Consider the following 230,686-nt stretch of genomic DNA (forward strand, 5'->3'; position numbering starts at 1 on the left):
AATTTGATAACTGGATCGGGGAGCGCTTGCAGCAGTGGAACACAAGAGAACTGTTTCAATATGAGAAAAAAGCCCCTCATGCACGTACGGCGGTTCCGTCGTATGGTACAGAACACATTGCACCTTTGTTCTACGCCATGGGTACAGCGGATATGTCCCGATCAGCGAAGCGTTTATTCCAGTCTTACCCTTACGGAACGCTCAGTTTGAACTGCTGGCAGTTTGGAGACGGCGTGTAACTTGGAACAGACAACAGCCTGATTATGGTGCTTGAAGCCAGTTTCGTACGGATAACATAACGTGTATTAATGCATACAATTACAATATATAAACAAAAGAAGGTTACTGTACACCCTTGAAGGGCTACAGTAACCTTTTTTCAATATGAGGACTTATTCATGCAATAGATCTTTATTTGCGGATTTCGAACAATTCACAGTCTGTACGCGAATGATAAGCGAGCTCACTGACACTGGATTGTACTACTACGGTGTTGCTGTCAAAACGGATAATGATGCCACCGGAGTCAATCTGGTGATTATCTTTAAAAACTCGAACCTTATACTTCATATTCATGGCTTCCTGGAAGTCCGCATCGGTCTCGAGACGTCGCTGGGTCGGCATATCGTGTACTCCTTTGAAGTTCAACTTTATTTCATCATAATACGATTTTCTGTGGATGGGCAAGTCAGTCAGGCATTCAGGCTGATTTTGAAAAGTAAAAAGCCCTGCTCTCCAGGGGGATTGGGAGCAGGGCCGAGAATTCTATGAATGATTGCTTAAGCTGTTTTTTGAGTAGGGCTAATCGTTGGTGTGTCTTTAGGAAGATTTCCTTTGTTGTTACGAGTGAACAATCCGCGAAGGTAAGGCAGTACCCAGTGATCCAGACCGATTTTACCTGCATTTGCACCAGCAACGACAAGGAAGATTTCCATTACAACCAGTTGAGCATTCGTGCTTACTGTTCCCGAGAAGAGGAACGCGAAGTTCATGACCATAGCCATCAGTGCTGCTAGTGTAGTGAAGCAACCGAGGATGAGACCCAAACCTACAAGGAATTCACCCAATGGGATAACGAAGTCGAACAGTCCTGCGTTTGGTACTGCGAATTTCTCAAGGAACGTTGCCCACCATGCTTGAACTGCTGGATGATCACCTGTTGCTTTTTCTACCGCACCGGCCAAGAACCCGCCAGCTTGGAATCCGCCAGTCAATTTGCTCCATCCGTGAGTCATCCAATCATAACCGATATACACCCGAAGTACTGTCAAAATCCACATTGCTACTTTGTTTTCTCTAAGCCATTGGTTTGTGCTGAACATATGAACCACTCCTTCATGGAATCTAGTGTGTGTTGTTTTTGTTTTTCTAAGTGATCACCTTTGATGTCTTTATTGTATAGTTCAAAAGTTGTTTTGTTTGTGATTAAAATCACAATCTAGTTCAAATTTTAAGTAAGGTTTGAGAAGTTCACATTTAGGACATATTTTTCTCGCAAATCGCTGTTTCAAATGTGAATTTCAAGCTGTATCAAGGCCTTCTAGGCGCAGACAAATCGGATGGGGTGTGATTAAATGGAAAGAAATACGTGAAATGGTTGCCCACATGAGACATATATCACAACTTAGAACCAGGCCATATCGTTCAGGAGGTCCTATATTGAAGCTTTTTAAATGGAACAAAGCAGCATCGGTTGCATCTCTGTTTATTCTCTCATTAAGTCTTGTTGCCTGCCAAAACCAGGAGGTGGCGCAGATGCCAGTTCAGCCAGAACCGACACCTGCACCTGTACAAGAAGAACACGTGGAGGAAACCAACACGTCTCTCTATACAGCACCTCTGACGGGTCTGCCTGTAGATGAAGCGATTACGCGTCGACCACTCGCCGTAATGATTAATAATGCACCCGCAGCTCGGCCCCAATCGGGTCTAAGTTCAGCCGATATCATTCTTGAAGTTCTCGCTGAGGGAGGCATTACCCGTTTCATAGCCATCTTCCAGAGTGGAGGCGGTGCGGAGACGGTTGGACCCGTTCGCAGTATACGTCCATATCTAATTGAGCTCGGCGAGAGTTATGATGGGGTACTTGTTCACGCCGGAGGCAGTCCGGAGGCGTATTCCATTTTGCAAAGGCAGCAGAAACAGCATATGGATGAAATCTCGAATGGTGGACCTTACTTCTGGCGTTCCTCGGATCGTAAAGCCCCACATAATCTGTATACTTCAGCGGACAAGCTGAGAGAAGGGTCAGACATCAAGGGTTACAGCCATGATTTCAAGTCGCCGGTATACAATTATAACGAAGAAGGCGCGACATCCGCAGGAGAGGCAGTGAAGCAATTTGATATCCATTATTTATTGGATAGTTACCGGGTGACGTATGATTATGATGAAGTTAGCGGACGATATATGAGAATGGTGAATGGCAAGGCAGATCAGGATCTGGATAATGGGACTCAACTTGGTGCAGCGAACATCATTGTGGCAGGTGCAGATCACAAGGTGCTCGATAGTGTAGGTCGGTTGTCCGTTAATTTGGAACAGGGCGGGGAAGCCATGCTTTTTCAGAAGGGCAAGATGATTCGTGGGCAGTGGGTGAAGAAGCAGGGGGATATTATACGGTTTGTTCAAGGTGGCAGTGAAGTTGCTCTTGTACCGGGTAAAACCTTTATCAGCATTGTTCCCAATCAACCGGAATTTTCCAGTCATGTGAAGCTGGCTGCGCAGCAATAAAAGGATGTAATGAAAGAAAACAATGAAACATGTATTCATTTTGTTGTCGAAAAGGCATTATATTTGTCCTTAGCGTGAAAAGTAGAATCGTGTCGATTTTGAATTTTGATGTCGAATTGTAAACGCAGTGTAAAATCTTGACTTGAATTTACCATTATTCCAAATAATTAAGATTCATTTCAGATTAATGTGATAAGAATATAAAAAAGGATCACACCTTTTGTACAAACCATGAAACAAATATGATAAGATATCAAAGGTTGTCATTTCATGTTTCATCGGTTGTCGGCAATTTTTCTCGTAAAGGGGATAGAGCTATGAAGCTTAAGAAGAAGAAGGATATATTTTTTGAGACACTGGAGAATATGGCAGATACGGTTGTTCAAGCGGCAGATTATTTCTCCCAGCATGTTTCCAACCTTCAGGATGTGACTCTTTTTGCTAATGAAATGAAGAAGTACGAGTCGAAATGTGATGATTACGTGCATACGATCATTACAGAACTCAACAAAACATTTATCACGCCGATTGAACGCGATGATATTATGGAGCTGACAACAACACTTGATGACGTATTGGACGGACTCGAAGCAACGGCTTCCCGTTTCTATATGTACCAACTGACAGATCCAGATGATGAGTTCGTCATACAGTTTGCTGAAATTTTGCGCCAATCGGCTTACGAAATTCAGAAGGCGATCCATCTGCTGTCCCAGAAAAAATTGCTCGCGATCCGTGAGTATACCATTCGTTTGAATGATCTGGAAAACCAAGGCGATGAAGTGCTGCGCATGTGTATCAAACATCTCTTCGCTACCGTGTCTGATCCGATTGAACTGATCAAGCGTAAGGAAATTTACGAACGTCTTGAGACAACAACGGATGCTTGTGAAGACGTAGCGAACGTGCTTGAATCCATCATTATGCGTAATTCTTAAGGAGCCAGAGAATAATGGAAACAACGATTTGGGTATTGGGTATAGTCGTCTTCCTTGCACTGGCGTTTGACTTCATCAACGGTTTTCATGACACGGCCAATGCCATTGCGACTTCGGTCTCAACCCGAGCACTGACGCCGCGTCGAGCTATTCTTATGGCAGCGGTGATGAACTTTGTCGGTGCGATGATGTTCACAGGTGTTGCGAAGACGATTGGGGGGAGTGTGACCGACCCCACCACGCTGGATAACGGAATAGAGGTCGTCATAGTCACCTTGATATCAGCGATTATCTGGAACCTGGTTACATGGTGGTTTGGTATTCCGTCTTCCTCATCACATGCACTTATTGGAGCCCTTGCAGGTGCCGTACTCGTTGGCGCAGGATCTGATAAAGTGAAATGGAGCGGATTCATTGATATCGTTGGAGGTTTGTTATTATCACCTCTGATCGCATTTGCCATCGGTTATGTGGTCATGACGATTCTCAAATATATTTTCGCCAAACGCAGTCCGCATAACGTGAACAAAGGTTTCCGTACGGTACAGATTTTCACGGCAGCACTGCAAGCATTCACGCATGGTACGAATGATGCACAGAAAGCAATGGGGATTATTACCTTTGCTCTGGTTGCGGCAGGTGTACAGGATAATCTGGATGTTCCGCTGTGGGTTAAAATTTCAGCGGCAACAGCGATGGCTCTGGGTACGTCCATCGGTGGTTGGAAAATCATCAAAACGATGGGTACCAAAATCTTTAAAATTGAACCGATTAATGGTTTTGCCGCGGATATTTCAGCTGCTTCCGTTATTTTCACAGCAACGTTGCTTCACCTTCCAGTTAGTACAACGCACGCGATCACCTCAGCTATTCTGGGTGTGGGTTCCGCGAAACGTTTCTCTGCTGTGAAATGGGGACTTGCTGGACGTATCATTATTACGTGGTTCATTACGATTCCGATTACCGCGGGACTGGCAGGATTGCTCTACTGGATTATTTTCTAAAAAGAGAAGTTATCCCGAACGAATTCGGGGTTACCAGACCATCTGTTCATAACTGTGTGAATATCGGGATATGTGGACAATTATACAACCAAAATCAAGAGACGCCTGTGCATGAACGTGTGGACAGGCTGGATATGTGGATAGCCATCCGTGGAATGATAAACCAAAAGAAGATATTCCTGTGGATACAGGGAACTGTGGATAGGGAAATGAGAGAAGCCAACAGGGTTGGCTTTTTTTGTTGTCGAGTTTGAATGTGTCTGTGGATATTTTGGACACGTGGGAGACGTACCTATGGTTAAAGTTGTACAATGACGTAAAGATACAGGACAAGGACGTGGTCTAATTTATGATTCGTACACTCGCCATTACACGAGAACATCAAGTCTCCGTTAACGTACCACTTACACAGCTGGATCTGAACGATTATGCCTGGGTATGGGCCGATTTTAACCAGCCGACGGAAGAGGAAAGCCGTTTGCTGGATACATATTTTCATTTTCACCCTTTAGCTATTGAGGACTGTCTGCATGTGTTGCAGCGGCCCAAGCTCGATTATTACGATAATCTGCAGTTTCTTGTGCTGCATGCACTGAACCCGTCCACACTGGAAGCCGAGGAGGTTGACTTGTTTCTCGGATCAAACTTCCTGGTGTCTTTTCATCATGGCGTATTGGAGGAAGTGGATGAAGCGTGGGAACGCTTGTTGCACCATGCACATGAACGAACCATCTGGGCGCGAGGTCCGGTGGCAGCAGCCTATACGGTGATGGACAAGCTGGTCGATCATTATTTTCCGTCTCTATTTGCCATTGAGGATGAACTGGCTGAACTGGAGAACCGGGGTGGACAGGAGTCAGTTGAAGACTTGATGAACCAGGTGTTTGATCTGCGGACTCGATTGCTGAAGCTCAGACGAACGGTAGTACCGATGCGGGATCTGCTCTATCGGGTGGTCAATTCCCAGCATGTACAGCGAACAGGCGAACATACGGCTTATTTTACCGATATCTATGACCATTTATTGAAGCTGACGGATATGATTGAAGCCGATCGGGAGATGACTGCTGACCTGCGCGATAGTTATATTTCCCTGAACTCCAACCGGATGAATCAGATCATGAAGACACTCACGGTGATTACGACTGTATTTATGCCGCTCACACTGATCGCGGGTATTTATGGCATGAACTTTGCCTATATGCCTGAGCTTCAATGGAAGTTTGGGTATGGGGCTGTGTTGCTGTTGATGTTTGTGCTTGGTGGAAGCATGGTGGCCTGGTTTGTAAAACGGGGCTGGTTTAAGTGAGAACGAGTGTAATCAGATGTTAGTAACATAAACTTGTAATAACGTGTATCCACAGGTAAAATATAACGATATGTGAATAGATTCTGGATGAATTATCCATACATATCATTGTGGAAGGATGGGATACGATGAGATTGGCAGAGGCTCTTGTACTGCGTGCAGATGAGCAGAAGAAGATAGCTCAGCTCAAGCAACGTCTGGAACGCGTAGTTAAAGTTCAGGAAGGTGAACAGCCAGCAGAGGACCCACAGTTGCTTATGATTGACCTGGAGAATACGATCCGGAGCCTGACGGTATTGGTTAAGAAAATTAATAAGACCAATGCACAGACTGACTTCACAGCTGGAGTTACGCTTGCAGATGCCCTTGCAGAGCGGGATGGAATCATGCAAGAAAGAGCATCGTTTAACGAGGTTTTGCAGAATGCGTCCATTCGCCAGGATCGGTACAGTCGTTCTGAAGTGAAGTATGAGCGAACCGTGAACATAGCAGATATTCAACAAAAAGTGGATAGCCTTTCGAAATCCTACCGGGAACTGGATTTTAAAATTCAGGAGAAGAACTGGACCATAGACTTAATCGAGGAATAAAACTGCGTCGGTAACCCTATCCAAATGAAGCGAGCATAACCCACCAACGGGAAGTTGGAAACCTGGTAGACGCTGGGCCATGTCTAACCCATATCATCATTTAGCCCAATATTGTTACAAGAATGCGCAGCATGGATGTATCGTGTATCTTTCTAATTGTTACGACCATATGCAGGTCTTTGGATAGCGGTGAGGGTGGGTAAGGGGAATTGCAGTTTGAACTACATATGAAGAAGGCCACTGGGCCATGATCTCGGGCAGTAATAAATGTCGGGAGATGATGTTTGCCAGGTGGCCTTTCTGATTCTTCTATTAGAAGTTTTGAAAAAAATGTATCCACATGTGAATAACTATTCCGCTTCAACAAGCTGTGTATAACTTATGATGACTTCCTTTTACTCCATTTCAAGAACAAAAGAAGTTGTAGCTGCTTCTTTGCCATTCACAAGAATGGTAAGCGTATGCAGACCGGCATAATATTTTCTCGTTGTGATGACTTTGAACGATTGTTTAGTGGCTACCTTGGTTCTGCCTGTCGGGTACATTTTATCGGAGCATTTGAACCGTTTGGGGGCCTGCTTGCCATTTGCCTTCATATAACCCATCTCATATTCAATTCGCAGCATCTGGGACTCGCCGCTCTCGTTAACGACATCAAACGAAAAATGAAGATCCTCGCCAATGCTAATCGTATCTTGGACAAGCTGAAGCTGCTCAATGTGAATCGAATCCTGCTCGTTATAACCAAAAAGACTCAGTGCTTTGCGATGTCCTTTCTTCAGTAATGACCTGCTGGCATGCCGGACAATCCAGTCTGTGTGTGCATGTTGTCCGTACCAGGTCGTGGCCAGATCCATAACCAGTTCAGGGTGGTCCTTGGAGATGTCATTCAGATGATTGGCGACACTTTTGCGAACATAGAGGGACTCGTCCTGTTTCAATGCATGCAGAATCGGAAGTACAGGTGTTGGATCAGTGATAAAGTTCTGGAGTTTCGCACCCCATGGCAAACGTGGCCGGCTGCCCTCACTGGCAAGTCTGCGGATATGCTCGTTGTTGCTCTCTGCCCACGCCATCATATGTTTCATCGTTTGGATTGGATAATGTTCAATAAACGGGCGTACCGCGAACTCCGAGCTGGAATAAGGTGTGAAGAGGGTCAGATACTTCATGGATAACTCGTAATCCTCTGGGTCAAGTCCGTTCACTTCGATAAAATCCGGTACAAACAGATATTCAACGCCTCTCATCGTCGGGGCGGCTTGTTCGATAATATGTAATGCTTCCTCATAATTGTCCGGCAGTACCTGGGTCAAAGCCAGTGTGATTCTGCGAATGCGCGCTTTGAATTCCAACTGTTCCCAGCCTTCGGCGAAAACCAATTCATGAAATTGCTGTGTATCCAGCTTCGGGTAGAATTGACGCATCTGTTCGCCGGTCCGATCGATTAATGCGGGAGTGTATTTGTCTTTGATAAGTTCCATGGTCCGCCTCCTTTAGTTACTATCCAGTATACCTCAAATTACAGAAATAAGAACGTAAGTTCCTGAAATTTATTTCTATACGGATGAACGGTGTTAAGGCACCCACCTTCTGTATGGGGGTGCCTGAATTTTCTTAACCTTTGCGACTTTTGGGACGGCGCTTTGTGGAATTGGATTTGCGACGGGTTGGAGTCGTATTACGGCGACGTGGAACATTCGTTGCTTTGTTCCGACGTTTGTTTTTGCGTTTGCGGGACGGCTTATATTCTTCATAGTCTGCATCGGCCGCGCTGCTATCCGTTTTTCCTTTTCCAAAAGGCAGAATGCCCATAACGAGTTTCATCATCGGAGCCATCTGCTGGATACCACCAACGACCTTCTGCATTTTGCCAATTCCACTCATGATTCCATCAATTCCGCCAAAGCGGTCGATCATTCCTTTTAACTCACCGATGTTGGCTAATGAAAAGCCGGAACTGCCAGTAGCAGGCGCCGTTACCGGAGGTGGGGGAACAACCTGAGCTGCACCTCCATAAAAGTTCCCGCCAGCCACACCCTGCCCATAGGGTACGACTGCAGATGCTTCGACTTCACCGAAGCTCGGGTAATGGGGCTCTACGCCAGGATACATCGGTTGGATCTGGGTTTCATTCAAAGACCGCGGAACCACACCGGGCGGCATATAGGCAGAAGTATGTGCCTGCCGATGAGCATGAGAAGACGGACGCTGCCCTGGTGCTGGCTGGCGGTGATAATAATGCTGTGGCATGAAAGATCACGTTCCTTCTATGTTGGATTTCGGAATTGCGTTCCATGAGTTGCATGACAGATGTACATCATAGACCCTTGTGGAACTCCCTTTTGTTATACTGTATGTCATTCGCGGAGAGACGGCGTAGGCGGGTATCCCGGAAAACGGGATATTTGCGGATTTGGGCGCATGTAAGATGGCAGGTTCACGAAGAGTAAAATGCAGTTTAGACACAAAATTGTCACATTTAGAAGGATTGAAATCCTACATAAGTAATCGGATATATACAGGTGAAAACTGGGAAAAAGCGCGGAAATTTCGCCCGATGTACGCGAGGGGAGGACAATAGTACCTTTTGTAAGCGGTAACATGTATTTTTATTCTGTAGTGCGTGAAATCGGTAACGCTTGAAATACCAACTCAGGGTGAGTACAATGTAGGTACACAGTAACCGCTAGGGGATGATGATGAAATGCAGCTGAAAAAGCTAAATGATAAAAGCATTGAACAACTATTCGAGGCTATTTTGACGCTAAAAGATATTGAAGAGTGTTATGTTTTCTTTGATGACCTCTGCACAGTTAACGAGATCCAATCCATGTCCCAGCGGCTGGAAGTGGCTCGTATGTTGGGTAAAGGCAATACGTATAACCAGATTGAAGCAGAGACAGGTGCGAGTACAGCTACAATTTCACGTGTGAAACGCTGCCTGAATTACGGTAATGATGGTTATAAAATGACGCTGGAACGCCTGGGACGCTAACATGAAGAAGCCGGGTGTACTCATCATCAGTCACGGTTCACAGGAGCAGACCTGGGTGGAATCCGTCGATGACGCGATCTCCCGGTTGAATCTGCCTGTTCCATTACCGGTTGAAGCCGGTTTTCTTGAACTTGTGGAAGGACGCCTGATCCAGGACGGTATCGACCGACTGGAAGCACAAGGCGTAACCGATATTCTGGTTGTACCTCTATTTGTTTCGTCCGGGAGTACACATGTGGATGAAATTGAATATGCCATTGGTGCAAAGGAAACACCTGATCGCGAAACGGATCTGGAACCGTTCGATGTGAAGGCTCGGGTTCACTTCGGTTATCCGGTGGATAACGATCCGGATATTGCCGTGATGGTGTGGGACAAAGTCCGATTACTGTCGCAGCAACCGGAGGAAGAAACGATTCTGCTGGTAGGCCATGGGAGTATTCATGATGGTTTTCGCGAGCGTTGGGAAGCTGGAATTTCTTCCCTTGCAGAGCGTGTGCAGGAAGTTAGTGGTGTAGCCCATACGGATTATGCATTGCTGAATCCGGAGAGTGTGTACGACAAAGTGAAGTACTGGAGCGAAGAGCGGGGGAACCGAGTCATTGTGGCGCCGCTGTTTTTGAGTGCCGGTTATTTCACGAGGAACGTTATCCCAGGTCGGCTGCAAGAACTGAACTATGTGTACAGCGGTGAGACACTGTTGCCACATCCATTGCTTGGGCAGTGGCTGGAGCGCCAGATCCAGATTTTGCTGGAGAGATGTAATGAAGTTAAAGCTTCTTCTTGAAGTGATCGCTTTGGCATAGGTGTGTGATCGCATCGCTCGTAGTAATGCAGTATCAATTGATTTGAACTCCATAGCTTCATAAACAATCAAACCACGTCGAAGGACGTGGTTTTTGTTTATTGTAGATCACTTGAGCGAGGATTAGTTTATCCATTAATGGGTGCGTGTAAATTCAGATGTAGCTCCAGTAAATTTATTAATTGGTCAACGATCTCCTCGGCCGGATAAGGCATGGAATTCATAATCCACCACTCCAGGAGGCCCACAGCAGCGGAAGCAAGAAACTGTATGGTGATCTCTTTTTTCATACCTTCCTGGATGCCACAGGCATCCATCTGTTCCTCCACTCCCTGGACCAACAATGTCATCAACTTACTACGGAACGCTGGAATACCTTTTTTAGTTAGAAGTGTGGTATAGGTAGAGGCATGCTGTTCCAGATAACTGAAGGTTCGGAGCAGCGCATCCTTGGCCGTAACGGGTTTTGTAGTAGGGCTTTCGATCATACAGGCATCCAACAACCGCTGCAAATAGGTCTCAATGCATTGATCCAACAGGTCGAACTTGTCAGCGTAATGCAAATAGATGGTTCCTCGGTTTACATTAGCCCGATCAGCAATATCGTTTATCGTAATTTGCTCAAAATCCTGTTCCTCCAGTAACCCCACAAAAGCTTCAATTATTGCCTTTCGTGTCTTGAGTACTCGTCTGTCCATGGCCCCTCCTATGATGGTTTTCAACAATAAGGAATCATTCGTTGATTATTCAACAAAAACGGATATTTTAACGATTGAAGCACAGTAGGTGCTTTGTTACTCTTATTTTATCAACAAATGTTGATAAAACAACGATTATTTATAAACTATGAAATTGAGGGATAACCAATGAAGATATTAGTGTATGGTGCGGGGGTTTTGGGCAGTCAACTGGCGCATGTTCTGGTGCGCGGCGGCAATGAAGTCACCATTCTGGCCAGAGGGAAGCGGGCAGAGGAGCTGGAGAAGGATGGACTCGTCATCCGGCATTTTTTTCAATTCAAAACGACAGTTGATCAGGTTCGGGTAGCCAGAACGTTGGAAGTGGATGACCAATATGATCTGATTTTTGTTGTCATGAAGTATAACGATTTTCCTTCAGTGTTACCTATTCTGGCAGACAATCAGAGCAGCAATATTGTGATTGTGGGAAACAACGCAGATGCACGAAGCATGCAAAACTTTTTGGAGGAAAACAGCAGGGTAGCAAAACAGGTCGCGTTTGGATTTCATGTGAGTGCAGGGAAGCGGGAAAAGGACCGCATGTTATCGGTCGGTGGAGGCAGCGGACAAATGGTAATCGGCAGTCTGGACGGAGAGATAGGCTTTAAACCTTTGCTGGACCAAGCTTTCCAACATGTGAAATACAAGTTAAATGTTCTGAGCGATATTGATGCCTGGCTGAAAAGCCATATCATCCCCATTCTGATGCTTAATGCGGTGAGTTTTAATGAGGAGCGTGAGTTGATCAAGTTGGACGGGAATAGAAAGCAAATCCAACATATGATTGGGGCGATGGATGAAGGCTTTAGCGTACTTGAGGCTATGGGCATAACGATTATACCGGAGATTCAGGCTAAAATGATCCGCAAGCATCAACGGATGTTGTACCTTCTGTTGAAGATCTATAGCATGCTTCCGGTTCATAAGCTGGTCGCGGGTTCGTTTGGAGAGATTGAGGCGTTAAATAATGCATTTACCGATTGGAAAAAGACAACAGGCACCCCGACTCCCCATTGGGATGTGCTGAAAAGAGATTTTACTCCCCTTAAATGAAGTGTTGCTCATTAACCCAATACCGACTACAATAAAACCAACTAATAAAATGGGGATAAGGAGATATACAGATGCGGGAAGTACCTATGCGCTATGTGAAAGCAAATCAGGTTGGTATTGTATTGTTTGTTTTGCTCTCGTTTGTGTTCAATCCAATTGTAGTTCTGGGCTTGCTGTGGATCATTCAGGTGGTGGGGCTGGCTTCCGGTGGCAAATTTAATCTGTTCGTACAGATTGGCAAAGTCGTGCTGACTGGTAAAGGTACAGAGGCGCAGGCGGTGGAGCTACAGCGATTCAACAATATTCTGGCCGTGCTCTTCCTGTCTTTGGCACTCATCTCGTTCTCGCTTGGCTGGGTAGCTGCAGGTTATGCATTCTCCGTCATGCTTCTCGCAGCTGCAAGCGCGGCTCTGCTGGGTTATTGTGTAGGCTGCACCGTCTATTTCTGGTACAAACAGCTGCGTGCAGGCAGAAAAATCGGATTTTGAGGTTGGCTGAAGAAGTGATACAGGTATCCGGGATACTACAATAACTTCATAACGAAATCCCCCTCAAGTGAGCTGCCACTTGAAGGGGATTTTTCTTATCTGAACCAGGCCTTATTTAAATTGTTGGTAAAATTGTTATCGTTGAAAGGCACGTTGGCGCTACCGAAGTTTGTCGTGTTGAGTGCATTTCGTGCCGCAGAAGTCAGATCGTCCCATCCGATTAAAGGCTGAGTTCCGCCAACAGCGTTGGTGACCCCGAGCTCATGGTTCAGCGGCCAAGTACTATTATAGGAAATCAACGGATGGTTACCTTGTGTATTGTTATTGTTCGGTGTAACTTTGGTAAACTGGCCGTGACCGGAATATGCGATAGAGAGGATTTTGGAGTTGGCAGCTGCCGGATTATCGACCCACACGACGATTCCTTCCCAATCATGACGATGGCCGAGTCCAGAGGAAGGGGAGTCTTTGGGGAAATACCACGAATACATGATAGCCCACACCCCATTGTGCCATGCGGAGCGGGAGTAGATCTGCCCTGTATTTGAGCTACAGTTCCCATTCGATGACCCGGACGTATTCAAGCCAGCGCTGGTATTACCCTGTTGATCCACTGCGGGAAAAGGCACACAACCATGATAGACTTTTAGAAACGGCTGAAAACGCTTGGCTGCTTGTTGCATTACGGTGACTGGTGAGACTTCCTGAAATCCGACAACCTGATCATGATTAATTTCTGCTGCTTCAACAACGGTGACCCAAGGAATACATGCCATAAGAAAGACCATAAGCATTAACACAATTTTTTTCATTTACACTTCTCCTTCAAGGGGATGATGTGGTGTTAAGTTGAGGGTTCACTAAAACTATATTGGAAAAAGGTTTATGTTAATTATCTTTTCATCTTAAGATTTGTAAATTTGTAGCATATCTATGTCATAATCATATGAAGATCATCGAAATCGAAGACTAATTCCTGTCCAAGCGGGCAGAATGGTTGATTAATGAGACTATTTTACATAAAAGGTAGTGGGGAAGATTCAGGATCGGTGCGTGAGGTTTATTGGGTAATAGGCAGATTAGTGGGTACGGATATGTTAAAATATACTTATGGATTACAGACTAGGACATCTTTACATTTGATGATATGATAGGAGTTAAAGGCTTTGGAATGAGACGGAATTCCTGATGCATAGATATAGGTAAGACGAAAGATTAGAGCAACATTAACGGAAGTTCATTATTGTGTAAAAAATATGCCCTTTTGTGGACTGATGCAACGTAAGAATATGAGGTCGTTTAGACTCATGGATAATGTGGAATAGGTGGCGTATGAGATGAAAAAAGCTCGCTTAATATATAATCCGACCTCAGGCCGGGAAGAAATGAAGAAACGTCTGGCTGATATTTTGCAGCGTTTGGATCAAGGTGGTATTGAAGCTTCATGTCACGCAACAACGGGTGAAGGTGACGCAACCCGGGAAGCTGAACTGGCAATTGAACGCGGATATGACATGATTATTGCTGCTGGTGGCGATGGCACGTTGTATGAAGTGATTAACGGTATGGCTGAGCGGGAGAACCGTCCTCCGCTGGGTGTGTTTCCTTTGGGAACAACGAATGATTTTGCACGTGCACTCGGCATTCCGAGACAGTGGGAAGATTACGTGGATCTGGTCATTAACCAGCAACTTCGTCCGCTCGATCTGGGCAAAGCGAATGATAAATATTTTATCAACATCGCCGGTGGCGGATCACTGACTGAACTGACCTATGAAGTACCGAGTCGTCTGAAAACGATGATTGGGCAACTGGCCTATTACATGAAGGGTATTGAGAAAATGGCGAGCCTGTCTCCTCAGGAGCTGATTATTCGCGCCGACGGTCAGGAAGAGATCCATGATGAATTCATGTTATTCCTCATCGCCAATACCAATTCGGTCGGGGGATTTGAGAAGTTGGCTCCAGGTGCAACCATCGATGATGGTCTGTTCGATGTGATCGGTGTCCGCAAATGTAATCTGGCCGATATGATTCGCCTCGTAACGCTCGCGCTGCGTGGGGAGCATCTGAACGACAAGAAAGTGGTTCATTTCCAGACGAGTCATATGGAAGTTACGTCCCCGGGATATGTACAATTGAACCTCGATGGAGAGTTGGGCGGTACATTGCCAGCTACCTTTACGAATTTGCGTCATCATCTGATGTTGTATCGTTAAACTTGGCACTTGGCGGAGAATGTGGTCGCTTGCGGAAAGCGTTAATGCCGCAGTGGTTGTTGTATAGCATCGCACAAGTGGTGAGGAGAGTTGGATTCAGCTCTGCCGTAAGGCGAGATGGAAGTGTATTTTCCAGTTGCTGTGTACGGTGGGATCGCGTATAATCTCATGTGGTCACCATACGTTGAGCGGATACAGGGCACATTGTGGTGATTGAGTGAACATGAACAGTGAAAGTTAAGAGTGCTGGTCTAGTTCGACGTACTGCAATGTGATACACCGTGCTGAATGTAGCGTTTGGTTGATTGCCCGGGTGGCGGCTAACGAACTCAGAAAGCCTTAATGTGGCGAAATCGCCGGATCTGCGAATTTAACGAATCTCAGCGTCGTTATTTTGGAGAAAATGACCGAAAAAGGTCGGGAAACAACATCCGAACTTGATATAACGTTTCTGAAGTTCATTAGAAATTCGGAACGTTATTTTTTGATGTGATACCATATAAGAAGAAAGAAGTGAATGTACGTTGTCTAATACGAACCGCAGCGGTCGTGGAAAAAACCGCCGGAATTCGGCTGCCTCTCAGGGGCAAGGGAACGCTTCAGCGTCCCGTCAGCCAAGTCAATCATCTCGTCCATCTACACGTCAGCAGGGAAAAGAGGTGCGGCCACAAGGCGCATCTCTTTCTGCCGTTCGTCCAAAGGGGAGAGCGCGTGAATCTGCACCAATCGAAGGACTGCCCGTTAGCAAAAATGAAGAGACCGTCATCGACATCATTGGTATGAACCATGACGGTGAGGGTGTAGGTCGTGCGAATGGATACACGCTCTTTGTGCAAGGTGCGCTTCCAGGTGAAACCGTCCGTGTGCGCGTAATGAAAACCAAGAAGCAGTACGGCTACGCCAAACTGCTGGAAATCGTGAAAGCAAGCCCGGATCGTGTGTCCGCGCCTTGCCCGATCTACGATCAGTGCGGCGGATGCCAGATCCAGCATATGAGCTATGCCGGACAGCTTGAGTGGAAGCGCCAGTTGGTCGTAGATAATTTGCAACGGATTGGCAAATTGAACGTGATGGTGGAGGATGCGGAGACGTTGGCATCCAACGCGCAAGATGACGCCTCAGTTGATGAGGCGAAGTTGGCGGAACGGTTGGAACATGATGCGAATCAGACAACTGAACCTGGACAAGCATCTTCTGAAGCACAGATGATTGGAAGTAATCGTATTCGTTTTCGTCTCGAAGGTGTCATGAACGAAGAAGATACGGAGCAGGGCATTCGTGTACTGCCTACTATGGGTATGGACGAGCCGTGGCGATATCGGAACAAGGCACAGGTGCCAATTGGAGCTGCCGAGGGTGGTCTGGTAGGTGGTTTTTACGCTAAAGGAAGTCACCGGATCATCGATATGGAGAGCTGCCTCATTCAGCATGAACACAATGACGAAGTGGTCGCGAAGGTGAAGGAGATTGGCAGTCATTTTGGAATTAGCGCCTATAACGAAGAGACAGGTCGCGGATTGCTGCGTCACGTGGTCGTCAAGAAAGCGTTCCGTACTGGCGAGATGATGCTCGTACTGGTCACGAATGGTCGAGACATTCCGTACAAAGACGAATGGATTGGCAGTATCCGTGAAGCGATTCCGCATGTGGCGAGCATCTGCCAGAACGTGAACAAGAAACAGACCAACGTCATCTTTGGCGATGAGACCCGCGTCCTGTGGGGCCGTGATGTAATCTATGATTACATCGGTGATGTTCAGTTTGCGATCTCTGCGCGTTCGTTCTATCAGGTGAATCCAGTGCAGACGGAAGTACTGTATGGGAAAACGGTAGAGTACGCAGGACTGAGTGGCAAAGAGACGGTAATTGATGCCTATTGCGGCATCGGAACGATTTCTCTTTTCCTCGCGCAACATGCGGATCAGGTGTACGGGGTAGAGATCGTGCCTGAAGCGATCGAGGATGCACGTAGCAATGCTCTATTGAACGAGATGCGCAACGTCAAGTTCGAAGTTGGTGCCTCTGAGGACGTCATCCCGCGCTGGAAAGAACAAGGCATCGAAGCTGACGTCATCGTTGTCGACCCACCACGAAAAGGCTGCGACCCGCGTTTGCTCGATACCATCCTGGAGATGAAGCCGGAACGCGTGGTTTACGTGAGTTGTAATCCGAGTACGCTGGCACGTGATCTTCGTGTGTTGGAAGATGGCGGCTATCGCACCGTGGAGGTAACGCCGGTGGATATGTTCCCGCATACGGTGCATGTGGAATCGGTGGCGATGTTAAAATGGAAGGGGCAGGATTAATTCCTACGCCTCTCGTTGTTCCAACTTCCTTATGGATTGAGGACGGGAAATATATAATGTATGGCTTTGATTGAACCGTCTTTAATAACTTCAATTTTTTGAATAAGTCTTTGAAGTGCCTGCTTAAAGACTTGTTGACCTTCAATTTGAAGTTCGGTGAAGCGGGATAATTGCTTTATATAGGCACGGAGTTGTTCTTCCGTGTCTTTTTTTGTACCTATAATACAGATAGAGGTGAAATTTCTTGAACTATAGGGGCATAGATCTCATCAAGTAGAAGCTTCTTATCATCACGCTTGTAGCCAAATGTGGGTAGAGAAGCCTTGTAGGGCGGTTCGTGAAAATATCATCTTCATGTGGCTCGCCGCTGGCCAACAGCCAGACTTTCGTACCAGTAACCTCTTTCTTTCCGAACGGATGAAAGAGGTTACTGGAAACCGTGTTTACCCATGTGCTAGAGTTATAACTGATTTCGATTGGACTTCAAAGCGAGGCAAACTTCATTAACTCAGCTTTGGACGCTGATACACGTGGTTCTGTATCGTGTTCATGAGCGATTCCAGTTTGAAGTCGGGCCGTTCTCCTTAAATAATTGACGTTCGTTCTTGACAGCCCCACAGCATGCGTTGAACATCTCCTTGGCATCAACGGGCTTTTTCAAAACTGTTGACAATTGGTATATTTGTAATTATATTAAATATATCGGGCGATTAGTGCTGTAAATCTACCAGTGTAAACGCTACCAAGAAGAACTTTACGCAGTATAGTTCGATCCCGTCGAGGAAGAAAATGGAGAGTTGATTGGGGACTTACTCCCAGTTGTATATACACTCTGTCCATTTACGAGTGACATTCATCGTAGTTTTGTAGAGCATTTTCAGCAACGCTTCATTGCTTGGGAAAATGCTTTTTTCTTTGGCTTTGCGATGTTGACGATGGTAACCCTCAATTATTTCCGTCGTTGTACTCTTCGCGTCAAGCTTTTTATGTCCTGCATCGTGTCATACTCCGCCTCCAGCATGAATTGCAGAATCTCTGCATACAACTATGCAAACAACTCTTTCAGTGCAAATTCACCTTGTACATCGTTATGAACTTTTTTTTCTTCACAATACTCTCACTTGCTTATCACGTATACTATCCTCTTTAATCAGCCTTTCTAAAGATTATCTAACGGGGGAATATGATGTCTAAATCAATAGAATATATCTTGAGAGATGAAATTTTTGCTGAGCTGGACATCGAGTATCCGGAAGGCCACGATACCCGTTTGTTGGACCAAGGGATCGATTCAGTAGGCTTCATCAAGCTTATTGTTTTAATGGAATCGAAGTTTAACATCTCGATCCCTGATGAAGATCTGTTATTTGAGAAGTTCTCCACGGCTGGATTAATCCTTAATTATTTGACTGTGAAAACGCTATGATGACTATCATTCAGCGTCTATTTCTGGAGGCCTCTGATCGCCAAGATCATATTATCCTTGAAGATCTAAAGCAGCAATGGACTTACGCAGAGGTGATGACAGAAGCTTACTTGATTGCTCTATATATCCACAAGAATTTTGAGCTTGAGTCCGGAAGCCATCTTGCATTATACACAAATAATGAGCCCTTGTTCATTTTTGCGGCGCTGGGCATTCAATTCTGCGGTTATGTGTTAGTACCGGTTCCTTATTCGGCGTCCAATACTGAAATTGAAAATATTTTAAATGCCAGTGACGCCAAATTGGTTATCAGCAAATCTGCACAGCCAGCGCATTTAAATTCCGACATTCCTTGGGTTACCGCTCAGGATTTATCGCAAGAACCAATGCCTTCGTTCGAATCGATCTCGTTAACCAATCAGTCCGATCCCAATCAATGTGCGATTCTCCTTCCTACATCGGGCACAACCGGAAAATCTAAAATCGTTATGTTATCCCATTGGAATGTATTAACGAATGCGTTGGCACATGGCGGAAAGGTGGGGTATACAGAACAAGATTCGTTTCTTGTAACGATGCCCGTTCATTTCAGTTCTACGATTGTCACGCAATTAATTTCTTGCATGTTATATGGAACCCGAATTAAACTTATCAGCTTGCCCTTGCTGCCGCGCACAGCGTTTAAACTGTTTCAGAATAAGGCGGTCACGGGATTCTCAGCGGTGCCTACGCAATTGATGCACTTTGTTTCCGATTTCCATCAGACAAAGAACTGGAGTGCCTTTGATTCCATTGAATTTATTGTAATTAGCGGTGCGGCGACTCCTGCGAAATTAGTAGACCATCTTCAGACTGTATTTCCTCATGCGGACATTATTCAAACCTATGGATTGACCGAAGCTTCTCCGCGGGTAAGCATGATGGAACGGGGAGAGCGCTACTTATCCTGTGGATCACCCATAAATGACGTTTCTATTCGTCTTCTTGACGAAGAAGAGAATGAGGTAGAAGGAGCTGCTATCGGAGAAATTTGGGTCAAGGGCCCGAATGTGATGCTCGGTTATTACAAAAACCCGGAGTTAACGAACGCTACCATTGTTGAGGGTTGGTTAAAGACAGGAGATTTGGGATATTGGAATGAATCAGGGTGTCTTATACTCACAGGCCGAAAGAAGAATATCATTATATCCGGCGGTATCAATATCTATCCGGAAGAAATCGAGGAATTTTTGTACGGCTTGAAAGAAGTGGAGGAGGTCATGGTTGTTGGTGTACACGATGATCTGTTAGGCGAAGTGCCTATCGCATTTCTGAAAGTTTTTAATGAATGCCTGGTTGATATAGATGCACTGACACGACATTGCAACTTGCATTTGTCATCGTATAAAGTGCCTAGACAATGGAGGGTTATAGATAATATTCCAAAAACAAAAACAGGAAAACTGGACAGGGCAAGTACAAAGCGCTTATTGCTAAATGAGATATACTGATTCGGCATCCTTAAGCCATTTAACCAAATAACGAGGGGGGAACGAAAGGTTGAAGAATTCAACTCAAAAATTTGGAAGAGAAATATTGCCGGTCAGTTATCCGATGATTACAACCTATACGCAACATGCTCATCTCTTGTCCATACTTACCCATTACGAGTGCGCACATCCATGGATATTTAGCAATTATATTCAATTATTTATTAACAAAGATTATAAACACCATTGGGGAGATTTTTATTTTCCTGTGACTTATGAGCTGCGGCCTTCGGATGCGTGCAAATGGATTACTACTCAAAAGATACATAGAGATACTGTAACAACTAAATGGGACTCTGTTATTCATTTTATTGTAGAAAATATTAATGCTAATAACTATGTCCACACCATGATCAATTATTTCTACGTGCCCCTAAGCGATCGCTACAATAAACTTCAATTGCATCATGACATATTTGTTTACGGCTATGATTTGGATAGAGAGATGTTGTATGTTTCCGATTTTTTTAAGAACGGGGTGTATAGTCAGGCTGAGATATCATTTAATGATTTCAATCTTGCGTTCAACACAAATCATCTAACAACCAATCATGATTACCTTAGAGAAATGGTTTATCTGTATACATTCAATGATCAATATCAGGATAAATTCAGTACAGATACCCTAGTGAATTCGATAAGAAATTATTTCACTAACAAAACGCCGGAGTATTGGGAGATGTTTAACTACGGGGGCGACAGGGATAATCTTGACTTCGGCATGCAAATATACACAACTCTATATAATTATGTGAAAGAGACATCGGAACATAAGGCTATGCTTGATATAAGACCCTTTCATTTAATTTATGATCATAAGAAGATAATGACGCTAAGATTCAAGTACTTGTACGATAATCAGCATTTAATTGAATTAAATCAAGAGCATATAGATGAATTCACAGCTATTGAACTTAAAGCAAAAATCCTTGTGAATCTAGCGATTAAATATAATTTGACAAAGGATACGAGTATTTCCGAAAGTTTACAAACGCTGATTACGAATATAGAAAATGAAGAATCCATATTCCTTGAACGATGGCTGAAGAAGATAGTTATTCAGTAATGTTGAGGGAGCAGATGATGTCAGTTGTGGATATCTCTTCTTGCACCCGAATAGAAGCTTTAGCGCGAAGCCCGTGGTGATCCGGGCATATTTATGGAAGGAGTGATGCTGGGATTATAATCGTTGGGAGACAGCGTGTTGAGTAAGCCAAACCGTTGCTCTTGTATTAAAGATTCCGTTTGCTGACAGCCTATTGCCTTCTTGTCTTTCAACGATCCGCATTGCTTCAAGCGCTTTTTTCCGGCACAACCACAGCGAATCCACTCACCTCAAGAATCTCTCCTGGTATTTGACCCAACATCTTGTGATTCATGCATAGAACCATATCTGTTCGATTGAATTAATAGTGGTTTCACAAACCTTAAGCAAGGGGGGGGATCATAATATTCATTGTATTAACAGGAGTCGCAGGCTTCATCGGTTCCAACCTTGCCGAGAGGCTGCTGCGGGAAGGCCATACCGTTATCGGCGTCGATAATTTTCTGACCGGGTCTACTGTCAACATAGACAATCTCTTACGGTCGCCCAATTTCAAGTTTATCGAGCATGACGTCATTTATCCGCTCGCAATTGAAGGCCCTGTCGATTGGGTGATGCATTTTGCCAGTCCTGCCAGTCCGCCCAAATATTTGTCCTATCCGATCGAAACGATGAGGGTCAACAGCGAAGGGACGATGCATCTGCTGTATCTGGCCAAAGAAAAGCAGGCTGCTTTCTTCTTGGCTTCAACAAGCGAGATCTACGGTAACCCAACTGTTCACCCTCAGCCGGAAAGCTACTATGGCAACGTGAATTCGGTTGGAGCAAGAAGCTGCTACAACGAAGCGAAGCGGTATGCAGAGGCGATCACCTACTGGATGAACAGGAAATACGGTATACCGGTAAGGGTCATTCGGATCTTCAATACATTCGGCCCGAAGATGGATTTAAATGACGGACGCGTCATTACCAATTTCATTAATGAAATCATGTCCAAGCAAAACCTTACGATTTATGGCGACGGCAGACAGACGAGAAGCTTTCAGTATATCGACGATTTGCTGGAAGGGATTGTGAGACTGCTGAGCACCACGTATGAACAGCCAGTCAATTTGGGGAATCCGGAGGAAGTTACCATACTTGAAGTCGCCCAAATATTGAAGGAGCTAATGAAGTCCAACGCGCAGTTAGAGTTTCTCCCGCTGCCGGAAGACGATCCAAGGAGAAGGAAGCCGGACATTACCATTTCAAGGACGATTATGGACTGGGAACCGGCGATCAGTTTGCATGATGCACTCGCTAGAACGATCCATTATTACCAGGGTCAATATATCCATTAAACGGGAGGTACCTATGCAAGAACAGATCATAGCGATGATATGCGAAATCAAGGAAGACGCCCAACTGGCAAACAGTTTGAACGAGCATTCGAACATCATGGAAGACGGGGGATTGGACTCTTTACAGCTAATTACTTTTGTACTACAGGTGGAAGAGCGTTTCGGTATTGAAATCGATTTTGAACAATTCGACTTCAATCTTATGGAGTCGGTAACGACCTTCTGCAATTATATCTCGGAGCTGCAGAAAACAGCGCCTGTATGAACGATAGACGCAAGTTCGAGCTCATTATCGGGACATTTGACGCGGAACGCTTCTGGCGCGACCCTAATCTAGCCAAACTGCCGTCGTTTCACGATCCTGAAATGGAGAATATCGTGATGGCCATGGATGAGCTGCTCTTCCCATTTTGCGAGGCGCAGGATAAGCTCATTACTCGCTATCGAATGAACGTTTGCCATAAAGAGTATTTGCATGAGATCGGATTTAAATTTCTTTCCAATTCAACCGATCTCGAGAGTCCTGATGTAGGAAGCGTAGGCAGAACCGCCAATATATTCGACCTGCTCACATCAGCCGATCGAATGGGTGACATGGATCTCTACTTGCTGGACGGCGCCCGGTTGTCGCCCTTTGCCGTCATTCCGGGGGTAGATCGTACTGCAGCGCGTTACGGGCTGGAACAGGATTTTCCAGCTATCGAAACGGTTCAGACTGTCAATTCGAAGCTGTATTCAACCGAATTGAACCGTCGCCTTGATCTTCGGTGTGACAGCCAGACGGTCTATTCTCCCGAAGAGCTGCTGGCAAGCGGCTTGACTTTGCTGAATCAAGGACCCTTCCTGATCAAAGATGAGTTTGGGGTATCCGGGAAAGGGAATTTGCTGATCGAGTCGGAAGCGATTTTGCAGCGAGTCACATCCTATGTCGCCGATCAGTGCAGCAAGGGAAAAACGGTTCGGTTTATTATTGAGCCGTTCCTCCGCAAGGAATTGGATTTTTCTTGCCAATTCCACATCGATTCAGACGGTACTTACCGACATATCTCAGTGCAGCAGTTGGTTAATCGCAATTTCGCTTACCAAGGCTCCTATACAGCAGACGATAGGTTGCTTCATATGCTGCAGGAAGCGAAGTATTTTGATGTAATGAAACGGGCGGCTCGCGAGCTTTATCGGTCGGGTTATCACGGCGACGTATGCGTCGATTCTATGCTGTTGACAGACGGCCGCATCGTTCCGATTGTTGAGGTGAATGCAAGAAGATCGATGAGTCTGATCAAGCATTACGTTGACCGCTACCTGAAGAAGCACGACACGGCCGGGAGCATGACGCATGCGACTTTACAGTTTGCATGCGATGTATCATTCGATCAATTGCTTGAATCGCTGGACCGCGAGGGTGTTCTATATAAGCCTGATCGAGGATTCGGTATTTTACCGTTAAGCGCGAATACGCTCCTTATTAACAAAGTCGTCAGCGAGTGCAAGGGGATCCGGAATAAGCAGGTGAAAGGCAGATTATATTATTCGTTGATCCAGGGGGAATGGGATAACGAACGATTGACCGCTAAGGTTAAGGAGGTGCTGTCGTCGTTATCCTTCAAGATCGCCCGCTGATGCAGTCCGAAGCGCTTAAAGCCATGAATGGAGGAAGAAATTTTATGGGTAAGCGGAAAGTGACGATTCTATGCTCGGGTTTCGGTCTGGGTTTCTATATTCCCGGTCTGTTAGCTGCAAGTGATTTCGAGAGAAGGGATATCGCGACGGAAGTGCTCGTGTTCGAAAGCTATTTGGAGCAAGACAAGATGGATCATATTGTAGACAGCAGAAAGGCTTATCACAATAATTTCGCACTTGCCAATTTATCGGCCCGAATGCCGATGGATATCCGGGGCAGCATTGATTATGCCCAGGTCGAGCTATTGCTGGAGGCGTGGAAAGCGGAAGACCGGTACGAATTCATATCGTTATCCGGACACTGGATCTATATTCTGGATTTGTATAGGGAGAAGATGCTGCCGAATCAAATTCATGTAGACCTGCTCTACGTCGATTCAGATCTGGCCCCGTCTTGGAAGAGCTTGAAGAAGTTTCATTCTCGCTATGACGAGTATTATTACAATGCTTGTCTCTATGACACTGACAAGATGGAGATTCGATGCGAAATCCCAGTTCTTCATCGTACGGCACTGCCCTTCGACTCAAGGAAGCGGCGGCTTGTTGTTCATGGTGGCGGCTGGGGGATGGGCACTTATCAAAGTACAATTCCAGAGCTTGCCGGCCATAACTATGGGCTTGATATCGTAGCTTACGATTGGAAGGAAGCGAAGCCCGATCCCGATCACCGATATTGGATGAATGATCCGGAATGGTGTGCATGGGTGAAGAGTGCGAACGGCCTGCACGAGTTTCCGCCATACATCGAAATAACGGGAGAAGACACGAAGTCATACGCCGCTGAGGTTGATCATCATTGGTTATTCGATATCGCTTCGGAGGCGATGGCTATCGTGGCCAAGCCGGGAGCGGGCACATTAATCGACTCGCTTGCATCCGAAACCCCTCTTATTCTGCTGGAGCCGTTCGGAAGTCACGAGCTTAGCAATTTGGAATTGTGGGAATCACTGGGGTTCGGAATACGCTACGAGAAGTGGCGGGAGATGGATTTTTCCGTAGAGGTCCTTAGGGAGATGCATCAAGCGATCATGAACAGACCCGGAGAACGGACGAATTATGTGGATCATTATTGTGCGAGAGTCGCGTTAACGAAGGGGTAAGATTTCAATGGCAGAAGGGGTTATGCGATGAGCGTAAACAAATTGAGTGTCGCCCAAGATAAGACAAAGACAAGCTATCCGAGATGGATCGTCATGCAGCTGTTGGAGGAGTGTAATTTACGATGCAAGATGTGCTATGAGTGGGGACTCGAAGGGCCCTACAAAAGCAAAAAAACGTTAGCGCATCTGGATCCGGATCTCATTAAAAAGATCATCGTCGAGTGCAGCCCGGGCAAGCCGTATTACGATTTCTTCGGCGGCGAGCCGCTGATGTACCCTTGGCTGAGCGACATTCTCGCCATGATCAATCACTATGGAAGTAAAGCGGACTTCCCCACGAACGGCACATTGCTTGAGCAGCATGCCGAGATGCTTGTCGAGACTGCTCCAAATAAGATCTGGATGTCGCTCGACGGCCCTGAGGAAATCAACGATAAGCAGAGAGGCAAAGGCGTATTCAAGAAAGTAATCAAGGGGATCGAGAAGCTTTATGAGCTTCGGGAAAGCAAGGGCAAGCAATTTCCGAAAATGGGTGTATCCTTTATCATTACGCCCTTGAACTATATGTACGTTGAGGAATTTTTCTTTAAGCATATCGACTTGTCAATGTTGGACCATATCAGCATGGAAGTGCAACTCTATGCAACGGAAGAGCAGTATGCCCAATATGTGGAGGTTCTTAGTGACAAATTCGACGTTCATGAAGCTCCTTATGCCAAGGGGATGGTGTGGCGTGACACCAGTTCGTTCAGCCAGATCGATATTCCGGAATTGACGAGACAGCTCAATAATGTTAAAGCGTATTGCTTGAAAAACAGCATCCATGTGATCACCTATCCGAAGACGATAGATGAACAAAATTTGAGCAACTATTTCTCGGGGCAATTCCATCAGATGGCTGATAAACGGAATCGGTGCTCCCTTCCATGGGTTTATGCGGAGATTACGGCAAGGGGCGACGTTTCTCCCTGCCATGCCTTCTATGATCTGACCTTTGGCAACGTGAACGAAGAGAGTTTGCTGGATATCTGGAGTAGTGACAAGTACAAAGATTATCGCGCGTATATGAAAAAAAATATGCTTCCGATTTGTACGGCTTGTTCAAGGTATTATATCTATTGATTCATGTGAATGACCTAATAAGTTTAAGAAGGGTGTGTTGATATGAATCCAAAATCAGAGATTAAACATTCCCCAAAGGATTTGCAAATATTGAAACGTACTATCAAGAATACGGTGGAAACAAAGCGGAACATGGAGAAAATAGCGGGTTACGCGACACCGTTGCCAGAGTCGGTCGGGATTAAACTGACGAACCAATGCAACTTGCGCTGCAAGCACTGCTATCAATGGAACGACACCGGCTACCATCACTTTATGACACCGGAGCAACAGCGGGAACAGCTCGACTACGGGCTGCTGGAGAAGCTGATCCTTGAGACGGAACCAGCCAAGTCGAGACTCTATATCTGGGGCGGCGAGCCGCTCGTATACAGCCATTTCGACCGTTTGGCCGATTTGCTTGAAGCCCATCCTCGCGAGACGACGATCTGCACGAACGCGATGCTGATCGAGCGAAAGCTGGACGCCTTGCTGAGAATCTCCGACAATCTGGAGCTACTCATTGCACTTGATGGATTCGAAGAAGAGAATGATGCGCTTCGCGGCAAAGGGGTATTCAACAAGGCGATTGATGCTATTCGGATGCTAGTCGAGCTGCGCAAGGAAAACCGATTCAGGGGCAAAATTACGATCCATACCGTCGTTAACGATGCTATGACCGACAAGCTTTACGATCTGCTGGACTTTCTGGAGGACGTCGGTGTAGATATGGTCATGGTCTGCTTCCCGTGGTACATCTCGGACGAATGCACGCAGGGAATGGACGATTACTTTGACCAGAAGTTCGACTTCCTTCCGGCGAGCGAGCACAAGGGCGAACGAAGCTGGCACGCCTTTAACTACAAGCTCGATCCGGAGCGTATCCCTGCTTTGATGAGCGAGTTGGACCGGGTGAATAATCGGGTCTGGAAAATGCGTTTACGCTACCAGCCGAATCTGGATTATGACCAGATCGAAGATTTCGTGCTCGGCAAAGAGGTGAGGAGTAAAGGCACGATGAACAAGAAGTGCCTGGCTCTCTCGAACCGGATGGATATTACGCCCGATGGAACGATTGTTGCATGCAAATTTTTCAAGGAGTTCGAGATTGGCAAATTAAATGAAGCGTCCGTACAAGAATTATGGCACGGCATGACCTACAGAAGGATAAGGGAAATGATGGATGAACGACTGACACCGGCATGTTCCAAGTGCAGTGTCTTGCATTTGCACGGTGTTTAACTATTCTACATGAGCATAAATGAGGTGAACCAGTGAGCATTATCCAAGTGGAACGCTTATCCAAAAGCTTCAATTACTACGAAAAAGAATTGGGGTTCAAAAAATCGCTAAAAAATTTAGTGAAGCGGAAATCACTGATCAAAGAAGCGGTTAGCGAGATATCACTTGTAATCGAGCAAGGCGAGATGGTCGGGTTCTTAGGCCCGAACGGTTCCGGCAAAACAACTACGCTTAAGATGCTGTCCGGCATCTTGTATCCGACAAGCGGGCAAGCGACGGTATTAGGCTATGTCCCTTGGGAGCGAAAAAAAGAATTCAAGATGCAGTTCTCGATCGTGATGGGGCAGAAATCGCAGTTGTGGTGGGATTTACCGGCGAACGAATCGTTGTACCTGAACAAATGCATTTATGAGGTCGAGGATAAGCCCTACAACCTTGTCCTGGATGAGCTTACGGAGATGCTTGATGTTAAAGATCTGCTCAATATTCAGGTACGTAGGCTTTCGCTGGGGGAACGGATGAAGATGGAGTTAATTGCGTCGCTCATCCACCGGCCTAAGGTGATTTTTCTGGATGAGCCTACAATCGGACTCGATCTGATTTCGCAGAAGCGCATTCGGGAGTTCCTGAAGTATTATAACCAGCAGACGAAAGCAACGGTCATTCTGACAAGTCACTATATGGCGGATATTGAGGATTTATGCAAACGAACAATCATCATCAATCAAGGGAAGATCGTATACGACGGCGATCTTCGGCGTGTGAACGAGCTGTTTCATGCAAAAAAGATCATCAAGCTGCAATTTACGGACGAAGTGCCAAGGCAAGCGCTAAGCGACTATGGCGCTATCATGCAACATGACGGCATTCATGCCGTCATGGAGATCGATAAGCATGACCTTCAGCGGCTTTCCAAGATGATGCTGGACCGGTTCCCGATCCTCGATTTCACAGTTGAAGATATACCTGTCGAGCGAGGCATCGAAAGCTTGTATCAGAAAGATGGGGTCAGACATGAAAGCCTTACAGAAGTATAAAAGGACGTACATCCTTGCGCTTCAGAATGCGATGGAGTATCGGACCGATTTCTTTATGAGTATCATCAGCGGCGGCTTCATCATTCTCGTCCAATGCTTCCTCTGGACGGCCGTGTTTCGCAGTTCGCCGCAAGAGATTATTAATGGCTATACTTATTCACAGATCATCATTTATTCCGTGTTGTCCGGCGTCGTCTCCAAGCTGGTTTCTGCCGGCTTCGAAGGGGAAATCGCGAATGATATCAAGACGGGTGGACTGAGCAAATTTATCGCTCAGCCCATTCATTATTTCAGCTATCGGATATGCAATTTTTTCGGTGGGAAAACGGTTCAGATCGGGGTCGTCCTTGTCTTATTCGTCATACTGATGTTCGTTTTTACTCAGATTTGGGGGTTTCAGCTTAGAGGGGTGCAGATCGTTATGTTCCTGGTCAGCATTCTATTCGGACTGCTCATCAACTTCCTGCTTTTTTATTCGATTAGTGCTCTCGCGTTCATCATTACCGAGGTTTGGGGCGTTTATATCGCGTTCAATCAAGGCGTCTATCTGCTAAGTGGTGCCATCTTTCCGCTTAATATTTTCGGAGATACGTTTGCCAGAATCTCCAGCTATTTACCGTTTCAATATGTCGTATTCTTCCCGGTTAACATCATCAATGGGAGCATGGCGATTCATGAAATAGTGCGCGGACTCCTCTTACAAGCGGTCTGGGTAATTGTGCTTATGATGATTTCGAAGTTGTCGTGGGATTCCGGGATGAGGAAATATGTAGCCGTTGGAGGTTAGATCTGTGAGTATCAGCTTGACGGAGTTTCGGAAGCATGTACGTATGTTCTTTATTTTCGCTAAGAACAGCTTGGTCGGTTACATGGAATACAAAGCGAATTTCTACTCCGGTTTGATCATGGAGACCGTATTTCTGTTTTCCAAGCTGATCTATATCTTGTTCGTTTTCCAGCTCGGGATCGAAATCAATGGCATTTCTCCTGACCAGATGTTGATCTTCACGGGGACCTATACGATTATGATCGCAATCTATACAGGACTGTTTATGGATAACTTTTATAGATTCGCCGGCCATATCCGCAACGGGACGCTGGACTTGTATATGACGAAGCCGCTTTCGCTGCAGTTCATGATTTCATTCCGGCACGTTAACTTCGCGTTTCCGATCCCGAACCTGATCGCCGGGATCACGATGATCGTACTGGCTTGGCGGCGTCTTGACATCGAGCCAAGCTTGATCCACGTGGCCGGATATATCGGCGTGATCTTGAGTAGCACGATCGTGACCTATTCGGTGCTTCTACTTCCGCAAATCCTTGCCTTCTGGACGGTGAAGTCCGGTTCGATCTTCGAAATACTCGACAAATGTTGGGATTTGAACAATATGCCGATGTACATATACCCCAAATGGCTGCGGAGAATTGGGCTGTATGTCGTGCCGATCTTGTTCATCACCAACATGCCGTCGGTTTATTTGATTGATCGATTGGACTTGTTCCTTGGGATATGGATTTTTGTAGCTCCCGTTATATCGCTTCTAGTGGTCAGGCTGTTCTGGAAGCTGGCCGTCAAACGCTATGAAAGCGCCAGCAGTTAGAGAAATGCCCTACAAACAAATTGTTGAGAAGGTGAATTGAATGAGCAAGACGGAGCATGAGCGTCATCCATTGCAGACAGAGGCCATTACAAAGAAACGGCTGCACAACGGGATTGAAATCTATCAAAACAACGAAGGAGAGACCGAGTTTCTCTACAATGAGATTTTCCACAAGGAGATGTATTTCAAGCACGGTATTACGCTTCCGGATCATGGCACGGTCCTGGACGTCGGGGCTAATATCGGCATGTTCAGCCTATATGTCAGCAGCAAAAGTGACTGCAGAGTATATGCCTTTGAGCCACTGCCTCCGACGTTTAAACTCTTGAAGATGAATACGAGCTCGCTTCCTCGCGTAACGACGGTTAACGTCGGGCTTTCCAATGAGATCAAGGAAGCGGAGTTTGCCTATTTTCCTACGATGTCCACGGACTCTGTCCAGATCAAATACAGGGAGAACCACGATCAAGATCTCCGATACGGGTTAATCAACCATTACGAAGATAATTTCGCTGACCCGCGAATGCTAAACCGCTTTGTCGATCATCTTATGTCGCCGAAGCTTCTGAATGAACAAGTCTATCGTTGCAAGCTAACTACGATCTCCGATATGATCCGTTTTTATGATCTGAACCAAATTGATCTGCTCAAAATCGACGTGGAAAAAAGTGAGTTCGAGGTGCTGGAAGGAATCGAACCGGAAGATTGGGGCAAAATCAGGCAAATTGTAATGGAGGTACACGGACTGGACGGAGAGCAGATCAGCAGGCTCGAGAACATCTTCCAAACCAACGGCTTCTATGCCGTGATCGATTACTACGCAGATTTGAATATACCAAATTACTATAATGTGTACGCGTTGAATCAAATGCATACGTCGGCTGGGTGATAGTCATGCTACAACATCTACATGCAAGGTTGGTATGCTCCAGCTGCAAGGGCGTGCTGGTCCAGTCGGAGGCATTGCTGCAATGCTGCAGCTGCGATGCGGTATATACGAACGATGACCGTTATGTATCGATGCTCGACCGGCGTGAGCAGTTTGTCCACCCTTCCGAATGGAACCGGAAAGAGGCTGAAATTCGGGATTATAGCGAGATTTCGCACTCTCTTGCGTTGTCCGGTATAGGCCGATTCGCAACCTTCTTAAATTATGGTTACGTCCCGCACGGGAATGAGCAACATGCGGTGATCGAGCCCGACGATGCATGGAATAGAAACTCGGTCAAGCTGCTGCTTGAGACAGTGGGCAGGACGGCGATTCGGGAGCGGCAGGTGATCGACATCGGATGCGGCAGGGGAGGGAACATAGCAGCTCTGTCTAAATATTTCAAGCCGCTGTCTATTGTCGGTCTCGACATCTGCCCGGCGAATATTGCCTATTGCAATGCCAAATCCCGAGGGGGTGAATCTTTTTATCTCGTCGGCGATGCGGAGAATATACCGTTTGCAGACGAGAGCTTCGATGTGGTGTTAAATATAGAATCCGCACATGCCTATCCGAACCGATCACGATTCTATGAAGAGGTGTACCGGATAATGAGAGTTGGCGGCGTATTTCTGTATACGGAGCTGATGCTGGGAGATCAGGTAGCGCAGAACATCAGGCTGTTAGATGAAGCAGGCCTGTCTGTAATCCGCAATCAGGATGTGACTTCGAATGTTCTTCTATCATGTGATGAGAGTGCGAAGCAGCGTACTGGCACACAAGGGATTGCGAGCAACGCCAAAGCGAGCACGAATATTGGAGATATCAATGAATTCATCGCATTGCCCGGCTCGAAGAAATATGAAGAGATGAAGGCTGGAACGCGGCAATACCGTATGATGAACCTTGTTAAGAGGTAATATAGCCGTAATATCAACAATAATTTTAGGGCGTGTCTGAAAACGCTGAAGGCGGCAGATTTTGCTGGATTTTCGTTCCAAGCAAGGAAGTTTTCCGCAGGTGTGCCGGGGCACGTCAAGGGAAAGTGACGTAGCAGGGGGCGAAAAGGCGGTAAAAGATGCACTTCAGAGGTTTCAAGACACGTCCTAGTATAGGAGAAATATTTTATGGAAGAAATTATTTCCCTGGACACCTTTCAGCCCTTCGACGGCATGACTAAAATGTATCCTCATCATAATTTTCCTTATTTTAATTGCGGCTACAATTTGTTGTTAACGCTTGCCAGATATTTTAAAAAAGATGAGTTGCCGATTTTGAATAATGTTATTAGCATTTATAGATTTGATAAACAAAAAATACAAACAAGAGGATATTTCAAGTTAGAGGTGTTGGATCTTGAGGAGGGAGATCAGATCCTTGAGGAAATGGGGATCTCTATTCGTAAAAAATCCCCTGAACTAGATACGTTACAAGATGAGATCATAAACTCTATTTCAAGTGGTCATCCGATTTCCATATTTATTGATTTATTTTATCAACGCGGGAGAGACTTTTACTATAACAAAAAACATGGACTGCACCCTGTTTTTGTCTATGGCTTCAATCTTACGAACGAGGAAATATATACGGTTGATGATATTACAGAATATAGACAATATTCTCTGCCATTTTCAGAATTTAAATGGTCATGTATGACTTCGGAACACGTAAAGATGCCAGACTACTTTTGGGAATATGCGCTAGTGCCCCCCGGTAATCATGAGATCTTGAACAATAAGAATTTAGCACACACAACCATCAATACATTCGTAGAAAATATGTGCAGGTATCAAAATGAAATAACGGAAAGTTTGAATAATATACTGTTGTTGGCAGAAAATTACGAGCTCATTATAAAAAATGAAACGATTATAGAAACACTGAGCAGTACTATTTATAGAAAATGTTCTGAGAAATACAGGTTAAATACTCTCTATAAGTACAACATTGATCATATCAATGTAAAACATACGCTTGACCCGTTATTGGACCAAATTATTCATGACTGGAAGACAGTAAGGATCTATTCGAATAAAGCCATCATGTCCCAAAAGTTCACTGGGGAAATCATAGACAAGTGCATTGGTTTATTTACAAAAATATATACGAATGAAGTACATTTTAATAATCAATTATTTTTAATGTTAAAGGCTTTCAGGTAAAATCACATCTAATATTGCTAGAAATGAGCCATCAACAGGCATACTGTGCATGTGTCTTTTCATCGTATGAAAAAAGCCGCTGTCTGCATCAACACTTTAAACACAAACGGCAGAGATGCCGTTTTTTTTGATTTTGTTACAGCACACTAGTCATGTGGAGTGTTACTCACTGTTGGTCAGGAAAGACTAATAGTTGAGATGTATTGGCGGAAATAGCAAAGAGGGGCAATTAACCCCTCTTTTTCTTTTTCCCTCTGAACTACCGTGTCCCGTTAGTTCAACGAGGCCGTCTTATCTTTCATTTATGACAGGTGATGATCTTGTAAAGATCTATGATTAATTCGGACAGAGGCTTTTTGAGCAAAATGTAAGGACTTTTCTTCAAATAATCCATATCATAAAGAAATGAAAAGCAATTCACAGCGTGTGTGGGCTCCAAATATAGGAGGGTCACAACGCAGAACACATTGGTTTTATGAAAGAGTAAGTGGAGAATATCTCATCGAACAGGCGTATCTGACAAAAACAGAAAAACTAAATTTCAGCTCGAAAATCCGAAAACTCAACTCATTGAAAAAACCTCTCTATCTAAGAGTGAAAATTCTTGGCTTAAAAAGCCAGATGTTGTATCCAAGGTGGCGCAGTATAGCTTTGCTTCTTTCGCAGATTACATCACAGAGTGGAACGATCTCTCTTTTCCTGGCGCAACATGCGGATCAGGTATACGGGGTGGAGATCGTGCCCGAAGCGATTGAAGATGCTCGCAGCAATGCGTTCTTGAACGAGATGCGTAACGTGAAGTTCGAAGTTGGCGCATCCGAGGACGGTATTCCATGCTAGAAAGAACAAGGTATTGAAGCTACATTTACCTGTTTTAATAAATTACTTTGCCCGAAGCTTCTAAAGCTCGGGCTATAGTTGTTATAACCATTAGTAGAGTTGATGTTGGTCTGAACAATATCAAGTTTTCCAGTTTATCCTTTTTCAATAGCATTGTGTTGTTGCTCAGTGTTTGCAAATGCCGCAGTAAGACGTGGTGAAGGTATACCTAACTTTTTTGCTTCTCTCACAACTTCAAGTACTGCAAAACCGGCTTTACTATTGTTGTATTCAATGAAAAGTCGCGGTAAGTTGCCCTTTGCAAAAATAACCTTGTTAAACAGCGTGCCGAGAAGTGCTGATGGAATTTTGGTCAACATTAGAGTAATCGCGTCCATCTTTGCGCCTCTTGCTTTAAGTACAGGTGCCATTTCCCGCATATTCTTACCAACATTTGCGAATGAGTCACGATGATTCATAAGTGCTGGAAAACTTCCCCGTTTTAACACCTCGGTCTCCATCGCCGCATTCACGGCAAAGTGATTCCATAGCCAGCTTTGCATATCCTTTATCCAATTGATTTTAAAATGGGCGCTTTCAAATAGTTCTTTGACCTTGTTGTTTATCTGTTCCGTGCCTACACGTGGTTTTTCCAGAAATATCGTTTTTAAGAAGCCGCCCCTAAGCTTATTGTCCTCAATGCCGCCTCCTGCTCCTGGGAAACCAAAGACAACATTGTTCATAGACAAGGGCAAGATCGATGATTTTAAATCCTGCCAAATATTATTGAAAATAAGGATCGGGGTGTTACCCGCGGTAGTCGATAGTAATTGTGCTGCTTCGGGAAGTTGTTTCGTGTTGACACTCGCAATAATAAGATCGTAATTTGGGCTTATCTCCTCATGCAGCTTGACTTTCCAGTTTTCCTTGATTAACCGTTTCGCTCTTCGTGCGTCCCACATTTCAAGCGCTATATGACTTCCGAAGGTTTCTTTTCTCCCTTTTCTAACGTAAAACTCAACGGTGTGGCCTGCCTTTTCGAAAGCCCACGCGTATTGGGTCGATATTACACCTCTACCGAAAAATAAAATTCTCATCTTAGCCTCCTAATAATCAATATTCATCCTTGTTGATGATCCAACAACGTGTTGTATAATATTATTGTATTGATTCACTATACGGTCATCAACCATCAGATTTTTAATATCTGTCGGATAATTGATCGAACAGCAAACGGAGGAAAATAATGAAAAAGCAACCTGAAATTACGGACAAAACAAGGCAGACATTCATAAATGTATTCTGCGATTTATATAGCCAAAAACCCATCGAAAAAATATCTATTCAAGAGATTGCTAACCAATCAGGATATAATCGGAGTACATTTTATCAATACTTTACAGATATCTATGAGTTGTTGGACTGCGTTGAGGAGCGTATTTTGAAATCCATTAAGGAGGAAATGGCAGGCAGAGAGTTTTCTACACATACTATTCAAGATGCACTTCAATGCTTAGAAAATGCAGAGGAGATTTCAGTTCTTAAAGCTATATTGGGCGACTATGGTTCTGTTCATTTTGTGGAACGCTTGAAAAGAGAAATTCCCTTTGAGCGATTGATTGTGGATTTTCCAACAGATGATGTCTTGGCACCATATATCATTGAGTTTTACATTTCAACATTAATATCTATGTTTCGTCTTTGGATACGCAACGACAAAGATCTATCGTCGGAGGAATTGATCAAACTGATCGATAGTCTATTTTCAAAGGGGATAACACCGTATCATATCTTTGGCACGGTCAATCCGCAGCGTTCTGGAGTGTAGCGATGTTGGTTAGAAGCTAAACATAAACAGAAGGGGTTCGAGAATTTATACATAATTCTCGAACCCCTTCTTGTCTAATACACATGCACACTCGCGCCAACCACAGATTTGTTTTGTACGGAATTACCGGATAGATATACCTTTTGCAGATTAGGCAGCTGGCTTAGGGTCTCGATATTGGAAATGGCATTGTTCTCGAGATGAAGTTCCTCTATGGCCTGCCAGTTACTCATGAATTCTAAAGAATCCAAATTGCTATCCTGCATGGTGAAGGAACGTAGAGCGGACATGTTGGCAAAGTAAGGCATCATTTGATCAATTTCAGTAACAGAGGTATTGTTCATGCTAAAATATGACTGGTTTAAGGTCAAATGTTCAAGTACGCTGTTCTTCGCGGCCGCCTTTTGTTCAAAGTTCAGCCTACACTCGTAGCACACCAGAGATTTCACCTGCTTCAAACGAAATAAGGCATCGCTTTCCTTGAACAGTGACGAGTCGTAAATGTTTAAGGTCTCTAGGCGGGACAAGCCGTCCAGGGCGGCAAGACGGGTTATTTCATCGATCTCCCAGAGCGAGAGTTGCTCCAGTTTCGGGAATTTCCCCAGCGCAGCCAAGTTCAATTCCCCACTTCCGCCACGGAGCGTCAGACTGGTTGTAACCGGGGCCTTTAGCCCGGGGAGAAAGGAGCTTGGAATTTCCACTCGCTCTACTTTAGGCAGTGTCAGCGCTTCTGCATTCTCGTAGTAGCCGGACAACGTTAATTCCCGCAAAGAGGGCAGACTGTTTATGGCCTTTACCGAGCCAAGCTCACTTAGAGAAGCCAGGCGTAGTGTGGTAATAGAGTTTTTGCCGGTCAAGCGCTCCAGACTGGAGAAGTTTACATTTTCAATATCTAACGTTTGTAGAGCAGGCATATTTTGCACAAAGTCGATGGACTTTACATTCGTTAAATAGGACAACTGAAGCTCCTGAAGCTGGGTCAAGGCATACAGCGGCTGCAGGTCTGTGGTTTCACTGTACTGTATAGACAAGGATGATAACCCGGTCATGGACGACAACCATCCGAGTTCATCGACAAAGGTGAGCGATAGGGACTTGATTGGCAATTGGTTTAACAAGTGAAAATCTGTTACGGACTCATCCACATAGGTAATGGATAAAGAGTTCAGATTGGGGAATTCCAGCAGCATGGCCAACTCCTGATTGCTGCGAAGCTGAGTGGTAAGCTCCGTAATTTTAGACTTGTCGCCAAAGTAGCCCGAAAATGTACTAAAGGATTCGTTAAAAGCGCCAGCATAACTTTTTAATCCGGGCATATGGGCCAGAGTGGTTTGGTCCGTCTGGGATATTTCATAGGTATTCGTCAGGTCCAATGCCGTCAGTCCCTTAAAAGCTTCAAAATCTCGCTGATCAATCCGCTGGCTATTCAGTTTCTTGTCCTGAGTAATATAAGTGATCTTCTCGGCTTTTTCATCGCTGAAGGGATCGGAGAGGCTATATGTAAACTTCCACTGATCATTCTCCGAATGCTCTACGGTTAAATAGCGAATACGAGCCAATTCCTCCTCTGTCGGCAAGGCAGACCCTTTATCGAAGATATCTCGCAAAAGTGAGAGCAGAACCTCGCTTTCAGGCATCTTTCGTACAGGCAGATTGGCTTCTGTTTTTGGATAGGTGGAGCTGTTGCTATAATAAAAATATGTACCGATCGCGCCAGTTAGGACTAACATCAGTATCAGCATTACCTTTACGGAGGCAGTCTGCTTCGGTGGTACTTTAGGGGGCGTTCCATGGTAATGATTAATAGTCTGGTCTACGTAATAGACATGATTTTGCTTCAATAAAAGTTCTGTTTCACAATAGGGACACTTTAAAACCTCATCCTTCTTGTATTCAATTCTTCCGTTGCAATTGGGGCAGTTTAGCGGGATAAACGCCACGAATGTCCCCTCCTTCATTATGATGGTCATAAGATCATGCTGAACGGTCATCTGATTTCATTATACTTTGTGAATTTACGTTTGATGAGAGAAAGAAGTTTCACATAACGAAGGAGCAGGGAATCCTGCTCCTTTTTGATCTTTTTTAAGTATGGTCTGGTGGTAGGTCTTATTAAATAAATCATCAAGCAATAGATGTAATCGGATGTTTAACGTGCACAGGGTAGAGATGTTCACCATGAGTTCTTACAAATAAACCTTCATTGGTGATCGAACTTTTTAGAACGATATCATCTGTTGCATCTGCAATCTTATCCAAGATATCTTTCATATTCATTTCGTTTAAGCTAACAACGTCGAAGAGCTCAATATGATTGTCTTCTTTCTGATAAATAACAATGATGTTCTCGTTTTCCAAGTAATAAATATCATCACTAAAAACATTCAGGCAATAAAACATGAGTATCCCTTGAGCATGCTGGGTTGCGAAATGGCGAGAAACAGGCAATCTTTCCGATGCCAATTTTTGAATAAGACGTAAATCATCCGCGTTAGTAACATTTAGTTTTCGGATGTTCGCAGGCTCAGGTGATTTTTTTGCCGTATAATTTATTGAAAAAAGATGTTCTTCCACAGGCGTAAACCCAAACTTGGGGTAAAAATCAAGCACCGATTCATTGGCAAAAAGGTACATGTAATCGTACTTGTTCTCGTATTCCTCTAAAACTTTGTTCATTAAACGTGTAGAGAGTCCTTTCCCCCGATAATCAGGATGTGTCATCACCGTGCCGATTTGAATCGCTTTTTTCTTCTCACCGTGAATGATGAGCTCAAGGATGTTAACAGAAACGTTGGCAATAACCTGGTCTCCATCGACATATGAATAAGGGATGTAACGCTCGCCCCAGTATCCTTGTTGATACCAATCTTCAAAATTGATCTCAAACGTGTTGACAGCAAGCTCGAAAAAACTCTTGCGCAGCACTTCATTGTTTTTATAATTCTTCATAAATATTAATTCTTGCATGGTATTACCCCCTTAATCCTCAAAAATGACTGTTTGTAAAGTGGTACGATCCCGTATTTAACTATGTAAAGTATGATTACAGGTAAAATTCTGCTTATAAGTTGTTGTTGGTTAAGCAGGAGTTGTAACAAGAGAAAGTGGAGTTTGATATGGAAAGAGACGCGAGCGAATTCGCGTCTTCTTTTTTGCATGCTTTATAGGATATGCTTAAATGCAATTGCGTCAGTGAACTGTTTTTCACTATTGAAAATCTTGGTCCATTAATTTACGGCAAAATGCACGATTGCACTATATAACATCTTGTTGCGAAAAGGGTCAAACGTTACTTGATGTTGAACTTGCTTCACGCGCAGCATTAATGCTTTGTTCATTCCGATTCGTTCTTCGATCGCTCGTTCCAGTTCACGGAAGTCATAAGCCTGTAAGCATTCGACTTTGTCTTTGATCATATCCAGTGAAATTTCCATGTTTGTTTCAGGCCTCCCCCTGTCATGATTTGCAGGTACAAAAGCCTGCCGAACTTTTATTGTAGAGGAGTTAGTACCGTTGGGCAAGAGCGAACAAAGCGAATAATTAGAACCATGGATGTGGCTTGATATCTATTATTGGGAAGCAAACTAGAAAGGTAGAGTTATGCTTCAAATAATCACTAATAAACTCGTGCTGAAAATGGAAAGATGACTGTTTTGTAGCGTATTCTTTTATATGTAACCAACGGTGGAATGCAATTCTGAGCTGTTTTTCTACAAGGGTTTATTCATACTGAACAGAGGATTAAGTGCAAGATGTATAAGACGATTTTAAGAAATGATTCTTTAAGTTAAAAAAAATGGAGTAATAAACTATGGAAAATGATGTATTGTTGATGTTGAATTTTTGATGTGAGAAAGGAAACTATTGGAATTTGTCGAATCTAATCAAAAAGGCATAGATAGAGGTGGTATTATTGAAAAATTTTCAGGATAAAACAAATGCAGAAGATAAATCAATAGGTTTTGATTATCAATATTATTATTTTCTTTATCTATTACTAGATCTGGAAGAAGGCCAGAAAATAGGTATTGAAGTTAAAGACGATGTACATATCGATTTGAATGATGGTTCGCAAGTCTTACTGCAATTGAAACATTCAATACAAACTAATGCTTCAGGAAAAGCTATTAATCTAACTGAACGGGACAGTGACTTGTGGAAAACACTTTTTAACTGGGTCAGTATAATAAATGATCCGCTAGATGGGAGGTCAAAAAGTGATGAGCAACTTGCTTTTATAGAGCAAACTTCATTCATACTCGTTTCAAACAAGGCTAGTAATGAGAGTAACAAATTCCTACAAAAAATTAAATGCTTTAAACAGAAGTCAATTAATATCTTGGAAGTAAAGGGATACTTAGAGGAATTACAATCAACCACCTCTGATGAGGATATTAGGAAGTATGTTGAATCGCTTAAAAAACAAACACAAAAGTGGCTTACTAAGTTTCTTACTAAACTTGAATTTGAACTAGATCAAGACGATTTGATTTTAAAAATAAAAAGCAGAATCAAAGGGAAGCAGGTAAAAGAATCAAAAATTGAGGATGTATTTAATGCTGTGGACAGTAATTTAAGACAACGTAACTACATCAATACTAAATCGAAAGTTAAAAATGTAATTAGCTTTGAAGAGTTTTACCATGATTTTCATTTATACTTTGATAAAGGTAGAAATGACAAGTTACCCATAAATAAAAACCCCATTCACTTTGATAAGCCGATAGAAGAACAAGTATTTATTAAACAACTTATTGACATTTTAGCATTAGATAAGACTGCAACTTCGGAAATGCTTAGACTTGCAAGTTCTATGTTACAGATCAATAACCATTTGAAGGATTGGCTTAATAGAGGACTTATAGTGCAGGAACAAATCGATGAATTCAACAATGACTGTATTGCAAGGTGGAGAAATTGTCATGACGAAGTCCATCGAGAAATTAATTTGGATTTAAAAATGTTTGGAACAGCGCCCTCAGAAAAGGATATCGTATTGGCTGCTCTGAAGTGCTTAGACGCTGTTAGAAAAAATGAACTTGTCTTTGATGAGACAGCGCTTGATACTGAATTGAGTAATGGTCAATTTTATTTGTTGTCCAATGAGCCCTTAATTGGGTGGCGAATTGACTGGGAGGAAAAGTATGAGCATGATACCCCCAAAGAATCTATATAATAATGAAATGATTGGTGCAATAGCTATTTATTCAGTGCTTTTTCATTTACAAACCATAAGCGTCGCTAAATCAATGCTTATATTCCCTTTTATTTCGCATCAAGGCACACTCGATTTCTTGAAAAATAACAACACTACCTTGCGTAGTCTTGAGGAATTTATAATAAAAAAGCCCGATTTCTTTTCAAATTATAACGACCGTTACTATTCACTTCTGACTTTGTCAGTGAATTCAATCATATTACTTAAAGAGATGGAACTTATAAGAATAAAGAATTCTGAAATTTCTATTAACCCAGAAAAAAAACTTGCTATAAACAAAGAGGCGTATGGACTAAGAGCGTTCCATATATCAATAGCTGGGAAAAAATTATCTGAAATTCTTAATGACAATGACAAGAACCTATACCTACAATTGAAGGTGAAATTATGAGATTCGTAATTAATGAAATGAATTTGTGGCTCAAAAATAAAAAGATACGTTCAATCCCCTTTTTTGAGAACAAAATAAATGTAATTACAGGTGAAAGTGGTACAGGCAAGTCCGTAATTATTGATATTGTAGATTATTGTTTCTTTGCCAGTAAAACAAAAATACCTGATGAAAAAATTAATGAAAATATCAATTGGTACGGACTTAAATTTGAGATAAACGATAAGCAATATGTAATTGCTAGAGGGGCGTTAAGTGAAAATCGAAAAGTAAGTTCATCATACTATTTCTCCCCAATCGGTGAGGTTCCAAATGAGCCTACTCCAAACATTACCGAAGATGAATTAAAAGCTGTAATCGAAAAGGAGTTTTCGATTGATAGCAATGTAACTATCCCATACAGTGGGAAAAAATTAAAGGCTGGAAGTAAAATATCGCTACGATATTTCTTTTTATTTAATACACAATCTGGAGATACTATTGACCATAGTGAAGTTTTCTTCGATAAACAAAATGATGAAAAATACAAAGAAGCCCTTCATAGAATATTTGACCTAGCTATTGGAATTGATACCGTTAATAACATAATAATTAAGGACAAGATTAATACATTAGAAAAAGACATATTGAAATTGGAGCGACGAAAAAATGCTATCTTAAAAGAAAATAGTGTATTTGATAGTGAGCTAAGATCTATAGTTAAACAGGCAAAAGAATACGATTTAATTTCACTTGAAACAAATAGCTTAAATGAGGATATAGGTAACTTACAGCATGTAGTTGAAAATGTTCAATTTTTAAATACTTCCGAAAATATGAAGGAGCTTGAAAAATTACAAAAAAAGAAGAATGAAATCAAGCATAAAATTAGAAGTTATAATAAATTTAAAAATGAGTATAGTGGATTCAAAAAACTTCAGTCGGAGACATTTGAAAGTCTCAAGCCAGTAGATCATCTAAGAGAAAATTACGGACATCTTATACAACATCCTATTCTTATTGAATTGCTTGACTTTCTTGAAACTGAAATGAATAAGATTAAGAAGGATATAAGTAACAAAAGGCCATTTGACATAAATTTAGATGATGATCTTAAAAAATTAACAAAGCAACTTGATGAAATTCAAAAAGATATAGATAAAGTTCCGCAAAACAAAAAATCTTTTAACACAGAAATTGAAAAATTCGTATTCATCGGGGAAATAAAATCTAAATTAAGGTTATTTAAACATGGAGATCAAGAGATATTCAATGAAGAGGATCTAGATAAAAAGAAAGATGAACTTGAACAACTTAAATCAAAACTTGAGACAGAAATTATTGATAGAAGTTTAGTTATCAGGTTGCTAGAAGAACTGGTTCAAAGATATCTAGACAAATCTTCTAATGCACTTGGAATCTACAAGGATTATCAATCTGTATTTGATTATAAAACCAAGGTTTTACAGTTGAAAAAACCTACTGCACTTGTCCCTTCTGTTGTAGGAAGTAGTTCAAATCATATGTTCATGCATCTTTGTTTCATGCTTGGAATACATGAGTTGATTATAAAACAAGGTGCTCCTTATGTTCCAAGTCTGTTAATCTTTGATCAGCCTAGTAGGCCATATTACGGTGAGGAAGGAAACAAGAAAAACACAAAAAAATGGTCACAGATACCACAAGATGATAGAACCAAAATAACGATTGCTTTTACCGTACTTAACGACTTTATAACTCATATGAATGAATTATATGGCCAATCGTTTCAGATGATAGTATTTGAACACATTCCAGAGTCAATATGGAAGTCAGCCAATTTAAATAATGTTATCTTAGTCGATCAAGAATTTAGGGATGGTAATGCTCTTATTCCGGAAGATCTTTTGTAATGTTTTTATTATGATTTTTAATTATGCCAAGTAGTCTAAAAAGATTTTCTGATAACCATGGTGGCGGTAATTTGACAACATCGCCACCACGCCAAAATGACAAGTATATTCAACGTGTAAAACTCAACACGGGTCTGGAATATATAACGGTGTAATTACCGGGGAATGGCGATGGATAATAGAAGTGACTACATATACCCTCAAGGTGTGTTCAGTTAGAGAACTATTTAAGTCCAAATAATAACATTTTATTTTTAAGACACTGATAATAGAACTTTATTTCTAGGATTTTCTTCTTACATCGAAGAAGAGTGAATTTTCTTTTTTGAGTTTGAAAAGCGTTTAAAGAGATCAAGAACGTTATGTTTAAAGTTTAAAGAGGGAATGCTTTAGTAGTTGTAGTTGGACGAGTTTTCTAATTAATTGTGTTATTTTACTATTCTAATAAAGGGCAGTGAAGAGAGAATGCGAATACTTGTGTGTGAAGAGCTAATTAATGACCTTAAAGTAAATATTAAAAAGATTAATGATATGTCTTTACAATTGGACGATAATAACTACGAGGCGTTTTTTGTTTATTCATTCGCTTTATTTGAAAGTGGCATTTGTGAAGTTTTACGCCGTATATTGGCAGCTTTTCCCGAAAAACTATCAGATGAAAAGCAGCCTAAACTTAAACATTCGGATATTTTCGATAATATTTATTCACCAAATTTCATAATCGATACTATTATTAATGCGGAAATAAAATCTATTTCGAAAGGTAATGCGTTAGCCTTATTAAATAAAGCCCAGAGTCTCATTGCAATTGAATTACCTTTTGATAGAGCTGTAATGGAAGAGGTTTCAGTGTATAGGAATAGACTCGCACATGATAATACTATGTCAAACAGAGAATATCTCCTAGGAGTAAGAACTTTAAATAATAATATCTTTTCTCTTGATAAAGCTAAGTTTTTTATAGATATTTTAACCAAAGTTCTATCAGAATTTGAGTTATGTCTAAAAACAAAGTATCAGAAGTATACAAAATTTAAACTTATAAAAGAACTATGGGGAGAAATCTTTACTACTCCTTTACTAAGATTTGAAGATTGTATATTGATTAGGCAAAGCACATTTGATAAGGGTGCAAACGTAGTTGGTATAAATTTTGATCATTTAGACAAGGTAGTGAAATCAACCTCTTCAAGTGAAAAATTCTTTTTATCCTTTTTATTGCAGCAATATTCAGGTAGCATAAATGATCGATATTTTAAGTTTAATGATATCCCCGGTTTAGTATCGATAACTTCTAATACTAATATAAGTAAAATTTTATACGTATTTAATATTTACCCTAACCTATTCAATGGGATAAGTATCGATGGTGCCTCTTAACGTGGGTCAGTCATTTAAGTCATACCAATTTACCGCAATCATAAATAATTGAATTCCATTGATGCTTGAGCTACTATGCATTTGTTGGAAATTACTAAACTATACTCTGAACAATTTACTGGTTGACTATAATCTTGTCCCAGTATGGTTTAACCAAGAAAAGAAGGTCCAATAAATGATAAAAGTAATAAATGATTCAAAGGTAATGCCAAATCAATATTTACCCAATATGGAATGTCGGAGAAGAAAAATTACAATTAGAAATACAGTTTAAATTTTGGGTATTGATATTGAACAGTACAGGCAAAGTGACAAACTTTTTAATTTCATCTTCCTAGTTTAGGAGAGCAGTCTGGATATAGACTGTACTTCCTACCCATTTGTAGGGATGGTTTAGAGTTCATAATTGATGCTGAGATTTGTATATATTTAATGTAACTATTCCCCATAGTTAAGTTCGTTCGAAGAGTTAGTGAATAATAAATACGAATAATAAAGGAGAGAGGAAATGTTTTTAAAGCAAATTGAGGTTGATAAATTTAAGAAGTTAGAAAATTTTAAATTAATATTTCCTGAATCTAATATATTGGATTTGGAGAATGACAAGAAAATGAAGCTTTCTGTAATAGTTGGGGAGAATGGAACTGCTAAAACTACTATTTTTCAATTAATAATCAATAGCTTTGCTAAAACTTTAGATAAAGACTTTGATGCAACAAATTATAAAGTGGAATACTTATTGGATAATAATGAATATATAAAAACAAAAGACTATAAAGAATCTATAGAACTTCCATCGAGTATAGTAGTTTCCTCATATACTCCAATTGATAAACTAGACATTGAGAGTAATCATCATAGTTATAGTAATATATCTATAATAAAAGCAAATATAAATGTAAAAAGTGTTAAAGTCATAGCAACACGTATATTGAAAAAGTTTGCTTCAAATGAATTTGAAGAAGTTTACTCAATTTTGAAATATATAGGTTACGAAAAAAGAGAAATATATTTTGAATTATCAGATTATCAAATAAAAAGTAATTATGCTTTAAATAAGGTAATAAAAAAGTTGAATGTCATGAAAGATGAAGAATATAACTTTAATCTCGTGAACTTGGACGTAAAACTAGAAGATCGAGTATATGAATATAATGAAATACTAGAGGAATTTTCAAGATGTTTAGGCATTCGTTATAGGAGTATGTTTCCGAAAAAAGTTGAAAGGTACCTCTCTTCTCCTCACAGACCCTTGAGGGGGATGGAAAATATAAGTTTCAAAGACGAATTTTACATTGCGGAAGCAATATTTATTTTGGAAAAGTTTTCAATACTCTTAAAAGCTTCAAAAAATATTGAATCATACAAAAAGGAAAAGGAAATCAAATTAATATCAATAGTAGATGTTAATTATTATCCTGGTGGAAAAGAAAAATTACTAATAGATATTGAGTTTATGGAGTCATTTTCTATAGATTTATTATCTGATATATGGTTTCAGACTGATTTTGATAAGGATACCATTCCACTTTCAATGTTAAGTTCTGGAGAACTTAGTATGTTTATGAGATTTTTTGATTTACATGAATATGTGAACCATAATTCAATTGTTTTAATTGACGAACCTGAAACCCATTTACATCCGAAATGGATAAGAGGTTACATAAAGACATTAATAGATTTATTAGGAAATAGAAAATGTCATGTGATCATTGCAACACATTCACCTTTAATAGTTTCTGATGTAACAAAGAACTGTATTATTGGATTGAAAAAAAATAAATATGACATCAAACAATTCAAAATTGATGATAAAACATTAGGTTTAAATTATGAAGAAGTGCTTTCTGAAATATTCGATCTTGAAGATTTTAAAGGTGAGATGATTAATGAATATATAGACGTGATAGATAGGTTACTAGAACTCGGGAATTTCGATAAAGCTTTAAAAATATATGCACAAATTGGAGATAGCGAGATAAAGTACCAGTTATTTTTAAAACTAAAAGCATTCAAAGAATTAAAAGGTGATAGACATGTATAAAGTAGAGTGGTCAGAAGAAATGGAAATTTTAATTGGTCCTTACCATGACTTCATCTGTGAGGTACTGAAATTTGTAAATGAGGAACCTAAATTCATAGTAAAACAAGATTCTGATACAAGCGTTTTGAAGAAAAAGATGCAGACCATGGTAAAAGATGAGAGTAATATATATAGTTTTTTTGAAGTAGCAATTAGAACAAATTTAAAAGAATACATTTGTGAATTGAAATATGAAGGCATAAATTTATTAGATCAGTATAATGAATTTGTTGATAATTATGAGAATTTTCTTTCTTTAGAGTGGAATGCTAACATCACATATTCTAAACAAGTAACAGAAGCATTCGAGTATTTTTATACAGATTTAATTCACGGGAAAATTTTTAATGATTTAATTGGTGAATCTAATGCAATAAAAGAATTTAGGGAAAGAATAACTCTTGAAAGTACCTGTCCATATTGCGATATTCATGATATGGAATTTGATATAGCTTCCATAGATCACTTTATTCCTAAAGCGCGTTATCCATTATTGGCAATTTATCCAAAGAACTTAGTGGTAGCATGTTCAGCTTGTAATGATAGAATAAAAAAAGAAAAATTATATTTACCAATAATCCATCCATATTTTAATAACTTAGACGATTATTTTTGTTTCACTTATAAGAATAATGTTATTGAGTTCGAATTTTTAGATCATATATCAGTTGGAGATAGAGAGAAAGTTGAGAATTTCTTCAAACTTTTTAATATAGAAAAAAGGTACAATAGATATTGCCAAAAAAAATTAAAAAGGTTAAAAGAAGAAATCCAACGTAATGTAATTAAACTGATTAAAAGCTCCAAAGATATAACCATCGGTGAAATAGAATCAAATATTAGAGAAGAAATATGTGAACAATATAATTATATTTTAAAGGAAAAAAAGATAGACCCTTTAACGAAGCTAAGATTAGATTACCTTAAACAAATGAGTAAAGAAGATTTATCAGATCTTAGTCTGTATATAGCTAATGAAAATAGTTACAAACCAATCGCTTTTGGTATGAACTGATATACAAACCTTAATGAGTTAGATGTATAGTGCGAAAGGAAAAGTATAATGGAGGCAGCATCCCTTTATTTATGCCAGTCCATAGAAAAGCATTACTCCTGTTCAGGTTGTAATGTATTCATTTTGATGTGCCATTAACATATAATGCTGTTTGAACTACGTTTCGGTCACATGGTATAAATGAAGATGGTGTAAGTGAAGAAGTAGCAATAAACATGTATTTCGAATGATACACAAGCAAATGAATAAATTATTCTACTATTTTCGGGATAGAGAAATGTCCTGGTTTATATAGAGGAGCTTTTGAGATGACAAAGGAAAACTTTTGGCGTGAATTGCCACGACCATTTTTTATACTGGCACCCATGGAAGATGTGACGGATGTGGTGTTTCGGCATGTCGTAGGTGAAGCGGGAAGACCAGATGTGTTTTTTACGGAGTTTGCGAACACAGAGAGTTATTGTCACCCGGAGGGGCACCATAGTGTGCGCGGGCGTCTGACTTTTACAGCGGACGAACAGCCGATTGTGGCTCATATCTGGGGAGATAAACCGGAATTCTTTCGTGAGATGAGTATCGGTATGGCGAAAGAAGGATTTAAAGGCATCGATATCAATATGGGTTGTCCGGTAGCGAATGTAGCCGAGAATGGAAAAGGAAGCGGCTTGATCTGCCGACCAGCCCTTGCGGCGGAGATTATTCAGGCGGCGAAAGCCGGGGGGCTGCCGGTCAGTGTAAAAACGCGTCTTGGATTTACTGAGGTAGACGAATGGCGTGACTGGTTAACCCATATCTTGCAACAGGACATTGTGAATCTGTCCATTCACCTGCGGACGAGAGAAGAAATGAGTAAAGTAGACGCTCACTGGGAGCTCATTCCGGAGATCAAGAAACTTCGTGATGAGATAGCGCCCAATACACTGCTGACGATTAACGGGGATATTCCTGACCGTGAGACAGGCCTGAGACTCGTGGAGCAATATGGCGTGGATGGTATTATGATTGGACGCGGTATTTTCCAGAATCCGTTTGCTTTTGAGAAGGAGCCAAAGGAACACAGCAGCACGGAATTGCTTGATTTGCTACGGCTGCATTTGGATCTCCATGATCAATATTCCGAGCTTGAACCACGTTCGTTCAGCCCGCTGGCCCGTTTTTTCAAAATCTATGTTCGTGGCTTCCGCGGTGCTAGTGAGCTGAGAAACAGCTTGATGAACGCCAAGACCACTTCTAAAGTACGCGAATTGCTCAATGAGTTTGAAAGTAATGAACAGGCGGAGTAGAGTAAGACGTAATCATGGATACGGAGTATAATTTAGATAGATTTAATAGAAAAAAGAAGCGGTAACTTTTCCGCTTCTTTTTTTGTTTTGCTGTTTAACGCGTATACGCAGGCTTCTCCATAGCGACCGGTTGAGGATTGGCAAGCACCCATAATACCGCCAACTCGGATAATCTGGCAGGTGCATCAAAATCGTATCCATTGTGAAGTCTGCTGACCAAGTCTGCTGCCTCTTGGAGAAGTGCGGGGGCGAGTGGCGCACCAGAGCCCAGGTGACGAATCAGTGCATCCAGCATCTTGCGATACTCCGCATCCCAGTTTCCACCGCCATTATCCAATACTTCATGGGATACACGTCCTGTTATGCGGATGACCTCTCCCTGCACCGTTTGAGCGTGGCCTTGGGCTGGAATGAGATATTCCCACAGCTCTTGGTGCTGTTTGGTCCAGGTGGTTGCCTTTACCTGAATGGGAGTAGTCCCATCGTGCATGATCCGATTCGCTACCGGCTCGACTTCAAATAACTGGTACAGTTTGATCAGCGCATCTGAAACTTCATCGACCTTGTCCTTATTGAACTTCTCACGGACGAATTCAAAATCCTTACCGATCCGCTTCACCGATTCTTTCATATCGGGGGTGACCGATGCTCCGGCATTCAGCAGAATTGCGGCAATCTCTGCCAGACTGACTATATCGCTATTCCTGCAATTGGCTAACCCCTTAGCTAATGGCGTATTTCCCTGTTTATTTTCTACGTTAATCGTAGCGCCCTGGGTTACCAACTCTTGAACCACTTTGGTTCGATACCCATTGACCGCTGCATGTAACGGTGTTTCATTTTGGTAATCCACAGCGTCCAGATCCGCACCTAATTCAAGGAACAGGGGTACATTTCCTGACCAGTGTGAGGCATGGGCATGTAAAGGCGTGCGTTGATATTTGTCACGTGCATTAATGTCTGCTCCTTGCGCTACCAGCCAGCGGACCAATTCATCCGAAATATGCCGAAAGCTGAGGGCCGTACCTTTGCTATAACCCCCACGTGCATCCCATTCGCATTGCTCGAAAACCTCTTTTACGGTAGCGATATCATTATCTTTAACGAGTTTTTCCATATGAGCAGGTAAGGTTGCTTTCTTCGTAGCCATTACACTCTTCCTCTCCTTTGTGAATAACAACGTATGTTCCAATGGTAGGCTATGACGATTTAATAGTAAGTAGATAATTTTCTGCAATTTTATCACATAGGGGATTTTAAAACCAATAACTGGGTTTCTTCCATCATCAATTTGGTTTGCTATGTTATAATTTAGATGAATGTTGATACTGGAGACGGATTGAAAAATATTTGAAATGATCGCCGCAATTCATGCGGTAGGCTTTTGATAATAGGAGGATCTATGTCCTGGAGTAAATTGAAGCAACAACTGGAGAGTTTTCTTAGTCCTGCGTTAGTTGGAAGGGTGGAGTACCGTGCCACCAGCTATAGCTATTCACCTGATAAATCAGGCAATTGTTATATTACTGTAGATAAAAAGAATGTACTCAACATGAGTGATACTACAACCCCAATTCGATGGTATCAGTCAGAGCAGGAGATCAAGAGCGACCCCGAAATCATGATTCCTGTGAGCGATGAAGAGATTGAAGCTATCAGAAAAGATTCCAAAGGACCCATTCCCGAGGATCGTCTTCAAGTCATGGCAAGAAGTAGAAAAATCTCCGTACTTGCCAAAGAGCTTTTGTTGGCTCAGACCGCACTTAGTAAATCGAATTTTACCGTTGCAGCTACGACGTATTTATCCACTTCTATAGAGGATAATCTGGAGAGCAAGGATATCTTGTTTAATATTCTGGCTTTAATGGACAGACGAGTTGGCAAAAAGAGAATTCTAAATATGTCGGAGCAGGTCAAATTAAAGCATCCAGCCGTTCAGTATTTTTATGAACTGCGTCGTCGTACGGTGTGAAATTGAATAACTTTCGATATAGCTTTTAACTATAACCAGTTATGGTTTTTTAGTATCCCTTCTAACTGCTCTCAGCGTGATATGATCATTGTATACAACGAGGGGGTTTTTTACATGACTGATAAGTTCCAGATCGTAGGAAGTTTATTGCGGCCGGATGAGCTGCTGAAATATAAAACGCAAATTGAACATAATGATGATATCCAATATCCGTTCTATGAAAACTACGAAGGATATGAGAAGTGTGAGACAGAGGCAATCAAACAAGTTGTCGCAAAGGAAATCGAACATAACTTGTCCGTGGTTACCGATGGCGAATTCTCCAAATCGATGTGGCATCTGGACTTTGTATGGGGATTTGGCGGAGTGAAGCGTTACATCGCGGATCACGGCTATTTTTTCAGAGATGTGGACGGAACTTCGAAATATGAAACACGCAAAGATATTGGACTGCGCATCACTGATAAATTGAGTGGAAAGAACCATCATTTCATTCAACTGTTCCAACAACTGCAAGACACGGCTGGCGAGCAACAAACGAAACTTTGCGTACCGTCTCCTTCCCATATTTTCGGTGAGCTTTCCTGGTCAGATAACATTGGTGGCACGGATGCTGTATATCAAAACATACAGGAGCTCAAAGAGGGTCTTGTGATCGCGTATAAGGAATTCGTGGAGGAATTCGCTGCAGTGGGCGGTAAAATTCTGCAATTCGATGATTGCTTGTGGGAACTGTTTGCAGACGACAACCCGAACTCTCCTTTTACAGGGGAAAATATTAATCAAGATGAAGTAAAGGGACTTGCTACCGAATTCATTGATATTAATAATACCGTGATTGACTTTGGTCATAGCCTTGGCTTGAAAATGTGGACACATAACTGCCGCGGCAATTATGATTCCCGCAACATGGGTGGTGGATCGTATGCCAAAATTGCGAATCTGTTCCTGAAGCAATTGAAGTATGACCGTTTCTTCCTGGAGTGGGATGATGATCGTGCGGGTTCAATTGAAGCTCTGGAAGTGTTCAAGGACAGACCTGAAACGGAAATTGTACTGGGTCTGTTGTCATCCAAAACGAGTACACTCGATGATGAAGCACGTGTTGTCCGTTTGCTGGACGAAGCTTCCAAAATCATCGATAAGGATCGGCTGCTGTTGTCTCACCAATGCGGCTTTGCATCTTGTGATGGAGGTAACGAATTAAGCGAGGCTCAGCAATGGGCGAAGATTGATCAAGGGCAGAAGATTGCAAAGCAATATTGGGGCAGCACGGTCTAGGATTTAAGCTGAATGTATTGTGACCTTATAAATACATTGCTCGATCAATAGTGTTATGCACGATAATGAAACGGCGACTTTTCCTCTGGAATCTATCCAGGGAGAAGCCGCCGTATTTGTTGTGGAACGTACGTATGGGTACGTTCTCATTTCTATAACTTTTTTAAACTAATGATGGGGCTTGTCATTCTTTATTTCTGAGATTCATGCTGTGCCAGCCATTCCTTTTTCAACAAAGCATATTGATACGTATTCTCGTATTTCGGTGTGCCGTCCTCATTTTTGACAAATGAAATGAACTCCAAAAAAAGACCCTCCCGGCGCATGCCCAGCTTCTCACACAGTTTCTGAGAACGGAAGTTATCATCCTCGACATAAGCGTACAATCTTCTTATTCCCTGTTCCATAAAGAGATGCTCGATGAAAGCATTGGCGCTCTCACTGGCGTACCCTTTTCCTTCATATCTGCCATTAAAATTCCAACCAATACTATACGTATCTGAATTCGAATCCTTATCCGTATCGGAATCCCGATCTTCCCTCATACCAAACAGCTCACCGATCAACTCGTTACTGTCCTTCAGGCAAACCGCGATGTGGGAGTCGTCACTGCTTCTTTTTGCGACCTCTGCCGCTGCATCTTCCAATGTTGAAATTTGTTGATCCATAAAACAATTCACTCTGGGATTTGCTGTGTATTCCAACAGTCCGGCTGCGTCCGTTACGGTGAAATTTCTCAGGATTAATCGATTGGTTTTAAGTATTTGCATAAGATGATATACCTCCGGTTTTCATATCAATAGATTGGCTTTGTTCATGTTGTATCTCTTTTTATTTTACGAGACGCCCTATTCGTACTATAACTGGGCATAGCCTTGGGTTTGGCTTTGGTACTGTCTGACCGGGAGAACAATCCCACCAATTTCTCCCTATAGATATAACCGAGTACAAACCCGATTACAGCGATAACAGAAATAATAATGGCGATTGTGTATTGTTGCATATGAATTGTGGACCCTACAACGGTAGATGCGATGATCCACGGCAGACGACCGACGATAAGGATCGTGAAGAATCTAAACGAACTAATCGATGTAAGTGCGGCGACAAATACAAGCATGTCTTTGGGCAAGCCGGGAATTACGAAAAAGATGAATAAAAAAGCGGAGAACTTCTTCTCATCATGAATTAACGACATCCACTTATTATTTTTCTTTTGCATTAGCCGTGAAATATAAGCGCGACCGATAAAACGAGTGAAATAAAAAGCAATCGCTGAGCCTATAATCAAACCTATTGTAGTATACAAGGACCCAAGTGTAACCCCATAGATATAACCGCCTGCAATCTGTACCACTTCTCCTGGAATGGGTGCAACCACGATCTGAAGAATCTGGAATAAAATAAACATGACCGGACCCCAATGGCCTGTTGAATGAATATACGCTCTGAAGTTGTCCATGGAAGACATGATTTTAATAAGGGCAGGAGAATAATACACCAGTAGACCAATGGACAACATGATGAACAGACCCAACAATATGTTAATCATTACTTTTTTCGAAGTTTGTGGCATTCCTGACGACCCCTTTGTGTAATAACTTCTACATATTTACAGTATAAGACGAAATTATTAAGAGATACCTACATAACTTCTGAAGAATTCTTAAGTCGATTGTATTTGCTGGTAGTCGCTAATAGCGCATATTATACTGAAATTAGACGGAGGGATCAGATGAGCAAGAAAATTCTAATTGCTGATGATAACAGTGAAATTCGTGAAATTGTAAGGATTTTGTTAGAGAGTGAGAATTATGAAGTGATTGAAGCGATAGATGGTCAAGATGCGATTGATAAAGTGAACGAAGAGACGGATCTCATTATTTTGGATATGATGATGCCCAATAAATCGGGGCTGAAGGCTTGTCTGGAGATTCGTGAAAAAACAAGTGCACCGATCCTGTTTCTCACGGCGAAAACGCAGGATTCTGACAAACAATTGGCATTTTCCTCAGGCAGTGATGACTTTTTGTCCAAACCCTTTTCCTATACAGAACTTGTTTCGAGGGTGAAGGCTCTACTGCGGAGGTATTATGTATATCGGGGCAAGGAGAAGACCGAAGAACAGGACCAAATTATCGTTAAGGATCTTACCGTCCATCAGGATTCAAAAACCGTGTTTGTTGGAGAGAAGGAGATTGCTCTAACTGAAATTGAATACCAGATTTTGCTGCTGTTGGCTAAGAAGCGACGAAAGGTATTCTCGGCAGAAAATATATATGAGAGTGTTTGGGGGCAACCCTACTTTTATACGTGTAATAACACAGTGATGGTTCATATTCGTAACTTGAGAGGCAAACTGGAGGATGACCCGCAGAACCCTAAATATGTGAAGACCGTTTGGGGGAAGGGGTACAAAATTGAATAGATTATTAATCGGAAAAAAGCTGAAGATTAAACTGGTTATGGCGGTTGTCATTTCTTTGGTCATTTCCATAAGTGCACTCGTTATTTTACAAGTTGTTGGCGAGACTGTATTGGATAGTTATTTAAGCAAATCCACTTTTGTAGAGAACAGGCAGCAAGATGCGCTTGATCGATTCGAAGCATTTGTGGATAACCAGAACGTGTCAACCCGTGATCATGAGCAATTGTCTGCTTGGATAAGACATGAGCGCTACTTAAATCTATATATTTTTGCAAAAGACAAATTGATATTTTCCTCCAACACGGAGATTGATCCTGCCATTAATGAAGAACTGTTAACTCAATTCGTGCCATCAAAAATACCCATCACCACTATCCATTTTGCGGATCAGGATGCCCAGATATACTTGGTTAGCTTTTATGAGTATCAATACTACAACCTCATTCTGATTATTGGTGTTTTCATAGCGGCCATTGTGTTTATTGTTTCCTTTCTACTGATGATTAATAAGAAAACATCTTATATTGGCGTGCTTGAACAAGAGATCAAAATACTCGAAGGTGGAAATTTGGATTATTCGATTACGATATCGGGAAAGGATGAACTGTCATCTCTGGCCCAGAGTATTGATGAGATGAGGAAATCATTTGTGGAGCGGCTGGGCAGCGAGGAGAGGGTCAGGATGGCCAACCGTGAATTGATCACGGCGATTTCCCATGATTTGCGAACGCCACTCACGATTCTATTAGGATATATGGATATCATAGAGCTCAACAAATACAAGACACATGAGGATCTGTTGCAGTATATTCATAATAGCCGGGAGAAGGCCTATCAGATCAAAGTGCTGTCGGACAAACTATTCGAATATTTTACGGTATCCTCTGCCGCTGAAGAAGAGGAAGTAGAATTTGAAGTGTATGAGGGCAGAGCACTCATCGATCAACTCATAGATGAGCAATTAGTGGTTTTGGATGATATAGATGTGCAGGTTCAGACAGATGCACATCATGAGGAGTTTTTGCTGGAAATTAATCTGGTCGCCATGCGTCGCGTAATGGATAATATATTTTCAAATATTCGAAAATACGCCGATCCAGGGCATCCCGTTCATATCCAGATTTCTTTGAGGCAACAATGGGTTATTCTTGAGGTGGAGAATAAGATTAAACGTGTTGGCAAAAAGAAAGATAGCAACGAAATTGGGCTCGTTAGTTGTCAGAAAATGATCCAGCAGAACAACGGGACGTTGACAGTATCGGAGGAAGAAGATACCTTTTCACTACAGATTACGCTACCTGTCATCATCAACAAACCAACACAGACTCATATATAACGGATCTCTTGAAATGATGCTGAGTGTTCGTGGAATCCATCTTGCTGTCTAATTTTGTTACCTTAGGGTGCTGTAGTGGAGGAGCTTGCTAAATAGGCGTAGGAGAAAGAACATCGCTCTACCATTCACACTATACAAAAAGAGCCATGCGACAGCATGGCTCTTACATATATCGTGAGAGGGCAAACCTCATGTTTTAAACAACAGGTGCATTCTGTTTCTTGAAATATTGTTCAATTAAAAACGCGAGCATCGGTCCGGGCTCAGCCTTCTGTAATTGAGCCTGATCGCCAAATTCTATTAGATACGGCTGTTCCGTAGTACAAGGAGTCCAATGAGGCATCAGCTTTCCGGTGGAGTCCGAACCGTTTGGGTCACCTGTAGCAATAAAGTTGGATAAATAATTACACATCTGGCGAGCCAGATCATAATGCTTGCCTGTGAAAGGCCGCCAGCATTTGGCAAGTGTTTCGAAGAAAAACCACAGATCGACGGAGTGAAAAGTGCCTGGCTGATCCCAGCCCGGAATCTCGGCGTCGAAGTTATAATAGTAGAGAGGCGTGTCAGACGGATGACCGCTGTTCGCGCGGATGGCGAGCAGAATGGCATGTTGGATCATGCGGACCGATGCTTGTTGCAGAGCATGTTCGATTTGGCCGGAATCAGCCTCACATAGTTGCAAAAAGGCAGGAGCATCCTCGCCAAACAGCTCCACAGCCATCTGCTTCAGTTCTTCCAGATTGGTTGCGGCGGGACGGGTCCAAAATTCGGAAGACGTATGCCCCAGCATTACGGGTATCGCCTCGCATTCCTGCTGAACAAAACGAGTAAACGGATCGCCTGCGCAGAATTGTTCGTCGATGACGGTTCCCCAGAAGCTTTTGTATTCGAGTGCTTTGTCACGGAGATGTTCAGCATCCAGTTGTCTCGCCTCAGCCAGGGAAGATACGCCCAGGAAGTCGAAAAATTCAACCCCTGCTTGCTCTGCATCCCTTAGTGTGGAGCGGACAGAAGGCACGCGGACCTTCGGGTACAACTCGGTAGCTATACCGCTCATGATGACGGCTCGCTGGAACAAACCTTTATTTTGCGGAGAGGTCATCTGGCTGAGTACACTTCCTCCGCCTGCCGACTGTCCGCCGATGGTGATCTGGTCTGGATCACCGCCAAAGGCGGCAATGTTGCGTTTGACCCACTGGGTACCAGCTTGCTGATCAAGATGCCCGAAGTTGGCGGGTGCATGGGGGGATTCGGCACTAATCTCAGGATGACACAGGAAGCCAAAGGCATTCAGCCGATAATTAATCGTTACAACGACAATACCTCTGCGAGCGATTCGCTCGCCATCAAATTCCATTTCGGCCGTATGGCCGACTTGCAGGCCCCCGCCAAAATACCAGACAAAGACAGGCAACTTCTCGTCCGTACGCTTGGCGGGTGTCCAGACATTCAGATACAGACAATCCTCGTCCATGGGCAGGTCGGGATCAACGGCCCATTCGCGGGTATAGATATTGTTATCATCGATGACTGTTGGGGCTTGCATGGAGATGGGGGCAAAATCAAAAGCTTGCAGTACACCTTCCCAGTTCGACTGCGGTTGCGGAGCGCGCCAGCGGTTCTCACCTACAGGAGGTGCGGCAAAAGGAATTCCCTTGAAGCTGGTAATCCGCGGGTCCGCCGCGGGCAGTCCTTGCACTTGTCCATGTTCTACCGTAACCATTCTAAGCATACAACATTCTCCTCTCTGGATTTAGCGTGTAAGCGTTACCGAACATCTGATCAACGATATATAAGATAAACCTAACGCCAGAACAGGGCGTCTTAGAAAGGGGGAATCGTGGTTGAATCCGATTTGGCATGAGAGCAGTAGAGCCAGTAATTTGTATTTTATCAGCGGTGGTCACAAGCCAGCTAACCCTCACCAATGGGGGCCAGGCGTGCGTGACGTTTATGCGCTGCACTATATTATCCGCGGCCAAGGGACGCTGGAGACGGGCGGCCGCGTTTTTCGGCTCGTTACGGGGGAAAGCTTTATCATATTTCCGCAAAAGGAGATTTACTATTATCCAGACCCGCAAGATCCATGGGAGTACGTCTGGGTGGAGTTTAGCGGTGAGGATGCCGGGCGGTTGCTGGGGCTGACACAGCTCTCAGAGGTACAACCCGTGGTGACGGTCTCGCCGGAGACATTGCAGCCTTTTTTCCACCTTGCCTGGAACGCGGGTGCATCATCTTATGAATTACTGCGGGCGGATGCACGTTTGCGTCTGCTGCTCTCTTACTATATGGAGCATTATCCGAAAGAGCCGCAGGTGGACACCAAGGATTATGTCTGGCTGGCGAGAAAGTACATCGAGCAGAACTACTGGAAGCCAACATTGACCGTCACCGAGATCGTAAAGGCAGTTAATCTGGAGCGCAGTTATTTGTTTCGTCTGTTTAAGGCAGCAACCGGCAAGTCTGTTTTGGAGTATATTACACACTGTCGAATCGAGCGCGCCTGTGAACTGCTGAAGACGTCGGGCCTGCCAATTCAATCGGTAGCTTATTCTGTTGGTTACAATGATCCGTTATATTTTTCCAAAGTATTCAAGAAATCAACTTCACACACGCCAACAGAGTACATGACGCTGCACCGGACGAAGGTATAAAGTTAACGGAACAGGGCGCAGTTCCCTGACTCTCGGAAATAACGGATCAGCTTCTCAATAGGCTCGCGTCCACAGTTCAGCTTCACTCCTATACAATCGATGCACAGAAATTGCTGGGCAGAGCGCGAGATCAATTTGAGGTAGATGCCCACATCGTCTGAAGAGAGCGGGACCTGACAGGAGGTGCACAGGCGATGTTGAGCCATCTATTTCACCAGTTTGGCACGCACAACTAAACAATCATGTGCTGCAACAACGGGAGCGAAGCGTTCACGGAATACGCCAAGCTCTTGATGTTCCCAGCAGTCATACAGGGACAGGGCATAACCGGCAGCGTAAGGCAGACCCATATCCCAAAATTGCAAAGACAATTCCCGCTGGCTGTCGCTCAGGTTGAAGAAACCAATAGCTAGATCTCCATCTGTGAGTACCTTCACCAGCATAAATACATCGTCCGTGTGAAACCATTGCGGTTCTGGTTTAATGCGGTAAGCTCCGCGCGCTTCTACATCCTGATTGATAGCGATCAGGTCAGGATTCAGGAGAATATCCTTTGTAATCTGGTTAGCCTTGCGCACGTCACATCCGATCATTAATGGGGAACCCATCATGGACCAGAGAGAGAAGTGGGTTTTATATTCGATGTCGTTGCATCCGCCAATGCTGCCAATATAATCATTGTTGCTTCCACCGTACATACCTACAATCAGCATATCCATGTCGTTATGGCAGAAGGAGCCGGTGTAGCTTTGTTTGCCCAATTGAGACAGGGCAAGTTCCTTCACCGAATCCCAATTGTCACGGATATCGCCGGTAGAACGGTACATATGAGCGCCCGATTCCCGAATCCAATCGTATACGTCGTCGGCTCCCCAGTTGCAGGCGGAGAACAGGATATCGCGTCCGCAGTTTTTGAGCGCAAGGCTCATCCGTTTGTACAGCAGCTCTCCTGAGATATGGCGCGGCTTGAAGCAGTAATCATACTTCAAATAATCAACGCCCCATTCGGCAAAAAGGGCAGCATCCTGGAATTCATGCTCAAAGCTGCCTGGATACCCGGCACATGTATGTGTACCCACGCATGAATACATGCCGAACTTCAGTCCTTTGCTATGGATATAATCAGAAAGCGCTCTCATTCCACTCGGGAATTTCTCCGGGTCAGCCACCAGATTGCCACTCGCATCCCGTTCCTTCAGGCTCCAGCAATCATCAATGACAATATACTCGTAACCAGCGGCCAGATAACCTTCCGATACAAACACATCAGCGACATCCCGAATTAATTGTTCGTTAATATCCCACGTAAAGGTGTTCCACGAATTCCAGCCCAGGGCAGGGGCAAAGCCTAACACTTGATTGTTGCTCATGCTCTCGCATCCTTCCTCATCTCGGTTTTGTTAACAACACTAAACTGAACATAAACGATGAGTGACGTATCCTGCCATAGCTTAACGTTGCTTGGACATGGACATATGTTGCTCTGCTTGTGCTGGGGGAATCAGCTCTTTCCAATCAGGCCCTCGGCAGGTATTCAGAAGTTGCCAGTAGAAGCATAAGAAAGGAAAAATGTCTGTCTGCGAAGAAGTTATATCTATCTTTTCAGGGATCTGTGCGAAACAATGGTATGGATGTTATGATCGGTGATAATGCTCGAACAGGTTGTCAGAGCAACAGGGAAATTTGAATAGTATTCAGTTTTTTTAGGAAAAATACTCCAGTGGGGAATCCCTCATACGTAAGGTAGTAATTCCGCCGTAACGATTATGCATATGCCAGAAGGGTTCCAATTGGATAATGTACGATTTCTCATCGGTTTTTTGTTAAACATAAGTGTCTGTTTGATTTGATCAGATATATAATTTATAGGATTGGGAGTGTCGCGAAATGAATCTAGATGAAGTGATGCAAGAGCTAGAAGCGCTGGGTAAAGAACGAACGAAAAAAATCTATATCTCTAACGGTGCGCATGAACCGCTATTTGGCGTGGCAACCGGGGCGATGAAACCAATGGCGAAGCGGATCAAAAAGGATCAACCTTTGGCAGAGCAACTATATGCAACGGGGAATTATGATGCGATGTACTTTGCTGGCGTGATTGCCGATCCTCAAGCAATGACGGAAGCTGATTTTGACCGTTGGATTGACGCTGCTTATTTTTACATGATCTCTGACTTCATCGTTGCCGTCACGTTGGCAGAGACGGATATTACTCAAGAAGTTTCGGATAAGTGGATCGCCAGCGGAGATGAGCTAAAAATGTCAGCAGGATGGAGCTGTTACTGTTGGTTGCTCGGCAGTCGAAAGGATGCTGAGTTTTCGGAGAATAAACTGATGGAGATGCTGGAACAGGTGAAAAAGACGATTCACGAATCTCCGGAACGAACAAAATATTCGATGAACAACTTCCTGTATACCGTTGCAACATCCTATCAACCGTTGCACAATCAGGCGGTGGAGACAGCTCAGGTCGTTGGCCCCGTTGAAGTGAACAAGGACATGCCCAAGAGCAAGTTGCTGAATGCCTCTGAGAATATCCAAAAGGCAGTGGAAAAAGGGCGGACGGGCTTCAAGCGTAAATATGTAAGATGCTGAAATTTTCGCCGTATCGTCAGTTTTAACATACGGAACATATGGTTATCGTGGGATTGAAATCCACAATCTCCATGTTAAAATGAGGACAGAAACAGCTTATAATGCAAAGAGAGCCGTGCGCTAACACGACTCTCTGATGCAATAGCCGCTTTTAAGGGCGGTGGGCTTAACAAGAGGATACACAATTAAGTAGACCGCAACCTTTGCAAGGGTGGGCGGTCTATTTGTGTTTCAACTCGATATAGCAGCATCAAATCTACGTATAATATAAAAAACCGAAACCTCTACATATCTTTCCTTTTAACCATTTCTTTGGCTTGCTGTCTGCCCGCCGAGAGAAAGCTGTCGCTAAGCTCAGGATCAGTAACAGAGCGTGCAAGCACAAGCGAACCAACCATTGTACTGAACAGTGCACGACCGCTGGACATATCGATCTCAGCCAGATTGGAGATAAAAGTGATCATCCGCTCCAATTCATGGGTGAACACCTGCCGAACTTCTTCGGACGAACGGGATATTTCGCTGGAAAGGGCGGGGAAAATACAGCTCATTTCTGTTTGGTCGCGGTGATACGGACTCAAATAATAATCGATTACTTTATTAATTTTGGAATTCTGCTCTTCCTGAGCCACGTTCTTTAGAAGTGTAATGGTATCACTAATGGCATATTCACAGGCTTCGGCAACCAATTGTTCCTTGTTGTCAAAGTGTGAATAGAACCCTCCGTGAGTTAATCCAGCTCCCTTCATAATAAACGGGACACTCACCTCCTGGATACCATTGGTGCGAAAAGCTCGAGCCGCACTTTCAACAATCTTACCTCGTACTTTTATCTTATGTCCTTTGGGATAGGGCATGATCATTCACTCCATAGTTTCATCATTATGCTTTTAAAATATTATAGTCATCATAATAAAGCCTGTCAATTTGGCGACTGAATATCAGTTGATTTAGAAAAGGGCCAAATACGGTTGTTGACGGTCTTAAAATATGATGGTTATAATATATTATGGTCATCATATTTTATGACTTCAAATCGGGAGGTATCAGAATATGAGCAAGCTTGAATCTGTGGATACGTTAGTTATTGGATCAGGTCCAGGGGGATATGTGGCGGCGCTTCGTTCTTCGCAGTTGGGGATGAAAACGGCGATTGTCGAACGTAAACAGCTCGGCGGGGTCTGTACACATGTGGGTTGCATACCATCCAAAGCTTTAATTGCGGAATCGCATCGCTATGATTGGTTCAGACAGTTCAATCAAGCTGACGCGGCAGCGACATTTAAGACTGCTCAGGATTTTAAACAGGGGGTTGTGAATAAACAGGCAGGTGGCGTCCACTATTTGTTAAAGACTGCGGGTGTGAACATTCTGGAAGGAGAGGCCAGTCTGGTGGATGAGCACACAGCCAGGATCCAGCAAGCTGGGCAGGAGCAAAGCATTTCTTTTAAAAATCTCATACTGGCAACGGGGTCTCGTCCAATTGAATTGCCAGCATTTCCAGTTGGAGGTCGCATCTTATCTTCCACTGAAGCATTATCTCTACAGGAGGTTCCGAGTAGTCTGATTGTGATCGGCGGAGGTTATATTGGGGTGGAGCTTGGACAGATGTATGCCAAATTCGGAACCAAGGTAACAATTCTGGAGGGAGGCGCACAAGTATTGCCTGGATTCGAGGGGGAACTTGCAGCCCCTGTAGTCAAACAATTGAAGGCGGACGGCATCCAGATCGTAAACGGAGCGATTGCCGAAAAGGTGGAGCACAATGCGGATTCCGTTACACTGCATTATTCAAAAAATCAGGAGCAGCAACAAGTTACAGCAGAATATGTACTGGTTACGATCGGCAGAAAACCCAATACAGACGGCCAGTTAGGACTGGAACGCATAGGTGTGCTCGTAACGAACAAAGGACTGGTTGAGACGGATGAACAGTGCAGAACGGTTATCCCTCACATTTACGCTATTGGAGATATTACAGCCGGTCCGGCACTTGCTCACAAGGCATCCTATGAAGCCAAAGTAGCCGCAGAAGCCATTGCTGGTCTTACCTCCAAAGTGGATTACAAGGTAATTCCGCTTGTCGTGTTTTCTGATCCGGAGATATCCAGTGTTGGGGTAAGTGAGACGGAAGCCAAAGCGCAGGCCATTCCGGTGGTTATCGGAAAATCTTCTTTTGGGATCAACGGAAGAGCATTGGCGTTAAGGGAAACCGAAGGTTTTGTGAAAATAGTGGCTGACCCGACTTCAGGAATTGTCATTGGTGCGCAAATCGTCGGAGTGGAGGCATCCACACTGATATCGGAGCTTGCACTTGCGGTCGAGATGGGCGCAACCGTGGAAGATCTGGCCATGACGATTCACCCTCATCCCACTTTGGGAGAAGTGATCATGGAGGCAGCCGAGAACGCGGTCATCAAAATGAAAAAGCAAAAATAGTCAGCAAATTTAACCATACACGAGGATTGGGAATGGGAGAGATAAAAAGATGAAGTTAAAAGCAGGTTTGTATATCGGAATTGCGATGGTGTTCATTGTTGGAGGTTCACTTCTGGCTGTTAAAGGAAAGGATGCTGTAAGTCAGGCCGAGAGCAGTAAACAAGGCATACTTGAGGCTGAGCAAACGACATTATTTTATCAGAATAGTCCCGGGACGATTGCAGAGGTTGGTGTGTCTGCAGGTGACTCCGTGAAAGAGGGAGAGGTACTTTTCAAAGTGAAATCAGCGGGGGAGGGAGATAAGGAGGTACTTGCACCGTATGACGGGTTGGTTGACCGAGTTGCTGTAATACAGGGAGATCAAGTCCAAGCAGGAGTCCCGCTAGCAGTTGTGCAAAAGAATACGTATTACACCGACCTTTACATACAGGAAAGTGAAATTCAACAGCTTGAAGTGAATCAAAGCATTGATGTTCATTTCCCTTATTTGGATCAGCCAACGCAGGTGAAAGGGAGTATTATTTTCATCTCAACTGCTCCTCAGTTTGCGAACTTGCGTATGTCGCGGGAAAAAGGGCAAGCCGATTTGAGCATGTTTCTGGTCCGAATATCGATGGATTCGAATACCGATTTGCTTCCGGGGATGACAGCAGAGGTGAAACTTGATGAAATCACTGATTGACGAATGGAAGTACGTCGCGGACAGTAAGTATATACGGCTAATTTTTATTGGGCCAATGATTGCAGCCCTATTTTTTGGATTAATGTTCTCGCAGAATCAACTTAATAAATCACCAGTTGTGGTTATTGATGAGGATCATAGCGAATATTCACGGCAATTGATCTCCAAGATAAATGCGTCACAATATATGAGCGTCAAAAGCGTATATGCGAGCCGAATGAGTCCTGAAACATTGCTTGCCAACGAGCAGGCTGTAGCGGTCATTATGCTTCCCAATCAGTTGGGTTTGCGTCAACAACAAGGGAAATCGACGAATATCGGCATCTTGATGGATAACACGATGCCCTCGGGGTTAACAGGTATTCGCACTGCGATTCAGGAAATCATACTGACAGAGAATATGACCCTTTCCATGACACGTCTGATCCAAAAAGGGATGGATGCCGAGACAGCTAAAGGAATCGTGTCACCGTTATCCCTTCAGCAGCGGATGCTGTTTAATCCAACCTCCAGTTATGTCGGTTTTATGGTGCTTGGATTTGTGAATATCGTAGTATTGATGATTACAACAAGTGCAGCGGGCTCAATTGTACCCCGGCTTCGTCAGGAAGGGAAACTGTTTGCAAACGGAAAGTCACCTTTCCAGATATGGGTTCGGAGTGTACCTTACGCTGTGTTGAGTTCCCTTTCGCTGCTTCTAACCTATGGATTATTAAAGCAGGTGGGGGGAATGCGGTTTGAAGCAGAGGCTTATCTTTTTATCATTCCGTTAGTTGTTTATGCTTTTGCCTTGTCACTCATGGGTATGCTGATTGGATACACTGCCAAAGATATGTCGAAAGTAAGCCTACGAACCAGTTTTGTATTGTATCCCTCCTTTTTGGCTACGGGAATTCAATTAACGCCGCTGGCGTTCCCAGAACCGTTCCAAATGTTCGCATGGGCATTACCCATGAACTGGCTTAACCGTCTGATTCGTGGAATGGCGTTTAGGGACGGGGCGCTGACAGCCTACAGTCAGGAGTTGGGGGCATTGCTGATTATTATTGGCGGAGTGTCCTTGTTCATGGGATTACTGTTTCTGCGGGAAACAAGGAAAGTTTCTTCCAGCAGAGCACCCCTGTTGAATATGGATATATTGCCGAGCAGTAATTAATTTTTTAAGAATCGTTAAACAACGAAAAAAGACGCACGGGAGTCATTCCTGTTGCGTCTTTCTGTTTCCATAGATTGATTCTCATTAATCGTCATCATTATATGATATAATTTCTCACTGAGAGTACAGAAATGGAGAGCAAGAACGGCTTGATCCAGCTACTCCATAGCTGCGCCCATTTGTGACCTACTGCTCAGATGAAAACTTCCAAGGGAGCACTGGCTTTTAGGATATAGAGCTGCACGCAGATAAAATTATATATTGTGGGAGTTGTCTAACGAATCATGAATAAAAAAGAAGTCGCGCATATACGCAAGCAGTTTAAACTCGATCACGATCTACTGAATATTTACGATATTCTCAACGTGTATATTACGAAGGAAACGAATGAGGTCTATCACTGGGAGCGTCACCCGTTCGAACTGGTGGACAGAGAGAAGCAGGAGCTGTACATGGGCAATTTCAAAAAATTGCTGACAGGTGATTTGGATCAGAAGTTATTCGAATTGAAGTTCCAGGAAGCGGCGGAGGACCCGGCACAGGTACTGCTTCACCAGGCTCTGGTCACAGGTGATCCGGATGAATGGCAGGATCTGATGCTACTGCTCGTGGATCGAATGTTGGTGGATACGAAGTTTGAGCGGGATATGGTAGCTACGTTTGTGCGTGGACAATATTATCTGCCGACCAAGGCTAGAAACGAAGCTACGGAAGAGAGTGAGAAGAATGAGGTGTTCGCTCATCCGTTCATTCTGTGCAGCGTGAATTCCACGGAGAAACAGCGGAAAACACTCTTGTTTGACTACGTGGAGAGAGAATTCAAATACAACATCATTGTAGATCCGATTATCAAATTAAGCACGCCAGAGCAAGGATTCCTGTACCCTAGCGTGACGGACAACTACTCCGATGTGAATCGTGTACTCTATTGTACAGGGAAATCCAATTTCCCGGATCCGCATTTTGTTGAAAATGTATTGAATGGAGAAAGATCCGTAACCGCACTGGAAGAACGGGCGATCTTCGAAGATATCGTCAAGGAAGTGGCCGGTGAACAGCTCGATTCAGCCACCATTGCACATGTATACGAGGAGATCAACCGAGTCATCGAGATTAACGAAGAGTCCCATGAGGAAGAACCTCCGAAGCTGGATTATAAAGATCTGGAACGTGTACTGACCGCAAGCGGTATAGAAGATCTGACAACGGAGAAAGTAGAACGTGCCTTCGAAACCATCGTTGATAACAAGAACTATGAGATGAAGGCGACCAGTGTTATGCCGAAGTTTACGTCCAAGTCTATTAAGATCGAGACCAAGGTCGCTACGATTTCGGTTAGCCCGCAAGACCTGAGATATGTGAAGCAGGTGAATTATCAAGGCAGACGTTGCATCATGATTGAAGTGGACGAAGATGTTGTGATTGAAGGCTTTACCCTTAATACAGAAAAACTTATAAATGAGTAATTGATTCTAGACAATGATGATGTAAAATCATCAGTTATGAACGAATAAACGTCCATTTATTGCAAAAATCCCAAGCCAAAAGCAACACTGAACTGCTCCCTGTTATAGTAGACCGTAGAAGACTACGATGGGAGCAGTTCAGTATGCCAAGGCATGGGCTTTTTGCTGTTTCATGATTGTCGCAACAGTTGTTTGATATCTGCTGCCGGACTGGAGCCAAGCTCCTCTTGGAGCAATTCCTCCAGCACCAGATACTGTCGCTGCGCTTCGGTTCTTCGTCCAAGCGACAGATACAACAGGATGATCTCGCGATGAATATCTTCCCGAATCGAATCAATCTGGAGGATACGTTCAAAATAATACAGCGCCCGTAACGGCTCGCCTGCCTTCGCGTGATAGTGGGCAGCAGTTTCCATCGTCATGATGAAATCCAGTTCCAGCTGTCTGGACCACGCAAAAGCCCACTCATAATGCCTTCCTTTCAGAAGTTCACCCGTATACAACGTATCCATCCGCTCGAAGAGCTCGGGGCGATGTGTTGATGCCTGACGCATCTGTCGGAACAAAGCCTCGAACTCGTACAGATCACAGTTAATCGCTTCCCGGTCGATACGGATACCGTTTCTGTCCTTGAGAATGATCGGCACGTCACTGTTATCACCGATGGCACGTCGCACGTAGTACAGTGTGGAATTGATGTTGGTCCAGGCTTTCTGCGGACTGAGGTCCTTCCACAACGTATCGGCCAAGGCATCGCGGGTGGTTGATTTGGTATACAGCAAGAATGCAAGTAACTCTTCGGTTTTGGGCGTTCTAAGCTTGATGGGACTGTCTGCTCCGGCACCGCCAAACACGGTGAATTCACCGAACAGACGAACGTTCAGTTTGGGTCCAGGCACCGCTGGTTCAGGTGTTGTCACGGACTTGTGAAGCTTTTCCTGCAACCGTTTGATGCTGCGGTTCAGTCGCTCAGCCGTGACCGGCTTGATGACGTAATCAATCACCTCTTTGTCAAAGGCCTGCACCGCATATTCCTCATATCCAGTCACCAGCACAATGGGAAGCGAAGGATGATGTTTACGCAATTCACCAATGAGTTGCATACCCGAGATGCGAGGCATCGTAATGTCCAGAAATGCCGCATCGAAGCTATTCTCTGCCGCATATTCACAGGCTTCCTCCGGGTCATGGAATGCGCGAGACACCTCAACTTCTCCGCTTTCTGTCAAAATGCGATTCAGTCGCTTCAGCGACAAATCCTCATCGTCCACGATGATGACTTTTATCTTCATGTTTCATAACCCCCGTTCCCATCTGTGCTTAGACGTTGATTTGGAAGATCAAAGGTAATCCGCGTTCCCTCGCCGTCCAGACTTTCCATCTGAAGGTGTCTGCCATACAGCAGGTTCAACCGGCTGGAAATATTCCATAGTCCAACACCGTTACTGCCGTCCGTGGATTGCCGAATCTCGTCCATCCGTTGCTTGGTTATGCCGATTCCGTTGTCCTCGATGGTGAACCGTGTTTCCGTATCATTCAGATTGCGGATAGACAACATGACCCGACCACCGCGAATGCTGGACATCAGCCCATGCCGAATTGCGTTTTCGATCAGGGGCTGTAACGTGAGCGGTGGAATGTCCATGTTCCGGTTCACATCAGCATCCACATCGATAATGACCTCCAACCTTGAGCCAAAGCGGGCTTGCTCAATCGCTACGTATGCCTCGATCATCTCCAGTTCGTTCATTAGGCTAGTTTTTGAGTCCAGATGTTTAAAGTGCACACTCCGTCGTAAGTAACTCGATAATTGCAAAATCAATTGTTCTGCCCGATTTGGCGCATCCACACACAATTCGGCAATGGCGTTCAGGGCGTTGTACAGAAAGTGCGGGTTCATCTGTGACCGCAAAAAAGATATTTCTGCATCTCGTGCAGCTTGGACGGATGTTTTCATCCGAGTCAAACCGCCGATCCGTGCCAGCAGTTCCTCCGATTCGAACGGCTTGGATACAAAATCATTGGCACCTTTCTCCAAGGCCAGCTTCAATTGATTGGCTTTATTACTCGCCGTTAGCATGAGTACAGGCAACTCGGAAGGAGAGAAGCGCTCCCTGATCCGTTCCAGCAATTCGTAACCCGACATGTCAGGCATCATGATATCAGCAATGACGAGATGCACGGCAGGTAGTTTGTCCAGCAACTCCAGTACGGAAGGGGAGCGTGAAGTGACCGCATAACTGTAACCTTCCAGCTTCAAGAGATTCACTATTGTCTGCAAATTAGCCGAGTCGTCATCCACAACGATGATCCATTCGTCTTTATTCCCTTGTACAATCGTTGGTTCTTCGAACCGGAGTAGCCGATTACCAGGACCTGTAGGAGCGATGGTAAGTGGCATGACGTTGGAACGTTTCTCTCCTTTATTCTCTGCCAGCGGAAAGGTCAGGATGAACGTAGCACCCATGCCGGGTGCTGATTCCGCATGAATGGTTCCGCCATGCAGCTCGACCAGCTTGCGTGTAATGCTTAGTCCTAGACCGGTGCCTCCAGCAACGACTGGCCCCGTATCCGCTTCCTGCTCGAACGGCAGGAAGATATGTTCCAGCTTGTCCGTACCGATACCACGGCCGGTATCCACAATGCGTATTTCCGCTTTGCCTTGCACGACCGTAGCTTTGATGCTTACCGTGCCACGTTCCGTGAACTTAACGGCATTGCCGATCAGATTATGCAAAATCTGAATCAGTCGATTGCCGTCTGCATAGATCGGCGGGAAATGCGCCGGGATGCGGTTGATAAGCTCCACCTTTTTCGCGCCAAGCAGGAAGGAGTGCATACGCATGACCGATTCGACAAACGAGTACAGATCGGTCGAAGACCGGTGGAGCGGGATGTCGCCATGTTTCATTTTCGAATAATCCAGCAATTCATCGACCAGATAGGTTAATCGTCTGCCACTTCCCGTCACGATCGCCAGATTGTGTGCTTGCTCATCGGTAAGGGGACCTTCTGCGCCTTTAAGCAGGCTTTCACTGATGTTAACAATCGCGTTCAGCGGTGTTTTGAGCTCATGCGAAGTATTGGACAGGAAGTCGTCCTTCACCTTGTCCAGCAATAGCAACTGATCTTTGAGGGTGCGGACCGTACGATAGGCCTCGAAGAACCGAAGCACCGCCAGAAACAGCATCAGGATGCTGAACAGGACAATGGAAGCCTGCCCGATATTCATATTTTCCTTGAGCGAGATCGAGAAGAGATTAATGTCCAGACAGTACAGCATGATGCTTAAGAGGGCTGCGTACCACAGAAAAGTAGACAGCCGTTCGCCTTTCTCACTGGTTAGGAACTGTTTTGCACATTGATAGAGCAACCAGAGCAGCATCAACGTGTACATAACGACGACGTAAGGTGCAGCCAGCCCGTAGATGGAAATAGGCAGGAGCGTGACCATACATAAGTAAGCTCCGAAGATGATCAGGATCAACGCCGTGAGCATACCGGACAGGATGCCTGTTTTGAATCGGTAGAAGTAAAAGGTTAACAGACCCAGACATGCCACAGAGCAGAAATCTTTTAATTTATAGAGCGTGCTAAAGGAGATTTCCGTGCCCGCCATCGATAACACACGTTCGCTGATCATGCCGTTATAGAGTGCATACAGGAGACAGATTAGACCAATCAGCAGCAGGGAGTCGTCCCTGTTTCGGTAGAGTGCAGACCCCAGGTAACTGACGAGGAATATGATCGAAATGGTAGCCAGTACAGCAAGCGTGCCGAATTCGATAGCTGTGTTGAATTGATGTTTTTTCAGCATGGCTGCTTGTTCGCCGAAAAAGAGTGGACCCGGAATGCCAGAGTCCGTGTAATCGTAATTAGCCACCCGGATCAAAATCTCAATGTCACCGCCATGATAGGGGAAAAAGCCAATCTGGGGGGAGTTGCCTGGTCGGTAACCTGCGGATTTTGCCACGGCATGCCCGTCTTCCAGCAGCTTGTTGCCATTAATGTAGATCTCGCTGGCAAAACGGATGTTCATTTTTTTGATCGCCAGTGTTCCCTCAACAGGTGCATTACGCAGTACCAGTCGATACGTGGCGAAGCCGTGGGTTGGCAGTCGTTCACCATCCACTTTAAGTCGATTCCAGGAGCCGGGAACGGTTGCATAGGTGTCGGGTGCTTTCGTTGGACCAGCCTGATTCGATGTTGCAGATTCGTCAGGAAGCAATCGCTCCCAGTAAAATTCCCACTCCCCGTCCAGCTTGATCCGCTCGTCTTGTTCAGGGTCCCAGGCCGAGAGGTCCAGAACACCTTGACGGGCATGAAGCGCAGCAGATTGTGGTTCTCTGATCGTTGACAGCAGCAGTACGGTAATGGCAAGTACAACAGTCAGGACAACACCTGAAATTTTTAATAACACGAAATGCTGCTCCTTTAGAGATTGTTCAATCCTTTGGTAGCTTCGGACAAAATCTCTTGTATTCTATCGGCATTGTAGCGAATATCTCTGGGGGGCGCAATCACATTTCGACAAATTCCTTCATACCCACCCCGTAAATTCCAATATTGAGGCTTTTGCAGACTGTGCTTCTGTATGAGCGCCTTTGCGCCAGGCTTTAGGCGATTCGCCCATCAGTTTGGCGAAGCAGCGGTTAAAGCTGGAGATGGATCGGAAGCCGACCTGCTCAGAGATGGACAGAATGGAGGCCTCGGTGCTTTTTAATCGTTTGCATGCCTCTTCAATCCGGGTACTGTTCAGAAAATCAAGCGGCGTGGTTCCCATAATTTCATGGAACTTGCGGCGAAAATGCGTTGTACTCAGATGACACAGATCAGCGAGGTAATCGATGGTCACAGGCATCATATAGTTTTTGGTGATAAACTCCAGCACGGGTGAGATGACCAAGTCACCTTGGAGGTCTCTTTCCCGTTCGTGATCCTGAGATGACAAGCGTTCGCTGCTCGCATGAATTCGAAGCAGTTCGATATATAGAGACATCAACAAGCCGTACGCGCTCTCCCGATAGTAGGGGGACTGCTGCTTCATTTCTTCAACGATTGAAGTTGCGAGCATATGAATTTTGGGATGCTGTTCCTTATTCAGAATGCAATTGGTTCCCTGAATCGCCCATAGATTCGGTTCAATGTGAGTTTGTGCTCTTTTGAGCGAATGACGAAAGAGTTCTTCCGGTGAAAAAAAGATATAAGCCCACAGGCTGGCGTTATCAGGTGAACTGTATGTGGTATGCGGAAGATATCGGGGAATGAACGTGATGTCCCCTGCTCGAAAAGGCACAGATTCTCCCTTAATCTCCATGATCCCTCCATCTGAATAACAGATGCCAATCTCCATGTGGTTATGGAAATGAAGATGCTCACTCTTGATATCGGATATTCTCCAGCGGTCCCCACTGAGTAACAGGACAGGGAAATCAATGGGCAGGCTGTAGTGACGATATTCAATGACAGGTTTCTTCGGTTTGGGCATTTTCGAGGACTCCTATGTATAAATGATTGAAATTGCGCAGTTTTGTTATGAATATGCTTAGATTGAGACTATTTTACTGCGTACAATGTAATAAGTAAAGCGTTTACAACAATGGACGGACACCTCTCAGGGCGCACTTGGGGGCGTGTGCGCAGGGAGAGGGGAATAACAATGCTTCAAGTGAAATATGACAGGGATCAGATTCTACATGTAATCGAGAACGTTACCAAGAAAACACTGGATATGGATCTGACATGGGATTGGCCCGGTGGAGTGGCTTATTATGGTGTATCCAGAGCCTATCAAACGACAGGCAACCAAGAGATTCTGGACAGGCTGGTGAAATGGGCAGACGAATATATCGAGCTGGGTCTGCCAAGTTGGACGGTGAATACATGTGCCATGGGCCATGTGCTCATCACTTTATATGAAGAAACCGGGGATCAGAAATATTGGGATATTGTCCTCAGCAAAGTCGATTATCTCCAGAATCATGCACTTCGCTTTGGAGACAATGTGCTTCAGCATACGGTATCGGTTTCCAATGATTTTCCGGAACAGGCTTGGGCGGACACCTTGTTTATGGCGGCATTTTTCCTGCTTCGCGTAGGTAGCAAATTAAAAGACGAAGCCATGATCCAGGATGCGCTGAATCAGTATTACTGGCATATCAAATACCTGCAAGATCCGAGCAGCAGTCTGTGGTATCACGGTTATAATAATATCAACAAGGACCACATGTCCGGATTTTACTGGGGAAGAGCGAATGCTTGGGGAGCCTATACGATGTCTCAAGTAAAACCTCAATTGAACGACTGGTACTTGTATCCGCAATGTATGGATGTAGAGTGTGCCCTTCGGGATCAGTTGGCGGCTCTCAAGCTGGTGCAGACCGAGAATGGCTTGTGGCGTACGGTTCTGGATGACGAAGATTCGTATGAAGAGGTATCGGCTTCCGCGGGTATTGCAGCAGCGATGATCAACAACGGCAATCCACTGCATACCAAATACGTGCAAAAGGCATTGGAAGGCATCCTGAACAACATTAGCGAAGATGGGCGCGTGCTTGGTGTGTCTGGCGGTACGGCGGTAATGAAGGATCGGGATGGCTATCGCAATATTCCAAAAGACTGGATTCAGGGCTGGGGCCAGGGCCTGGCACTCGCTTTTCTGTCCGATATGTTGAGATAGGGAGGGAACCCAATTGTCCAAATTAACCAAAGGCTCCTTTACACTACCGGGAGAATCCGGTTATGAAGCACTGACGCTTGAACTTGCCAACCGCTGGGGTGCCGATGTGATCCGTGACAGTGACGGTACAAAGTTGTCCGATGAGATTATCAATGCCGGATATGGCATCTATTCAACCATTTGCATTATTCGGGATCATAATGAGTGGGCATCCCGTAATTTGGATAAGTTGCAGCAATGTTTTCTCATTACGAATCCGAAGGTTGCTGTGCAAGATTATGTATCCATCTATCTGATGGAGGACTTCTTCGCTGAACAATTCAGGGTGAATGATTCGAAAGAAGCGTTTAAGTATTGGCAGGTGTACGACCGAACGACTGGGGAAGAAGTTCCTAGAGGACAGTGGAATTATGAAAGGGAATCTGGCAATGTTGTCATTACCGGCGTTGCTCCTTGGCATAAATACACGGTGAGTTTCATGGTTTATCGGATCTGGGAAGAGATTTCCATGTACAATCACACGACGAATAATTGGGACAAAGAGCATCTGATGCAGATTGACCCGATCTATACAGACACCCAAACCTATTTGCTGGATTGGATGGAAAAGTGGTGCCAAGAACACCCGGAAACAACCGTTGTACGTTTTACGTCCCTATTTTATAACTTCGCCTGGATCTGGGGCAGTGATGAGCGGAATCGCCATCTGTTCTCGGATTGGGGTTCATACGATTTCACGGTGAGTTCGAGAGCGCTGGATCTGTTTGCTCAAAAATATGGGTACTCACTCTCAGCTGAGGACTTTGTGAATGGTGGTAAATATCAGGTCACTCATATGCCTGCGAATCAGCGCAAACTGGACTGGATGGCATTTATCAATGATTTTGTGATTGAATTCGGTAAAAAGTTAATTGATATTGTACACAAGCATGACAAGCTGGCGTATGTCTTCTATGATGACAGCTGGGTGGGCATGGAGCCGTACAATGACCGCTTTGAGGAGTTTGGATTCGACGGCATGATCAAATGTGTGTTCTCCGGTTATGAGGCAAGAATGTGCTCAGGCGTTAAGGCTGATACCCATGAGATTCGCTTGCATCCCTACCTGTTCCCAGTTGGCTTAGGCGGGCTTCCTACCTTCAAAGAGGGAGGCGACCCTACCCTGGATGCCAAGAAATATTGGATTAATATCCGGCGTGCGCTGCTGCGTGAGTCGATTGACCGGATTGGACTGGGTGGATATTTGCATCTGGTTGAGCCTTACCCGGACTTTGTGGATTATATCGAGAAGATTGCCCATGAATTCAGGGAAATGAAAGAGCTGCATCAAGAGGGAAAACCATATCAGATCAAGACAAAGGTAGCCGTGCTGCATAGCTGGGGCAAGTTAAGATCGTGGACCTTGTCCGGTCATTTTCATGAAACGCATATGCATGATCTGATTCATGTGAATGAGGCATTAGCCGGGTTGCCTGTTGACGTGCAGTTTATTGATTTTGATGATATTCGTCAGGGCGCATTGAAGGATATAGATGTCGTCATCAATGCCGGCTCTGCAGGTTCAGCATGGAGCGGTGGAGCGCATTGGAGTGACCACAAGTCTGTGGACTTATTGACCCAATGGGTGTACGAGGGTGGTACCTTTATTGGCATTAACCAGCCTTCGGCAATGGACGGGTACGACAGCTTTTTCAGAATGGCTCATGTGCTTGGGGTAGATGAGGATACAGGTGCAAGGGTTGTTCATGGAAAATGGTCGTATGAAGTTAATGATGAGTATGGTTTGTTGCCTGAGGGGGCCAGCATACTTCCGAAAGATAACATTTATCTTACTGATGGGTCAGCAGCTGTAGTGAATGAAACGGATGGTCAGATCACACTGTCCACACATGCTTTTGGAAAAGGAAAAGGGATCTACCTGCCTTCCTTCGAATTCAGCTGGGAAAATACAAGACTACTTCTGAATTTGATTCGATTTGCGGGCAATGAATTCCATGAAACAAAGTACATCACGGATAACTTGTATACCGAGTGCGCCTATTACCCCGAGAGCAACATATTGGTTGTGATCAATAATAGCAATCAGGTTCAGTCCACGACGATCAATACAGAGCATGGAAAACAGACCGTGGAATTGGACCCGTACGATACGGTGATCACCAAAATTGGTTTAACAAAATCGGTATCCCCATAGAATAATGACTCGATAGACCGTATTCCTTAACCAGGGAGCGGTCTATTTTAGTTATTAGGACGTGTCTGAAAACTCTGAAGAAAGCAGATTTTATCGTACGGATATTACTTTATAGTTTTAACACTATTTAGTAGAATATTTAAATAAGGATAGGGATCATGAGCCCTAATATATTATTGTTTTCATCTTTTTAAAGGAGAGAGTGCCCTAATGTACAGTTATAAATTGTTGGACAAAATAAGCATGGAGACACTTCACGAGGCGTTTGTGGATGCGTTCTCCGACTATCAGGTTAAAATGGATTTGCCTTTTTGGAAGTTTCAGCAAATGCTCCAACGAAGGGGTTATCACCCCGAAATTTCTATGGGAGCCTTTAAGGATGAGAGAATGGTCGGATTTGTTATCAATGGGCTTCGAAGCTGGAATGGAAAGACAACTGCATATGATCTTGGGACAGGCGTTGTAAAAGATTGCAGACGGCAAGGCATTACAAGCAATCTGCTCTTGAATATTCAAAAGCTGTTAAAAGAAAAAAATGTAGAGCAATATTTGCTGGAAGTCATCCAATCCAACGAATCTGCAGTTCAGCTGTACAGTAAACAAAACTTCAAAATTCAAAGGGAATTTTCATGTTTCCAGTTGCAAAAAGATCAATTCATACCGCAAACGACCTGCACGGTGGAATGTGTGGAGAGAATCGATGTAGAGCAGTTTAAGGAATTTTGGGATGTGGAGCCCTCCTGGCAAAATTCAATTGATTCCATCTACGCTGTACCGGAGGCTTTTATCTATGTGGTTGCACGTCAGGATCAAAGCATTGTTGGCTATGGCATTATAGATCAAAAAACAGGTGATGTTCCACAGCTTGCAGTGAACCAAAATTACCGGGGCAAAGGTATTGCAAGCAGCATCCTGACAGAGATGGTCCAACGCACAGAATCTCCTAGAATCAGTGTCCTCAATGTGGAGTCTCATCTGAAACCGATGGAAGATTTCCTCTTGGTCAAATCAGGTTTTTCATATCATGTGGGCCAGTACGAAATGCTCTTGAAATTATAACGTGATCGTCGTTTCGACTTAAGATCAGATCGGGTTCATACGAAAATATGTGGGGTGTTAGTGTCTGTCTTGTTGGGCCAGTTGAACGGGAGGTTGATTAAAGGCTTCCCGGAAATCCTGGATAGCAGTATCCAACCCATCCTGTACTCGTTATAATAATGTTGATATATGACATGGTTAGAGGAGACAAAGACATAACATGAGCCGCAAGAAATACTGTAAGCGTATTCAGTTTCTGGATGATTGGAGTCTCAAAACCAAGTTGTACATATTGTTCATTTTTTGTGTGCTGGTCCCGGTCCTGGTCACAAATACCGTGTTTTACCAAAGCATCAAAGGTAACATTGAAGAGAAGGAGCATAGCCGATTCAATGAAATGCAGCAAAGGATCAAGTTCAACCTGCGGAACAGTATAGACAATAGCTTGTATGTGTCCAATTTTCTCTATACCGATGGAACGCTGAACCGGTTCATGGAGTTCAAGTATCGCGATCAGGAAGACTATTACTCTGCCTACTATGATATGCTTAGCAACAACAATCTGGTCAGGTACTACTACAGCTACCAGCAGGTGAATCAAATTACGTTTTATGTTGGCAATGATACCTTCGTCAATGGAGGAAACTTCATTAAGCTGGATGATGAGGTGAAGAAAAGTGATTGGTATCAAGCGCTGATGAACACGAGCGACCATATCATGATCTATTCGTATTTTGACAAACAGCAGGCGGAGATGTCGCAAAGTCAGGGAGGACGCAAAGTAAGCATTATTCGTAAGCTGGATTACTTTGGGGAGCAGCAGGTTGAAAAGGTGTTAAAGGTTGATCTGGACTACGCTTTCATCAACAAATCGCTTAAAAATGAGGGAGCCAATGGGAAGGTGTATGTCGTTTCGGATGGCAGGGTCATTTTCTCGAACGATTCAAAAATGAATCAGATGCGCAAGCCATTTAATTTGATTGCAAACAGTCCAATTGATCCTGTTCAATCCATGCAATCGATTCCAGTCGTATCCGAGGATTGGCAGATTGTCGTCAGCACGGAGAAATTGGACGTTCTGTCGGAGATTGTTAATTCCAAGCTTAATTTGACTTTACTAATCATTCTTAATCTGTTGGTGCCGACACTGCTAATTTGGTTGATATCCAGATCACTGGTCATCAGAGTTGATCGGATAGCGAAGCACCTGGATCAAGTGAAGCATGAGAAATTTGAGGTGATATCGGGACCTGTGGGCAAAGACGAGATCGGCAGCCTGACCCATAGTTATAACATGATGGTCATCAAGATCAAGAACCTGATTGAGATTGTGTTTAAGGGCCAGGTGGAGCGGCAAGCCCTTGAGCTCTCCAAAAAGCAGGCGGAGCTGAAAGCCCTTCAGAGTCAGGTGAATCCCCATTTCATGTTCAACACGCTTGAAACGATCCGTATGCGGAGTTTGATCAAGGACGAGCTTGAAACCTCCGATGTCATTCATAAACTGGCACTGCTGTTACGTCAGACGATCAATTGGGGCGATGATCTGATTACAATCGCAGAGGAAATCAATTTTGTAGAGAGTTATCTGAGTATCCAGCAGTATCGCTTTGGTGAAAAGTTGCAATTTGCAATCCGGATCACAGACGAATCCATTGCTGCCATGATGATACCCAAGCTAACCGTTCTCACCTTTGTGGAGAATGCTTGTATCCATGGCATTGAGGGGACTTCGAATGATGGGGTCGTGGAGGTGTTATTCGAAATTCGAAGTAATGAACTGTACATTTCCATTCGAGATACCGGAGTCGGTATGGATCAGGACAAGCTGGCCTCGCTCCGCAAAATGATGCAAGACCCGAGTATGGATCGGATGAGCGAGCTTAGCAGCATTGGTATGATGAATGCATATATTCGGCTGCGGATGTATTTTGATGATTTCGTTCAGGTGCACATATTCAGTGAAAAGGGGAAGGGAACAACGATTGGCATTCAAATTCCTCTTATGCAGGCATCTCAAGAATAAGGAGCGAGGATATGATCAACGTGCTGATTGTGGACGATGAGCCATTTATTCGCCAAGGACTTCTATTGTTAATTGATTGGGAGTCTTACGGATTTCAGATTTGCGGTCAGGCTTCCAATGGCATGCAGGCCTTGGAGTGCATACGCGCTATGCAGCCCGATCTGGTGATTTCCGACATCAAGATGCCGGAAATGGACGGATTGCAGCTTGCCAAAACCTTGTACGAGCAATATGGCGGTGACATCAAGCTGATTCTTCTAAGTGGATTCTATGAGTTCGGATATGCCAAGCAGGCGATTAAATACCAGGTGGATGACTACATTCTCAAGCCTATTGTGAAGGCCGAACTGGTTCAGGTGCTTGAGGAGTTCAGGGTCGCATTTAATGCGCGGACAGAAGAGAAGCGATATCAGCAAAAAAAAGATCGGATTATTATGGCCCAGCATATGCAGTCGATCTTGCTTGGGGTGGCCGAGGAGGAAGCTGTTACGAGTCTGCAGCCCCACTATCAAGATGCCGGCATACTGCGTTGCATCCTGATTGAGGCGGAAGCCGGTCCAGAACAGGGAACGGATTGGTGCGCTAGAGTTGAGGCGTGGGTGGGCAAGCCCTTGCCGGGACAAATTTTGAAGCCGTTCACCGGTGATAAAAATGCGGTTCTGCTCATGGTTACGGACCTGATGGTGAACCGTGAGGCAGTGACCTTGGAGCAATATTTGACCCGATTACATGCCGATCTGAGCCATGGTCAAGAGGCGGCTATTGCTTGTTATGTCGGAAAGGAAGTACATGAGTTGGAGGCGCTGCACGAGTCTTATCAATCCTGCGGCATAATGAAAAGCTTACGTTTCTTCACCACTTGCAGGCCCATTTATTACTTCGAACTTATGGATACGACCTTATTTGTTAATCGGCCGGGACAGTTCGAAAAACAATTATTTGATAGGCTAGTCAAGTCTATTGAGGAACAGCAGACGGATGAGTTATACAGTCATGCAAAGGCCATTTTTCAATTTTTTCTGGATGAGCGAATCGAGCCTGGTATTGTCCGCATCCACTTGCATTATTTGGCATACACATTGCTGGATCTCGTGAATAACGATACGGTTACTCCAGATTCGGGGTTGATGGAATCGACTTTTCTGAAGGTGAACTACGCGATGTTATCCATGGAGGAAAACATTGAACATTTATGCGAATTCTCGCTCATGTGCGCAGAGAAACTGAAGGAGCAGCAAAAGTCAAATGCGATGGGCGTATTAGCCAAAATTGAGGCCTTCATTCACGAGCATTACAGAGAAAATATCAGCCTGAAATTGCTCGGGGAGCAGTTTTACATGAATAGTGCATATCTGGGTCAGATTTTCAAAAAGCATTTCTCGATCAGCTTCAGTGATTATTTGAATCAATTACGTATTGAGGAAGCCGCCCGGCTGTTGCGCAGAACAGATCAAAGAGTATACGAAATCGCAACAATGGTGGGATATCGGGATTCCGATTACTTTATTAGCCGGTTCGAGAAACTCATGGGGGAGACTCCTGCACAATATCGTAAAAGTGCCCATGCTGCGTACTCTCTTGATTAACATCCTGCACTCCTTGACGGAGCGGCGGGATATTTTTTTTCGCAGATGCTGGAATTAGTGGGATTCCATCTATAGTTTATCCCGTTGAGAGGGGCATGGAAGCATGATAATTTTAAGTCAGCCTTTGGAAAGCGCTTTCCAAAAAGCTTCTGTCAATATAATCGATGGAGGGGTCATGATGAAAAAGGATGTTAGAAAAAGAATCAAGTATAGTGCTCTGCTCGCTTTAATACTGGTCATCGCACTCACTGGATGTACACCGGGATCGTCCTCGAAAGGGGAAAAGACAGCAGATGGAAGGGAATTGAAACAATTTTCCGCATTTTTTGCCGTACCGGGAAAAATTGCGCCTGACGATAATCGGGTGTTAAAGGCTATTGAGGAGAAAACAGGCGTCAGAGTCACGATGGACTGGCTTACTGGCCAAACAGCCAAAGAGCGGATTGGTGTACTCATTGCAGGCGGCGAATATCCCGATTTTATCGATGGGAGTGATGGTACTCAGCAACTGGTAGCAGCAGGAGCGTTAGTACCTCTTGAGGATTACATCGATAAATATCCAAACATCAAAAATTACCTGGGCGAAGACTGGAAGAAGATGAAAAATACGACGGATGGACATATCTACTTCATTCCTCAATTCGGCAATATACAAGAAAAGTCGATGAAAGTATCCCATGACGGAGAAGCATTCTGGATTCAGAAGGCCGTACTGGAGTGGGATAATTATCCGACAATCAAAACGCTTGACCAATACTTCGACTTGATTGAACGATATAAAGCAGCTCACCCGACCGTTGATGGTCAGCCAACCATTGGATTTGAAATTATCTCCTATGACTGGCGTTATTTCGCACTGGAGAACCCTCCGCTCTTCATGGCTGGTTATCCTAACGAAGGCGCAGCCATCGTTGATAAAGAAACGCTGACGGCCAAAAACTATAATACCATTCCGGAAGCCAAGGCATATTTCAAGAAGATCAATGAGGTATATCATCAAGGTTTGGTCGATAACGAAACCTTTACAGCAAACTATGATCAATATATCTCCAAAATTTCAACCGGACGTGTGCTGGGCATGGTGGATCAAGGATGGCAGTTCCTTGACGCCGAGGCATCACTCGTGAAGCAAAAATTGTACGACAAAACCTATGTACCGTTGTCCATTACACTCTCCGAGGATGTTAAAGGGCGTTATCAGAACAATCCAATCCTTAACGTGAATGGTGGCCTGGCCATTACAAAGAGCTGCGAGGATATCGAGGGAGCACTTCAATATATTAATGATTTGCTGGACCCTGAGATGGAGGTATTGAGAACCTGGGGACAGGAAGGCGTGGATTACCAAGTAGATGACAAAGGCGTGTTCTCCAGGAATGAAGAGCAACGTGCGAATTCCAAAGATCCGGACTGGGTGCTGGCAAACACGGGAAGCCCGTTGGTCTATTTCCCGCATCATGAAGGCATGACCGCTGACGGGAAAAATGCCCTTGACCCTAAGGAGCAGCCGGAGGAGTATCTTGCTACATTGAATGACATCGACAAAAAAGTGCTGAAGGCTTATGGATATACGAAGTTTACCGACTTCCTTGAGCCTGCGGAGGAAAATGAACCGTGGTTCCCAATCTATACCTATAATTTTGAACCGAATAAACCGGAGACCATCGCCAGACAGAAAATGGACGATGTAAAACGCAAATGGCTGCCCAAAGTGATTATGACTTCACCAGCCGAATTTGATAAGGCTTGGGAAGAATATCAAGCCACGCTCAAGGAAAGTGCAGATATTAAAGCGTATGAAGATGCGCTGACGGAAGAAGTCCGCAGACGTATGGAACTGTGGGGATAAAGGCCTGTCACACAGAAAGGCTATGGGGAACCCCGTAGCCTTTCTTACACGCTAGATTGGGAGATTGGATAGGAATGGAATCGATTCACCCAGACTGGGTGATATAGATAAACTCGTAAGCAAGGAGAGAAAAAACATGGCCAAAAAGGAGCTGCAGCCTTCGTTAAAAACCAGCCATATCCCTGCGGGAACAAGCTGGATCGGGTACAACCTGTCCAGAATGAAAAGTCAGCGACAATTAATGTGGATGTCATTTCCGTTTATTGCGTTTATCGCTATTTTTGCGTATGGACCATTATGGGGCTGGTTGATGGCGTTTCAGAATTATAGACCGGGCATTGGTTTTATGGAGCAGGATTGGGTTGGGGTGGATCATTTTCGAACGTTATTCACGGACCCTACATTTTTACGTGTCATTCGCAATACGCTGGCGATGAGCCTGATCAGTCTGTTTCTGGGATTTGTCGGCTCGATTGGTCTGGCGCTCTTATTGAATGAACTGCGAATGGTATTGTTCAAACGCGTGGTACAGACGGTTTCCTACCTTCCGCATTTCCTGTCATGGATCATCGTAACAGGTATTGTTGCGAATGTATTATCAACGGAAACAGGAATAGTGAATGTGCTGTTGACGAAATTGGGCCTGATTGATGCACCGATCAATTTTTTTGCCGAACCAAAGTACTTCTGGGGGATTGTAGGTCTGTCCAGCATGTGGAAGGAAATCGGCTGGGGCACGATTATTTATCTGGCGGCCATGGCGTCGATTAATCCGAGCTTGTACGAGGCAGCTTCCATCGACGGAGCCGGACGGTTTCGTAAAATGTTCAATGTCACACTTCCAAGCATCAAACCAACAATTATTATCCTGCTCATCATCAACGTTGGTAACGTACTGAACGCAGGTTTTGAGATTCAATACTTGCTGGGGAACGGACTTGTGCAGGATGTATCCGAGACGATCGACATTTTTGTTTTGAAATACGGGATTAATCTCGGCAACTACTCACTTGCCACCGCAGCAGGCATTTTCAAAAGTGTGGTCAGTCTGGTGCTCATATTTATCGCCAACGGGATTGCCAAGTCTCTTGGTGAAGAGCGATTGATATGATAAGGGGGCAGAACTGTGAAGCGATTTAGCAGAAAACGAAGCTTGGGTGACTCTATTTTTTCCATCACCAATGGCATATTTATGTTGCTTGTCATGGTTGTTACGTTATATCCTTTTTTAAACACCATTTCCGTATCTTTCAATAACGGGCTGGATACGATCCGCGGGGGGATCTATCTCTGGCCGAGGGAATGGACGCTGCAAAATTACGTCTCCGTATTCCAAAACCCGAATCTGACACAAGCCGCATTTGTTTCGGTCGCCAGAACTGTGGTGGGAACGGTTGTACAGCTGTTCTGTACAGCCATGCTGGCCTATGTGCTGAGCCGCAAGGAGTATATGTTCAACAAATTGGTCACAACGCTGTTTGTCATGACGATGTATTTCAGCGGTGGTTTAATTCCGGGATACATGCTGATCAAACAAGTGGGGCTGCTGAACAGCTTCTGGGTATACATTATTCCCGGGTTGATCGGGGTGTTCAACATGATCGTCATTCGTACCTACATTCAGGGACTGTCCGAGGGATTGATAGAATCCGCGAAGATGGATGGAGCCGGAGATTTTCGGATTTTCATGCGCATCGTGCTTCCGCTGTCCAAGCCGGTGTTGGCTACAGTCGCTTTGTTCATTGCTGTAGGTCAGTGGAACTCCTGGTTTGACTCCATGTTGTACACGGCGGGAAATCGGAATTTGACCACCTTGCAGTATGAGCTGATGAAATTGTTATCCTCTGCGACCTCACAGGGGGGAACCGTCAATGTGGATTCATTCAAAAATGTAACCAACATGGTGACGCCTGTATCTATTCGGGCAGCAATCACGGTTGTGACGGCAATGCCGATTGTTTTACTGTATCCGTTCTTACAAAAATACTTTGTGACTGGACTAACCATTGGAGGGGTAAAAGAATGAAAAATTCAAATCAAGGCGAAAAATGCACGTATAACAATCCGATTATGCCCGGGTTTTATCCAGATCCGTCCGTATGCCGGGTGGGTGAAGATTTTTATCTGGTGACATCAACATTTGCCTATTTTCCTGGCGTTCCGATCTTTCAGAGCCGTGATCTAGTGAATTGGAAACAGATTGGGAATGTGTTGGACCGCCCTTCACAGTTAAATCTTCAGGGAGCAGGCCATTCACAGGGGATATTCGCACCAACGCTCCGGTATCATGAAGGCACCTTCTATATGATTACAACCAATGTATCACATGGCGGCAATTTTGTTGTAACCGCTACCGACCCGGCTGGGTCATGGTCTGATCCTTATTTTATTGAAGGCGCAGAAGGCATAGACCCTACGATTTTCTTCGATGACGGCAAAGCGTATTACCTTGGTACACGTCCTTGCTCCGAGGGAGTTCGTTACAATGGGAACTGGGAAGTGTGGCTGCGGGAGTTGGATCTGGGCAGTATGAAGCTGGTGGGAGACAGTTACGTTCTGTGGCGCGGGGCGATGGTGGATGTCATCTGGCCGGAAGGCCCGCATCTGTATAAGATCGATGAATATTACTATTTATTGATTGCAGAGGGAGGCACAGGGCCAAACCATGCCGTGACCATTGCTCGTAGTAAAAGTTTGACCGAAGGATACGTCGGGAATCCGAATAATCCAATCATTACACATCGCCATTTGGGTAAACGTTACCCTGTTGTTAATGTAGGACATGCCGACTTGGTGCAGGCTGCGAACGGTCAATGGTTCATGGTCATGCTTGCTTCGCGTCCATATGGAGGGAGCTATAGCAACCTGGGGCGGGAGACGTTCCTTGCTTCTGTCGTTTGGGAGGACGGATGGCCTGTTGTTAATGAGGGCCGCGGAATCCTGGAGGAGCAGGGCACATTGGATTTGAAGCCTGTTCCGGTAGAGCCGCAACTGCGTTTTGACCATTTTGACAGTGATAAACTGGGCTTGCAATGGATGTTCCTGCGCAATCCTCAGGAGGATCTATATTCATTAACCGAACGAAAAGGATACTTGCGGCTGAAGCTGAAACCGCAAACATTGAAGGAAAAAGAAAATTCCAGCTTTGTTTGTCTGCGTCAAAGGCATATGGATTATGTCGCAGCTACAGCGATGGAATTTGTGCCCGGGAATGCCAACGAAACGGCTGGTCTTGTCGTCATTCAGAACGATCTGTATCACGTACGGATTGAGCGTGCTCTGGTCGAGAATCAGCAGGTGCTGCGTGTGGTGACCGTTATAGATGGTCAGGATAGCCACATTGCGCAAATCGCGCTGGATGATGAAGTATCGCGAGTGTATATCAAACTGGCTGCGACAGGTCAGCAACTCAACTTCTATTACAGCACGGATGGAAGTCAGTATCATCTGGTGGCGGAACAGGTGGATACAAGCAGCCTGAGCACCGAAGTAGCCGGCGGCTTTGTTGGCTGTTGTATCGGAATGTTCAGCAGCAGCAACGGTACTTCTTCCGATCAGGTAGCGGACTTTGACTGGTTTGAATATGGTTCATATAAATAATATTTAGATGATAGAATAACAGAAAGTAAGCTCAATCCGGTGGCGGTAGTCCAGGGATTGAGCTTTTTTTCGTTCTTTTTGCCAAACGGCTATGGGAAGGCTTTGCAGTTTATTGTCCAGCTTCATGTGTTGAGCTTTTTATGATGTTAATTATTTTACGCTGCGCATCCCTGGCTTCCGGAATCGGATAGAGGACAAAGACATGGTTCATTTTGGGGTAAACGTACGTTTGATGATCGATTCTTTGATCCGTCAGCAGTTTGTCGAGCTTCATATTATCAGGAAACAAACCCTCGTGAGTCCCGATAAAGATGCTGATTTTGCCCAGACCGGCGAAATCTCCGTAGATTGGACTGATTAACGGATCGTTCAACGGTTTGTCAGCTGCCCAGATCCGCCGGATGACATCATACCCTTCGACAGCGAGCATAGGGTCGCGGGTCTCATAATCAAATATGACCGGATTGTCCAGCAACATATCCACACAAGGTGATAACAAGATGATATCTTTGGGCTGCGGGAGATCATGCATCTTCAGATAATGGGCCAAGGCTAGGGATATGTTCCCGCCTGCGGAATCCCCCATAATGGTGAGTTGTGCCGGGTCGTCTACGGAGGCAAGCAAATCCCTGTATAGATTGAGCAGTTTCGGATACGTGTGCTGATAATTAAAATGCGGAACCTTTGGATAGATGGGAGCAACAACTTTGGCATTCAGAGCCTGAGCCATGCGGTCCATGAATTTCCAGTGTAAAGACAGCGGCTGGTGTGTATGCGCCCCGCCATGAATGTAGAGAATGACCTTCTGTTCACGGGAATGCTGATCGTTTAATGTAAACACCTGCATGTCTTCATGGGAGCGATCTTTAATGGAAGATGACAGTTTTGTTTTACCCAAGGTATAAGGTTTAATGTTTTCCAAGCCCATATGATCCAGGTGTTTGCGGGTAAGCTCGCGTGTTGAAAAAGTTTTCTTGGTATCTAACGTTCCGATATATTTCTCGAATAGAAAGCTCGTTAACGAGCGTTTATGATTATGGATATACATGTTCATTAAGGAATCACCCTTCCTGATGGAGTTCAGATATACGGTCTGTGGAGACTATAAGTAAAGTATAAAGGTTGAAGTGTACTTCAAGGTCAATCTTAATTTTTCCATCAAACCGTTTACGGTTAGAGTAAAGCATGGTACCCGTTCTATGTTATGATATTTGCATCTTCAAAAGTTCGATTGAAGGGGCATAGCGTATGAATCAGAGCATACAACAGTTTAAAGCGGATTTTTTCAAAGCGTTGGCACACCCGATGCGGATTCAGATTCTGGAGCTGCTGAGTGAAGGAGCCAAGAACGTGAATGAACTGCAAAGCATTCTGGGATCGGAAGGCTCTGCTGTTTCACAGCAACTGGCTGTATTGCGTAGCAAAAACGTTGTCCACGGAATCAAAGAAGGGACAACCGTCACCTATTCGCTGCGTGATCCGCTGATTAAGGACCTGCTGGCAGTCACCAAACAGATTTTTGACAATCATCTGGTTGATGCCATTTCCATGCTGGAAGATATTCGTAAAGAGTCCTGACACAATAAACAAGAGCAACTGGGTGTAATCTCCGGAGGTTCTTGTTTTTTTGTGTTAGGTTCCTGCTGGGATTGTGCGTAATCCGATTGACAGGACGTATGCAGGGGAGTAGTCTTTTAAATATATTCAAATATTCAAATATATGAAGAAAAGAAGGTTTTTGTACATGAAATGGATGGGGAGATATGCAGGGTACAATGCTGCCGCTTTTCGCAAGGATCTGTTATCAGGACTGATTGTAGGTATCATTGCGATTCCACTCGGTATGGCCTTTGCCATCGCCTCCGGGGTCAAACCGGAGTATGGATTGTATACCACAGTAATCGCAGGGATTCTCATTTCCTTGCTGGGTGGGTCCAAGTTCCAGATTGGCGGGCCAACGGGGGCATTCATTCCGATCCTATTTGCCATTGTGATGCAGTATGGATATGAGAATCTGCTGATCGCCGGAATGATGGCCGGTTTGATGCTTGTACTAATGGGCGTATTCAAGCTTGGGGCATTAATTAAGTTTATTCCAAAGCCGGTGACTATCGGTTTTACGGCAGGGATCGCCGTCATTATTTTTAGCGGACAAATAACGAACTTTCTAGGACTTCGAGGCATCGAGAAACACGAAGATTTCTGGTCCAATATGAAAGAAATCGGGATGCATATCTCGACGATTAATATATACAGTGTGCTTACAGCTGGAATCTGTCTGGCTGTTCTTCTGCTTGTGCCCAAGTTTGCACCGAAGGTGCCTGCATCACTGGTGGGGCTGGTTCTTTCGACGGTAGTCGCAACGTTCTTTTTTGAAGGGCAGGTGGCTACAATTGGTTCGTCCTTTGGCGCCATACCTAACTCCTTGCCTCAGTTTCATGTGCCAGAGATCACTTGGGAACGTATCGTGAACTTGCTGCAACCCGCTTTTGTCATCGCCATGCTGGGTGGAATTGAATCGCTGCTATCCGCAGTTGTTGCCGATGGCATGACCGGAAGTCGGCATAACAGCAATCGAGAGTTGATTGGGCAGGGGATTGCTAATATGGTGACGCCGTTGTTTGGTGGTATTCCTGCAACAGGAGCGATTGCACGCACAGCAACAAATATCAAATCCGGCGCAGTATCGCCATGGTCTGGCGTGATTCACGGTGTAGTGGTTTTGCTGGTACTTGTTCTCTTTGCGCCATATGCATCCCACATTCCTCTTGCCAGTATGGCTCCTGTTCTCATGCTGGTTGCCTGGAATATGAGTGAACGGAGATCCTTCATACATGTCATGAAAACCAAAACGAGTGATTCACTCGTTCTGCTGATTACCTTTTTGCTGACTGTATTTACAAGTTTAACAACGGCTGTAGAGGTTGGGTTGATTCTGGCGGTCCTTTTATTTGTTAAACGGATGAGTGAGATGTTGAAGGTTGCCAAAGTACTACCCGATCCCGATCATAAACATGAGAAAGTCATGGCCCACATGGTTCGGGAAGGACATGACTGCCCGCAAATAAGCCTATACACAATTGAAGGGCCACTGTTTTTCGGCGCAGCGGATATGTTCGAGAAGTCGGTCATGGATTCGATTCATCGGCGACCAGGCACTCTGCTGTTACGCATGGGTAAGGTGCCTTTTATGGATACAACAGGTGAATCCAATCTGGCCCGTGTTGTCAAACATATGGAGAGATCCGGGGGCAGGATTTTACTTTCAGGCATTCAGGCGCAACCGTTGGAGATGTTGAAGAGAACAGGTTTGATTGAACGAATTGGTTCGGATCATATGTTTGAGCACACGGGTGAAGCCATCAATTATGCATTAGTGCATCTGGATGTTCAGAAATGTAGGGGGTGCAAACACTTTGCCTTTCGTGAATGTGCTGCATTGTCGAGCGCTGGCACCGACCCAGAGTGTAATAACCTGCTGAAACCTGGAAAGCAAGTCAATGTAAATAGCCCTATCTAACCTGCTGATGAGAGAGATGGAGCTATAAGAGTCTAGAGAGTATTTGCTTATCAAAATATATATTCTGGAAAATAAACGAAAAATATACTATGTTATAGGTTGATAGGTGAAAGGATTACATCGTTCATCAGATGAGAAATAATCATATTAAACCGAAGGAGCAACCATATGTCCATTCAACCGACTGCTTTACGTTCAGTGCTTAACCCCAGGTACCTGGAGTCTGCATTGAGGAATCACTATGACATTGGAACATGGGAAGAATGTTTGTTTTGGCTTAGAGGACTGAATGATACTTACCGGGTTCGCACGTCCAGTGGCATGTACATTCTCCGTATCTACCGCACTGAAATCACGGAGGCAGATGTTCAGTATGAGCTTTCATTATTGTCTCAACTGAAGAACGTTCTAGGTTCTGCGGAACATACCGACATTGGAGAATACATCGAGAAGAAAGATCATACGGGATATACGGTGTTGGAGGCTGCGGAAGGCAAGCGGGTTGCTGTAATGTTTCGGTATATTGAGGGTACGGAGAACAACCTGGAGGATGAGGAGTCTTGTTACGCCTTTGGTCAATCTGCGGCTGAATTGCATGAGGCTATGGATCAGGTGAACATGGAGCTGCCACGATATGAGCTGGATCTGAAGTTACTTATTGACGAACCCCTTGAGCGAATTATCCACTATATCGGTGAGAACAATGAAGCAGCAGCATTTCTCCATACGTTTGCCACAACGTTAAAAGAACGCATCGTTGCCACTTCCAGACAAGAGCTGGACTTTGGTCTGTGCCATGGCGATATGCATGGGAATAACAATGTGTTTCAACAGGAACATCAGTTCATCCATTATGACTTCGAGTGGGCAGCCAAAGGCTGGCGTGCCTATGATTTAGCTCAAGTGAAAGTTCGAAAAAGACAGTCTGATGAGCGAAAAGCAGCATTATGGGATGCGCTCATGGCAGGATATCGTTCAGTCAGAAGTTTCTCTGCCGAAGATGAGCAGGCGGTTGATCTCTTTATTGTTGCTCGCCGATTCTGGGTGATGGGACTAGATGTTGCTTTTATTGAGAGTGATATGGGTGCGCTGGACTATGGTTCGGATTGGCTGGATAGTTTCGTGGAAGAGTTCCGGGATACGGGGATTATATCCTAGCGAATGATGAACATTATTTTAGGTGTAGGTTTGAATGCTTTAAGACCCTTCCGAGTCAACTTAAACTCGGGAGGGTCTTTTTCATCTTATACTGAAGGTAACAGGGTCACTTATTAATTCGATGATGATGAAGAAGCGGCAGCAGCCGATGCTGCGGCAGTTGCGGCCATGGCGGCCTGCTGGGCGATGATAATATTTGTGATACTGGTTGAGATTGCTGTCGTAAGCACACCGTTCCGCAGATTCTCCACATGTTGAATGGCTACCAGAGCAGACGAGAACAGGAGCAACTCCTGTTTGTCGATTGACCAGGCACCGAAGCCTTTTTGAGTCCGTAACCAGTCATTTGTTTCCGCGACTTCATCCACTAATGAGTCTCTGTCCGAAGGCAGTAGAGAAAGTATTCCGAGAGAGGCTAACGTATACGTTTTGTCCATTCGAAGATCCCTTTTGCGAAAAGCTTCATTTAAGGCAATCACACGAGCACCTGCATCCGGGGGATCATCTCCAAGAACCAGAACCTGTGTTAACGCCTGCACACTGTTTCTGGAAGAGAACTCTGGTTTTAATTCCCCGTAGAGTTGTTCCATACGTGCCACACCAGTATCCACCTCGAGATCGGAAAGGGCTAACATGGCAGCGAAAATGTAGTCATCCTGTCCAGTGAGGAAACGATGCTCTGCTTTCATGCCGTCATAAAATGATTTGGCCCGCTCCACCGTAGGTTGAAACTGGTCAGGTGATGTCTGAGTAGCGATCTGATAGGCGGCAATAACCAGATAATCGGAGTTGCGAAATTTGATCTCTTTCATCAAGTCATAGACATGCAAGGTGTCTGCCAGCTTCGTCTCTGCATCCGTTGTAAGGGAGAGCATGGCAGCAACGCTAATGGCCGAATTACCTCTGAATGCAGAGAAAAGCTTTGTGTTTTGCTTAATCAACTCATGGCTTTGACGAATAGCTTCCCCATCCGCTGTTTTATTCTCCGCTGCATAGAGCAGGGCAGCCAGACGTTGCATCATCGCATGTTGCCATTTGAACGACTCCTTGATGATCTGGGTATTGGAAACAAATAATTCAACTCGTTCTGCATGATGCTGCTGCATAGGCACACCTCCATATTCACTGTTATTCAACAATACCCTTCCAGCTTCCTTCATTCTGTCGGTGTAAACAGATTAGATGATTAGGAATATCAAATGAATTAAAGCGATTATTCCCATAGGGTAGATCAATGATCTGGAGAACCCGTTTTTAAATTCATTTCGAGGATGTTTTTCGAAAAAGAAGTGTAATACGGTATGTATGATGAAAAAGATATCCAGCACCCAAAATGTAACGGTCTGATATGAGCTAAAAAGAAGAGAGAGGATGATGGTATACATTGGCAGGTGAATCCAAGTGAAATACCTATAGGCTTTATCATCTTCCATATCTTTTAACACCATAAACAATTTCCACTCGGACCGCCTGATGGCATCCATTTCGTGAAGCAGAAAGAGAGACAGGTTAAACAAAAATAAAACCAGTAAAAAGTCAGGCATGTAAAGTCTCCTTTTCCTATTCAATCTGCTCCTATCTTACTAAAGGTAATTTAATTTGGCAAAATATGAAAAAAAGGTTCACGCTCCGTTCATACGTGCTTGATATGCTCTCGAAAGAAAGCGTAAGGAACAGGTATTAAAAAATATGCGGAGTGGTGGGGGCAAGTCATGTCATCGTTGATAAGAAAGATTTTTGGGAAAATGATTTTACTGGTGTTATTGTTAGGCATGATATTAGGGGCAACTGGATTAGGGACCATGCCACTATCGGCAGCAGTATCCAATCCGGGATTAAATTCGGGTAAATTGGAGCAAGGAGTCGTAGCTAATCTGGAGGATACTGATCAGTTAACGGCATTCATGGATGGGATGATGGATGTGCAAATGCGATCTTTACAGATTCCAGGCGCAGTCATTTCGATTGTGAAGGATGGGAAGATCCTGCTCTCCAAAGGGTACGGACATTCGAACATCGAAGAAAATAAACCCGTTGATCCCGAAACCAGCTTATTTCGAATTGCTTCGACAACAAAGCTGTTCACATGGACCGCGGTGATGCAATTGGTTGAGGCGGGCAAGCTTGATCTTGATACAGACGTCAACACTTATCTGAAAACGGTGAAAATACCGAAAACCTATGAGGAATCGATTACATTGCGCCATCTCATGACCCATACCGCAGGGTTCGAGGAGGGTGGTGTAGGTTACCAGATCACTACCGATCCCGGGAAACTTCCCGTCTCTATTGCTGAAACGATGGCGAAACATATGCCTGCACGGGTTAAGCCACCAGGCGAGATGCTGTCGTATTCCAATTATGGCGCTTCACTCGCGGGACTTATCGTCGAAGAAGTCAGCGGTGTTGCCTACAATGACTATATACAGAAAAATATATTTGATCCGCTGGGCATGAATTATGCTACGGTAGAGGAGCCTGTTCCGGCGTCTCTGGAACCTTATGCCGCCCTTGGATACGCCCGAGCTAACGGCGAGTTTGTAACCAAGCGGCCGACGTATGAGGGCGGATTCCGTCCTGCGGGATCAGGGAGCGTGTCGGCGAACGATATGGCTCATTTTATGATTGCCCATCTTCAAGACGGGCGATATGAAGATAAACAAATGCTCAAGCCAGAAACAGCCAAGCTCATGCATTCTCCGGCATTCCAGTTTGATGAACGTTTACCCGCCATGGATCTGGGCTTTTACGAGTTGAATATGAATGGACTGCGTGTGATCTCTCATGGAGGGGCCGATGAGCTGTTTAATACAGCGCTTTATCTTGTACCGGACAAAAAAGTGGGCATCTTTGTTTCCTATAGTGGAGGGGAAGGCGGAACGGCAGCAGAAGGGTTGGCGCAAGCCTTTTTTGACCGATACTATCCTGTACATGCAACTGAGCAGCCTAATGAAACTTCTATTGAATTCGGGGAGTCTCTGGAAAAATATGCAGGCTCTTATCAATTTACACGCCGTAATCACACGAAGATCGATAAGTTTTTCAGTTTTCTGACTCAAATCAATATTGAGGTTTCGGATAACCGACTGTTTATTGGAAGTGGTGCAGATCAGCAAGTGTATACTCCGATTGGCGTGAATTTATTCCAGGAGGTCGGAGGGACACATCAGATGGGGTTCCGCACCGATGCAGAGGGCAAGGTCACGTATCTGTTTCTGGATATATTAAACCCAATGCCGCTGGAACCTGCACCGTTAATGAACCAATCGAAGTTCTGGCTCCTCTTGCTCGGCATTTCGGTTGTTCTGTTCATCACTGTATTGCATGGATTTGTTTATCGCAGACGCGAAATCAGAGTGATGCCAAAAGTGCAAAAATGGGCAGTTCGGTTGTCAGCTATTACGTCTATATGGGGACTATTAACCTTGGGCGCAACACTTCTGGTGTTGAACATGAATCTGATTGATCGGCTTAGCCATATTCCACTATCTTTACGTCTCTATCTGTTTATGCCGATTATCCTTGTAGGGTTGACTGCGGCAATATTCATCATGGGCGTCCTGGCATGGAAAAACCAATATTGGACGTTATTGAAGCGTGTGCACTATACGTTTGTAATGGTAGCAGCGGTGATCTTGAGTTTATTTTTCTATTATTGGAACCTGCTGGGCTGGCATTTTGGTTGAAGACTTCCTCCCAAGTGGAAGAAACAAGATAGATATCGGAGGCATACATTTGATATGACCAAAATCCTAGTTGTGGATGACGATGTGCATATTCGTGAGCTGATTACCTTGTTTTTGCGTAATGAAGGATTCGAGATTGTGGTAGCTAAGGACGGTGCTGAAGCACTGGAGATTGTGGGGAAATCCCCAATTGATCTGATTATCCTTGATATTATGATGCCGCGTTTGGATGGTTGGGAATTATGCAGGGAGATCCGGCGTATGGATCTGAATATGCCATTGCTAATAGTCACGGTAAAAGGGGAATCGGCCCAGAAAGTAAAGGGATTTCAGTTGGGAACAGATGATTATTTGACAAAACCCTTTGATCCGCTGGAACTTGTGATGCGAGTAAAAGCATTGCTGAAACGTTACCTGATTGTCTCCTCCCAGACCATTCAACTAGGGGGCATTATGCTGAATCGACGCAGCTTTCAAGTGATTCGTGGAGAGGAAACAATCAATTTGCCTTTAAAAGAGTTTGAATTGCTGTTCATGTTGGCAAACCAGCCTGGGCAGATTATTACCCGGGAACAATTAATCATTAAGATCTGGGGAAGTGACTATGAAGGGGATGACCGGACAGTTGATGTTCATATCAAGCGACTACGTGAAAAATTCGCTGGTGATGCACACCATTTTCAGATTGAAACGGCTCGCAGTCTGGGCTACCGGTTAGTCATCACATGATCAAAACCTTATATGTTCGTATTATCTGCACGTTTCTGGTCGTCATTGTTTTCAGTTTGCTGACCTCTTTCTTCATGGGGATCTTCCTTTTCAAAAAGGAAGTAAATCATATCGGTCAGAATGACATGATTTCTGTAGGGGAGGAACTGATCCGTCTATATGAGCAAACGCAACCTGAGGACAGGGATGCTTTCATCAAAAGTATGGTTAAAGTGTCCACCTATCCCATTCATCTATATGACGTTTCGGGTAACGTAACCTTTTATGACTTAGACCATACAGAGACCGTTGAAATTGCACCAGAAGTGGTTCAAATGGTGTTGCAGGGTCAGATCTATCGTTCTCCCGGAGAAGTGGAGCAGACGTTCATAGGTCTTCCTTTTCCATACAAAGGGGAACCACAAGCCATGTTTATGCAGTATTCTCCGCAGAATGAAAATATCATTAATCGGATGGTTTTGCTGGTATTATTGCTTGCACTGTTGATCGGAAGTTTTTGTATCCTTATTGCTGCAAGGTATTTGGTGAAGCCGATTCAGGTATTGACGCGGGCAACCAAACGACTGGCGAAGGGTGATTTTAATGTGGAAATCCAAACAAAACGTGTGGACGAAATGGGAGCATTGACGCAGAGTTTCAATGAAATGGCGAGTGAGCTTAAACAGCTGGAACAGATGAGACAGGATTTTGTTTCCAATGTATCTCACGAGATTCAAACGCCGCTGACCTCTATTTCCGGTTTTGCCATGGCTTTGAAAAACAGCAGCCTGGTCGCTGAGGCCGATCGTAACTATTACCTCGATATCATTATTACGGAGAGTGGACGACTATCCAGACTAAGTGATAATCTGCTGGAGCTTGCGTCTCTGGATTCCGATCATCATCCGTTCGAGACAACTACCTATAATCTTGATGAACAAATCAGGCAAGTGGTGGTGACTTGCGAGCCTCAATGGTCAGCCAAAGGCATTCCAATTCACTTAGAATTGGCGGACGGTATCAAAATCAGGGCAGATCAGGACCAGCTTAACCAAGTGTGGATGAATTTACTAGGCAACAGCATTAAGTTTACTCCCGTGGGCGGGCGTATCGAAATACGCACGAGCCAGTCTGTCGATGGAATCTTTTTCACGATAACCGATTCGGGCATTGGAATAGCGCCAGAGCAACTGGAGTATGTTTTCGAGCGGTTTTATAAAACAGACCTGTCACGCGATCGTAGCATCAGTGGTAACGGTCTGGGCCTTGCCATCGTCAAAAAAATCGTGATGCTCCATCACGGAACTGTCGAAATGAAAAGTCAGGTGGGCGTGGGGACAACGGTGATGGTTCATTTGCCTTCCGGATGATTACAAAAATGGATGTTGAGCTGCTAAAGATATTTTTCTGGCAGCTCTTTTTTTATGGGTTTTCAGATTCGTTTATCATCACGAGTTATCAGGGTAGGAGTGATTACGCAACAGTTCTGGCAAAGCATGTAGCACTTGCATACGTTCCAGCGCACCCTCCATATTCCAGTGTTGTCCTACATGATACACTTTTCCGTTACACACCGCAGGAAGATCACGCCAATAGGGGCTTTCCATCCAACTCACGTCGCGCTCATAAGAGGTAGCGTCATCGACGTCCCCATTTCTGGTTGCAGATATCATAAAAATACGATTCCCTACATAACGCTCAAAATCGCTTTCCTCGATCTTAACAAAAGCCTCGCCTTGCTCTATTAATGTCGCTACTTCATGAGGAGGTCTGAATCCATTGGCATGGTACAGTGTGTTTGTGAGACCTTGAGAGGCCATGACATAGAGTTTTCCATCATTTCCGTCCACAAGAACTGTGGCACTTGTGCCGTGTTCAAATGCACCTTTACACACATTCCACATGTATTCAGCCATGGCTTCATAGCGGATCAGCCAACGTTCCGCTTCTTTTTCTTTGCCGAAAATTTGGCCCAAAGTCCGCAAGCGGCTTTCCAATGTTTGCTCACGATCCAACACAATGGTTGGAGCAATGGTATTCATTTCATCCAGAGAAATGCCATAGTAGTTGGCGACGAGAATAAGATCGGGCTTCAGCTTTCGAATCTCCTCAGGCTTGGGGGGAAAGCTGATTTCAGTTGTGTTTTGCATTGGAGCGGTATCGATGAATTGGCCTAATAGACTCTTGGGACTACCGACTGGGAACAAATCCAGGGCCATCAAGTCACTTGTTGTATTGCGATCCAGATATACGATACGTGATTTGTCCTTGGGGAGTTCTAATAGCCTTCCTGTAGAGTCACGGAAAAGAATGTCCTTGTCCCTGTCGCTTTGCTTATACATCGCTGCATACTCTCTAGGAGGCAACCCGGTCTTCTGACGAAAACGTCTGACAAAGTAATAATGATCATTGAATCCAACCTGATGGGCGATGGACTCAATGGTTTCTTCTGTCTGTAAAAGCAATTCCTTGGCTCGATTCAAACGAATCTCGGTTAGATATTCAATCGGGGTTTTGTCTGTCAGTGAGCGAAACAGCTCATTGTATTGCCATAAGGAGACCCCGGATATATCGGATAGTTCCTGCACTTTAATTTTCTCGGCGTAGTGTTCCTGCAAATAGATAAGGGTGCGTTTAACGGCATCTCTGGTATTTTCCAAAGAGTGAGCTTTCGTATTCTGTTCAGAGAGAGACAGCATCAGCATATGGAACATAGGTTGATAGGCATTGCTTTCTGCTTTGTTGATATAGGGGCGTTGACGAGTCATATCCTGAATAATGGTGTGCACGCTGGAATAGGAACGATCGGATCGCAACGTACTTCCATCAAAGGCAGGACTTGTGTCAAACCAGACGGACGAAGCCTGAACTTTAATTACATGAAAAGAAAACATATAGACAGCGAACGGCTCATGATCCTGCCTGGTTAGTACAATGTTGCCTCCGGGTCGAATATAAAAACACTGTTCTTCAATGGCAGTAAGGGTCTCTTCCCCCAGATCCAACCTGAAGTTTCCCGAAACGACAATGAGGAGACGATGCTCTTGCGAAGGCAGTATGCTGAGGGGTTCCTCCATAAAATCAATCTCGCTAAGCGAATAGATTCCATGTACCTGATCGGTATGTAATAGAAGCTTCATGCCACAATCCCCTTACTAATTGATAACAATTCTCATGGAATAGCATAGTGTAAATACGCTCTTTTTTCAACCAATTGATAGGCGAGATAGAACATAACTTGGTGTTACACCTGCTAAGTATTGTCTGAAAAGCCCTGGAATTGTCCATTGATGCGCCTATGCGGGATCGTTACTATAGGTAGAAGATAGTGATAATGATTATCATTAAAACAGAGTGAATGGGGAGAACGTCATGTATAGTGTGAAACGATGGGGATGGTCTATTGGTGCGGTTCTGGTACTGAGTATCGGCCTGAGTGCTTGCAGTAGCAATGAAGGTGCGTCGGTAAATGACGGAACAACGCAGCAGACAACCGTCAAAGAAAAGGAAGCCGCTGCGGAGAAACCGGAAACCAAAGAGTACGTGGACTATCTGGGACGTAAGGTAGAGATTCCAACTGATCCACAGAGGATCGTCTATTATGATAATAAAACCTTCGGGGACATGCTGGTACTTGGAGCAGATGCAGTCGGTCAGGATAGCCGATTCGAATCAATATATCAGGATCAAGTCAAGGACATTGAAGATCTTGGTGCGCCGTTGAATCTGGAAAAGCTGGTTGAGCTTGAGCCAGATCTGATCATCACAGGTCTTCACGCTCAAGGGGAGGAGTTGGATCAGATTGCGAAAGTGGCGCCGACGGTCGGAATCGACGTAGATGCTCCATTGGAGCAGCGCCTGCCTATACTTGGTCTCCTGGTGAATAAGGAGGCAGAGGCACAGCAGTGGCTGGTCGATTATGATGCGAAATCGGAGCAAGCCTGGAATGCGTTCAAGCAGAGTGCAAACATCGGTCCGGATGAGACGGCAACGATATTTTTAAACACAAATCGTACGCTGTATGTTATGACGACAGGGCTGGCTGCAGACTTATACTCACCTTATGGACTGGATATACCGGATGAGGTGAAAAAGGTAACGATTGATGAAGAAATGCCATGGGCTCAAATATCAATTGAGAGTCTGCCATCATTTGCCGGGGATCACGTATTCCTGATGGCAACTGGGGCAGGGGAAGATTCCGCTGAGAATGACGAACTGATGAAGTCAGCAATATGGAAGGACCTTCCTGCGGTTAAGAACGGTCATGTGTATGTGGTGGAGCAAAAGTGGAATAAACGTGATGCCTACACGATGCATGAATTTTTGAATGAACTGCCTGCCATGATGAAGCAGCAATAGTTCGGTAATAAGTAGTAGAGTTGAGAGAGCCTCCTGTTGAAGGGGGTTCTTTTTGTATTTTTTGTACTATCGTTCTACTCCACACTTTGAAATGGGCTCAGCTTGTACAATCAGACTTCACCTTATCTGTCTGCCATATTCATTAAGCGGTTATCCTATACCTATATGTGTAGTGAATCCGTTTCCTCACATTCCTTGTTGTATTTCTGCGGCACATCTCGTACAATTTGGTGGAGTAATTCTGCATTGCGTTAATGTGAATGTGAAAATTAAAGATTACATCAGGAATCTGTACACAAGAAAAGGGGAGAATCGTTTGGAATCAAAGCAACTATCTAGAGGGCTAAAGCCCCGCCATGTAGAGCTGATTGCACTCGGAGGTACAATCGGCGTTGGTTTGTTCATGGGATCGGCGAGTACGATCAAATGGGCAGGGCCATCCGTGTTGCTGGCCTATTTACTGGCCGGTATCGTTATCTTTTTTGTCATGCGCATTATGGGGGAAATGTTGATTCAGGAGCCGGTCACGGGTTCGTTTGCAACATTTGCTCACAAATATATTAGTCCGCTTGCCGGATTTCTGACCGCCTGGAGCTATTGGTTCCTGTGGGTTACGGTTGGTATGGCGGAAGTTACGGCGATTGGCATCTATGTCGGGTATTGGTTCCCGGATATTCCACAGTGGCTGCCTGCACTGGCTGGGGTGCTCATCATTGCGGCGGCAAATCTGGCGGCGGTGAAGTTCTATGGGGAATTTGAATTCTGGTTTGCGATGATCAAAGTGACGGCTATTGTTGCGATGATCGTGATCGGAACAGGACTCATTTTCTTCGGCTGGGGGAATGGGGGTCAGGCCATTGGTCTGTCGAATCTGTTCAGCCATGGTGGCTTCTTCCCTGGGGGCATCAAAGGTTTCCTCTTCGCGCTGTGTATCGTAACGGCTGCGTATCAGGGAGTTGAAATGGTCGGTATTACAGCAGGCGAAGCGGAGAATCCGAAATACACCTTGCGTAAAGCGATCAAAAATATCGTATGGCGTATTCTTATTTTCTACGTTGGCGCCATATTTGTTATCGTAACCCTGTATCCTTGGAACGAGGTAGGCGAGACGGGAAGCCCGTTTGTGCTCACCTTTGCCAAAGTTGGCATTGTTGCTGCAGCGGGGATCATTAACTTTGTGGTGCTCACAGCGGCCATGTCGGGATGTAACAGCGGGATCTACAGTGCGGGACGGATGTTATACACGCTGGCTGAGAATGGGCAGGCACCTGCCTTTTTCAAAAAGCTGTCCAAAGGCGGGGTTCCCCGCAACAGTATCGTCATTACAATCTCCTTGCTGCTGATAGGGGTTGTGCTGAACTACCTGATGCCGGACTCCAAGCTGTTCTTGTACATCTACAGTGCAAGTGTTCTTCCGGGTATGGTTCCATGGTTCGCGCTGGCGTTCAGCCAATTCCGATTCAGAAAGCGTTGGGACAACGAGATGGCGGATCATAACTTCAAGTCCAAATGGTTCCCGATCAGCAATTACATTATTATTGTGTATCTGATCCTCGTCATTATCGGTATGGCGTTTAACCCGGATACGCGCTTGCCTCTGGTTGTTGGAGCTACGTTCATGGCAATCGTGGTGGCAGGATATTTCGCATTTGGCATCGGAAAAAGACAACGGATAGATGGCGGCGAAGATCGCTAGTCCAATATTCAAAAATCAACTTATATCGTAATATCATACATGCATTCCTTGAAACGATTGGAGAACCTGAGGGTGATTCAGCGTCATTCAGGGAGTGCATTTTTTTATCCGCAAAATTCATACTTGAATCTCCTGTAACTGGAGGTTTTAAGATTGGAATTATAAAGATTGCACTAAAGCTATTTACACTTGCCACTTCGATGACAGAACAACCTTCTGATCGCTGTTATCCCCTGATTTTTTTGATTTAATTTTACAAAGGTGAAAATCTGGGGATAAAGGCGAACGCATCCGCTTCTTCAGGTTATTTCTGTCCTCTACGTTCTCGTGTAAATGTTTAGTTCAATTTATATAATAGCTGCTGCGCAATAATATCATTCCGATGTAATCCGTGGCAGAATGGGAGGCTTTAAGTATATGAGGACAATAGAATGGATTTATCTTATTTTCAACCTGCTTATGTTTGTGGGGGGAATCGGGATTGGGAGACAGAGTCAACATTTTCGGAAAATGGTATGGGGTGGATTTGCCATATCAGGTGTGCTGCTGATCATCCATGGTGTGGTCGAAGGACTTCGTTGGCCGATGATTCCAGCGTATCTGCTCACGTTGGTTCCACTGGTTGTGTTAGTTACACAGGCAAGACGCCAGCAACAGTCAGGTGTAACCTCGCTGAACAGTAAACGTTCCGGGACATCTGCTTCCACATCGACTGTGACGAGGAAATTCGGACGTGTTCGAATCATCGCAACGTCTCTTCTGGTGTTGGTATACGCTATTGTGAGCATTGGCATACCGCTGCTCTTCCCGGTGTTTTCGTTTGCCAAGCCAGCAGGTCCTTATGGAATCGGAACGGTATCCTATGATTGGACAGATAACAGCCGTGAGGAGTTGCTGACGAGTTCTGCCGGTGATCAACGGGAGCTGATGGTACAGATCTGGTACCCAACGAATTCAGACGCAGAGGGCGCAACAGCTTCTTATGTTAATAAGCCGGATATCTATGCGACAGCCTTCAATGAAGTGCTGAAACTGCCAAAGCTTTTATTTTCCAGTCTGAGTCAGGTCAAAACACATGCGATACAGGAAGCTCAGTTGTCTGAGGCCGAAGCCAAGTATCCGGTTGTTCTCTTCTCTCATGGTCTGCATGGGTATGAAAATCAGAATACGTTCCAGGTCGAGCAGCTGGTCAGTCAAGGTTACATTGTTGTAGGCATTAATCACACGTATAGCAGTCTGGTATCCGTATTCCCGGATGGACGTGTGGCGCAGTTTGAATCGGAAGGGCAAGAAGGTTTTGAGCAGCTACAATTCAGTTACATGGACAAGTTGAATGAGACATGGGTGCAGGATGCACAGTTTGTACTGGATGAGGTAGAGAAGTTGGGTACGGGAGATCCGAGCGGACGCTTTACCGGACGAATGGATCTGGACAATATCGGCATGTTTGGGCATTCATTTGGCGGAGCAACGACAGTACAGATGTTAATGGATGATCCACGTGTGAAAGCAGGCATGAATATGGACGGTGTATTGTTTGGCGAGAAGCGTATTCCTGCGGAAGGCGTGGGCAAGCCGTTCCTGATGATGAGTGCAGACTCAACCGTTGCAGGCACAAGTGTGATGAGTGACGAAGAGATTGCTGCGATGGGCACGACCCGTCCGGAAGCCGAGAAATATTACGAGGAAGTGTACGAGCGCTATGAGCCGGTAACCGCAGGAGGGAACTTCTGGATGGAGCTGACCAACACCAAACATCTGTGTTTCTCCGACCTCTACCTGATCTCTCCACTGCTCGAATGGACACAGGGTGTAGATGCGCGGGGGACACAACAGTTGGTCAACGATACAACGATTGATTTCTTCAACCACTACTTGAAAGGGCAAACGCTCCATATGGACAAGGAAGTGGGAGAACATGAATCCTATTCGTTGAAAAAAGGCTAAACGTATAAATGGAAGGAGACTGAAATTCAGTCTTCTTCCATTTGTTTTAATCGTAACCGCATGCCCTCCTGCAACAAGTTAATGCCATCTACAATCTGGCTCCATTCGGGATTCATCACCTTGCACAGCTTGTTAAAACGCAGAATGCGATCCGTCACAGAGTCCAGCATATATCGGGCCTGTTTGCGAAAAAATACTTCTGGTGCTTCCGCATGCTCAGCACTTGCATACATCAACACAAAGTCCCACACCATGCTTTGCACAGCAGGGCTATCGATTGCCCAATGCTTGTCCAGCGCTTCGGTAGTGCGAATGCGAATAGCCTCCATTTTTTTCACCCAGACGTCCGCTTCGACTTGTGGCTGATTCGCCATAATGAAGAATGGAACCTCCAGCCGAGCCAGATCGGCCCAATAGGCCGGATCATTGATCAGTTCCTGAATTTCCTTCCAGGCCAGTGTTTGCTGAGCCGTCAGTTTGGTATCTTTCATCATGTATTTATCGAAAAAGTGCAGAAACGACACTCTCCAATCCTGCGGAATGCTGTCCAACAGATGGGATTCATCCACCTTGGCAGCAACGAATTGTTTTCGCCTGCTCGCATTGGCCGTCAGGGATTCTACCAGACTGGAGATATACGTGAGAGACTGTTCCGAATGCAGTGAAGTGTCTTCTTCATGCTGCTTCGCTTGCTGCAAAATGGAGAGCATGGAATTCATCGTGCCGATCTGGGTTTCCAAGGCTTCAATCTGCAGATCCAACGCCTGTGCTACCGCCACTTCACCCGACATGAGCTTTCGAATATCCGGTATGCTGAAATTCAGATAACGAAGCGTTGTAATAAGTTCGAGTTGCCACAGGTCTTGCGTTGTATAGAGTCGATGCCCGCCTTCCGTATGATTGGAGGGTTGTAACAGTTCAATCTCATCGTAATAACGGATCGTTTTCACCGTGGAGCCGATCAGTTTGGCTGCTTCACCGATGGAATAGGGTTCTTTGTTTGCATTCAACGAGATCACCTCATGTTCTATTATACAATCTCCAGTTAGAGGAGATTCAATGCTAGACAGTCGTTAGGGAATTCGGGCGGGCTTAGTTTAAATTCCACCTATCTCGGTTACAAAGGAAAGAGTGCAACATTTATGAAAACAACTTCTGATAATAAATTTAACATTTACATGATAACGAAGAGCACAGAAATAACCTGAAGAAACGGAGTGTTCGCTTTTATCAACGGATTTTCCCCTAATATAAGGAAGAAAAAAATCTGGGGATAACAGCGATCGGAAGGTTATTCTGTGATCGTAGTGATCAATGTAAATAACCGAGGAGGAAATTGAACATGGCTAATCAAGACCAGCACACCATGCAAGATCCAACGACCCAATATCCAAAGGCTACACCGGAGTGGAAACAGCAACAGGATGAGCCGGGGCTTCAGCGTGAGATGACACCTGTTCCCGATGCGGGTGAAAAAAGTTATAAAGGCAGCGGACGTTTAACAGGACGTAAAGCGGTTGTCACCGGAGCCGACAGCGGAATAGGCCGGGCGGCAGCGATTGCGTTTGCTCGTGAAGGCGCGGATGTCGTTCTGGCCTATCTGCCGGAAGAGGAAGCAGATGCACAGGAAGTTGTGAAGCTGATTGAGGAAGCCGGTCGCAAAGCAATTACGATGCCAGGTGACCTGAAGGATGAGAAATACTGTGAAGAACTCATTGAATCTGCGGTAAAAGAGCTTGGCGGGATTGATATCCTTGCTAACGTAGCAGGTAAACAGCAGTTTGTAGAGCAGATTGCGGATCTGACCACCGAGCAATTCGATGCAACGTTCAAAACAAATGTCTATTCCATGTTCTGGCTCTGCAAAGCAGCTGTGAAACACATGAAGCCGGGCAGCTCCATTATCAACACATCATCGATTCAGGCGTATAAACCTTCGCCAATCCTGCTGGATTATGCAACAACGAAGGCATCCATTAACACGTTCAGCAAAGCGCTAGCCCAACAGGTGGGTAGCAAAGGGATACGTGTCAACGTTGTTGCACCAGGACCGGTATGGACACCGCTCCAGGTCGTGGGTGGACAACCAGTCGATAAGCTGGCCGATTTTGGCTCCAATACACCGCTTGGTCGGGCAGGACAACCTGCGGAGATGGCTCCGGCATTTGTGTTCCTGGCAAGCCAGGAATCCAGCTATGTGAGCGGTGAGACACTGAATGCAAATGGCGGTACGGTTAGTCCGTAAATAGTTTCAGGTAATCCGATCAGGGTAACAGAGGATACGGTCTCCGAATTGGGGGCGGTATCCTCTTTTTTGTCATTAAGATGAGAGAAATAAAATATTTTTATATATGAAAGCGTTCTTATATAAAACGGGAAAGCTACATGGTAATATATTCAAGAACATGATCTTCGCTCCCAGCTCTGAGAGTGCGTTGCTTATACAATGAATCTGTTCAGATCAATACACTATGCCTAGGAATCGAAGGAGGAATTCTGTAATGGCCAAGAATGTACTTAAACTAGGTGACCCTGTCATAAGCACGTACACATCATATGGGACATTAACATCCGTTATGAACGAAGATTTATGGCCATGGATTTTCAATAACTTTATACAAATCAGGTATGCACATGGATGGGGAATTTTTTCGTTTGATTCTCATCAGTTTCTGTTAAGTACCTGTCCGGGAATTTCCTTTTACAACCTGCCACAAGAAATTGTGATCAGCAAATGGGGAACATCACTTAAACAAGTGATTACGGAAGCGATAGATATGGGATATTATCTATATATTTACGCAGACAGATACTACATTGCGTGTACAGACTATTATCAAAAGGAACATCTCATGCATGAATTATTGGTGTATGGGTATGACCTGGATCAAAATTTGATATACATTGCTGATAATCTTGATGATGGTAAATTCATACAAAGCGTATGTAGTCTGGATGAACTTGAGAAAGGCTACTGGACCATGTCTAATGAGTACAGTTTTTGGACAGAAGTGAGATTTCTCAAGCCTATCCAGAATATCAATTATTCAATTCATGTGGAGCAGATTATAACGGCGATGGAAAACTATCTTAACTCAAGCGAGACATATGACTTAGTAAGAGATCAGAAATACGATTTTGGAATGCAAGCCATTCAACGCATCTTTACCGACATTGAGCAGGCAGCCCTAGTTGGAGAAACATTGGATTCACGAGTCTTTCATCTTTTATATGAACATAAGCTACTAATGGAGTTACGTTTATCTTATTTAATGGAGAAATTAATCATTGAGCCAGATGCAACTTTTATGGAGTTAAGCACTGTTCTGAAACAGGACTACTTTAAATTGAGAAATATAGTTCTGAAATACAATATAACGCGTGATACAAGTACACTCAGTAAAATAAGTGAGAGATTACAAGAGAATCTCATGAAAGAAAAAGCATTTATTTCTTCTTTTATTACCAGATTACAACAGGTTAAATCAATGACTTGAAGTCATCTAATAATAGACAAAAAATCCCCTTTGCTTGTGAAAAAGCAAAGGGGATTGCTGTGTAACTAAGTTACTTCTGCTCTGGTTTCGGGTCCAGAATGGCATAACTGCCTAGCGTGGCTAATTGTGCTGTGTTCAGAAGCGCTTCATCCACTGCTGCGAGGGCTTCGCCGGCAGCTGTCATCAGCTCATCAGAGTCAACAGGTGAGGCGAAACGGAGAATGACGCGGTTCTCTCCTTTTTTGAGTTCACTCTCAGCCTTGGTTTTGTACTCATTAATGGATGCGACTTCGAGGTTATTTTGCACATAATAATCATTGGCATCGCTCTCGCCATTGAACATCGCGAGCTCGGAATCAAGCCAATAATCTTGATCCGCTATCGTTTTCTGACTTGCAGCAGTCTCATCGTTGGCATTGTACAGGAAGTATGGGATGCCGGAGTTCGTCAGGTTGTTCGTAGCATCTACATGGAACCATTCGTTACCGATTTTGACCTTGTTCCATGCATGTGGAACACCACTGGAGGCTCCCGTTACGACGATGCTTTCCAGTCCCGAGAGATCGGAGAGCAATTTGTAGACGGAGGCATAGCTGGCACATACCCCAACCCCTTTGACCAGAATACCGTATGTGGTAAACGAGTCATTGAACTGCGGATCGACATTTTTGAAGTTGTTTTGCTCCGCATTTTCCAGTGCTGCATCATCATACTTCGCGTTATCGTTCAGATAATCGTAGATGGCTTTACGTTTCTCATCTTCGTTCATACCATCCTTGATGATGGAAGCAACAACTTCGTTTGCTTTGGCAATAATCTCATCTTGCTTCTTCTGGATACCACTAGCCGATTCATTGTAATAAATGGAAAGGGTAAGTGTACCATAGTTGTATTCGAAACCTTCCACACCAAGAATCAATGGATTCTGGTACATCACTTTCAGAACAACATCTGAGAGTGTCGTGAAATTTTGAGCTTCGGGGAAAGCTTTTAACGAAATTTTATCTTGTGCCGCAATCATATTTTTGGCTAAAACTTCTTCCAAAGCGGAATCTGCATTGATCATTGCATCGCCTGTAGCAGGCTGAGGCACGGTTTCCTGATTACCTTGTTCTACATTTTGCTGTGTATTCGATTTCTGCTCATCTACCAGGTTGTCTTCTACAGCTTCTGGAGCTGGAGCAGGTGTTTCATTGGAAGCTTCTTCAGAAGCCATATCTGAAGAATTATCAGAAGTATCATCGGAAGCCTCAGTAGATAGAGGATCAGTTGCATCTTCTGAAGTCTCAGTATCGGTTGTGGACTCTGTAGTTGGAGTTTCCGAAGCCGGTGCTTCTTCTGTTTCTGTTGCAGACTCAGGTGCATCATGATTGTTGATGATTGTTGGCACGTCAGGTGCAGGAACGTAAGGTGTGTCATTCTTTGGTTCCACCAGTCCGTTGCTGGAATCGGCTACGGTTTGCTGAGAAAGTCTGTCCAGGTCTGCTTGAGTTACATTCTCTACGCGTACGTAACTTTTCAGAGCTGTTCCTTTAATATGAAAAGGAATATTTGTTTCATTGAACTCTGAAATCTCTACGCTTTTGGTATCATAGACAATGGTTTCACGAGCTAGAGAGCCGTCATTGTACTCAACTGTTGCTTTCTGAGGAAGTACATCTATATTCTTTAATTTCTCCCTATACAATTGTTCTTTCAGAGATGTTGGCAACTGGGAAGCAAGCGGAGCTGTAGGGACACCTCTGCTAAAATTGGATTCTTTGCCTCCGCCGATTGCAGTGACGTAATATTCTCCTCGTATACCATGGTTCTGAGTGGTAGTTATCATTTCATTATAAGTGCCTAGCCCGCCTTTTCCGTCTCTCAAAAAATCATTGAAAGACGTCTCTGTCGTTACCGCAATATCTAAAGGCAGACTATTACTAAAAGCGTCCTCTGCGCCAGTTAGAGGTACATTTGTATCGAAGTTGGTTAGGTCAGAACGTTTATAAATTTTATATTCGGTGGCACCTTCAACCTTGTCCCAGACCAACTTGAACCGTCTATCTTTGTCAATTTCGTATCTTAGGTTAGGTACGGGTAACTCCGATTTCACTGTAAACGGAATAATGATGGGCTGATCGAGTAGTGTTAGCTTCTCAGCATCTGGATCATAATTCAGACGAATGTAATAAATGGGGGCACCGCCCCAAGAACTTTGATCCTTGTTCATCATGGAATCTGAACTTAAAACGCCCCATCCAAGAGGCTTAATGGAAACACTATTGTCGTTTGTCTCTGGAATGGCATATACATCGCTTGCTTTGAGTGCTTTAATATCGGTATGTACACTAATAATGTCACTAGCTCGCAGGTTACTTTTACGTAAATCGGCTTTAAACTTGAACATAAATTCTTCATCCTGAGCTACGTTGTACATCGGCATGATCGCTTGTTCCGATTCAGAGCCGTATTTCTGCTTCAAACTTAAAATGGTAGAACCTTCTACTACTTCTGTAGGGTTATTTTCGGACGGACTACTCTCCTGTTCAGTACTCTGGCATCCAGCCAGTAACAGGGTGAGTGCAAACATAATGAAAAATAGACGTTTCATGATACACCGCTTTCTTGTTTTTCTGAGTTGCTCTAATGCTACGTTTCTAACACCGAAAGATTATCAAATATGGTTAAAACCCATACTCGAACCTCTTAACGGACAAACCTCCTATTAATTTCCTAATATCCTTTGCTAGTTTATGGTCATATTGACGCATTGTCAAGGTGAGAGGGTAGGTTTTAAGTCCTGTAGAACAATAGAACAGTTGTAATTCCATAGCGGGGGGACCATGTTAAAATACAAGAGTTACTACATATTTATATATAATAGAAGAATAATTGAAATTGCCAGTGCAGTATACCGAGTGGAAAATGAACAAATTGCAGAGTATTGGATTCAGATCGACAGGTTGGGCATCGAGAAACAATTGGAACGTAATCGGAGCTGAGTTTCTCAGCTCTTTTTTAGTTTTCAGTTCTTTGTAAGCGTTCCCGTGTTATAATGAACAAAGTTGTATACAAGTTATCTAAAACGTTTTCTGTCTTTTGACTCCATAATCTGAAAGTGAGGTTCAGTGATGATTAAAGCAACGGAAGATAATCAATATGTTGAACTAACAAGCCCGACAAGTTTACCGAAGGCATCCGGATTCCTTTGGAATGAAAAGATGATGATTCATGTGAATTGCCGGGGGTACGCGGTGGCCCAATTCATGCAGCCCGAACCTGCTAAATACTCGTATGCGCCCAACCTGGAAGCCAAGACGTTTATGCAACCGGAGCAGCCATACTATGCCCACCATCCGGGACGGTTTGTGTACATTAAAGATGAAGTAAGTGGCGAAATCTTCTCCGCCCCGTATGAACCGGTTCGCAAGCAGGCGGATAGCTATACGTTCGCTGTCGGTAAACACGATATTCACTGGAAAGTGATTCAGGACGACATTTGCATCGAGATGTCCCTGCGCCTGCCGAAGGAAGATGTCATGGAGCTATGGCGTGTGAAGGTAACCAATCTGTCTTCGAGAAAACGCAAGCTGAGTATCTACCCGTATTATACGGTCGGTTATATGTCCTGGATGAACCAGTCCGGTTCATATGTGGAAGATTTGCAGGGCATTGTCTGCTCGGCGATTACGCCGTATCAGAAATATCAGGATTATAGCAAAATCAAAAATTACAGCGACAAAACCTATCTGCTTGCAGATCACCAACCGACTGGCTGGGAAGTAAATCATGAGACTTTTGAAGGCGAAGGTGGACTACATAATCCTTCGGCCCTGCAGTCGGAGACATTGGCTGGTGGAGATGCACGGTACGAGACACCTGTAGCTGTATTGCAATATAGAGTCGAACTGGAAGCAGGAGCGGAGCAGACGTATCGATTCATCTTTGGTCCGGCTCATGATGAGACAGAGATTGAGGGCATTCGTCAGCATTATTTTGTGAAGCAGAATAAGGATGGACAGGATGGTTTCGTCGCAGCCGAACAGGAGTATGCTGAGTATATTGCGGAAGGGCAAGGGAACATCCAGATTCAGACACCGGACAGCTGGTTAGATAATGTCGTGAATCACTGGCTACCTCGCCAGATGTACTATCATGGCAAAACCAACCGTCTGACAACCGATCCGCAGACGCGGAATTATTTGCAAGACAACATGGGCATGAGTTATATTCAGCCGCAGATTGCACGAGCTGCGTTCTTGACCGCTTTGTCTCAGCAGCATATAAGCGGCGCGATGCCAGACGGCATTATTTTGCACCCGGACGCAGAACTGAAATATATTAACCAGGTTCCTCATACCGATCACTGCATCTGGCTTCCGGTCTGTATGAAGACCTATCTAGATGAAACGAATGACTATAGCATTTTGGAGGAACAGGTTGCTTTTACAGACAGTGAACAAAAAATTTCCGTACTGGAACATATGAATCTTGCGATGCGCTGGTTGATCCATGAGCGTGATGCGCGTGGGTTGAACTATATCAATCAGGGTGACTGGTGTGATCCGATGAACATGGTGGGATACAAAGGCAAAGGCGTATCCGGCTGGCTGACCATTGCGACGGCATATGCGTTCAATGTGTGGGCAGATATTGGTGAACAGGCAGGGCATGGCGAGGTTGCAGCGGAATTCCGTCAGGAAGCCACTCAGACCAATGCGGTAGCCAATGAGTATCTGTGGGATGGGGACTGGTATGCCCGCGGAATTACGGATGATAACGTAGTGTTTGGTGTAAGCAAAGACGTGGAAGGGCGCATCTATATCAATCCTCAGAGCTGGGCACTTATGAGCGGTGCTGCGGATCAAGATAAACAGGAGAAGTTAATTCGTGCGGTAGAGGAGCAATTGGAGACGCCATATGGTGTCGAGAAACTCGCGCCGTCTTTCACCGCCATGCGGGAGGATGTAGGTCGTGTCACGCAGAAACATCCGGGAAGTGCAGAGAATGGTGCAGTGTACAATCACGCGGCGGCGTTCTATATTTACGCGTTGTACCTGGTGGGCGAGAAGGAGAAGGCGTATCGTCTGTTGCGTAAAATGATTCCGGGCCCCGATGGCGAGGATATTCTCCAGCGAGGTCAGCTACCCGTATTTATCCCGAATTATTATCGCGGAGCCTATCATCAATTCCCACGTACAGCTGGGCGCTCTAGCCATCTATTCAATACCGGCACGGTGCCTTGGGTGTATCGTTGTCTGATCGACGGATTGTTTGGATTGCAGGGTCATGCACAAGGGCTTCAGGTTCGTCCGCAGTTGCCAGAAGATTGGAACGAGGCATCGGTAACGAGGTTGTTCCGCGGGGCTGAGCTGCATGTAAACATGAAGAAGGATGCATCTGTCCAGACAATTGAGGTGTATGTTGACGGTCAACGGATTGCAGGCGACATCATCAAGAATATACAGGCTGGCGTGAAATATGAGGTGCTGGTGAAACTGCCTTTGTAGAAAGAGTACGGAGTAGCTGATAATCGGTGTGAAGAGTTTTAACAATAATGAAGACAAATTAAAAACTGCCTTTCCTTTATAGAAGGAGGGCAGTTTTTGCTTTCAAGATGTTGTTTTGAATTGATACGTTTGTCAGACTGAATATGATGAAAGAATCCACAAGCTAAGCTTGATTAGCAAACCCTCTATTCTTTGACTCTGTACCAATAGCTATAAATCTCTGAATAACCCAGCTTGGCGTAAAGTTTCAAGGCAGGTGCATTATTCGCAACCACTTGCAGGTAACTGGATGTAGCACCTTGTTTTTTTGCCCAATGCAGGAGATGCAAGATCATCTGTTCAGCAAGTCCCCGATTCCGGAAGTTAGCGTCTGTTATGATGTCATACAATCCAATGTAGCCACGTTCGATGACACCAAACCCACAAGCGACGACTTGCCCATCGATCAACAGCGAGATGAAACCTACCTTTGTCCGGATATTGTCCAACATTAATTCCGTCGTTTCCCGTTGCAGATCATTCACCTGATTTAGCCTGCAAAAATGATCCAGCCACGCTGTGGTCAACTGTTCGTCGATCTGTACAGTTTGGTGCACAGGCTCTTTGATCTCTTCCAGACTCCGAGTCTGGATACGGGTCAGATCGACAACGCCATACCCTTTGTCTTGCAAAAGTTGATCGAGATGATCCGGCTGAATAAACGGCGTGATTTTGAATATGGTACTTAACTCATTGGAGGCATAGATGCGCTCACATTCCTCAATCTTTTCATGCACATCCAGAGTGGAGTAATGGATAGGTTGAACGGAGTTGGCACGTTTGGTATATCCTTTGGCAAAACGCAGTACCCAGCCGTCATATAATATGGTGGACAAGGGTTGCCAGTGGTTAAGCGATAGTTCTTCAATGGTTTTATGTTCTGAATCTATGGTATGTGTCATATCCAACCTCCGATTTTATGATTAAATAATAATACATAATTATGTATAAAAATACAATACAATACAATACAATACAAACATATATATCGCCGAACAATATGCATTATAGCCGGAGATGGTATACAATTTAATTTGGTTGAAAGAATAACTTCAGAAGCGGAGCGCGTTATGTTAATTATAGAATTAAATAATCACAGCATTAACTGTCATATCCAATACGGCAAACGCAAGAAAGTGTCCATCACGATGGACTTGCCTTATATGGTAACAATCAAAGCACCCAATGGTACCAGTGAAGACATGATCCGGCAACTTGTAGAGCAGCACGGGGATGTAATTTTGAAGAAATCCGCACTGATGCAGCGGGCGCTCGATGGTCCTCAAGCCAAGGAATACGAAGATGAGGGCAAGGGGAAGTTTCTGCTTTTTGGCAAGGAGCATGCACTGCATGACTTAATCCCTGTAGAGGGTCTGACAGAAGAAGAGCTGCGAGCGAATCTGAAGAAGTTTTATTTTGCCGAGTGTAAACGTATGATTGGGGAGCGCATCGGTCGCTATCAGCAGGAGTTGAAGGTGAAGCCGAAGTCAGTAGAGATCGTAGATTCTCCCACCAAGTGGGGCAGTTGCAGCTGGGACAAAAAACTTACGTTCAATTATCGTCTGGCGATGGCGCCACTGGAAGTGATGGATTATGTCATCATTCATGAACTTTGCCATATTCACCACATGAATCATGATCGCTCCTTCTGGCGGCGGATCGGTAGCATCATGCCGGATTACAAAACAAAAGAAGATTACCTGATGCGAAATGGTCGGGCTATGACACTATAATTCCAGACCCAAGTTTGTACTTGATACGATAGATCCCTCCATTATAATTCGTAAAATCCGCGATGGTCCCACTGTTTGCAGTGAGCGACTTCGCGGATTTTTTGTTATGTCTGGATCAGGAGTGGGTTACTTGAACGCCGTATTGTGTGAAAAAATGAGTAACCGCATCCATGTTCATTCGATCATCGAACAGATGCTCAGGATAATAGATGCCTGGAGCCATAGGTTTGTCCATTGGCATCATCAGTATCTTCTCGGCTTGCACCGCAGCGCCGAGTGCAGTCATGTGGGTCTGACCGATTGGGTCAGAGACCGTCATCGTTCGTTCAACCTGATTACCTTTCGCATCCAGCCCTTTCAATTGAATGACCAGATGATGTGCACTCCCGGTTCCCGGATTATAGAGCAATTTCCGCCGGAATGGCTGAAAACGTTCACCACTGATCATCTTCCATACTCCGGTTTTGACCAATCCGGCGAGTGCATAGGTAGATACCTTACTATCGAATGAGATACGGAAACTGGCGGAATCGATATGGCTGGTATGAGGCAAAGTGACGTGATCGGGTGTGTCCAGTCTGTAACATGGGGTCGTATACCCGTTCGGGAAATGAACTTTGATCGGATCTGTCATGGGGTAGACGAGTTGGTTCGTGTTGGATTCGGTGACCTGAAAAGGAATACTCATCCGGTCCATGAAGGCTGCCGAATCAGGGCCGGCCTTATCCCGCAGCGACCATAGGGCATGAATGTTTAGTTCGACATGTTGCAGAGAGTTAGAAAGTATCATGGCAAAGAGTGACGCCGTTCCTGCCATCCATCCAGAGGACAGCACTACCGGAGAATGAAGCTCTTCCTGCTCTACTGTACGGATCGCTTGATTGAACACCTCAGTCCAGCGTGTTACATCGATAAGTGGAATTTTTCTCCGCACTGCCGATACCAGTAGCCGATCATCCAGATCGTTCACTGCATTAATGATTAACGATATATTCTCTCCTGCGTGAATCAGTGGATCGTCTGCATTGGTATCAACAACAATCGTTTGGACACGATTGGATGGAAAAGGTGCTGCTTTACCTGCAGAACGGCCTCCCAGTAACAATTCCAGATCAGGATGCCTGTCATGCAAAATGCGGGCAAGCTGTGCACCTACAGCACCATAGCCTCCTGCGATGAGAACTCTTTTTCTATTCATTCTATATACCTCCGTTGATATGTTTATGTACTTATATGTTTAAACTATTGAACATATAGAAGTGAAGAAAAGGAATGCAGTACACCAGCGCGGTATGCGCTAGCTCTGACATTCCACTTCCACGAGATGAACGAGCTGTTTGATTAATTCGATAGCATCGTTGAACTCCAGCTTGTAATACATCTCCGTACCTTTCTTCTGAACCGATAACAGCCCGGATTGACGCAATATTTTCAAGTGATGAGAGACCGTAGGGCGTGACATGGGGACATGCTCTGCAATCTGTGATACGTTCATGCTCTCTTGATCAATGAGCAGCGATATGATTCGCTGGCGAACGGGGTCTCCCAAACCTTGAAGATAAGGACTTAGATTCTCGAAAATATCAATAACTTTTTGGTTACCCATCGATTCGTTCATGGCTCACTCCGTTATAATGTTTAATTGTTTAAACGTATTATAAGGCTTAGTTCACTTAAAAATCAAATTTAACATTCCAAGTTGCAGGAAAATAGCTGTTCCGTTTGTCCATTTGAAGTACAATATAAGCAAATATGCCCGTACCACGAATCCATTGATGTATCCGTGGTGGAAGGAGTCCAAGATGGCTGAGAGTAACCATTATTCGGTGCTGGTAGATGAATATATCTCGGAGTTTGCACCTGATGTACAGGTGAGATTACAGGCAATAAGACAGATTATTCGTGAAGCGGCTCCGAACGCCGAAGAGAAGATCAGTTACAAGATGCCTACGTATGCACAGCATGGGAATTTGGTTCATTTTGCCGCTTACCAGCATCATATTGGGTTTTACCCTGCTCCCAGGGGAATTCAAGCTTTCCAGGAGGAACTCTCCAAGTACAAAGGGGCTAAGGGATCTGTCCAGTTTCCGCTGGACCAGCCATTGCCGGAGGATCTGATCCGCCGGATTGTGGAGTTTCGGGTGAAAGAAAATGTGGAAAAAGCTCGGGAGAAGAAGCAGAAGAAGTAGTAAATGGTAAAAACCTGTTAGTCTACTGAAGGGGAAGTACAGATGAACAAAGCACTAATCGTGTTGGATGTGCAGTATGGGATCAAGTCATTGAAGGATTTCACAGTTCAGTTGGGCAAGATTGAAGCGGTTATCGCTGATTTTGAACAGCAACATGAGCCAATCATATACATGAAACATGTAGATTACGATCAGGAGGGTTCTTCACTGTTCTATAAAAATGTTGAGAACCTGGAAATTATAATGGGTACCGGTCAGTATCCTGTTATGGAGAAAAGCAAACCAAGTGCCTTCAGCAATCCGGAGCTAAGAACTTGGCTACATGAGCATCAGGTAGAACATGTATTTATTGTTGGATTCAACATGGAATATTGTTGTCTGTTTACGGCAATTACTGCGGAACACGAAGGGTTTAAGGTAACCTTGATTGAGGACGCAACAGGTTCGGTGAACACAGCGGAGACGTATGAGATGCCGGGTCTGGACATTCAGGATTTTGTCGGTTCGATTTTGAATTGGTCGAATTGTATTGAAGTTTTATATGTGGATGAGTATAAAGAAATGTATCGTATCTAGCGTGGTTTACATGTGACGCCTGAGATTTGAGTATGGTATAATAAGAGCAGATTAGACGTAAAATGCAAAGAGAGCCGTGCTGGTAACACGACTCCTCCGAGCAATAGCCGCTTTTAAGGGCGGTGGGCTTCGGTAACATAAGGGCACGATGAAATAGACCGCATTCCTTTGCTACGGGGGCGGTCTATTTGCGTTTATCGGACAGAATGGCAACGATGAGCGTACCAAAGGTAAGCATCAGCAAGATTGCTTCAAAAACTGTCACAGGGCATCCCTCCCTTCATGGCGAGGTAGCCGACCGACCCTTTAAGCCTATTCTATTGCTTTGTTGATTATAGCATATTTTGTAAGAAGCCAGTTGTTAGAAGCTGTTTATATGTAATTCGTTCATTAGCTGAAGAGCATCCCGAAACCCTTGTAAATAAATCTCTCTTTCCAGAAGTGTTTGCATAGAGAGTTGAGTATCTTCATATAGAAAAAGGGTTTGATTCAGTTGCTCCGGTAAAGCTTGGCGAATATTCTGAAAGTATTGATCAGATTCTTTAGATAGTTGGGTATAATCAGGCTGCGTGTGAGACAAATTGTTGTATAATAACTCTAAGCGCGTTCGGATTAACGGTTCTGCTAAAGATTCCAAGGATTCTTTCACTATGTACACCTCTTTTTGAGTATTTGTAGATATTAAGTTTCCATTCGAACACTACAGTGTGCATTATGTTTATTTGAATATACAACTTGTAGTGTGCTTTGTCAACATCACAGTGTGCATTTTAGTTTGGAGGGGAATTCGTATGATCAAGGTTCATTTATCTCGTATTATGGGTGAGAAAAGAATTAATATTGCTGATTTATCCCGACTAACCGGATTACATAGAAATGGGATTGCCAAATTATATAATGAAGAAACCGATGGTGTGAAGTTCGATACGCTGAATCGAATATGTGAGGCTTTGGATTGTGACATCCAGGATATCATTGAGTTTATTAAGGACGAGAAGTGATCTTCAACAATTAGCTAAGGCCCTATACTTTTAAAAAATTGGACATATAGACCGTTACCTTTATCGAAGGGACGGTCTTTTTCTGTTTGTATACACATACTGATCCGCACCGATCGCAAGCGTTACTCCTTTTCAGCGATTTTTCAGCCAGAGCCATTATAATACTCACGGAATCCTGTAATCGAAAAGGAGTTTTTGCATGTCTAAGGTGCTGCATAAGTCGTTTTATCTCATTTTGCTCGTGTTTGTTGCGGTGTTTATTGCTTCGTCCTTGTTGGTTCGGGCACAGTACAACTACGCCTTGTATGGGGACAATCCCATTTTGAGCTTGCAGCAGTGGAGTATTTTTCTCCCGGTCATTCTTTTGCTTCTTGGTTCAGGTGTTGGGTTATATGCTCTATGTCTGAAGCTGAACAAATACAGTCCGAAGGTTGTCATTCCGATTGTGCTGTTATGTTCTCTGGTCATTCAGATCATCATCATTTTTGTATTTCCGAGAGTGCCCACTGATGATTCACAGACCGTTCTCTCACTCGCCATGAACATGCTGTATGACCAAGATTACTCTTCGTTTGAAACGGGTGGTTATCTGTACATGTTCCCGTTTAACTACTCGATCGTCTTGTACCTGAAGACATTGCTGTACCTGTTTCCGGACAACTATCTGGTCATCAAACTATTTAATATTTTGTTTTCAACGTTAACAACGTTCATGATTTATCTTATTTATAAACAAGTGAATGACAGATCCACGGAACGTGATTACGGTGTGTTGATCTTTGCAGTGACGTACCTGCCTTCCCTATTCCTGAACAACCTGATCTATAACGATGTGATTGCCACAGCATTTCTGACATCTTGTTTATACTTTGTTATTCGTTTTGTACGTGAAAAGTCTTGGAAAACCATCGTCATTGCCGCCGTTTTTCTCGCGATGGGCAATTACTTCCGAAGCATTGGCGTGATCGTGCTAATCGCTGCCATCATATATATTTTGCTGAATTTGCGGAGCATCGGAGCGAAGAAAGTTGTGATTTCCATCGGTGTGCTAGCTATGTTGTTTAATGTACCAACCTGGACTCAGAATGCGGTTCTTCAATCCTCCGGTGCTGTGAGCGACCCTGTCGGAGAGAATGCTGCACCGGTCTATATGTGGCTGAATATGGGGATTAATCTGGAGCGTTTTGGCTTCTGGGATAATACGGAAAGTTATCAGATCTATCAGAGGCAGGCTAACTACAGTAAGGCAGAGAGCGCAGTATTATTCAAACAAGAGATCAGCAACAAGTTGTCTGAAGCAAGTGCAAGTGACTTGGTGCAGATGTATTACAAAAAGATTATATGGACCTGGACCGAAGGAACGTACCAGATGGACCGCTACGGAATCGGCAATGAAAGTTCCATGGGTGCCGGAAGAGGAAGGGGAGGCGGAATCGCAGGCTCCTACAGTTACACCAATGCGATAACAAAACTGTTACAAGGGGATTCGGCTTATCGGACAGGTTTGCTCTGGATCGTATATGTGATGAATTTCTTGATGTACTGTTTTATTTTCATCCGGTTGGTCGGTGGAATTCGTCGTAAACGGTATGATGAAGTCTCCTTAATCCTGGTCATTCTCGGATTCATCGGATTTTATATTCTGTGGGAGATTAAGTCCAGATACATCTACCCTGTATATCCGTTGTTGGTTGTGCTGTCCTATATGGGTTTCAAAGATACGTATGACTTCATATTCCATCGTAAAGGTACCTTGGAGAAATATTCCCTGAGAAAAGGTGATCATATGCGAAAAAATAAATATTTCACATCGGTTACAATACTCCTTTTGCTGGGGTGCTCGGTTATGCTTACGGCCTGTGATGTGATAACCGCCCAGAATATTACCAAGACCAGTTCTGTGCAAGGGATGAACGGTGGCGCTATGCCGAATGGTGGTGGCCTGGGCATGAATGGAGGAACACCGAGAGGTGGAAGGGGCACCCCGGACATGAATGATCGAACAGGCAGTCCTGGCATGACGCAGGGGATGATGAATGCCGACATTACTGGTAGAGTCATCTCCGTGAATGGAAACACAGTTACGCTGGCGTTACTTGAGGTGCAGGATACCTCATCTCCAAGCATGGAGTGGAAGGATACCGGAATGGAGATGAAATTGAATATAAGTGATGATGTTGTTATCACTGAAGGTATGGGGACGCCGGGCTCGGGCAATTCCAGCTCACGTGCGAATTCGTCCATTCAAGTGTCTGATCTTCAAAAAGAAAACATCGTGATGGTGTGGTATAAGGACAACACCGAGGCGGTGGAACGGGTGAGGGTTGTCCAGTAAAAAATGATGGGATTATCGTCATTTTGTAATTGCTTACATTTGGCTTATCGGCTATTATGGTAACAACTGGTTTTTTGAAGGGAGTGAGCGTCATGAAACGACGGTCTAAGATGGTATGTTCTATTACTACAATGAAGGTAAGCATAAACTGAATAATTCCGGCAGACCATTCAGATGCAGGGTGAAAACATCCAGTTTCCCAGTCCGATCTGAGATCTGCCGATATATAGGGATATAACTGCTCATTTTTTCTGGCGTATGCGAGGTTTATTTGCTTGTGCAAATTTCTCATACACTCAGAATTTTTAAAAGCCGCAGGCATAGCCTGCGGCTTTTTGCGCGCAAAAATAGGCATTCGTTGCCTACAAGCAATGCACATAAAACGATCAAAAAGGAGAACTGCCCATGTTAAAATTAAAATATTTATTTCAACATAATGATCTTGCCGAGATGATTTTAAAGAATTGGAACTATGATCCCGAGTCGCTGAATATGTTTCAGTATTATCGCATATCCTCCAATGCCGTGTATCCGTTCAGAGATCAGGGGGAAGTGAGAGTGCTTCGTTTTGCCCCGGTAGAGGAGAAAAATCAAGTCAACCTTAGCGCGGAATTGGAGTTCCTGCGTTATCTTCAAACGAATCATTATGGAGCCATGGAGGCGGTACCTTCCCATTCAGGGACAGAACTCATAGAGGCTCACACCCCATGGGGAACGTACTATGCTTCCGTATTCAAGCGAGTCCCCGGATCGCAGTTAGGAAGCATTGATTTGAATGACTCCATCCTGTACAGCTATGGTCAGGCGTTAGGTGAGCTACATCATCTATCGCGCGCATTCATGCCTGAGCAAAAGGAGAAACGCTGGACCTATACAGATGTTTTGAATTGGATGCAGGAGATCCTGAAGGGTTTTCCTGGTGAAAGGGCTGCTCTGAACGAGGTGGAGTTTCTCCGAACGTATTTTGCGACTTTACCGATGACCCAGCAAAATATCGGTCTCATCCACTACGATTTTGAACTGGACAATGTTTTCTATGACGAAGGTAGCCAGTCTTGTTATGCCATTGATTTTGATGATTCGATGTATCACTGGTACGCAATGGACGTGGAACAGAGTCTGGATAGTTTACGTGAGGAGATCGAGTCTGAACAATGGGAGCAGAAGAAACAATTGTTCCTGAACGGGTACTGGTCCGAGGCAGGAGAACGTTATGATCTGGAGAGTATGTTCCCCGCTTGTCGCCGTTTTGCCAACTTGTACGGTTATGTGCGTATGCTTCGATCTGTTGCAGAGCAGTGGTCACATGAGCCAGAGTGGATGAGCGGACTAAGAGCGAGGTTAACGAGGATAATGACAGAAAAGGCAGAGCAATTCGGTCATCCGCTTTAATTTCTAGTGCAGCCGATGCTTCTCCAATTCCATAAAAATATGTCATGTTCACACCAGAAATAATATGTTTCGAGAAAAAAAACCAGCTGGGAATTCCATGTAGAATTCCTAAGCTGGTTTTTTACATGTTACTCCGTATAATCACTTATCGCAGTTCGCCCCGCCTCTACACTGATCCAGTAGGAATAATCTTCGCGCACGTCCACATAGAGGTTAAGTTCCTTCGCATCAAGGTTACTTACCGTTAATTTGAAATTGCCATAGGCATCTGTTGTAACCTGTTGCGTCTGGATGTGCTCTACAGCAGGCGAAGGACCATGGATTTTGATCGGCATCGTCTGGTTGGCATACGCCGGGAACGTACCTTGAAGGACCAGTGTGTGATCGGAAGAATATACTGCTTTCATGGTCTGATCCGGTAGTCCGCCGTTCTTTTCATTCTCGGTAGCTTCAGTGGCATTCTTTGGCCTGCTCCATAGTTCGAAGCCTTTTTCCTTCAGGTTCTGGAGAAAAACAACGGCCTCTGCCCGGGTCAAGGATTCTTGTCCCGCATAACCTTGCACCGTAGCTGTGGTTTTGCCTGAAGAGTATCCCATGTTCAGCAGATACCGGATGGCATCGTCGTCCTGGGTATAATTTTTACCGCCAAGCCCCGCCACGATAACGGCTACTTCTGTTCGGTTCAAGGCACGATTGCGCAGCTTCGGCTTCTGTTTGCTGGCATCCAGTTTCAGATTCAACGCGGAAGCATAGGTGTAGTAACGATCACTCCAGATGTTTTCTTTGATAGCTTGTCCCTCTGCAGCATCTATGCTCTGAATGACATGGGAATTCGCATACAGCTTGAACAACATAGAGAGGAATTCGGCTTCACTCACCTGATTGTTGGGTTTGAACGTTCCATCCTCGTATCCACTGACCATCTCCTGTTGAACGGCCCATTGAATGGCATCTTTCGCCCAATGTGTGCGGATATCAGTTAATTGGGGAATTCCCGTTACCGTAACAGAGACAACAGCTTCTTTCCCTTCAAAACGAATCCGAATTTCGGCTTTACCAGCCTGAAGTCCAATGATTTTTCCATCCTTGATGGCAATGCGATCTGACGTCGTGGTGAAGGAAACGTTAGACTGTGGAACATAGGATGTTCCGTTATCATTCACGGCAGTGATTGAAGGCAGATCAATCTGTTCTCCTGCTCGGACTTTCAGGTTTGGTTGTCCTGGCGTTATGCGGGTAAGAGTTGTATCTTGAACACCGTCCACATGGAAGAAACGTGTGGAGTATGAGATTTCCGCTGCTGTACCGTTTTTCTTTTGCAGACCTGTAATTCGAATGTTGAACGTATCGCCGTTTTTTAACAATTGCACATCGTCGGGACGGAATATGATGGCGTAACCATATCCATATCCACCTGTCTCTACATTGAAATAGGCTTGATTAAACCATTGTTTATCCGCAGGGTCCACGTTGTAATAACCGGTTGGAAAGCCACTGTTCTGATTCTTTGCATTAAAGGTCCATGTACGTTGATCGGAAGTCCGAGTCATCTCGACCTGTACCTCAGATAGTGATGGTTTCGCAAATACATCTGTATTCAGTTGAACAGACCAGGCCTGTGTGCTGCCAAAAGCTTCGATTGGAAATGCGCCCTGATTCGGGAACAGGCTGTAGTTGAACGAAGTTCCCCCAGTTCTGCTTTTATCAAATACCTGCATGGCACTATAGTACTGATCATATGTCTTGCCTGCTTCACTACGAGTGGCGAGTCCAAATCCGATTCGTTGCAGTTGTGGACTCAAAATCCAGCGCCGATGACCGAGTCGATCAATATTGGAGGCGTCTGAATCATTCATGTAGGCCTGTATGCTTTTTGTCAGGACGTTATTCTTTGCACTGCTGGTAACGTACAGATTGGAGCTGCTGGCAGACTTTGAACCGGTGTCAAAGAAATCCTTTGGCATATCTCCTGGCTGTTTTGGAGAATGGGACAGGTATCCGCCCGTGGAGACCACAACAGCCCCATGCTGGGCTTGACGATTCAATTCCGGATCAAGGACAAGATCGCCCTGTAGCCCCGTGATAAAACGATAAAAGTTGGCTGCATTCAGCCCTTGTTCCAGATAGGCGTCACTTACCACACCAGCAGAGTAGGGAGCACTTGTCGAAGGTGTCTTTGTATACAGGGGAGATGTATCATTGCCATTCATCCACTGATTCCACTTTTGGACAATCTCCTGCTGACTTCGCTCAGGTAACAAACTGTCGACCTGTTCCGCATGTGCCGCTTGAGCACCCCATAACAGAAACAGCAAACCTGCCAAGGGCAGAGTGAACAGTGAATGTATTTTATTTTTCCGGTAAACCATGTTTCCAACCCCTCTCATATCTGAACGTACGAAGAACATATGCATGTTCAGCATTATGGTATATTCATCGACATTACAGCTGGTTTTGCTTAGGACCAGGCATGAGAGCATAAGGCCGAGCATGTGAAGGAGGATGTTTAAATTAGGGAGTTGGTGGTTCATTTGTTAAAAAAAGAGCACAGGCCACCCCGCTGATTGGGGACTGCTTATGCTCTTTCTACATATGTATCTACTTTTTAGTCGAGACTCAGGTCGAAATCAGGCTCACACATATAATCTAATGGGTACAGATCATCTCGTGCCGAGATTAATGCACGGAAATGAAGATCCCTGATACCGTGCTCAGTTACGCTTTCATCTGAGCGATTGGAGACAAGTTCAGCTACCACAAAAACGTCTTCTGCGATGTTACATTTAAAAAGAACATTTTTCGGATGAATGACTTCCTCCAGGTAACTGTACGTCATCACGTGAAATGTTTGTCCGCGCCAGTTTGTCTTGATCACTTTATAGGACTTTGTGCGAACCAGATCCAGATAACGTTCCAGCTGGAACGTATGCTCGAATTGCGTAATATAACCTTTTTTATCTACATCAATCGTAAATTCGACATCATAGCTCACATGCATTTCATCTTTATAAGTTCCGTTCATAACCTTCATGTTGTCAAAGTGTGATCCGAATTCCGGATCTTCTACATAGGGAATGGTAACGAGTTCGGGGTCAACATATTCTGTGATCTTACTGTTACTGGAAGGTGGGGTGTAATACTTCGATGGCTGAAGATCAATCGATCCAATCATGCTTCCAGGAAAACCGGGGCTGCAAGTTATTCGCATAGTCATCTCCTTAGTTGTTGGTCAGTAGTTAGACGAACGACTAGGGAGAAAGTTGCACCAGAATAAGGAAATGAAGGACGGGAAGAACCCAGTATGTCTATCTCCCAACATCGAGCAGGAACGAATGGTAGGTAAATATTCTTTTAAGTCATGAATCGCACGTCTACTTCTGTTCCTGCTACTTTCATATGACCAGTAGCACCGGCGCTATTTCCAATCGTTCTGCTCTTTTGATAAAGTATCTGTAGGACATAACGGAGATACATATCAACTATGAGACAACATGAATGGGTCATGGAGAACCGTGCCCCGTATCGCTCTCGGAGAGGAGTCCATCTAATGAATGTGAATGATAATGTGATCGAACAACAGTCCCTTACCTTTGTGGGCATCAAACGAACGTTCTCTTGTGTGGGTGGAGAGAATTTAAGAGAAATTCCTAAGATGTGGCAGGATGCTTTGGCAGACGGCATTGAGGAACGTTTAAACGGGTTCAATAACGGAGCTATTCCCGGTCTGGTGGGCATCTGTGTAGATCAGAGAGAGCTGAAGGATAATCAAATGGAGTATTGGATTGCTACCTCTTACTCAGGTGAAGTGCCTGAAGGTTTGGTGTCCATCGAACTTCCTGCGTCCGATTGGGTCGTATTGAAGCTGATGAACTAGAGCCGGAAGCGATACAACGGTTGTGGCACTATATTATGACAGAGTGGTTTCCTTCCACTTCATATCAGCATGCAGGGATTCCAGAACTTGAAGTGTACAAAGGTGATGGCACACCTCCCCAAGTCTGGATACCTGTAAAATCTGTGTGAGCAAAATTGAATTAGGAGGTCTGCGATGTTATCCAATAAAGTGATTGATCATTGCCAGGAGCAAGGCTGGTGGCATGAAGATGTTCCAGCAGCCTACGAAGAAGCATTGCGGAAGCTTGGAATTGATCTTCAATCGGGTTTTGCACAATTTTATTTACATGCAGAGGATGGACCAACTTTCTACAGCAGGCATCAGGAGTTGTATCAGATCTGCTGGTTTATGGAGAACACCGTATATATGGAAGACATGGATGTAGCACAGCTTACACTGGGACTTCCCGAGGCGTATATTCCACTGGACAGTTTCGAAGGTGAAGGTGGATTTTTCTACAACCGTCAGACGGGAGAAGTGGTACTGGTGGAACTGGGTGAATCGATTGAACGGTTTCTTAATGGCGAGAGTGAGCCGCAGTGGGCTGATTTCAATGCTTTTCTGGAGTGGTATTTCGTTCTGGAGGAGGAGACGGTGCAATGAAAGATCTGACACCGGAACATGCCGAACTGGAGCGACAAATTGTAGAAACGGTAGAAGCCGGTAATGTGCTGGATGAGACGCAACAACATGAACAAGCACTTATCTATTATGATCAGGCATGGGGCATGTTGCCCGAGCCGAAGATGGAATGGGAGATTGCAAGCTGGATCGCATCCTGTCATGCGAATGCACATATCGATCTGAAGCAGTATGGACTGGCCAAGCCGTGGGCTGAGATATCGTTAAGTACGCGGAGTTCGGATAGAAGTACGAGTCCGTTGATCGATCTCGGCATGATCTGCATGAGACTTGAACAGCATGACGAGGCGTATTCGTATTTGCATCAGGCGTATGAGTTCGGCAGAGAGCGTGCATTTCAGGGAAGTCCGAGGGACGTGTTGAGTTATTACATTGAAGAGCGGGCTAAGCGTAACTAGAATGATTCCGACCAGACCATGAAACAAAAAGGGTACCCCGGTTTGGCCAAAACATGACCACAGGAGTACCCTTTCGAGTTGAATATTCGTTTATTACAGGATGTTTGACTTCATTTAATCCGAAATGTTACGCGTATAGTATTCAATAATATCCTTACGACGGATAATACCGAGGAAGACACGATCGACATCCACCACGGGCACAAAATTTTGGTCTGCTGCAAGTGTCAGCATATCCTCCATTTCAGCCTCAATGAATACACATTCATTATATACCCGATTGTTAATCTCATGGACCTGAACCTGATCCATCGTATCAAAAGTCAATCCGGGTGTATTTCGCATTTTCCATAACAAATCGCCTTCGGACAGGGTCGCAACATATTTTCCATCCTGGTCAATCACGGGAACGGCGGTGTAGTGTTGCGATTCCAATTGCTCAATAGCATCTTTCATGGAAGCGGTAGACTTGATATAGGCCACTTCGGCTTTGGGGAGTAAAAAATAGCTGATTTCCATCATCGGGCTCCTTTTCAGCCTTTTGCATAGCAAAAAAGCTTTAGTATGTAATCTCACTCTCCTTATTTAAACATATTATGTGAGCTTTCGGCTATTTTTAATGATAAATTCGTCAGATTTGTTTCATTGTTTAATTGGCTCTGGAAATCTATAGTGTATATTAGAGGTGATGTAACCATGAAATCCAAACGTAAATTAATGTACGGACTGCTGCCCATCTTATTTGCAGGTGGAATCGGAATGTATCTATACATGCAGAATAACAATAACAAAGAAGCAGAAGCCAAGCCCCAGACCACCGTGAATCAGTACATAGAGCATCTGCAGAAAAAAGAGTTTGACCAGTTGTACACCTTGATGACACCTGCTTCGTTGCAAGAGTCGGGCATGAACAAGGAACAATTTGTTGAGAAATACAATGCGATCTATTCGGGTATGGAAGTATCCACCGTCAAGGCGGAGGTTAAACCTGTGAAGGTTGACGAAACGGCTTCCGATGGCAGTAAGACCGATGCAGAGAAACAAAACCCGGATACATATGAGGTGGATTACAACCTGCAACTGACAACTTTTTTGGGAGAAGTCAGTGAGACGCATACATTGAAAATGGTCCGGCAGGAGCTTGAGGACGGGGGCAAAAACTGGCAAATTAACTGGCAGCCTTCACTGATCCTGAATGACATGGTTAAGGGCAGTAAGGTACGAGTGAGGACACTGTTCCCGGATCGTGGAGACATTGTGGATCGTGATGGTTTGCCGCTCGCTACCAAGGGGACGATGAATGAATGGGGCATTGTACCTGAGAAACTTGGTGATAACCCGGACCAGATGATTACCCGAATCGCGAGCCATTATCAGGTTTCGGAAGATGCCATTCAGAAGGCGCTTGCGCAGACATGGGTGAAGCCGGAGTATTTTGTCCCGATTGGTTCAACGGAGGAGTTTGACGTACCAGAATCTTTAAGCGGGGTTACGATGCAAAGCAAGGAAATCCGCTATTATCCACTCGGCAATGCGGCTGCGCACCTGATTGGTTACGTGCGCAAAGCCACCAAGGAAGATCTGGATAAGGATACGGAAGGATATTATCGCGCAGAAGATTGGATTGGCAAAGCGGGTTTGGAGCAGTCCATGGAGAAGCAGCTGCGTGGTGAACGTGGTGGTCTGATTGAAATCACGGATGAATCCGGTAACTCTCGTTCTGAGCTTATTCGCAAGGATGCTGTAGATGGACAGAATGTTCAGCTGACGATTAGCTCCAAACAGCAAAAGAAATTGTATCAGACTTTATCCAGTGGTGGAGACGCCGGTGCAATGGTTCTGATGAATCCGACGGACGGCAACCTGCTGGCGTTGGTCAGTGCGCCTTCCTATAACCCGAACAAGATGGTTACAGGACTTACTCAGGCAGAGTGGGATGCTTATTCGGCGAATGAGAAGCTTCCTTTTATCAACAGAGTCACTACCCGGTATGCACCAGGATCAACCTTCAAAGCGATTACAGCCGCAGCGGGACTGGTGGAGAAGGTGACCACAGCAGACAAAACCCATGATATCTCTGGCTTGCAATGGCGTAAAGACGATAGTTGGGGCGGTTATTATGTCAAGCGTGTGAAGAGTTTATCGCCGGTTAACATGGTCGATGCTCTGGTGTACTCGGACAATATTTACTTTGCCATGGAAGCGATCGAGATGGGCAGCGCCAAGTTTATTGATGGGATCCAGAAATTTGGTTTTGGCGATAACTTTGGACTGGATGAACTGTATCTGAAGCCAAGCCAATATGCCAACGAAGCACATCTGGATCTGTCGTCTGAGGTGTTACTCGCTGATACGTCCTACGGGCAAGGGGAGATGTTAATGTCCCCGATTCATCTGGCGTCGTCATTTACACCTTTTATTAATGAAGGGAAGCTGGTGAAACCTGTTCTGATCGAGGGAAAAGAAAGCACTGACCCTGAGGTAATTATTACTCCGGAAGCCGCAAATACGGTCAAGGATGCTTTGGGAGAAGTTGTTTCCCGGCAGGGAGGCACCGCCCATACCTTGAATTCAATTCCTGGGGGGCTCGCGGGCAAGACGGGAACAGCGGAACTGAAAGCGAAGAAGGGAGAGAAGGGTCAGGAAAACGGATTTTTCGTAGTGTTTGATACCGACTCTCCGACCTTCCTGTTATCCGCTGTAATTGAAGAGGTGAACGGCCGAGGTGGAAGCCACTATGTCGTGGATAAATTAAAGCCTTTTTTGGAAAAGTTGGAGATTACGCAGTAAACCCGATTTAATATAGCCTCGCAAGCATAATAAAAGACCCGGTCACCATGTTATGGTTCTCACATGTGACCGGGTCTTTTTTAGTTTCATTTTATTCAATATGGGACCATTTATTTCCTTGCAGTGATCATGAAGCGTGCCGAGTTGGTACGAATGCCCTTCTCGTCGTGATGTTCATTCACAAACTGCTGGAATCGCTCGAAGTCAGTGTCTACCTTTCCGAAATCAGGAATGATGGGTGCATGGGTTAGGAGAAACATCAAATCTTCAGGTGTAGCGTAATGCTCCACCACATTATATTCACGGGCCTGAATGTCACGGAAACCTGCTATTTGAAGTTCATGCTTGTATCGTTCCATCAATGTGCCAGGTTGAATGCCAAAACTTTGGCCACGGCCAAAAGCTACTGAAAGATTGGATTTATCATGTTCGCTGACCTGCTGGGTTAGAAATATCCCACCCTGAGCAAGAACCCTAAATACTTCTGAAGCAGAGAATCCGGAGTGTCTGGAAGATACCACATTAAAGAAGCAATCTGGAAAATGCAGTTTTTCTGCGTCCATATGAAGAAAGCGTACATTGGAATGACCGCCCGTAGACTGAAGATTATGCTGTGCGGTCTCAATCATTCCTTGAGCGAGATCAATTCCCACCAGCAATAAAGTTTCTTCCGCAATGGACAGAATGGCTTCTCCACCACCTGTTCCAATATCCAGCAACAGATCGGACGATCGCGTATGGCGGACAACTTCCTCATAGAAGTTCCATCCGATGTTCTCCGAGACAACGTTCATGGAGCTGAAGTTCCAGCCATTCGTCCGGCCTACGCGTTCATAAAAGTCAGCGTAATCTATTTTGTTTTTCATTTTCATATTCCTCCAATGTGAGTTTGTTTGAATAGGACAAGAGCGTTGTGCCAAATCGTTCTAATGTAAATGGTCGAATAGGATCAAATGGACAGACGTGTACCTTGATAGCTGGTACGCGTTTTGACCCAGCCCGACGACTAATTACTTCGAACAATACGGAGCAACATCCGTGTCACCTCACAAGTTGGAATGTCTCCATTATATTCAATTGACAGCGTATACGCGAGGTGTTATTTTGAGGTGGAATGTATTCTATGAGTTCGAGGTGATCGATGGTGGCTATTCGTGCTAAGCAGATCTTTGTCAATTTACCTGTTCAAGATTTGAAGAAATCCGTTGAGTTTTTTACTAAGGTGGGATTTGAGTTTGACACCAATTTTACGGACGAGTCTGCTACTTGTATGATCATCGGGGAAAATATTTACGCCATGCTTCTGGTGGAGGAACGTTTCCAATCCTTCATTTCGAAAAAAATCTCCAATGCCGCCGATACAACCGAAGTCATCGTTGCCCTGTCTGTAGATAGCCGTGAGCAGGTAGATGTGATTGTACAAGCTGCCCTCGATGCAGGAGGGAAGCCATCCAACGAACCACAGGATCACGGATTTATGTACGGATGGAGTTTTCAGGATCTGGATGATCACCTGTGGGAAGTTTCCTATATGGATCTCAGCGCTTTTCCTTCGGAGTGATAAAATGAAAATAACTAGAACCTTCCTAAATTAATAGGAAGGTTCTTTTGCATCCAGTATGACTCGTTTAAACATGAGATCTACAGAACATATGGTGTAATATTCCTTTTTACTATATGATAAATATCGATTCATGTTGGTTTTTTTTAGCAATTGATGCGATAGGCTAACCCAGGAAAAGCGAAGTATACATATGTTCTTAAGTGGAGGGATCAGGGTGTATTGTCATGTATGTGGGACCAAAAACAGTCCGGCGGATAACACGTGCAGAAAGTGTAGTACCAAATTGAAAGAACCAAGCTCTACAGAGGAACAGATCTGGGCAGAAACAGCCATAGACATGGATAAAGGAACGCAAAAAGCAATTGATTCGTTGTCCCGTCAACAACAACCTGCTTCCAAACAGGGAAATACGGGTCAAGGCCTTGCATTTAGCTGGATTATTCCCATACTTCTGGCAGTAGTTGTCGGAGCTTTGCTAACGTATTATTACAAGCAGGAAACAGGTATAAATGCAGAGGTTAAATCACTGCACCAACAGGCGGAACGGGCTGCACTAGAGGGGAAATATAAAGAGGCTCTCCAACTGCTAGACAGCGCTCTAACGAAACGACCGAACTATGATGCACTTATACAGGATCGGCAAATTACGGCGAAGGCGTTCAACTTGATGAATCAGCTGGATGAGGCATCCACAAGTCTGAAGACAGGAAAGCTGTCCGCAGGAGACAAGACCATTCAGGCTGTAGCCAAAGCGTTGATGGAGCGGGAAGAACCTGTTTTTTCCAAAGTGCGTGCCGCATTAAACAACAGAAAGGTAACGCTAGCCGTATTGAAGGTGAAAAAGGAAATCGACAGTTTGACAACAATTGAGGCACTAGCCGAGAAGTTGGACACCCTATCCAACTTGAAAGGCAAGGAAGCTGAGACAGTAGAGAAGCAAATTGTCGACAAGCTCGCAAGCATAAGTTATAAAGAGGCGGAACAGCAAGTAAAGCAAAAGAATTTCACAATTGCGTTACAAACGGTCGACCAGGGATTGTCCTATGCGCCGGAAAATGAAAAACTGACTTCGTATCGTGAACGGGTGCTCAGTGAAAAAAAGTCATTTGAAAAAGCGGAAGCGGATCGCATTCAACTGGCGGAGCAACAGGCTGCAGAAGAAGATCTGATGAATCGAACGGCGGCAGTAAGTGTCGTGAACGTTGATGCGACGCTTGATATGTACGGGGATCTTTATATTAGCGGTTCATTGATCAATAATGCAACTCGTCCGATCTCTTCCATTACAGTATTGATTGATATTTATAATATAGATGGTATATACCTGGGCCAAACTTATGCAGATGTGTATCCAAGCTGGCTGGATGTGGGGGAAGAAGGTTTTTTTGAAACCTATTATTATGGTGTGTACGAGGAAGCGGAAATCTCTGTTGTGAATGCAACGTGGTATCTCGAATAGGAGGACAGGTTGGAATGACCAAACGAACATGGAGTACGATCATATCCAGTGCTATTATCATTGGTGCTGGAGCAGGAGGCGTGTTCTGGATACACCAGCATTCAGCAGATCAGTTGCAGGATGGGCCCAGACTGGCAGTTGTTGCCGCGAAGGAAACGGAAAATGCGGCAGCGACGACTGCCTCCAAGCAACCTGTGAAGAAGACACGTAAACAGATTATAGAAGAAAGCCAGAAGAAAGTTGTAACGATCGAGAGTAGTAGCGGATTGGGCTCTGGCTTTCTCTACAATGATCTGGGAGATGTCGTGACCAATGCACATGTGGTGGAGGGGGCGAATGAAGTAACTATTCGGACCTTGAACCATGAGGAATATAAGGGGACGGTTATTGGTATTGGGAATGAAACAGACGTAGCTGTAGTCAGGGTTCCTGATTTGAAAAAAGTTAAGCCGTTAATCATCGCCAAATCCAAAGCTGAGACCGGAGACGAGATTCTGGCATTGGGTAGTCCACTTGGGCTAGAGAACACCGTAACAACCGGAATCATCAGTGGATTGGGGCGTAGCTTTGAAATAGCACCTTACATCTATAGTAACCTCTATCAGATCTCGGCACCAATAACCCATGGCAACAGTGGTGGACCACTCATTAGTGCGGAGACTGGTGAAGTGATCGGCATTAATTCGGCGGTCGTGGAGCAGGAGGGGGGAATAGGATTCAGCATCCCTATGACTAGTGTGCTCAAGCAGGTGCAGGCGTGGTCCAAAAATCCTTCTGGCACAACGTCGGTGCGGACGGTTGGAGATACTCACCTGGGTTCAGCCACTAAGACATTGCAAGCAGAAGGAATTGTAACGGACTTTTATACAAGCCTTAATCTGAGTGATTATGTCACCGCTTATGCACTGCTCGGAAGCGAGTGGCAGAGTGCTACAACATATGCCAAGTTCAGAGAAGGATATCTGAATACAAGTGAGGTGACCATCAGTGAGGTATCCTCAGTCAATAAAGGCGATGACGAGATGGAAGTGAAGGCAATGATTACAGCAAATGAACGCAAAGATGGGGAATATATAATATCGCAATATCGGGTCGAGTATCAGTTGGGTTATGAGAATGGTCAACTAAAAATATTGCATGGTAAAGGTAAAAAAGTGAAATGATTGTGGAGGGAGAGTGGGCATGCGTGCCAATTCTCCTTTTTCATTGCTTATATTGGGTGCATCTGTTAAAATACAGAACGAATGTTCAGTATGCATGGGACGGAGTGAAATGGAATGAGTATGAATAAAAAGCAACTTCAAACCGAGCAGACCAAGAAAAAACTTGCGGATGCTTCCAAAGCCCTTTTTGTACAAAAAGGTTATAAAGCAACGTCCATTGAGGATATTGTAGCTGCGACGGGCAGCAGCAAAGGCAATATATATTACCATTTTAAAAGTAAGGAAGGTCTGTTCCTCTATCTAATCGATGAGTGGGACCGGGAGTGGGAAGAGAGTTGGGCGGCCAAAGAACATCTCTATCGCACCTCCACGGAGAAAATTTATGGTTTGGCGGAACAACTCGTCATGGATGATATGAATCACCCGCTGACGAAGGCAGCTGATGAGTTCTTCACAGGGGAAAAGAAAGAAAATGATATTGAGGAGCGGATCTCCTTAATGTTTGAGCGGCATATTCAATTTAATAAACAAATGATAGAGCAAGGCATTGAGAGCGGTGAGTTCAAAGCAGACAATGTAGATAATCTCGCGCTCATATTGGAAAGTACCATTGTTGGCCTTAGTCAGATGTCACGGGGGATGGAGCCTGATCAGGCTCTTGCGTTATACCGCCAGGCCGCTAGTGTATTCTTGCACGGGATTGCAAAAGATAAAGCTTAAGCAACATTTTGACAACTACGGAGGATGGAATCATGGCATTACTAACACGGAACAGGGGCGCACTGCTGCTGTTAATGTTTAATATTTTTCTCGTTTTTACGGGTATTGGTCTGGTTGTACCGATCATGCCTGCGTATATGGATCTACTGCATATCACCGGATTCACGGTTGGATTGCTGGTAGCGGCATTTTCCTTCACCCAGTTTCTGTTCTCCCCGCTTGCGGGTCGTTGGTCGGATACATGGGGACGTAAAAAAATTATCGTTGGCGGCATGCTGATCTTTGCCGTATCCGAGTTTATGTTTGGTGCGGTCAATGCACCAGTCTTGCTCTTCGCAGCCCGGATGTTAGGCGGTATTGGTGCGGCGATGATCTTCCCGGCGGTTATGGCTTACACCGCAGATATTACAACAGAGGAAGAACGCGGCAAAGGTATGGGCTTGATTAATGCAGCGATTACAACCGGATTTATCATCGGTCCGGGAATTGGTGGATACATTGCGGACTTTGGCATTCGAATTCCATTCTACGCCGCTGGGGTTGCCGGTTTGCTGGCATCCATCATTACATTGATTATTTTGCCGGAATCTGCACGAAGTACAGGAGAACAAAGTAAACCTATCCCTGGTTTAACGAAGGTCAAAGCTCCGGGTATGGTATCCCAATTGCTGAATTCATACCGTGAACCGTACTTTTTCAGCTTGATTATTGTGTTTGTTATGGCATTTGGTCTGGCGAACTATGAGACGGTATTTTCACTATTTGTGGATCACAAGTTTGGCTTCACGACCAAAGACATTGCATTTATTATTACATTTGGTTCCATCGCAGGTGCGGTTGTGCAAGTATCCCTGATCGGTTGGTTGCTCAATCGATTTGGTGAAAAGATGGTCATTTCAGTCTGTCTGTTATTTGTAGCCGTATTTGTACTGTTGACCTTGTTTGTAAGTACGTACTGGATGATTCTCGTCGTAACGTTTATCGTCTTTCTGGGTATGGATATTTTACGTCCGGCGATCAGTACACAGATGTCCAAACTGGCACAAGAACAACAGGGCTTTGTGGCCGGACTGAACTCGGCGTATACCAGTTTGGGGAATATCGCAGGTCCAATCGTAGCTGGAGCGCTGTTCGATGTGAATATTAACTATCCTTATGTTTCGGCAGCTGCCGTTCTGGCGATCTGTTTCCTGTTATCCCTACGAGTACTCAGAGGGGCCAAAGCGGTAAAACAACCGAAGGCTGAAATGTAATTTTATAATTGGAAAATAAAGCTTCCATATCAATGCATCAACACCAAAAAAGTCGACTACACATGTTTCATGTGCAGTCGACTTTTTTATTAGTGCGTGTATTAACGAATTTCTCCATTCGTTTCAATCAGTTTTTGATACCAGTGGAAACTCTGTTTGCGGATACGTCTCAATTCCTTGATATCGAATTCCTCACGATCCACATAGATGAATCCATAACGTTTGCTCGACCCTTGATGTGTGCTGACCAGATCGATCGCAGACCAAGGGCAGAAGCCAAATACATCCACGCCGTCCGTAATCGCCAGTTGAATCTGTTCGATATGTTTATTGAAGAATTCAATACGATATGGATCGTTAACCACGTCGCCTTCCTCCAGTTTATCAAAGGCACCCAGACCATTTTCCGTAACAATCAATGGCAGGTGATAACGGGAGTAGATCTGGCGCAGGGTAGAGCGGAAGCCCACGGGATCAATTTCCCAGCCAAACTCCGTTTTTTGCAGATTGGGATTCACAGATCCTCTATATGCGCCCGGTTCACCTACGATTTCATGCTGGTCTCCTGTATGAGAGAAGTCATTGCCATCGTTCAGACTTTCACCAACTGTCTGGGAAGTGTAGTAGTTAAACGCAATAAAGTCAGGGTTTCCTTGAGCCAGGATGTCCATATCTCCGTCTTCAATGATGGGAGTATATCCTTTCTCTTCGAGATAACTCCAGGCAATATGATTATAACGTCCATATACCGCCATATCGAGATAGAGCCAGTTACGAATGGCAGCATAGTTATCAGCCGCGAGTGTGTCTTCTGGTTTGGAGCTCGCAGGGTAAATTACACCGATATTAGGAGCTGGGCCAATCTTGGCTTCAGGTAGCATTTCATGACACAGTACCATAGCTTTAGCTTGAGCAACCAGCATGTGGTGATTTTGCTGATACAGTGTTTTTTGCGGATCAACTAGCGTTGTATCCAGTGTGCCCAGAGAGCCAGGATGCAGGATTAGCATATTTTGTTCGTTGATGGTCAGCCAATATTTAACCCGATCTCCGTAGTTCTCATAAAGAGTCTTGGCATATTGTTCAAAAGCATCAATCGTTGCTCGGTTGGACCAGCCGCCTTTTTCTTCAAGCGCATAAGGAAGATCGAAGTGGTACATCGTCACAATGGGCTCAATACCGTATTTAATTAACTCATTAATGAGGGAATCGTAAAAGGCGAGGCCCTTCGGATTCACTTCACCTGCTCCTTGCGGATAGATGCGTGTCCATGCGATGGAGAAGCGGTAGGCTTTGAAGCCCATTTCGGCGAGCAACGCCACATCTTCTTTGTACATATGATAGTGATCACTGGTTACCTTGAAGTCGGTTACGCCTTCCACATGATTCCCCATGTCGATGACAGAAGGGCCTTTACCATCTTCATTCCAGGCTCCCTCAATCTGATAGGCAGAGGTTGAACCTCCCCAGAAAAAATCTTTAGGAAATGGTTTCAGTTGAGTATGTTTCATGGTTAGTTCCTCCTAAATTGAATTCGTATAAGATAAGTTGGGTCAGACAACGAGAGTCAGCAGGACATCATTTTTCTGTACCTGTTCCTGAGTTGTTTCGAACACATCCACTTCTTGTTGCGTTAGAGTGACAATGACAGGTGTTACGGTTTCATATCCGGCTTCCTTGATCTTATCGATGTCAAACTGGATTAACAGATCGCCCTGTCTTACGATATCACCTTCTTGAACGACAGGAGAGAAGTGTTTTCCCTTTAGCGCTACTGTGTTGATGCCAACATGAATCAGAATTTCCGTTCCTGCGTTGGTTGTTAACCCGATGGCATGTCCAGTCGGGAAGAGGGAAGTGACAACACCGTCTACCGGAGCGACAACTTCGCCAATCTCAGGGACAATCGCCAAACCTTTGCCCATAGCACCAGTCGAAAAGGCTGGGTCGTTAATGGTATTCAGTGCTACGGCTTTACCTGTAAGCGGGCTATAAATTTGTTCTTTCTTGATCTCCGTTGTTTTAGTCTCAAGTACGACAGGAAGTTCTGCTGGTGTACTTTCAGCCGACGTGTGGGAGACAGATTCATTGGTCTCGGAAGCTGTGTCTTTGCTTTTGTTTTCATAACCAAACATCACCGTTAATACCGCTGCTACCGCAAAGGAGCAGGCAATCGCAATCACGTAGACAACCGTTGGTGTATAGACAGGAATGGCAAATATATTGTGGAACACATAAGCAGTCATTTTAACACCAAAGTGACCATTGATGGCACCGCCGATCGCACCTGCGATAACCACAATAGGAATCACACGTTTATAACGCAGGATCAGACCATATACAATTGGTTCAGTGACTCCTGCAAGTAAACCTGTAAGGCTGGTTGAGCCAGCAAGAGTGCGCAGGGTTTTGTTCTTTTTGGCTTTCAGGAAAATACCGAAGGCTACACCGATTTGTGCAAATACAGCTGCAGCAGCCATGGCTTCAATCGGATCGCCGCCAACCCCGATATTCTGTATCGTGATTGGAGTAAAGCCCCAGTGGAGTCCGAACACAACCATGAAGGTCATGAATCCACCGAGTACAACCCCTGATAATATACCGCTGACCCCAATGAGCCAAGTTACGCCGGAGGAGATCCAGTCACCTACCGTGGTGCCGAATGGTCCAAAGGCCATTGCGGACAGAGGAACCATAATCATCAAAGCAATCATCGGTACAAGGAACAATTGCAGGTCTTTCAAAATGATTTTCTTGAGTAACTTATCGAGAACAGCGTAGATACTAATCGATATGAAGATTGGGAATACGCTGGCTGAATAATTCATCATGACAACCGGTATACCCAGGAATGATACATCGGAGCCCTTATCCATCAGCCCGGTGAAGCTCGGTTCCATCAGAGCGGCACCAATTACGCCAGCTACATAAGGATTGGCTTTCAGCTTCATACCCAGTGTGATGCCGAGGAAGATAGGCAAGAAATAAAATACAGCGTTGCCGGCAGCAGATAAAATCAGGTATGTGTCACTTGTATCCGACATCCATCCGAGCATGGTCAGGACAGTCAGCAAAGCTTTTAGCATACCTGATCCTGCCATAGCCGGGATTAACGGCGAGAAACTTCCGGATATAATTTCAAAAACTTTGGATAATAGCGAGGTTTTTTCCCCTGTAGACTCAGCCGATGAGGAGGAATCTCCTCCAAAATCCCGGTTTTTCATAATCTCCGCATATACATGAGCCACGTTACTACCGATGACCACCTGGAACTGGCCGCCGCTTTCTACAACGGTAATAATGCCGTCATGCTTTTCAAGCGTTTCGCGTTCGGCTTTTTTGGAATCTTTCAGGTCGAATCTCAGCCGGGTCGCACAGTGGACAAGACCATTGATATTGGCTTCTCCGCCGACGAGACGAACGATGTCATCCCCCATTTTTTTATGATCCATGTTCATTCTCCTTTGTTGTTAAGATTGCCTGAAAACAAAAAATACCTAAACGAATGGCTATGATCATCGGAAAGATGACCTGTTGCCAATCATTTAGGTATCGCCTGCTTGAGCAGTAACAATCCTTGTCGTTAAGTTGTGAGACCTACTATATATGACGCCGAAATCGTTTGCAAGCTTTTTTTATTCCGCGTCGAGAAGCTCGTTACGGGAAGTGACACGTTGAATATGGATCGTCAAATACACCTTTTCATCAATGGACATGGCACTTTCAAACTTGTCTTCAAGGTACTGATTGATCCGCTGTGTACACTCAAAAGCGTTGCTATATTTGTCCTTCACCTGTTCATACAGAAAGTTGTCTCCTGAAGCAAATTGCTCCTGTTCATTACTCAACATTCGCTGCACAAAATATTGAAGATGGGTAATAAACCGGGAATAATTAAATGAATTTTCATCCAGGGCGATGTGGTAATGGTTGGTCACAATGTTGAAGATATCATCAATAACTTCAGTAATTTCAACGGTTTGTTTCATGCCCTGAGCATCTTGACGAGCGTTTACAAAATGCATCGCAATAAAGCTGGCCTCATGTTCATCCATTTGGATACCGAATTGTTCCTGAATCAGCTCCACAGCGTTCATGCCAATCCCAAACTCCTTCTTGTAAAACTTCTTGATCTGCCACAAAAGAGAATTCTTCAGCCCGACGGATTTACGGTACCGGGTAATAGCAAACTGAATATGATCGATCAATGATATATAGATATTATCACTAAAAATATCGCCCATTTCCTTTTTGGCATGGCCCACAATTTCGTCCGCTAACTTCAAATATTCGACCGATGTTTCCCCAATCAGATCGATTAATTTTTGTGGTATTTTATCCGATTTCAGCACAAAGGTTTTTTCGATTTTATCCTCATCCACGGGCTGTCCGTTTTTCTTTTTGAAGCCAAGACCGTTGCCAATGACAACAAATTCGTGACCAACCTGGTTCTCAGCCCGGATGACATTGTTGTTAAAAATCTGACGGATGATCATATATGTGTTTCACCTCAATTGGTCGTAATAAAAACAAAAAACCCAAACTAAGGCTTAATAGACAGCCTTGGTTTGGGTATCGCCTGCTTACCAGTAACAATCCCGAAGAAGACGCAGCTTCCTCTTTCAATTATGTCCACTATACCGCTTTCATAACAGAATAACAATACAATGATTTATGGAAATGGACGTAAAGACGTGGATTTTTGGTATAATAAGAAATGCTGGAAGTGAATTAGATGGGCTGGGTTGCATAATAAGTTACCGAGGACGGTCATTTTTAAGCATATACAGGATTATTGGAGTGATAACATGAGCAATGCAAAAGGAAAAGGCGGCACCGGCCGTGGTACGGGTAAAAAAGGATGGAACCGTTGGCAAGCCGCTGCTAACCGGGCGAAAAGTGCACCGAAGCCTTATAAAAGTAAAGGCACAAAGAAGAAGGACGATACCGAAACTTCAAGTGGCAAGCCCGAGTAAGTGTGGCTTGACGATGCCAGAGGAGAGAGCTGCCTGACTAACGGGTGGGTCTCTTTTTGCTTGAAAAGATAAAAAATTAAATTGACAGTAATGTAATATGGTAATAATATAGAGCTTACGCAAATTAGATGGTAGTGCTACTATATAGAGAAAGGAGCAACAGCATGCCTGTTAATATGGATGAAAATCCACTTGGACTGATTCTGTCACGGACGTATCTGGCATACAAAAAAACAACAACCAGAAATCTGAGTGAACAGGATATTACTCCGGAACAATTTGCAGTCTTGAATGAATTGAGCAAGGCTGGAAGTCATATATCACAGAAAAAACTGGCTGAATTAACAGTGCGGGACCAGACAACGGTAGGCAAAATTATAGACAAGTTGATTCGCAAAGGTCTGGTGACAAGAGAAGAAGATCCACAGGATCGCAGAGCGGTTTTGCTTTGTTTGACGGCGGAAGGACTGGAAATGAATAACGTTCTGACACCAAAGGCAAAACAGCAAGAGCAAGAGGCACTCGCCGAATGTTCCCCTGAAGAGCTTGAAGCATTCATGAATGTAATGAATCGCATCTATGAAAAGATGAAATAAATTTTTTTGACCAAATATGTGCATGTGCATATATATGTAGTGCAATTATTTTAATTTTAACTAATGGGAGTCGTGAACGAATGAGAAGCTTCAAAGATTTTCTTAAAGTGCCACAGACAAAAATAGGGTTGGTTTTTGCATTGATTGTTCCGCTGTTATTTGTTGTGATCTGGATGACGGGTTATCATCAAGCCACGGAGAGAGTGGATCAACTTCAAGTTGCTCTGGTGAACGAAGACGGGACACAGGGAAAAGAGGTGCAGAAGCAGATTGAAACGCTCGCGCCTTTCCATGTCAATGTACTGGGTTCTGCCGAGGAAGCTGAGCAACAGATGAATGCAGGTAACTATGCGATGGTTATTGTTATTCCGGAAGGATTCACTGACCAGATTGCAGGAGGCACAGAGGCGAGCTTACCCTTTTATATCAATCAGGGAAATGCCGATGTAGCCAAATCCATTGTGGAACATGCTGCGACCGGAATGACTGCACAAATGGGTCAAGGGATTCTGGAATCCAAGGTTCAAGTGACACTCAATAACGATAGTATAAACAGCGATGAACTGAGTGCAGCTATTGGACAAGCGATGGCGAAGATGAATGAAGGGCCTGTGAAGGCTGAAATTAATAAAACGAACAGCGTGAGTGATTTTGCAACATCGATGCTGCCTATGATTCTGGGTTTTATCACCTATATTGCTTCGATGACTATGAATATTCAGTTTAATATTACGTCGAATATCATGAAGCGTACCCATTCCAAATGGGAAATCTTCTGGGGACGGCAATTGCTGTTATTGTGTATAGCTTTGATTGTTCCCCTAATTGTGGATACAGTAGCTCTTCAGTTCACGGATGTTGCGAGCTCCTTCGGCGCTTTGTATCTGTATCATGTGCTGGTGAGTCTGGCTTGTATCTGTTTTACACAAATGAGTTTTGCCCTGTTTGGCAATGCAGGTCCTCTATTTAATGTAGCGATGGTTCCGCTCCAGTTGATGACTGCAGGAAATATAATTCCAGCCGAGATGCTGGCGCCATTCTACCGTTATATCGGAAACTTTCTGCCCGCTTCCAATGGGGTACAGGGATTTATGCGTTTGATCTATAGTGGAGAAGCAGTTGGGGGATACATGGTTCATCTTCTATTGATCTCGATTATTACGTGGGGAATTACGTTGCTGCGAGTTGGTATGCAAAAAGCAGGTAATGGACAAATGACGATGACGCCTCCAGCATCAGCACAGGCACAACATTAAGAGTTTCCTTCTATATATAATGTAATAACACACAAGAAAGTGGTTCACGTATAGTTATATGCGTGCATCACTTTTTTTGTTTATCTTTTATAATACCTCTACTTATACTCGTGGTAACTTACAGTGCCCCCAGTATCTTGCATGACCTTGATAAAAGGACAACCTAAATTGAGCATATTAATGAAGCTAAAATATAAGAGAGGAGATGTAGGCTAATAAGTTTAAAAGCAATTAGACATGTATTGCGATGTATGAATGGAAAGAATGTCATTTAAGCTATAATAAACTTTAGACTGGGATAGAGGAGAGCAACACAGTAAGAGTAGTTGATTTGTGGTAAATGAATTTTATTAAAATAAGTATTGTAATTAATATCTATACGTGATATATTATTAATCCGGCCAAGAAAACACGGTTTAACACTGGTGCGGTAAGCGAATGAAATAAGTTTCGAAAGAAACTTAAAAAAAGAGCTTGCAAAGTTGGTTCGGACATGATATTATATAAGAGTTGCTGAAGAGAACGACATTCGGTAACGAAACAAGTTTGATCTTTGAAAACTGAACAACGAGTGAGTAAACATTCTGCTTGCAGAATGAACGCGAAAGTTTGAGACAAGCCTTGGCTTGGATCGACTGGAGCACAAATGAGATTTTTAATCTCGTCAGATTCAAAATGAGCTTATCGCTCTTTTCAATACTTTATTGGAGAGTTTGATCCTGGCTCAGGACGAACGCTGGCGGCATGCCTAATACATGCAAGTCGAGCGGACTTGAAGAGAAGCTTGCTTCTCTGATGGTTAGCGGCGGACGGGTGAGTAACACGTAGGCAACCTGCCCTCAAGTTTGGGACAACTACCGGAAACGGTAGCTAATACCGAATAATTGTTTTCTTCGCCTGAAGAGAACTGGAAAGACGGAGCAATCTGTCACTTGGGGATGGGCCTGCGGCGCATTAGCTAGTTGGTGAGGTAACGGCTCACCAAGGCGACGATGCGTAGCCGACCTGAGAGGGTGATCGGCCACACTGGGACTGAGACACGGCCCAGACTCCTACGGGAGGCAGCAGTAGGGAATCTTCCGCAATGGGCGAAAGCCTGACGGAGCAATGCCGCGTGAGTGATGAAGGTTTTCGGATCGTAAAGCTCTGTTGCCAGGGAAGAACGCTTGGGAGAGTAACTGCTCTCAAGGTGACGGTACCTGAGAAGAAAGCCCCGGCTAACTACGTGCCAGCAGCCGCGGTAATACGTAGGGGGCAAGCGTTGTCCGGAATTATTGGGCGTAAAGCGCGCGCAGGCGGTCATTTAAGTCTGGTGTTTAATCCCGGGGCTCAACCCCGGATCGCACTGGAAACTGGGTGACTTGAGTGCAGAAGAGGAGAGTGGAATTCCACGTGTAGCGGTGAAATGCGTAGATATGTGGAGGAACACCAGTGGCGAAGGCGACTCTCTGGGCTGTAACTGACGCTGAGGCGCGAAAGCGTGGGGAGCAAACAGGATTAGATACCCTGGTAGTCCACGCCGTAAACGATGAGTGCTAGGTGTTAGGGGTTTCGATACCCTTGGTGCCGAAGTTAACACATTAAGCACTCCGCCTGGGGAGTACGGTCGCAAGACTGAAACTCAAAGGAATTGACGGGGACCCGCACAAGCAGTGGAGTATGTGGTTTAATTCGAAGCAACGCGAAGAACCTTACCAGGTCTTGACATCTGAATGACCGGTGCAGAGATGTACCTTTTCTTCGGAACATTCAAGACAGGTGGTGCATGGTTGTCGTCAGCTCGTGTCGTGAGATGTTGGGTTAAGTCCCGCAACGAGCGCAACCCTTATATTTAGTTGCCAGCATTTCGGATGGGCACTCTAGATAGACTGCCGGTGACAAACCGGAGGAAGGTGGGGATGACGTCAAATCATCATGCCCCTTATGACCTGGGCTACACACGTACTACAATGGCCGGTACAACGGGCTGCGAAATCGCGAGATGGAGCCAATCCCAACAAAGCCGGTCTCAGTTCGGATTGCAGGCTGCAACTCGCCTGCATGAAGTCGGAATTGCTAGTAATCGCGGATCAGCATGCCGCGGTGAATACGTTCCCGGGTCTTGTACACACCGCCCGTCACACCACGAGAGTTTATAACACCCGAAGTCGGTGGGGTAACCGCAAGGAGCCAGCCGCCGAAGGTGGGATAGATGATTGGGGTGAAGTCGTAACAAGGTAGCCGTATCGGAAGGTGCGGCTGGATCACCTCCTTTCTATGGAGAATCGTTTCCTGCAACGGAAACATTCAAATACAAAATCTAGCCAGGTCGGCTAGTTACTCACTCGTTGTTCGGTTTTGAGAGCTCAAACTCTCAAACAGCTTGCTTTTGCATGGAGCTTGTTCTTTGAAAACTAGATATCGAAACGAAACAAACGCGAATTAGAACATTCCTTTAAGCTGAACTTGTGCAAACAAGTCAAGTGTATAAAGGTAGTTAAATTGATTTTGTGATGGTATCGGGTGAGAGCGACTTTTGGCTTTGCGCAAGCAAAACAAGGGAAGCGAGCGACCGAAACCGGAACAAAATGGTTAAGCTACTAAGAGCACACGGAGGATGCCTAGGCGCTAGGAGCCGATGAAGGACGTGGCGAACAACGAAACTGCCTCGGGGAGCTGTAAGCAAGCTTTGATCCGGGGGTGTCCGAATGGGGAAACCCAGCTGGGGTAATTTCCAGTTACTCACAACTGAATACATAGGTTGTGTAGAGGCATACCAGGGGAACTGAAACATCTAAGTACCCTGAGGAAGAGAAAACAATAGTGATTCCGTCAGTAGCGGCGAGCGAACGCGGAGAAGCCCAAACCAAAGAGCTTGCTCTTTGGGGTTGTGGGACGTCTCACATGGAGTTACAAAGGAACCGGTTAAGCGAAGAGGTCTGGAAAGGCCCGCCAAAGAAGGTAAAAGCCCTGTAGTTGAAAGTTGGTTCCCTCCGAGACGGATCCCGAGTAGTGCGGGGCACGTGAAACCCCGTATGAATCCGGCAGGACCATCTGCCAAGGCTAAATACTTCCTAGCGACCGATAGTGAAGCAGTACCGTGAGGGAAAGGTGAAAAGCACCCCGGAAGGGGAGTGAAATAGAACCTGAAACCGTGTGCTTACAAAAAGTCAGAGCCCGTTTTAGGGGTGATGGCGTGCCTTTTGTAGAATGAACCGGCGAGTTACGTTCCCGTGCAAGGTTAAGGTGAAGAGCCGGAGCCGCAGCGAAAGCGAGTCTGAATAGGGCGACTTAGTACGTGGACGTAGACCCGAAACCGGGTGATCTACCCCTGTCCAGGGTGAAGGTGCGGTAACACGCACTGGAGGCCCGAACCCACGCATGTTGAAAAATGCGGGGATGAGGTGGGGGTAGCGGAGAAATTCCAATCGAACTCGGAGATAGCTGGTTCTCCCCGAAATAGCTTTAGGGCTAGCCTCGGAAAACAGAGTCGTGGAGGTAGAGCACTGATTGGGTGCGGGGCCCGCAAGGGTTACCAAGCTCAGTCAAACTCCGAATGCCATAGACTTACTTCCGGGAGTCAGACAGTGAGTGCTAAGATCCATTGTCAAAAGGGAAACAGCCCAGACCATCAGCTAAGGTCCCCAAGTGTGTGTTAAGTGGGAAAGGATGTGGAGTTGCACAGACAACCAGGATGTTGGCTTAGAAGCAGCCATCATTGAAAGAGTGCGTAATAGCTCACTGGTCGAGTGACTCTGCGCCGAAAATGTAACGGGGCTAAACACACCACCGAAGCTATGGCTTGATGCTTTGCATCAGGGGTAGGGGAGCGTTGTATAAGGGTTGAAGGTGTACCGTAAGGAGCGCTGGACATTATACAAGTGAGAATGCCGGTATGAGTAACGAAAAGATCAGTGAGAATCTGATCCGCCGAAAGCCTAAGGGTTCCTGAGGAAGGCTCGTCCGCTCAGGGTAAGTCGGGACCTAAGGCGAGGCCGAAAGGCGTAGTCGAAGGACAACAGGTCGAAATTCCTGTACCACCGTAAGCCGTTATGAGCAATGGGGGGACGCAGTAGGGTAGTGACGCGGACTGATGGATGTCCGTCTAAGCAGTAAGGCTGATGTGTAGGCAAATCCGCACATTGTAAGGCTGAGCTGTGATGGGGAGCGAAAATTATAGTAGCGAAGGTCATGATCTCACACTGCCAAGAAAAGCCTCTAGCCAGGTGATGGTGCCCGTACCGCAAACCGACACAGGTAGGCGAGAAGAGTATTCTAAGGCGCGCGGAAGAACTCTCGTTAAGGAACTCGGCAAAATGACCCCGTAACTTCGGGAGAAGGGGTGCCCCGGTAGTGTGAATAGCACGAGGGGGCCGCAGTGAAAAGGCCCAAGCGACTGTTTAGCAAAAACACAGGTCTGTGCGAAGCCGTAAGGCGAAGTATACGGGCTGACGCCTGCCCGGTGCTGGAAGGTTAAGGGGAGTGGTTAGGAGCAATCCGAAGCTGTGAACCGAAGCCCCAGTAAACGGCGGCCGTAACTATAACGGTCCTAAGGTAGCGAAATTCCTTGTCAGGTAAATTCTGACCCGCACGAATGGCGTAACGACTTGGGCGCTGTCTCAACGAGAGATCCGGTGAAATTTTAATACCTGTGAAGATGCAGGTTACCCGCGACAAGACGGAAAGACCCCATGGAGCTTTACTGCAGCTTGATATTGAATTTGGGTACGATCTGTACAGGATAGGTGGGAGCCTTTGAAGTGTGAGCGCCAGCTTGCATGGAGGCAACGTTGGGATACCACCCTGATCGTATCTAGGTTCTAACCTGGTACCGTAATCCGGTGCGGGGACAGTGTCAGGTGGGCAGTTTGACTGGGGCGGTCGCCTCCTAAAGAGTAACGGAGGCGCCCAAAGGTTCCCTCAGAATGGTTGGAAATCATTCGAAGAGTGCAAAGGCATAAGGGAGCTTGACTGCGAGACCTACAAGTCGAGCAGGGACGAAAGTCGGGCTTAGTGATCCGGTGGTACCGCATGGAAGGGCCATCGCTCAACGGATAAAAGCTACCCTGGGGATAACAGGCTTATCTCCCCCAAGAGTCCACATCGACGGGGAGGTTTGGCACCTCGATGTCGGCTCATCGCATCCTGGGGCTGAAGTAGGTCCCAAGGGTTGGGCTGTTCGCCCATTAAAGCGGTACGCGAGCTGGGTTCAGAACGTCGTGAGACAGTTCGGTCCCTATCTGTCGTGGGCGTAGGAAATTTGAGAGGAGCTGTCCTTAGTACGAGAGGACCGGGATGGACGTACCGCTGGTGTACCAGTTGTTCCGCCAGGAGCACCGCTGGGTAGCTATGTACGGACGGGATAAACGCTGAAAGCATCTAAGCGTGAAGCCCCCCTCAAGATGAGATTTCCCAGTATGTAAGACCCCTTGAAGACGACGAGGTAGATAGGCTGGGGGTGGAAGTGCAGCAATGCATGGAGCTGACCAGTACTAATCGGTCGAGGGCTTATCCAATAGCAAGTTCTAAATCGCATGTTTCGTTTCGAATCTAGTTTTCAGAGAACAACAACTCTGAAATGTAAGCTACGCGTTTGGTGGCGATGGCGGAGGGGTTCCACACGTACCCATCCCGAACACGACCGTTAAGCCCTCTAGCGCCGATGGTACTTGGACCGCAGGGTCCTGGGAGAGTAGGACGCCGCCAAGCAATCTAAAGACACACTTGATGATATCGAGTGTGTCTTTTTTATTTTAATGTAATTCAATAGTTGTGATTTGACTTGTTATATACATAAAATACTGGCGTTCCAATCCTTAAAGCTGTGATACAATAGGTGAGGTCTATATAGAAAACGGAAACACGCATAAGTACGAGGAGGAACAGTGAACACGATGAAATCAGCCCCGTTTATTGCCGTGGAAGGTCCGATCGGAGCGGGGAAAACAACGCTGGCAACGATGCTTTCCCATGAATTGAATCTTCCGTTAGTTAAAGAAATCGTAGAAGAGAATCCATTTCTGGCTTCCTTTTATCAGGATATCGACGAGTGGAGTTTCCAATTGGAAATGTTTTTTCTGTGTAATCGGTTTAAACAACTGGAAGACACGGGCGTTCATTATGTAGAGCAGAATACCCCAGTCATTTCAGACTATCATATCTATAAAAATATGATTTTTGCCGATCGTACCTTAAAGGGAACGAAACGGGATAAATATCGTCAAATCTATCATCTGTTAACAGATGATCTGCCAAAGCCCAACCTGGTGCTCTATATTGAAGCTGAACTCGATACGTTGATGTACCGCATTAACAAGCGTGGACGCTCATTTGAGCAGGATATGGACCCGGCATATATGGAACAACTGATCGCCGATTACAAAACAGGCATGGACTATCTGGCAAATAGCTCAAATCCACCAGTAATCATTAAGGTCAATGCAGAGCAACTCGACTTTGTGGAACATCCTGAACACTTCAGGCAAATTGTTAATCAGGTAAAGGAGTATATCATATGAATAACTATGGCATTCCAACGAATGCATTAATTACGGTAGCAGGTACGGTTGGGGTGGGCAAATCCACGTTAACGGCTGCACTTGCGCAGCGTTTGAACTTCAAGACCTCTCTAGAGCAAGTTGATCATAATCCATATTTGGAGAAGTTCTATCATGACTTTGAGCGTTGGAGCTTCCATCTGCAGATTTATTTCCTGGCAGAGCGATTCAAGGAACAGAAAAAGATTTTTGAACTGGGTGGCGGATTCGTACAGGATCGTTCTATCTATGAAGATACGGGCATTTTTGCACAAATGCATGCAGATCAAGGAACCATGTCTGCTACAGATTTCGAGACATACAGCAGTTTATTTGAAGCGATGGTGATGACACCGTATTTCCCACATCCAGATGTGCTGATCTATCTGGAAGGCAGTCTGCCTTCGATTTTAAACCGTATTACGGAACGCGGACGCGAGATGGAGATTCAGACGGACCGTTCGTACTGGGAACACATGCACGAGCGCTATTCCGTGTGGATTGATCAGTTTACAGCTTGCCCTGTGCTGCGTCTGAACATTGATGAGTATGATGTGCATGATCCGGCATCGGTGGATGCCATTTTGGCTCAGATTGCAGCTGTCATTCAGCCTTCCAAGGAAGTGCAAAGGTAAGATAGAGAGAGCTTTTGAATGTAGTTTTCTGGGTTACATTGGTTATATCTATGATACAGATATGTACAACATCCCTTCTACGGCTATTATGCTGTTGGAGGGGTGTTTTTTTATGTGCCAAGGGAATGATTATGAGAGGTTTGTGGACAAAACTAAAATGATATTCGAGCGAATAAGGAAATAGATGCTTAATATATCTTTTCTATTATGTAAATACATGGCACCAAAAAGTAGAAAAATGTTGAATAATAAGTCTTTTTGTGGTTTCATAGGAAAGGTGAATTCTGGAAAAGAAGCATATGCATGACTCAGGAGGGAAAGACAACGTGGAAGAGAAACAAGGAGTTAAAATCGGTATGCCGATCATTGGTGGCTTAATTGCAGCCATTCTGGGAGGCATCGTATGGGCAGCTATTGCTGCAATGACCGATTATGAGGTGGGATTAATTGCGATTTTGATTGGAGCGCTCACAGGTTACGCAGTTGTGTTGTTCTCCAATAAACAAATTGCGACGGTACATAAGATTATTGCCGTACTGTTTGCACTTGTCGGCATTTTGTTGGGGAAATATCTGACGGTGGTTTATTTTACTTCCGAACTGTTTGGTGATGTAGGCGTGATGGAACTTGTGTTTGATAGCGAGATGATCAGTGCGTTTGTGGAAACCTTCCAGGAGTACTTCAGTCAACCGATTGATTTGTTATTCATCGTGCTTGCGATTGTGTCTGCATGGCAGATTCCTGGCCGGATGGCGAGAACCAGTCTAGCTACGGATGCATCTTCATCGGATCACGCACCAAGAGCTTAATCGGATAGACGGTGGACGCTTGGCAGTAAAATGAAGAACGTTTGACAGAAGAAACTTAATGCTCATCATCCTAAGCATCTGGTGAAACGATTATATCGAAGGGCTGGGAGCAGAAGAAAAACGTAGTAAAGAGCATCTACTTTAAAAGATATTTATAAAGTACTCAGAGTGAGCAGCAGTTAGGCTTGTTCACATTGCGGCTGAGATACTTACATACATAGGGACGATACGCCTGAGGGTGTACGTCCCTTTTGTGTATACACCAGGTAGGGGGATATTGCTCATAACTTTTGCAACAATTCGGATCGATTTAAATTACTTACCACATAACCCTAGTAAATATCCAGCATGTTCATAAGGTTATTTACAAGAAAGATATGTTCACCCCAAAAGGTAGGTTCAGTTATCCGAAGGGTCGTTTACTGCGAATAAAGCTGATGACGAGAGATTACTTTTATCACTAGAGGACAGAGCTCTAAGTTCAAGACTATCGTTTACAGTACACATCTGAGGACAATGAGAATTGAATAATACTGTATGTGGTCGAAGACAGGGCTATATTATTTGTTTTGGTCAGCAAATACAGCCATAGCATCTCTCATAAATACTGCCAAACCATCGCCAAACTGATCAATATTGCGTGTGAAGCGTTCATCGTCCACGTACATCTGACCGAGTCCTCTGAAGGCTTCAGGCGAGTAGCTTCCCATCTGATTCAGCCAGGTGTACCATTCTTGAATACCGGCCTGTGCCTCGGCAGATGCTGGTTCTGTGTGACGAAGTGCGGCTAGACGCTTGTAGATTTCGTTCATTTGATTGGATAGAGCCTCTTGCTCTGTGGTTGATTTACTGTGCAGCTTCTGATTTGCGTGATCGACGGCATGGTCTCCCCAACGGTCCCGCGCTTCTTGTTCATACGGATTCTGGCTAAAATCAAATCCTTCGAATTGTTCTTTGGCTGTCATTTTAATTTCTCCTCTCACGTGTAAAACCGTTCTATCAATGGTAGCAATCATCTGGTCCAAGCGTTGGCGCTTCTCCAGTAGTATAAGTCGATGCATTTTAAGTGCTTCTTCCGGATTGAAGGAGGGGTTGGTTATAATGCTTTTGATCTCCTTCAGAGAGAAGTCGAGTTCCTTGAAAAACAATATTTGCTGCAACCGTTCCAGGTTGGCATCTGAATATAATCGATATCCGGCAGAAGTTACTTCGTCCGGTGTTAACAATCCGATCTCATCATAGTGATGCAGTGTGCGCACACTGATTGAGGCAAGTTCTGCAACTTCTTTTACCTTCATGGCCATGTGTGAAACCTCCTTACAACACCGATTGTACAGTGTCACGTTACGTGAGAGTCAACCGTTGAAAATGAAAAAACAAGATGCGAGCATGGAAGCTGCATCTTGATCATGGATTGATGACAGGATGTGACTGGATTATTATAACATTCAGTCACTGTAGGGGAGCGGCTGTGCTTCTATGTCGAAGACATGGGTTGCTACCGCGCCGCGGGGGGTGTTTTGAGGCTCCTCTGTTATGGAGAGGAGCGTGAGCAGTTGTGGGTTGCACCATGTATTCGGAGCAGCCCACGGGGCTGGCAGTGCAGGGAGAGCAGGGCTACGCCTGCATCCCGCGCACTGCCGCAGCGAACTGCGCAGCCGCTGCGCGCACGTCGGCCGCGCCCGCGATGGCGGAGATGACGGCTACTCCGTCGGCTCCAGCCGCCATCACGGCGGTCGTGGTATCGGGCGTAATGCCGCCGATACCCACAATCGGAACTGCGATGCCTGCGGCGCGCAGTTCCGCCACCCCTGCGGGGCCCAGCACAGCATGGGCATCCGCTTTGGAGCGCGTCGGGTACATGGGCCCGACGCCAAGGTAGTCGGCGCCCGCCTGCAACGCACGGCGCGCCTCATCCACAGAGTGGGCGGATACGCCAAGCATCCGCCCATCTCCAATGCGGGCGCGTACTAGCGCCGCGTCCGCATCATCCTGGCCGACATGCATGCCGTCGGCCTCCACCGCTACAGCCAGCTCCACATCATCGTTCACGATGAACGGGACCCCGTGCTGGCTGCACACCTCGCGAAGCCGCATTGCAAGCGTGATGCAAGCTTCGCCGACCAGGGCGCCAGTTCCCTTTTCACGGAACTGGAACAGCGTAATGCCGCCAGCAATGGCCTGGCGCAGCACTTCCACAGGGTCTTGCTTTGTATTGACGCTGCCCATCACTAAATATACCTGCATCGCGCGTCGTACCGCTTCTGCATCCCAAGGGCGCATCACTGCTCACCCCGCTGTCTGCGCTGATACGCAAAATGATTTGTCGGCCCATGTCCGGCCCCAATCCCCAGCTCATCTTCGATGGCTGCCTGAATGAATGCTCGCGCGGTCGTAACGGCAGCCAGAACAGGTGAACCCTTGGCTAACTCTGCGGTGATGGCAGCAGAGTATGTGCACCCCGTTCCGTGTGTATGACGGGTTACCACACGAACATTCTCCAGATAATGAAAAGACTGCCCATCGTAGAGCACATCCACGATCATGCCACTTCCTTCATCATGACCACCTTTGACCAAAGCATACGTTGAGCCCATCTGTACAATCCGTCTTGCGGCTTCTTCCCGCTGGCTCAGATTGGTGATAGACATCCCGGTAAGCAGTTCCGCTTCCGGGATATTGGGTGTTGTGATCAGGGCATGGGGCAACAGATCCGTAACCAACGCCTTTACAGCTTCCTGCTGGAGAAGGGGGGCGCCACCTTTGGCTACCATCACAGGGTCGATGACCAGATTAGCCCAACGGTATTGCTGCCATTTCTCAGCGACTAGACGAATAATCTCGGCACTATATAACATGCCGGTCTTCGTTGCGGTTGGTTGAAAGTCTTCGCCGGTCGAGTCCAATTGCTGGGCAATGCCATCGTAAGGGATGGGAAAAACGCCCTGCACACCAGTTGTATTTTGGGCAGCAATAGCGGTGATAACGGTCATGCCGTATACACCAAGTTCTTGGAATGTTTTCAGATCGGCCTGAATGCCTGCGCCGCCCCCGTTATCGGAGCCTGCAATGGTTAGCGCTTGAGCAATACTCATACTGCACCTCCACGGATCTGACGGATCTGTGCGCGTTCTGCCAAGAGGTCTGGTGTTACTTGTGCCAGTTGATTCAACAATTCAATCTGGAAGCTACCCGGCCCCTGATGAGCTGTCCGCTCTGCCGCCAGTTCAGCTGCTACACCATAAAACGCTAGCGCTTCAACAACACTGCCTAGAAGATCGGCTCCTGATTCCGCTATGGCTGTAAAAGCGCCAATCACTGAACTGAGCAGACAGCCAGCACCTGTGACCTGAGTGAGCAGGGCATGACCATTACTCGTGAGGAATGTGGATTGTCCATCAGTAATAATATCTTCTTTTCCGGTAATGACCACGACACAGCCAAGTTTATGCGCTGCCCGCTCCGCAATGCCGATTCGGTCGCCCTCACCTGATCCTGCGTCCACACCTTTAATACTCCAACTCTCACCGATGACATTAGCGACCTCTGCCACATTGCCGCGCAGTACCGTGAGACGAAGTTCACGAATGAGCATCTGCACGGTTTCCGTGCGATAGGTGGTTGCGCCAGCTCCAACCGGATCAAGCACCACAGGCACGTGATGCGCATTAGCCGATTGGCCTGCCAGACGGATTGCCTGAACGACTTTGTCATCGAGTGTACCGATGTTGAGTACCACGGCTCCTGACATCTTGGCGACATCAGCGACCTCTTCATGAGCATAGGCCATAAAAGGGGACGCACCGAGTGCAAGCAGACCATTGGCTGTGAAGGGAGCCACGACAAGGTTAGTGATATTGTGTACCAGCGGATTTTGCGTACGAACACGTTCCAGATAAGACATATAATTTCCTCCTTGTTTTGAAGTAACCCGATCGGCGGAAGTCCGATATCTGGAGTCACTCAACAGAATAATTGGATATGAGTTCCCTTGTTGAGTTGGGGCGCAGAGTCTAACAACAGCCAGATGCATTAATGCGGGAAAAGCAGAAACGTAAAATCTAAATCAATTTCATAACTCACTAAAATGGATTTTTGGAACTGGATATAGACAAATTGAATCATTCTGATCGATATCTAGCGAAACAGTAAAAAACGAAACGATACAAAATACAGAAAGTGAACCCAGGGTATTTCTCCAAACTCAGGCAAGCAATACTGTGATGGATGTTAGCATCCAACCAGTGTCTTGAAGTCCAGGCTGGTCGATACCCAACTGATTGGGGCACGATCGATCGGGGCACGACTGGTCAGACGATGTTTCTAAAGAACACAGGACGTCTTATTTGGCTGTCAGGTCCTCCTTTTGAAATGTAAGGAACATCAGACACGTTATTCCCAGAATCTCCTGACCAAAACGCTGCAAACAGCTATTTATTCTGATATAACATGTTTCAGGTTCTTTAGATTTCTGCAACCGCTCCAAATCCCTGAATAGGACGCCTCAGATTCGTTAGCGGTCGTAGCATGCTCTGTTTCGATCAAGTTAAGGAGCGTTTCAGCTCCCAGTAGGCTTGAAGATAAGCGCTAATTACATTACCAAATACATATCAACAAGCCACCCAAACGCATATCAATCTGCCCAGATGCACATCAAGCCACTTAGGATTGTTATAAATTCTGATCCTCCGATGCTTGCTTCAGGCCAATTCCATTTCGCAAAACTTCATGCATTCGATCCTACGTTTTGCTAACTTTGCTTTTAATCACATTGCTTTCATTCCCTTTATGTTCAATCACTTTTCCTTTATTCGCGTTGCTCTCCTTTATTTACTCTCCTTGCAGAGTAATAAAAGTATCCTCGGCTTTCACCGATTCAGGAATCAAATCCTGTTCAACGAGCCATGTACGTACATTTTCCCACGATTCCATTTCCTGCCGACCAAATGGTTGGCCTTCTTCATTCATGAGTGGTAGCAGAATTGCCAGGCTTTTGGTTTCGATCTCCGGGTCAAGCGGTGATGTTTCATTCTCATGAGCGAGCAGAATACTCAAGGCTTCTTCTGGATGCTCAGTCACATATTTCTGTCCTTCCTGGACCGCTTTGACGAACCGGGTAAGTTGGTCTTTTTTTGCTTCAATGCCAGCTTCACTTGCAGTCAGGACCAATTCATAATAATCAGGCACACCATAATCGACGGGGTTAATCGATTTCATGGCATGTCCTTCTTTCTCCAAAATCAATTGTTCATGGTTAATAAAACCACCCATAATCGCATCCGCTTGTCCGGAAGCCAGCGAAGGAATCAGATCGAACCCAACGTCGACCAGATTTATGTTGTCGGGATTGCCGCCATCCTTACTGATCATCGTGCGTACCATCGCTTCGTACAGAGGAATGGAGGAATAACCAACAGTCTTTTCTTCAAGATCTTTGGGTGAACTTACGTTGCCATTCGCTTCGGTCAACAGATGCACAAGCGGGTGCCGAACAACAGCAGCAATGGAACGTACAGGAATGTTCTCGCCACGCGCGAGCAAGATTTGGGGCTGGTAACTTAGGGCCAGATCAATTTTTCCGGCAGCAACAAGTTTGAGCGAATCATTGGTATCCGCAGGCATCTGAATATCGAGATCCAGACCTTGGTCTGCAAAGTATCCTTTTTCCTGAGCCACATAGATGAAGGAGTGTACTGCATTCGGGTACCAGTCGAGCATGATAGACAGTTTATCTTTGGCGTCTGATGCAGGTTCGGTTGCAGACGGATCTGTTTGCTGTGTATTGGTTGCCGAATCTGTTGTTGGCGTATTTTGGCTATTGTCTGTGGTGCTGCATCCGCTAACGATCAGCAAAAGGCTAATGAGTATGATGGGAAGCAGGGAGTATATACCTTTGTTATTCATAAATGAAGTTCCTCATTTCATCGTTTTGATTTGTAGAAAATGGGCAACAGCATGTTAACGATAATGTGACAATGAACTGATTGAAGATGTTGCTGAAATTGTGCATAAGATATGTTTTGTTTTGAAGATTGTAACTACTGTATTTACATCTAATTTCTGTCTAAGTATTATCCAACCTTTCTTTTGCCTCCATGACGATGACGCCGTATGCTAAACCGTTTCTCCAGCCAGGTAATCAGTACAAACAAAACGATCCCAAGCAGGGATAACAGCAAAATGGCGGCAAACATCGCATCCGTGTTCATGTTGCTGGACATACGACGGCTGAAGTACCCTAGACCTTTGCTACCACCGAGCCATTCGCCAATCGTTGCCCCAACCACGCAGTACACCACAGACATCTTTAGCCCCGAGAAAAAAGAGGGAAGTGCCAGCGGAACCTGGAGTTTGCAAAAAATATCCCACTTGCTGGCGCCCATGGTGAGCAACAGTTCACGCTGCTCTGGATCGCCTTGGCGGAGTCCATCGTAGGTACTGACCACAATGGGGAAGAATGCGATTAAAAATACCACGGCGACTTTGCTCCACAACGTGTAACCAAACCACAGGATAAATACGGGGGACAAGGCAATCAACGGTATGGTCTGACTGATCACGATGAAGGGATACAATGCCCTTTCAATCGATCGGTTCATATGCATGCCTGTTGCCAGCGTAATTCCAGTCACTATGGACAAGACAAAACCAACAACAACCTCCATAAAGGTAGCAGGCAGATGGATGGTCAACAGCAGACGGCGATGCTCAACCAGTGAGCTTACGATGGCCGTGGGTGCAGGAATGATGAAGGAGGGCACCCATCCCATACGCACAATCACTTCCCAGATCGCCAGTAATAAGAACATGAGCATAATGAACAGACCATATTGGGAAAACGACCTCGAGAGCCACTTTAAACACCACGTCCAGACGCTAACCTCAGCTCTATCGTGCATGCAATTGTTCCTCCAGTTGTTGCCTCATCTGCACGAGAGCCGGTTCGTAGATCATGTCCGAATGCCTTGGGCGTGGTAAAGGAACCGTCATCTCCTGCAACTGCTGACCTTGCCCTCCTGGAGTTAACAGAATGATACGGTCACTTAACAGCAGGGCTTCTTCGATGTCATGTGTAATGAACATCACGGTTTGGCCAAAGCTCTCCCACAGCTCCAGCAACCAGCGATGCATTTCTCGTTTGGTTAATGCGTCGAGTGCACCGAAGGGTTCATCCAGCAACATGAGCTGCCCGCCTGTAAGCAAGGTACGAAGCAATGCCACCCGCTGCCGCATGCCGCCGGATAACTCATCCGGATAGGAATGTTCATAACCGGACAAGCCGAACCTTGCCAATCCTGCGATGATATCGGCTCGTAGTTTGTCCTTATCCTGTCGGCCTGGTGCAAGCTCGGCAGGTAGCATGCAGTTCTCCATGACGGTACGCCAGGATAACAGCAGATCTTTCTGCGGCATATAGGCGACTCGTCCGAGCCGTTGTCCTTGCGGGACATCAGCTATATCGATGGTGCCAACGGTTGGTTCATGCAAGCCTGCGAGCAGCTTGAAGAGCGTGCTTTTACCTGATCCGCTGGAGCCGATGAGCGAGACAAATTCTCCTTGTTGAACCTGAAGCGACACATTGGAGAGCACAGGGGAACCCTTTTTTTCGGGAAAAGCAAAGCTTACGTTGTGAATGGTTACATGGTTATCCATCTGATCCTCACCCCCTTGATGTCAGACTACTGCAATAACAACGGCATCCTATACTCTGCAAAAGGAACAAAAAAGACCCACCCATTTCCGGAGAAATGAGTGGGTCTGTAAGTTAAATCCGCAATTTATCTTCACATACATGAAAAAATTCCGCTTACTAAAAGGCCGCTCCACTTCCCTCCGCTGGTATGATCCAGATCAGGTTCAAAGGGTCCGAATAGTCATATTCGTCTCAGCCGCAAGGCTCCCCTAGTGCAAAAGTTCAAGATATGCAGTTGTGTGTTCAGCATATATCAATCGAACATGAACTGTAAAGAGGCAGCATGATAGAATTCTTGAGATGAACTTGGAGTCATACCCGAACAACTGAACAATTTACCTGGGCTCCCTAACCCGATATAATAGTGGTGGCGCATATTGGCCGGATCACAAATGCAGGTGGGATTGTTCTCCCTCCTAGGCAGAATGGGGACCCGAGTTGAAAACGTTCAAAAAAGTATATATTGAGATCACGAGTATCTGCAATCTGGCATGCAGCTTCTGTCCGCAGACACAGCGTGCCAAAGGATTCATTGACCCTGAAGTCTTCAACAATATACTGGATCAAGTTAAACCACACACCAATCATATTTACTTACATGTCAAAGGTGAACCCTTGTTGCATCCCAAAATAGATCTGTTGCTCGATTCCGCACATGAGAAGGGACTCAAGGTGAACATTACAACGAATGGTACACTGCTGCCCAAGACTCAGCATAAATTGCTTGGCAAACCGGCGCTGCGGCAGATGAATTTCTCCCTGCACAGCTTCGATGGGCATGAAGGTTCAACAGATCGTGACGGGTATCTGCGTCATATTTTGTCCTTTGTACACGAGGCCGTTAAGCACAATGTCATCATTTCATTCCGGTTGTGGAATCTGACACAGGATAACTTCACAAATGCTCAGATGAATCGAAATCGGGAGACCCTTGAAGTATTGGAACGTGAGTTTAATCTGGACTTCCGCATTGAGGAAAAAGTAGTTCCAGGCAGCGGGGTCAAAATTGCCCCGAATGTATACCTGAATCAGGACCATGAGTTCCAGTGGCCAAGTCTGGATGCACCTGAAGATGACGGTAAAGGCTTTTGCCATGCACTTCGCGGTCAGGCAGCTGTGCTTGTAGATGGAACGGTGGTTCCATGCTGTCTCGATGGCGAGGGTGTGATTAACCTTGGTAATGTGCACGAGAAGTCATTCTCGGAGATTATTGAGGGTGAGCGAGCGAACAATCTGGTATATGGCTTCTCCAAACGCGAAGCTGTAGAAGAGTTGTGTAGAAAGTGCGGTTATCGTCAGAGATTTGGAGCCTGATATCTTATATCAGCAAGCCAGAAGCCATTCAAGATCACACATTTGGAGACAAATGCAGTGGTCTTTCTTTGTTATCGGGGATTAAGTGAGGGGTATATACGTTACAAATGAGCATACCAGAGGTTGATATGAGCATATTGCTTGAGAGACCTAGCATGCAAAAAATGCCGATATGACAGGGATTGTACGATGTCATGATATATCTGATCTAATGATTATTCTAGTTACCTCCCTTATTTGGTAAGATTAGGTTGTAGATCGGACAGAGGTGCACCTCTGAAGATCTTCCAGTACAAGCCCAGGCTGTACACTACCAAAAAACGAGAGAATAAGGGAGGAATAAAGTTATGAAAAAAATGTTGACGTTGTTACTGTCCGCTGGTTTGGTTGCTTCTATATTTGGTGCAGTTCCGGCTGCGGCTGCGCCTACGGTTGTAAATTCAACCATTGTGGTTCCAAAGGGCACGACCTATGACGGCCAAGGTAAAACATTTGTAGCCAATCCTTCCACACTGGGCGACGGATCTCAAGCAGAAAATCAGAAGCCAGTCTTCCGTCTGGAGGCAGGGGCCACGCTCAAAAACGTAAACATTGGATCACCAGCTGCTGATGGTGTTCACTGTTATGGCAACTGTAATATATCGAATGTGGTCTGGCAGGACGTGGGCGAGGATGCACTGACATTGAAGTCTGCCGGAACGGTTAACATTACCGGTGGGGCAGCGTATAAGGCTTATGATAAAGTGTTCCAGATGAATGCAGCTGGAACAATTAACATCAAAAATTTCCGTGCAGATGATATTGGCAAACTGGTTCGCCAAAATGGTGGAACTTCCTTTGCAGTTAACATGACGCTGGATAACTCCAACATTTCCAATGTGAAAGATTCGATTATGCGTACAGACAGCAGCACATCACAAGGGAAAATTACGAATACCCGTTATTCCAAAGTGCCAACCCTATTCAAGGGATTTGCTTCAGGTAAGACCAGTCAATCCGGCAATACGCAATATTAAACAGGAGATTGAATCGCTGGAGTTGGTAAAAGTTAAGCTCCACTTGTGATTTGAAGTTAAAATATAACGCCAAAAAGAGCGTCCCAAGGTCATTGCCACAATGACTTTGAGGGCGCTCTTTGTAATGCAGATGTGATAATTTCTGCTGAGCAATGTCTTATAGAGGATGCTCAGACTATTTCTCTCCCGGAACTTCAACGATGACTTTGCCTTTCTCGGGGACAACAGAACCGGTATCAATAGAGCCCAATTTGTTCATGATCTCGTAAGAGGTTTCTTCAAGCATGCGAGAGTACTTGAATGATACGAGTGTTTGACCTGTTACGGAAGGACGAGTCCCTGCTTCAGCAACGGCTTTGTTTTTAATAAAGAACAGGTCACCGATGGTTCCGGCATTTTTGCTGATGTTAGCCTGCCATTGTAACAGTGCACTTCCATTTTTAAGGATATAATAACTGATCAGATCGTTATCCTCAACAACGAAAAAACGATCTTTTTTACCTTGCTCAAAGATGTATTCAATGGATGAATCCACCGGACCCAAAGGATTGCGAATGTCCAGACGTGCTTGTCCCAGTTCAGAGAAGCGTGGCAGATGCAGTGCGGCTTCACGCGTCACAGTCAGATCGGAACTGTTATATTCTTTTACAATCGTAGCATCGGTAGTGTAAATATAGGCTTCCTTGGCCTTCTGGTTCCACTGCACCTTGGCACCAAAAGCTTCACCGATGGCACGGAGCGGAAGCATCGCTTTACCATTCACCAGAATCGGCGCTGAGGATAATGTCGCATTCTGACCGTTTTTCTTCATTGTTTTGCTGTTAGGTGTAAGGACATACTTATCGCTGCCTGTGCTAATGCTGATCTCTTTTGTTTTGTTATTGTAACCAAACGTATAGTTGCCGAGGAATTGAAGCTCCGTCAATGCCACGTACGTAATACCCTGCCGTATGACAACATCATATTGAGCTTGAACATTGTTAATATAAGCTGTCGGTTTAGGTTTAGTTGCTGCGGCTTCCGCCACAGTGGATGAGAGTAAGGCAGGTGCCGTGCCTGCGGTGAGTATCGAAGCGGCAAGGACCATTTTCCATGTTTTAAGCTGCCAAATAGAATTGTAATCTTTCATCACTATCAATCTCCCTTCTAATGTTTAAGACGGACCACATAACCTAAATGTTTCATATTATGGAAAGTGAACCATCAGATTATTTCCCCTATTACCCCAAATGAAGCATGATGATTTTTCTAGGGATTGCCACAAATACCCATCTGATGTACATTAGAAGCAATGAAATAAGTGAACCGGGAGCTCAATGAAGTTGGGCTGAGAGAGTGGCCTTGTGCCGCTGACCGTACATCTGATCTGGGTAATGCCAGCGTAGAGAACATGGATTTGCGATATGTAAGGGTGAATTGTGGGAATGAACGTGGATGAACAACAGACCTCTTTGAACTGTGGTGGTGTATCTGCCATGACGGAGGGGGGCTGGTTGATATTCCGTATTTTCGACATCCATCCAATACATCATTGTGAAGATTGTCCACTGTGCGTGAGGCCTGCCCGGAACCGGGGAGGCTTTTTCGTTTATTTTGATAACCCTCACAGGGAACAAAGGAAGGACGTAGAGAACATGGCAACAACAGCAGGCAACAAGCGATTGAAACTAACGGATATTCTGGTAACCATCGTGATCGCAGTAGTGTTTGGGGTGATATACAAGATATGGGGACCTACATATGACTTGATGAAACCATTTGGTGTTCATGCGGAGCAGATGATCTACGGCATGTGGTTTATGGCGGGCACGTTTGCTTTTGTTATCATTCGTAAACCAGGCGTGGCTATTCTTGCCGAAGTTGCGGCTTCAACGGTAAGTGCTTTCTTGGGTAGTGAATGGGGCATGTCCACACTGGTGTATGGCCTGTTGCAAGGATTGGGAGCTGAGATATTCTTCGCCGCATTTTTGTATCGCAAAACCAATCTGTTTGTCACCTGTCTTGCAGCCATAGGAGCTGCAGCGGCTTCGCTTTTGCTGGATTACCAATACGGGTATATTGATTCACTCTCGGCGTGGAATTATACGCTATTTATCGGATTCCGCTTCATTGGAAGTATTCTGATTGCTGGAGTGTTCGCTTATTATCTTGCCAAAGCATTGGAACTAACCGGTGTAACGCGTTCGCTCAGACCGGTATCCAAACAAGATTATGAGGCGCTGGATTAGATGAACGGGGAAGGGAATTCGCAAGCGGTAAGTGTCACCAATCTAAGATGCAAGTTCCCGGGAGAGAAAGCCTTGGTATTTCAAGGCTTGTCTCTTTCTGTGCGTCAAGGAGAGAAAGTGCTTCTGCTTGGTCCAAGTGGCTCCGGTAAATCGACGTTATTGCAAATTTTGAGCGGTCTGATACCACGTTCGGTTGAGATTCCGATGAAATGTGATGATATTCAGGTTCCCGCCAAAGCAGGAGTGGTCTTTCAAGATCCGGATACCCAGTTCTGTATGTCCTTTACGGATGAAGAGATCGCATTTGTTCTGGAAAACCGAAATATTCCGCGTGAAGAGATGCCTGCTCTGATTGAATATTATCTGAAACAAGTGGGGTTATCCTTTGAACAGAATCGTGTATTGATCCAGTCCATGTCTCAGGGGATGAAGCAGCGTCTTGCGATTGCTTCGATGCTTGCCATGGACCCGGAGGTATTGTTTTTGGATGAACCCACTGCACTGCTGGATGATGAGGGGACTTCCCAGGTATGGGATACCGTCAAACGGATCGCCAGTGACAAAACGATCATCATCGTTGAACACAAAATAAACAAGATTGTGGATATGGTCGACCGCATCATTGTGTTATCACCTGAAGGAAAGATTGTGGCGGATGGGCTAGCACAGCAGGTATTTACAGATGAACGGGGCAAGCTGAAGGCTTATGGAATCTGGTATCCGGGTGTGTGGGATGAGCACGAGCAGGCAGCTAAGGAAGAAGAGGGAAGTACTTCTGGAGAGCTTCAAGTGTGTGTGGATCACGGCATCTCAAGTTTGGAAGCACAGCAATCGTCTGGCTTATCCGATACACCGGGTATATCCCCCATATCTCACGTCTCACCCTTATCGCCTGTATCACCCGGCTATCAGCCTGCACTGGACTTGCAGCAGTTCACCGGATGGCGTGGGAAAACACCCTTCATTCAGTTAGAACAGGCCAAAGTATGGCATGGGGATTGGATTGGTATTGTCGGAACTAATGGAGCTGGCAAGAGTTCATTGTTGTTATCTCTGATGAATATCCTGAAAACAACAGGTCATTATGAGGTGGACGGTCAGCCTTCTGGCAAAACGGAGCAGCTTGCAGATCAAATCGCGTTTGTATTTCAGAACCCGGAGTTTCAATTTGTGACCAACACCGTCGCGGAAGAAGTGGAATTCTCATTGCTAGGGGGCAGGCTGACAACGGAAGAAAGACTTGTCAGGACTGATCATATGTTGAATCAATTTGGATTAATCGACCTGTCCGAGCGCCATCCCTACCAATTATCGATGGGGCAGAAACGACGCTTGAGCGTTGCCTCTGCACTGGTGAGAGAGCAGCGAATACTGCTGTTGGATGAACCTACTTTTGGACAGGATGCCCGCAATACGTTTGCCATGTTAGCACAACTGGAGCAATTGCGGAGAGAGGGAACAGCTATTGTTATGGTTACCCATGATCGTGAAATTGTAAAAAGATATTGCACCCGAATCTGGACGGTAGATGAGGGGAGGTTAACTGATGCAACTGTCGTTTCCTCACCGTGAAACCTGGCTTCATAACGTCAATCCGGGATTAAAGATGATCATTCTGACGATGATGTTTGTCATCGTTATCCTCATTCACAATCTGAATGTAATGGCCAACGTTGCGGTGGCGATGATGTTATTACTGTGCTGGACAGGTCATCCGTGGTACAGATTGATACTGTACGCATCACCATTCATTCTGGTTTTTATCTCCACGTCTACAGGTATGATGATGTTTGGTAAGGGCGAGACCACATGGTATAACTGGGGATTGATCCATATAACCGAAGAGAGTTTCTATCGCGGTCTGCACTTGGGTTTTCGCTCGCTGACTATGGCCGCGGCTGGGTTGCTTTTTGGTCTTACGACAAAACCAGTACGGCTGTTTTATTCCCTGATGCAGCAATGGAAGCTTCCTGCAAAATATGCCTATAGCTTTCTGGCCGCGATGCGCATGATCCCCATTTTGCTGGATGAATTCCAGACGCTCCGTTATGCGATTCGTATTCGTGGAACACAGCAACGCGGCTCTCGCTGGAATGTGTATGGTACACTCAAGCGTTACGCTATTCCGCTGCTGGCACAGAGCATTCGTCGTGCACAGCGAATGGCGGTAGCGATGGAAGCGAAAGGGTTCACAGATGGCGCGAGCCGAACGTATTACATTCAGATTGGCTATTCGCGAGCTGATCTGTGGTTTGTATTTTATTATATGCTCACCTTAACGGCTGCTTATTACATCGGGGTTACCTTTCCTTATCATGCTACGATGGTGGATGTAAGGTAATACGGGCAGATAGATAGAAATATATTGAGGTAAACGGTAACTTTTTCCTTTTTACTGCGTCTCTATTGGAAATAACTTCTAATGAATGGGGATGAACGAGAGTGAAGACGGGTCCTGACTGGCAGAGAACGGGGTACAAATGGATTACCATGACTGGATTATCAGCTGTGCTGTTGACGGGCTGGATGTTGCTGGATTCCAAAATGGTCGCCCTTGAAGGACAAGCTTCGGCTACAACGCCACAAGCATTGGGGGCAAGTTCCCAAGTCTTAACTGCAAAGTTAGCTCACAAACAAGGAGACACCGTTACGCTTATTAATGACATCCCTCTGTTCAAAAACAGAAGGGACGGCAGGGTGGCTGCTGACCAGCTGGGGATTGAATACTATACAACAAAAAACGAAAAGTATACGTTGGCCACAGTTCGAGGTGAGTGGGTGCAGCTTAAGTCAACCGATCATGGAGACTTTTGGCTGCCAAGTTGGTATGCACTGAAGGAGAGCAGAAGCATGACGGAAACAGCTCCCCAAAGCTTCACACTCCAATCAGGCAGCAAGTTGTATCTGGTTCCAGATAGTTCTACAACTTGGTCTAGTGAGAAAGCGCTAACAGATAAGGCTGTTATTGTTGCAAAGTGGAAAGGCTGGTATGGGGTCTCCATTGCCCCACGAGTCTGGAATAAAGAATCTTTCACGTATCGGCCAGGACTCTTCTGGATCAAGGCACAGGCTATAGAACAGCGGATGAATGTGGCTGATGGCTGGTTCATTCAGGAGGCATCGCTGCCAACTTCGGTTATACGCCATCTGACAGATATGAAGCTGAACAATGCAATCACCTCCAAACAAGTGGCTGGGTGGTTAGGCGAACCGGATTGGAAAGAGAGTTCAAGCAATTTGAATGATACTGGTTATGCAATGAGTATTGGGCAGACCTGGAGATATGAGCGGGAAGATGCACAATTTCTGGTCACATTCAACAAGAATGGCAAGGTGGTCAGGACACGCTGGAATCTACCACAGGATGAACGAAATGTTGTGGTTTCTGATTGGAACATCAGTCGGGCCGATGAATATGGGTTCACGACAAAAATGTATGGCACAACACTGCCAACGACAATCCCTTGGAAACCGGTATGGACCAACCAGGGGGATATTAACTACACTTTTTTACAAGCAGCCACGGATGACGTGCTCCTGATGAAAGGCGATGACGGTGGATTTAGCGGAGGTTACTACGAAGGTTCCATATATGCCCTTGACCGACATTCCGGCCAGCAATTATGGGGGATTAACGGGGGTTTTGGAAGACAGCAGGCAGAGGTGGATGCAGAGCGCAAATACGTTACAATCTACACCGATTATGACCCTGATAAGAAAAAATACGTGGATCGTATTCGTCATCTGAACTTGAAGAACGGAAAGGTCATGTGGACGTACACTCCTAAGCAAAATTTTAGACTAAATGGCATCACCGCTGCTAAGAACGTTGTGGTTGTGGATAACCCGGTTGTTGAGAGCTCAAGCAACAGTTGGTTAACGGTTCTGGACAGTGCAAACGGAAAAACATTGTGGACGCGAAAACTGGCTACAGGTTATGAATTATTGAACAAGAGTGCAGATGACCCCTATGTGTTGTATTGGGAAAAGAATAAGCTGGTTGCAGCCGATCCGCAATCAGGGCGAACCGTATGGAGCTTAAAGGGCAAACGATCCACCATAGAACAATTTTGGAATGATCCATATACTGGTGGAATTGAACGTCTTGATCCCTTTGCAACCACGAATGCTGAAAGATGGCTATCACTAGATAATCAGTGGCTTCTGCTTGATCTGAACACGGGGAAAAAGCTTGCCCAATTCCCTGCTCGGGTAGGACAGAGATTTGAGGAGCTGAATGATGGCATGTTGTTGATCCGTGAGAACAAGAATGGCAATCATTACGGAGAATATGAAGATTTTACAACCACCCTGTATGATGCCAAGACAGGCATAACACGCTGGACGCACAAGGGCAAGATTGAACGAGGACTGGTGGAAGAGGATCAGTTGTATGTGATTAAGAACGGCTACCCGGCGGCTGTGGATTATAAAACGGGGGAGACGCGTTGGAATGCCAAAGATACGATTGCAACACTAAGGCATCCGACGAATCAGGGAAGTTATCTGGTCATTGATGATCAGTTGCTGTTGCCCATGGACGAGAATCTGCTCGTAATGAACAAAAAGAATGGAGCACTGTTAGGTCGTGTACATGACGTTGTGATGGGAAACCCGGAGCACCGGGACCGGGATGCGAAGAATGGAATGATTAACCGGATCGGTAATGAAGTGTATGTGGGTTCGTCCAACGGACGTTTTCGTGTATATGAAGCCAGCCGCCTGCAGGAGGCAATCTCACCTTAAAAGCTTGTCTCGTAAGGGATGTTGATTTATTATAAATGAACAGGCTTGCTCGCGCTCCGGTTATCGGCTGTGCGGGCTTTCTTCATGTGTTCTTGAAGAACCATGCATGATCATTCACGGGAGGACTCTCCATGATCTCATTATATGGTGTAAGCAAACGTTATAACGAGCGCGGTTCCCGTGCAGATCAGGGATTCGAAGCATTAAGCTCGGTGTCCCTCGAAGTGGGACAAGGAGAAATACATGGCATCATCGGATCAAGTGGTGCAGGCAAATCCACGCTTCTGCGGATGCTCAACGGATTGGAAAAGCCGGATGATGGTGAAGTTGTTGTGAATGGGCAGCACTTGACCCAGATGAATGAACAGAGTCTGCGTCAGGCACGAAGATCCATTGGCATGATCTTTCAACACTTCAATCTTGTCAGTAACCGAACGGTGAGTGGCAATGTCTGCATGCCATTGGAGCTTGCGGGTATGCCCCGTGCGCAGCGAGTTGAACGTGGACTTGAGGTGCTGCGGTTTGTTGGACTGGAAGACAAGGCGGGTCAATATCCTGCTCAGCTTAGCGGAGGACAGAAGCAACGTGTGGCGATTGCACGAGCGCTGGCCAGTCGTCCGGATGTGCTGCTCTGTGATGAACCGACCTCTTCGCTTGATCCACAGACCACGAACGGTATCCTGGATGTGCTGCGTCATATCAATGAAACGCTGGGCGTGACCATTGTTGTAGTAACGCATGAGATGGAAGTGGCTCGCAGACTATGTCACAGGATATCCGTCATGAAGGATGGGCGACTCGTTCGTACGTTGTCTAAAGCGGAAGTGAGCAGTATCCCTGCTCCGCAGCCTGATCTGTTGACCTCCTTGCTTGCGGGTGACGAATACGGGATGACAGGTTCGTCTCTGTTCCGTCAGGCAGAACAGGAGGACAAGTCATGAGGTTACCTGAGTCTGTGCTGAAATATCAGCATGAGATATGGCAGGCGATCGGAGAGACTTTTGTTATGGTGGGCATCTCCATTGCGGCAGCTGTTCTGATCGGGTTACCTCTGGGTACACTGCTGTACTTATTCCGGAGAGGACAACGGTATCAGAATCAAACGCTGTCCTTTGTACTCGGCAGTGTCGTTAACATCGTTCGTTCGTTTCCGTTCTTACTGCTGGTTGTATTCATGATTCCATTCACACGGATTGTTGTGGGAACGTCCATAGGTACGTTGGCGGCAACCGTGCCACTCTCGGTCATTGCAATTGCCTACTACGCCAGACTGGTGGAACAAGCGTTGCTGGATGTACCGAGGGGAGTGGTTGAAGCTGCTGCTTCCATGGGGGCATCGACGATGCAACTTGTGGTGAAGTTTTTGTACGTGGAGGCACGATCTGGTCTTGTACTGGGACTCACGACAGCTACGATTAGCTTCATCTCGTACTCGACGGTGATGGGTATTGTAGGTGGCGGCGGGGTTGGTGATTTTGCCATTCGCTACGGTTATCAGCGCTTCGAAACGGAGATTATGGTATTTACGATCATCATTATGATTATCCTGGTACAGATGATCCAATTCACAGGTAGCAGACTGTCCCACTGGCTGGATCGCAGATCCTGAACGGTTGGATCGTGCATTATTACGAAAACCAATACAGATTATACGATGAGGGGTAGACATGAAATGAAAGTGAAAATGATGCTTATGTTGCTTGCAGTAATGCTGGTTGTCGCTGCTTGTGGCAAAAAAGAAGAAACACCTGCGGCTGAAGGAACAAAAGAAGATACACAAGCTGCACAAGAAGTTACGCTAAAAGTAGCCACGTTGATTCCACCGATGACAGACGTACTGGATATTGTTAAACCGCTTTTGAAGGAAGATGGCGTCAACCTGGAAGTTGTTGTGCTGTCAGATAACGTTCAACCAAATACGGCACTCGCGAATAAGGAAGTGGATGCAAACTTCTTCCAACACGTGCCTTACATGACCCAGTATAATGAAGCGAACAATGCCAATCTGGTGGCTGTACAGCCTATCTATAATGCCATCTATGGCGGCTACTCCAAAAAGTACAAAACGATTGAGGAATTGCCCGAAGGTGCAACGATTGCAATTGCAAACGATCCTTCCAACATTGGTCGCTCTCTTGTGATGCTGGAGCAGAACGGGTTGATTAAGCTGAAAGAGGGCGTAGGTTTTAACGCCACACAGGCAGACATCACCGAGAATACAAAGAACTTCAAGTTTGAGGAAGTGGACTTGTTGATGCTGGCTCGGATGATGGATGATGCTGATCTGGTAGCCATGACACCGGCATATGCCAGTCCGCTCGGTCTTACACCGAAGAAGGATGCACTGTTAACCGAGAAGGATGATTCCCATTTTGCAATTACCATGGTTGCCCGTGAGGATAACAAGGACTCCGAAGCGATCCAGAAGCTGGCTAAACGCATGGCGGGTCCAGAGGTCAAAGCCTTCTTCGAAGAGAAATATGCAGATATTGCGATCCCGGCATTTAAATAGAGAATACGTTGGTCCAATGTAAATAACCTTTAGATCTGAGCGATAACGCTTGGATCTTTTTTTTTGTCGTCCGCTCGCTTATTAACAAGTATTTAGAAAGTTAACAATTTGGTCATATCCCCGGAACACTTTATTTAATAGTTTTTTCGTATAATTTGTTTGAAAATAGTTCTTTTGGATTATAAATTAAGAGATTTGTTCGAGTTTTGTAGTGTAAAGAGTGTTTTTCACAAGAAGTGAGACCTAGTTTTTTGAAAAGATGGTTTACAATCTATGAGAGCTATACAAGAGCTATATAAGTTGTATGAATCATTCAGCAATTGGCGGTTGTTCTGTCATCGGAGTGGCAAGTGTAAATAATCACTAGTTCAACTTATAAGTAGATCAAGTAAAACTAAAATTTATCTGGAAGAGGTAGAGAAATTTGTCCCGAAAAAATAGCAAATCGACCTGGTTCAACAAGATGCATAAGAACTTTAAGACCAAGCTGGTGGTGTCCTTTATTGCTTTCCTGGCCATACCTTCGTTAAGTATTGGAGTTTTATCGTATAACAGTGCAAAAGATGAAGTGGAGAAGCAAATTTTACATAGTGCGATGGAAAATGTGAACCTTGCCAGTGCAACGATAGATCTTTCAGTCAATGCCAAGCGGAACCACATTGAATATTATGCGAGTACACTCGCGGAGCAATTGCGTCAAGAAGATGCCGAGGTTCGGGTTGTGAACGAATTGAAGGGGTATGCCGCACAGAACAAAGATATCATCACCATAGGTGTAGGCACAGAGGCAGGTGTGTATCTGATGTCCTCTGATGCGGAGATGCCTGAAGATTACGATCCGCGAACAAGACCATGGTACACAGAAGCGATGGGTACTCCACAGCAGGTCATTGTTACAGACCCTTATATTTCTGCCGAGACAAAAGAGATTACCATTACGATTGCGAAGGCACTGGAAGACCAATCTGGTGTGGTCCAACTGGATCTCAATCTGGCGGACATTAGTCAATTAGTTAGCGGAATTAAAGTTGGAGAAAAGGGACATCTGATTCTGCTGGATGCCAGCGAAAAGTATATCTATCATCCGACGATGCAACCTGGAACAGATGCAACAGAAGATTTTTGGACACAAGTGTATACGAATGAATCCGGTAATTTCAACTATACCTTTGATCAGGTTGATAAGGTCATGTATTACGCCACGAATGCATCCACGGGATGGAAGGTCGCTGGCACCATGTTCTCCTCTGAAGTTGAGGATGCCGCTGCACCTATTCTGAATCGAACGATTATGGTCATCGTTTCTTTTCTTGTCATCGGAATTTTGATCATCTGGCTGGTGATGCGATCGATTGTTAAACCGATCCGTCAGTTGAAGGATCAGGCGATTCAGGTGAGCGAAGGGGATCTAACCCAGACCATAATAAGTACAAGCCATGATGAAATAGGTGAACTGAGTGAGGCTTTTGGCAAAATGCAGCACAATCTGCGTGTGTTGATTCAAAATGTGGAGAACAGCGCCAGTCAGGTAGTCATCTCATCGGATGAAATGACTCAGAGTGCGGAATCAACCAGTGCAGCCAGTGAGCAGGTAGCGCGAGCCATTCAAGAAATTGCGAGTGGTGCGGAGAAACAGACCGAAGGTATTGAACATAACCATCAGGCCATGAATGAAATTACGATTGGTATTACAAGAATCGCCGAACGTTCCATACATGTCGCTGATTTGGCGAAACATACAACCGTACAAGCAGAAGAAGGCGGCAACACCGTCAAGCAGACGGTGAGTCAGATGCAATCGATTCAAGAGACAGTAGAACAGACAAACCAATTGATTCAGGCGTTATATGAACGATCACACCAAATTTCAGCGATCACGGAGTTAATCGGAAATATAGCCAAACAGACAAACCTGCTCGCGCTGAACGCATCCATTGAAGCTGCTCGTGCAGGTACACATGGCAATGGATTCGCCGTTGTAGCAGCAGAGGTTCGCAAGTTGGCAGAGCAATCCGGGCAGTCCGTCAATGAAATCACCGTGCTGACTACGGCGGTACAGGAAGATATGGCTGCTTCCGTTCGCATGATGGAGAAGGTGACTTCAGAGGTTGGAGAGGGCATGGACATCTCTACAGAAGCGATTCGGAAGTTTGAACGTATTCTGGATAGCATGCGGGAAACGACACCTCAGATTGAAGAGATTGCTGCCACATCGCAAGAGATCACAGCAGGTGTGCAGGAAGTATCTGCTGTATCCAATGAGTTGGCAGGCATTGCGTCAGGCAACGCCGCAACTTCCGAAGAAGTGGCCGCTTCCTCAGAGGAGCAACTGGCAGCGATGGAGCAGATTTCTTCCTCGGCTCGTGGCTTGTCTACCCTGGCTGAAGAGCTGCAGCGTCTGATTAGACAGTTTAAGTATTAAACGGGATCGTAGAAGAGAGTATCATACAGGGACAGCATCACATCATGTTTCATTAGAGGGAGTGGACAACCATGCAACTGGAACTCAAAGCCTTCTTACTGCTAACGGATGCGGTCATGATTACAGATGAGGAGGGTGTGATTCTGGATGTGAATTCCGTTTATGTAACCAAAACAGGATTCTCACGGGAGAGCACCATAGGTCAGCCTGCCCGATTGTTAATGGATACCCACTGGAGAGGAAATCAGACCTGGTCCGGCGTAGCCAAACTGATGAAGGCTGATCAGGAAGTGTGGGAAGCCCAAGTTACGATTACATCGGTTCATTTGGATGATTCTCTTTTTTATATCAGCATATTTAATGATGAATTTTCATGAAAAAAAACGTTGTTTGGTGATAAGGGGATGTTAGCTGAAAGTAGTAATTATTTTCAAAAAAATGGTCAATATCGTCAATTGAATAAGGGAGCACGGCATACTATGATTTGTGTACTGAGGAACTGCGACCATGAATCTGACAACATTCATTGAATGCATGAAATCCTGAAGTCGTAATGTGGACGGTGACCATTTGCTACGCGATCTTGTATTAAATTTCACGCTAATTTTGATCTTTGTTTTCCTAATTCATCACTATCTGAACCATACAAATGCTACCCGTTCAACATCCATCACGACTCGGATCATTATTGGTATTACGCTGAGCATGTTGGGCACGGCGCTCTATTATTTCTCTATTGTGCTTGAGGATGGTACATTGTTGAATTTCCGGGCCATTGTGTATCTGCTTGCTGCTTATTTTGGTGGGAGTGGCTCTGCTTTCGTTACTTTTGCATTCATGTGGATGTTTCGGATTAATATGGGGCGTAATCCCTTGTTGGAGAACTGGCAGTATGCGTTGACAGAGTTATTATTTGTTGTAGCCATATGTCTGATCTTTAAGTATATCAGGGGATTTATACAGAAGTGGTTGTCCGGAGCATTGCTGTTGATTACTGTGTATGAGTTTTCTGCACTAAAGACCAATTCCCCTTCTCTGCTAATGATGGGGCAGATTCTCTTTTTTCAATGTATCTGCCTGCTCTCCGTTATATTATTCCTGTATTATCTGAACCAAAATCATCGATATAGGAGATTGGTCATTCAGAGGGATCAGGAAATGCTAGAGATGCTTCGTATGCAGCCGGGTTTTACTTTTAAAATCCGAAAACACAACGGAAAATTCGAGTATCTTGTGCTTGAGGGAGAGATGCTCTCCCGACTGGGCTTGGATATGAGTAGTCTGAAGCAAGATTACAAACTGGGCACATTGGATATTTTACCTCAGGAAAAGGTAGAATTTCTGCGAAAGCAGTTTAACCGGGCATGGGAAGGGGAATCTTTTTTTTACGAGATTGAGCATGGAGGTTACTATTCGCTGGTGAACGTTCGCCCTCTGCGAGAAGAGGGTGTGGTGAAATATGTCGTGGGATATGGACTTGATATTACGGAGCACAGAGCGGTTAAACGAAGGATTCAAGAAAGTGAAGAGCGATATCGAACACTTGAGCGAGTGTCGGCAGACTGGTTTGTCGGTTTGGATAACAACAGATGTATTGTGTCAGTGAATCAGAAATTTCTGGATGTTCTCGGTCTCGGCAGGCAGGAAGTGATTGGGCGTCAGCTTGAAGAATTGTTGTTCATTGAGCAGCTGGAGAACTGGTTGTTCGTTTTCCAAAAAGCCTTACATCACAATATAGCACAGGATACGGAACTGAGTTTTATTGTTGGAGAAGGTCATGAGCAGCATGTTAGGGTTCACCTATCCCCTGTTAAAGTATTAAACTCGAGTGAGAAAATTAAGGCAGTCATTCATGACATTTCGGATCACTATAGACGTGTTAAGGCTGACAAAGCAAGCCAGGCAAAGAGTGAGTTTCTCGCATTCATGAGCCACGAGATTCGTACCCCACTGAGCGGTATTATCAACTTTTCGTTGTTGCTTCAACGGACAGATCTATCTCCACAACAAAAGGATTATTTGAGTAAAATCAATGCGTCCTCCCAAACCTTGCTTGCCCTCGTAAATGATATTCTTGATTTTTCGAAAATTGAGGCAGGCAAGCTGATGTTGGAGAAGGTCTCTTTTTCACCAGAGGATGTGATCAAACGTGTGGCAGATCAGATCGGTGTGGCCATCGGGCACAAAGATATCGAAGTGATTTTTACAACCGATCCCGATCTGCCATTAACGGTGATTGGTGATCCGTTCCGACTTGAACAGGTGTTATTGAATCTGCTCAGTAATGCGATTAAATTTACGGAGCATGGATATGTAACGTTGCAGGCAGAGGTTCTTTCATTGGAGGCGGAGCGAGTTCATGTCCGTTTTGAGGTACAGGACACGGGAATCGGAATGTCACCCGAACAATTGGAACGGCTCTTTGTCCCGTTTACTCAAGCGGAACCCTCGACGTATCGAACATATGGTGGCTCTGGTCTTGGGCTGGTCATCTGTTACCTTCTGGTCACCTCTTTGGGAGGAAGCTTGCGGGTGGATAGTGTTTTGGGAGAGTACAGTCTGTTTTCATTCGACTTGATATTTGAACTTGCAGATTCGGAAGAAGAAGAGAGTTTCTCCCTGCAGACACACCCTCTCCTATATGGTGCGAATGATGTGGTTATCATTGAAGATGATGAACGGATGGGCGCAAATCTGAAGCAACTGCTCTATTCATTCGGGATGAATTCGACGCTGTATACTTCCTTGAACCATATGATGGAAAGTGATTGGTATGTCCATCATGTAGATGGGACAAGTTCGATGTTGATCATGTTGGATATGGATGCAGAGGAGACCGTCAACGGATCGTCATGGGATAGTTTCATGAAGCGAATGAATCAAACCAAATTTCAAATGGTGGGTTATACCCATGCTTTTAGTGAAAATGCCCTGTGGAGTGAGGAGAGATCCTTTCGCCCCGATCTCTTGATGATCAAACCGATTACACGTCTGGGATTGTTCGAAGTATTACTTGCACTTCAGGGTGAAGGGCCATTGGAGAAAAACCGGATGATAGAAGGTGATGAATCCTACTTGCTTAAATCCAAAGGGCACATTCTGATCGCTGAAGATCATGAAATCAATCAACTGGCCATTAGGGCCATGCTGGAACATAACGGATTCAAGGTGACGCTGGCAGACAGTGGCACAGAGGTTTTGAAGAAATTGGACGAACAAACATGGGAACTGATTCTGATGGATCTCTATATGCCAGCTATGAACGGAATTGATGCAGCAAGGCACATTCGCAAGATGAGGAAATATGATCGTACACCTATTATTGCGATTACAGCGAATGGTTTAAAAAGGGACCATGAATTATATCTTGAAGCAGGTATGAATGCCATCCTGACTAAGCCCATACATGAACAACAGCTCGCAGACATTTTGGAAATATGGATTGATCTAAAAGGCATAAGGGAGATCAATGGAATTGATGCAGATAAGGCGATCAGACAGATGGACGGCAAGCCGCATATTCTGCAATATGCGCTCACGAAATTCAGAATGGAGTATGGCTCGTTTCAGAAAAAACTGGCGATTCAACATCAGCAACAACAGATTGCTGATGTCATTCGTAGTGTTCATTCTCTTCGAGGCGTAGCTGCGAATCTGCATGCAGTGGACCTGATGTGTGCAGTTCTCCAATTGGAATCGCTCTTGTTCCGTCCGGTGTTCAAAGAAGAGGAACTGCGTTTGGTATTGGAGAAGGTACAACAGGAAATTGATAAAATTACCAAGTCCCTGCCATGGTGATCGGAATGAAGCTGTGTTGTTTTAAGGTGTGAACTTATATCCGACCCCCCAGATGGTTTGAATGTATTGGGGGTTTTTTGGATTGTCCTCAATTTTTTTGCGAAGCTTGGTAATGTGCACATCGATGGTGCGATCATTAATGTACGCATCAATACCACGAATGGCTTCGATCAGGGCATACCGACTGTAGACTTTGCCAGGATTGAGGATAAACAGCTTCATGATCTCAAATTCGGAAAACGTCATCTCCACGCGCTGGTTATTCAACAAAACAGTTCTTCGGGCCAGATCGAGAGATATTCCGGATTCCTGTTCAGTGACAACAGAGCTGTTCAATATAGAGTAACGACGCAATACGGCCTCAATACGTGCCTTCAGCTCCTGCATGCTGAAAGGCTTACATACATAGTCATCAGCCCCGTCTGTTAATGATCGAATACGCTCAGAAACCTCGGTTAAGGAAGAGATGACAATGATGGGGATTGCCGTATGTTGGCGCATGAGAGAACTAGGATTCTTATTACCTGAATCAGGGAGCATCAAGTCAAGAAGCAGGATATCAGGCCGCGCTTGAAGCTGTAGAAGACCATCTCTTGCGTTATCGACACGGATAACATCATACCCTTCACCTTGCAAATACAAGGATAATGTATCGCCTAACATGTTGTCGTCCTCTATGATAAGCACTTTCGTCATGATATTCCTTTCTGAACCCCCTTCTTGTAGAAGGACTAAGATCCATGGATTACTTAATATACCTGATATTTAAAACATGCAACATGAGGATGTCAAGGCTCTAACATGACTCCGAGAAGGTGAGAGACTCCGATTTAATGCTTGCCAAGATGTGGATCAGCTTCACGCTCGATCAGGCGCATCAATTTGCGCTCGGTAGCGCTCTCTGGCGCAGGGGTGTAGACACTGCAACGCAGATCGGAACTACCCTGAACCTGCAACGAAGTCAGATCAAACAACATTTTGCCTGCTTTGGAATGCCTGAACTCGATTAATACGTCCGGGGCACTACTGACGCTGCTTTGTTTCCAAAGGGTATGAAAATCGGGATGTCTGTTCATCATGTCATCCAAAAATAAATTATACCATTCATCATCAACATACTGGCCATAGTAAGCACGAAAAATTGCCAGAAATCCGCTAACAAAATCCTCCCAGTTCACCGCGAGCCTGCGAAACTCCTTTCGATCAAATAACAGACTGATCATATTCCGCTGTTCGGGGGCAATCTGTTCAAAATCAATAAAAACATGCCGGGCTGCATCATTCCAGCCGACAATGTAACAACGCCGATCCGAGATCACGGTAGGACAGTGGTGAAGTTCTTGCAAAATTTTCTGCAAGGAAGGGTGAAGTTGAACCGGTTCTTCTTCCAGTGTGGGTAGCTCCGTATGATGCTCCATGGCGAGCGAAAACAGATATTTTCGTTCATCTGTAGTAAGCCTCAGTGCCGAAGCAATGTTATCCAACACGGAATGGGATACCTGAATATCCCGACCTTGTTCAAGCCAGGTATACCATGTTGTACTCACTCCTGCCAGTTGGGAAACCTCTTCTCTCCTCAGCCCAGGCGTTCTTCTCCGACTTCCAGTGGGTAAACCGACCGATTCGGGGGAAATTTTGGAACGCTGTGTTTTCAGAAAAGTGGACAATGCCTGTAACCTGACATCGTAGTTCAATCCATCACCTTCAATCCTCGTTATCATGGTAGTCATTATACTATTATAATTGACAACTTGTAATAGGATATTCAAAAGTGCACTATTAGTGGCAGAGCGTAAGAGTAAGGTAGACAACAGCGCTGAAGGAGGATGGACATGGAACGAGTCGTGATTACAGGTATGGGAGTTATCTCTCCTCTGGGAAATGATGTAGATACATTCTGGAACGGATTGATTGAGGGTAGATCAGGTGTATCACCTATAGTACATTTTGATACAGCTTCGTACAAAACCAGAATCGCAGGAGTGGTCCGTGATTTTGATGGTGAAGAGCGTTTTGGACGCAAGGAAGCAAGGCGTATGGATCGATTCGTTCAATTTGCTGTTGCTGCTACGGATCAGGCTGTATCACAATCGGGTCTTGTGATGGATGAACTGGACCGTGAACGGGTAGGTGTATATATTGGTTCAGGCATAGGTGGCATCCAGACATTGATGGAACAAGGCAAGATCCTGTCAGAACGGGGACCTGCGAGAGTCAGCCCAACACTGGTACCTATGATGATCTCCAATATGGCGGCAGCTATGGTCAGTATGAGGTTTGGTTGCTGGGGACCGACATTGTCGCCAGTAACAGCTTGTTCCATTGGCAATACAGCCATTGGAGAGGCTTTCCGGTTAATTCGTCATGGCGGAGCCGATGTCATTATTGCTGGAGGAACAGAAGCGGCTGTAACGGAAGTGTCACTGGCAAGCTTCGGTAATGCGACAGCGTTGTCTACACGAAATGAAGCGTTCCAAGCAGCCAGCCGTCCATTTGATGCAGGGAGAGACGGTTTTGTCATGGCGGAGGGTGCTGGAATTCTGGTTGTGGAATCACTGTCTCATGCTCTAGCAAGAGGGGCGAATATTCTTGCCGAAGTGATTGGATATGGTGCCAGTTCAGATGCGTATCATATGGTAGCTACCCACCCGGAAGGACGGGGTGCATATCTGGCGATGAAAGCATCACTGAAAGAAGCTCAGATTGGACCTGAGGACATTGATGTAATTAACGCCCATGCCACCAGTACGGAGGCAGGTGATCTGTCTGAGACGAGAGCCATTAAACAACTTTTCGGGACAGGTGCCTATGATATTCCGGTCACAGCGAATAAGTCCATGACGGGACATATGCTTGGTGCAGCAGGCGGTGCGGAGGCGATCTCACTTATTCAAAGTCTGCGGCATGGCATCATTCCTCCAACCATCAATCAGGAGCAGAGGGACCCCGAATGTGATCTGGATTATGTGCCAAACGAGGCAAGAAAAGCAGAGTTGCGGATTGGGATGTCTAATTCCTTTGGTTTTGGCGGTCATAATGCGGTTATTGTTCTTCAAAAGTATTCATCTTAAGCAAAAAAGCAGCTTTAAGCAGAAAAAACAGCGTAGCCCCATCGGGCTGCGCTGTTCTTTGCTTACTTCGACTTCGGGATCATCCACATACACCGTACCATTGGTTAACGGCCGAGTGGTTGCTCAGGAAGAAAGGGATGTCGATTCCGCCATGCCTTTGTTACCTCGGCTCAACCAGCTCACACGCCAGCGGGATTGCATGAAGAGAACCAGGAACAGGGAAGCTGCTGCAATCAGGCTAAGAATGACAAAACCTGGTGTATAGGATTGATAGCTGCTATACAGTTGACCGAGAATCAGCGGCAGTGCATACCCCCCCAATCCGCCAGCGGCACCCACAATACCTGTCATCAGGCCAATCTCATTGCCGAAACGTTGGGGAACCAGTTGGAACACGGAGCCATTTCCGGCTCCCAGACACATCATACCGAGGAACAACATGACTACTACAACAGGAAGCGGTGGCATGAAGGATACTCCGATTAACATGACACAAGCCCCTGTGTACAGGAATGTTAGCATGCGGGTTCCACCAATTTTGTCCGCCAGATAACCCCCTACAGGCCGGAAGAAACTGCCTGCGATTACACAGAAGGTGGTAATGTCAGCGGCACGAACTGGAGAGAGCCCATACTGGGTGTTGAAGAAGATGGTGAGATAGTTACATAATCCAACGAAGCCACCAAAGGTCACACAATAGAAGGCACAGAATACCCAAGCATCTTTTTGTTTAAGCAGACTTCCATATTGGGACAATTTCTTGGGTTCAGGCCGGTTAGGGCTATTCTTGGCAAAGATTGAAAAGAGGATGAATACAATAACGATCGGTATAATAGCAAGTCCGAACACAACTTCCCAGCTGCCAAAATGCGTAGCCAAGCGATTAGCAAACAACGTCGCGAGTACGGTTCCGCTGTTACCCGCCCCGGCAATACCCATGGCCAGACCCTGATGCTCCTTGCCATACCATTGGCCTGCCAGAGGTAGCGCAGCAGCAAAGGAGGCGCCTGCGACACCAAGCAAGAGTGCCACCACGTACAGTTGGCTTAAGGAGTCAACCCATAACCAGCCGAGTAATAAAGGAACTAAGGTGACGAGCATCCCGATCTGTGCGGTCAGTTTCGGACCAATATAATCAGACATGAAGCCAAGCACAAGGCGCAGGATGGAGCCGCCGAGAATAGGCAATGCGACCAGATTGGCCTTTTCCAGCGGAGTCATCGGATAATCCAACGCTATGACAACTGCGAGTGGACCAAGCATCCCCCATATCATAAAACTGATGTCAAAATACATAAACGCCCCGAAGAGGGTGGGCTTATGCCCGCTTTTCCAAAAACTTTTGCTCTCCATCATCCATCATCGCTCCTCATCCAATTGAGATCTTCGTGATTTGTCTATGTGCTTGTTAAGGCAGAAAAAGGCCGCAATTCGTCCAGATCTGAACGATTTGCGGCCCCGTTGCCGACAGGCGGTACACGTCATTGTGTTCCCGCATCTGAGTTGATCACAGCACTGTGATTTTGATTCAAATTATAATCAAGAGAAAATGTGTATGTCAATAAAAATTACATGATATTTTTAATAATTCATTTTTTAATCGTTATTCGCACTTTTAATGTTAATTTAGTTGACATTAGATTGAGATTCCCTTAATCTGAATCTAATATGAATCCACACAAAGGCGTGTGGATTCCGGAGGCAACGGTGCCCTTTTCCGAATCATGGAGAAGGGATTTTTCTGTTTATTTTCAGGTGAGAGAGAGATAGGGGGGCAGCCCATGAGTAGAAGCAAACTGGTGATTATCGGGAATGGCATGGCTGGAGTGAAGTGTGTCGAAGAGATTATCGCACTGGAGCCTGATACGTATGAGATTGTAATCTACGGCAATGAACCCCGTCCCAACTACAATCGGATCATGTTATCAAAAGTATTGCAGGGTGAGCATTCGTTACAGGATATCATTATCAATGATTGGACTTGGTATGCCGAGCATCATATACGGCTATGTACAGGTGAAACGGTACACCGCATTGATACCCGTGGAAAATATATAGAGACGGAATCCGGACTAAAAGAAACCTATGATGTCCTGATTCTGGCGACAGGGTCTTCACCTTTTATCCCACCGATTCCGGGAATTGATAAAGAGCGGGTCATGTCCTTCCGAACGATTGACGATTGTACGCGCATGTCTGATTATTCCAAAACCTATCGCAAGGCCGCCGTCATTGGTGGCGGATTGCTTGGGCTAGAGGCTGCGCGCGGGTTACTGCATCTGGGCATGGAAGCTGTGGTGGTCCATAACGCACCTTACATTATGAATCGGCAGTTGGATCAGAAGGCTGCCACGATGCTTCAGGAGGAACTTGAAGGGCAGGGTATGTCCTTTCTTTTGGCCAGAAATACGCAAAAAATCACCGGACGATCGCAGGCGCAGGGGCTGCTCTTCACAGATGGTTCCAAGCTTGAAGCTCAGGTTGTCATTGTCGCTGTAGGAATTCGGCCAAATGTGGACCTGGCCAGACGAAGTGGAATCGCCACCAATCGGGCAATTATGGTAGATGACTATATGCGCACCAGTGTACCGGGTATTTACGCAGTTGGGGAATGTGCTGAACATCGGGGAATTAGTTATGGTCTGGTGGCCCCCTTATACGAACAGGGGAAGGTGCTCGCACGTACACTCTGTGGACAGGAAACGCCTGAATACAAAGGATCAATTCCATACTCACAGCTGAAGGTATCGGGGGTTGATGTTTTCTCGGCAGGCGAGATCAGTGGGGAAGGCATGCAGACCGCAATTCAACATCTGGATGGCATTCAAGGCACATATAAAAAAGTACTGATGCAGGCTGGCAAAGTGCGCGGAGCCATTTTATTTGGAGATACAACCGAAGGAACGGCATTGCTTGGACTTGTGCAACGAGGCGCAGATGTGGCGGAATTGGCTCCGCGTGAAGGGGCTCCGGACCCGGCTGAGATTGCTGCTGCGGCATTACCGGCTCAGGAGACCGTATGTGCCTGCAACAATGTGACCAAGGCTGCCATTATGAAAGCTATTCAGGAACAGGGTCTCGAGACGGCAGATCAGGTGAAGGAGCAGACCAAGGCGTCAGGTTCATGCGGTGGCTGTCGCCCGATGGTGGCTGCTCTGTTGAAACATACGCATAACCTGAAAAATAACGGGGGTACTGGCGTGGTAGCCACACCAGATAAACCTGCTCCAATGCCTGTTTGCAGTTGTACGGATCTTGGGCATGCAGAGTTAAAGGGAATACTGGCTGACATCAATGTTCTGGAGACAGGGCTACCAGACATATCTTTGATCTTGCAGAAGCTGGGTTGGGGTTCGGAACATGGCTGCGCGGTATGTCGCCCCGTAATTCATTATTACTTACAGGTATCCGGTGGAACGATGGTTGTTCGAGAGATCGAAGGTCACTCAGAGGTTCAGGTGCGCTGGGATGATCAGATCCCGCTTTCATCCTATGCAAGAGATGCCAGGGGGCTGGCTGCACAGCTTCGTGCGAGTTGGATCGGCGCTGCAATGCCGTCGCCGGTGAATATGGGAGTTGCACCAGGGCCGGGATCATTGGTGAGCGCACTGGTGCAGGATATTGGCTTGCTGGCTTCACCAGCTGGATGGGAGATCTACGCAGGCGGTCATGCAGAGCATCCGGTCAAACAAGGTGGCTTGATTGGGGTGGCTGAAACAGAGGTGCAAGCGGCCACACTCGCATCAGCCTGTCTTCAATGGTATCGCCAAACCGCTTGGTATGATGAGCCGTTATGGGCATGGACGGAACGATTGGGATTCATGTCGATTCGGGAAACGATGCTGGATGACCAGTTACAGAAGGAACTTGCAGCTACACTTCAAGCTGATATATAGATGAAAGGCGGGGATGGAAAGATGGGATTATCCGTGAGTTCAGAACCAACAGCCTCCAAGCTGTATGTAAAGGAAACCCAGTGTCCGTATTGCAGTGTGCAGTGCAAGATGACTGTTGAAGAACTGGCTGCACCTGTTCCAGGCCAGCGTCGTGGTGAGTATACGGTTCAGGGTGTCCCGAATGAAGCCTCTCAGGGCAGGTTGTGTGTGAAGGGTATGAATGCACATCAACATGCGCTCAGTGGTCAACGATTAATGCATCCGCTCATTCGTCGTAATGGCGAGCTTGAACCCTGTTCCTGGAAGGAGGCCATTCAGACCATCGCAGAGCGGTTTCAGGACTTGAGGGATTTATACGGAGCAGATACGGTCGGAGTATACGGAGGCGGATCTCTGACCAATGAAACAGCCTATCTGCTCGGTAAGTTCGCCAGAGTTGCATTGGGGACAAAATATATCGACTATAATGGACGGTTCTGTATGTCAGCTGCGGCTTCAGCTGGAAGTAAAGTGTTCGGGATGGATCGTGGGTTGACGTTCCGACTGTCTGATATTCCCAAGGCGGGCTGTATTGTACTCGCAGGCACCAATATTGCAGAATGCCAACCTACCCTGTTGCCCTACTTCAATCAGGCCAAGGAGAACGGGGCGTTCATTATCGTTATTGATCCACGCAAGACGGCAACCGCTGCCATTGCCGACCTTCATTTACAGGTGAAGCCTGGCATGGATGCTCTGCTGGCGGACAGCATGTTGAAGGTGATTATGGATGCCGGATTGGTGAAGCCTCATTTTATAGACAAACGAACGCATGGTTACGATCAATTGATACAAGGGTTGGCTGATCTGCAACTCGAACAGGCGGCACAAGCGTGCGGGGTTGATCTGGCGCTGATTCGTCAGGCGGCGATGGCATACGGTGAGGCAGAGACAGGCATGATCATGACAGCACGTGGTGTGGAGCAGCAGACGGATGGACATATGGCAGTGAGACACTTTTTGAACCTGGTGCTGGCAACTGGCAAAATTGGTAGAGAAGGCTGCGGATATGGTGCCATCACAGGTCAAGGCAATGGGCAGGGCGGACGGGAGCATGGTCAGAAGGCTGACCAGTTACCGGGTTATCGATCCATTGAAAATGAAGCCGATCGTGCCTATGTGGCATCCGTCTGGGGTGTGGACCCTGCAAGTTTGCCAGGCAAAGGGGTATCCGCCTACGAGATGATGGAGAAGGCCCATGATCAGGAGATTCGGGCGTTGCTTGTAATGGGCTCCAACCCGGTCGTATCCAACCCCAATGTGCGTTTGGTGGAAGAAGGTCTGCGCAAGCTGGACTTTCTGATCGTGGCAGACATGTTTCTGTCCGAGACAGCGCGAATGGCTGATCTGGTTCTGCCGGTTACATCTTATATGGAGAATGAAGGTACATTGACCAATCTGGAGGGGCGTGTTCTGCTCCGTGAACAGGGGCGGCCTGCGCCGGGAGAAACGCTTGATGATTGGGATATATTATGCCGGATTGCCGCGCAATTGGGTAGAGCTTCTTATTTTGAATATGACACTGCTGAGGATATCTTTAATGAGCTTCGGGTGGCGAGTCGTGGCGGAGTGGCTGATTACTATGGCATTACCTATGAGCGTTTGCGTAACGAGAAAGGGGTATACTGGCCGTGTTCTGCCCTGGAGGATCAGGGAGAAGGGCTGCTGTTCGGTGAACGATTCGCTCACCCGGACGGCAAAGCGGCATTCACATTTGAATCCAGCCCAGGCTGGAATGATATATCTTCCCAGTTCCCCTTAATTCTCACCAATGGGCGTGTGCTACCTCATTATCTTACAGGGGTGCAGACACATCGAAGTCCGGCACTGGCAGCTCGTGAATTGGAGAACTTTGTTGAACTTCACCCGGCTACCGCTGCCCGTTATCGTATTCACGATGGAGAGTGGGTAGAGATTCAATCGACGTACGGAAGCTTCACGGTTCGTTCGCGCATCAAGGATTCCATTCGGGAGGATACCTTGTTCGTGCCGATGCATTGGGGCGGCATTCAGAATGTGAATCGGGCCACCAGACCAGAGCTAGATCCGTTCTGTCGGATGCCTGGCTTCAAGACAGCAGCTGTAACCATTCGACCGTTGCGTCTGGCGAGATGACTCATAAAATTACAGGTTACCGGCGACATAAACTGTTCTAATGGTAGCTTAGCGGCTGCGCAGTCCATATTTATATGACACTGTGCGGCTTTTTTTGCGTATATGTACGCAAGTAGGCCCTAGTTCCGTGGTTCCACGTAAACATGAGGATTGGCTCATGAATATGGATTGAATTTTAGTTATGATGTTCATTAGGGGTACATATGTACGTATTTTATATTTTATTTAGAGACTGATAATCATTTCGAGTTTAGGTTATTCCGCATCGTGGTATAGATATCGGGGCTTATGGAAGCTTCTTCAAATAGAGCAGGATAAGGGAGGGAATGCAGTGAACGTATGGATAACGGTAAAAAGTCTGGGAAAGCGCAAGCCGGTACTTGCCAAGCAAGCTGCCGAACTTCCGGAAACAACTCATACGTTAAGGCAGCTTATTGAGAACATGGTGGCTGTACAAGTAAAAGCGCTTCAGGAAAAGAAACAACAGGCAGAATTGTTCGCCTACCTGATGCCGGATGATATTGACGCGCAAGGAGCGGTGGGGAAAGTCGGGTTTGGCGCAGTATACAATGAGGGTGTTCCTGATCTGGAAGTTGCGATGGAGACAGCTATAACCGCATATGAGGATGGGGTGTACAAAGTGTTTCTCAACGATGAAGAATTGCAGGAACTGGATGAGTCACTTGTTGTAAAAGACGGAGATAACGTGGTGTTTATTCGTTTTACAATGCTAGCCGGACGTCTGTGGTAGAGAACGATGAAGGAGGAGAACAGGATGAATCAGGAAGAGCAAGTACAGGTGTATATGGATGGATTGCAGGAAAGAGCCAAGTCGTTAACAGGGGTACAGCTTGAGCTGGCAGGCTATGTTGTGGAGATCGCCGGGTCTACGTATTTACGTGGAGACGAAAAGATGTTTTTGAATACTGATAAGTTGCTTGAAAGGTTGGCTGCAGAAACGCAGAAACCATTATTCGAGCCACTACTGGATGTGCTCCAGCATCTGGCGAGCGAGTCATTGGTTGCACGATTCCGTTATATCGCAGAGCGTGCGACTCGTTTCCCATACAGTAACAACTATGAACGCCGCCCTTTCCGCACATCCGATCCGGAGCAGCATGTAGAACAAGTCATCCGTAAACTGATGGGATTGTTTCGTATGGAAATGAAAAATTTCTCGCTGGAAGAATATGTGTCACTTCGTGAGTACAAGCTGGATTATTTGCATGAGATCCGTTGGGTCCTGGCGGATTGTATCGCTTATGAACTGGATCATCAGGGCGGAGATATGAAGCAGGCGCTACATGATATTATCTATGGTGACAATCAGACGGCGCTGTTAACCCATGAAATGATCAAAGGTATATTCATGAGTGATCAGGCGGATGCCTATCAGATGGTGGGTGAGCTACTCGTTGCAGCAAGGTTGCAGGAAGGGCTTCGCCAAAGCGTTGTGGAGTGGATGGATGAAGGGACACTGGAAGCCTATATTTACATATTAAAAATCATTATCGACAACAACCTGATTCGTTTCAGTTCCGTGGTAAGAGCGCTTGCCGTATGGACGGGGATCGGTATAGAAGCAGCCAACCAGCGTGTTGCGGCACAGTTGATTGAACAGGCCTATCAGGCGCTTGTGCAACCAGAAGTACGCGAGGCCTGGCAGCAGGAAGCTAACGCCAACAAACTCTTTATCAGTCTTTGGGCGACAGCGGTCATTGAAGAGAATGAATTGAAGAGCAAGATAATCGAGATTATGGATCAAGGTCAGTTATATCAGAAGATTGTTGCTCAATATGTACTGGCTAACAGCCAGAACAGGGAGCTTCGTTTGGACATTGCACGTCGTTATCTGGAGTCGCAGGATACCGAGTTGATGCACTGGATTGTGACCAACTATGATGCGATGTATATGTACAACTGGAGTTTCGAGAATGGAGAGAATCAGCGTAGCGTCTACGTGTGGCCATTGCCTGCTCTTGGAGATAAGGGCTTGCGGCGTCAGGATTTTGATCGGTTCAAACAGATGCTGGCTGCCATTCCAAAAGGCGGGTCAGGTGGACCATCGGGTGTACTTGAGTATGTTCACTACCGGATTGATACGGATGATGTAGTCAAGAAAATGTTATATTTGGCCGCTTATGATATGGACCCGGAATGGATCGGGGAGGTCATCGCAATCAAGGACCGTTTAAGCCCGGAACTGCGCGGAGAACTGTTGTCCCAGTTTGTTCAGCATCCCGATAATGAGGTGCAAAGACAGTTTGTGTTTGAGAGTTTGTCTGATAAAAGCATCAGTAATCGGGAGAGTGCACTCGCCAAAGCGAAGCTGCTCACGTTGACGGTGGATGAGATGAAACAGATGGAGGCGTTGATGAAGCTCAAAACAGGCTCACTTCGTCAGAAGGTCATTCATGTATTGTTACTGCAACCCGTGGACCAATTGGCGGTCTCGCTGAAGCGACTTTTGCAGGCCAAGAGTGAACTGCAGCGTTTGGGTGCGCTAGAATTATTGACCGAGATTGTGGCAGATCCAGAGCGGATAGATCAGCAGGAGCAATTGCAGCCATTGGCGCAGCTGATTGAGACACCCACTGCCAAGGAACAGAAACTACTGGATAAGCTGACTGATCAGGGGAGTCGTTACACAGTTTCTAATGGATTTGGTTTATTTGATCCGAAGCGACGTGAGCCATTGCTGGATGAGAAGCGTGATCTCAAGGGCCATAATCCGAAGGATATCTTTACACTCTCTCTGGATAAGACCAGACCATTTCTGGAGGGACTTAGTGAATTAGTGCATGAACACAGGGATTATGAGTATCAAGTGGAATACTACGCTGGCTATAAAGACACATTGTTAGTCGGAGCGAGTCTTCGCTCCAAGGTTCCGTATGGAGAGCGGAATGAAATGAAGCAGATGGAACAGTTCCCGCTTCATGACGTATGGGAGAACTATATTCAACATGCCGAGTTCAACAGTGTGGAACTGATGCAGCTATACATGGCTATACAGCTCGGGGAGTTCAATGGCAATTTGAGCGACCATTACAGTTATTTCCGTGAGCAGTATGACTATGACGAATTGCAGAAGATTCCGTTATTGGAAGGCTGGCGCAAGTCGTTTGCCGAACGGATCTATCCTCTGGATGACATCGAAAAGCTGCAGCAGATGCTGGATTCGTTAACGTATAAGGATCAGGTAGTGGCACTGATATCGGCGGCATTTCAGGATAGCGACCCGATCGACACGTTTGAAATAGCTGAGAAAACCTGGGCCTCCATCATCGCAAGTATGCCTGCTGATCGACTCGAAAAAGAGTCAGGCATGCTTCATATTCTGACTGGACCTTGGAATTATGTAGTTCGTGGCAAAATCCATGACGATAACAGCTTCAAACGTTTCTTCCAGACAGCTTACCAGTTCACCAGTCTTGTAGAGAGTAGTCAACCGCTGTCTTTACTGTCACTTGAAGATTTCCTGCGTGCGTACCAGTTGAACCTGATTGATGATCAAGAGATATATCGACAGGTGCTGGTCGGTGGGAATCGTCTGTTGTTTATTCGGGACTTAACATCCACTCGTACAGAAATGATCGCGAGTGATCCGAAGCTTGTTCAATTGCGAGATGCGGTGGTCGATCGCATTCTGGAGATTGAGCTGACCCGGGGAGAACTCTCTACAGAAGTAAGCACACTTGCCATGAAACTGGATCGAATTGAAGGCATGGAACACTGGGTACATCTAGTCTCGGCGATGGATCAGGATACATTTGTCCGTGGATATATCTATAGCTATGGAGACAACACAACACGTAAAGAGACGTTTAGCTATTTAATTCAGAATTGTCATCCACGGGATGGAGAAGATGAGAAGCGTCTTGGGGAGTTGCTCCAGAAGTATCCGGTGAATGAGAAAAAATTGCTGGAAGCAGCCATGTACGCCCCGCAGTGGATGGAGATTGTAGCGAAACATCTGGGATGGGAAGGTCTACGCAGTGCAGCTTGGTACTTCCATGCTCATATTAATGAACGCTTTACTGCGGAGAAAGAAACCATCGTGGCCCACTATTCTCCAATCTCACCACAGGACTTTAATGAAGGTGCGTTTGATATCGCTTGGTTTGAAGAAGCCTATGCTGCTGTCGGGGAGGAACGGTTCAATCTGTTATACGATTGTGCCAAGTACATTTCCGGGGGATCTAACCACCGCAGATCCCAATTGTTCGCAGATGCTGCACTAGGCAAGCTTCGACTTGACGATATGCGTGAGTCCGTGTCGGACAAGCGAAACAAGGATCATTTGTTAACCTACAGTTTGATTCCATTCGCTGTAAATCGCGAACAGGATCTGCGTGAGCGATACGACTTCATTCAGAAGTTCCTGATGCAGAGCAAACAATTCGGTGCACAACGCCGTGCCAGTGAAGGTGTGGCATCACAGATTGCACTGGGCAATCTTGCTCGTAATGCAGGTTATGCCGATGTTACGCGGCTGATGTGGGACATGGAAGCACGTAAGTTGGATGAGATGAAATCTTTCTTTGAACCTCATGCATTGGATGCTGACACGACGGCACAATTGGTCATTGATGAGGAAGGCCAACCCGAGATGGTTATCGTTAGCAAAAGCAAGACACTCAAATCTGTACCTGCCCGGTTCAAAAAAGATGGATATATCGCTGAACTGAAAGAGCTGAAATCGGATCTGGTGGATCAGTATCGCCGGGCACGGCAGGAGCTGGAACGTTCGATGACTGCTGGAACGTCATTTACACGTGAGGAAATTGCCAGTCTGATGCAAAATCCGGTTATACAACCGCTGGTAAGAACACTTGTCTTCCAGTCAGGTGACAAGACTGGAAGATTCGATGTATCGTCCAGTGGTTTGGTTGCTCCAGGGCCGGAGGGTACGATCCAGGCACTATCGGAACAGGATCAACTGTTGATTGCTCATCCGCTTCATCTGTATCAGAGCGGAAGCTGGACTGAATTCCAGCGGGATCTGTTCACCCGTCAGGAGCGTCAGCCGTTCAAGCAGGTATTCCGTGAGCTGTATCTTCCTAACGAGGACGAATTGGCTAATGGTACGGTGTCTCGCCGATATGCCGGGTATCAGATTCAACCGAAAAAAGCAGTAGCTCTGCTGAAAGGACGCCAATGGACTGTCAGTTATGAAGAGGGTCTGCAGAAGGTAAGTTATGAGCATAATCTGATTGCGAATCTCTATGCTATGGCAGATTGGTTCTCACCAGCAGATACCGAGGCACCTACCTTGGAGACGGTGCAGTTCTACGATCGTAAGAGCTACAAATCTGTAGCGCTGCAAGATGTGCCGCTGACGTTCTTCTCCGAAGTTATGCGTGATATCGATCTGGTGGTCAGCGTTGCACATGTGGGAGGCGTAGATCCGGAAGCTAGCCTGACAACAATCGAGATGCGCCACGTCATTGTGAACGAATCGTTGCGTCTGCTGAAGATCGACAATGTACGTTTGGACGGGAATTACGCACGAATTGATGGTGAATTAGGTGAGTATGCTGTTCATCTGGGGAGTGGTAATGTGTTCAAACAAGCCACAGGTGCACTTCATATCGTACCGGTGCACAGTCAGCATCGGGGTCGAATCTTCCTGCCATTCCTCGATGAAGATCCGAGAACAGCTGAGATTCTGTCCAAGGTGATGTTGCTCGCCGAAGATAAAAAGATCAAGGACCCGCAGATTCTTGCACAGTTACAGAACTAGAAGTGATTGAACAGAAGTGAGCCGTCCCTCTTGGGGCGGTTTTTTATTTGCTACTCCGATTTCAATGTAACTTCGAATCTCAATATAACGAGTGTAGAACAAGAATCATGGATGGAAAGTGAACAATATGGAGCAATTCCAACATAAAGGCAGCTGAAGAACCTGTTAAAAGGGACCTCAGTTGCTTTTATATTTTTGGATATTTCAATGGACCGGATTGGTTCCGTTTACAAATAGACTTAGGACCCAGAGCGTGTCGGTATATTCCTTAATCTGATAATTAATTGCATTAATTGGTTGATCGGGAGTGGGTCGAACCGACTGTTTTTAAAAGTAAAGAATTTGTTCTAAAGTAGTTACGGAAATGTAAATAATTCGTTTTCTTGTTTTGTTATCTGAATTATTAATATGGTGATTCCAAAGAACTAGGCTTGTTCCAATCGGTCATTTACCAAATTTAAGGGGATGTAATTCATGAGCATGTCGGCTATCGTTAGGAAGCGAAATCTGCTGACTTGCTTGCAGGCTGCAGTTTCAGAAGCCATGTGCAGGACGACCTGAATGCTTGAAAGACTGGGATCAAGCCAGTTCGCATTCCCTTGTATACATATATTCAACATGTGCACAAGAAAAATGATCAAGAGAGAAGGAGAACTTACAACATGAACAGAAGACTCAATCTGATTTTCCTCAAACGATGGTTTATGTTATTAATCATCGTGGCGGTTGCGGCTATGCCGCTACACGCCTTCGCCGCGGAGGCGGAATCTGGGGCCAATCGGCCTTGGATGAACAAATCCTTGTCTGCGGAGGAACGTACCGAGCTGCTGCTCAAGGAGATGACGCTGGAGGAGAAAGTTGGATTCGTAACCGGTAAAGTAAATAACTATTATGGTTTCTATAATGATGGATTGGAGCGCCTCGGCATTCCGGCATTACAGATGGCAGATGGACCCGCAGGAGTACGTGTGGCTAACCCGGATGTGCAGGACAAAAAGTCCACGGCATTGCCTGCACCCATCGCGCTTGCCGCTTCCTGGGATACCAATCTGGCCAAGAAATATGGCGATCTGATCGGTCAGGAAGCACATGATACAACACATAATGTAGTGCTCGGTCCTGGGCTGGATATTGCACGTACACCATGGGGTTCCCGGAACTTCGAATCGCTGGGGGAAGATCCGTTACTGGCTTCCGGTATGGGTGCAGCGTATGTGAGTGGGATTCAAAGTAATCCGGTAATCGCTACTGCGAAGCACTATATCCTGAACAACCAGGAGACGGAACGTTTCACGACCAATGCAACAGCCAGCGAACGTGCGATTCAGGAAGTCTATGCACGTCCGTTCCAGGCGATGGTCGAAAAAGCGGATCTCGGTTCAGCAATGTGTTCATTTAACCAGGTGAACGGTACATATGCTTGTGAGAACAAGGAGATGCTGACGGATGTCCTTAGGGATCAGTTTGGCTTCGAAGGGTTTGTCATGAGTGACTACGGTGCAAACTTCAGTACAGCCAAGTCCGCCAATGCGGGTCTGGATCTGGAGACACCGGGAGAGCCTTACGGCAAATGGGGAGACAAATTGTTGGAAGTCGTGAACAATGGCGAAGTCAGCGAGCAAACCATTGATGAGAAGGTTAGACGCATTTTGCTTCAAATGTTCGATAAAGGACTGTTCGATAACCCTGTAACGAATACACAAATCAATGCTAAGAAAGACGGCAAACAGGCACGTGAAATTGCAGAAGAGAGCATGGTTCTTTTGCAAAACAACGATAATGTGCTGCCGCTGTCCAAGAAAAACGTGAAATCCATCGCTGTCATCGGTCCGGATGCAGATAACGCATCTGCTGCTGGTGGAGGTAGCAGTCTGGTTAATCCGACGTATACCGTAAGTCCACTTCAAGGCATTCGTAACCGTGCCGGTAACGGTGTGGATGTAAAATATGCTGCCGGAACCGATCCTATCTCCGCAGGAGATGCATTTAATGGACCATCCGCCGTACCTTCTACTCTTTTATCACCAGCGGATGCTCAGGAAAGTGAAAGAGACTATGGTACAGATCGCGCGGAATACGGTCTGCGTGCTGAATACTGGACGAATAAAGATATGGAGGGTAATCCTTCTTTGGTCCGTACAGATCATCAGGTCAACATGAATCTTGGATTCTACAACTATGAAGGTTTTAACGCACAGTCTTCCAAGCTTCCAGTGACACCTACGAAATTCAATGCCAAAATGTCTGCTCGTTGGACAGGGGCGATCACAGCACCTCAAACGGGTGAATATAAACTGTCCCTGACCAGTCTAGGTTCTGCGAAACTGTATGTGGATGATAAGTTACTCGTAGACAATCAAGGTGAAACATTGAGTACAACGAAGAAAGAAATCACATTCAAAGAAGGTGAGTCCCACAATATTCGAATTGAGTATCGTACGGATTTCCCGGTACAGACCAATCATGATATGGGTGCACAGGTTCGTTTCGGCTGGGAAGCTCCAGACGACGCTGTGGATATTAAAATGCAAAAAGCAGTTGAGCTGGCGAAAAAATCCGATGTTGCCGTCGTGGTAACTCGTACGTATGACAGTGAAGGTTACGTCGACCGTTCCGACCTGGAGCTGCCGAATAACCAGGAGCAGCTGATCCGCAAGGTAGCAGCAGCCAATCCCAAAACGATCGTGGTGCAAATGAGTGGTCGCGCTGTTGAAATGGATTCCTGGCAAAAAGAAGTGCCATCCATCGTTCAGGCTTGGTATGCAGGTCAGGAACAAGGTAATGCGTTGGCACGTGTGCTGTTTGGTGATGTGAATCCATCCGGTAAGCTGCCGGTGACGTTCCCATCAGATGATTCCCAGACCCCGGTATCCACTGCGGAACAATTCCCGGGTGTGAACGGGGTGGGCAACTATTCCGAGGGTATTTTTGTAGGGTATAAAGGATATGACAAAGAAGGCATGACACCGGCGTTTGCTTTTGGACACGGACTGTCGTATACCGATTTTAATTATCGTAATCTGCATGTGAAAAACACTGGTAAAGGCGATAAGGAAACTGTAGAAGTATCCCTGAATCTGCGTAATACCGGTAAAGTTTCCGGTGCAGAAGTTGTACAGGTCTATGTTAGCAATCTGCCAACTAAAGTTGAAACTCCAGAGAAGCAGCTTGCTGGTTGGGCGAAGGTAGATCTGAAGGCAGGCAAGCAGCAGCGGGTCAACATTCAACTGGATCGCAGCGCATTGTCCTACTGGGATGAAACATCCCATGAATGGGTAATGCCTAAGGGTAAAGTCCAAGTGTATGTTGGCAGTGCATCGGATGATATCCGTCTGACAGGCAGTGTGAATATCGGAAGCAAGTCCGGTAAATAAAAGTTCAATAAGGGAGATTGGAAGGTTGTTCTCCCAGTGAAGTTATTTCGTTAAATGCAGTTTGTTCTACTTCATATAGATTAGGAAAATGAGTCGTGGCCTAGTGGCCGCGGCTTTTTCCACAATGGAAGGAGAGTGAAGCGTGATGAACATAGGCTGGCGAGAGCATCCCAAACGATGGATGATCCTGTTGATCGCAGCTGTTTGTTGTGTTGGTATAGGAATCTGGCTTATCTTCAACCGAAGTGAACAACCCGCTCCGCCACCGGTTGTGGACAAACAGAGAACGGCCGAAGTCTGGTTAACCACGGGAGATCAGCAAAATCTGCTTACACCACAGAAGCCCATTCCAATTACCGATCACCATGATGCAGACCCAAGATCTTCAGTTTCTTCAACGCAGGAGTCAGACATTTCTTCGTCGGCGTTCACCATACAGATTGACTCGGAAAAGATATATCAGACCATGGATGGATTTGGCGCAGCGATGACGGGTTCATCTGCGCATCTGATCAACGAGCTCCCAGAGGAACAACAAGAGCAACTGCTGAAGGAACTGTTTACAACAGAAGGGCTGAACATGGATATGGTGCGTCATACGATTGGTGCCTCCGATTATTCGGTAGATGGATCAGGTGTGGCTTCGAGTTATACCTATGATGATATCGAGTCTGGCAAGGACTATGACATGGAATCCTTTTCGATCGAAAAGGATCAGGAAGTTGTGAACATGCTGGAGAGTGTAGCTGATTTGAAACCGGATCTTAACGTACTGGGCACACCGTGGACGGCCCCGGGCTGGATGAAGTATGGGGAGAAGACCACTAACGGTTGGTATCTGGATTACAACGATCCTCAGGTGTACGAAGCGTACGCAAGATATTTTGTGAAATATATCAAAGCGTATCAGGCAAAGGGCATTCCCATCTACGGGATCACGTTGCAAAATGAACCGGAGTTCACCTCGGATAAATATCCGAGTATGAGTATGGGCGCCGAAGAACAAGCGATGTTCATACGGGATTATCTCGGCCCGGCTCTACAGGATGCGGGACTGGACACGCGAATCATCGCGTATGATCATAACTGGGATCAGGCGGTTGATTATACCGCTACGGTGCTTGGTGATGAGCAGGCTGCTGTCTATATCGATGGATCTGCTTTTCACTGTTATGCAGGTGATCCATCTGCCATGTCGGAAGTGCATGAGCGCTTCCCAGACAAAAATATCTATTTTACCGAATGTAGTGGTGGGGAGTGGAGTCCTGATTTTGGCGAGAATCTGAGCTGGCAAATGTCCAATCTCATCATTGGTGCACCTCGCAACTGGGCGAAAAATGTACTGCTCTGGAACATCGCACTCGATCCGCAAGGGGGACCCACGAACGGTGGCTGTGAGAACTGTCGTGGGGTTGTGACGATTGACCCCGACAGTGATGAAATCACTAGAAATGTCGAGTATTATGCGTTAGGCCACATCAGCCGTTATGTACGTCCAGGAGCTGTGAGAGTTGATTCCACGCAAGAACAGGGCAAGATCGAGAACGTAACCTTCCGCAATCCGGATGGAACGATGGTGCTGGTTGCAGCTAACACGGGTGAGGCAGAAGTTTCCTTTGATGTAGTCATGAGCGGAGATTCGTTTCGATATATACTGCCTTCCCAATCGGCAGCAACCTTCCGTTGGAAGCCAAAAACGGAGGTAGAACGTTGACTCAAGCTTGGAAATTATGGGTACAGATTGAATGATGAACATGATAAAATAAACGTAGAGTTATTTCAAATTTGATGTATTAAACAAGTCCGATCCCAGGATCGGGCTTTTACATAACTTTTTACTTTTAATAGAGAAGGAGCATACATTGGACATGTTAGTCGCTGCATATCGGGAACAGGATCATGACAAGTTGGTCGAGATCTGGGAGAGTGCTGTTCGGGCAACACATACGTTTTTGGAAGAGCATCACATTCAGTTCTACAAAAAAGTGGTGAGTGATGTGTTGCAACAAAAACAAGTTGAGATTTGGGAAGTGCTCAATACGAAGCAACAACCCGTGGGTTTTATTGGTGTGGATGATAACTTTATCGAGATGTTATTTGTGGATCCGAGTCAACACGGACAGGGTCTAGGACGTCTTCTAATAGACCATGCCTTCAAAATCAAAGGCCGTCACCTCAAGGTGGATGTTAATGAGCAGAATACTGGGGCAGCCCGATTCTATGAAAAGATGGGATTTGTACAGATGGGGCGGTCTGAATTGGATAGTTCCGGTAATCCGTTTCCGCTGTTGCATCTGGAGATCAAACAGGAAGAGGCCGAGAGATTGTCGTAATGGATAGACCATGAGTTATAAATGACCAGGATGAGGAGTGTGCAGGATGACACAGATCAAGGTGACACCGGAACAACTGGAGACGGTCAGTGGGCAGTTCGCTCAGGCACATCAGCAATTATCGGGATTCATGTCCACATTGGACGGTAAGATGAGTGTCATGCGCAGCAACTGGGATGGCATGGAGCGTGAGCGTTTTTATAACGATTATTCAACGGCACAAGGCACGATGAAATCTGTTCTGGAACTGGTTCTGTCCATTCAGTCGGAGCTTAAGAAGATTGCCGAGCGTTTCCGCACGACAGATGAAGAGGCGGTGAGCCAGGCAATCATGACGGCGCTGACCGCAGCGCGGGCGCTATCAACCATGGGCAAAAATAAAGGCGATGATCTGGACAAAACGCCAGGTCCACCAAAGAACATGGATGAATGGGATGAGAAGGATGCCGAGAAATACCAGAACTATGAGGAAATGCTGAAGAAAGCCAAAGAGATGGGTGACGAAGAACTGGCGCAGCAGATTCAGGCCAGTATGAACATCATTCGGCTTCAGTACGAAGATGTAATCTATCAGACTGACCCCAATACTGGCAAGACGGTAAAAATAACCGAGGATTCCATCGTAGGTACGTATCAGGTGAAAAGCGACAAGGGCGAAACGACCACCATCAGTCTGGATAAACAGGGCAATGTGGTGGACTATAGCAAGGATACGGAAAAGTATAGGTATTCGGAGCAAACGCACACGACCAGTCAAGGCGAGCATCTCTTTGGCAAAGCAGCACAAACGGCTACAGCCTACGGGATTGGTCTGCTGCTCACAAGCAAGACGGGCTCTGCCTTTACAGAACATGCCACTGGACTTGGTTCTTCGTTCGTTGCGGACAAGTTCCTGTTCTCTGTGCCGGAAGAAGGCGAGACACGTACGATGATCTACCGTACCAATAAGGACACGGGTAAAATCGAGAATATGATCGTGGTCACGCGCGGCGACAACGATATTGAATATACTCCGTGGCGGGAGTACTTCTAAGCCACGGATGGGGTTGGCAAGCGGGCAACACAGGGATACCTGGTTGCGGCCCGCTTGCTGACCCACCGCATGGAGCCATGTGGTTGTGTATCACATGGCTATGCGTGTGGAGGGCAGGCGGCTTATCCGTGAGCCTGCCTATAGAGAAACACCCCGGCAACCTTTTCCCTGAGATGTGAAGGATGCCGGGGTGTTTTGGATTCTTCTTACCGATTAGCCACGGTCGAAGGACCGGGCCGGAAGGATGTCTTTTTTTGCCAGAGATTAATGTGTCTCTTCATCCAGAAACGGTTTGTTCACCGCATAATACATAAAGCCCATCAGCAGCACACCACCCACCAGATTACCCAAGGTCACGGGAACCAGGTTGTGAAGCACACCTTCAAATGAGATCGTCCCCGGGTGATTCAGCACAAGTGCAATCGCGAACGTACACATATTGGCGATACTGTGCTCGTATCCCGAGATGAAGAAGCAGAACACAAAGAGCATCATGGCAAACATTTTGGCTCCATTCTCCTTCATAAACATTGGAACAAAGAACGCCATACACACAAGCCAGTTACACAGAATTCCCCGGAAAAAGAGCTGCATGGTTGGAACTTCCATTTTGTGTTCTACCACGCTTAACAGAAAACCATTCACCTGAGACGAGTCGAACAATCCGGTCAGGTAGATTAACAGGGCAAACACAGCTGCGCCCATCAGGTTACCGCTATAACTCGCAATCCACAGCTTGATCACTTCGAACCAGCGCAGTTTCTTGCGCAGCGCCGCATACGTGTAATAAAACGTATTGCCCGTGAACAGGTCACCCCCGCCATAGGCGATCAGAATGATGGCCGCCCCAAACGTAATTGCCGCCATCGGATAGGTGAACGGGGACTGCTCCATATAAAAGAAGTTACCTGTCTTAAACGCCACGATGACGCCGAATCCGATAAACATACTGGCCAGCATGGAGCGTGCAAGGTACCTGATTAAACTTTGTTTGTAAATCTTGTGTTTCTTCAGAGCTAGTTGTTCCACGTTGCGTAAAGCTTCCGTTTCCATAATTCTCCTCCAATAGCATGGTGTCTTGCTTACCATTATAACGAAATTATGGAAATTGGGGAGGGTAAACTTGGTTTATTGATTATTACTTCCTTGTTTCAATTGCAGTGGAGCGGAAGCAGGATCGGACGGGAAGCCAAGGCTTCTTCCACAATCTGTTCAGGCGTCAGGTCTCGATCATCCCAGAAAATGAGATTACTGATCCCCGCATGTGGAACCTGCTGTTGTAGCTCCGTCAACATGTCATCCAACTCGGCTTCCGTTCCTTCAGAGTCCATCAGTTTGCGGACCAATTCTACCAAATGTAATCTATTGTCCATATCGATACCTCCTGAATGATTCATAGCGTGAACAAATTAGTCTTTCATGGGCTGATTCAATGGATCATATAGAATGATCACCGGAAAAAATTTGGGCTCAAGCATCAGACTAATGCGTTGTTCGTCTTGATCAGTATATGAAATGATATAGTTCCCGAAATGAGACTCGTAGATGAAGTCTTGGAATTGAAAGGAATGTTCGGGATACTTTATCTTCACATATAACGTAGTAACTCCTCGGGCCAAGGTTTCTTTTAACATAGGAATTTGGGCCAAAATGATAATAGCAATAAGAACAATTAGTATACGTTTAGCGAGACGGGTCAGATGGATTCACCCCATTATCGTTAATCAATTTTCAACAATTCATGAAGGCCCATCTCAAAATAGATATCACTCCATAAGGATAGCCAGATTACCAAACTGCTCGCCTTTTTCCATACGTTCGAATGCTTTTACTACGTCTTGCAATGGATATACGCCATCAATTACAGGATGTATGTCATGGTGCTCCACGAATTGCAGCATCTGGATAAACTCCTCACGGCTGCCCATAGAGGTGCCGATCAGACTGATCTGCGGGAAGAAGATAGAGCGAATTGGTAGGGTCAGATCATCCCCCGAGCTTGCACCATACATCACGATACGTCCACCTGGTCTGATTATATCAAAATATTTTGGGAACATGGCTTGTCCGATGCTATCCAAGATGATGTCTACAGGTTCCAGATCGTTCTGCGTACTCCAATCGGCATGGCTATCCAATGCATGGGTAGCACCCAAGCGCAGTGCCTCATTTCTTTTGGCTTCACTTCTGGAGGTGACGGTCACCGTGGCACCAGCCGCTACTGCCATGAGCAGGGCATAGGTTGCAACACCACCGCCAATACCTGGAATGAGCACATGTTCACCTTTCTTCAATACACCGCGAGTGAATAAGGCGCGATAGGCCGTCAGCGCTGAAAGGGGCAATACGCCTGCTTCCTCCCAGGATAGGTGGGCTGGCTTAGGCAGGGCATTTTCAGCAGGCAACGTTATATATTGAGCCAGTGTTCCATCCGTAGGGCCACCAACAATATCGGGTACGGTCGGCACTTCAGATGCATGTTCCCAAGCGAGTGTAGGGTGGATAATGACTTCATCTCCTATCGCGAACCCTCTTACGCTTTCGCCAATCGCTACGATAATACCTGCTCCATCGGAACCGGGAACGAGTGGGATGTCCTGAGGGCCGCGTCCTGCCATGATGAATAGATCCCGATGATTGATACCAGCGGATTTTAATTGAATCTGCACTTCCCCGGCTTCTGGTGCCCGAGAGATTGACTCTGTATATTGAAGACCTGCAAGGCCGCTCTGGGCCGAATGAACGATAGCTTTCATTTTCAATATTCCTCCTGTCTGTGTAGCCAGATTTCACTACTGAGCCTCATTGTACAGACGGAGCAGATTCACGTAAAATGAACAAAAATGATTGTCAGTATCATTAAAAATAATAGATAAGCACTTTGCATGAATCGGATGATGCAGGATGCCGATATAACGACGAGCAGGTGATCAGGATATGGATGCAGGTGATTTGAAAATATTTCAGGCGGTTGCCCGCGAAGGTAGTATCAGTAAAGCTGCGCTCTCACTTAATTATGTGCAGTCCAATGTAACAGCACGGATTAAACAGTTGGAGACCCAACTGCAAGTACCGCTATTTCATCGTTCCAATCGGGGGATGTCGCTTACACCAGCAGGCGAGAACCTGCTTGGGTATGCGGATAGAATATTGGAATTATTATATGAAGCAGAGCAGGCCACGCAAGTGGGTAACCCACCAGCTGGCATGCTTCGTCTGGGTGCCATAGAGACAGCAGCTTCTACTTTTCTGACGCCGCTCTTGGCTGAATATACTTCATGCTACCCGGAAGTACAGCATTCGCTTGTCACGGGTGGGACCCATGAACTGAACCAGAAGGTTATTCAACATGAATTGCATGGAGCCTTAATATATGGCCCGATTGATCATCCTGAGCTGAATTATATGAAGATGTATGACGAGGAATTGGTGTTGATCGCTGAACCTGGAGTACATGAAATGTACACGTTATTGTCCAGGCCGATGTTGTTTTTTGAGATCGGATGCACTCATCGCACTCAGGCGGAATCCTTTTTGAACGATCAGGGTATCCACACGTTTAACATCATGGAATATGGAACACTGGACACGATTCTGAATGGTGTATCTGCCGGGCTCGGCGTATCATTGCTGCCACGTTCTTCGGTTACCAAAGCAGAATTAAGAGGTGAGATCGCGGTGATGTCTTTGCCTGATCCCTATTGTCGGTTGGAAGTAGGATTTGTGTATTCCCGTGGTGAACATATATCTAGTGCACTCAGCGCTTTGGTTGAGATTATTACAGAACCAGACCTATAAGAGGTTGTTCAAAAGTCCATTTATGAACATGAACATGCACTATAAAGGAGTGAGTGATCTTGAAAGAAACTGCGTTAACGTTGGCTGATGCCTTTAATCAGGTAGATTTTATTGTGGGCGGTCACGGCAGTCGCCAAGTGAAGGTGCTTCAGAACGTACTGGACCAGATCGATGGGGAGTTGTTCAGTGACCACTACGGGAACGGCCCACTCATTGAAGAATTTCAGCAACAGATGGCTGACGTTCTTGGCAAGGAATCGGCGGTATTTTTTCCAAGTGGAACGATGGCGCAGCAGATAGCATTACGAATCTGGTGTGACCGCAAAGATGTAAAACGAGTAGCTTACCACCCTCTGTGTCATCTTGAAATCCATGAGGAAGACGGACTGAAAGAGTTGCATCAGATTGAAACAATTTTACTTGCGGACAAGGATCGTTTGATTTGTTTGGAAGATGTACAAGCGCTTGATCAGGACATTGCCTGTCTGCTGTTGGAACTTCCGCAACGTGAGATTGGTGGGCAATTACCGGCGTATGAAGAACTGGAAGCGATCTCGGCCTATTGCCGTGAACGCGGGATTAAGCTACATCTGGACGGGGCACGCCTGTTTGAGATCACTCCCTATTATCAGAAAACACCTGCGGAGATTTGCAGTTTGTTTGATACGGTGTATGTTTCCTTTTATAAAGGCATTGGAGGTATTGCGGGGGCTATATTGGCGGGTGATCCGGATGTGATGCAAGAATCGAAAGTATGGAAACGTCGGCACGGCGGAGATCTGATCGGTCTGTATCCGTATATTCTGAGTTCTCAATATTATTTCAATGAACGGATTGGCAAAATGGAACTGTATTACGAGCAGGCTCAAGAACTCGCCTTACTACTGAATGCGTGTCACGGGATACAAACGTTGCCCGAGGTACCGGTATCAAATATGTTCCATGTACACTTTGCGCTCGCTGCCGCCGAAGTTGAACCAATTCTTGTGCAAATGGCTCAGCAGTATGGCATAGGAATGACTTCATATCTGAACAAAACAAGTGGGAACAGCTGTGCCTTTGAACTGTCTACGGGTGATCGTTATGAGAAAGTTCCTCAGGACAAGCTGCGTGCAGCACTGGAATGGCTGGATCAAGAGTTGCGTAAACAGTTGAGATAAAAAGTTGATTTTAATGCTCGACTCTTGTTTGGGTAAGGCGTTGCGCTTCAAGGAGAACTATTGAATTCACAACGGCTGATCAGTGGAGAAAAGTACCTTAAGGGGGAGTTCAAGTGACGTCAATAGAATTGGAACCGATTCGTGATCTTTTGGTAAAAGCCTACGATACAACAATGGGAGATGGGTGTACTCCTGAAACACAACAGAGCATTGAGGATTTTGAGCAAAAGTATAATGTGAAACTGCCCGCAGCGTATCGCGCACTTTTGCTTGAGTTCGGTGCATGTAATTTCGGCGACCCTGCCTTGTATTCGGTGAAAGAACTGAGCTGGGCTTATCCGGATTTTTTGGAAGTATACCGTGAATATGAGAAAGAATACGAGCTGCCAGCTGACCTCCAGCCTTTCCCGATTGGTGGATTTGGTGAAGGAAGTACGGCTATACTGGATCAAAGTTCAGGCAAGATAATGATGTTGATTCACGATGCAGGGGAAACTCCTCTGCGGGAAATTGCTGTGGATTTTAATGAATTGATGACGATGCTGGCTGAGTCGGCAATCTGGGTTCAGGAACAGATGAATTAACAAGGTAGACGGAAGGATGCGCAATTGGCTTATGGATATTCGGAAGTTAAGATACTTTATCACGGTGGCAGAAGAACTTCATTTTCACCGTGCAGCGGAAAAATTAAATATGACGCAACCACCGCTGAGCCAGCAGATTCAGAATTTAGAGGATGAGCTTGGCGTGAAGTTGTTGGAGCGCACCAGAAAAATGGTTCGTCTCACCCCGGCAGGTGCGGTATTTCTGGAACAGGCCAGGCTAATCATGGCCCAGCTCGAACGATCTATTCAGCTTACACAAAAGGCAGATCAGGGCATCATCGGGCATATAACCATAGCCTTTGTGGATTCGGCTTCGGGGAGCATTATGGTGGATGTTCTTAGGAAATTTCGCGCTGCGTATCCTCAGATTGAATTGACGCTGCGTGAGATGACTTCATCCCAACAATTGCAGGCACTGGAAGACGGACAGATCCATATTGGATTTTTGCGATATCAGGAAGATACTCGTCATGTCTCGTTCCGCCCCTGCCAGATGGAAACGTTGATTGCTGTATTGCCAGATCATCACCCGAAGGCTTCTCAGACTCAAGTTTCAATTCGAGAACTGGCGGATGAAGATTTTATTTTATTCCCAAGGCATCTGGGTTCCCCGTTCCATCGTCTCGTTTTGGATTATTGCAGGGAGCATGGCGTAGATCCTCGAATTACGCAGGAAGCGATCCAGATGTATACGATTGTGAATCTCGTTGCGGCGGGCATGGGCATTTCCATTGTTCCGTCATCGGTGGATGTGTTCCAGCGTAAGGGTGTAGTCTTTCTTCCATTAGAAGAAAATCCGCCCTCCGTACCGTTGTACACGGCATGGCGGACGGATATGAATCAGGAAGTGGTATCACGTTTTATGAACTTTGTTGATGAATGTGTTTAACCCGTCTTGGTCGGATCACGCTCAATCCATGGATTCAATATTTCATCAATACGAGTCATGATCGCAGGGTCCAGTTTCACACCAGAAGCTTTTACATTCTCCAATACCTGCTCCGGCCGGGATGCACCGATAATCACGGAACTAACATACGAATGTTGTAGAACCCACGCCACAGCGAGTTGGGGGAGAGTTAGACCAATCTCTTTAGCGAGTGGAACAAGCTGTTGCACAGCGGTAAGAACATCTTCACGTAACCACTGTCCAGCCAGTTTATTGAAAAAGGGTGCTCCTGCCTCAGCTGCTGCGCGTGATCCGGTGGGCAATGCTGCGTTAGGCGCATATTTGCCTGATAGTATACCCTGAGCAAGAGGAGACCATGTAATCTGTCCAAGTCCTGCTTGGTCGCTTGCAGGCACCACTTCTTGCTCAATCACACGCCATAACATTGAATATTGGGGCTGACTTGCAATGAAGGGTATATGAAGTTCCCGCGCCAAAGCGGCTCCTCGTGCAATCTGATCTGCGTTCCATTCACTTACGCCAATGTAATGGACTTTGCCCTGACGCACCAAATCGGAGAATGCCAGAAACGTCTCTTCCAGCGGAGTATTGTAGTCATAACGGTGAGCGTAATAGACATCGATATAATCCGTCTGTAGCCGCCGTAATGAACCATTGCAGGCTTCCATGATGTGTTTACGTGAAAGTCCGCGGTCATTATGACCTGTGCCGGTTGGGTGACAGACTTTGGTGCACAGTTCAATACTTTCTCTTCGTATATCCTTAAGAGCCTGTCCCAGTACGGACTCTGCCTTGGTATTGGAGTACACATCTGCGGTATCAAATGTGGTAATACCTGCATCCAATGCGGTTCGCACACAAGCTTCTGCTATTCCATCCTCGACTTGCGCTCCATGCGTAATCCAGTTGCCGAGTGAAATCTCACTGACGGTTAATCCACTGTTTCCTAATTTGCGATATTCCATTCATGTCGCCTCCCTAAGTCATCTGGACTCCATTGTAACAATGGCAGATTAATAGGTGAAATATCTTTTAACCTCATCTTTGATACGAAAAAAGTATCAGTGAATCTACATTTTCTCCTGGAGGTATTTGCGATAGAGAGCAGGCGTAATTTCCTCGAACTTTTTGAATATTTTGATAAAATATCCCGATTCATTAAATCCCAGCTCATCACTGATCTGTGAGACAGGCATGTCGGTGACCTCCAGCAATTGCTTGGCCCACTTTATCTTGAGTTTTGCCAGATAGGTGGTGAAGTTCTCGCCCGTTTCCTTGGCAAACAGTCTGCTGAAATAACTCGGACTCAGGTGGCATAGATCGGCCATTTGTTTGAGTGAAACCTGCTCACTCTTGTGACTGTGAATGTATTCAAAAGCAGGCTGAAGCACCGGGCTGGAGCTTTCCGTATCACTTGGGCTGTTCTTCAGATAAGCATCCGCTATCGCATTGGTCATCTCTTTTTTGATCGACTCGATATTACGAATGGAGTAACCCGGCAGAATGGTGGAGAGGTTTAGAGTCTCCTGATTGCCTGAAGCTTTTTCGAACATTTCAACTAACAGATTTTTGTTGAGCGCTTCTTCCACAATGTAGTTGCAGAGCAGGGATAACATGTTAGAGATTTTCACAATCTCTTCATAGGTCATCACAGGTAGCTGGGCGTAATCATCCTTTAATTCCTCCAGCTTGGCTGCATGCATGGGTACGTTTTTGGACGTGACAATTTGCTCCAAGTCGCTACCCTTTTCCGGATCGGCGAGTTTCACTTGTCCTGCCATGACGGCGCCGATATATTTGCCATCAATCGTGATCGGAATCGCGATATCTATAATATTGAAATGGCATAAATACACATAAGGTTCATTCAATCGGACCGCTTCCAGACCACCGCGTGAATCACATTTTTGACAGTAGGGGAGAAGCTCCGGGTCTTTACGGACATTCTGGCAGAAAGCCTGACAGCTACTGTGACTGGTTACGGGAATGCCTTTATAATCAACGGTGAGGATCGCCAGTTTGGTTACTGTTGCGAGAGAATCTTGTAGACGCTTCCATTTATTTAGGTCCAGAATTTTATTGATATGCAGATATTCTTTGATCATTGGTGCAACCTCCATAGGCTAACCTGATTCATAATTTAGGCCGTTAAAAGTTAGCAAGTTGTACATATTAAGATGTAATGATGACGGGTAATGTATAATGGGAGGTCAAAATTCAACCATCTCATGACAATAAGATACCATGATTGCGCCAAAAAGCAAAAAATTACGATTGTAAATTATAATAATTTGTTATCAAAGTCCACTGTAAACCTGCTGCTCATGCGTTATATTAAGGTCAATTGTAAGAAATTAAAATTTGATGTAATCACTACACTATTTCATATCCTTAGGAGGCATATAATATTATGAGAAAAGCATTTATCAGCCCAACCAAATATGTACAAGGCGAAGACGAGTTGTTGAACCTGGGGTACTTTGTTAAATCTTTTGGAGAATCTGCCTTGCTTATTGCACATCCGGATGATGTACAGCGTGTCAAAGCAAAGCTGGATGCAACAGCCGAGAAATTTAATATTACGTTTGTTGAAAGCGGTTTTAAAGGGGAATGTTCCCGTGAGGAAGTTGCTCGTCTGCAAGCGATCGCGAAGGAAAAAGGATGTGACTCTACCATCGGTCTTGGTGGTGGTAAAGCCATTGATGCGGCTAAATGTGTAGCTGAAGGCGAAGCACTGATCATCTGCCCAACGATTGCGGCAACAGACGCACCGACAAGTCACTCCGCTGTATTGTACACACCGGATGGTTCTTTTGATGACTATGCTTACTTCAAACAAAGCCCAAGTGTGGTACTCGTTGATACAACGGTAATTGCTAATGCACCAACACGTTTCCTCGTATCCGGTATGGGAGATGCGCTCTCTACATACTTCGAAGCAAGAGCAACAGCGAAATCTTATTCCCGTGTAAACGCAAGTCTGCCAATGGGTTCCCGCGAAGGATATACACCTTCTGCTGTGGGTACCAATGCGGCGCTTGCACTGGCAAAATTGTGTTATGAAATGCTGCTGACTGATGGTGCAAAAGCAAAAGTAGCGAGTGACAGCAACGTTGTGACACAAGCGCTGGAAAATATCGTTGAGACCAACATTCTGTTATCTGGTCTTGGATTCGAAAGTGGCGGACTGGCCGCAGCACATGCAATTCACAACGGTTTGACTGTTCTGGAAGGCACACATCATTTCTTCCATGGTGAAAAAGTATCCTTCGGTACAATCGCACAGCTCGTCCTTGAAAATGCACCAACTGAAGAGCTGCATGAAGTCATGGACTTCTGTCTCGAAGTGGGACTGCCGATCAGCTTGGCGGATATCGGTGTAGATACGATTAGTCAGGAAGAACTGTTGAAAGTGGCAGAGATCGCTTGTATTCCGGAAGAATCCATTCACGCCATGCCGTTCCCAATCACCGTTCCTGAAGTAGCTGCTGCCATTGCAGCGGCTGACCGCATGGGCCGTGAGTACAAATCAGCTCGCCGGGAGGTAAAATAATGAAGAAAATTATTAACCAGGCCGAACATGTTGTTATGGAAATGTGCAACGGGATTGCGCTTGCACACCCGGAGCTTGAATTTCTGAAAAAATATAAAGTCATCAAGCGCAGAGAGATTCAGGCCGATAAAGTCAGCCTGATCAGTGGCGGAGGCAGCGGACATGAACCGGCTCACGCTGGTTATGTGGGTAAAGGCATGCTGGATGCAGCGGTGTGTGGAGATGTATTCGCATCTCCTTCCCAAATCCAGGTGTATCAAGCGATCAAGGCAACAGCCAGCAACAAGGGGACACTCCTGATCATCAAGAACTACAGCGGCGACATGATGAATTTCAAGAATGCAGCACATCTGGCTGAAGAAGATGGCATCAACGTACAGTATGTACGTGTTGAGGATGACATCGCTGTACAAGACAGTTTGTATACCGTTGGGCGTCGCGGCGTTGCCGGAACTGTACTGGTTCACAAGATCGCCGGAGCAGCAGCCGAAGAAGGCCGCAGTCTGGCAGATGTGAAATCCGTTGCTGAGAAAGCAGCTCAGAACGTGCGCAGTATTGGTTTTGGATTCACATCCTGTACGGTGCCCGCCAAAGGCACGCCTACATTTGAAATTGCTGAAGATGAGATGGAATTCGGCGTAGGGATTCATGGTGAGCCAGGGATTCGCCGTGAGAAATTGGTATCAGCGGATGAATTGGCAGGACGTATGGTCGAAGCATTGCTCGCAGACATGAAGCTGGATAAGGATGCATCCGCTGAGATTGCGGTGCTCGTGAATGGTTTTGGTGCAACACCACTGCAAGAACTGTATCTGCTCAACAATTCCGTTCAGCGTGAGCTTGCTGGACATGCAGGTCTGAAGGTCGCTACTACGTTTGTAGGCAACTACATGACAAGTATCGATATGGCGGGTGCGTCGGTTACGATCCTGAAACTGGATGATGAACTAAAAACGCTGTTGTTCAAGGAAAGTGATACACCTGCATTTAAAGTATCCGGCCCTCCAGCAGCACAAGTGGCGTATTCCGAAGCGCTGGAAGCTGTTGTGGGTGAAGACGCTCCTGTATCTTACGAAGTGGAGACGGATGCATCAGCTGCGGTCATCGAAGGCAATCAATTTTCACTGGACAATGTCGTCTATCTGATCGATAAAATGGGTGAGATCATCATCAAGAACGAGGTACCGTTCTGTGAACTGGATTCACATGCCGGTGATGGCGATTTTGGTATGAGTGTGGCAAAAGGCTTCCGCCAGTTGAAACGCGAATGGAATCACATCATTAACGAAGATAAAAAAGACATCGGATCATTCCTCGATGCATGTTCCTTGGTCATCATGGAATATTGTGGTGGCGCATCTGGCCCGATCTGGGGTTCAGCATTCCGTGCAGCTGGCAAAGCTGTAGGGGATAAACAGCAATTAAACGTTGCTGAATTTGCTGAGATGATCCATGCAGCCGTACACGGGATTCAGTCTACAGGAGAACGTTCCTTCGGACGTGGCGCCGTTGTAGGTGATAAAACCTTGATCGATGCACTCGTTCCGTGTGCCGATTCCTGGACACAAAGCGCAGAGTCTGGCGATGACTTCAAAACAGCATTTGCCAAAGGTGCAGCAGCCGCCGTTGAAGGTGCGAAGAAAACCGAAGACATCGTGGCACGTATGGGACGTGCAGGTGCCGTCGGTGATCGTAGTCTGGGCTACCCGGATGCTGGTGCGTATGCGCTGGGTGTTATTTTCACAGAATTATCTGAGTCGATGAAATAAGATTGGTCACGGGTTTGCCCAGCGTCATTCATCAGACAGGTATAGAGATTGAGTCAGCAAATGTTAAGCTACTATGCAGCAAGTGACACAGGTAATGGCGCCGGACGTCCGGCGCCGTTATGTGTGCCTTTTTTAGGCCATACTAAGTCAATTTTTACATGTTATCATTTACATCTAATTTGAATAGCTCTTTGGACGTATCTACAATGCACTATTATTCATTCATTTATCTAGTATTTTATATTTATTAAGGGGACCTTTATGAGAACAGTCACATCATTCTTAAAAAAACCGCAGGGGTTGTTGGTTTTATCACTCGTTTTGGTCATTTTTGGAAGCTTGTTTGCTGGAATGTTCAACTCTTCCTTTTATTCCGTTAAGGTCAAAGAGATCAAATTCCAAGCCGATCACGGCACGCTATCGGGTCTGCTCTACATGCCTAAAGGGGCAGGTGCGGATGATAAACGTCCGGTCATTATTACAACACATGGATATCTGAATACGAAAGAAATGCAGGATGCACCTGCTATTGAGATGTCCCGACGCGGCTATATTGTGCTTGCACTGGACATGTATGACCACGGGGATTCCCGCTGGAGTGCAGATATTCCGGTAAAGGATCTGTTCGGAACGTTCTGGATATACTCGCAGTTTGATGCAGCCAAATATATTTATGAGCAGGACTTCACCAAGAAAGATGAGAAAGGCAATGCCTACGTGGCAGTCAGCGGTCACTCCATGGGTGGGTTCTCAACGCTGTTGTCAATGTACATGGACGAGATGAGTTCCCTTCAAACAGGATACCGTATGATCTACACAGGCATCTCGGCAGGTGCGGATTACTCTTACGCTGCGGCGGTTGCGCCACAGGATCAGCTTCAGGCTGCATTTGGCAGTCGGACGGTGGGCATGGTCGCGGGGAAATATGACGAGTTTTTCTTCAACAAATCGGATGAAGAGAAAACAGCCGCAGAGAAAGAAGTACAAGGTACGGTGACTAGCAAGGATTTTGCAGCAACGGCTTCGGGTAAAGCCTTCCTTGGCCTTGCACCTGATGCGCCAAGAGGCACGACCGATACATTTACCAAAGTACCATCCGGCGATCTGACCGTAGACGGAAAAGTGGTACGTCCTTCCCAAACGGGTGAGCATATTCTGTTTACGCCTAATCAGACTCACCCATGGAACCATTTCTCGCGTACAACAACTGGGCATCTAATCGATTTCTATGCACATGCATTTAATGGTGTGACGTCGCCTAATCAGACCAATGTGAATCTGGATTCGGGCAATCAGATCTGGTGGGCGAAAGAGGCATTTAACTTTGTCGCTCTGATTGGATTCTTCTTGATGATTGTGCCGCTGATTACGTTGTTGATCAGACTGCCGTTCTTGCGCAAAACGGTAACGGGAGAGATTGCAACGGTGTCCGCAGCAGTCAGTGGGAAACAAAAATCAATCTATTGGCTTGCTATCGCATTCAGCACCCTGATTCCAGCGGCCTTATTCCCAACCTTGATGGATAAAGAGGCAAATGGATTGAATGTGCTTCGCATCATCGCTCTGATTGTACTTGCCGTGAGTGTGCTTGGAGCCATTATCGGGTTCGTGATGGCTGGAAGCAAGAAGAACGACTATACATCAAGCCGCCGGATGAAAAATATTGCGGTAGGCAGCGTAATTCTGGCTATCGTATCTCTCGTGATGTGGATCATCTTCAACTATGCAGATAAGATTGTGGTTACAAGTTCTTACTTCAATGAACCGACTACGAACCAGATTGTTTACTGGGCGCTGGTGTCGGCGTTAATTATGATTCTGGTGACCTTTGCATTCCACTATTTTTCCAAAAAGGATGCAGGAACCCGCTTCAGCGATTATGGGATCAGCCTGAACCCTGTTACGATCATTGCCAGCTTGGTAACCGCAGTACTCGCAGTAGTCATTGGGTACGCATTGTTATTCGTAGTACAGGCGATCTTCGGAACAGATTTCCGGATCTGGACGTTTGCGGTCCGTACGTTCGAGAGTGAACACTTCATTACCGCATTGCGGTATACACCGTTCTTCCTGATATATTACTTTGTCAGCGCGGTTGCCCTGAATGCCAATACACGTGGTAAACGTGGGGGTATGTTCCTGGCCATGGTACTGAATGTTGGCGGGTTGGTGCTGTGGTTGCTAGTGCAATACGGCAAAGACTTTATGACAGGTGTGGCGTTGTATCCAGGTCAGGCATTGAATGGCATTCTGCTCTTTGCACTGGTGCCTTGTCTCATCATCGCTGCTGTGTATGCACGTAAATTGTTTGAAAAAACGAATAACGTATGGCTCGCCGCATTTGTGAACACATTATTGTTCACCATGGTTACGGTGGCGAATACGGCATTGTTTTGGAATTTAGTTTAATGTAAAAAAAGACATGGAATGCACCTAGGATTACACTTGACCACTCCGATTGCAGACCATACTTGATTTGACACTCAGGAACTACACAGACAGAAAACCTTTCGATCTCTCTTATCCCCGAATTTTAATGATTTTTCCCCTGAAGGTAGAAATCCGGTGATAAGGGAGCACGCTTCGCTTCTTCAGGTCCTTTCTGTCTGCTTCGCTCTTGTGTCTATAATAAGTAATATGTCTGCAATCTCCGTTCCGGTGTAATCATGGGTCAAACCATATCCAACGTTACATTAAACGTGGATATAAGTAAGGGGACCGCTCTGTAGCTTGGCTTACAGAGCGGTCTTTTTGATATGGAGGAGCGATCTTGTGTGCCTTAAATTGGATTCACAGTTCCAGATAGTGTAATCTGGAGGTTAGGTGCAGATCGGTAAAAAACCATTTGAACGAGAAGGGATCGGGATGATTCAATGACGCAAAAAATCTATTATGACTCTGCTTATAGAAGAGAGTGGCATACAACAATTACAGGCAGAGTGGACAAGGAAGATGGCGTATATGTCACGCTGGCGGAGACTGCTTTTTACCCGCATGGGGGCGGACAGCCTTGTGATCTGGGACAAATTGGTGGCATCGCTGTTCTGGATGTGAACATTGAAGATGGCGAAGTATGGCATAAGCTGGAACGCACCCCTGAAGAGACTGAGGTACATTGTGAGATTGACTGGGAGCGCAGATTCGATCATATGCAGCAGCATACGGGTCAGCATTTGTTATCGGCAATCACGCTAAAGCTTACTGAAGCGATGACACTCAGTTTCCATCTTGGTACGGAGTATGACACGATTGATGTGGCTACGGCTGAACTGGGAGCGAATCAATTAACCGCCATTGAACAAGAAGTGAATCGTCAGATCTATCGTAACGCTCGCATCAACACGTCTTGGGTTACAGCAGAAGAAGCTGCACAGTTACCATTGGTGAAGCAACCTACGGTAACGGAAGACATTCGCATCGTCGAGATCGAGGGTGTGGAGTATAACGCCTGCGGTGGAACGCATGTGTCGGCGACAGGTGAGATTGGGATCATCAAACTGTTGAAAACTGAAAAAGTGAAGGGCGGTACCCGCATTTATTTCAAATGTGGAACAAGGGCTCTAAATGAATTCACAGCTACACAAAACGTGCTCAATAGCATTATGGTTAAATTAAAGACCAGCAAGGACGAGTTATTGGAGCGCATTGAGAAAATGGAGCTGGAGCAAAAGCAGCTGCAAACTGAGCTGAATGCAGTGAAAACAACGAACGATGCCTATTATGCGGAGGAACTTCTGGCCGCTCGGCAAGGGCTGGTGATTGCTCAGGTTTTTGAAGACAAATCGCTCAAGGATATGCAGAGTCTTGCTACCAAGCTGACGGCAGACCATGAGGGGCTTGTACTCTTTGCCAGTATCTCAGAGGCCAAAGTAGTTCTGGCACAGAACGGACAGCCGCCCGAATGGGCTTGTGGACCTTTCTTTAAAGGCAATCTTGGAGCATACCAAGGCAAAGGTGGCGGCAGTGAAAAGATAGCTCAGGCAGGCTTTGCCAGCAGTGAAGATGCGCTTGCCTTTTACGAATTTACCAAGGACCAGTTGGGACATCACTGATTGCATCTTACGATATAAGACCGACAGCATTTAAATATGAAGTAAGGGACAAGCACGTCACATTGTGGCGTGTTTTCCATTGCCAATAGTTGAAGGAGGTTGGAATATGACAGAACGAATTCCGTGTATACGGGAAGGGTGTGCAAATACCATTTTACCAGCAACAGCGTTGAAAACGGGTGGTTATTGCATGCCTTGCAAGCAGGAGATGGAACGCGAGGAGCGTCAGAGATACATTGAAGCGAATCGACGTGACGTGAACTTGTATGCAGGTATCACAGACCCAGTCGAAATTTTGAAAATCATGCACAAACCTCAGGTTCGCGATCCACTAATTCGTTATACGCCCTATGAACAATCCGAGGAACAGGTATATCTATCTTTGTCTGTAGAGCAACAAGATCAGATGAAGGATTACGCGATGCAACGGATTTGTACAGGTGATGAAGATACGGGCAAAGACATTCTGGTATATCTGGTCTGCTACCATGATATATCGTTGACTGCCGAAATTCCTGAGCTGCTGGAACAGGAGATCTATTATCCTGCCATTTTGTATAAAAGTGCCTCGGGTGAGGTTCGTGATCATCTCTTGCAGCAGGTGAACACCGATGATGAGAATCGGAACCACATATTGCTCATGCTGGCCCATATCGGTGATGATGTTGTTGTGCAGCAGTTCCGGCAGTGGAGACAATCTCCTCCATCTTGGGCGAACGAGTTATACGTGGCACCTGAGCATTACACCACTGAAGCTGGTTGGGAGCTTACAAAAGACGGGCAGCGCAGGGAATTATTCATCACCCCAAGTTATTCACTCTATAAAGTAAAAGAGAATGAAGGACCTAACGTGGAGTTAACCGGAAATTCACTCTCGATGCTGAACCCTAGCACCAATTGCTGTCCATGGTGTGGCAATGCGTTAACCACCTTAATTAGTCTGGATGTTAAGCATCCAGCATTGAATGACGTTTCTTGGCATGCTCAGCAACTTCAGATACGGACTTGCGTGATATGCAGCAGTTACGGTGTGGTTTACATGGAGATGGACGCGGCAGGGGAACCGTTATGGAGTTCACATAATGTCATGCCTGCGGGAATGGACGAGATTGACCTGGACGACTATGGTAAACTTGCACCGGATGTTGGCCAGCAGTTTTGGATTGCGAATGCATCGCGTCATGCATTCCATGCCAGTGAGTGGGCGATGGAGCCATCGTTATCTCAGGTCGGCGGCCATCCGGGATGGGTTCAAGATGCGGAGTACCCAACATGTCCACGCTGTTCCACGAGAATGAAGGCTGTCGCACAACTGGACTGGGGCGAGGTTGAGAAATATGGTGAGGGTATGTATTACATGTTCATATGTGAGCCGTGTCAGATGACCGCCGTATCGTATCAGCAATCTTGATGGTGGAAGCTAGTAGAAGCTATTATAAGCAGTCATTTTATTATAATAATATTACACCGCTGTTAAGGTTGGAATGACAGTAGTAGACAGACTATAACCAAGGGGCATCCCGAAGTTCTTGGAACTTCATGGGATGCCCCTTTGCCCTGCGTAGGATGGATGTGAGATATCTTTGCTACAGCCAGTCGTTTATGCTATTTATTTAGCCGCCAGAGTGAGAATGGGTTGTTTTTTCTACGTGCAGAGGCCGCTTGTCGTACTCACACAGTCTAACGAACCTAGCACGTCTTATTGGGTGAATTTGCAGCAGTATAAAATTCTAACGAATCGTAGCCACGTTATTGCTTCTATTGTCATGGTTTTTCGAAGAAAATCGAAGGGGGTTTCTGTAATAAGACTGCTGAGATTCGTTAGAATTTCATATGTTTTTAAAACTGCGATATAAGGTGTGTCCGATTCGTTAGCGCTTGGCCCAAACCCAAACCCAAACCCAAACCCAAACCCAAACCCAAACCCAAACCCAAACCCAAACCCAAACCCAAACCCAAACCCAAACCCAAACCCAAACCCAAAACTAAACTCACCCCATATACACCAACCGCACATTACCACCTAAGTTACTACTTCGGCGTATGTGCTCTTCACTACATCTCTTTACAATTCCGCAGATGCTTGCTTTAACAAACCAGCCAACCATTCATAGTCCGGCGTATCTTTTTCCTTGAGTTTGATCGTTTTGCGCTCTTCTGGGCCTTCAAATATCCCATCAGGTAGATCGAGTCCGGTTGCATTGAAGATGGTGAAAGACATGGCTTGTTTGGAAGGCGAGATGACCGCAGCGTACTTTCCGTTTTTCAAAAAATGAGGTTTCTTGTATTGTACGCGTTCTTGTACGTCAGGGATGGTATCATGCACTAACTGGCGCAATTGTTCAGCGATTTCTACTTGCCAGGGGATCTGAATCTGTTCAATAAACGCAGTAACTTCTGCATTCTTGGTCATACTTGTTCACCCTCCGTATGGATCTGATTGTGTGTTTCCCATTCTGGTCTTAGGATTCCCATCATCAAGCGGTCATAACGCTTACCATCACGATATACAGCTGAGCGTGCACGACCTTCCAACTGAAAACCAACCTTTTCATAGGAACGGATTGCTTTGGCATTGTAGGCGATGACATCCAGACCAACTCGGTCCAGATTCATCTCATGGAACGCATATCGTAAAATAAGATTCAACGCTTCCGTACCATATCCCTTGTTGCGATGTTTGGCAAGTCCGATGCCAATGGCAAGCTGTCCGCAGCGGTTGTTCCATTCAATGCCATGAATGACGACAAAACCAATCAGCGTATCTTCTTCATGCGTGCGAAGTCTGAAATAAACTTCCTTGTTCTTCGTTTCGCCCTCATCCTCCAACTGTTTCTCCGAATAGGGAATGGCCAGGTCAGTATCCACATTCCGAAGGTACTCCGGGTCTTCGTTCCATTGCAGCATGGTCTGCACGTCTTCAGAGCGTGGTGGCGTCATCTTTAATCGTTTGCTATAAAACAGGTTATCCGTAGTGAGTGTCATAGGGTTCTCCTTTAAATTAAGTTAAGCTTGCTTCACCTTAGTTCCACGTTTAACTCTATGTATATTTCGCAATAGACCTCGCCCCTTTGGCATCTGATAGCCTCATCATACTGGAAATTATAGGTGAATCACAATAGCGTATTTCAGTGGATATAAGTAACCTCTTGTCATAAAACCTAACACGGTAGTAAGATGAAATGATTGATATACATTCAGTGATAAAACCAATAAAAATGTCGGCGGGAGTGGTACGTTATGGAGATCAAAGTGGATGATTTGAGTGGAGTCCAAGTTAAGGCTTTAATTGCGGAGCACTTGCAAGGGATGGCAGCAGATTCGCCTCCAGAAAGTATTCATGCGTTAAATCTGGATGGACTCAAGGAGCCCGAAATTACTTTTTGGTGTGCTTGGGAAGGGGACGACTTGCTCGGCTGCGGGGCTATCAAAGAACTTGATCCAGAGCATGCAGAGTTGAAGTCAATGCGTACCGCTTCGGCTCATCTGAGAAAAGGCGTAGCGAGAAAAATTTTGGCACATATTATGGAGGTTGCCACAGACCGTGGTTATAAGCGAATCAGTCTGGAGACGGGTTCAATGGATTCATTTATCCCGGCAAGGAAGATGTACGAAGATTTCGGATTTGAATATTGCGAACCATTCGCAGATTATGTATTGGACCCGAACAGCACGTTTATGACGAAAAAAATCTAAATGAATTCACATGACAAACCAGTATTCTGTTTTTTTACAGGACGCTGGTTTTTTAATTTTGCAACATATCGTACATTTTAAGAGATGGAAAAAGAGTAGAATAAACTCAATAATACGCATTAAAACAACGTGGCCTTGTGACGAAGAATGTGGAGGGAGTCGTACATGATTTACTGGTGGTTCGATCATATGAATCCGCTGTTTGCTGTCTTGGTGTTATGTCCCATCATTGCTGTGATGCTTGGAGTATGCAGTTATTTTGCCAATTGGTTTAGACTCTGGGTAGCGCTGGTTATATCTTTTATGCTGCCTTTGTTGTATATCGCGAGTGATCTTTCAACATGGGGTAGTAACATAGGCGCTTGGTTCATCTATGGGGCAGGGTACATTTTGCTAACCTGGATTGTACACAGATTGCTTCGTGCCATTGTGGGGTATAAAACATAGGTTATGTCCATATATGTTTGGGATGAATTGGCCATGAGGAACTTCTGGGCTGATTGATGGACAATAGGGTATACTGGACATTATGTCTATGAAACAAGACAGCATTACAGACGTTTTTTACATCAGGAGGACTTGAATTGGCTCAGACAGAAGGAACACTACAGAAGAAGCTTAAACCAAGACACATCAGTTTTATGGCTATGGGTGGTGTCATTGGAACGGGAATTTTTAAAGGCAGTGCAGAGACGATTGGACTCGCAGGTCCGGGCGTTATTGTCACGTACATTTTTGCCGGATTATTGCTGCTGGTTGTTATGGCCGCGATGGCGGAGATGGCTACGGTGTACAAGAACAAAAATATGAAAGACTTCGTGCAGGAGGCATTTGGTAGCAGAGTATCCTTTGTTATGGGATGGATGTACTGCTTTCTATGGTTATCGGTGTGTGTCATTGAGGTGATTGCCGCCGGGAGCTTTTTGCAGTATTGGTTCAGTGAAGTACCGCTGTGGATGCTGAGTCTGGCTTGTGCGGCGTTCATTATACTGGTTAATCTGTTAAGTGTAGGTGTGTTTGGGGAATTTGAGTTTTGGCTGGCCGGGATCAAAATTGCCATGATCATTATTTTTATCTTCCTGGGTGCAGGATTGATCTTTGGCATTATCCCGAGTGATAACACGCCATATCTGCAAAATTATACGCAAGCAGGCGGATTCTTCCCGAACGGATGGTCATCGATCTTCTCGGCACTGCTTGTGGTCATGTTCTCCTATGGGGGATCGGAGCTGATTGGTCTGACCCTGACCGAGACGGAAAATGCAGAAAAGGTTATGCCCAAAATCGTGGGTAATTTCATGCTCAGAATTATTCTGTTCTTCACCTTGCCGATTCTCATCATCTGTGGTCTTATCCCATGGAATGAGATCGGGCCGGAGAGCAGTCCATTTGTTCAGGTGCTTGCATCCACGGGACTGCCGGGAGCAGCACACATAATGAACTTTATTTTGGTGACTGCCGTTCTGTCTGCTGCGAATTCAGGGATCTATGGTGCATCCCGGATGATGCACTCCATGGCAGTGGGTGGGGAAGCTCCGAAGGCATTGTCACAGACGAATCGCAATGGTAGCCCTGTTAACACACTTCTGGTGTGCTCAGTAGTTTTGCTCGGAGGTTCCTTGCTTGGCCTGTTCGCGCAGGATCAACTGTTCCGCGTATTGCTCGCAGTTCCGGGGTTTGTCGTAATTCTTGTGTGGATCTGTATTGCTTCATCACAGTTGAAATTGCGGAAGAGATATCCGGTTCAACCGACCTTCAAAGTTTGGGGATTCCCTTACATAACCGGAGTCGTTGTACTATGTCTTAGTGTGATTGCGGTGATGTTTGTGTTTGATGAAGGTAATCGGTTCAGCATTAGCATCTGTCTTGCCGTGCTCGCGTTGCTGATTATCTGGTCCCTAATTCGATTCAGAAGGACGAATAAACAAACAGTTTAGTATGAATGGGTAGTATACAAATGTAGAACAACACGACATCTCGGCGCTTGTGCCGGGGTGTTTTTTTGTAGGCACTAAGGGAACGATCTTATTTAGGAATGGGAAGATCTGTTTTTGTTATAACTGGGACAAATTAGGGGTAATACGAACTAGATAAATAAACCGGCAGTCTCTACGAAATGATCTGTGTTCACTTTATAATAAAAGCCCATCTGTACATATGAATCTTATAGCATTCTAAACAACAAATGTTCGTATAACAACGAAATATATTTAGAACGAGGTCTCCCATGACAACGATAAAAGTAACTCCTGAACAGTTGATATCTGTCTCGAAACAATTTACAACAGCTCAGAATCAGGTTTTTCAGATGAATAACATCTTGAAACAACATTTATTTGAAATCGAAAGACAGTGGGATGGTAGTACGAAGGAAAGGTTTTATGTTGATTTTATAGTTGCGCAGCGGGTGATGGATGACTTTGTCTCACTATCTTTATCCATTGCCAGAGAGCTTGAAGGGCATGCGGAGAAATTCAGACTTGCTGATCAGCAAGCTGTACAATCCTATGATGCAAGTTGCGTACCACCACCGCCAGATGAATGCAGGGCACCAGCAACCGACACCCGTAATGCTTTTCAGAAGTCTGCTGATAGTTTAGTCGAATTGGGACAAGCCTTTATGCAATCTGCGGATGATCGATATCAAAAGCGTTATGATAGTGTAGGTGGTTTTCTGGATTATTGGACATTTGGTATTCCAAGTGGTCTTGTTCAGGGGTATGTAGACAGGGCGGATAAAGCATTCAACTCCCCGAATGATGCTGCCAACTGGCTCACATTTGGTATCCATGGGACGATACGGGAAGCCACCTTTCCGACCAATGCCTGGTCCAGTGAACACTGGGCAAATATGATTGGGTTGGGAGGTCTAATGGTTGGAGGGGGTTATGCCTCCACGATGATCAAGCCGCATAATCTTCTGACTTCGTCGGGAGGCGGAGCGAAGATTAATTCATTCAATCGTCCGCCTGGTACAGGGCAGTTATCAGGTGGCTTTAATGGACATCAAGATCAACGCCTTCGAATTCTGGATAACGTTGCTGAGAGTAAAAAGGCGAGAGAATCCTCTAAGTTTTCCGAGTATCTGGAGAAGGAAAAAGAGGCGGGGACACGCATAGATAATAGTAAAGATATGTTCAGAAAAGGTATAGATGATCCATTAAAAGAAGTTCTTGGCCCTGGAAGGGGGTCTCATCCCGAGAAGTGGAAAGAAATTATTAATCACTTGGAATCAAACGGTGTGGAAGTAATTCATAGAGGCGAGGATATGGCGTATTCTCCAAAAAGAGGTGGACCTGGGCAGTTAATTATAAATGAGGATGCTTCAATAGGGGCACTTTTACACGAATACACACATTATCTAGACGATATGAACAAAGGTTTTCCGGGAATGAGTTATCATTTTCAGACTATGAATCGTGTTAAAATGGAATTAAATGCATACATGAGAGAAATAAAAATAGCTGATGAATTAGGTCGAAATGATATTGCGAATGCTCTGTTTGAAAATTATGTAAGAGAAAGGCAGACCCTTACGAGTCATTTGAAATAAAATTTAATGGGGGGTAGAAATATGAATCTAATAAAGAAAATTGAAGAAGGACAATGTTCGATTGATGAGTTGCAACTTTTATTAAATGAAGCAAATCCAATAGTTTTGTATCATGTAATGACTTATATAGGCAAAGAAAAATTGGCGTCAACTGCTATAAATGAAAAGCTGGAGGAACTTACATCCAGAAGAGGAGCATCAGATAAGTTAATAGGTTATTATAAAGTTGGAGATTTAGCCATAGCTACACTCATCAAATTGGACAAAAAAACAGATGAAATAGCTATTTTTAAATCAATGGATGATTTTGATAAAAAAATGATATTTAACTTGATTGAAGAGTTAGAATGGTAACTCAAGTTACAGAATAAAAATAATTATCAATCTTTGAACATACTCTAATGCTTGCATTGGAGTTTTTTTTGTTCCAATGAACAAAGCTCCCACGGCCATGATAGCGTTTTTATGTAAACCCAATATTTTCTTGCCTAATTCGACATATTCGTTTACTATTTTCCCATACATAGTGCTTCAAGCATGTGTTTTTTGGGTAGCGCCTAGTCAAAAAGGCTTGGGTTCACGGGAGAGGAAGAGGAGCGGATGATTGGTTTTTTTAGAAAACGTTTGGTTGTGCGCATTGTTGCAGTAGTCACACTGGTCATTACGATTATAGCCGTTGGAAGCATGCTGTTACAGGTGGCCAATATGAAACTAGCTGCGCAGGAGGCCATTTCGAGTTACAACATCCAGATTGCTCAGAGTTATGTGAATCAGCTGGATACAGCATCTTATGCCGAGTTTGCCAAGGACCCCAAGGAGAATGACGAATTCTTGAAGATTCGTGATGAACTGGATGACTTTCGCGTAAGCATTGGTGCAATGTATGTGTATTTCGTCAAAATAGATGACAAAGGTACGCCACTTATTATGGTGGATGGTATGAAGGATGCAGATAAAGCCTCACCGATTAATGAAGTTACGGATGTCCCTCAGGAGGCTGTGCAGAAGCTGTTACAGGGGCAAACAGCCAGTTCTTCGATTATTAACAATGAGGAGTACGGCGACTATATTTCCTCTTACGCTCCCATGCTGGATAGTAACGGTGCTGTAACAGGTGTAATTGGGATCGATACGGCGGTATCGGTCATCGGAAGCATTGAGTCAGATATAATGAAATCGAGTATTCCCTTCTATGCTTTGTTGCTACTAATTACACTTATAGGCATTGCTGTTGTCACGTGGTTTATCGTAAGAGGACTGCGGCCACTTCAACCGCTGAAGGCGAGTGTGGAAAAAATGGCACAGGGTGAGCTTGCAGAAGCGAACCAAATTTTGACGTCGTATCGTTTGCGCAGCCAAGATGAGATTGGAACAACATATCAAGCGATGATACATATGTCCGGGAACTTGAATAAGATTGTGAGTAACATGGTTGAAGGCGTAGCAGTAACCACAGATATTTTATCGGAATCAACGAAGGAATTTAATCGCAGTACCGAAGAGATGCTTGAGATGGGCAAGACGGTTGATCAATCTGTCGAACAGATTAGGCAGGGTGCACATACGCAGAAGCAGGGTGCAAGCGATAGCGCGCATGCGATGGAAGAGATCGCAAAAGGCATAACGGATATATCCGAATCCTCGATGGTTGTGTCGGATGCGGCATCAAGTGCGCTTTCTACGGCGGAGTCCGGTAAACAGAGCATGACACTGATGAAAACACAGATGGAGAGTATCTCAAATGTCTCAAGTGAAGTTGTAGCGATGGTTCAGGTGCTGAACAACTACTCCCAGGAAATTGGTGGTGCCCTGCACACGGTTCGTGACTTTGCGAGTCAGACGAAGCTACTTGCGCTTAATGCATCCATAGAGGCAGCACATGCAGGAGAACACGGCAAAGGTTTTGCGGTTGTGGCGGATGAAGTTCGGAAGCTTGCTGAGGCCTCAAGCACATCCATGGAACGGATCTCCGACTTGTTGCTTCGTATTCAACAAGAATCACAGCAGATTGGCTCACAGATGGGGGTTACTGCAACCGAGATTGGACAAGGGGTTACAATTACCGCAGAAGCGGAGCAAGCTTTCGCCCATGTGGTTGATGCGTTCCAACTGGTGACCAATCGTATTCAGGAAGTCTCCGCTGCGGCAGAAGAAATCTCGGCAGGATCGGAAGAGGCTGCAGCCTCCGTCAATACGATCTCTCAGATATCAGCCGGGGTGTCGGATCATTCGGATGATATCTATCGCTTGATGCGTGAACAGTCGGCCATGTTCAACAGGGTGGCGCAAACCTCCACCATGCTGGAGCGGCAGACGAACGAGATGAGTGAAGCCGTACGAAAAGTTAAAGTATAGTTTGAGTAAGGTGTAGTAATAGTAACGCAAGAGATAGTCAGAAAAGTGTTCCACTCTTGGAGAAGTTGGTGTTCATCCCAAACTTCCTTCAAAGGGTGGAGCACTTTTTTAGATTTAAACTTTTAAATGATCCAGCTCTATCGCCTGTCTGAAGCGTTGGGCGAATCGTTCTGCGGCTACGGCGGACTCCTTGGACTCCGTCTGCACGAAGCCAATTTGCATTTTCGGTTGATCGATTCCAGCGATCTCTACCATCTTCACCAGACCTTCTTTCCATAAGGGATTTTGGTGAAAGGAAAAGTCGTGACCAATCGTGGCGGCAATATCGTTTCTTAACACCATGTTGATGGCTTCTGAATTATTTGTTTTAAACAGAATGGACAGAGGTCCATGATCATAGGTGAATTCCTTGATGAAGTCTTCGATGAAACCATCTCGATACAGTGCCAGCTTGTGTTCTTTTAATTGATCAGGTGAAACACGGCTGTGCTTGGCAAGTTCAGACAGGTGATGAGTACCGACGACCAGCTTACCCGAGTACATGGGACTGAAGTGAAGTCCATCGAATTCCCGCAATTGTTTCGCATAGATCGCGATAAAGCCCAGATGGGTTTTGTTATTGCGAATATCTTCGATAATTTCCATGGACCCTTTCTCTTCAATGGAGATGTTAAGTTGCGGGTGCTCACGCTTCATATCCGCAGCAGACTGGACAAGATAAGGCATGACACTTGGAAAGGTAGCCACATGAAGCTCTCCGCTAAGAGCGGAGGCTTCGGCGTTCAGGGATTTTAATTCATCAATCCGCTGTAAAATGTCCAGTGCTTTGGCAATGAATTGTTTGCCTTCGGGAGTGGGATGAGTTCCCTGCCGCGAGCGTTCGAACAGGATGATACCCAATTCTTTCTCCAGACGATGCACCGATTGGCTGATCGCCGATTGTGTGACATGTAGATGTTCCGAGGCGGCGGAGAATGATTTCGTTTTCGCAATTTCAACGACATATTCGAGCTGTTCCAGATTCATGATTTCATCTCCGTTTAGCATTAATACAACTAATGTTAACATTAGTATCTATAAATATGAATAATACATGAACAGCGATATAATATATAGACAATCATACAAAGGGGATGAACTTCATGAAAGCAGCAGTATGGTACGGCCATAAAGACGTTCGTGTAGAAGAACGAGAAGTTCCGGTCGCTCAAGCGGGTCAAGTCAAAATCAAAGTGGAATATGCAGGGATCTGCGGCAGTGACTTGCATGCCTATCATCATGGTGTGGGAATTCAAGAAGGCGAGAATCATCCGCTCTCAGGACAGAAAGCACCGTTGACATTAGGTCATGAATTTGCAGGAACCGTGAGTGAATTGGGAAGTAATGTAAGCGGTATCAGTGTAGGGGATCGAGTTGTGGTAGAGCCGTTGTACCATTGCGGAAAATGTGAGTACTGTATTCAGGGACGTTACAACCAGTGTACTCAATTTGGATTCGTTGGACTGAATGGTGATGGTGGTTTTGCGGAGTATGTTGTTGTTGAAGCATACATGGTTCATCCCATCCCGGATAACGTATCTTTCGAAGAAGGTGCACTTGTAGAGCCTACAGCCGTAGCCTTTCACGCGGTTCGTCACAGCAAGCTGAAAGTGGGGAACAAGGTAGCCGTATACGGAGCAGGTCCAATTGGATTACTGACCATTCTGTCTGCCAAAGCTGCAGGAGCCTCTGAGATCTATGCAGTCGATGTATTTGAGGAACGTCTGGACCTGGCAGCCAAACTGGGTGCGATTCCGGTGAACAGTGCCAAAGTCAATGCAACAGAGGTGATCTTGCAACAATCGGGTGGCATCGATGTGGCCTATGAAGCAGCGGGTGTGCAGCCAACGATGGATAGCGCCATTGCGGTTGTCAAAAAAGGTGGAGAAGTTGTTGTCATCGCAGCGATACCAAATCCGCTTCAGGTGAACTTCTTCGATCTTCTGGTCAAAGAAGCGAATCTAACGGCAACGCTGGCATATCGCCACATTTTCCCTGAAGTGATTTCATTGATTGCTGAAGGGTCGCTCGATGTGAAACAGGTCATCACCAAGAAAATCAAACTGGACGACATCGTGCAGGAAGGACTGGAGCTGTTAATGAGCGACAAGAGCCATGCGAAGATTTTGGTGGAGATTGGCGGCTAAAAAAATCAATAGCGATGCATCATTTCAGATGCTGATTGATCATTTATAAACGTAGAAAAGACCGTCATGAAGATGATCGGTCTTTTTTACATTTCATTCTCGGCTGGTTGATCCCGTGTTGCTGTTACCCAACACTAGGAATCATAACGGTAACAGATCGCCTTGCCCCCGCTACTCTCGGAGCTGAATTCCTCATCCTCTTTAAAACCGAAACGCTCATATAAACGGATGGCATTAACCATCTGACCGCCCGTATATAAGTACACCGTATTTTTGCCCATCTCTTTGGCAGAATCTACGCATTGCTGGAGCAATACTCTGGCAATCCCGTGACCTCTCCATTTTGGATCAACACCCAACAGCCGAATAAACGGATAATCGATTGGCAATTCAAAGTTTGGATAAGCCTTGCGTGCTGTTTCGAATAATTGGACTGTACCGACAATCTGATCATCAATCTTCGCGATCCATAATTGTGTTAGGTATGGATTAACCACAGACTCTCGAATATCTTTTAGGTAGGCCTCCCATCGTTCATTTTGCTCAAAAGTCTCCCGATACTCGGCATAACTTGCAACAAGGATATCTACAATCTCTGGATGGTCTGCTTCTGTGGCAGGATGAATCGTAACGGCAGCCGTTGTCATCTTATAATTCCTCTTCTCTTATGGGTTAAGTATGGAATATAGTTTTCTTGCATTTTACCATAACGGATTCAATCCGATTCATTCAAATTTTCTATAGGTAACTCAGTCATTTCTATAGATCGTAGCGCATCAGCGATTGAGCTGTGTGGAATACAGATGATTGCGATATTCGGTTGGCGTATTGCCTTCGTATTGCTTGAACATGCGCAGGAATAGCTTGTAGTCGGAGAAGCCGCACTGTCCGGCGATTTCTTTTACACTGGCATTGGTGTTGAGCAGCAATTGTTTTGCCCGGCGAATACGTTCTGTGAGGATATAGGTTTTGAGTCCAGTACCTTTCTCGCGTTTCACCATTTTGGAGATATAGTCTTTGTTAAAATTAAAATTTTCCGCAATCTGACTCACCGTGATGTTTGTATGCAGATGAATATCGACCCACTTGCAGATATGGTCCACAATCGCATTGTGCGGACGATAATCCGCCTCTATATTCCGCTCCAGTTCTCTGAACAACAATAACAAAGCAGCGTTGGCTTCCTCCGGTGAGAAGGATGACACATGCAGCAACTGCTTGAATAACTGATTGGCCATGGAAGGTACCTGAATGGTGGCGTGTGTCCTAAACTGGTTGAATTCTGCCGACATGGCATCATAGTGAACCCAGTAGAAACTGACGGGTGTGTCGCTAATCTGGTAGCCATAGTGGGTGCGACCAGCGCGCAGAAACAACAGATCGTTGGCACGAACTACATATTGTTCCTCTTCTTCCGCAATGTACATCTCACCTTCCAGCATCAAAATAATCTCGTGAACGGGCATGCTGCGTCTCATGTGGCTCCAGTTGCCTTCGGATATGAACTTGCCGCACAGGTAATGTTCCAGTGGCTTTTGCATAGGACGGATTTATCCACCTTTTCTTGGATTATGAGTCTGATGTAATTGTATTTTATTTGATAATATGAGGATATTCAAGCTATAAAGTGGATTGATGAGTATTAGTCTTGTAGCTAAAAAAACGGATTTTACCCCTCAAGAATCAATGGATATCTATTACATCCCGAGAAGGAGTGAGTGTCATGATTGATACGAAAAAAGGATTTCTGGGACCGGAACATGTAGATCTGTTAAATGGTGTGTTCCAAACATCACAAGAGGTGGGGGAGCGTTACCTGTTATCGCTGGATATTGATCGATTCCTGGCTCCATGCTTCGAAGCGCATGGTTTACCTGCCCGAAAAGAGCGCTACGCGGGTTGGGAGGCACGTACCATCAGCGGACATTCCCTCGGACATTATCTGTCTGCCCTGGCTGTGACGTATCAGGCAACCGGGAATATCACGTTAAAAGAAAGACTGGATTATGCGGTTACCGAACTGGCGAGAATCCAACAGACCACGGGGAGCGGATATATCGGTGGTTTGTCCGAAGAACCTTTCCACATGGCTTTTCGAGCACAGAATATCGGTGGATTCAATATCGGTGAATACTGGGTTCCCTGGTACAGTGTGCACAAAATCTATCGCGGCCTGATTGATGCGTATAAACTGACTGGCAACGGACGGGCACTTGAGGTGGTTACTCGATTTGCAGACTGGGCGGTCGAAGGTTTGCTTCCGATGACAGAAGAACAGATGCAGACGATGCTTCAAAGTGAACACGGGGGCATGAATGAAGTATTTGCACACTTGTATGGAATCACAGGCAAAGCCTTATATCTTGAGATCGCTAACAAGTTCACCCATCAATTGATCCTGAGACCCTTGGAGCACAAACAGGACGATCTTCAAGGCAAACACGCCAATACTCAGATTCCCAAAGTGATCGGTGCAGCCGAAATCTACAATCAGGACCATACTCATGAGAGTTATCGGACAGCGGCAGAATTTTTCTGGGACACCACGGTGCATCATCGTTCTTATGTATTTGGTGCGACGAGTATTTCGGAGCATTACGAAGCAAAGGGTATGGAAAGTCTGGGCATCAAAACAGGAGAGAGCTGTTGTACTCACAACATGCTACATCTAACGAAGCAACTCTTCGCCTGGAATCCCGATAGCGCCTACATGGACTATTATGAAAACGCCATCTATAATCACATCCTCGGCACGCAGGACCCCGATACAGGGAACAAAACGTATTTTGCATCAACGCTGCAAGGCCACTACAAAATCTATGGTACTCACGATACCGCTTGGTGGTGCTGCACAGGATCAGGCATGGAGAACCCGGGCAAATATGCCGAGGCGATCTATTTTGAGGATGAACAGGACCTGTACGTCAACCTGTATATCGCTTCCCAATTGGATTGGGCGTCACAGGGATTATCCCTGAAGCTTGAAACCGACTTTCCTTATTCGGAAAAGGTAACCCTGACGATCACCGGAGGCAACGCCTCGGCTCATCTAAGATTACGTGTGCCCTCATGGCTGCAACAGCCAATGACGGCAACAGTTAACGGGGATATGGAACATCCGTATACACGGATGGAACCCGGCTATCTTTCCATCGACCGCACATGGACAGCGGGCGATGTCATCACAATCACACTGCCAATGTCACTCCGCCAGTACACTTCCCGGGATGATGCCCACAAAGTGGCATTCCTGTACGGCCCGATAGTACTCGCTGGTGCACTAGGAAACGAGGGTCTTCCCGAGGATACGATCGTGGACGAAACAGCGCTGAATCCCAAGACTGCACCTGTACCTGTGATCTGGACGGAGCAGGAGGATGTACGAGAGTGGATCAAGGTTGTGGATGCAGATACGTTAACATTTGAACTAAGCAAGAAGGTCACTTCCACTGGCGAAGCTGTGAAGCTGATTCCGTTCTATGATGTGCATCACGAATTTTATACCGTGTACTGGCCGTTTAACGATGAAGGGGATGCGCTGGAGAAAGAGTTGAACGATATCACGATCGACAGGGTTCAGGCTGACGGTCAGCAGGATGAGATTGGACATCAACTGGATAGCAACTGCCGTGGGGAGCACCACAACGGTTCAACCACAGATGGCCGTAAGAAGTTGCATATGTGGCGAGAAGCTTTTGGCGTCAGTGGGGCTTACTTCAGTTACCAACTGGCAGTGGATCGTGAGGCAACCAATTATCTATGTGTGGCCTATTGGGGCGGAGATCATTCCGCGTTTAAACGGGAAGGTACGTTATATGACAGACAATTCGCCATTACCGTGGATGGAACACTCATTGGTGAGCAGCAAATTCACATGAATAAAATTGGCGACGTGTTCTATGTGACCTACGATATTCCTGAGGCGGTTACATCAGGTAAAGAAAGCGTTACGGTAATGTTCCAGGCGAAGGGCGACAATGGTTGTGCCGGGAAAGTTGTAGAGGTACGCACCACGCGAAGCAAACCGGAATCCATCTTTTCGTGATAAGAGGCATGGTGTGAAAAGGCGCAAACACAATGTTATAATGAAAATAAATTACGGTTAATCGGAAGAGGAGGTTGGAAGTGTGGCGAAACCCGATAATAAAGGTACTTATAACTTTCAGGATTGGTTAACTTGGGAGGGGGCATGGGAATTAATTAACGGCAAAGCTTTTAATATGTCCCCAGCACCCACTTCATTGCACCAGTTTATTGTGGGTGAGCTGCACTTCTCTTTACGGACTTTTTTTCAGAATCGGAAATGTTTCGTGTTTGTTGCCCCTTTTGATGTGTATTTTAGCGAAAATGAACAATATGACCTACCAGATCAAGTTGTACAGCCTGATTTATCGGTAGTGTGCTCCAAAGACCAGATATCCAAAAGTGGCTGTCACGGTGCGCCTTCTTTAATTATTGAGGTGTTATCACCTTCGACTGCGTTAAAGGATTTTAACGAAAAATTTAACTTGTATCAGAAATATGGTGTGAACGAATACTGGATTGTTGACCCCGGGAATCAAACCGTCCATGTGTACACGCTGGAGGATGGCAGCTACCAGACCCGTCATCTGTATACAGAGCAGGAAACGATTCAATCGGTTATATATCCTGAATTGGTAATTCCGTTGGATTCGCTGTTCAAGTTCAGGTAGTGCGAAGCGTCAATCTGTCTGCTACAGACGAAGCAATAAGGCGGCCATTTTTTTATTCTAACGAACCGTACACGTCTTATATGGGCAATATTGATGTGGTGGAAAATGTAACGAATCTCAGCGATGCTATTTCATTCGAAATAAGCGATAAACAACGTCTTTTCGCCTAAAACGGGAACATAACGTGTCTCAGGTTCGTTACATTTTCAGAAGAGCTGGAATGTACCTAATAACGTCACCTCAGTTCGTTAGATGTAGAACACGGCATCAAAATTTTAATAAGAACACGAAAAATAATGAACCAACGTAAAAGGGACGAAAGCGGATGATCTCCGATTCGTCCTTTTTGCATTGCTCTTTTTTTCAGACAAGTCCTATATAAAAAATGACACGCATAGCTATTTTCCACGTATTACCTGATAACATTTCTTCTCCACAATCTGCTGTCTCGTAAAACTCACTTTTTATGGATTGACCACAAAATTTCCTGCCAAGTTCCACGTTGTCCCTGAAAATATGAAATGGGATAAGCCCAAACCACGTATATTATGAGTATTCAAATATCCAATCATATCCACCTGAGAGCGTTAACATCATGTACAATAAGAATAAGTTGAACAGGAAAATTACGACATGAAGCACCAATATATAACATGAAAGGAGGTCGGATGATTGAACATGATCAAGTACATAAAATTGTTGGGATTAATCCTCGGTATTGTGGCTGTGAATGTTCTCGCATTCTCACCCGGCTTTATCGGGCTGAATTTCGAG

At 45.3% G+C, this 230,686-nt stretch carries 186 protein-coding genes, 3 rRNA genes, 4 pseudogenes and 1 riboswitch (2 of these 194 only partly in view); of the genes and pseudogenes, 134 read left to right on the forward strand and 59 right to left on the reverse strand.

From position 1 onward, the window contains the following. A protein-coding gene (locus tag NST38_RS03960; protein ID WP_017690674.1) for a DODA-type extradiol aromatic ring-opening family dioxygenase crosses the window boundary here: on the forward strand, positions 1 to 239 show its final stretch. 547 nt of this gene lie to the left of the window's left edge; the window shows 239 of its 786 coding nt (coding positions 548–786); its start codon lies off the left edge, out of view; the stop codon is at positions 237 to 239. Positions 240 to 411: 172 nt separating this feature from the next. Here the strand turns inward: NST38_RS03960 and NST38_RS03965 are convergent, their stop codons facing one another. Continuing rightward, positions 412 to 624, reverse strand: coding sequence for a hypothetical protein (locus tag NST38_RS03965; RefSeq protein WP_017690673.1), 213 nt, complete (start codon positions 622 to 624; stop codon positions 412 to 414). A gap of 155 nt (positions 625 to 779) precedes the next feature. Beyond that, positions 780 to 1,322, reverse strand: coding sequence for a DoxX family protein (locus NST38_RS03970; RefSeq protein ID WP_036606056.1), 543 nt, complete (start codon positions 1,320 to 1,322; stop codon positions 780 to 782). 337 nt (positions 1,323 to 1,659) lie between these two features. On the opposite strand from NST38_RS03970, the gene NST38_RS03975 reads away from it, so the two are divergent. The 5 genes from NST38_RS03975 (at position 1,660) to NST38_RS03995 (ending at position 6,574) form a co-directional block, all read left to right on the forward strand. Further along, entirely contained in the window at positions 1,660 to 2,733 is a 1,074-nt protein-coding gene (locus tag NST38_RS03975) for a DUF3048 domain-containing protein (protein ID WP_036606055.1), read from the forward strand. Positions 2,734 to 3,050: 317 nt separating this feature from the next. Beyond that, complete coding sequence (locus tag NST38_RS03980; protein ID WP_017690670.1) at positions 3,051 to 3,671, forward strand: DUF47 domain-containing protein; 621 nt, start codon at positions 3,051 to 3,053, stop codon at positions 3,669 to 3,671. 14 nt (positions 3,672 to 3,685) lie between these two features. Beyond that, positions 3,686 to 4,675, forward strand: a complete 990-nt coding sequence (locus NST38_RS03985) for an inorganic phosphate transporter (protein WP_036606054.1) — start codon at positions 3,686 to 3,688, stop codon at positions 4,673 to 4,675. 349 nt (positions 4,676 to 5,024) lie between these two features. After that, positions 5,025 to 5,984: a magnesium/cobalt transporter CorA gene (corA, locus tag NST38_RS03990; protein WP_036668386.1), complete on the forward strand. Its 960-nt coding sequence runs from the start codon at positions 5,025 to 5,027 to the stop codon at positions 5,982 to 5,984. 128 nt (positions 5,985 to 6,112) lie between these two features. Beyond that, a complete protein-coding gene (locus tag NST38_RS03995) occupies positions 6,113 to 6,574 on the forward strand; it encodes a DIP1984 family protein (RefSeq protein ID WP_036668384.1) in 462 nt (153 codons plus the stop codon). 395 nt (positions 6,575 to 6,969) lie between these two features. On the opposite strand, the gene NST38_RS04000 is transcribed toward NST38_RS03995, so the two are convergent. Beyond that, positions 6,970 to 8,058: a DNA alkylation repair protein gene (locus tag NST38_RS04000; protein ID WP_338707752.1), complete on the reverse strand. Its 1,089-nt coding sequence runs from the start codon at positions 8,056 to 8,058 to the stop codon at positions 6,970 to 6,972. 133 nt (positions 8,059 to 8,191) lie between these two features. After that, positions 8,192 to 8,827 (reverse strand): hypothetical protein, encoded by a 636-nt coding sequence (locus NST38_RS04005; protein ID WP_341343781.1) that lies wholly within the window; start codon positions 8,825 to 8,827, stop codon positions 8,192 to 8,194. Positions 8,828 to 9,281: 454 nt separating this feature from the next. Between NST38_RS04005 and NST38_RS04010 the strand changes: the two genes are divergently transcribed. Then, positions 9,282 to 9,572 carry a YerC/YecD family TrpR-related protein gene (locus NST38_RS04010; RefSeq protein WP_017690665.1) on the forward strand — a complete coding sequence of 97 codons (291 nt, stop codon included), beginning with the start codon at positions 9,282 to 9,284 and terminating at the stop codon, positions 9,570 to 9,572. A 1-nt stretch (position 9,573) separates the two neighbouring features. Continuing rightward, positions 9,574 to 10,359 carry a sirohydrochlorin chelatase gene (locus tag NST38_RS04015; RefSeq protein WP_341343782.1) on the forward strand — a complete coding sequence of 262 codons (786 nt, stop codon included), beginning with the start codon at positions 9,574 to 9,576 and terminating at the stop codon, positions 10,357 to 10,359. Between the two features lie 146 nt (positions 10,360 to 10,505). Here NST38_RS04015 and NST38_RS04020 read toward each other — a convergent pair whose 3' ends face one another. Further along, complete coding sequence (locus tag NST38_RS04020) at positions 10,506 to 11,075, reverse strand: TetR/AcrR family transcriptional regulator (RefSeq protein ID WP_341343783.1); 570 nt, start codon at positions 11,073 to 11,075, stop codon at positions 10,506 to 10,508. A gap of 168 nt (positions 11,076 to 11,243) precedes the next feature. Between NST38_RS04020 and NST38_RS04025 the strand changes: the two genes are divergently transcribed. Both NST38_RS04025 and NST38_RS04030 read left to right on the forward strand, forming a co-directional pair. After that, positions 11,244 to 12,170, forward strand: coding sequence for a ketopantoate reductase family protein (locus NST38_RS04025; protein ID WP_076320031.1), 927 nt, complete (start codon positions 11,244 to 11,246; stop codon positions 12,168 to 12,170). Positions 12,171 to 12,241: 71 nt separating this feature from the next. Continuing rightward, the gene (locus NST38_RS04030; protein ID WP_341343784.1) at positions 12,242 to 12,658 is read left to right on the forward strand and encodes a DUF4395 domain-containing protein; all 417 of its coding nucleotides are present in this window, start codon (positions 12,242 to 12,244) and stop codon (positions 12,656 to 12,658) included. 95 nt (positions 12,659 to 12,753) lie between these two features. Here the strand turns inward: NST38_RS04030 and NST38_RS04035 are convergent, their stop codons facing one another. Beyond that, positions 12,754 to 13,470: an NPP1 family protein gene (locus tag NST38_RS04035; RefSeq protein ID WP_341343785.1), complete on the reverse strand. Its 717-nt coding sequence runs from the start codon at positions 13,468 to 13,470 to the stop codon at positions 12,754 to 12,756. Positions 13,471 to 13,995: 525 nt separating this feature from the next. Here NST38_RS04035 and NST38_RS04040 point away from each other — a divergent pair. Continuing rightward, complete coding sequence (locus NST38_RS04040) at positions 13,996 to 14,877, forward strand: diacylglycerol kinase (RefSeq protein WP_017690659.1); 882 nt, start codon at positions 13,996 to 13,998, stop codon at positions 14,875 to 14,877. A gap of 524 nt (positions 14,878 to 15,401) precedes the next feature. Beyond that, the gene (gene rlmD, locus NST38_RS04045) at positions 15,402 to 17,183 is read left to right on the forward strand and encodes a 23S rRNA (uracil(1939)-C(5))-methyltransferase RlmD (RefSeq protein ID WP_341343786.1); all 1,782 of its coding nucleotides are present in this window, start codon (positions 15,402 to 15,404) and stop codon (positions 17,181 to 17,183) included. 809 nt (positions 17,184 to 17,992) lie between these two features. On the opposite strand, the pseudogene NST38_RS04050 reads toward rlmD, so the two are convergent. Then, positions 17,993 to 18,145 (reverse strand): annotated as a pseudogene (locus NST38_RS04050) (IS256 family transposase); the annotation flags it as partial. A 224-nt stretch (positions 18,146 to 18,369) separates the two neighbouring features. Here NST38_RS04050 and NST38_RS04055 point away from each other — a divergent pair. From NST38_RS04055 to NST38_RS04135, 17 genes and pseudogenes are all read left to right on the forward strand, one after another. Next, positions 18,370 to 18,609 carry a phosphopantetheine-binding protein gene (locus NST38_RS04055; RefSeq protein WP_340902068.1) on the forward strand — a complete coding sequence of 80 codons (240 nt, stop codon included), beginning with the start codon at positions 18,370 to 18,372 and terminating at the stop codon, positions 18,607 to 18,609. Continuing rightward, complete coding sequence (locus NST38_RS04060; protein ID WP_341343787.1) at positions 18,606 to 20,099, forward strand: class I adenylate-forming enzyme family protein; 1,494 nt, start codon at positions 18,606 to 18,608, stop codon at positions 20,097 to 20,099. Before NST38_RS04055 ends, NST38_RS04060 begins: the two co-directional genes overlap by 4 nt. A gap of 49 nt (positions 20,100 to 20,148) precedes the next feature. Beyond that, a complete protein-coding gene (locus NST38_RS04065) occupies positions 20,149 to 21,204 on the forward strand; it encodes a hypothetical protein (protein WP_341343788.1) in 1,056 nt (351 codons plus the stop codon). A 389-nt stretch (positions 21,205 to 21,593) separates the two neighbouring features. After that, a complete protein-coding gene (locus NST38_RS04070; protein ID WP_211083169.1) occupies positions 21,594 to 22,523 on the forward strand; it encodes an NAD-dependent epimerase/dehydratase family protein in 930 nt (309 codons plus the stop codon). A gap of 13 nt (positions 22,524 to 22,536) precedes the next feature. Beyond that, positions 22,537 to 22,788 carry an acyl carrier protein gene (locus tag NST38_RS04075; RefSeq protein WP_036668367.1) on the forward strand — a complete coding sequence of 84 codons (252 nt, stop codon included), beginning with the start codon at positions 22,537 to 22,539 and terminating at the stop codon, positions 22,786 to 22,788. Next, positions 22,785 to 24,143, forward strand: a complete 1,359-nt coding sequence (locus tag NST38_RS04080) for a hypothetical protein (RefSeq protein WP_341343789.1) — start codon at positions 22,785 to 22,787, stop codon at positions 24,141 to 24,143. The genes NST38_RS04075 and NST38_RS04080 overlap by 4 nt, the downstream gene beginning before the upstream one ends. 44 nt (positions 24,144 to 24,187) lie before the next feature. Continuing rightward, a complete protein-coding gene (locus NST38_RS04085; protein WP_338707758.1) occupies positions 24,188 to 25,303 on the forward strand; it encodes a UDP-glucuronosyltransferase in 1,116 nt (371 codons plus the stop codon). 27 nt (positions 25,304 to 25,330) lie between these two features. Continuing rightward, entirely contained in the window at positions 25,331 to 26,425 is a 1,095-nt protein-coding gene (locus NST38_RS04090) for a radical SAM protein (protein ID WP_340902075.1), read from the forward strand. Between the two features lie 132 nt (positions 26,426 to 26,557). Beyond that, positions 26,558 to 27,646, forward strand: a complete 1,089-nt coding sequence (locus tag NST38_RS04095; RefSeq protein WP_341343790.1) for a radical SAM/SPASM domain-containing protein — start codon at positions 26,558 to 26,560, stop codon at positions 27,644 to 27,646. Between the two features lie 32 nt (positions 27,647 to 27,678). After that, on the forward strand, positions 27,679 to 28,683 hold the full coding sequence (locus NST38_RS04100; RefSeq protein ID WP_340902077.1) for an ABC transporter ATP-binding protein: 1,005 nt from the start codon (positions 27,679 to 27,681) through the stop codon (positions 28,681 to 28,683). Next, on the forward strand, positions 28,661 to 29,470 hold the full coding sequence (locus NST38_RS04105; RefSeq protein ID WP_340902079.1) for an ABC transporter permease: 810 nt from the start codon (positions 28,661 to 28,663) through the stop codon (positions 29,468 to 29,470). Before NST38_RS04100 ends, NST38_RS04105 begins: the two co-directional genes overlap by 23 nt. Positions 29,471 to 29,474: 4 nt before the next feature. Further along, on the forward strand, positions 29,475 to 30,287 hold the full coding sequence (locus NST38_RS04110) for an ABC transporter permease (RefSeq protein WP_017690645.1): 813 nt from the start codon (positions 29,475 to 29,477) through the stop codon (positions 30,285 to 30,287). A gap of 40 nt (positions 30,288 to 30,327) precedes the next feature. After that, positions 30,328 to 31,176: an FkbM family methyltransferase gene (locus tag NST38_RS04115; RefSeq protein WP_036668358.1), complete on the forward strand. Its 849-nt coding sequence runs from the start codon at positions 30,328 to 30,330 to the stop codon at positions 31,174 to 31,176. A gap of 5 nt (positions 31,177 to 31,181) precedes the next feature. Beyond that, positions 31,182 to 32,135, forward strand: coding sequence for a class I SAM-dependent methyltransferase (locus tag NST38_RS04120; RefSeq protein WP_051449571.1), 954 nt, complete (start codon positions 31,182 to 31,184; stop codon positions 32,133 to 32,135). A gap of 207 nt (positions 32,136 to 32,342) precedes the next feature. Next, complete coding sequence (locus NST38_RS04125; RefSeq protein WP_341343791.1) at positions 32,343 to 33,377, forward strand: hypothetical protein; 1,035 nt, start codon at positions 32,343 to 32,345, stop codon at positions 33,375 to 33,377. Between the two features lie 405 nt (positions 33,378 to 33,782). Further along, a pseudogene (locus tag NST38_RS04130) lies at positions 33,783 to 34,132 on the forward strand (AIPR family protein). After that, positions 34,059 to 34,214, forward strand: a pseudogene (locus NST38_RS04135) (methyltransferase domain-containing protein); the annotation flags it as partial. The pseudogenes NST38_RS04130 and NST38_RS04135, both read left to right, overlap by 74 nt. 137 nt (positions 34,215 to 34,351) lie before the next feature. Here NST38_RS04135 and NST38_RS04140 read toward each other — a convergent pair. Next, on the reverse strand, positions 34,352 to 35,293 hold the full coding sequence (locus tag NST38_RS04140; protein ID WP_341343792.1) for a ketopantoate reductase family protein: 942 nt from the start codon (positions 35,291 to 35,293) through the stop codon (positions 34,352 to 34,354). Between the two features lie 149 nt (positions 35,294 to 35,442). Here NST38_RS04140 and NST38_RS04145 point away from each other — a divergent pair, with 149 nt between their 5' ends. Beyond that, positions 35,443 to 36,024: a TetR/AcrR family transcriptional regulator gene (locus NST38_RS04145; RefSeq protein ID WP_017690637.1), complete on the forward strand. Its 582-nt coding sequence runs from the start codon at positions 35,443 to 35,445 to the stop codon at positions 36,022 to 36,024. A 74-nt stretch (positions 36,025 to 36,098) separates the two neighbouring features. Here NST38_RS04145 and NST38_RS04150 read toward each other — a convergent pair whose 3' ends face one another. From NST38_RS04150 to NST38_RS04160, 3 genes are all read right to left on the reverse strand, one after another. Then, positions 36,099 to 37,766, reverse strand: coding sequence for a leucine-rich repeat domain-containing protein (locus NST38_RS04150; RefSeq protein ID WP_341343793.1), 1,668 nt, complete (start codon positions 37,764 to 37,766; stop codon positions 36,099 to 36,101). Between the two features lie 382 nt (positions 37,767 to 38,148). Beyond that, positions 38,149 to 38,991 (reverse strand): GNAT family N-acetyltransferase, encoded by an 843-nt coding sequence (locus NST38_RS04155; RefSeq protein ID WP_341343794.1) that lies wholly within the window; start codon positions 38,989 to 38,991, stop codon positions 38,149 to 38,151. A gap of 260 nt (positions 38,992 to 39,251) precedes the next feature. Beyond that, the gene (locus NST38_RS04160) at positions 39,252 to 39,458 is read right to left on the reverse strand and encodes a DUF2536 family protein (RefSeq protein WP_076329555.1); all 207 of its coding nucleotides are present in this window, start codon (positions 39,456 to 39,458) and stop codon (positions 39,252 to 39,254) included. 479 nt (positions 39,459 to 39,937) lie between these two features. Here NST38_RS04160 and NST38_RS04165 point away from each other — a divergent pair, with 479 nt between their 5' ends. The 7 genes from NST38_RS04165 (at position 39,938) to NST38_RS04195 (ending at position 49,265) form a co-directional block, all read left to right on the forward strand. After that, entirely contained in the window at positions 39,938 to 41,200 is a 1,263-nt protein-coding gene (locus tag NST38_RS04165; protein WP_282319407.1) for a hypothetical protein, read from the forward strand. After that, positions 41,169 to 41,633, forward strand: coding sequence for a three component ABC system middle component (locus tag NST38_RS04170; RefSeq protein ID WP_163757135.1), 465 nt, complete (start codon positions 41,169 to 41,171; stop codon positions 41,631 to 41,633). The genes NST38_RS04165 and NST38_RS04170 overlap by 32 nt, the downstream gene beginning before the upstream one ends. After that, positions 41,630 to 43,504: a DUF3732 domain-containing protein gene (locus NST38_RS04175; protein WP_341343795.1), complete on the forward strand. Its 1,875-nt coding sequence runs from the start codon at positions 41,630 to 41,632 to the stop codon at positions 43,502 to 43,504. The genes NST38_RS04170 and NST38_RS04175 overlap by 4 nt, the downstream gene beginning before the upstream one ends. A gap of 465 nt (positions 43,505 to 43,969) precedes the next feature. Then, the gene (locus tag NST38_RS04180) at positions 43,970 to 44,884 is read left to right on the forward strand and encodes a hypothetical protein (protein WP_282319405.1); all 915 of its coding nucleotides are present in this window, start codon (positions 43,970 to 43,972) and stop codon (positions 44,882 to 44,884) included. Between the two features lie 508 nt (positions 44,885 to 45,392). Continuing rightward, the gene (locus tag NST38_RS04185) at positions 45,393 to 46,928 is read left to right on the forward strand and encodes an AAA family ATPase (RefSeq protein ID WP_282319404.1); all 1,536 of its coding nucleotides are present in this window, start codon (positions 45,393 to 45,395) and stop codon (positions 46,926 to 46,928) included. Further along, positions 46,921 to 47,982: an HNH endonuclease gene (locus NST38_RS04190; RefSeq protein ID WP_341343796.1), complete on the forward strand. Its 1,062-nt coding sequence runs from the start codon at positions 46,921 to 46,923 to the stop codon at positions 47,980 to 47,982. The genes NST38_RS04185 and NST38_RS04190 overlap by 8 nt, the downstream gene beginning before the upstream one ends. Positions 47,983 to 48,290: 308 nt before the next feature. Continuing rightward, a complete protein-coding gene (locus NST38_RS04195) occupies positions 48,291 to 49,265 on the forward strand; it encodes a tRNA dihydrouridine synthase (RefSeq protein ID WP_341343797.1) in 975 nt (324 codons plus the stop codon). A gap of 94 nt (positions 49,266 to 49,359) precedes the next feature. Here NST38_RS04195 and NST38_RS04200 read toward each other — a convergent pair whose 3' ends face one another. Next, entirely contained in the window at positions 49,360 to 50,415 is a 1,056-nt protein-coding gene (locus NST38_RS04200) for an ankyrin repeat domain-containing protein (protein ID WP_341343798.1), read from the reverse strand. Positions 50,416 to 50,667: 252 nt separating this feature from the next. Here NST38_RS04200 and NST38_RS04205 point away from each other — a divergent pair, with 252 nt between their 5' ends. Continuing rightward, positions 50,668 to 51,237 carry an SF0329 family protein gene (locus tag NST38_RS04205; protein ID WP_047840534.1) on the forward strand — a complete coding sequence of 190 codons (570 nt, stop codon included), beginning with the start codon at positions 50,668 to 50,670 and terminating at the stop codon, positions 51,235 to 51,237. A gap of 114 nt (positions 51,238 to 51,351) precedes the next feature. Further along, positions 51,352 to 52,518 (forward strand): cobalamin-independent methionine synthase II family protein, encoded by a 1,167-nt coding sequence (locus tag NST38_RS04210; protein ID WP_076253801.1) that lies wholly within the window; start codon positions 51,352 to 51,354, stop codon positions 52,516 to 52,518. A 191-nt stretch (positions 52,519 to 52,709) separates the two neighbouring features. Here NST38_RS04210 and NST38_RS04215 read toward each other — a convergent pair whose 3' ends face one another. Both NST38_RS04215 and NST38_RS04220 read right to left on the reverse strand, forming a co-directional pair. After that, a complete protein-coding gene (locus NST38_RS04215) occupies positions 52,710 to 53,288 on the reverse strand; it encodes a GNAT family N-acetyltransferase (RefSeq protein WP_341343799.1) in 579 nt (192 codons plus the stop codon). Positions 53,289 to 53,332: 44 nt separating this feature from the next. After that, positions 53,333 to 54,094: a TVP38/TMEM64 family protein gene (locus NST38_RS04220; protein ID WP_341343800.1), complete on the reverse strand. Its 762-nt coding sequence runs from the start codon at positions 54,092 to 54,094 to the stop codon at positions 53,333 to 53,335. A gap of 159 nt (positions 54,095 to 54,253) precedes the next feature. On the opposite strand from NST38_RS04220, the gene NST38_RS04225 reads away from it, so the two are divergent. Together NST38_RS04225 and NST38_RS04230 are read left to right on the forward strand one after the other, a co-directional pair. Next, complete coding sequence (locus NST38_RS04225) at positions 54,254 to 54,946, forward strand: response regulator transcription factor (protein ID WP_076253798.1); 693 nt, start codon at positions 54,254 to 54,256, stop codon at positions 54,944 to 54,946. Beyond that, entirely contained in the window at positions 54,939 to 56,282 is a 1,344-nt protein-coding gene (locus tag NST38_RS04230) for a HAMP domain-containing sensor histidine kinase (RefSeq protein WP_341343801.1), read from the forward strand. The genes NST38_RS04225 and NST38_RS04230 overlap by 8 nt, the downstream gene beginning before the upstream one ends. A 196-nt stretch (positions 56,283 to 56,478) precedes the next feature. On the opposite strand, the gene NST38_RS04235 is transcribed toward NST38_RS04230, so the two are convergent. Continuing rightward, entirely contained in the window at positions 56,479 to 58,014 is a 1,536-nt protein-coding gene (locus tag NST38_RS04235) for a carboxylesterase/lipase family protein (protein ID WP_341343802.1), read from the reverse strand. A 112-nt stretch (positions 58,015 to 58,126) separates the two neighbouring features. On the opposite strand from NST38_RS04235, the gene NST38_RS04240 reads away from it, so the two are divergent. Continuing rightward, positions 58,127 to 58,936 (forward strand): helix-turn-helix transcriptional regulator, encoded by an 810-nt coding sequence (locus NST38_RS04240; protein WP_341343803.1) that lies wholly within the window; start codon positions 58,127 to 58,129, stop codon positions 58,934 to 58,936. Positions 58,937 to 59,142: 206 nt separating this feature from the next. Here the strand turns inward: NST38_RS04240 and NST38_RS04245 are convergent, their stop codons facing one another. Further along, positions 59,143 to 60,306: a glycoside hydrolase family 27 protein gene (locus tag NST38_RS04245; RefSeq protein ID WP_076253794.1), complete on the reverse strand. Its 1,164-nt coding sequence runs from the start codon at positions 60,304 to 60,306 to the stop codon at positions 59,143 to 59,145. A 517-nt stretch (positions 60,307 to 60,823) separates the two neighbouring features. Here NST38_RS04245 and NST38_RS04250 point away from each other — a divergent pair. After that, on the forward strand, positions 60,824 to 61,531 hold the full coding sequence (locus NST38_RS04250; RefSeq protein ID WP_341343804.1) for a DNA alkylation repair protein: 708 nt from the start codon (positions 60,824 to 60,826) through the stop codon (positions 61,529 to 61,531). Positions 61,532 to 61,815: 284 nt separating this feature from the next. Here the strand turns inward: NST38_RS04250 and NST38_RS04255 are convergent, their stop codons facing one another. Further along, positions 61,816 to 62,388, reverse strand: a complete 573-nt coding sequence (locus tag NST38_RS04255) for a TetR/AcrR family transcriptional regulator (protein ID WP_341343805.1) — start codon at positions 62,386 to 62,388, stop codon at positions 61,816 to 61,818. 196 nt (positions 62,389 to 62,584) lie between these two features. On the opposite strand from NST38_RS04255, the gene lpdA reads away from it, so the two are divergent. The 4 genes from lpdA (at position 62,585) to NST38_RS04275 (ending at position 67,274) form a co-directional block, all read left to right on the forward strand. After that, positions 62,585 to 63,970 carry a dihydrolipoyl dehydrogenase gene (gene lpdA / locus NST38_RS04260; protein WP_341343806.1) on the forward strand — a complete coding sequence of 462 codons (1,386 nt, stop codon included), beginning with the start codon at positions 62,585 to 62,587 and terminating at the stop codon, positions 63,968 to 63,970. 49 nt (positions 63,971 to 64,019) lie between these two features. Further along, entirely contained in the window at positions 64,020 to 64,652 is a 633-nt protein-coding gene (locus NST38_RS04265) for an HlyD family efflux transporter periplasmic adaptor subunit (protein WP_341343807.1), read from the forward strand. Then, complete coding sequence (locus NST38_RS04270; protein WP_036606015.1) at positions 64,636 to 65,808, forward strand: ABC transporter permease; 1,173 nt, start codon at positions 64,636 to 64,638, stop codon at positions 65,806 to 65,808. The genes NST38_RS04265 and NST38_RS04270 overlap by 17 nt, the downstream gene beginning before the upstream one ends. Positions 65,809 to 66,092: 284 nt before the next feature. After that, positions 66,093 to 67,274, forward strand: a complete 1,182-nt coding sequence (locus NST38_RS04275; protein WP_036668338.1) for a DUF4317 domain-containing protein — start codon at positions 66,093 to 66,095, stop codon at positions 67,272 to 67,274. A gap of 170 nt (positions 67,275 to 67,444) precedes the next feature. Here NST38_RS04275 and NST38_RS04280 read toward each other — a convergent pair whose 3' ends face one another. The 3 genes from NST38_RS04280 to NST38_RS04290 form a co-directional block, all read right to left on the reverse strand. Then, positions 67,445 to 68,566 carry a response regulator gene (locus tag NST38_RS04280; RefSeq protein ID WP_051449570.1) on the reverse strand — a complete coding sequence of 374 codons (1,122 nt, stop codon included), beginning with the start codon at positions 68,564 to 68,566 and terminating at the stop codon, positions 67,445 to 67,447. Then, positions 68,563 to 71,694 carry an ATP-binding protein gene (locus NST38_RS04285; protein WP_341343808.1) on the reverse strand — a complete coding sequence of 1,044 codons (3,132 nt, stop codon included), beginning with the start codon at positions 71,692 to 71,694 and terminating at the stop codon, positions 68,563 to 68,565. Before NST38_RS04285 ends, NST38_RS04280 begins: the two co-directional genes overlap by 4 nt. Before the next feature lie 120 nt (positions 71,695 to 71,814). Continuing rightward, entirely contained in the window at positions 71,815 to 72,762 is a 948-nt protein-coding gene (locus NST38_RS04290) for an AraC family transcriptional regulator (RefSeq protein ID WP_076329539.1), read from the reverse strand. Positions 72,763 to 72,933: 171 nt separating this feature from the next. Here NST38_RS04290 and NST38_RS04295 point away from each other — a divergent pair, with 171 nt between their 5' ends. The 9 genes from NST38_RS04295 to NST38_RS04335 all read left to right on the forward strand — a co-directional run bounded on the left by NST38_RS04295 (position 72,934) and on the right by NST38_RS04335 (position 86,243). Continuing rightward, the gene (locus tag NST38_RS04295; protein ID WP_339197047.1) at positions 72,934 to 73,953 is read left to right on the forward strand and encodes a glycoside hydrolase family 88/105 protein; all 1,020 of its coding nucleotides are present in this window, start codon (positions 72,934 to 72,936) and stop codon (positions 73,951 to 73,953) included. Between the two features lie 13 nt (positions 73,954 to 73,966). Beyond that, the gene (gene gnpA / locus NST38_RS04300) at positions 73,967 to 76,147 is read left to right on the forward strand and encodes a 1,3-beta-galactosyl-N-acetylhexosamine phosphorylase (protein ID WP_076319995.1); all 2,181 of its coding nucleotides are present in this window, start codon (positions 73,967 to 73,969) and stop codon (positions 76,145 to 76,147) included. A gap of 210 nt (positions 76,148 to 76,357) precedes the next feature. Further along, entirely contained in the window at positions 76,358 to 77,206 is an 849-nt protein-coding gene (locus NST38_RS04305; protein ID WP_076319994.1) for a GNAT family N-acetyltransferase, read from the forward strand. Between the two features lie 199 nt (positions 77,207 to 77,405). Then, positions 77,406 to 79,208, forward strand: a complete 1,803-nt coding sequence (locus tag NST38_RS04310; protein ID WP_076319993.1) for a cache domain-containing sensor histidine kinase — start codon at positions 77,406 to 77,408, stop codon at positions 79,206 to 79,208. An 11-nt stretch (positions 79,209 to 79,219) separates the two neighbouring features. Beyond that, on the forward strand, positions 79,220 to 80,794 hold the full coding sequence (locus NST38_RS04315) for a response regulator (RefSeq protein ID WP_341343809.1): 1,575 nt from the start codon (positions 79,220 to 79,222) through the stop codon (positions 80,792 to 80,794). A 178-nt stretch (positions 80,795 to 80,972) separates the two neighbouring features. Continuing rightward, positions 80,973 to 82,643, forward strand: coding sequence for an extracellular solute-binding protein (locus NST38_RS04320; protein ID WP_017690608.1), 1,671 nt, complete (start codon positions 80,973 to 80,975; stop codon positions 82,641 to 82,643). A 136-nt stretch (positions 82,644 to 82,779) separates the two neighbouring features. Further along, positions 82,780 to 83,754 (forward strand): ABC transporter permease, encoded by a 975-nt coding sequence (locus NST38_RS04325; RefSeq protein WP_036606005.1) that lies wholly within the window; start codon positions 82,780 to 82,782, stop codon positions 83,752 to 83,754. Positions 83,755 to 83,769: 15 nt separating this feature from the next. Further along, positions 83,770 to 84,669 carry a carbohydrate ABC transporter permease gene (locus NST38_RS04330; protein ID WP_340031893.1) on the forward strand — a complete coding sequence of 300 codons (900 nt, stop codon included), beginning with the start codon at positions 83,770 to 83,772 and terminating at the stop codon, positions 84,667 to 84,669. Beyond that, positions 84,666 to 86,243 carry a glycoside hydrolase family 43 protein gene (locus tag NST38_RS04335; RefSeq protein ID WP_340031894.1) on the forward strand — a complete coding sequence of 526 codons (1,578 nt, stop codon included), beginning with the start codon at positions 84,666 to 84,668 and terminating at the stop codon, positions 86,241 to 86,243. Before NST38_RS04330 ends, NST38_RS04335 begins: the two co-directional genes overlap by 4 nt. A gap of 109 nt (positions 86,244 to 86,352) precedes the next feature. On the opposite strand, the gene NST38_RS04340 is transcribed toward NST38_RS04335, so the two are convergent. Next, positions 86,353 to 87,297 (reverse strand): alpha/beta hydrolase, encoded by a 945-nt coding sequence (locus NST38_RS04340; protein ID WP_340031895.1) that lies wholly within the window; start codon positions 87,295 to 87,297, stop codon positions 86,353 to 86,355. Between the two features lie 194 nt (positions 87,298 to 87,491). On the opposite strand from NST38_RS04340, the gene NST38_RS04345 reads away from it, so the two are divergent. The 3 genes from NST38_RS04345 to NST38_RS04355 all read left to right on the forward strand — a co-directional run bounded on the left by NST38_RS04345 (position 87,492) and on the right by NST38_RS04355 (position 90,921). Next, complete coding sequence (locus NST38_RS04345) at positions 87,492 to 87,821, forward strand: ArsR/SmtB family transcription factor (protein ID WP_017690603.1); 330 nt, start codon at positions 87,492 to 87,494, stop codon at positions 87,819 to 87,821. Positions 87,822 to 87,987: 166 nt separating this feature from the next. Continuing rightward, positions 87,988 to 89,763 carry a SulP family inorganic anion transporter gene (locus NST38_RS04350; RefSeq protein ID WP_340031896.1) on the forward strand — a complete coding sequence of 592 codons (1,776 nt, stop codon included), beginning with the start codon at positions 87,988 to 87,990 and terminating at the stop codon, positions 89,761 to 89,763. Positions 89,764 to 89,931: 168 nt separating this feature from the next. After that, on the forward strand, positions 89,932 to 90,921 hold the full coding sequence (locus tag NST38_RS04355) for a phosphotransferase (RefSeq protein WP_341343810.1): 990 nt from the start codon (positions 89,932 to 89,934) through the stop codon (positions 90,919 to 90,921). A gap of 113 nt (positions 90,922 to 91,034) precedes the next feature. On the opposite strand, the gene NST38_RS04360 is transcribed toward NST38_RS04355, so the two are convergent. Both NST38_RS04360 and NST38_RS04365 read right to left on the reverse strand, forming a co-directional pair. Then, a complete protein-coding gene (locus NST38_RS04360) occupies positions 91,035 to 92,057 on the reverse strand; it encodes a DUF4003 family protein (RefSeq protein WP_341343811.1) in 1,023 nt (340 codons plus the stop codon). Positions 92,058 to 92,099: 42 nt separating this feature from the next. Next, positions 92,100 to 92,465, reverse strand: coding sequence for a DUF6713 family protein (locus tag NST38_RS04365; protein WP_341343812.1), 366 nt, complete (start codon positions 92,463 to 92,465; stop codon positions 92,100 to 92,102). A gap of 168 nt (positions 92,466 to 92,633) precedes the next feature. On the opposite strand from NST38_RS04365, the gene NST38_RS04370 reads away from it, so the two are divergent. Genes NST38_RS04370 through NST38_RS04380 form a run of 3 tightly spaced genes read left to right on the forward strand, consistent with a single transcriptional unit; the run spans position 92,634 to position 96,685 of the window. Next, on the forward strand, positions 92,634 to 94,607 hold the full coding sequence (locus NST38_RS04370) for a serine hydrolase domain-containing protein (protein WP_341343813.1): 1,974 nt from the start codon (positions 92,634 to 92,636) through the stop codon (positions 94,605 to 94,607). A gap of 54 nt (positions 94,608 to 94,661) precedes the next feature. Next, a complete protein-coding gene (locus tag NST38_RS04375; RefSeq protein ID WP_341343814.1) occupies positions 94,662 to 95,336 on the forward strand; it encodes a response regulator transcription factor in 675 nt (224 codons plus the stop codon). Continuing rightward, positions 95,333 to 96,685 (forward strand): sensor histidine kinase, encoded by a 1,353-nt coding sequence (locus NST38_RS04380; protein WP_341343815.1) that lies wholly within the window; start codon positions 95,333 to 95,335, stop codon positions 96,683 to 96,685. Before NST38_RS04375 ends, NST38_RS04380 begins: the two co-directional genes overlap by 4 nt. Before the next feature lie 78 nt (positions 96,686 to 96,763). Here NST38_RS04380 and NST38_RS04385 read toward each other — a convergent pair whose 3' ends face one another. After that, positions 96,764 to 98,455, reverse strand: coding sequence for an AraC family transcriptional regulator (locus tag NST38_RS04385; RefSeq protein ID WP_341343816.1), 1,692 nt, complete (start codon positions 98,453 to 98,455; stop codon positions 96,764 to 96,766). Positions 98,456 to 98,687: 232 nt separating this feature from the next. Between NST38_RS04385 and NST38_RS04390 the strand changes: the two genes are divergently transcribed. The 3 genes from NST38_RS04390 to NST38_RS04400 all read left to right on the forward strand — a co-directional run bounded on the left by NST38_RS04390 (position 98,688) and on the right by NST38_RS04400 (position 103,320). After that, positions 98,688 to 99,677: an ABC transporter substrate-binding protein gene (locus NST38_RS04390; RefSeq protein WP_341343817.1), complete on the forward strand. Its 990-nt coding sequence runs from the start codon at positions 98,688 to 98,690 to the stop codon at positions 99,675 to 99,677. Positions 99,678 to 99,993: 316 nt separating this feature from the next. Next, on the forward strand, positions 99,994 to 101,373 hold the full coding sequence (locus NST38_RS04395) for an amino acid permease (protein WP_341343818.1): 1,380 nt from the start codon (positions 99,994 to 99,996) through the stop codon (positions 101,371 to 101,373). A gap of 417 nt (positions 101,374 to 101,790) precedes the next feature. After that, positions 101,791 to 103,320 (forward strand): alpha/beta hydrolase family protein, encoded by a 1,530-nt coding sequence (locus NST38_RS04400; RefSeq protein ID WP_341343819.1) that lies wholly within the window; start codon positions 101,791 to 101,793, stop codon positions 103,318 to 103,320. A 26-nt stretch (positions 103,321 to 103,346) separates the two neighbouring features. Here the strand turns inward: NST38_RS04400 and NST38_RS04405 are convergent, their stop codons facing one another. Continuing rightward, the gene (locus NST38_RS04405; RefSeq protein ID WP_179087945.1) at positions 103,347 to 104,330 is read right to left on the reverse strand and encodes a MerR family transcriptional regulator; all 984 of its coding nucleotides are present in this window, start codon (positions 104,328 to 104,330) and stop codon (positions 103,347 to 103,349) included. A 332-nt stretch (positions 104,331 to 104,662) separates the two neighbouring features. Here NST38_RS04405 and NST38_RS04410 point away from each other — a divergent pair, with 332 nt between their 5' ends. Together NST38_RS04410 and NST38_RS04415 are read left to right on the forward strand one after the other, a co-directional pair. Then, positions 104,663 to 105,565, forward strand: coding sequence for an SDR family oxidoreductase (locus NST38_RS04410; protein ID WP_036605993.1), 903 nt, complete (start codon positions 104,663 to 104,665; stop codon positions 105,563 to 105,565). A gap of 256 nt (positions 105,566 to 105,821) precedes the next feature. Then, entirely contained in the window at positions 105,822 to 106,817 is a 996-nt protein-coding gene (locus NST38_RS04415; RefSeq protein WP_036605992.1) for a hypothetical protein, read from the forward strand. 70 nt (positions 106,818 to 106,887) lie between these two features. Here the strand turns inward: NST38_RS04415 and NST38_RS04420 are convergent, their stop codons facing one another. Continuing rightward, the gene (locus NST38_RS04420) at positions 106,888 to 109,410 is read right to left on the reverse strand and encodes a transglutaminase domain-containing protein (RefSeq protein WP_051446943.1); all 2,523 of its coding nucleotides are present in this window, start codon (positions 109,408 to 109,410) and stop codon (positions 106,888 to 106,890) included. Between the two features lie 277 nt (positions 109,411 to 109,687). Between NST38_RS04420 and NST38_RS04425 the strand changes: the two are divergent. Further along, a pseudogene (locus NST38_RS04425) lies at positions 109,688 to 109,801 on the forward strand (ester cyclase); the annotation flags it as partial. A 129-nt stretch (positions 109,802 to 109,930) separates the two neighbouring features. Next, positions 109,931 to 112,309 (forward strand): GH36-type glycosyl hydrolase domain-containing protein, encoded by a 2,379-nt coding sequence (locus tag NST38_RS04430; RefSeq protein ID WP_076253755.1) that lies wholly within the window; start codon positions 109,931 to 109,933, stop codon positions 112,307 to 112,309. Positions 112,310 to 112,494: 185 nt separating this feature from the next. Here the strand turns inward: NST38_RS04430 and NST38_RS04435 are convergent, their stop codons facing one another. Next, positions 112,495 to 113,250, reverse strand: coding sequence for a GNAT family N-acetyltransferase (locus NST38_RS04435; RefSeq protein WP_076253754.1), 756 nt, complete (start codon positions 113,248 to 113,250; stop codon positions 112,495 to 112,497). Positions 113,251 to 113,418: 168 nt separating this feature from the next. Here NST38_RS04435 and NST38_RS04440 point away from each other — a divergent pair, with 168 nt between their 5' ends. Beyond that, the gene (locus NST38_RS04440) at positions 113,419 to 114,081 is read left to right on the forward strand and encodes a M48 family metallopeptidase (protein WP_076253753.1); all 663 of its coding nucleotides are present in this window, start codon (positions 113,419 to 113,421) and stop codon (positions 114,079 to 114,081) included. A 115-nt stretch (positions 114,082 to 114,196) separates the two neighbouring features. Here the strand turns inward: NST38_RS04440 and NST38_RS04445 are convergent, their stop codons facing one another. Together NST38_RS04445 and NST38_RS04450 are read right to left on the reverse strand one after the other, a co-directional pair. Then, positions 114,197 to 115,279 carry a saccharopine dehydrogenase gene (locus NST38_RS04445; protein ID WP_076253752.1) on the reverse strand — a complete coding sequence of 361 codons (1,083 nt, stop codon included), beginning with the start codon at positions 115,277 to 115,279 and terminating at the stop codon, positions 114,197 to 114,199. A 99-nt stretch (positions 115,280 to 115,378) separates the two neighbouring features. Next, on the reverse strand, positions 115,379 to 115,699 hold the full coding sequence (locus NST38_RS04450; protein WP_036605985.1) for an ArsR/SmtB family transcription factor: 321 nt from the start codon (positions 115,697 to 115,699) through the stop codon (positions 115,379 to 115,381). A gap of 184 nt (positions 115,700 to 115,883) precedes the next feature. On the opposite strand from NST38_RS04450, the gene NST38_RS04455 reads away from it, so the two are divergent. Beyond that, on the forward strand, positions 115,884 to 116,270 hold the full coding sequence (locus NST38_RS04455; RefSeq protein WP_036605984.1) for an iron chaperone: 387 nt from the start codon (positions 115,884 to 115,886) through the stop codon (positions 116,268 to 116,270). Between the two features lie 42 nt (positions 116,271 to 116,312). Next, complete coding sequence (locus NST38_RS04460; RefSeq protein ID WP_036605983.1) at positions 116,313 to 116,846, forward strand: isochorismatase family protein; 534 nt, start codon at positions 116,313 to 116,315, stop codon at positions 116,844 to 116,846. 184 nt (positions 116,847 to 117,030) lie between these two features. Here NST38_RS04460 and NST38_RS31605 read toward each other — a convergent pair whose 3' ends face one another. Then, positions 117,031 to 117,111 (reverse strand): putative holin-like toxin, encoded by an 81-nt coding sequence (locus tag NST38_RS31605; RefSeq protein ID WP_373888078.1) that lies wholly within the window; start codon positions 117,109 to 117,111, stop codon positions 117,031 to 117,033. Positions 117,112 to 117,207: 96 nt separating this feature from the next. Further along, complete coding sequence (locus tag NST38_RS04465; RefSeq protein ID WP_076253750.1) at positions 117,208 to 117,495, reverse strand: DUF6809 family protein; 288 nt, start codon at positions 117,493 to 117,495, stop codon at positions 117,208 to 117,210. Positions 117,496 to 117,637: 142 nt separating this feature from the next. Here NST38_RS04465 and NST38_RS04470 point away from each other — a divergent pair, with 142 nt between their 5' ends. The 3 genes from NST38_RS04470 to NST38_RS04480 all read left to right on the forward strand — a co-directional run bounded on the left by NST38_RS04470 (position 117,638) and on the right by NST38_RS04480 (position 121,574). Beyond that, positions 117,638 to 117,847 carry a helix-turn-helix domain-containing protein gene (locus tag NST38_RS04470; RefSeq protein WP_036605982.1) on the forward strand — a complete coding sequence of 70 codons (210 nt, stop codon included), beginning with the start codon at positions 117,638 to 117,640 and terminating at the stop codon, positions 117,845 to 117,847. A gap of 199 nt (positions 117,848 to 118,046) precedes the next feature. Next, entirely contained in the window at positions 118,047 to 120,182 is a 2,136-nt protein-coding gene (locus NST38_RS04475; RefSeq protein ID WP_256720177.1) for a glycosyltransferase family 39 protein, read from the forward strand. Between the two features lie 405 nt (positions 120,183 to 120,587). Further along, complete coding sequence (locus NST38_RS04480) at positions 120,588 to 121,574, forward strand: phosphotransferase enzyme family protein (protein ID WP_076253749.1); 987 nt, start codon at positions 120,588 to 120,590, stop codon at positions 121,572 to 121,574. A gap of 128 nt (positions 121,575 to 121,702) precedes the next feature. Here the strand turns inward: NST38_RS04480 and NST38_RS04485 are convergent, their stop codons facing one another. Beyond that, positions 121,703 to 123,943 carry an S-layer homology domain-containing protein gene (locus tag NST38_RS04485; RefSeq protein WP_076253748.1) on the reverse strand — a complete coding sequence of 747 codons (2,241 nt, stop codon included), beginning with the start codon at positions 123,941 to 123,943 and terminating at the stop codon, positions 121,703 to 121,705. A 236-nt stretch (positions 123,944 to 124,179) separates the two neighbouring features. Continuing rightward, the gene (locus tag NST38_RS04490; RefSeq protein WP_341343820.1) at positions 124,180 to 124,746 is read right to left on the reverse strand and encodes a hypothetical protein; all 567 of its coding nucleotides are present in this window, start codon (positions 124,744 to 124,746) and stop codon (positions 124,180 to 124,182) included. 375 nt (positions 124,747 to 125,121) lie between these two features. Here NST38_RS04490 and NST38_RS04495 point away from each other — a divergent pair, with 375 nt between their 5' ends. The 4 genes from NST38_RS04495 to NST38_RS04510 are packed head-to-tail and all read left to right on the forward strand — an operon-like array spanning position 125,122 to position 126,509. Continuing rightward, complete coding sequence (locus tag NST38_RS04495; protein WP_256720176.1) at positions 125,122 to 125,448, forward strand: GyrI-like domain-containing protein; 327 nt, start codon at positions 125,122 to 125,124, stop codon at positions 125,446 to 125,448. Continuing rightward, positions 125,421 to 125,597: a GyrI-like domain-containing protein gene (locus NST38_RS04500; RefSeq protein WP_256720175.1), complete on the forward strand. Its 177-nt coding sequence runs from the start codon at positions 125,421 to 125,423 to the stop codon at positions 125,595 to 125,597. Before NST38_RS04495 ends, NST38_RS04500 begins: the two co-directional genes overlap by 28 nt. Before the next feature lie 25 nt (positions 125,598 to 125,622). Continuing rightward, a complete protein-coding gene (locus tag NST38_RS04505) occupies positions 125,623 to 126,072 on the forward strand; it encodes a hypothetical protein (protein ID WP_076253746.1) in 450 nt (149 codons plus the stop codon). Continuing rightward, entirely contained in the window at positions 126,069 to 126,509 is a 441-nt protein-coding gene (locus tag NST38_RS04510; RefSeq protein WP_076253745.1) for a hypothetical protein, read from the forward strand. The genes NST38_RS04505 and NST38_RS04510 overlap by 4 nt, the downstream gene beginning before the upstream one ends. Positions 126,510 to 126,623: 114 nt before the next feature. Here the strand turns inward: NST38_RS04510 and NST38_RS04515 are convergent, their stop codons facing one another. Beyond that, positions 126,624 to 127,028 carry a CBS domain-containing protein gene (locus tag NST38_RS04515; RefSeq protein WP_036605969.1) on the reverse strand — a complete coding sequence of 135 codons (405 nt, stop codon included), beginning with the start codon at positions 127,026 to 127,028 and terminating at the stop codon, positions 126,624 to 126,626. Between the two features lie 177 nt (positions 127,029 to 127,205). Here NST38_RS04515 and pbp4 point away from each other — a divergent pair, with 177 nt between their 5' ends. Next, positions 127,206 to 129,299, forward strand: a complete 2,094-nt coding sequence (gene pbp4 / locus NST38_RS04520) for a penicillin-binding protein PBP4(5) (protein ID WP_076253744.1) — start codon at positions 127,206 to 127,208, stop codon at positions 129,297 to 129,299. A gap of 110 nt (positions 129,300 to 129,409) precedes the next feature. Here pbp4 and NST38_RS04525 read toward each other — a convergent pair whose 3' ends face one another. Further along, positions 129,410 to 130,165, reverse strand: coding sequence for a class I SAM-dependent methyltransferase (locus NST38_RS04525; protein WP_076253743.1), 756 nt, complete (start codon positions 130,163 to 130,165; stop codon positions 129,410 to 129,412). Positions 130,166 to 130,443: 278 nt separating this feature from the next. Here NST38_RS04525 and NST38_RS04530 point away from each other — a divergent pair, with 278 nt between their 5' ends. The 5 genes from NST38_RS04530 (at position 130,444) to NST38_RS04550 (ending at position 135,458) form a co-directional block, all read left to right on the forward strand. Then, positions 130,444 to 130,860, forward strand: a complete 417-nt coding sequence (locus NST38_RS04530) for a VOC family protein (protein ID WP_076253846.1) — start codon at positions 130,444 to 130,446, stop codon at positions 130,858 to 130,860. 286 nt (positions 130,861 to 131,146) lie between these two features. Continuing rightward, entirely contained in the window at positions 131,147 to 132,322 is a 1,176-nt protein-coding gene (locus tag NST38_RS04535) for an FxLYD domain-containing protein (protein WP_179087944.1), read from the forward strand. A gap of 14 nt (positions 132,323 to 132,336) precedes the next feature. Beyond that, positions 132,337 to 133,485, forward strand: coding sequence for a S1C family serine protease (locus NST38_RS04540; RefSeq protein ID WP_076253741.1), 1,149 nt, complete (start codon positions 132,337 to 132,339; stop codon positions 133,483 to 133,485). A gap of 120 nt (positions 133,486 to 133,605) precedes the next feature. Then, positions 133,606 to 134,205, forward strand: coding sequence for a TetR/AcrR family transcriptional regulator (locus NST38_RS04545; protein WP_076253845.1), 600 nt, complete (start codon positions 133,606 to 133,608; stop codon positions 134,203 to 134,205). Between the two features lie 32 nt (positions 134,206 to 134,237). After that, positions 134,238 to 135,458: an MFS transporter gene (locus NST38_RS04550; protein ID WP_036605966.1), complete on the forward strand. Its 1,221-nt coding sequence runs from the start codon at positions 134,238 to 134,240 to the stop codon at positions 135,456 to 135,458. Positions 135,459 to 135,559: 101 nt separating this feature from the next. On the opposite strand, the gene NST38_RS04555 is transcribed toward NST38_RS04550, so the two are convergent. The 3 genes from NST38_RS04555 to licT all read right to left on the reverse strand — a co-directional run bounded on the left by NST38_RS04555 (position 135,560) and on the right by licT (position 139,954). Continuing rightward, entirely contained in the window at positions 135,560 to 136,969 is a 1,410-nt protein-coding gene (locus tag NST38_RS04555; RefSeq protein ID WP_076253740.1) for a glycoside hydrolase family 1 protein, read from the reverse strand. A 42-nt stretch (positions 136,970 to 137,011) separates the two neighbouring features. After that, positions 137,012 to 138,910, reverse strand: coding sequence for a beta-glucoside-specific PTS transporter subunit IIABC (locus tag NST38_RS04560; protein ID WP_076253739.1), 1,899 nt, complete (start codon positions 138,908 to 138,910; stop codon positions 137,012 to 137,014). Between the two features lie 183 nt (positions 138,911 to 139,093). Next, a complete protein-coding gene (licT, locus tag NST38_RS04565; RefSeq protein WP_036668276.1) occupies positions 139,094 to 139,954 on the reverse strand; it encodes a BglG family transcription antiterminator LicT in 861 nt (286 codons plus the stop codon). Positions 139,955 to 140,266: 312 nt separating this feature from the next. Here licT and NST38_RS04570 point away from each other — a divergent pair, with 312 nt between their 5' ends. The 9 genes from NST38_RS04570 (at position 140,267) to NST38_RS04610 (ending at position 150,245) form a co-directional block, all read left to right on the forward strand. Further along, a complete protein-coding gene (locus NST38_RS04570) occupies positions 140,267 to 140,434 on the forward strand; it encodes a DUF3934 family protein (protein WP_074093608.1) in 168 nt (55 codons plus the stop codon). A gap of 164 nt (positions 140,435 to 140,598) precedes the next feature. Further along, positions 140,599 to 141,030, forward strand: a complete 432-nt coding sequence (locus tag NST38_RS04575) for a MarR family winged helix-turn-helix transcriptional regulator (RefSeq protein WP_036605963.1) — start codon at positions 140,599 to 140,601, stop codon at positions 141,028 to 141,030. A gap of 80 nt (positions 141,031 to 141,110) precedes the next feature. Further along, positions 141,111 to 142,286 (forward strand): YhgE/Pip domain-containing protein, encoded by a 1,176-nt coding sequence (locus NST38_RS04580; RefSeq protein ID WP_076253738.1) that lies wholly within the window; start codon positions 141,111 to 141,113, stop codon positions 142,284 to 142,286. 701 nt (positions 142,287 to 142,987) lie between these two features. Beyond that, positions 142,988 to 144,540: ribosomal RNA gene (locus tag NST38_RS04585) — 16S ribosomal RNA — on the forward strand. Between the two features lie 315 nt (positions 144,541 to 144,855). Beyond that, positions 144,856 to 147,781: ribosomal RNA gene (locus NST38_RS04590) — 23S ribosomal RNA — on the forward strand. A gap of 76 nt (positions 147,782 to 147,857) precedes the next feature. Next, positions 147,858 to 147,974 (forward strand): 5S ribosomal RNA (rrf, locus tag NST38_RS04595). Together the 16S, 23S and 5S rRNA genes form the textbook arrangement of a ribosomal RNA operon. A gap of 185 nt (positions 147,975 to 148,159) precedes the next feature. Further along, positions 148,160 to 148,783, forward strand: coding sequence for a deoxynucleoside kinase (locus NST38_RS04600; protein ID WP_076253494.1), 624 nt, complete (start codon positions 148,160 to 148,162; stop codon positions 148,781 to 148,783). Continuing rightward, positions 148,780 to 149,436, forward strand: a complete 657-nt coding sequence (locus tag NST38_RS04605) for a deoxynucleoside kinase (RefSeq protein WP_036672670.1) — start codon at positions 148,780 to 148,782, stop codon at positions 149,434 to 149,436. The genes NST38_RS04600 and NST38_RS04605 overlap by 4 nt, the downstream gene beginning before the upstream one ends. Positions 149,437 to 149,762: 326 nt before the next feature. Beyond that, on the forward strand, positions 149,763 to 150,245 hold the full coding sequence (locus NST38_RS04610) for a hypothetical protein (RefSeq protein ID WP_053061447.1): 483 nt from the start codon (positions 149,763 to 149,765) through the stop codon (positions 150,243 to 150,245). Between the two features lie 560 nt (positions 150,246 to 150,805). Here NST38_RS04610 and NST38_RS04615 read toward each other — a convergent pair. The 7 genes from NST38_RS04615 to NST38_RS04645 all read right to left on the reverse strand — a co-directional run bounded on the left by NST38_RS04615 (position 150,806) and on the right by NST38_RS04645 (position 157,898). After that, positions 150,806 to 151,549: a MerR family transcriptional regulator gene (locus NST38_RS04615; RefSeq protein WP_047841695.1), complete on the reverse strand. Its 744-nt coding sequence runs from the start codon at positions 151,547 to 151,549 to the stop codon at positions 150,806 to 150,808. 313 nt (positions 151,550 to 151,862) lie between these two features. Beyond that, the gene (thiE, locus tag NST38_RS04620) at positions 151,863 to 152,528 is read right to left on the reverse strand and encodes a thiamine phosphate synthase (RefSeq protein ID WP_076253493.1); all 666 of its coding nucleotides are present in this window, start codon (positions 152,526 to 152,528) and stop codon (positions 151,863 to 151,865) included. After that, the gene (gene thiD / locus NST38_RS04625; RefSeq protein WP_076253492.1) at positions 152,528 to 153,340 is read right to left on the reverse strand and encodes a bifunctional hydroxymethylpyrimidine kinase/phosphomethylpyrimidine kinase; all 813 of its coding nucleotides are present in this window, start codon (positions 153,338 to 153,340) and stop codon (positions 152,528 to 152,530) included. Before thiD ends, thiE begins: the two co-directional genes overlap by 1 nt. Then, positions 153,337 to 154,149 (reverse strand): hydroxyethylthiazole kinase, encoded by an 813-nt coding sequence (thiM, locus tag NST38_RS04630; protein ID WP_036672665.1) that lies wholly within the window; start codon positions 154,147 to 154,149, stop codon positions 153,337 to 153,339. The genes thiD and thiM overlap by 4 nt, the downstream gene beginning before the upstream one ends. A gap of 926 nt (positions 154,150 to 155,075) precedes the next feature. Beyond that, positions 155,076 to 156,149, reverse strand: coding sequence for an ABC transporter substrate-binding protein (locus NST38_RS04635; RefSeq protein ID WP_076253491.1), 1,074 nt, complete (start codon positions 156,147 to 156,149; stop codon positions 155,076 to 155,078). A gap of 167 nt (positions 156,150 to 156,316) precedes the next feature. After that, positions 156,317 to 157,054, reverse strand: coding sequence for an ABC transporter permease (locus NST38_RS04640; RefSeq protein WP_340389128.1), 738 nt, complete (start codon positions 157,052 to 157,054; stop codon positions 156,317 to 156,319). A 79-nt stretch (positions 157,055 to 157,133) separates the two neighbouring features. Beyond that, the gene (locus NST38_RS04645; protein ID WP_076253489.1) at positions 157,134 to 157,898 is read right to left on the reverse strand and encodes an ABC transporter ATP-binding protein; all 765 of its coding nucleotides are present in this window, start codon (positions 157,896 to 157,898) and stop codon (positions 157,134 to 157,136) included. Positions 157,899 to 158,056: 158 nt separating this feature from the next. Then, a riboswitch (TPP riboswitch) is annotated at positions 158,057 to 158,159 on the reverse strand. Between the two features lie 217 nt (positions 158,160 to 158,376). On the opposite strand from NST38_RS04645, the gene NST38_RS04650 reads away from it, so the two are divergent. Together NST38_RS04650 and NST38_RS04655 are read left to right on the forward strand one after the other, a co-directional pair. Next, positions 158,377 to 159,252, forward strand: coding sequence for a radical SAM/SPASM domain-containing protein (locus tag NST38_RS04650; protein ID WP_036606150.1), 876 nt, complete (start codon positions 158,377 to 158,379; stop codon positions 159,250 to 159,252). 347 nt (positions 159,253 to 159,599) lie between these two features. Continuing rightward, the gene (locus NST38_RS04655) at positions 159,600 to 160,268 is read left to right on the forward strand and encodes a pectate lyase (RefSeq protein WP_036606151.1); all 669 of its coding nucleotides are present in this window, start codon (positions 159,600 to 159,602) and stop codon (positions 160,266 to 160,268) included. Positions 160,269 to 160,443: 175 nt separating this feature from the next. Here the strand turns inward: NST38_RS04655 and NST38_RS04660 are convergent, their stop codons facing one another. Further along, the gene (locus tag NST38_RS04660) at positions 160,444 to 161,397 is read right to left on the reverse strand and encodes a copper amine oxidase N-terminal domain-containing protein (RefSeq protein WP_076253488.1); all 954 of its coding nucleotides are present in this window, start codon (positions 161,395 to 161,397) and stop codon (positions 160,444 to 160,446) included. A 505-nt stretch (positions 161,398 to 161,902) separates the two neighbouring features. Between NST38_RS04660 and NST38_RS04665 the strand changes: the two genes are divergently transcribed. The 10 genes from NST38_RS04665 (at position 161,903) to NST38_RS04710 (ending at position 175,974) form a co-directional block, all read left to right on the forward strand. Continuing rightward, positions 161,903 to 162,496: an ECF transporter S component gene (locus NST38_RS04665; protein ID WP_036672660.1), complete on the forward strand. Its 594-nt coding sequence runs from the start codon at positions 161,903 to 161,905 to the stop codon at positions 162,494 to 162,496. Beyond that, entirely contained in the window at positions 162,497 to 164,068 is a 1,572-nt protein-coding gene (locus tag NST38_RS04670) for an ABC transporter ATP-binding protein (protein WP_076253487.1), read from the forward strand. Next, the gene (locus NST38_RS04675) at positions 164,043 to 164,837 is read left to right on the forward strand and encodes an energy-coupling factor transporter transmembrane component T family protein (protein WP_076253486.1); all 795 of its coding nucleotides are present in this window, start codon (positions 164,043 to 164,045) and stop codon (positions 164,835 to 164,837) included. The genes NST38_RS04670 and NST38_RS04675 overlap by 26 nt, the downstream gene beginning before the upstream one ends. 101 nt (positions 164,838 to 164,938) lie before the next feature. Next, the gene (locus NST38_RS04680; protein ID WP_076253485.1) at positions 164,939 to 167,242 is read left to right on the forward strand and encodes an outer membrane protein assembly factor BamB family protein; all 2,304 of its coding nucleotides are present in this window, start codon (positions 164,939 to 164,941) and stop codon (positions 167,240 to 167,242) included. 131 nt (positions 167,243 to 167,373) lie between these two features. After that, positions 167,374 to 168,183, forward strand: a complete 810-nt coding sequence (locus tag NST38_RS04685; RefSeq protein WP_053061448.1) for a methionine ABC transporter ATP-binding protein — start codon at positions 167,374 to 167,376, stop codon at positions 168,181 to 168,183. Then, a complete protein-coding gene (locus NST38_RS04690; protein WP_047841707.1) occupies positions 168,180 to 168,851 on the forward strand; it encodes a methionine ABC transporter permease in 672 nt (223 codons plus the stop codon). The genes NST38_RS04685 and NST38_RS04690 overlap by 4 nt, the downstream gene beginning before the upstream one ends. A gap of 45 nt (positions 168,852 to 168,896) precedes the next feature. Next, the gene (locus tag NST38_RS04695) at positions 168,897 to 169,754 is read left to right on the forward strand and encodes a MetQ/NlpA family ABC transporter substrate-binding protein (RefSeq protein ID WP_081745836.1); all 858 of its coding nucleotides are present in this window, start codon (positions 168,897 to 168,899) and stop codon (positions 169,752 to 169,754) included. Positions 169,755 to 170,217: 463 nt separating this feature from the next. Then, the gene (locus NST38_RS04700) at positions 170,218 to 172,176 is read left to right on the forward strand and encodes a methyl-accepting chemotaxis protein (RefSeq protein WP_076253513.1); all 1,959 of its coding nucleotides are present in this window, start codon (positions 170,218 to 170,220) and stop codon (positions 172,174 to 172,176) included. Positions 172,177 to 172,247: 71 nt separating this feature from the next. Next, on the forward strand, positions 172,248 to 172,553 hold the full coding sequence (locus NST38_RS04705; protein ID WP_036672654.1) for a PAS domain-containing protein: 306 nt from the start codon (positions 172,248 to 172,250) through the stop codon (positions 172,551 to 172,553). Positions 172,554 to 172,782: 229 nt separating this feature from the next. Next, positions 172,783 to 175,974: a hybrid sensor histidine kinase/response regulator gene (locus NST38_RS04710; protein ID WP_341343821.1), complete on the forward strand. Its 3,192-nt coding sequence runs from the start codon at positions 172,783 to 172,785 to the stop codon at positions 175,972 to 175,974. Between the two features lie 21 nt (positions 175,975 to 175,995). Here the strand turns inward: NST38_RS04710 and NST38_RS04715 are convergent, their stop codons facing one another. Together NST38_RS04715 and NST38_RS04720 are read right to left on the reverse strand one after the other, a co-directional pair. Continuing rightward, entirely contained in the window at positions 175,996 to 176,670 is a 675-nt protein-coding gene (locus NST38_RS04715; RefSeq protein WP_076253483.1) for a response regulator transcription factor, read from the reverse strand. A gap of 134 nt (positions 176,671 to 176,804) precedes the next feature. Beyond that, on the reverse strand, positions 176,805 to 177,668 hold the full coding sequence (locus tag NST38_RS04720) for a helix-turn-helix transcriptional regulator (RefSeq protein ID WP_036672651.1): 864 nt from the start codon (positions 177,666 to 177,668) through the stop codon (positions 176,805 to 176,807). 138 nt (positions 177,669 to 177,806) lie between these two features. Here NST38_RS04720 and fabF point away from each other — a divergent pair, with 138 nt between their 5' ends. Further along, entirely contained in the window at positions 177,807 to 179,045 is a 1,239-nt protein-coding gene (gene fabF, locus NST38_RS04725) for a beta-ketoacyl-ACP synthase II (protein WP_076253482.1), read from the forward strand. Positions 179,046 to 179,168: 123 nt separating this feature from the next. Here fabF and NST38_RS04730 read toward each other — a convergent pair whose 3' ends face one another. Continuing rightward, on the reverse strand, positions 179,169 to 180,398 hold the full coding sequence (locus NST38_RS04730) for a nitrate/nitrite transporter (RefSeq protein WP_076253512.1): 1,230 nt from the start codon (positions 180,396 to 180,398) through the stop codon (positions 179,169 to 179,171). A 428-nt stretch (positions 180,399 to 180,826) separates the two neighbouring features. Between NST38_RS04730 and nirB the strand changes: the two genes are divergently transcribed. From nirB to NST38_RS04770, 8 genes are all read left to right on the forward strand, one after another. Continuing rightward, positions 180,827 to 182,941, forward strand: coding sequence for a nitrite reductase large subunit NirB (gene nirB / locus NST38_RS04735; RefSeq protein WP_076253481.1), 2,115 nt, complete (start codon positions 180,827 to 180,829; stop codon positions 182,939 to 182,941). A gap of 21 nt (positions 182,942 to 182,962) precedes the next feature. Beyond that, positions 182,963 to 185,095 (forward strand): assimilatory nitrate reductase catalytic subunit NasC, encoded by a 2,133-nt coding sequence (nasC, locus tag NST38_RS04740; protein WP_076253511.1) that lies wholly within the window; start codon positions 182,963 to 182,965, stop codon positions 185,093 to 185,095. A gap of 331 nt (positions 185,096 to 185,426) precedes the next feature. Beyond that, complete coding sequence (locus NST38_RS04745; RefSeq protein WP_076253480.1) at positions 185,427 to 185,846, forward strand: hypothetical protein; 420 nt, start codon at positions 185,427 to 185,429, stop codon at positions 185,844 to 185,846. A gap of 24 nt (positions 185,847 to 185,870) precedes the next feature. Then, positions 185,871 to 190,841, forward strand: coding sequence for a DUF4132 domain-containing protein (locus NST38_RS04750; protein WP_076253479.1), 4,971 nt, complete (start codon positions 185,871 to 185,873; stop codon positions 190,839 to 190,841). 662 nt (positions 190,842 to 191,503) lie between these two features. Continuing rightward, positions 191,504 to 194,215: a beta-glucosidase gene (locus NST38_RS04755; protein ID WP_076253478.1), complete on the forward strand. Its 2,712-nt coding sequence runs from the start codon at positions 191,504 to 191,506 to the stop codon at positions 194,213 to 194,215. Positions 194,216 to 194,360: 145 nt separating this feature from the next. Next, a complete protein-coding gene (locus tag NST38_RS04760) occupies positions 194,361 to 195,929 on the forward strand; it encodes a glycoside hydrolase family 30 protein (protein WP_076253477.1) in 1,569 nt (522 codons plus the stop codon). A 154-nt stretch (positions 195,930 to 196,083) separates the two neighbouring features. Next, entirely contained in the window at positions 196,084 to 196,548 is a 465-nt protein-coding gene (locus NST38_RS04765; RefSeq protein ID WP_076253476.1) for an acetyltransferase, read from the forward strand. A 46-nt stretch (positions 196,549 to 196,594) separates the two neighbouring features. After that, positions 196,595 to 197,581, forward strand: coding sequence for a WXG100 family type VII secretion target (locus NST38_RS04770; protein WP_036606168.1), 987 nt, complete (start codon positions 196,595 to 196,597; stop codon positions 197,579 to 197,581). A 264-nt stretch (positions 197,582 to 197,845) separates the two neighbouring features. On the opposite strand, the gene NST38_RS04775 is transcribed toward NST38_RS04770, so the two are convergent. The 3 genes from NST38_RS04775 to NST38_RS04785 all read right to left on the reverse strand — a co-directional run bounded on the left by NST38_RS04775 (position 197,846) and on the right by NST38_RS04785 (position 200,337). Continuing rightward, positions 197,846 to 198,634, reverse strand: a complete 789-nt coding sequence (locus NST38_RS04775; RefSeq protein WP_017690511.1) for a formate/nitrite transporter family protein — start codon at positions 198,632 to 198,634, stop codon at positions 197,846 to 197,848. 98 nt (positions 198,635 to 198,732) lie between these two features. Then, complete coding sequence (locus NST38_RS04780; protein WP_083684868.1) at positions 198,733 to 198,954, reverse strand: bacteriocin immunity protein; 222 nt, start codon at positions 198,952 to 198,954, stop codon at positions 198,733 to 198,735. A gap of 393 nt (positions 198,955 to 199,347) precedes the next feature. Then, a complete protein-coding gene (locus tag NST38_RS04785) occupies positions 199,348 to 200,337 on the reverse strand; it encodes a quinone oxidoreductase family protein (protein ID WP_076253473.1) in 990 nt (329 codons plus the stop codon). Positions 200,338 to 200,518: 181 nt separating this feature from the next. Here NST38_RS04785 and NST38_RS04790 point away from each other — a divergent pair, with 181 nt between their 5' ends. The 4 genes from NST38_RS04790 (at position 200,519) to NST38_RS04805 (ending at position 204,033) form a co-directional block, all read left to right on the forward strand. Beyond that, entirely contained in the window at positions 200,519 to 201,379 is an 861-nt protein-coding gene (locus NST38_RS04790) for a LysR family transcriptional regulator (RefSeq protein WP_076253472.1), read from the forward strand. Between the two features lie 59 nt (positions 201,380 to 201,438). Next, on the forward strand, positions 201,439 to 202,539 hold the full coding sequence (locus tag NST38_RS04795) for a threonine aldolase family protein (RefSeq protein WP_076253471.1): 1,101 nt from the start codon (positions 201,439 to 201,441) through the stop codon (positions 202,537 to 202,539). Between the two features lie 113 nt (positions 202,540 to 202,652). After that, entirely contained in the window at positions 202,653 to 203,123 is a 471-nt protein-coding gene (locus NST38_RS04800; RefSeq protein WP_076253470.1) for an SMI1/KNR4 family protein, read from the forward strand. Between the two features lie 31 nt (positions 203,124 to 203,154). Then, positions 203,155 to 204,033 (forward strand): LysR family transcriptional regulator, encoded by an 879-nt coding sequence (locus NST38_RS04805; protein WP_036672639.1) that lies wholly within the window; start codon positions 203,155 to 203,157, stop codon positions 204,031 to 204,033. Here the strand turns inward: NST38_RS04805 and NST38_RS04810 are convergent. Both NST38_RS04810 and NST38_RS04815 read right to left on the reverse strand, forming a co-directional pair. Next, on the reverse strand, positions 204,030 to 205,019 hold the full coding sequence (locus NST38_RS04810; protein ID WP_076253469.1) for an aldo/keto reductase family protein: 990 nt from the start codon (positions 205,017 to 205,019) through the stop codon (positions 204,030 to 204,032). The two genes, NST38_RS04805 and NST38_RS04810, sit on opposite strands and share 4 nt — an antisense overlap. 105 nt (positions 205,020 to 205,124) lie before the next feature. Beyond that, complete coding sequence (locus tag NST38_RS04815; RefSeq protein WP_036606178.1) at positions 205,125 to 206,159, reverse strand: PocR ligand-binding domain-containing protein; 1,035 nt, start codon at positions 206,157 to 206,159, stop codon at positions 205,125 to 205,127. Between the two features lie 305 nt (positions 206,160 to 206,464). Here NST38_RS04815 and NST38_RS04820 point away from each other — a divergent pair, with 305 nt between their 5' ends. The 5 genes from NST38_RS04820 to NST38_RS04840 all read left to right on the forward strand — a co-directional run bounded on the left by NST38_RS04820 (position 206,465) and on the right by NST38_RS04840 (position 214,839). Continuing rightward, entirely contained in the window at positions 206,465 to 207,607 is a 1,143-nt protein-coding gene (locus NST38_RS04820) for a glycerol dehydrogenase (protein WP_036606179.1), read from the forward strand. Beyond that, the gene (gene dhaK / locus NST38_RS04825; protein WP_076253468.1) at positions 207,607 to 209,376 is read left to right on the forward strand and encodes a dihydroxyacetone kinase subunit DhaK; all 1,770 of its coding nucleotides are present in this window, start codon (positions 207,607 to 207,609) and stop codon (positions 209,374 to 209,376) included. Before NST38_RS04820 ends, dhaK begins: the two co-directional genes overlap by 1 nt. A gap of 261 nt (positions 209,377 to 209,637) precedes the next feature. Next, complete coding sequence (locus tag NST38_RS04830) at positions 209,638 to 211,785, forward strand: hypothetical protein (protein ID WP_076253467.1); 2,148 nt, start codon at positions 209,638 to 209,640, stop codon at positions 211,783 to 211,785. 464 nt (positions 211,786 to 212,249) lie between these two features. After that, positions 212,250 to 213,428 (forward strand): alanyl-tRNA editing protein, encoded by a 1,179-nt coding sequence (locus NST38_RS04835; RefSeq protein ID WP_036672635.1) that lies wholly within the window; start codon positions 212,250 to 212,252, stop codon positions 213,426 to 213,428. Between the two features lie 106 nt (positions 213,429 to 213,534). Further along, on the forward strand, positions 213,535 to 214,839 hold the full coding sequence (locus tag NST38_RS04840) for a DUF1963 domain-containing protein (protein WP_076253466.1): 1,305 nt from the start codon (positions 213,535 to 213,537) through the stop codon (positions 214,837 to 214,839). A 654-nt stretch (positions 214,840 to 215,493) separates the two neighbouring features. Here the strand turns inward: NST38_RS04840 and NST38_RS04845 are convergent. Both NST38_RS04845 and NST38_RS04850 read right to left on the reverse strand, forming a co-directional pair. Beyond that, a complete protein-coding gene (locus NST38_RS04845; RefSeq protein ID WP_076253464.1) occupies positions 215,494 to 215,841 on the reverse strand; it encodes a DUF1801 domain-containing protein in 348 nt (115 codons plus the stop codon). Beyond that, a complete protein-coding gene (locus NST38_RS04850; protein ID WP_174806482.1) occupies positions 215,838 to 216,413 on the reverse strand; it encodes a GNAT family N-acetyltransferase in 576 nt (191 codons plus the stop codon). The genes NST38_RS04845 and NST38_RS04850 overlap by 4 nt, the downstream gene beginning before the upstream one ends. Positions 216,414 to 216,668: 255 nt before the next feature. Between NST38_RS04850 and NST38_RS04855 the strand changes: the two genes are divergently transcribed. The 6 genes from NST38_RS04855 to NST38_RS04880 all read left to right on the forward strand — a co-directional run bounded on the left by NST38_RS04855 (position 216,669) and on the right by NST38_RS04880 (position 223,032). Next, a complete protein-coding gene (locus NST38_RS04855; protein WP_036606187.1) occupies positions 216,669 to 217,124 on the forward strand; it encodes a GNAT family N-acetyltransferase in 456 nt (151 codons plus the stop codon). Positions 217,125 to 217,289: 165 nt separating this feature from the next. Then, positions 217,290 to 217,571, forward strand: a complete 282-nt coding sequence (locus tag NST38_RS04860) for a hypothetical protein (RefSeq protein ID WP_036606188.1) — start codon at positions 217,290 to 217,292, stop codon at positions 217,569 to 217,571. Between the two features lie 137 nt (positions 217,572 to 217,708). Beyond that, the gene (locus NST38_RS04865; protein ID WP_076253463.1) at positions 217,709 to 219,061 is read left to right on the forward strand and encodes an amino acid permease; all 1,353 of its coding nucleotides are present in this window, start codon (positions 217,709 to 217,711) and stop codon (positions 219,059 to 219,061) included. Positions 219,062 to 219,351: 290 nt separating this feature from the next. Further along, on the forward strand, positions 219,352 to 220,677 hold the full coding sequence (locus NST38_RS04870; protein ID WP_076253462.1) for a WXG100 family type VII secretion target: 1,326 nt from the start codon (positions 219,352 to 219,354) through the stop codon (positions 220,675 to 220,677). Between the two features lie 21 nt (positions 220,678 to 220,698). Then, a complete protein-coding gene (locus NST38_RS04875; protein ID WP_051446963.1) occupies positions 220,699 to 221,031 on the forward strand; it encodes a hypothetical protein in 333 nt (110 codons plus the stop codon). Positions 221,032 to 221,277: 246 nt separating this feature from the next. Next, positions 221,278 to 223,032: a methyl-accepting chemotaxis protein gene (locus tag NST38_RS04880; RefSeq protein WP_076253461.1), complete on the forward strand. Its 1,755-nt coding sequence runs from the start codon at positions 221,278 to 221,280 to the stop codon at positions 223,030 to 223,032. A gap of 114 nt (positions 223,033 to 223,146) precedes the next feature. On the opposite strand, the gene NST38_RS04885 is transcribed toward NST38_RS04880, so the two are convergent. Then, positions 223,147 to 224,058, reverse strand: coding sequence for a LysR family transcriptional regulator (locus tag NST38_RS04885; protein WP_076253460.1), 912 nt, complete (start codon positions 224,056 to 224,058; stop codon positions 223,147 to 223,149). Between the two features lie 116 nt (positions 224,059 to 224,174). On the opposite strand from NST38_RS04885, the gene NST38_RS04890 reads away from it, so the two are divergent. Then, on the forward strand, positions 224,175 to 225,218 hold the full coding sequence (locus NST38_RS04890) for a 2,3-butanediol dehydrogenase (protein WP_076253459.1): 1,044 nt from the start codon (positions 224,175 to 224,177) through the stop codon (positions 225,216 to 225,218). Between the two features lie 134 nt (positions 225,219 to 225,352). Here the strand turns inward: NST38_RS04890 and NST38_RS04895 are convergent, their stop codons facing one another. Together NST38_RS04895 and NST38_RS04900 are read right to left on the reverse strand one after the other, a co-directional pair. Further along, complete coding sequence (locus tag NST38_RS04895; RefSeq protein WP_076253458.1) at positions 225,353 to 225,865, reverse strand: GNAT family N-acetyltransferase; 513 nt, start codon at positions 225,863 to 225,865, stop codon at positions 225,353 to 225,355. 129 nt (positions 225,866 to 225,994) lie between these two features. After that, positions 225,995 to 226,759 (reverse strand): helix-turn-helix transcriptional regulator, encoded by a 765-nt coding sequence (locus tag NST38_RS04900; protein WP_133386495.1) that lies wholly within the window; start codon positions 226,757 to 226,759, stop codon positions 225,995 to 225,997. Positions 226,760 to 226,941: 182 nt separating this feature from the next. On the opposite strand from NST38_RS04900, the gene NST38_RS04905 reads away from it, so the two are divergent. The 3 genes from NST38_RS04905 to NST38_RS04915 form a co-directional block, all read left to right on the forward strand. Continuing rightward, a complete protein-coding gene (locus tag NST38_RS04905) occupies positions 226,942 to 229,263 on the forward strand; it encodes a beta-L-arabinofuranosidase domain-containing protein (protein ID WP_341343822.1) in 2,322 nt (773 codons plus the stop codon). 82 nt (positions 229,264 to 229,345) lie between these two features. Continuing rightward, a complete protein-coding gene (locus tag NST38_RS04910; protein WP_076253456.1) occupies positions 229,346 to 229,912 on the forward strand; it encodes a Uma2 family endonuclease in 567 nt (188 codons plus the stop codon). 678 nt (positions 229,913 to 230,590) lie between these two features. Then, positions 230,591 to 230,686: the 5' portion of a hypothetical protein gene (locus NST38_RS04915; RefSeq protein WP_143781296.1), read on the forward strand. 636 nt of this gene lie beyond the right edge of the window; 96 of the gene's 732 nt are visible here — the first part of the coding sequence; its start codon is at positions 230,591 to 230,593; the stop codon falls past the right edge of the window.

The sequence above is a fragment of the Paenibacillus sp. FSL H8-0104 genome, assembly GCF_038050215.1.
Taxonomy (GTDB): domain Bacteria; phylum Bacillota; class Bacilli; order Paenibacillales; family Paenibacillaceae; genus Paenibacillus; species Paenibacillus amylolyticus.

Coding starts and splice junctions, on each gene's coding strand:
- NST38_RS03965 (WP_017690673.1), bottom strand. CDS start 624: ATGCCGACCCAGCGACGTCTCGAGACCGATGCGGACTTCCAGGAAGCC.
- NST38_RS03970 (WP_036606056.1), bottom strand. CDS start 1,322: ATGTTCAGCACAAACCAATGGCTTAGAGAAAACAAAGTAGCAATGTGG.
- NST38_RS03980 (WP_017690670.1), top strand. CDS start 3,051: ATGAAGCTTAAGAAGAAGAAGGATATATTTTTTGAGACACTGGAGAAT.
- NST38_RS03985 (WP_036606054.1), top strand. CDS start 3,686: ATGGAAACAACGATTTGGGTATTGGGTATAGTCGTCTTCCTTGCACTG.
- corA (WP_036668386.1), top strand. CDS start 5,025: ATGATTCGTACACTCGCCATTACACGAGAACATCAAGTCTCCGTTAAC.
- NST38_RS03995 (WP_036668384.1), top strand. CDS start 6,113: ATGAGATTGGCAGAGGCTCTTGTACTGCGTGCAGATGAGCAGAAGAAG.
- NST38_RS04000 (WP_338707752.1), bottom strand. CDS start 8,058: ATGGAACTTATCAAAGACAAATACACTCCCGCATTAATCGATCGGACC.
- NST38_RS04005 (WP_341343781.1), bottom strand. CDS start 8,827: ATGCCACAGCATTATTATCACCGCCAGCCAGCACCAGGGCAGCGTCCG.
- NST38_RS04010 (WP_017690665.1), top strand. CDS start 9,282: ATGCAGCTGAAAAAGCTAAATGATAAAAGCATTGAACAACTATTCGAG.
- NST38_RS04015 (WP_341343782.1), top strand. CDS start 9,574: ATGAAGAAGCCGGGTGTACTCATCATCAGTCACGGTTCACAGGAGCAG.
- NST38_RS04020 (WP_341343783.1), bottom strand. CDS start 11,075: ATGGACAGACGAGTACTCAAGACACGAAAGGCAATAATTGAAGCTTTT.
- NST38_RS04025 (WP_076320031.1), top strand. CDS start 11,244: ATGAAGATATTAGTGTATGGTGCGGGGGTTTTGGGCAGTCAACTGGCG.
- NST38_RS04030 (WP_341343784.1), top strand. CDS start 12,242: ATGCGGGAAGTACCTATGCGCTATGTGAAAGCAAATCAGGTTGGTATT.
- NST38_RS04035 (WP_341343785.1), bottom strand. CDS start 13,470: ATGAAAAAAATTGTGTTAATGCTTATGGTCTTTCTTATGGCATGTATT.
- NST38_RS04040 (WP_017690659.1), top strand. CDS start 13,996: ATGAAAAAAGCTCGCTTAATATATAATCCGACCTCAGGCCGGGAAGAA.
- NST38_RS04055 (WP_340902068.1), top strand. CDS start 18,370: ATGTCTAAATCAATAGAATATATCTTGAGAGATGAAATTTTTGCTGAG.
- NST38_RS04060 (WP_341343787.1), top strand. CDS start 18,606: ATGATGACTATCATTCAGCGTCTATTTCTGGAGGCCTCTGATCGCCAA.
- NST38_RS04075 (WP_036668367.1), top strand. CDS start 22,537: ATGCAAGAACAGATCATAGCGATGATATGCGAAATCAAGGAAGACGCC.
- NST38_RS04080 (WP_341343789.1), top strand. CDS start 22,785: ATGAACGATAGACGCAAGTTCGAGCTCATTATCGGGACATTTGACGCG.
- NST38_RS04085 (WP_338707758.1), top strand. CDS start 24,188: ATGGGTAAGCGGAAAGTGACGATTCTATGCTCGGGTTTCGGTCTGGGT.
- NST38_RS04090 (WP_340902075.1), top strand. CDS start 25,331: ATGAGCGTAAACAAATTGAGTGTCGCCCAAGATAAGACAAAGACAAGC.
- NST38_RS04095 (WP_341343790.1), top strand. CDS start 26,558: ATGGAGAAAATAGCGGGTTACGCGACACCGTTGCCAGAGTCGGTCGGG.
- NST38_RS04105 (WP_340902079.1), top strand. CDS start 28,661: ATGAAAGCCTTACAGAAGTATAAAAGGACGTACATCCTTGCGCTTCAG.
- NST38_RS04115 (WP_036668358.1), top strand. CDS start 30,328: ATGAGCAAGACGGAGCATGAGCGTCATCCATTGCAGACAGAGGCCATT.
- NST38_RS04120 (WP_051449571.1), top strand. CDS start 31,182: ATGCTACAACATCTACATGCAAGGTTGGTATGCTCCAGCTGCAAGGGC.
- NST38_RS04125 (WP_341343791.1), top strand. CDS start 32,343: ATGGAAGAAATTATTTCCCTGGACACCTTTCAGCCCTTCGACGGCATG.
- NST38_RS04140 (WP_341343792.1), bottom strand. CDS start 35,293: ATGAGAATTTTATTTTTCGGTAGAGGTGTAATATCGACCCAATACGCG.
- NST38_RS04145 (WP_017690637.1), top strand. CDS start 35,443: ATGAAAAAGCAACCTGAAATTACGGACAAAACAAGGCAGACATTCATA.
- NST38_RS04150 (WP_341343793.1), bottom strand. CDS start 37,766: ATGCTGATACTGATGTTAGTCCTAACTGGCGCGATCGGTACATATTTT.
- NST38_RS04155 (WP_341343794.1), bottom strand. CDS start 38,991: ATGCAAGAATTAATATTTATGAAGAATTATAAAAACAATGAAGTGCTG.
- NST38_RS04160 (WP_076329555.1), bottom strand. CDS start 39,458: ATGGAAATTTCACTGGATATGATCAAAGACAAAGTCGAATGCTTACAG.
- NST38_RS04170 (WP_163757135.1), top strand. CDS start 41,169: ATGAGCATGATACCCCCAAAGAATCTATATAATAATGAAATGATTGGT.
- NST38_RS04175 (WP_341343795.1), top strand. CDS start 41,630: ATGAGATTCGTAATTAATGAAATGAATTTGTGGCTCAAAAATAAAAAG.
- NST38_RS04180 (WP_282319405.1), top strand. CDS start 43,970: ATGCGAATACTTGTGTGTGAAGAGCTAATTAATGACCTTAAAGTAAAT.
- NST38_RS04185 (WP_282319404.1), top strand. CDS start 45,393: ATGTTTTTAAAGCAAATTGAGGTTGATAAATTTAAGAAGTTAGAAAAT.
- NST38_RS04190 (WP_341343796.1), top strand. CDS start 46,921: ATGTATAAAGTAGAGTGGTCAGAAGAAATGGAAATTTTAATTGGTCCT.
- NST38_RS04195 (WP_341343797.1), top strand. CDS start 48,291: ATGACAAAGGAAAACTTTTGGCGTGAATTGCCACGACCATTTTTTATA.
- NST38_RS04200 (WP_341343798.1), bottom strand. CDS start 50,415: ATGGCTACGAAGAAAGCAACCTTACCTGCTCATATGGAAAAACTCGTT.
- NST38_RS04205 (WP_047840534.1), top strand. CDS start 50,668: ATGTCCTGGAGTAAATTGAAGCAACAACTGGAGAGTTTTCTTAGTCCT.
- NST38_RS04210 (WP_076253801.1), top strand. CDS start 51,352: ATGACTGATAAGTTCCAGATCGTAGGAAGTTTATTGCGGCCGGATGAG.
- NST38_RS04215 (WP_341343799.1), bottom strand. CDS start 53,288: ATGCAAATACTTAAAACCAATCGATTAATCCTGAGAAATTTCACCGTA.
- NST38_RS04220 (WP_341343800.1), bottom strand. CDS start 54,094: ATGCCACAAACTTCGAAAAAAGTAATGATTAACATATTGTTGGGTCTG.
- NST38_RS04225 (WP_076253798.1), top strand. CDS start 54,254: ATGAGCAAGAAAATTCTAATTGCTGATGATAACAGTGAAATTCGTGAA.
- NST38_RS04235 (WP_341343802.1), bottom strand. CDS start 58,014: ATGCTTAGAATGGTTACGGTAGAACATGGACAAGTGCAAGGACTGCCC.
- NST38_RS04245 (WP_076253794.1), bottom strand. CDS start 60,306: ATGAGCAACAATCAAGTGTTAGGCTTTGCCCCTGCCCTGGGCTGGAAT.
- NST38_RS04250 (WP_341343804.1), top strand. CDS start 60,824: ATGAATCTAGATGAAGTGATGCAAGAGCTAGAAGCGCTGGGTAAAGAA.
- NST38_RS04255 (WP_341343805.1), bottom strand. CDS start 62,388: ATGCCCTATCCCAAAGGACATAAGATAAAAGTACGAGGTAAGATTGTT.
- lpdA (WP_341343806.1), top strand. CDS start 62,585: ATGAGCAAGCTTGAATCTGTGGATACGTTAGTTATTGGATCAGGTCCA.
- NST38_RS04265 (WP_341343807.1), top strand. CDS start 64,020: ATGAAGTTAAAAGCAGGTTTGTATATCGGAATTGCGATGGTGTTCATT.
- NST38_RS04270 (WP_036606015.1), top strand. CDS start 64,636: ATGAAATCACTGATTGACGAATGGAAGTACGTCGCGGACAGTAAGTAT.
- NST38_RS04275 (WP_036668338.1), top strand. CDS start 66,093: ATGAATAAAAAAGAAGTCGCGCATATACGCAAGCAGTTTAAACTCGAT.
- NST38_RS04280 (WP_051449570.1), bottom strand. CDS start 68,566: ATGAAGATAAAAGTCATCATCGTGGACGATGAGGATTTGTCGCTGAAG.
- NST38_RS04290 (WP_076329539.1), bottom strand. CDS start 72,762: ATGCCCAAACCGAAGAAACCTGTCATTGAATATCGTCACTACAGCCTG.
- NST38_RS04295 (WP_339197047.1), top strand. CDS start 72,934: ATGCTTCAAGTGAAATATGACAGGGATCAGATTCTACATGTAATCGAG.
- NST38_RS04305 (WP_076319994.1), top strand. CDS start 76,358: ATGTACAGTTATAAATTGTTGGACAAAATAAGCATGGAGACACTTCAC.
- NST38_RS04310 (WP_076319993.1), top strand. CDS start 77,406: ATGAGCCGCAAGAAATACTGTAAGCGTATTCAGTTTCTGGATGATTGG.
- NST38_RS04315 (WP_341343809.1), top strand. CDS start 79,220: ATGATCAACGTGCTGATTGTGGACGATGAGCCATTTATTCGCCAAGGA.
- NST38_RS04320 (WP_017690608.1), top strand. CDS start 80,973: ATGAAAAAGGATGTTAGAAAAAGAATCAAGTATAGTGCTCTGCTCGCT.
- NST38_RS04325 (WP_036606005.1), top strand. CDS start 82,780: ATGGCCAAAAAGGAGCTGCAGCCTTCGTTAAAAACCAGCCATATCCCT.
- NST38_RS04335 (WP_340031894.1), top strand. CDS start 84,666: ATGAAAAATTCAAATCAAGGCGAAAAATGCACGTATAACAATCCGATT.
- NST38_RS04340 (WP_340031895.1), bottom strand. CDS start 87,297: ATGAACATGTATATCCATAATCATAAACGCTCGTTAACGAGCTTTCTA.
- NST38_RS04345 (WP_017690603.1), top strand. CDS start 87,492: ATGAATCAGAGCATACAACAGTTTAAAGCGGATTTTTTCAAAGCGTTG.
- NST38_RS04350 (WP_340031896.1), top strand. CDS start 87,988: ATGAAATGGATGGGGAGATATGCAGGGTACAATGCTGCCGCTTTTCGC.
- NST38_RS04355 (WP_341343810.1), top strand. CDS start 89,932: ATGTCCATTCAACCGACTGCTTTACGTTCAGTGCTTAACCCCAGGTAC.
- NST38_RS04365 (WP_341343812.1), bottom strand. CDS start 92,465: ATGCCTGACTTTTTACTGGTTTTATTTTTGTTTAACCTGTCTCTCTTT.
- NST38_RS04370 (WP_341343813.1), top strand. CDS start 92,634: ATGTCATCGTTGATAAGAAAGATTTTTGGGAAAATGATTTTACTGGTG.
- NST38_RS04375 (WP_341343814.1), top strand. CDS start 94,662: ATGACCAAAATCCTAGTTGTGGATGACGATGTGCATATTCGTGAGCTG.
- NST38_RS04380 (WP_341343815.1), top strand. CDS start 95,333: ATGATCAAAACCTTATATGTTCGTATTATCTGCACGTTTCTGGTCGTC.
- NST38_RS04385 (WP_341343816.1), bottom strand. CDS start 98,455: ATGAAGCTTCTATTACATACCGATCAGGTACATGGAATCTATTCGCTT.
- NST38_RS04390 (WP_341343817.1), top strand. CDS start 98,688: ATGTATAGTGTGAAACGATGGGGATGGTCTATTGGTGCGGTTCTGGTA.
- NST38_RS04400 (WP_341343819.1), top strand. CDS start 101,791: ATGAGGACAATAGAATGGATTTATCTTATTTTCAACCTGCTTATGTTT.
- NST38_RS04410 (WP_036605993.1), top strand. CDS start 104,663: ATGGCTAATCAAGACCAGCACACCATGCAAGATCCAACGACCCAATAT.
- NST38_RS04415 (WP_036605992.1), top strand. CDS start 105,822: ATGGCCAAGAATGTACTTAAACTAGGTGACCCTGTCATAAGCACGTAC.
- NST38_RS04420 (WP_051446943.1), bottom strand. CDS start 109,410: ATGAAACGTCTATTTTTCATTATGTTTGCACTCACCCTGTTACTGGCT.
- NST38_RS04430 (WP_076253755.1), top strand. CDS start 109,931: ATGATTAAAGCAACGGAAGATAATCAATATGTTGAACTAACAAGCCCG.
- NST38_RS04435 (WP_076253754.1), bottom strand. CDS start 113,250: ATGACACATACCATAGATTCAGAACATAAAACCATTGAAGAACTATCG.
- NST38_RS04440 (WP_076253753.1), top strand. CDS start 113,419: ATGTTAATTATAGAATTAAATAATCACAGCATTAACTGTCATATCCAA.
- NST38_RS04445 (WP_076253752.1), bottom strand. CDS start 115,279: ATGAATAGAAAAAGAGTTCTCATCGCAGGAGGCTATGGTGCTGTAGGT.
- NST38_RS04450 (WP_036605985.1), bottom strand. CDS start 115,699: ATGAACGAATCGATGGGTAACCAAAAAGTTATTGATATTTTCGAGAAT.
- NST38_RS04455 (WP_036605984.1), top strand. CDS start 115,884: ATGGCTGAGAGTAACCATTATTCGGTGCTGGTAGATGAATATATCTCG.
- NST38_RS04460 (WP_036605983.1), top strand. CDS start 116,313: ATGAACAAAGCACTAATCGTGTTGGATGTGCAGTATGGGATCAAGTCA.
- NST38_RS04470 (WP_036605982.1), top strand. CDS start 117,638: ATGATCAAGGTTCATTTATCTCGTATTATGGGTGAGAAAAGAATTAAT.
- NST38_RS04475 (WP_256720177.1), top strand. CDS start 118,047: ATGTCTAAGGTGCTGCATAAGTCGTTTTATCTCATTTTGCTCGTGTTT.
- NST38_RS04480 (WP_076253749.1), top strand. CDS start 120,588: ATGTTAAAATTAAAATATTTATTTCAACATAATGATCTTGCCGAGATG.
- NST38_RS04485 (WP_076253748.1), bottom strand. CDS start 123,943: ATGGTTTACCGGAAAAATAAAATACATTCACTGTTCACTCTGCCCTTG.
- NST38_RS04490 (WP_341343820.1), bottom strand. CDS start 124,746: ATGATTGGATCGATTGATCTTCAGCCATCGAAGTATTACACCCCACCT.
- NST38_RS04495 (WP_256720176.1), top strand. CDS start 125,122: ATGAATGTGAATGATAATGTGATCGAACAACAGTCCCTTACCTTTGTG.
- NST38_RS04505 (WP_076253746.1), top strand. CDS start 125,623: ATGTTATCCAATAAAGTGATTGATCATTGCCAGGAGCAAGGCTGGTGG.
- NST38_RS04510 (WP_076253745.1), top strand. CDS start 126,069: ATGAAAGATCTGACACCGGAACATGCCGAACTGGAGCGACAAATTGTA.
- NST38_RS04515 (WP_036605969.1), bottom strand. CDS start 127,028: ATGGAAATCAGCTATTTTTTACTCCCCAAAGCCGAAGTGGCCTATATC.
- pbp4 (WP_076253744.1), top strand. CDS start 127,206: ATGAAATCCAAACGTAAATTAATGTACGGACTGCTGCCCATCTTATTT.
- NST38_RS04525 (WP_076253743.1), bottom strand. CDS start 130,165: ATGAAAAACAAAATAGATTACGCTGACTTTTATGAACGCGTAGGCCGG.
- NST38_RS04540 (WP_076253741.1), top strand. CDS start 132,337: ATGACCAAACGAACATGGAGTACGATCATATCCAGTGCTATTATCATT.
- NST38_RS04545 (WP_076253845.1), top strand. CDS start 133,606: ATGAATAAAAAGCAACTTCAAACCGAGCAGACCAAGAAAAAACTTGCG.
- NST38_RS04550 (WP_036605966.1), top strand. CDS start 134,238: ATGGCATTACTAACACGGAACAGGGGCGCACTGCTGCTGTTAATGTTT.
- NST38_RS04555 (WP_076253740.1), bottom strand. CDS start 136,969: ATGAAACATACTCAACTGAAACCATTTCCTAAAGATTTTTTCTGGGGA.
- NST38_RS04560 (WP_076253739.1), bottom strand. CDS start 138,910: ATGGATCATAAAAAAATGGGGGATGACATCGTTCGTCTCGTCGGCGGA.
- licT (WP_036668276.1), bottom strand. CDS start 139,954: ATGATCATCCGTCAGATTTTTAACAACAATGTCATCCGGGCTGAGAAC.
- NST38_RS04570 (WP_074093608.1), top strand. CDS start 140,267: ATGAGCAATGCAAAAGGAAAAGGCGGCACCGGCCGTGGTACGGGTAAA.
- NST38_RS04575 (WP_036605963.1), top strand. CDS start 140,599: ATGCCTGTTAATATGGATGAAAATCCACTTGGACTGATTCTGTCACGG.
- NST38_RS04580 (WP_076253738.1), top strand. CDS start 141,111: ATGAGAAGCTTCAAAGATTTTCTTAAAGTGCCACAGACAAAAATAGGG.
- NST38_RS04600 (WP_076253494.1), top strand. CDS start 148,160: ATGAAATCAGCCCCGTTTATTGCCGTGGAAGGTCCGATCGGAGCGGGG.
- NST38_RS04605 (WP_036672670.1), top strand. CDS start 148,780: ATGAATAACTATGGCATTCCAACGAATGCATTAATTACGGTAGCAGGT.
- NST38_RS04615 (WP_047841695.1), bottom strand. CDS start 151,549: ATGGCCATGAAGGTAAAAGAAGTTGCAGAACTTGCCTCAATCAGTGTG.
- thiE (WP_076253493.1), bottom strand. CDS start 152,528: ATGCGCCCTTGGGATGCAGAAGCGGTACGACGCGCGATGCAGGTATAT.
- thiD (WP_076253492.1), bottom strand. CDS start 153,340: ATGAGTATTGCTCAAGCGCTAACCATTGCAGGCTCCGATAACGGGGGC.
- thiM (WP_036672665.1), bottom strand. CDS start 154,149: ATGTCTTATCTGGAACGTGTTCGTACGCAAAATCCGCTGGTACACAAT.
- NST38_RS04635 (WP_076253491.1), bottom strand. CDS start 156,149: ATGAATAACAAAGGTATATACTCCCTGCTTCCCATCATACTCATTAGC.
- NST38_RS04640 (WP_340389128.1), bottom strand. CDS start 157,054: ATGTTCTTATTACTGGCGATCTGGGAAGTGATTGTGCGTATGGGATGG.
- NST38_RS04645 (WP_076253489.1), bottom strand. CDS start 157,898: ATGGATAACCATGTAACCATTCACAACGTAAGCTTTGCTTTTCCCGAA.
- NST38_RS04655 (WP_036606151.1), top strand. CDS start 159,600: ATGAAAAAAATGTTGACGTTGTTACTGTCCGCTGGTTTGGTTGCTTCT.
- NST38_RS04660 (WP_076253488.1), bottom strand. CDS start 161,397: ATGAAAGATTACAATTCTATTTGGCAGCTTAAAACATGGAAAATGGTC.
- NST38_RS04665 (WP_036672660.1), top strand. CDS start 161,903: ATGGCAACAACAGCAGGCAACAAGCGATTGAAACTAACGGATATTCTG.
- NST38_RS04670 (WP_076253487.1), top strand. CDS start 162,497: ATGAACGGGGAAGGGAATTCGCAAGCGGTAAGTGTCACCAATCTAAGA.
- NST38_RS04675 (WP_076253486.1), top strand. CDS start 164,043: ATGCAACTGTCGTTTCCTCACCGTGAAACCTGGCTTCATAACGTCAAT.
- NST38_RS04685 (WP_053061448.1), top strand. CDS start 167,374: ATGATCTCATTATATGGTGTAAGCAAACGTTATAACGAGCGCGGTTCC.
- NST38_RS04690 (WP_047841707.1), top strand. CDS start 168,180: ATGAGGTTACCTGAGTCTGTGCTGAAATATCAGCATGAGATATGGCAG.
- NST38_RS04695 (WP_081745836.1), top strand. CDS start 168,897: ATGAGGGGTAGACATGAAATGAAAGTGAAAATGATGCTTATGTTGCTT.
- NST38_RS04700 (WP_076253513.1), top strand. CDS start 170,218: ATGCATAAGAACTTTAAGACCAAGCTGGTGGTGTCCTTTATTGCTTTC.
- NST38_RS04705 (WP_036672654.1), top strand. CDS start 172,248: ATGCAACTGGAACTCAAAGCCTTCTTACTGCTAACGGATGCGGTCATG.
- NST38_RS04715 (WP_076253483.1), bottom strand. CDS start 176,670: ATGACGAAAGTGCTTATCATAGAGGACGACAACATGTTAGGCGATACA.
- fabF (WP_076253482.1), top strand. CDS start 177,807: ATGGAACGAGTCGTGATTACAGGTATGGGAGTTATCTCTCCTCTGGGA.
- NST38_RS04730 (WP_076253512.1), bottom strand. CDS start 180,398: ATGGAGAGCAAAAGTTTTTGGAAAAGCGGGCATAAGCCCACCCTCTTC.
- nirB (WP_076253481.1), top strand. CDS start 180,827: ATGAGTAGAAGCAAACTGGTGATTATCGGGAATGGCATGGCTGGAGTG.
- nasC (WP_076253511.1), top strand. CDS start 182,963: ATGGGATTATCCGTGAGTTCAGAACCAACAGCCTCCAAGCTGTATGTA.
- NST38_RS04750 (WP_076253479.1), top strand. CDS start 185,871: ATGAATCAGGAAGAGCAAGTACAGGTGTATATGGATGGATTGCAGGAA.
- NST38_RS04755 (WP_076253478.1), top strand. CDS start 191,504: ATGAACAGAAGACTCAATCTGATTTTCCTCAAACGATGGTTTATGTTA.
- NST38_RS04760 (WP_076253477.1), top strand. CDS start 194,361: ATGAACATAGGCTGGCGAGAGCATCCCAAACGATGGATGATCCTGTTG.
- NST38_RS04765 (WP_076253476.1), top strand. CDS start 196,084: ATGTTAGTCGCTGCATATCGGGAACAGGATCATGACAAGTTGGTCGAG.
- NST38_RS04770 (WP_036606168.1), top strand. CDS start 196,595: ATGACACAGATCAAGGTGACACCGGAACAACTGGAGACGGTCAGTGGG.
- NST38_RS04775 (WP_017690511.1), bottom strand. CDS start 198,634: ATGGAAACGGAAGCTTTACGCAACGTGGAACAACTAGCTCTGAAGAAA.
- NST38_RS04780 (WP_083684868.1), bottom strand. CDS start 198,954: ATGGACAATAGATTACATTTGGTAGAATTGGTCCGCAAACTGATGGAC.
- NST38_RS04785 (WP_076253473.1), bottom strand. CDS start 200,337: ATGAAAGCTATCGTTCATTCGGCCCAGAGCGGCCTTGCAGGTCTTCAA.
- NST38_RS04790 (WP_076253472.1), top strand. CDS start 200,519: ATGGATGCAGGTGATTTGAAAATATTTCAGGCGGTTGCCCGCGAAGGT.
- NST38_RS04805 (WP_036672639.1), top strand. CDS start 203,155: ATGGATATTCGGAAGTTAAGATACTTTATCACGGTGGCAGAAGAACTT.
- NST38_RS04810 (WP_076253469.1), bottom strand. CDS start 205,019: ATGGAATATCGCAAATTAGGAAACAGTGGATTAACCGTCAGTGAGATT.
- NST38_RS04815 (WP_036606178.1), bottom strand. CDS start 206,159: ATGATCAAAGAATATCTGCATATCAATAAAATTCTGGACCTAAATAAA.
- NST38_RS04820 (WP_036606179.1), top strand. CDS start 206,465: ATGAGAAAAGCATTTATCAGCCCAACCAAATATGTACAAGGCGAAGAC.
- dhaK (WP_076253468.1), top strand. CDS start 207,607: ATGAAGAAAATTATTAACCAGGCCGAACATGTTGTTATGGAAATGTGC.
- NST38_RS04830 (WP_076253467.1), top strand. CDS start 209,638: ATGAGAACAGTCACATCATTCTTAAAAAAACCGCAGGGGTTGTTGGTT.
- NST38_RS04835 (WP_036672635.1), top strand. CDS start 212,250: ATGACGCAAAAAATCTATTATGACTCTGCTTATAGAAGAGAGTGGCAT.
- NST38_RS04840 (WP_076253466.1), top strand. CDS start 213,535: ATGACAGAACGAATTCCGTGTATACGGGAAGGGTGTGCAAATACCATT.
- NST38_RS04845 (WP_076253464.1), bottom strand. CDS start 215,841: ATGACCAAGAATGCAGAAGTTACTGCGTTTATTGAACAGATTCAGATC.
- NST38_RS04850 (WP_174806482.1), bottom strand. CDS start 216,413: ATGACACTCACTACGGATAACCTGTTTTATAGCAAACGATTAAAGATG.
- NST38_RS04855 (WP_036606187.1), top strand. CDS start 216,669: ATGGAGATCAAAGTGGATGATTTGAGTGGAGTCCAAGTTAAGGCTTTA.
- NST38_RS04860 (WP_036606188.1), top strand. CDS start 217,290: ATGATTTACTGGTGGTTCGATCATATGAATCCGCTGTTTGCTGTCTTG.
- NST38_RS04870 (WP_076253462.1), top strand. CDS start 219,352: ATGACAACGATAAAAGTAACTCCTGAACAGTTGATATCTGTCTCGAAA.
- NST38_RS04875 (WP_051446963.1), top strand. CDS start 220,699: ATGAATCTAATAAAGAAAATTGAAGAAGGACAATGTTCGATTGATGAG.
- NST38_RS04880 (WP_076253461.1), top strand. CDS start 221,278: ATGATTGGTTTTTTTAGAAAACGTTTGGTTGTGCGCATTGTTGCAGTA.
- NST38_RS04885 (WP_076253460.1), bottom strand. CDS start 224,058: ATGAATCTGGAACAGCTCGAATATGTCGTTGAAATTGCGAAAACGAAA.
- NST38_RS04890 (WP_076253459.1), top strand. CDS start 224,175: ATGAAAGCAGCAGTATGGTACGGCCATAAAGACGTTCGTGTAGAAGAA.
- NST38_RS04895 (WP_076253458.1), bottom strand. CDS start 225,865: ATGACAACGGCTGCCGTTACGATTCATCCTGCCACAGAAGCAGACCAT.
- NST38_RS04900 (WP_133386495.1), bottom strand. CDS start 226,759: ATGCAAAAGCCACTGGAACATTACCTGTGCGGCAAGTTCATATCCGAA.
- NST38_RS04905 (WP_341343822.1), top strand. CDS start 226,942: ATGATTGATACGAAAAAAGGATTTCTGGGACCGGAACATGTAGATCTG.